This is a genomic window from Halostella limicola (assembly GCF_003675875.1).
Taxonomy (GTDB): domain Archaea; phylum Halobacteriota; class Halobacteria; order Halobacteriales; family Natronoarchaeaceae; genus Halostella; species Halostella limicola.
In genome coordinates this window covers 384118-610371 of record NZ_RCDI01000002.1, presented here as the reverse complement: position 1 = coordinate 610371, position 226254 = coordinate 384118, and the positions used below count along the sequence as shown (strand labels likewise).

Below are 226254 nucleotides of genomic sequence, written 5' to 3'. Positions count from 1 at the left end.
CGCTCGCACGAGTTTCGCCTCCGCCTTCCTGATATGTTCGCTCGCCGTCGACGGAGCACAGCCGAGGGCCTCGGCGACCTCCTCGTGGGTCGCCTTCCGCGGTTGGTCGTAGTAGCCCAGATCTATCGCCGCCGTCACCGCCTCCCGCTGGCGGGGACTCAGGGACGCCGTCGAGCGCTCGGAGAGCAGGCCCCGCTCGCCGATCTCGCGGACGACGACGTCGATGTCGTCCGGGAGAGCGTCGACGACGTCGCCCACCGCCGCCGGTTCGCCTACCAGTCGCACCTCCACTGCGCCGTCTCGGTCGGCGACCGGGGGCAGGAGCACCACCCCGTCGCGTCGTATCACCTCGAAGATGGACGCCGTGACCGTCGACACCGTCGGATCCAGGGTGATCAGCAGGTAGAACGCGCCGCTCTCGGCGGGTGCGACGTCGGCGGTGACGACTTCGGGCGCGTCGCTCAGACCGTCTCGAACGGCTCCGCGGTCGCCCGCGACGCGCAGCAGGACGGTGAGGCCGCGGCTGTCGGAGAGGTTCCAGGAGATCCACCGGGCTCTCGCGACGTGTTCCGACGCCAGCAGCAAGCGGAGCGTCCGGGGGATCGCCTCCAGCGACGGGCGCGCGGTCATCCGGAGGTACTGCATGATCGGCGATCTGTTCCGGTGGGGGATAAATCTCGTCCGGCCCGGACGTGCCCTTAAACCGGACGGACATACCCTGCAGAACCCCTAATCCCGACCGCGGGGTATCGCCGGACATGGACGACCCATCCGTTCGCGTCGACGGCCTCCGGCGCAGTTTCGGGCCGGTGACCGCCCTCGACGGCGTCGACCTCCGCCTCGACGGGCCGGCGATCGTCGGCGTCGCCGGCCCGAACGGCGCCGGCAAGACCACGCTCATCGAGATGCTGCTCGGACTACTGGCACCGGACGAGGGCACTGTCAGGGTCAACGGCGTCGATCCGCTGTCGTTCGACGCCGACGACCGACGCCGGCTCGGATACATGCCGCAGCACGAGGCGGTGTATCGCGACCTCACCGTGCGCGAGAACGTCGCCTTCTTCGCTCGCCTGTACGGGGCCGACGACCGCGCCAGCGCGGTCGCGGCGGCCGTCGACTTCGTGGGCCTCGCCGACCGAGCCGACGACCGTCTCTCGGAACTCTCCGGTGGGATGATACGGCGGGCCAGCCTGGCCTGTGCCGTCGTCCACGACCCCGGCGTGCTCTTTCTGGACGAGCCGACCGTGGGGCTCGACCCCGAACTCCGGGCGACGATGTGGGACGGGTTCCGCGAGCGGCGCGACGACGGGACGCTGGCGCTCGTCTCGACGCATTATCTGGGAGAGGCTCGCCACTGCGACCGCGTGCTCTTCCTCCGGAACGGACGGGTGCTCGCGTTCGACTCGCCGGACGCGTTTCTGGATCGGACGGGCACTGAGGATCTGGAGGCTGCCTTCCTCGCATTACTGGACGACCGGGACCCCCGAGAGACCGCACTCGACGCCACGGACACCGAGGAGGCGGCCGACGTATGAGGGGTGCGCTCCCGGTCGCCCGACGACTTCTCCTCGGCGTCCGCGGCGACCGCCGAACGGCCGCGCTGGTCGTCGTCGTCCCGGCCTTTCTCATCTGGCTGTTCAGCGAGGTGTTCACCCGGACCGAGGCGGTCGCTCCCGTCCTCCTGGCGGTGTTCGTGTTCTTCCTCACCTACCTGCTGACAGCCGTCGGCTTCCTGCGCGAGCGCACCGCCGGGACGCTCGACCGGGTGCTGGTCGCGCCGGTTTCCCGGAGCGGGCTGGTCGTCGGGTACGTCCTGGGGTTCGGCGCGCTGGCGACCGTCCAGTCCGTCGTCCTGTTGGCGGCGGCGGTGGTCTTCCTCGACGTCTCGTTCGCACACGGGGTCGCGCTGTTTTTCCTCGTCGAACTGCTCGGCGCGCTCACCGCGCTCGGGCTCGGCGTCCTGCTCTCGCTGTTCGCGGAGAACGAGTTCCAGGCCGTCCAGTTCATCCCAGTCGTCATCTCTCCGCAGGTGATCCTCGGCGGGACGTTCCTCCCCGTCGACCGGTTACCCTGGTATCTGGAGTACCCCGCGCGAACCATGCCGGTCACGTACATTATCCGAGCGATGGACTACGTGGTCAACGGCCAGGGCACGGCCGGCGAGTTCCGCGTCGCGTTCGCCGCGCTGCTGGCCTTCAGTGTCGCGGCCATCGCCGTCGCGGGTGTCGTCGTACGACGGGCCGGGTGACGCCGGGTCGCTCACCCCGTTCGCGTCGCGACTCGTTCGCTCGGAATCGGCGTGGGGAGACGGCGATAGTCGACACGGATGTGAGCGTCGGCGAAAATAAACCGTCCTCCCGGATCGCGGCCGCCGCTATTCCGTCGGGGAGACCGGGAGGTCCGGGTTGCGCTCTGCGAACACTCCGTTCGGATTCTCGAGGTGGACCCAGGCGTGCAGCGTCCAGAGGTCAGGGTGGACCGAGGTCCCGACCACTGCTCGGGCGTCGAGCGATCTCCGGCTCTCGAGGTCCGCCAGTATCATCTCCCCGTGCTCGAACTTCGGGGACCCTGGGTCGCCCCCGGGCGTGATCTCGACCCAGTTGGTCGTCCGGAACAGGTCCCGGAAGGACGCGTCGGCCGGACTCCGGGGAAAGTCCTCGGGGAGGCCGGATTCCGGCTCCACCGGTAACACGAAGACGTGTTCGGCCCCGGGGTGGATGTGCCACTCCGCCTCCTCGTCGTCGAAGACGTTCGGCGGATTCTCCTCGGTGTGGTCTCGGGGGCCGACCGGGATGGCGTACTCGACCGAACCCAGTACGAGCTCGCCGTCGCAGCCGGCGCCGGTGTCGCCGTAGGTCAGCAACTGCGGCCGCTCGACGTCGAACCCGTCCTCGACGGCAGCCTGGACGTTCGCCTCGTTGATGAAGTGCCAGCCCATCCCCGGCACGAACGGTCCCATGGGCTGGAAGCCGTCGTCGATGGCCGCCTCTGGGTCAGCGTACTGTTTGGTCGACTCCTCCGCTCTCGCGAGCTGGTCGTCGAGCGATTCGTCGTCCTTGGCGGCCGCTCCGGACGCGAGTGAACTGAGTAGGGTCCCCGCGCCGGCCGCCTTGAGCACTGTCCGCCTGGTCTGTCGTGGTGATGTCATTGTCTTCTTTCCTCGTTCGGATCGGGAGCAGCGTCGGCTCTCCCGCGGAGTGTCCCCCCTCGCAGGGACGCGATTCGCGCTATACCTTGACGATTCGATCTCCGAGCGGCTCTAATTCCTTCTCGAACTCGCTGACGTTGGTACTGTCCGAGAAGACGCCCAGGAACCGCGCCGTCTCGTCACCGGTATTACGGAAGCCGTGAGCCGTCATCGGGGGGATCACCGCCAAGTCGCCCGCCCGAAGTTCCCCTTCCGCGTCCCCGGCCCAGCCCTCGATCCCCTCGCCTTCGAGACAGACGATGAGCTCTTCGGGGCTGTCCGTGTGGGTTCCCAGTTCCTTTCCCGGTTCGATCTCGAAGTAGACGACGTTGTGACCGCCTTCGAGTTCCATCCCCGTCGTCGCCGGGAAATCCGGTGAGAACGGGAAGTTCACGCTCACGTCCATGTTCGAGTCCGACTGCGTCACGTCGACGAGATCGAGACCGTCGAGGCTGACCGTTTTGAGTTGTCCCATGGTCCTCCGCTATTCGATGGTCTCGCGGTCTAATTGATCGTCCATGCGAGTGAGCTCCGTCACGGGGAGTCCGGCGCGCTCCGAGTGCTCCTTGATCGCCTCTTCGCTCGGAGCCCGGTAGTGGCAGTACGCGCAATCGGCGTCGCTGTCCGGGTCCTCCAACACGTCGGTGCGCACCCACTCGACCTCTATACCCTTCTCCCGGAGTTCCGCGATCGCCCCCTGCGACGCTTCGAGGGCTTCCCGCTTCGTCTCCTCGTCCGTGACGTCTTCGTCCATCCGTCGCCAGATGCCGAAATCGATCAGGTCTCGGTCTGTCATGACCGGTTAGGGGTACGACGGGCGTTCACTTATTCATTAGGAGAATGACATTTCACTAGTCGAGCTTAGTGAAATTCCGTTCACTACGCCCAGCCGTCACTTCGGCCGCTTTCTGTCGAGGCCGACGACGTTCATGCCGTCGTCCAGGGTGACACTGAGCGATTCCTCCTCACCCTCGATGGTGACCGACACGCGGAAGGGGTCCTCGGTGACAGTAGTCTCGACGTCTGTCTGAAGGAAGCCGAGGATCTCGTCGAAGTCCGGAGCGAGGGCATCGATCCCCTCGTCGTCGAGGAATCCGACTACGGGACTCAGCGTCAGAACGAACGGTTCCACCGGCAGACGCTTGGCGAACCCGCAGGTGTCGCATCGCTGTTCCGTCCAGACCGGGAACCGCGTTCCACAGGTCGGACACGGTTTTCCGTCCTGGAACTGGTGAGCGTCGCAAACCGAGACTGACGCCGAGATCGAGCCGGCGCACTCTCGGCAGACGTCGCGCATCATGTAAGAGATATCCAACATGCACCGATAGAATCCGGTAGCGAGTGCTTCGTCGGGGGAGCGATCCGTCACCCCCGCAGCCGGATAACTCGAGAAGAAGACCGACCCCTCCGGCGCCTTGTCGCCGAACACCCCGTCGCACTCGGTACAACTGATCCGAATCCACTGGTCTTCGTACGCGACCGTCATGGGCGCGTTGCACAGCGGGCAGTCCTGTTCGAGATCGGTGGAGAAGTCGACGTCTTCCCCTCCCGAAACGGCGATCACGGTTCTCGCGATCTGCTTGCCAGCGCCGCTCAACCGGTATCCGTCGTCAGTTTGCCGGATGAAGTGGGGCGCGAGCTGCGAGAGGTGATAGTTGAACTGCCCGTTATCGTCGAGGCCGACCCGGCGGCGTAGCTCCGAGAAGGAGATCGTCTCGGCGCTATCGGAGACGTCGTCGTATCTGCGGGCGGCGTCGGCGTGCCACAACACCCGGATGATGTCTAACCGTATTTCGTTTCCCAAGACGGCAAAGGCCTCGTCGGGTGACAACCCGTCTAAATCGATCTCTGGTGTGAAGCGGGTCTCTTCCATGCTAGTCATTCCCACACACTATTCAATAAACCCACTCCTCGACCCGCGTCGCTCTAAGCTGTGTGAGTTATTCCGGGTGAGGTCTCTCTCAAATGGGACCGATGGGACGTTCTCTTTGCCGGCGGCTCACGTGTTGGCGTCGGATGCAGAGCCGTTCGCCCTCCCTGATTTGAACGTAGGCAGACGCTCGGCCCCACGCTACTCAACCGCTGAGGCTTCCAGGCTCGTATCGGATCGCGGAGACCGTACAGTATGTCCGCAGGAGAAGACCGCTCTCTCCATTTGAATACGCGGAGAGGTTCCGGGTGCGCGGCGCTTCGCGCCGTTCCGGTGCTCCGACTCCTCTCTTCAGGTCGGTTGGGTTTCCGGTCTTCGTCGCGCTCGCTGCGCTCGCGGATTCGGACGCGAAGAAGGTCCGCCCTCCCCGATTTGAACGGGGGACAAGTCGATCTACAGTCGACTGCTCTACCAGTCTGAGCTAAGGGCGGGCAGGCGATTACACGTAGTCGCTCTGTTAGACTTAAGGGTTATTATTCGACCCGACACCGTCGGTGACAGACACTTGTCTGACGCCGCGGGAAGATTGAAATAGAAGGCGCGTGATGGGCCATACAGACTGCGAGCCTCCGATGAGCAAGATCACGTTTCGCGCGGACGACGACCTGATCGAGGAACTGGAGCGGTTCGACGCCTCCAAGAGCGAGGTGATGCGCGAGGCGCTCCGGGAGTACCTCGACTCGCGCGACGCGCGAACGCGAGAGGAGCCGTCGCCTCGCGACGGGGACGCGCGCGAGGGGACGATCGACGAGATCGTCGCCGAGCGAGTCGACGCGCTCGTCGAACGCCGACTCGACGAGCGGGCGCGGCCGACCGGCGGGCAGGACATCAACGTAAACATCACGCTCGACGGCGATCGAGGAGTGGAGTCGTCGGACGCGGACGCGCGTAAGACAACCTCCCAAAGCGCTGACCCGTCGCCGGAACCGAGTAATACGTGCGGGCAGTGCGGCGAGACGGTCAGCCCGGATCACGTGTACTGCCCGAACTGCGGCGAGAAGGCCACGCACCGGGTGTTCTGCGACTGCGGCGACGAGCTCAGCACGGACTGGGCGTTCTGTCCGGGCTGCGGCCGTCGGACGCCGGCTGCGGACGTGTTAGATCCGTCGTAGGGAATACAGGGCTCGAAACGCCCGTTTGCGGACACTGTCCTACACTGGTCGGTACTTTTATTACAAATGCCATGCTGTGTAGACTCGCGTAAGACGGTCGTCTTACACGACGGGGAGATGTGGACGGATCGGTGCCCCGTACAGGGGTTCCGTGGTGTAAGACACCGCGCGTGTGAGGAACTCATGCGCGTCCGTCTTACCCAAAGGGGAAGTAAAATATGGAGCGTGTGACACTGCGAATCCCGAAACAGCAGATCGACGAAGTTGAACAGCTGGTCGAGACGGGCGAGTTCCCGAACCGGAGCGAGGCGATCCGGTCGGCCGTCCGCGAAATGATCAACGAGCAGAGCGAGAGTTCCCAGGAGAGCTCCGGCAAGCGCACCTGGGCGAAGGTGTAACAATGCAGGATATCGTTCAGGACGCGCTGGAGAACGCGGAGGAGGAGAAGCGTGACATGGAGCTCGCGGACGACGACGACGACGAGTTCGGGGACCCCCGGATCGTCATCGTCGGCGCGGGCGGCGCGGGCAACAACACCGTCAACCGCCTGTACAACATCGGCGTCGACGGCGCGGAGACCGTCGCTATCAACACCGACAAGCAGCACCTGAAGATGATCGAGGCCGACACGAAGATCCTCGTGGGCAAGTCGCTCACGAATGGCCTCGGCGCGGGCGGCGACCCGTCGATGGGCGAACGCGCGACCGAGATGGCTCAGGGGACCATCAAGGAAGTGCTCGGCGACGCCGACCTCGTGTTCGTCACCGCGGGCATGGGCGGCGGTACCGGTACGGGCGCCGCACCCGTCGTCTCGAAGATCGCGAGCGAACAAGGCGCCATCGTCGTCGGCATGGTGTCGACGCCGTTCAACGTCGAACGCGCCCGCACGGTGAAAGCCGAGGAAGGCCTCGAGAAGCTCCGCGAGGAGGCCGACTCGATCATCGTGCTCGACAACAACCGGCTGCTCGACTATGTCCCGAACCTGCCGATCGGGAAGGCGTTCTCGGTGATGGACCAGATCATCGCCGAGACCGTCAAGGGAATCAGCGAGACCATCACCCAGCCGTCGCTCATCAACCTGGACTACGCGGACATGACGACGATCATGAACCAGGGCGGCGTCGCGGTGATGCTCGTCGGCGAGACTCAGGACAAGAACAAGACCCGCGAAGTCGTCAACGACGCGATGAGCCATCCGCTCCTCGACGTCGACTACCGTGGCGCGAGCGGCGGGCTCGTCCACATCACCGGCGGCCCCGACCTCACGCTGAAGGAGGCCGAGGGCATCGCCAACAACATCACCGAGCGCCTCGAAGCGAGCGCGAACGTGATCTGGGGCGCACGGATCCAGGAGAACTACAAGGGCAAGGTGCGCGTCATGGCGATCATGACGGGCGTCCAGAGCGCGCAGGTGCTCGGTCCGACGACCCAGAAGCAGGCGAACAAGTCCCGGCAGAGCCTGGAGGGCGTCGAGGACGCGAGCTTCGACGCCAGCCAGAACCTCGGCGACGAGCACGTCCACGGAGCCGGCGGCGCGCAGAGCGACGGCGGACGCGACGAGGTCGAGAAGAGCAACGGCCTCGACGTCATCCGGTAGACCCGCTCGTTTTCTTTTGGCGGTACGGCGTTCGACAGCGTAGCGGCTTCCGAGCGAAGCGCGTACGCGGCGTGTCTTACACGCGTCTGTCGGACGTGCTCAAACGGCGTGTACCGATTCGACCGAGGCTGTGCGCTCTCGCACACGGACACGCCCTAAACGGCGTGCACCGATTCGACTAAGGCACACTTCCGACACTTCTCTCTCGTCGTCGTCGCGCCGCACTCGACGCACTCGTCGAGGTCGCGGTCGCCGTCGTCGCCGTAGTGGCTGGCGGCCATCGCGGCCATCTCCTCGTAGCCCGCCATGATCGAGTGGCGGGCGCCGGGGTGGTTCTCCTCCAGGCCGAGCAGGAGCTCCTGGATCTCGCCGCGGTACGCCTCGCTGGAGTGGGGACACTCGGTGATGTGGGCGGGCAGGTCCCGCAGGTGGGCGTACAGCGCAACCTCCTTCTCAGGGACGTCCCGTAGGGGTTTGGCGCGCGGGACGAACTCGTCTTGCTCGCCGCGGGCGTCCGGACCGTCGCCGAACGGGCCGAGGCTGGCGTCGAAGTGCTTGGCCATCTGGGCGATATCGCCCTCCAAGAAGTTCATCAGCGCGGTCTGGGCCTCGTCGTCCAGGTTGTGGCCGGTCAGCAGTTTCGTCGCGCTGAACTCCTCGGCGTACCGGGAGAGGAGGTCACGGCGGAACACGCCGCAGTACGCGCAGGCGGCCATGTTCTCGGGGTCCTTCTCGACCACGTCGTCCATCCGTACGTCGAACTCGTCCTCGTAGGTCACGATCTCGTGGCGGATGTCCAGATCGGCGGCGAGTTCCTCGCAGGCGGCGACGCTCTCGTCGCGGTAGCCCTCGATCCCCTCGTGGATGGTCAGGGCGATCATCTCGACGCGGGGGTCCTCGGCGAACGTCTCGTCCAAGATCTGCGCGAGGACGACGCTGTCCTTCCCGCCGGAGAGCCCGATCACCCACGTCTCGGGGTCGTCGGGCGTCGCCGAGCGCGGCAGCAGGTTGTCCTCGCGGACGCGACTGCGGACGCGGCGCTCGACCGACTCGCAGAAGTGGTGCTCGCAGAGGTGCGACCCGGAGTAGGCCGCGTGCATGACCGCCTCGCGGTCGCACTTGGTGCAGTCCATCACCGGACCCTTGCCGAGCGCCGCCCATCACGGTTTCGCCTTATTCGCCGCGGACGGCGGCCGCGCCCTCGTCGAGCGCCGCGAGGACCGTATCGATGTGTCGCTCGCGCGACGACGAGGAGAACAGTTCGTGCCCGCCGTCGTAGAGGACGACCCGGTCTGCCGGCACGCGCTCGCCGATGGCGCGCGTGCTGACGACCTGATCGCGCAGGCTACAGAACACGACGGCGTCGTCGTCGATCGGCGGCAGGTTCTCCTGCGCTTCCAGGCACTCCCGGATCCACGTCGGCGCGGCGGCGTCCGCGCCGGTCTCTAACTGGCGGTCGGTCGCCAGATCGCCGAGCGCCTCCCGGTCCGTCGTCCCCGCCGGGAGGAGTTCGGCGTTCGTCGGTACCTTCGCGAGCAGGTCGAACAGGAGCTCCTGCGGGCCCTCGGGGAACCCCCAGAACGGGCTGAGGTACACCCGCCGCTCCGCGCCGTCGAGGTACGCCGCGATGAGGCCGCCGGTGCTGTGCGAGAGCAGTCGGTAGTCGTCGAGCTGGCTGGTGAACTCCGCTACGGGCTCGACGTACTCGCTCCGGAAGTCCTCGATCGTCGTCGGGATGCGGAACGCGTGGACCCGGTAGCCCGCCTCCACGAGCCGGTCGATCAGCCAGCGGACGTTCTCGTGAAACAGCTTGTTCCCCCAGCCGAGGACGAACACGAGGTCCTCGTCGCCGTCGTCGCCGAACGTGCGCCGGTCCATGGGGTTACTTTCACTCCGTTTTCACAAAAACCGTCCGGTGGTCCCGCCCCCGCGGTCGCGCCCGCGGCGCGAAGACGTTTTGCGCGTCGGGCGAGTAGCGGACGGCAATGAGCGGACTGGACCGCGAGGACGCCTTAGACCGCGTGGAGGCACTGGTCGACGCCGTCGAGAACGAGCGGATGCCCGTCCCCGTTCGCGAGGTGTGGGTGTACGGCGACGTGGCGCTAGGGCTGGACCCCGTCGACCGCCTCGACATCTACCTGACCAAGGACATCCTCCTGGACGGCGACGCCGACCGCGAGGACGAGTTCGTCGAGTCACACGGGGTTCGGGGCGTCGGCAAGTCGGTCCGCGCGGACTGGGCCGAGGAGCACCCCGAACACCTCCGGGCGAACCCGAACGGCCACGCCGCCCCCGAGAAGTGCCTCGCCGCCCACCTGATCGACGACGACGAACCGATCCACCTGGAGGTGTGCAACGCGAGCTTCGAGGACAACGTCACGCAGCGGCTGCGCGGCGCGGTCGACCGGGGGGCCTACGAGGAGATCCTCGACCCCCGCGGGGCCTGCCTCTGGGTCGACGGCACCCGGAGCGACGACGCCCTCCAGAAGCTCCGCAACAGCGAACTCCCGTTCCCGACGCTGTCGGAGTCGCTGGAGATGCTCGGCCTCGAACCCGAGCAGGCCGAGACCGCCGCCGCCGAGATCCACGCCTGGCGCGAGCAGCAGGAGGGCGCGACGGTCCGCGGCGACGTCGTCTAGTCGAACAGTCGGCCGAGCAGGCCGTCGCCATCGACGGCGTCGTCCCGCTCCGCCTCCCGCTCCTCGCGCACGCGGTCCATCGTCTCCTTGAACGCCGCCGCGACCTCGTCCTCCTCGTCAGCGGCGGCCTCGTCGCCCGTCGATTCGGGACCTTCTCCGGGAGTGTCGGCCGTCGGATCAGTTCCGCCCGTCCGGGAACCGTCGGCCGCGGTGGCGACGGCCTCCGGGCCGCCGACTGTGCGCCCCGCCGCGTCGTCGTCCGCCGCACCGCTGTCCTCGGCGTGGTCGTCCACCGCATCGGCGTCGTCGCCGCCGACCCAGTCGAAGGCGTCGTCGTCCTCTGCGGTCCCGGTCGGCGCGGCGTCGTCGGCCGGTTCGTTCGCGGTTCCGTCCGCGGCCGCCGTCGACGCGTCCGGATCGACGACCCTCCCGTCGTCGAATCCGTCCGACAGCGGCGACGGGACGACGGGGTCGGTCGGCAGGTCGTCCGCCGCGAGGTGCGCCGCGAGTTCCCAGTACGCCGCCGCCGTGGGGCTGTCGGGCGCGTGCTCGATCACCGGCGCGCCCGCCGCCACGCTTGTGACCGCCGCCTCGTCGCGCGGGAGCGCGGCGAGCACCGGCGCGGAGAGTCGACGCTCGATCGCCGCGAGGTCGGGCGTCCCGCCGGCGTCGACGCGGGTCGTCACGACGCCGGCGACCGGCGTGCCGACGTACTCGACCGCCTGCCGGGCCTGCGCGGTCGCCGCCAGCGATTCCTCGTCGAGCGTCGACACGAGGAGAGTCCGGTCGGCCCGCGCCGCCCACGCCATGGCCGCCGGTCGGTCGCCCGCGCCGACGTCCAGCAGCACCGCGTCGTAGCGCTTCCTGGCGACCTCGACCACGTCGGCGAGGATCCGCAGGTTCGCGTCCCGGTACCGCTTGCGGTCCGGGTCACCGGGCACTACCGCGAGACCCCGCGACCGCTCGTACGTCGCGTCGAGCAGCGTCGCGCGGCCCCCGAGTACCGACTCTATCGTCGGGCCGTCGACGGACAGGCCGAGCGCGCCCGAGAGCGTCGACCTCCCGAGATCGGCGTCGATCACCGCGACGCGCCGCGGTCCCTCCGCGAGCGACGCCCCCAGCGCCGCCGCGGTCGTCGTCGTCCCCACGTCGTCCGTTCCCCCGATTACCGCGTACACCCCAGTCATCCTCGGGAAATCTATCGCTCTCGGGGATAAATCATATTTATACTGAACTTACATCATGAGGTGAAATTATCCGAAAGCGGAGGAACTACGCGGCGCGGTCACGCCAGTTCGCGGTACAGCGCGACGAGGTCGTCGCCGACGCGGTCGAGTTCGAACCGCTCGCTGGTCGACGCCGCGTTCTCGCCCAGTCGCCGACGCAGGTCGGGGTCCCGCAGTCGCTCCAGCGGGGCCGCGAAGTCGCGGTCGGCCTTCAGGCACTGCTCGCCGTCCTCCAGCCACTCGAACGTCGGGATGTCGCGGACGACCGGCGGCTTGCCGCAGGCCATCGCCTCCAGCAGCGCCATCCCCTCGTTCTCGTTTTTCGTCGGGAAGAAGAACACGTCGCCGGCGGCGTACGCGCCGCGGATGTCTTCGACGTACCCCGTGAACGTGCAGTTCTCCGGCGCGCTCTCGACGATCTTCGTCGCCTCGCGGCTCCGGAGCAGGCGGTCGACCGCGCCCCCGCCGGTCGGGTTGAGGTAGCCGAACCAGACGAAGTCGGTGTCGGACAGTCGGCGCGCCGTCTCGACGAACGAGCGCAGGCCCTTGCGCTCGATGACGTGGCCGACCATGAACGCGACGGTGCCGTCGAGGTCGTAGCGCTCGCGGTACTCCTCGCGCAGGGTCTCGTACCCCTCCAGCATGTCGGGGTCGAACCCGTTGCTGATGACGGTCTTCGGGACGCCCGTGTACCGGTCGATCACCGCGCGGTTGTGCTCCGAGGGACAGACGAGCCGGTCCGCGAGCGAGTAGGCGTACTCCAGGTACGGCCGCATCGGCCGGGCAAGCAGGTTCGAGAAGGCGAAGCTCTCGCGGAAGTCCTCCGCGGTCTGGTGGGCGTGGACGACGACCGGGACGCCGCGCTTCCGGGCCTTCCGGGCGTACCGGACCGACCGCGGCCCCATGTTGTTCAGGTGGAGGATGTCGGCCGACAGGTCGGGGTCGGTGGTGTACTCGATCCCCCGCTCGTCCATGACCGTCCGCTGGTTCTCCACGGACTGGGCGTGCCCGCCGGTGATGTGGTCCTCCCACTCGAAGTAGTGGCTCACGCGCATTCGTTACCCGACTCTCCACACCCCGGTGGTTTCAAGGTCGCGGTAGCGCCGCGGCCGTCGCGGAGGCGCTCAGACCCGCCCGACGGTGACGAAGAAGGGGACGACCTCCGTCCGGCGGTACGATTCGTCCTGCATCTGGTCGATGACGTCGCGGCCCATCGCGCGCCACTCGGTCCGCAGGTCGTCGTACTCATCCGCCGAGAGGTCGCCCGACAGCATCGTCTCGCGGTCGTCGGCGAGGCCCTCGCCGGTCGCCTTGCGCTTCGCGTCGGCCAGCGCCGCCTCGGAGTACGGTGGTGCGACGGTGCGCTCGTGGTCGTACCGCCGCGTCTCTACGTCGTCGATCCCGACCTCGTCGAACACGCGTCGCGTGCCGGCCCCGCCCAGCGACACGTCGGTCGGGACGCCGTCGAGGTAGGCGCGGCGCGCTCGCCCCTCCAGTCGGGACTCGCCTTCGACGCTCGACTCGACGGCCACGGCGCTGTTGTCGGGTTCGACGGCGGCCACGCGGTCCCGCGAGACGCGGGCGAACTCCCTCACCGCGGCCGCCGGGTCGGGCAGGTTGATCAGCAGCGCCTGACAGACCACGAGGTCGAAGGCGTCGTCGGGAAACGGGAGCCGGGTCGCGTCGCCCGCCACGACCGGGACGCGCTCGCCCGCGACGGCGAGCAGGTCCGGATCGGCGTCGAGGCCGACCACCTCGCCGGGCGACTCCTCGGCGAGGACGCGGCTCAGTTCCCCCGTGCCGCAGCCGACGTCTAAGACGCGCTCTGCGTCCTCCAGGTCGAGGGGGTCGAGCGCCGCCCGGTTCTCCCACATCCCGCGGCGCGTGTGCCGCAGGTACTCTTCGGTGAACTGGCGCACGCCCGTCGTTTGCGGGGACGGCGAAAAAAGCCGGTCGGTTCGCGGTGTCTACGTTTCCCGCAGCTCCTTCACGCGCTCGATGTTCCACTCGAAGCCCTTCCCGTCCTCGTTCGGGGTTTCGAGCACCAGCGGAACGTCGGCCAAGTCGTCGTGATTGATCAGGGTCCGCATCCCCTCCTCACCGATGAGGCCTTCGCCGATGTGGGCGTGCTCGTCCTTGTTCGTGCCGCACTCGTGCTTGGAGTCGTTGAGGTGGATGCAGCGAAGATGTTCGAGGCCGACCACGTCGTCGAACTCAGCGACCGTCTCCTCGACGCCCGCCGCGGTCGAGAGGTCGTAGCCCGCGGCGAACATGTGGGCCGTGTCGAGACAGACGTCGAGGTCCTGCTCGGAGCGGTCGAGCACCTCCGCGAGGTGCTCGAAGTCGCCGCCGAGCTTCGTGCCGCTGCCGGCGTCGCTCTCGACGAGGACGGTGACGCCATCGGGGATCTCCAGTTCGTCGAGCGCGCTGGCGGCGTTGTCGAGGCCGCCCTCGACGCCCGCGCCGGTGTGCGCGCCGAGGTGGACGTTGACGAACTCGATGTCGAGCTTGTCCGCGGCGTCGACCTCCTTCTGCATGGCGTCGATGGACTTCTCTCGGAGGTCGTCCTTGGGCGTACAGAGGTTGACGAGGTACGAGGAGTGGATGACCCACGGGCCGTCGAGCTTCGCGGCGGTGCCGTCCCGGAAGGCGGCCGCCTCGTCGTCCCCGACGTTGGGGTCCTGCCACACCTGGGGGGAGTGAGTGAAGATCTGTCCGCAGTTCCCGCCGACGTCGCGCTGCCGGTCGACGGCGTTGTCGACGCCGCCGGCGATGGACACGTGTGCTCCGACTCGCATGTGTACGGAGAGCGACCGGACTGTCAAAGGTACTTCGGAACGGGGTGCGGGGTGGGCGGCGGGGTAGGGTCGGTCAGGTCGGGTCGTCGCGGTGGCGGTTCCACGCCTCCGACTCGTACTTGCGCTCGGCGCGGAGGCGCGCGTCGTCGATCTCCTGGTCTGTCCACCCGCCCGTCCGCGCGTCGGCCCACTCGCGGAGGCACTCCTCCAGCGTCTCGACGGCCTCCTCCCGGGTCACGTCCGCGTGGTTCGTGATGCTCGTCACCCGTCCCTCGAACTCCTCGTCGGTCGTCTCGGGATTCGAGAACACGCCGAGGTGGTCGGGGATCGTGAGGTCGAAGTTGAGCGAGCCGTGTTGGATGACGGCGTCGCGCTGGTGGTACTGGGCGTTGCCGCTGATCTTGCGGCCGCCACAGACCAGGTCGTGGGCGGGGTTGACCGCCCGGAGGTAGCACGCCGGCTCGTGGATCGCCGGCAGGTCCTCGTCGGCGAACTCGGCGAAGACGCCCATCCGGCGGAACGCCTCGACGACGGGCTCACAGAGCAGCGAGTAGCAGTCGAGCAGGTCGCCCGGAAGCTCGTCGGCCGGCGCGACGACGCTGTAGGAGATGTCGCCGACGTTGTCGTGGTAGATGCCGCCCCCGCCGGTCTGACGCCGGACGACATCTATCCCCTTGCGCTTGCAGTACGCCCAGTCGACCGTCTCCGGGTCCTGTCGGTAGCCGAGCGAGAGGCAACTCGGGTCCCAGCGATACACCCGGACTGTCCGGGGCCCCCCGGACGACGCCGTCTCGGCGGCGATCTCGTCGAGCGCCATGTTCATCGCGCCGGAGCGGGACTCTTCGCTGACGAAACGCCAGTCTCTGTCGGCGAGCGAGGACCGCAAGGAGCCAGAGTCGTCGGCCATGCCGTGGGGTACGACCGGTCGGGACAAAGCCGTTGTGCAGTACGGGGCGACCGCGGGGCTGTCGCTCGGCCGTTCCGCGCCGATCCCGAGATTTCGTATACCGAGATGAGATTTATCACTCCGTCTGCCGGGACACACGGGGCTTAAACCCGCCCGCCCGCTACGGATCGGTATGGTGCAGAACGTGGCCGGGATACTCCCGGAACTGGAACCCGAGGACTTCTACCTGCTCTCGGGCGTCGAGCAGGGGATGCGGTTCTCCGAGTGGGTCCAGAAGGAGAAACTGCCGGAGTTCTCCAGCCTGACCAAAGAGGAGGTCGACTACCGGGTGGACCGCTGTCTCGACTACGGCCTGATCGAGCGAAAGACCATCCAGTACGAGGGGTACAGCCTCAAGTTCGAGGGGTACGACGCGCTGGCGCTGCACGCCTTCGCCGAGCGCGAGACGATAGAGGGGTTCGGAGCGTCGCTTGGCGTCGGCAAGGAAAGCGACGTGTTCGAGGTGCAGTCCTACAAGCCGCTGGCGCTGAAGTTCCACCGCGAGGGCTTCACCAACTTCCGTGAGGTGATGAAGGAGCGCGACTACACCTCCGACCGCGAGCACGTCTCCTGGCTCTACACCGCGCGCAAGGCGGCCGAACGCGAGTTCGAGGCGCTGGAAGCGGTGTACCCCGACGTCGCGGTACCGCGACCGATCGACCAGAACCGCCACGCGATCGTCATGGAGAAGATAGACGGCGTGGAGCTGTCGCGGACGAAACTCGAGGACGAACAGGTGGTGCCGGTGCTCGCGCTGATCCTGGACGAGATGGGCGAGGCGTACGCGCACGGGCGCGTGCACGCGGACATGAGCGAGTACAACGTCTTCGTCAACGAGCAGGGGATCACCATCTTCGACTGGCCGCAGTCGGTGCCGACCGACCACGAGAACGCCGACGAGTTCCTCGAACGCGACGTCGAGAACGTGGTCGGGTACTTCCGCCGGAAGTACCCCCAACTGGTGCCCGACGACGTCGACATCCCGGGTCTCGCGGCCGCCGTCGCGGAGGGGGACGACGACCGGATCCGGTCTCACGTCAGCCAGTAAATCGAATGCCGCTATAGAGAACCCTGTGGGGCGGCGTCCCGTGCCGGCGCAGGCGCCGCCGCAGCGCTCGAACACGTTCGCCGCAGCACTGAGGCCGCGAGTGCACGTACGATCGAGTTGCGGGGTCGGGCGCACCGATCCAGGGTCAGCGGAGCGTCGCCACTGCCCACACCCCGTTCTCAGATTCTTGGAATTCGAGACGGTCTCTTTTAGTGGTAACTCGAAACTCCGGGTGAACCAATGACCCAGAAGATCGGTGCCCCCGGTGACGGCATGTCTCGCAGAGCGTTTCTCGCGGCGACCGGCGCGACCGGCGCCGCGCTCGCAGGTTGTACCGCGCCCAGCAACCAGAGCGTCGGCAACCAGCCGAACGCGGGCGGCGCGGCCCAGTCCGACCTTCCGCTGACCTCGCCGCCGGAGGTCGTGAACGTCGACGAGCAGGGCGGGCAGGTGACGATGAAGAGCGTCCCGGCTCGCCACATGGCCCACCCCGGCGAGTCGATGGGCGGCCCGGTCGAACTGCCCCGGGTGTGGGCGTTCCAGGCCGACGACGGTAACCCGAGCGTCCCCGGTCCAATCATCCGGACGACCGAGGGCGAGGACATCGAGGTGACCCTCGACAACACCGACAGCCAGCACCCGCACACGCTGCACTTCCACGGGGTGCGCAAGACGTGGGAGAACGACGGCGTCCCGACGACCACGGGGATCACGGTCCCGCCGGGCGAGACCCACACCTACGAGATCCCCGCGAACGTCCCGGGGACGCACCTCTATCACTGCCACTACCAGACCCACCGCCACATCGACATGGGGATGTACGGCATCTTCCGCGTCGACCCCGAGGGATACGAGCCCGCAGACCGGGAGTACTTCCTGACGTTCAAGGACTGGGACTCCCGGCTCAACCGGATGTACGCGGGCGAGGACGTGAGCTACAGCCCGCGGAACCGCAACCCCGACGTGTTCACGATAAACGGGAAGTCCGCGCCCCGGACGCTCCACCCCGAGGACGGCTCGCCGGTCATCGTCTCGGAGGGCGAGACGGTCCGCCTCCACCTGGCCAACGGCGGGTACATGTCCCACCCGATGCACCTCCACAACCACCGCTTCCGGCGCGTCGAGAAGGACGGCGGCACGATCCCGGAGGCGGCCCGCCACGAGATGGACATCACGAACATCGCGCCCGCGGAGCGCCACACCATCGAGTTCGAGGCGGACGCCGACCCCGGCATCTACCTCATGCACTGCCACAAGGTCAGCCACGCCATGAACGGGGAGAGCTACCCCGGCGGGATGGTCGGCGGCATCGTCTACGAGTCCGCGATGGACACGGACATCTTCGCCGACCTGATGGAGTACGCGGGCTACGAAGGCTGATACCGACCCCGTTTTTCTAGCAGTCCGCGCCGATTACGCCGGCAGCGCGAACCCGGCGCCGCTGAAGCACCCCGGTACGCAGTTCTCTCCTCGATGAAGATCAGTTCGCCGACGGCCGAGAACGCCGAGTAGTCGCACCCGAGCGCCATCGTCGCGGCGAGCGGCAGCGACGCGGTTCGGGACGGGTCTCGGTGGCGAGACGCGGTGGTCGGCGAGTCCCGACGGCGAGACGCGGCGCGACAGCGACCACCGGATGTCGGTCGACGCGATTCCGCCCGGCACGCTGACCCACGACAGCACGATCCCGGAGGCGGCCCGCCACGAGGGAGAAGCCGACAGGACCGAGCGAACCGCCGGGGAAGCGCGAGCACTCTGCCGACGGGACAGCGCCGCGGGGAACTGCCCCGCGACGGCACCCGGACGAAAACCGGGGCGCCGCCCGCACGGCTAGACATCGCTACGGGATCGAGATCCTGCGGGGCGAGTACGAGTGCCGACCGGCGACGTAGGGTACCGCGACCGTCGGGGACAGCCTCCCGTCGAGCCCGCGGCGACCACGAGGACCGACGCGCCGTATCCGCGACCTCGTGACCGCGGCCGCGGAGACTGCAGTACGAGGTCGGGGCGACGAACTCGGTGCCAGTGGCGACGAGAACGGCGGTGGGGCCGCTCCTCTACGGCCTATTTCCAAAAAAACTGCGACGGGAGAGAAGAGATTGCGCCCGTCAGTCGTCGCTCATCACGCGGTCGGAGACCGGCGACCGCTCGCGGTCCTCCTCGGGCGTCGCGGTCCGCTGGTGGAGCAGCTTGACCCCGACGTCGTAGGCGAAGATGGCCGTCCCGAGGATGATCAGGGTGTCGCCCGGCATGCGCGCCCAGAACAGCAGCTGGACGAGTTCTCCGCTGTAGAACGCCAGGCTCCGGGCGGCCGCGTACGTCTCGGTGAACGCGACCTCCAGCTGGAGGAAGCCGACGGGCAGCAGGGAGACGACGACCATCAGCAGGAGGCCGACGTTCCAGGTCCAGAACGCCCACCAGAGGCGGCGCTCGTTCCAGGCCGCGCTACGGGTGGTGATCTGCAGCAGGTACGTCGCCATGCCGAGCGCGAGGAAGCCGAACGCGCCGAACATCGCGGCGTGAGCGTGCGCGACGGTGAGGTAGGTGCCGTGCTCGTAGTAGTTCACCAGCGGCAGGTTGATGAAGAACCCGAGCACGCCCGCGCCGACGAAGTTCCACAGGCCGCTGGCCACGATGAAGGCGAACGGGAGCGTGTAGGGGAACGACTCGCCGGCCCCGCGCATCGCGGAGTACTCGCCGAGCGCCTCGTAGAGGATGAACACGAGCGGGATGAGTTCGAGCGTCGAGAAGACGCTCCCCAGCGGGATCCAGAGGTCGGGCTGGCCGATCCACCAGTAGTGGTGGGAGACGCCGATGATGCCGCTACCCATGACGAGCAGGGCCTCGAAGGCGACGGCCTTCTCGGCGGAGCGCTTGTCGAGCAGGTTCATCGACACCAGCGTCAGGCCGACGATGGCGACGATGAAGAACTCGAACGCGCCCTCGACCCACATGTGGACGACCCACCAGCGCCAGAACTCCGTGACGACGATGTTCGTGTCGGGCGTGTACAGCGTCCCGGCGACGAACAGCAGGGCGATGGAGCCGCCGGCGTAGAGGATCATGTGCGCGAGGCCGTACCGCGGCTCGCGGTCGAGCAGCGGCTTGAACCCGCGGGCGACCAGCGCCGCCCACCCGAGGAAGCCGGCGAGCAGGCCGAACTGCCAGAGGCGGCCCACTTCGAGGTACTCCAGGCCCTCGTTGCCGAGGATCCACCAGAGGTCGCCGTCGATGTAGCCGTTCGCGCCGAGCCAGATGCCCGCGAGCCCGCCGACGGAGACGACGACGAGCGCGGCGAGCAGGGCGTTGACGTACTTCGCCTGGTTCCGCGGTTCGTAGCCCGTCAGCAGCGCCGGCAGGAAGAGGCCAGCGCCGAGCCACAGCGTCGCGATCCAGAGGATGCCCAGGTCGAGGTGCCAGGTCTTCGCCATCGCGAACGGCAGCAGCGACAGGAAGTCCACGCCGAGCAGCTCGCCGAGGCCGAAGAAGGCGTCGCGCTCGACGTAGTAGTGCGCGAGCAGCCCCCCGAGCAGCACCTGTCCGAGGAACAGCAGCGCCGCGACGGGGACGAACCGCGCGGCCGCGATCTGGCTCGGGAACACGTCGACGTCGTCGGGACTCGGCACCGAGATGCCCTCGGTCTCCGGTTCGGCGAGGTCGACCGAGCGGTAGAGCCAGACGCCGATGCCCGCGCCCGCGACGAGCAGCACCATCGAGATGACGCTCCACGTCATCGTCGACCCGGTGGGTTCGTTGCCGGCGGCGGGCTGGTAGGGCCAGTCGTTCGTGTAGCTGTGGTCGGAGCCGGGTCGGTCGGTGTGGGCGATCCACGCCGTCCAGAGCGCGAAGTCGGCGAACTGCCGAGCCTCCTCCTCGGACTCGACCATCCCGGCGGGGACGCCGCGCTCGGTTTCGCCCTCGTGGTAGCGCTCGACGTACTCCTGGCGCACCTGCTCGTGCGCGTACAGCTCGGCTTCGGTGTACTCGATCTCCTCACCGGGGGCGCCGTTCTCCAGGTCCTGTTCGACCCGTTCGTCGACGACCGCGCGCTCCTCGACGCTGAGGGCGTCGTAGGCGTCGCCGTAGCGCTCCTCGGCGTAGTACGCCCGCATGTGCTCTACCTTCAGGTCGAGCACGTCGGCGGTGTAGTCGACGCCGTAGTACGCGCCGTTGCCGAGTATCGACCCGTGGTTCATCAGCCCGTACTGCTGGAAGGCCTTCTTCCCGTCGCGGACCTGTTCGTCGGTGACGACCGTCTCGCCGTCCGCGTCCTCGACGGTCTTGGGGATGGGGGGCGCTTCCTGATAGGAGAGCCACGCGCCCGCTCCCATCACGGCCAGGTTCAGGACGAAGACGACGACGAGCGCCTTCGCGATACTTTGTCTTCGGACTTTCATACGGGTGGACCTCGGTCCCCGAAACCCTTGTAGCGGCCGCGGGTTCTCAGGGGCTGACAACGCGTCCGAACACGTTCGGGGAGTAATCCTCGTCGCGGCGCTACCGCTCGGAGAGTTCCTGCATGGCCGCGTGTTCGGCGTACTCCTCGACGGTCGGCTGGCCCCAGAACCGCACGTCGCCGCTCCGCTGGTCGAAGTCGATGACGTTCGCGTCGGTCAGCTTCGGCAGGTGGATGTGGTAGAGGTTGGCGGCGACCCGGTCGACGTGGTCCCCGCTCGGGTCGCCTTCCGCCTCCCAGACGGCGACCTGCTCGGCGAGGTCCTCGTAGTCGACGACGTCGTCGCCCGCGTTCACGAGGTGATAGAGAACGTATCGACGCCGCTGGTCGGAGAGGAGGTCGAAGACGGTGTCGAGCGACGGCGTCGGCGCGGAGCGCTCCCCGTTCGCGCCTGCGTCGGATCGGCCGTCGTCGGCGCCGTCCCCGTGGTCGTCGCTCATGTCTGATTCGTTAGATCGTTGTACCCCGCCGTCAAAGAACGCTCAGTCTAGGCACCTAGGTGTTTGTTCCGCTGCGGTCCGCGGCTCCGTCTCCCCGCGGCGGCCACCGAATTTATACCCCGGTGCGTGGGATCAGAGGTAATGAGTAACACCGAGGTCGAACTGGCGTCCACGTGGGCGCCGAGTTCGCGCGTGATCGAATCGGTAGCCGAGGCGGAGGGCGTCGACCCGGTCGCGCTCGATCCGCCGCTCAACGCGGTCGTCGATCTCGACGCGCTGGACGAACTGTTCTCGCAGACCGGCGGCGTCCCCCGCGCGAGCGGCCGGGTCGAGTTCGAGTACTGCGACTACCACGTCGTCGTCGAGGGCGACGGCGCGGTCACCGTCGAACCGAAGGACGCCCCGTCGCCGTGATCACCGGCCCGACGAGGGCGACTCCTCGGTCGGGTCGACCCCGTCGGCGTCGACGACCGACTCCACGTCGACGGCGCGCTCCTCGTACTGCCGTCGACGCGCCGGCGACAGCGACTCCCACTCCTCGTCGAGCCCGCGCGCCGGCGGGCTCCGCCACGCGCGGGTGAGGTGCCGCTCGCCGAGCGCGACGGCCCTTGCCGCGGACGTCTCCCGCGCCAGCCACGCCCGCTCTGCGGCGACCGCGTTCGCGCCGCAGTCGGGCGGCGACCGCGCGGCCGCCGCCAGCCGTTCCCGTCGCCACGCCTCCCGCCCCGACAGCGGGGCGCGCTCGACGGCGACCCGGGGGTCGCAGGCCCACTGCGGGAACTGCGGCGCGGACTCGAACGCCGTCCCGAACTGCGAGAGTTCGGCCGGCGTCTCCCCGGTCAGCAGGTCGTAACACGCCTCGCACACCGCGACCAGCGACTCCAGCGCCCACCGGCGCTCGCCGTCGGCGACGGAGACGACGAAGCCGAGCGACTGTTCGGCGTCGCCGGTCCGGCCGAGTTCGGTCAAGCAGCGGCCGCACCGGTCGCCGTAGAACGACAGGACCGCCTCGCGGCGAGCACCGTAGTCCGCTGGGGCGTTTCGCTCCCCGTTCTCGACGACGCCGTCGTCGCCGTCCCGGTCGAGGTCGAACGCGGCGTAGAGGTGCGACCGGTCGTCGACGACGTAGGCGGTGTTGTACGGCGGTACCTCGGGGTCGAACGCGAACGCGTTGCACATTGTGGTAGGTTCTGGCGAGCGGCTGCTCGCGGGAGAGTGCGGCCGGAGCCGAGCGGCTCCGGGAACCGAACACCGGGCGGGGCGAACCTCAGCGCCTGCGCCGGTGACGCGTGTCAGGAGAAGCGAAGCGCCGGTGTCTGCCGGCGCCGTGGCTACGCCGCCGCAGCGCGACCGGACGACCGACGGTGGAACGGCGTGCCATACGGAATATATCACAGTATAGGGCCTAAAATTTTTCGCTTTCGCTAGGTATGATGGGGTTTACTGATCGTGCGGTCGCCGAAGACCGGTGGAGATCGGAGTAGATCCGATCTACCGACGCGACCGGCCGCCGGACGTTTCGAAGCGCTTAAAGCCGGAAGCCGAGTACGAGTGGGTAACTCGCTGGACGACGGGCACCAGCGGGCACCCGTTTACTCGGGACGGAATGTGGCCGGGTCACCGGCTGAACCACAAGCGCCCGTGGTGATAACCATGGCACAGAGCTTCTACTCACACATCAAGGAAGCGTGGCAGAACCCGGACGACGGCAAACTCGCCGAACTCCAGTGGCAGCGAAAGCAGGAGTGGCGCGACCAGGGCGCCATCGAGCGCGTCGAGCGCCCGACCCGCCTCGACAAGGCCCGCGAGCTGGGCTACAAGGCGAAGCAGGGCGTCGTCGTCGCTCGCGTGAGCGTCCGCAAGGGCTCGGCCCGCAAGGAACGGTTCCGCGCCGGGCGACGCTCGAAGCGCCAGGGTGTCAACGCGATCACCCGCCGCAAGAACCTCCAGCGGATCGCCGAGGAGCGCGCCTCCCGGAAGTTCCGCAACCTGCGCGTCCTCAACTCCTACTGGGTCGGCGAGGACGGCAGCCAGAAGTGGTTCGAAGCGATCATGGTGGACCCGGAGCACCCCGCCATCCAGAACGACGACGACCTCAACTGGATCTGCGACGACGCTCACGAGAACCGCGCGTTCCGCGGCCTCACGAGCGCCGGCAAGAAGAACCGTGGCCTCTCCCAGAAGGGCAAGGGCACGGAGCACACCCGCCCGAGCAACAACGGCGGCAAGGGCCGCGGGAAGTAACGTCGACGCGACATCGCGTCGCCGAGCGGCCGACTGACTACTCCGTTTTCTATCGTCCGTAGTGCTCGTACCGGCCATATCGAGAGGAACCGGTGATCGGACCTTCGGATCGACAGCCCGGTGGAGAGTTCGCTCAGTCCCAATCGATCCGGCCGCGCTTGTCTTCGTCCTTGAGGATGAACGGTCCGGCCGCGAGCGTCCGGAAGGAGATCGTGGCAGACCGAAGTACGTACGACGTAAACAGCGCGAACGGAACGAGGCCGGCAACGTAGGCGGCGCCGGTGAAGAGAATGAGCGACCCGATGCCGAGAACCGAGATATCCGGGATCAGGTTCGCCTTGAGGGCAAGGAGCGCGTACGAGAGGTAGACGATGGAGGGAAATGAGATCGCCAACAGCCACCGCGAGAGGTTGGCGAGTTCCCGCTTGAAGTATAGCGTCTTGAAATACGCCCGCCCCGTCGTGAACTGTTTCAGCGTCTCGACGATATCCTCTAGGACATCTCGTTGCCGGTCGGTGAGTTCGTCACCATGGGTACTCAGGAGACGCTGCGTGACGTACATCTGCCAGGAGTAATCGTAGTCCAGCCCGGCGAGCAGCACCTCAGACGTTCCGAACTGTCCCCGCTGAAGTCGCTTTTCGATGCTCTCGGTCTGCCGGACGACGTCGTCCACGAAGGCGTCGACGCGCTCACTGAACGCGGAGCCATCGTCCTCCACCACGGTGTCGAGTTCCTCCGACTGGTCGCGAACCGCCCGGAGGATAGTCAGGAGGAACTCCGCGGGCCGCGCCGGACTCACGTCCGGGTCGCTCATCTCCCGGATCGAACTCCGGAACGAGAGGGAGTTCTCGATCTCGTCGAGTTGGTCTCCGATCGACGTAAGCTCCTGAGAGAGCACCACGGAGTTGATAGAGACGGCGATAGAGACGAGGAGTATCGTCCCGCTGAGCAGCGTGAACAACAGGGTCTGTACGATTTCGGTCTCCGTTACGAGGTCCCGCATTTCGGTCGTCCAGACGACCCCAAGCACGACGAACCCCGTCATGACGACCAGCATCGCGACTGCCGTGACGACTCCCCGGCCGCCGCTGAGCAGCAGCCACCGCTTGAACGAGTTCTCCTCGGGTTCGAGCAGCGTCCCTTTGGCCGCTTCCACGCGTTCGGTCACGTTTTCGGACGCGGTGTCCGCGCCGTCTGTTCCCATACGGTAGATCCGACGACCGAACGGATACGTTAGGTGGGTCAGCAGCGACCCGTCAGTACTCCACCGCCCGCTCGATCCCCGACCGAATCCGCTCGGGGTCGGGCAGGTAGTCCTCCTCGCGGGCGTACAGCGGGAACGGGACGTCGTACCCCGTCACGCGCTCGACGGGCGCTTCCAGGTACATGAGCGCCTCGTCGTTGATCCGCGCGGTGATCTCGGCGGCCATCCCCGCAGTCTTCGGGGCCTCGTGGACGACGACGCAGCGGCCGGTCTTGCGCACCGAGTCGAGGATGGTCTCCTCGTCCAGTGGGACGATCGTCCGCGGGTCGATCAGTTCGACGTCGGCGTCGGCGTTGTTCGCAGCGCGCTGGGTTTCGCGGCGCATCGCGCCCCACGCGACGACCGTGATGTCCTCGCCCTCCTCGACGACGTTCGCCTCGCCGAAGGGGACCAGATGTTCCTCTTCCGGCACCTCGCCGCTGACCGCGCGATACAGCCGCGTCGGTTCGAGGAAGATGACCGGGTCCGGGTTGCGGATCGAGGCGGCGAGCAGGCCCTTCGCGTCCGCCGGTGAGGACGGGTAGGCGATCTGCAGGCCGGGCGTGTGGGCGTACCCCGCCTCGAAGCTCTCGGAGTGGTGTTCGAGCGCGCGGATGCCGCCGCCGGAGGGCGCGCGGATCGTCATCGGGCAGTTCATCGTCCCGCGCGAGCGACTCCGCAGGCGCGCGGCGTGTTGCTGGATCTGGGCGAACGCCTGGTGCATGAACCCCGAGAACTGGATCTCGGGGACGGGGGTCAGGCCGTGCGCGGCGAGGCCGACGCCCATGCCCACGATGCCGGACTCGGCGACGGGGGCGTCGTAGATCTGGCCGGGGTAGTCGTCGATCAGGCCCTGCGTCGCGCGGAACACGCCGCCGTTCCGGCCCACGTCCTGCCCGTAGACGATCACGCCGTCGTCGCGCTCCATCTCCGCCCGGAGCGTCGAGCGGATCGCCTCCAGCATGTTCAGCTGCTCAGTCATGGTCGACCTCCTCGCGCCGGAACTCGTCGCGCTGTTTCCGCAGCGACTGCGGCAGTTCGTCGAAGACGTGGTCGAACATCTCCGCGGGGACGACCTCTTTCTCCCCCTCGCGGGCGCGCTCGATGGCGGCTTCCAGTTCGGTCTCGACGTCCTCCTCTATCTCGGCGACGGTCTCGTCGTCGAGCACGCCCTCGGAGCGCAGGTAGTCCTCGTACCGGTCGATGGGGTCGCGCTCCTCCCACTCGGCCTCCTCCTCGGGCGTCCGGTAGACGGAGGGGTCGTCCGCGGTCGTGTGCATCGACTGACGGTAGGTGAGCGCCTCGACGAGGATCGGGTTCCCCTGCCGGGCCTGCTCCAGCGCCTCCGTGACGACCTTGTACGTGCCGAGCACGTCGTTGCCGTCGACCTGGATCCCGTCGATGCCGCCCGCGATGGCCTTCTGGGCGATGGTCTCGGCACGGGTCTGGTTCTCGGTCGGGACGCTGATAGCGTACCGGTTGTTCTGACAGAGGAAGACGGTGTGGGCGTCGAACACGCCGGCCATGTTGAACGCCTCGTAGGCGTCGCCCTCGCTGGAGGCCCCGTCGCCGAAGAAGACGAGCGACGCGGCGTCGTCGTCGGTGATCGCCTGCCCCCACCCCAGCCCCGCGCCGTGGAGGGTCTGGGCCCCGACGGCGATGGAGGGCGGCATCGTGTGTTCACCCTCGGGCACCTCCGCGCCCTCCTCCATCCCCATGGCGTACCACAGCAGGAGGTGCGGGTCGATCCCGCGGGTCAGGTAGGCGGCGCTCTCGCGGAACGACGGCACCATCCAGTCGGCCTCGGACAGCGCCGTCGCGCTGGCGACCTGCACCGCCTCCTGCCCGATCGCTGGGGCGATGGTGCCGATCTCGCCGCGACGCTGGAGCGCGATGGCCCGCGTGTCGAAGCGGCGCGCCCGCTTCATGTTTCGGTACAGGTCGAGCAGTTCCTCCTCGGACAGGTTCGGGACGAGATCCTCGTCGGCCTCCCCCGACTCGTCGAGGACCTGCACGTGGTCTATCGTGAACTCGGCGGCCCGCTCTCTGGGCATAGGCGGAGGACAACGGAGAGACACTTATGCGCGGGGCGGCGGGTGCGGAACGGTTGCGGTCACCCCGACGCGGAGCGCCGGCGAACGAGGTCCGTCAGTGCCACACTCTTCCGCGGCGGCGTTCGGGACCACGTTTTATGCCGCGCGTCGCCGTATCCAGACCTATGACAGGCGCTGACAGGTTCTTTCTGGTCGTGACGCTGCTGATCTTCGCGCTCATCCTCGTCGGGCTGATAATGGCCGCGGTGGGCATGTAGGCCCGCGCTGACAGCGGGCGAGGCCCGGTACGCGCCGAGTCATACGGATTGTTGTAACGATTTACCGGTCATCGCCGGTGCGGATCGGCGATGACCGGTAAAGGACTACAACAGTCCGTATCAGCCCAGCGGCACCTCGACGAGCGTCATCTCGTCGGCCGACACGACCTCGTTCAGCGTCTCCTCGATCGTCGCCCAGTCGTCGGCGCGGCGGGCCTCGATCCCGAAGCTCTCGGCGAACGCGACGAGGTCGGGGTTGGAGAGCGCCGTGCCGAAGTGCTCGTTGCGGTGTTCTTCCTGATGCTCGGAGATCATCCCGTAGTCGTCGTCGCGGAACACGACGATGGTGTACGAGCAGCCGAGGCGGCTCGCCGTCTCGATCTCGGCGGCGTTCATCAGGAACCCGCCGTCGCCGGTCGCGACGACGACGTCCTCGTCCAGCGCGAGGTCGGCCGCGACGCCGCCGGGGACCGCGATGCCCATGGTCGCCAGCCCGTTCGAGATGATGCAGGTGTTCGGCTCGTAGACGGGGAAGTGCTTCGCGATCGCCATCTTGTGGCTCCCCACGTCGGAGATCAGCACGTCCTCGTCGGCCATCGCGTCGCGCAGCAGCGGGAGGACCCGGCGGACCGATATCGGGTCGCCGGCGTCGGGCCGCTCGCTGACGTCGGCGGCGATGCGCTCGCGCAGGTCCTGCCACCACGTCGAGCACTCGGTCGAGAGCAGGGCCGTTAGCTCCTCCAGCGTCCGGGAGACGTCCGCGACGACCTCCACGTCGGGGTTGTAGTGGCGGTACACCTCCGCGGGTTCGGCGTCGACGTGAATCACCGTCTTGTCGGGACTGGGGTTCCACTCCTGGGGGTCGTGCTCCGCGATGTCGTAGCCGACGGCGACGACGCAGTCGGCGCGCTCGATAGCCGTCGCCGCCTCGTCGTCCGGGCCGGATTCGAGCGTCAGCAGCGAGTGCTCGTCGGCGTCCGAAACCGCGCCCTTCCCCATGAACGTCGCGACGACCGGGACGTTCGTCGTCTCGACGAACGCCCGCAGCTGCTCTGCGGCGCGGGTCCGCACCGCGCCGTTGCCCGCGAGGACGATGGGACGGTCCGACGCGCCGATCAGGTCGGCGGCGCGCGAGAGCGACGCCCCGTCGGGATCGGGGCGGCGCACCCGGTCGCGCGTCGGCAGCGGCGTCGCGTCGATCGACTCGGCCGCCACGTCCTCGGGGACTTCGAGGTGGGTCGCGCCGGGCTTCTCGTGCTCGGCGAGCTTGAACGCCTTCCGCACGGATTCGGGGACGGTCTCGGGCGCGCTCACCTGCGTGTTCCACTTGACGACCGGTTCGAACGTGTCGACGACGTCGAGCGCCTGGTGGCTCTCCTTGTGCAGGCGCTCCAGACCGCCCTGTCCCGTGATGGCGACGAGCGGGCTCTTGTCGAGGTGGGCGTCGGCGACCCCCGTCAGCAGGTTCGTCGCGCCGGGGCCGAGCGTCGAGAGGCAGACGCCGGCCTCCCCCGTCACGCGCCCATGGACGTCGGCCATGAACGCCGCGCCCTGCTCGTGGCGCACCGGGAAGAACTCCACGTCCGAGTCCCGCAGGGCGAACAGGACGTCCTCCAGTTCCTCGCCGGGGATGCCGAAGACGTAGTCGACGCCCTCCGCCTCCAGGCACTCCGCCAGCAGGTCGGCAGCGTTCGTCATTCGACGAGATCTCCCTCCTTGCTCGGGCCGTGGGACACCCAGACCGTCTTCTCGTTGACGAACTCGCGGATGCCCTGCTTCGCGAGTTCCCGGCCGTAGCCGGAGTCTTTCACGCCGCCGAACGGCAGGCGCGGGTCCGATTTGACCAGCTCGTTCACGTACGCGAGACCGGACTCGAACCGCCGGGCGACGCGCTCACCGCGTTCGAGGTCCTCCGTCCAGACGCTCGCGCCCAGTCCGTAGTCGATGTCGTTGGCCTTCTCGATCGCCGCCTCCTCGTCCGGCACCTCGAAGACGGTCGCGACCGGGCCGAACACCTCCTCCTCGTCGGCAGGCGACCCCTCGGGGATGTCGGTGAGCACCGTCGGCGGGTAGAAGTAGCCGTCGCGGTCCATCGGCTCGCCGCCCAGCCGCACCTCCGCGCCCTGCGCTACGGTTTCCTCGACCTGCTCGTGCAGGTCCTCCATGAGCCCTTCCCGGGCCTGCGGCCCCACGTCGGTGTCCTCGTCGGTCGGGTCGCCCGTCTGCAGGCTCTCCATCTCGTTCAGGAACCCGTCGAGGAACTCGTCGTACGCGTCCTCGTGGACGATGAAGCGCTTCGCGGCGATGCAGGACTGCCCCGAGTTGATGATCCGCGCCCGGGCGGCGACCTCGCAGGCGCGCTCCATCGGCGCGTCGTCGAGGACGACGAAGGGGTCGCTCCCGCCGAGTTCGAGGACGTGCTTCTTGAGGTTCTTGCCGGCCGTCTCGGCGACGTTGCGACCCGCGCCCTCGCTGCCCGTGATGGTGACGGCGCGGACCCGGTCGTCGCTTATCACGTCCTCGATGGCGTCGGAGCCGACCATGAGCGTCGTGAAGACGCCCTCGGGGTAGCCGGCCTCCCTGAACACGTCCTCGATGGCCTTCGCGCAGCCCGGTACGTTCGAGGCGTGCTTGAGCAGGCCGACGTTGCCCGCGGTCAGCGTCGGCGCGGCGAAGCGAAACACCTGCCAGAACGGGAAGTTCCACGGCATGATGGCGAGCACGGGACCGAGCGGCTGGCGCGCGACGAACGTGTCGGCGTCCGTCTCGCCGCCGACGTGCTCGTCCTGCAGGAACTCCGCCGCGCGCTCGGCGTAGTAGTCACAGACCCACGCGCACTTCTCGACCTCCGACCGGCCCTGCTCGATGGGCTTGCCCATCTCCGCGGTCATCAGCTCGGCGTACTCGTCGCTGTTCTCGCGCAGCACCTCGCCGGCCCGCTCCAGCAGCGCCTCGCGCTCCGCGATCGGCTGCTCGCGCCACTCCTCGAAGGCGTCGTTCGCGCGGTCGAGCAGGTCGTCGACGTCCCCCTCGCCGTGCGTCTCGTACGAGTCCAGAGTCTCCTCGGTCGCCGGATTGACACTCTCCATTGTGAGTCCCCCACCCCGGCCTCGGCCGGGTAACGGTGCGCGTACTACGGGGGAGAGACGCTTAGCTCTGGGGGACGATCGAATGCGCGGTTGCGGAACCGAAAGGAATCAGGCGGGGCCGGTCCCTTCCGGCGGGTTGCGGAAGAGACCGTCCATCATCGCGAGCGCACCGACCGCGGCGCCGGCGACCAGCGCGGTGCGCGACGGGACAGAGAGCAAGTGGCCTGCGAGCAGGGAGAGCAGAAGGGCTGCCGGAATGACAGCGAGAACGAGGTCGTAGCGCGATACCTCGACGTTGCGGGCCGTGCGACGGCCGTCGTTGACACTATCCGTCATACTATCACCACCCTCCATTGACACGTACGACGGACTCCCACTAAAATCTTATCGTAGTTCAGTTCAGCCAACACACTCCGAATTCACATATGAACAAAACGGTGAATTCTCCTATTTACGATGTTGCATACTCATAACTTATAGAGCGCGATCGGAGACGGCGATACGACGTTCGCGGTCGTCCGCTCCCGGCAAGTGAGCGGGGAAAAAACGGGACGGGTCGCCGAGGTGATCCGAGTCGGGGAGGTTGTCCCGACTGCCCCCCTCAGCGAACTTCGCCGTAGCGTTCAGCGAGGTAGTCCCGGATGTCCTCGCTCTCCGCGATCACTTCGCCGTGCTGGTGGTCGACGAGCACGGGGATCTGGTCCTCCGCGATCGCTTGCAACTCGTCGTAGACCTGCTCGTTCAGCACCTCGGGGTCCTCGCCCGGACGCCGCGGGTTGTGGGCGACGTAGGAGAGTCCGAGGTCGGTGAGCTTCTCGCGGACCGACTCGCTGTGCGGACAGCCCTCTGCCTGGTAGAGTTCGAGCACGTTCGAAAAAGAACGCGGCGGGCTAAAAGCGTCGACCACGCCGTCGAAAGTGCCAGGGGATCGGACGGGCGGCGCGTTCCCCGGTCCGTACGACCGTCCGCCGGTTCCCGGACCGCCCTCGCGCGCGGTCCGGTACTCGGTCTTCGTACTCCTCTCGCACAGAGGAGGGACGGGCCGGTGCGGTCCGCCATCGGGCTATCCCCTCGACTTCGGTATGTCGGGTTTCGCCCTTTCCTCTCCCCGACCAACACGGACCGAGATAGGTCGTCCGGTCGGCCGTCTCCCCCAGCGTGGCAAACGTTAGCAGACCACGCGAAAAAGCCTTGCGGAACCTCCCGCCCCTGCGACACCTCACTCGTCGACGACGTGGCCGTTCAGGTAGTTCTCCACCTTGTCCGCGGTCGACTGCATCTCCTTGCAGATGGCGACGACGCGCTCGCCGTCCTCGCGGCGGTCCGACTCGACCGTCACGGGGAGGTTGCACTCGCGGAAGTGGGCGATCAGGCGCTCTATCGCGTCCGGGTCGCCGCGGACGGTGTGGCGCTCGCCGGGCGTCTCGCCGTCCTCGACCGCCTCGATCGTCTCGATCATCGGCAGGAGGATCGCCTCCCCGAGACGGTGGGCGCGCTCGCGGGCGGTCGCCTCGTCCTCCTCGAACTCGACGGACTGGAACGCCTCGCGTATCACCCGGCGGAAGACGAAGTCCCGACCGTAGTCGAAGGGGAGCGAGAAGGCGTGGGCCAGCGCGTCGCGGTGGGCGCTCGCGGTCGTGTACTTCAGCTGTCGGCGGCCATCGAGCGACTGCATAACGACGCCCTCGCGGCCCTCGTCGTCGAGGCTGCGGACGATATTCTCGACCGCGTCGGGGGCCTCTGCGGAGTCGTAACGGCCGAAGGATCGGGTCTGCGGAACGCCGCGACTGTCGCAGAGGCGGCGGCGCTCGTCGACGGGGAGCGGTGCCCCCGTCTCGCGCTCGCGGAGGTCGAACGCGCGGAAGGCGGCCGAGTCGACGCCGTCGTAGTCGTGTTCGGTGTACGGGTTCTCGGGGCCGATCACCTCGCCGCAGAGGACGAGGTCGGGGCGGTCCTCGAACAGCGATCCGAAGTCGCGCTCGCGCACCAGATGCGTCGTGTACGGACAGACGTAGCCGCCGCGCGTGAACGCGAGCAGGTCGCCTACCCGGGCGACGCGGACGTTGTACCCGTTCAGCTTCTCCTCGACGATCAGCGGGCCGTCGAAGTGGCGGGGGACGCCTTCGGAGAGCGTCAGCGTCCGGGGCACCTTCGGGTAGCCGCGGACGACGACGCCGTCTATCAGCACGGTCCCCCGTTCGAGGCCGTGGCGCGCGTCCCCCAGTCGTCGGTACTCCCGTCCCTCGTAGCGCTCCCGCTCGAAGTGTTCGAGCACGTCGCCGGCCCGCTCGGGAGCGACCCCCAGCCGTTCGGCGTACCCCATGTCATGCTAGAGAATAGCATGCACGAAAAGCGTGACGACGGCCGCCGGGACGCGGCGCGGCCGCGCTCCTCGTCCGCGGCCGATCGATGGCGCGTCGCTCGTCGGTCCGCCGTCCGGTCGTCCGTGAGACATATTACCACGCGCCCCGAAGGTCGATCGATGGTCGACCACCCGCTCAAGCAGCGGTTCGTGCTCGACACCTCGGCGCTGCTGACCGACGAGATACGGCGAGAGGGGGAGGACGTCGAGGAGACGCTTGACAGGGTGCTGGACATGGTTGCGGAGGCGAAACTCGACCTCAATATCTCCTGTTACATCCCGCCGTCGGTGTACGACGAGGTCGACGTGATGCTCCGGGACCGCGACGTCGACCAGGCGGTGATCTCGAAGCTCAACACCTGGGTGATCAAGAAGAACCCGGCCCGCTACGAGGTGATGATCCCGGCCGAGATCGTGTACGGCTTCATCGACGAGATGAGCGACCGGGTCGACAAGGGACTGCGCGTCTCCGAGAAGGCCGTCCGCAAGGCCGAGGAGTCCGGCGGCGACCCCGTCGAGGACCACGACTACATGACCGAGGCGGACGCGGTCATCTCCGACCTGCGAGAGGAGTACCGCCGGACGCTCCGGCAGGGCGTGCTCGACTCCCGGGAGGACTTCGACCTCCTGATCCTCGCGCGGGAGCTCGACGCGGGCGTCGTCACGGAGGACACGGGGATCATCAGTTGGGCGGAGGACTTCGGCCTGCGCTACCTCAAGGGCCGGGACTTCCCGTCCCTGCTGGAGGAGTACCTCGCCGCGAACCGGCGCACGAGGTAGGTCGGTTCCGCGTCCGTACAGGTCAGGTTTGCAGGCAATCGAGGGCTTTTGGTTCTGGGAGTCGGAGTGTGCAACGGCCGGACGCCGGTTCGCGCAGTTAGCCGGAACCGCCCTAACCGCGCGGCCGAGTTAGCCAGCTTAGACAAAAGGTACTTGAACGACCCCGCCTTAACCCGAGGTGAAGGTCACCACGGCTTTCTATCATGCAAGGACAAAACCAACAGCAGGCCTACGACCGGGGGATCACCATCTTCTCCCCGGACGGTCGCCTGTACCAGGTCGAGTACGCCCGCGAAGCGGTCAAGCGCGGCACGGCGAGCATCGGCGTCCGGACCGCGGACGGCGTCGTTCTCGTCGTCGACAAGCAGCTCCGCTCGCGGCTGATGGAGCCGAACAGCATCGAGAAGCTACACAAGGCCGACGACCACGTCGGCATCGCGAGCGCCGGCCACGTGGCCGACGCCCGCCAGCTCATCGACTTCGCTCGGCGCCAGGCGCAGGTCAACCAGATCCGCTACGGCGAGCCGATCGAGGTCGAGACGCTGACAAAGAACGTCACCGACCACATCCAGCAGTACACGCAGACGGGCGGCGCGCGCCCGTTCGGCGTCGCGCTGCTCATCGCCGGCGTCGAGAACGGCGAACCCCGCCTGTTCGAGACCGACCCCAGCGGCACCCCCAACGAGTGGAAGGCGCTGGCCGTCGGCCGCGACCGCGGCGAGATACAGGAACACCTCGAGGAGAACTACGAGGAGGGCGCCGACCTCGACGCGGGGATCGACCTCGCGCTCGAAGCCCTCGCCTCGGTCAAGGACGGTTCGTTCGAACCGTCCGGCGTCGGCGTCGCGACGGTCGACGTCGAGACCGAGCAGTACGACGAACTCGACGAGGACCGGGTCGAGGCCCACCTCAGCGAACTCGACCTCCTCGAAGGAGCCGAGGAGGAGGACGAATAATGCACGACAACTTCACCACCGACGGCGGCATCGACGACGGTCTGTCCGGCGCTCGGGAGCCCGAGATCGGCGAGACGCCGACGAACTCCCTGACGATGGACGACCTCGACAACGTGAACAAGACGGGGACGACGACGATCGGGCTGACGACCGCGGACGGCGTCATCGTCGCGACGGACATGCGCGCCAGCCTCGGCGGCCGGTTCGTCTCGAACAAGAACGTCCAGAAGGTCGAACAGATCCACCCCACGGCCGCGCTGACGCTCGTCGGCTCGGTCGGCGGCGCGCAGTCGTTCATCAGCAGCCTCCGCGCGGAGTCGAACCTCTACGAGGCGCGCCGGGGCGAGCCGATGAGCATCCACGCGCTAGCGACGCTCGCGGGCAACTTCGCCCGCGGCGGCCCCTTCTTCGCGATCCACCCGATTCTGGGCGGGGTCGACGACGAGGGCCACCACGTCTACAGCATCGACCCCGCCGGCGGCGTCGTCAAGGACGACTACACCGTTACCGGCTCCGGCATGCAGGTCGCCTACGGCCTCCTCGAACAGGAGTACGAGGAAGGTCTCTCCAACGAGGAAGCCAAGACCATCGCGGCCCGCAGCATTCACAGCGCCGCGGAGCGCGACACCGGCTCCGGTAACGGCGTCTACCTCGCCGAGATCACCGGCGACGGCGTCGACATCCAGGGCCACAAGGACTTCGACGACGTCATCTGAGGTCGTCGAGCACGTCCCCGCGTTCCCCGCAGTAGTGGGCGAACGCACGCAGTTCCTCTTCGGATAGCTCCTGGTACGCGCCCTCCGCGATCTTCGCTAGCGCGTCGTCCACGGCGGCGGCGGTCCGCTCCACCTCGAACGTGGCGCTGACGTGGCACTCGCCGTCGGCGCGGCGGCGCTCGGCGCGGTAGATCGCTTCGAGGAACGTCGCCTTCCGCGACCGGTCGCCCGCGCCGACGCCGAGGTAGAAGAAGGCGAGCGCGTCGACGAGCGGTTCGTCCAGCGCCTCGTCGGCGAACACCCGGTCGCGGTCGCGCGGTTCCATCCGCTCGAACAGGAGCGCGAGGTCGAGCACCGCGTCCCGCAGGCGCTTGCGGATGCGGTACCGGGCGTCGTACGCCGACTGGTCGCTCTCGTGGGTTGCGTCGCCGCGGAGGAACGCCCTGTCGGCCGGCGTGAGGATCCCTCGGTCGCGGCTGTCGTTGTCAGTCATCTGTGTCTCTCGGTGGTCCGGCATCGTCCGAATCGGACTAACCGTACCCTCTATCGAGTCGGGTTCCGCAAAAGGATTGGGGGAGATACGGGCGGGACGACGGCCCCGGTTCGATCACAGTCCTCACGGGTACGCTCCGGTGCCGACGCGTCGCCGGCGCCGCGGACGGCGGCGGTCACTATCGGTAGAGCGGTCGGTTCGAAGCGCAAGCGCGGACGGTGAGGGCCTCCGCGTCGTGCGGTTCCGGGGCTCGGCGGCGAGGAGCTTAAGTCCGTCACCGATCGATCTCCGATCGCCTATGCCCCAGGTCCACCTCGACGAGGAGACGCTCGAACGGCTCGACGACCTCCGCGTCGAGGACGAATCGTACGACGAGATACTCACCGAACTGATCAACATCTACGAGGCCGAGGAGCTGACCCTGTCGTACGCCGGCGACCGGATCTGACGGCCGCCGCAGCGTTCGGGACGACCGGCGGGAAATTTTTCGTTCGCGAGCCCGTAGAAACGCGTGTATGCCCCGAAGCGTAACCGAACCGTCCGAATCGGAGCCGAACGCGGAGATGAGCCTGATCGGTTACGTGCTGGCCGCGGGGACGGCGCTGCTGCTGATCCCCCTCGCGCCGTTCCTCGCCGTCCTGTGGGTGTTCGACCGCCTCTTCGGCGGCGACCGCGTCGGTCGAACGGTCGACAGGGTGGACTACCGACCGAACTAGAACATCCGCCGCCCCCGGGGCGCGCCGCCGCCGGCCGGGAGCGGCGCGGACCCCGGAAGCTCGCCGACGCACCGCCGACAGAACCGATACTCGCGCTCGTTTTCCGCCCCGCAGTCGGGACAGGTGACGGCGTCCGCGGACGCCGCTACCGACCCGTCCTCTCGCTTCGTGTCTCGCCGCGCGGTCAGGTTCAGGTATATCGCGGCCAACTGTACGGCGACGAGGGCGAACAGCGCCGCGTAGAGCCACGTGGACTCCATGGCCGTCCGATCGTTGATCGTCCAAAGACTTAAATACCTCGCCGAAATCGACCGCGTCGGATATCCGTTGGGGGGACTGTATCGAAAACCGCAGGAAGTTGGTCTATTTCACCGCTCGCACCTGGCTGTATTTTACCGAAGATTTATTTAGAACCGCGAGTCTAGTGACGACTGGGTGATGCGTCATGGCCCTGCCGACCAGTCCCGTCAGCTCCTGGACGCGAGGCCTGAACCTGCCCACCCAGCTGTTCGGTAGTACAGGCGACAACGACGTGGAACTGTACGAGGACGACGGCGAGTTCGTCCTCAGCGTTGAGATGCCCGGCTTCGAGCGCGACGAGATCGACGTCAGCTGGCACGAGGGCCGCCTGAACGTCGCGGCCGAACACGAGGACGCGAGCCGCGGCCGCAAGAAGACCTACCACCGGAGCTTCCGGATGCCCAAAGAGATCGACGAGGACGAGATCGCCGCGGCCTACCGGAACGGCGTCCTCGAAGTGACCCTCCCGACCACCGAGAGCGCGACCACCCGCGGCAAGACCATCGAGATCGAGGGCTGACGCTCGCGTCGGCCCCGCGGTAACGCATCGACTGCGCGACCGGTTCTCTTCTCGTCGAGCGACGAGCGGTCAGGTCGCCGGTCGGCGGTCAGGAGCCGGGCATCGAGGACAGCGTCGAAACGGGGACTACGCGCCTTCGACCAGCCGCTCCAGCTGCTCGGGCGGGACCGCGCCGCGGGCGGCGTGGCCGTCGTACGCGAACGTTGGGACGCCGGTGATCCCCTGCTGGTGGGCGACCTGGAACTGCTCCTCGACCTCGCTCCGGAGCGTGTCGTCGTCGAGCGCCGACCGGACCTCGTCGGGGTCGACGCCGGCCTCGTCGGCCAGTTCGACGAGCACGTCCGCGTCGCCGATGTCGCGGCCGTCCTTCCAGAGCGCGTCGTACACCGACTCGTCGAACTCGGCCCACGTCTCGTAGGGGTAGTGCTCCTTCACGAAGTAGGAGACGACCTGCGCGTCGAGCGAGTCGACGTCGGTGACGAGCTCCTGGACCATCTCCACGTCGTACTGCTCCTGAAGGCGCTTCACGTTCTCCCGGGCCTGCGAGTAGTAGTCGTCGTCCTTGCCGTCGTCGACGTCGTGGTCGATCTCGCCGTTCTCGTCGCGCTTCTGCGCCCGCAGGTCGAACGGGTGCCAGTCGACTTCGAGCTCCTCGTCTCGCGAGTCCTGATACTGTCGCAGCGACTCGCGCCCGAGGTAACAGAACGGGCACACGTAGTCGGCGAACACCGTGATGGCGGCATCCTCCTGCTGTTGGCTCATGGGTTCCGATAGACGATTCACACGTAAAAGGCGGGCGTTCGGGTGTGCCGGCCGCGCACAGCCACGGGCCGTGGGTTATACCAGTCCCGTCGCCGTCGAACGAACCATGAGCACACCCCTCGCGCGCGGCGCTCGCCGCGCACCGGAGCAGCCCTCGGCCGAGCGGGACGCGGTCGCGACGGAGCGCGGCGCACGTCGATGACGCGGGTCAGACTCGGCGCGGACGTCGGCGGCACGTTCACCGACGTCGTCCTCGCCACCGGCGACGGCATCGTCACGGCGAAGGTCCCGAGCACCGCCGACCAGAGCGTCGGCGTCATGAACGGCGTCAGGACGGCCTGCGACGAAGCGGGGATCGATCCGTCCGCGGTGGACGAGTTCACCCACGCGATGACCGTCTCGGTCAACGCCCTGCTGGAGGAGACGGGCGCGAGGACGGCGCTCGTCACGACCGAGGGGTTCCGCGACGTGCTGGAGATCGGCCGACAGGACCGGCCGGACCTCTACGACCTCGACGCGCGGCGGCCCGACCCGCTGGTGCCGCGCCGCCGCCGCTTCGAACTGCCGGAGCGGGCGACCCCCGACGGCGTGGAGGAGCCGGTCGACGAGGCGGCCGTCCACGAGGTCGCCGAGGCGGTCCGCGAGTCGGGCGCCGAGAGCGTCGCGGTGTGTCTGCTCCACGCGTACGCCGACGCCGAGAACGAGCGGCGGGTCGCCGAGATCCTCGAAGCGGAGCTCGACGCGCCCGTCTCGGCCTCTCACGAGGTGCTCGCCGAGTTCCGCGAGTACGAGCGGGCGTCGACGACGGTCGTCGACGCCTACGTCACGCCGACGATCGACAGCTACCTCGGCCGGCTCACCAGCGAGGCCGTCGACGCGGGGCTGCCCGAACCGCTCGTCATGCAGGCAAACGGCGGGATCGCCGATGCCGAGACCGTCCGCGAGAACGCCGTGACCACGACGATGTCCGGCCCCGCGGCGGGCGTCGTCGGCGCGAGCGCCGCCGCGGGCGAACTGGTCGCCGAGCGCGGCCTCCGCGGGCTCGTCACCTTCGACATGGGCGGCACGTCCAGCGACGTGAGCCTCGTCTGCGACGGCGAGGCCGAGCGCACGACCGACGCGGAGATCAACGGCCGGCCCGTCCGAACGCCGATGGTCGACGTGACGACCGTGGGCGCGGGCGGCGGCTCTATCGCGTGGGTCGACGAGGGCGGCGCGCTCCGCGTCGGCCCCCGCTCGGCCGGCGCGGAGCCGGGTCCCGCCTGCTACGGGAAAGGCGGGACGGAGCCGACCGTCACCGACGCCAACCTCGTCCTCGGCTACGTCGGCGAGAGCACGGAGCTCGGCGGCGAGCTCTCGCTCGACGCGGACGCCGCCCACGACGCGCTCGCCGCCCTCGCGGACGAGGCGGGCCTCGACGGCCCGGTAGAGGCCGCGCGGGGGGTCTACCGCGTCGCCAACGCGAACATGGCGCGGGCCATCCGCTCGGCGACGGTCGAGCGCGGGCACGACCCGCGGCGGTTCGGCCTCGTCGCGTTCGGCGGGGCCGGGCCGATGCACGCCGCGGCGCTCGCCGCCGACCTCGGGGTCGGGACGGTCGTCGTCCCGACGGCGGGGGGCGTCCTCTCCGCGTACGGCCTCCTCGCCGCCGACGAGAAGCACGACGCGGTCCGGACCCACCGCGTCGCGCTCGGCGACACCGACCCCGACCGGGTCGACGACCTGTACGCCGACCTCGAGCAAGAGGTGCTCGCCGACGCCCGCGACCCGGCGTCGAGCGTCGTCCGCCGGCAGGCCGACCTGCGTTACGCCGGCCAGAGCTTCGAACTCGCCGTCGACGTCGAGGGATCGTTCGACCCGGCCCGCGCCGCCGAACGCTTCCACGACGCCCACGAGTCGACGTACGGCTACCGGATGGACGAGCCGGTCGACCTCGTGAACCTGCGCGCGACGGCGACGGCCGCCCGGAGCGGTCCCGCCGCCGAGCGCGAGGCGGCGGGCGAGGCCCTGACCGACCGCCGCGAGGCGCGGTTCGGCGACGGCGCGGCGCGCGAGACGCCGGTTTACGCCCACTCGGCGCTGCCGACCGGGCGGACGGTCGGCGGCCCCGCGGTGGTCGAGCAGGCGGAGAGCACCGTGGTCGTTCCGCCGGCGTGGGACGCCGAGGTGCGCTCCGACGGCGCGCTCGTCCTCACGGGGGGAGACGCATGACCGGGAGCGACACCGAGAGCCGGGTCGACCCGGTCACGCTGGAGATCCTGCGCAACCAGCTGGAGGGCGTCGCCGAGGAGATGGGTCAGGTGCTGATCCGCGGCGCGTACTCGCCGAACATCAAGGAGCGCCAGGACTGCTCGACGGCGCTATTCGACGCGGACGGTCGGATGATCGCGCAGGCCGAGCACATCCCGGTCCACCTCGGCGCGATGCCCGAGGCCGTCGACGCCATCGCCGAGAAGGATCCGGTACCGGGCGAGGTGTACGCCCTCAACGACCCGTTCGCGGGCGGCACGCACCTGCCGGACGTGACGCTCGTCTCGCCGCTCGCGCCCGGCGGGGGAGACGGGGCGAGCGATGGCGGGGACAGCGAGGGCGACGAGGTGGTCGGCTACGCCGTCTCGCGCGCCCACCACGCCGACGTCGGCGGGTCGACGCCCGGCAGCATGCCCGCCGGCGCGCGGGAGATCTACGAGGAGGGGGTCCGCCTGCCGGGCGTCCGCCTCGTCCGCGACGGCGAAATAAACGACGACGTGCTGGACCTCTTCCTCGCGAACGTCCGGACGCCGGACGAGCGCCGGGCCGACCTCCGGGCGCAACTCGCCGCCCACGACCGGGCAGAGGAGCGCCTGGGTGACCTGCTCGACGAGCACGGCGAGACGCTGTTCGACGCGTTCGACGCCGTGATCGACTACTCACGGGACCGGATCGAGGCGGAGATCGCCGAGATACCGGACGGGACCTACGAGGCCCGCGACGCGATGGAGGGCGACGGCGTGACCGAGGACGACGTGCCGATCAGGGTTGCCGTCACCGTCGACGGCACCGAGATTCGGGTCGACTTCTCGGGGACGGCCGACCAGGTGACCGGCAACATCAACGCCCCGCTCGCGGTGGCGAAAAGCGCCGTCTACTTCGTCGTGCGCTGTCTCACCGACCCCGAGATCCCGCCGAACCAGGGGTGTTACGACCCCGTGACGGTCGACGCGCCCGAGGGGTCGCTCCTGAACCCCCGACCGCCGGCCGCCGTCGTCGGCGGCAACGTCGAGACCAGCCAGCGCGTCACCGACGTTGTCTTCGCCGCGCTGGCGCAGGCCGTCCCGGAGCGCGCCCCGGCGCAGGGCCAGGGCACGATGAACAACCTGATCGTCGGCTCGCGCGAGGGCGACTTCGCGTACTACGAGACCATCGGCGGCGGCGCGGGCGCGACCGCCGCCGGCGACGGGACGGACGGCGTGCAGGTCGGCATGACGAACACGCTGAACACCCCCGTCGAGGTGCTGGAGGCGGAGTACCCGCTCCGCGTCGAGCGCTACGCCCTCCGCCCGGGAACCGGCGGCGACGGCGAGCACCGCGGCGGTCTCGGCCTCGAACGCTCGCTCACCGTAGAGCGCGACGCGACGGTGTCCCTGCTCACCGAGCGCCGGCGCACCCGCCCGCGCGGCGTCGCCGGCGGCGGGGACGGCGCGACCGGCGAGAACCTCGTCGGCGGCGAGCGCGTGCCCGCGAAGGCGACCGTCGACGTGTCCGCGGAGACGACTGTCACCGTTCGGACGCCCGGCGGTGGCGGTCACGGCGACCCCGCCGACCGCGATGCGGACGCGCGAGAGCGCGACCGGCGGGACGGGAAAACGGAGGAGTAGCCGCGGGCGACGGTCCCGGCGACACCCGCGGGTGACGCCAGATAGATTTCGCGCCGGTCCCTAGCGAGCGTATGAGCGAATGGGACGCCTCGTCGATGCCGGACCTGTCCGGGAAAACGGTCGTCGTCACCGGCGCGAACAGCGGGATCGGTCTGGAAGCGACGCGGGCGTTCGCGCGGAAGGGGGCACACGTCGTGATGGCGTGTCGCGACGTCGGCCGCGGCGAGTCGGCGAAGGCGACCGTCCGCGAGGACGCCCCGGCCGCGTCGCTGACGGTGCGTGAACTCGACCTCGCGGACCTCGACTCGGTGCGGACGTTCGCCGAGGCGGTCGCGGACGAGGAGCGGGCGCTGGACGTGCTCTGTAACAACGCCGGCGTGATGGCGATCCCCCGCCGGGAGACGGAAGACGGCTTCGAGCGGCAGTTCGGCGTCAACCACCTCGGGCACTTCGCGCTGACGGGCCTGCTCCTTCCCACTCTCCGCGAGACGCCCGGGGAGACGCGGGTCGTCACCCAGAGCAGCGGCGTCCACGAGCGCGGCCGGATCGACTTCGACGACCTCCACGGCGAGGCGTCCTACGACGAGTGGGACGCCTACGCACAGAGCAAGCTCGCGAACGTGCTGTTCGCCTACGAACTCGACCGTCGGCTCGACGCGGCGGGGGCGGACGTCCGCAGCGTCGCCTGCCACCCGGGGTGGGCCGCCACGAACCTCCAGCGGCGCGGCCCGGAGATGGCGGGGTCGCGGCTCCGCCTGCGGCTGATGGAGGTCGCCAACCGGGTCTTCGCCCAGTCGGCGGCCGGCGGCGCGCTCCCGCTGCTGTACGCCGCCACCGCGCCGGCCGTCGAGGGCGGCGACTACGTCGGCCCGGGCGGCCTGCTGAACATGCGCGGCCCGCCCGAGACGCAGCGCTCCAGCGACCGGTCGTACGACGGGTCGGTCGGCCGCCGCCTGTGGGCGGTCTCCGAGGCGGAGACGGGCGTCGCGTATTCCCTCCCCGACCCGGCGTGAGGCGGGTGGCGGTCCGCCGCACGCCGCGAGCGGACGCCCGGCGACTTTATGTCGGTCCGGAAAGCACTGTCCGACGATGATCCGCGACGCTCGGGTCCTCCGGACCGACTTCGTCCCGCGGGAGGTCGAGCACCGCGACCACGAGGTGACCCACCTCTCCGGCGTGCTCCGGCCGCTCACCGACGGGGAGCCGGCGGACACCGTACTCGTGACCGGGCCGACGGGGACGGGCAAGACCTGCGTGACGCGGTTCGTCGGCGAGCGCCTGCGCGAGGAGACCCTCGACGTCGAGTTCCAGTACGTCAACTGCTGGCGGCACTACACCTTCTTCCGCTGCGCCTACGCGGTCCTCGACGGGATGAACCAGACGATGGACGTCCACCGGCAGTCGACGCCGCGGGACGAGCTGCTGGCGCGGTTAGAGGAGTACGACGGGCCGCCGCGCGTGCTCGTCCTCGACGAGGTCGACCAGCTGGAGGACCTGAGCCTGCTGTACGACCTCCACTCGATGCCGCGGTTCGCCCCGGTGCTGATCGCCAACCGCGAGGCGGAGCTGTTCGGCCAGATCGGCGAGCGCATGACCAGCCGCCTCCGCGGCAGCGAGCGGATCCGCTTCGAGAAGTACACGCTGGACCAGCTCGCCGCCATCCTGGAGGCCCGCGCCCGGTCGGGACTGGCCGAGGACGCCGTCGACACGCCCGAACTCGAACGCATCGCCGACGCGGCCGCCGGCGACGCACGCGTCGGGATCAGCGTCCTGCGCAGCGCCGCCCGGCGCGCCGACCGCGAGGGCCGCGACCGGATCACCGCCGACGTTGTCGAGGCGGCCATCCCGGACGCCCGCGAAGCGGTCCATCGGGCGAACCTGGAGAACCTCACCCGCCACCAGAAGATCCTGTACGACGTGGTCGAGGACGCCGAGGCGATCGAACCCGGCGACCTGTACGACCGATACCGCAAGCGGGTCGAGGACGCGAAGTCCGAGCGGACGCTCCGGAACTACATGCGGAAGATGGCGCACTACGACCTGATCGAGATCGAGGGGACCAGCAGCGACCGGGTGTACCGGACCGTCGAGTGATGCCGGAAGCGCGCTCCGGAAACTCCGGAAACGGACCCCGGAGTGGATACCCCCGCCGCTTGCCCGCGGTTTTTGAGCTCGTCGCCGGACTCCGGAAACTCCGGAAACGCCACGCCGCGGCTTATGCGGGCCGGCGGGAAACTCGAAAGTATGGTTCGAACGCCACCGCCCGACGGTCGCGACCTGACGGCGACCCGCGACGACCGACTCGACGTGCCGGAGCTACCGACGCTCGACCCGGGGATCACGCTGCTCGAAACCGACGAGCGGGCGACCGGCCCGCTGCAGGCGCTCGCGCTCGACCACCTCCTACTGGAGGGCGGCGACGCGCTGTGGGTCGACAGCCACGGCCACGCGCAGTCCCAGTTGCTCGCCCGCCTCGCGCCGGGGCGGCGCGTCCTCGACCGCGTGCGGGTCGCTCGGGGGTTCACGCCCACCCAGCACGCGACGCTCGTCGAGCGCCTGCCCGATCGGATCGCGCCGGAGACGTCGCTGCTCGTCCTGCCGGCGATGGACGGCCAGTACCGCGGCGACGAGCTACCGACCGAGGACGCCCGCGGGCTGTTCCTGCGGAGCCTCGCGACGGTCGCCGGCGTCGCCCGCGAGCGCGACCTGCCAGTGCTGGTCACGCGGCGTCGGGACGACGAGTTCGCCGCGCCCCTGTCGAGCGCGGCCGACGCGACGCTCGCCTGCGAGCGGACCGAGTTCGGCCCGCGCTTTCGCTCCGACGAGTTCGAGACGCTCGTCTATCCCGGCGGCCCGGACGGCACCGCGCAGACGACGCTCGCGTACTGGACGCGGATCCTGCGGGCGCGGACCCCGGTCCACGGCGCGACGGCGGAGACCGACGAGCTGCGCCGCGGGGCGACGGCGTCGCCCGCGGACGCGGGGGGGCGGTGATGGGCCGCACGAACCCCACGTACCGGGACCTGCTCCGTCGCACGGCCGAGCGCTGGGAGACGTTCCGCCGCGGCCTCCGCCGGGAGGAGCGCCGCCGCTTCGACGACCTGTGGGAGCACGCCCACCGTCACGCCGACGCGAGCGGCCTGCTGAACCACCCGGACCCCATCGTCCCCGCGCTGTTCTCGATGGCGCTCGAACACCAGCGACGGATCGATGAACTCGGCGCGCGCCTCGACGCGGTGGAGGACGACCGGGAGGGCGGGGGCGACGAGGCGGAGTGCAACGACGCCGACGGCGACTGATGTTCGCGCTCGACTTCCGGGACGACGGCGTCGACGTCTGGTCGCGGACGGCCGACGGCGTCGAGGTAGAGCGCGACGACGAGTACGCGCCGACGCTCTATCTGGAAGCCGACGACTGGGCGTCGGTCGCCGCGAACCGTGACCGCGTGGAAGCACACCCCGACGTCGTCTCGACGGCCCGCGAGGAGTGGCGGCCGGGGTTCCGCGAGGAGCCGACCGACGTGCTCAGGATCGACGCGACCGACGTCGACGCGGTCCGCCCGCTGGCCCGCCAGTTCCGGCGCTGGGAGCGCGCCGGGACGTACCGGCTGTTCGACGTGGACCTCTCGCCGGGGTTTCGTTACTGCCTGGAGACGGGGACGGACCCGACGCCGGAGAGCCCGCTCCGGACGCTGTCGATCGAGGTGCCGCCAGCGGAACTCGCCGGCGACGAACCCCGGATCACGGAGTGTACGGTCGGACCGGGTGACGCCGGCGGCGTCGGGAGCAGCGCGGCGACCAGTGCGGTGACCGAGGCGGAGACGATCACCGGCGACCCGGCGACCGTCGCGGCGGCGGTCGGCGAGCGCGTCGCCGCGGCGGACCCGGACGTGCTCGTCGTGAGCACCGCCCGGATCGTTCCGGTCCTGTTCGAGACGGCGCGCGAGGCGGGGATCGACTTCCAGTTGGGTCGCCGACCGGGCTACCGGAAACGGGCCGGCGCGTCGACCTACGAGAGCTACGGGCAGGTGGGGCACTCGCCAGCGCGGTACGGCGTCCCCGGCAGGGCGATAATCGACCGCGAGAACACCTTCTTCTACCGCGAGACGAACCTGTCGGGCTGTCTCGACCTCGTCGGTCGGTCGGGGAAGCCGCTGCAGGAACTGGCGTGGGCCTCCATCGGCAACGTGCTCACGGCGATCCAGATCCGCGAGGCCAAGTCCCGCGGCGTGCTCGTCCCGTGGCGGTCGTGGCGCGCGGAGTTCTTCAAGTCGATGCGCCAGCTGGGGGCGGCGGACCGCGGCGGCTACACGCTCTCGCCGCGGGCCGGCCTCCACGAGGACGTCCGCGAACTCGACTTCTCGTCGCTGTATCCCAACATTATCGTCACGCGCAACGTCAGCCCCGAGACGGTGCGGTGCGACTGCCATCTCGACCGCGCGGACGTGCCGGAACTGGGGTACAGCATCTGCGACGAGCGGGGGTACCTCCCGGACGTGCTGGAGGAACTGGTGGTGGCGCGCGACGGCATCAAGCGGACGCTCCGCGAGACGGACGACCCCGAGCGCCGCGCGGCGCTCTCCGGCCGGTCGTCGGCGCTGAAGTGGATCCTCGTCGCCTGCTTCGGCTATCAGGGGTTCAGCAACGCGAAGTTCGGCCGGATCGAGTGCCACGAGGCGATCAACGCCTTCGCCCGCGAGATCCTGCTCGACGCGAAAGAGACCCTCGAAGCGGGCGGCTGGGAGGTCGTCCACGGCATCGTCGACAGCCTCTGGGTGACGCCGCGGGAGGGCGTCGATCAGCGGCCGCTCGACGATCTCGCGCGGGAGATAAGCGAGGACGCCGGTATCCGACTGGAGTACGAGGCGGCGCACGACTGGGTGGCGTTCGTCCCGCGGCGGGACTCGAACGCCGGCGCGCTCACGAAGTACTTCGGGAAGCGGGCGAGCAGGGGCGACGGGGCGACGGAAGCAGCGGACGGAGCGGGAGACGCCTTCAAGTACCGCGGGATCGAGTGCCGCCAGCGCTCGACGCCCGAGTGGGTCGCCGACGTGCAGCGCGACCTGATCGCGGCGCTGGACGAATACCGCGAGCCGGAACCCGTCTGCGGCGTCCTCGCGCAGTTCCTCCAGCGCCTCGACGCGGGCCGCGTCGACCCCGCGCGCCTCGCCGTCACGAACCGCGTCTCGAAGGAACCGGGGGAGTACGCGCACTACACCCGGTCGACGGCGGCGCTCGACCGCGCGGACGACGCCGGCATCGACGTCGAGCCGGGCCAGTCCGTCGACTACGTCGTCGTGGACGACGAGAGAGACACCAGGGCACGGGTCGCGCTCGCTGCGGAGGAGCCGGACGGCTACGACGCCGACTACTACCGCGACCGGACCCTCCGCGCCGCCGAGAGCGTCCTCTCGCCGCTGGGGTGGGACCGCGAGCGGATCGCCGCGTACCTCGCGGACCGGGAGGACGCCGCCGTGACGGCCTACGGCGATCGATCAGCCGAATAGCTGCTTCACGGCGTCGGTCATCGTGTTCACGCGCGCCCAGTGCTCGAACGACTCCTCGCGGACGCCGTTGGTGACGTAGGCGAATCCCAGATCCGAGTCGAGGTCGCCCCAGCCCGCGATGCTGCCGAGGCCGAGGTGGCCGAACGTCGACGCGGAACTCACCGTGCCGAAGGAGTCGGTGACGCCGCCGCCGATCCAGACGCCGAGGCCGTAGCGGGCCGGCCGCGACAGCGTGCCGTCGTCCTCGGTCTCGGCCTGAAGCGTCGTCATCGCGTCGACGGTCTCCGGCCCCAACACCCGCGTCCCGTCGAGTTCGCCGCCGTTGGCCATGCAGGCGTAGAACCGCGCCATGTCGCGGGCGGTGCCGACGCCGGTCGCGGCGGGGACGGCGGCCCGCTGCACGCCCGGTTCGTTGAACGCCGCCGCGGCCTCCTTCTCCGTCATGTCTTCGAGGCCCTCGCCGGGGTCGCGACAGCGGTCGAACTCGTCGAAGCCGACGAGCGTCGCGATCTCCTCGGGGTCGTCCGCGCCGATGGACGTGCGGTCCATCCCGAGCGGGCCGAACAGATTCTCCTCGGCGTACTCGTCGATGGGCGTCCCGGAGACCCGGCGGACGAGTTCGCCGACCAGCCAGCCGTAGGTAAGCGTCTGGTACGCCGGCGTGCCGGGATCGAGCGGCGGTTCGGCGTCCTCCATTGCCGCGGCCGCGGCGTCCAAGTCCCCCCACAGGTCCGGCCGGTCGTCGAACGCGCTCTCGTTGAGCCCCGACTGGTGGCTGAGCACCTGCCGGACGGTGATCCCGGCCTTCGCCGTCCCGTCGTCGGCGAACTCCGGCCAGTGCTCGACGACCGGGTCGTCGTAGTCGAGGTCGCCGTCCTCGATGAGCTGGTGGAGGCAGACGCCGGCGAACGGCTTGGTGCAGGAGAACAGGAGGTGGCGCTGCTCCGCCGTCGTCTCGCCGCCGTCGGGACCGGTCTCGCCGCCGGCCGCGTCGACGACGAGTTCGCCGTCGCTGTACACCGCGAGCTGTCCGCCGTGGTGCAGGCCTGCTTCGAGGTGCCGGTCGAAGAGCCGCCGGATCGCGTCCGCCGATTCCGTGTCGGATGCTGACATCGTTCACTGGTCGGTTCGACGAGGCCACCTATGAACCTGACGACGTGTCAGATGAGAACCAAGAACCGTGCCGTAAACGCCGCCTTCGACGGCGTAGGGGGCGGCTGACGGACGCGCCGGCGCGGAAGGTGCCGACTGACTGACCGGAATGCCGGACGTAACAAAGGGCGGACGTGTCCGACCACGAATCGGTCACGATGGAATCGTATCGCGACGCAGTATCGACTGAACGGACCCGCCGGACCGGCAAACGGGGGCGCTCCCCGCCCGGGACCGGCGCGAGACGAGGGTGGTGCGCGTGACGAGCGCGCGACGGCTCGGGGCGCTCTGCGCCGCCGCGATGCTTCTCCTCTCGGCGACGACGGCGGGCGTCGGCGGGGCGCTGGCGACCGCGCCCCCCGCCGCGAACGAGGGGGAGATCGAGGGATGCACCGTCATCGACGAGCCCGGCTCCTACGAGTTCACCGGCGACGTCGAGACCAACGAGAGCGGCCCGTGTATCGAGATCCGGACCAGCGACGTCTCGATCGACGGGAACGGCTACTTCCTCAGCCAGACGGGGCCGTACCCCGAGAACTCGACGACCGACGGCGTGTACGTCAACGGGACGGACCGCTCCCTGACGAACGTGACGGTGGAGAACATGACCGTCGAGAACTGGCGGCTCGGCGTCTACTACGAGCGCACCTCCGGGGGCACCGTCAGCGACGTGCGGTCGCTCGGGAACCTCTACGGCGTCCGGACGCTCTACGCCGAGGGCCTGACCGTCGCGGACTCCGAGGCCCGGTACAACTCGCTCGGCTTCACCGACCGCCGGTCAGAGAACCTGACGTTCCGGAACAACTCGGCCGTCGAGAACAAGTGGGGGTACCACTTCGAGGGCAACAGCACGGGCCACGCGCTCACGGACAACTACGCCGCGGGCAACAGCAAGTACTCGTTCTACACCAACTACGTCGAGGAGCCGGCGAACTACGCGGTCGAGAACCTCACGATGGGCGAGGGCGACGCGCGCGTCTCCGTCGACTTCGAGGGCGGCCGAAGCACCGCCTTCCGGCCGACCGAGAGCCCGCCGGCCGCACCCGGTAACATGACCGACGCCGGCGCGCACGTCGAGCTCAGCATGACCGCCGGCGGCGGCACGTCGCTCGACGCGTTCACCGTCCGCTACGCGAACGCGACGGGCGTCGACGAGTCCACCCTGACGCTGTGGCAGCACGACGGCGCGTCGTGGACCGAGTTCGACGACCCGAACGCCGCGGACCCGGCGGCGAACGCCGTCACCGCGGAGGGGATCGTCACGAGCGACGTGAACGACGGCTCGGTCGTCGTCGCGCCGCTCGGCGAGGAGAGCGAGGGCGTCGATCCGAACGCGTCGCTCGACGCCGACCCCGCCGAGGCCGCAGTGAACGAGACGGTGACGCTCGACGCCAGCGGGTCGACCGCCGGCGACGACGCCGCGTACGAGTGGGACGTCGACGGCGACGGGTCGGTCGACGAGACCACCGCGAACGCGACGACGACGCACGCGTACGCGGAGAGCGGCGAGTACGAGGCGACGGTAACGGTGGTCGACGACGGCCGCGAGGACGCCGCGGCGACCACCGTCGCGGTGACCGACTCGGACGGCGGGAACGACGGCAGTGGCGGAAGCGACGGAAGCGACGGTAGCGACGACGGCGACACTGGCGGAAGCACCGGCGGCGTCGCCCCCGCTCCGAGCGGCGGCTCCGCTCCCGCACCGTCCGACGACGGCGACGACGAGATGACCGTCGACGTCGAGAGCGACGACGGCGGCGTCACCGCGACCGTCGAGAACGGCGAGAACGGCGAGACGATCGCCGTCGACCTCGCCGAGCACGGCGTCAACACGTCCGCGGTCGCGTTCGAGAACCTGTCGACGACGCTCGCCGCCGACGCCGACGGGAACCTGTCGGTCGACGCGACCGAAGCGTCGCCGCTGTCCGACGACGCAGCCACTGACGGCTACGAGCCGGTGTCGTATCTCTCCATCACGGACGACCTCGGCGACGGGGCGCTCGAAAACGGCACGTTCAGCTTCTCGCTGAACGAGAGCCGGATCGACGCCGACGCCGAGCACGTGACGGTGCAGGTGTACCGCGACGGCGAGTGGCGGTCGGTCGAGACCAACGTCTCCGAGACCGACGGCGAGCGGACCTACAGCGTCGACGCCGACGGCTTCTCCGTGTTCTCGGTCGGCATCGACCGGCCGGCCGTCGGAGTGACGGCCCTGGACGCGAGCGAGTCGAGCGTCGAGACCGGTGACGAAGTCACCGTTCAGGCGACGCTCGCGAACGACGGCGCGGTCGAGGGGACGACGACCGCGACCCTGCAGGTCGACGGCGAGGCGCGGTTCGACCGCGAGGTGACGGTGCCCGCGAACGGCACCGTCGTCGTCACGTTCAGCCCGCAGTTCGAGAAGTCGGGCGAGCGCACCCTCTCCGTCGGCGACGCGACGGCGACCGTGACCGTCGAGGAGCGAGAGACCGCGACGGAGACGACCGCGGACGCGACGACGACCGACGAGGAGAGCGGCGACGCCGAGGAGGCGTCGACGACCGGGCAGCCCGGCTTCGGCCTCTCGGCCGCGCTGGTCGCGCTCGTCGCCGCGGCGCTGGTCGCCCTTCGGCGGCGACGGTAAGCCGCTCCGGCGAGAACCTCTTCGCAGGTATTTCTTCGGCGATACCGTCAGCAGGCGTAGCGGCAGCGCTCGCGGACGGAGTACGGTCGGCAAGCGCCGCGGTGGACGGGGAAACCCGAGCGCCTCAGACGTAGCGCTCGACCATCGAGACGAGTTCGTCGGTGTCGACGAAGCCGTCGGCGCGGCGGTCGACCTCCTCGCCGTCGGCGAACAGGACGAGCGTCGGGACGCTCCGCACGTCGTACTCGTCGACGAGGTCGAGGTCGGTGCGGGGGTTGCACATCGCGACGACCGCGTCGGTGGCGCGGGCGACGTTACCGACGACGGGTTCGACGGCCTGACAGAGCGTGCAGCCCTTCGTGTAGAAGTCCACGAGGACGACCTCGTGCTCGGCGACGAGCGCGTCGAGTTCGTCCCCGGTGTCGACGTGGACGGGCGTGTCGAAGCGGTCGTCCGTCGTCGTTGCGGTGTCGGTCATCACCGGTGATAGGCGGCGGGCGCTCTTTCGACTTTCGGGGGAATGCGGGCGGCCCGCACCGGCGCGCCGCGAGCGCGTCGCCGCGAGCCGACCGCCCGCCGCGGCGGGTTTCGAGAGGTATATCCGGTCGGGGGAACGGTGACTGCACATGGACGACCCGGCGCTGGGACCGCCCGAGAAGATGGCGGAGCGGAGCGAGGACCTGACGCCGATGATGAGTCAGTACCACGACCTCTGCGAGCGCTACGACGACTCGCTCGTGCTCTTTCAGGTCGGCGACTTCTACGAGACGTTCTGCGAGGCCGCCGAGACCGTCTCCCGGCTGCTGGAGATCACGCTGACGAAGCGCGAGGACAGCACGGGCACGTACCCGATGGCTGGCATCCCGATGGACAACGCCGAGTCGTACGTCGAGACCCTGCTCGACGCCGGCTACCGCGTCGCCGTCGCTGACCAGGTGCAAGAGCCCGAGGAGGCCTCGGGCGTCGTCGACCGGGCGGTGACCCGCATCGTCACGCCCGGCACGCTCACCGAAGACGAGCTGCTGGAGACCGACGACAACAACTTCGTCGCCTGCCTCACCGAGTCGACCGGCGACGCCGACGAGAGCGACAGCCCGGGCGCGGACGCCGAGTACGGCCTCGCGCTGCTCGACGTCTCCACCGGCGACTTCTACGTGACGGGGACGGACTCGCTGTCGACGGTCGCCGACGAAGTGGGCCGGTTCGCGCCACCGGAGGCCATCGTCGGCCCGGGGGTGCGCGTCGGCGCGGAGGAGGCGTTCGACGCGGACTGCATGGTGACGCCGTACGACGAGGCGGCGTTCGAGAGCGACCGCGCTCGCGAGACGGTCGCGGCGTACTTCGGGTCGCCGGACCGCCTGCTCGCCTCCGACGCCGAGATCCGGGCCTGCGGCGCGCTGCTCGCCTACGCCGAGTACACCCGCGGCGGGCAGGACGGATACCTCGACTACCTCAACCACCTGACGCGGTACGACCCGCGGGAGTACATGCTCATGGACGCGGTGGCGCTCCGGAGCCTCGAACTGTTCGAGCGCCGGGGCGTCCACGGCGCGGGCGGCGCGACGCTCGTCGAGGTGGTCGACGAGACCGCGAGCGCGATCGGGAGCCGGAAGCTGAAGGACTGGCTTCGCCGCCCGCTGGTCGACCGCGAGCGCATCGAGGCCCGCCACGCCGCCGTCGAGGAGTGGACCGAGCGCGTCCGGACGCGCGAGGCGGTCCACGACCGCCTGCGGGACGTGTACGACGTCGAGCGGCTCATCGCCCGCGTCTCCCGCGGCCGGGCGAACGCGCGGGACCTCCGCTCGCTCAAGGAGACGCTGGACGTGGTGCCGGACCTGAAAGCGCACCTCGCGGACGCTGAGACCGAGAAGCTCCGCGAGATCCGCGAGAGCCTCGACGACCTCGAAGACGTCCGCGACCTGATCGGCGAGGCGATACGGGAGAACCCGCCCGCCGAGATCACGGAGGGCGACCTCATCAGGGAGGGGTACGACGAGGAGCTCGACGACCTGCGCGAGACCGAGCGCTCCGGCAAGGCGTGGATAGACGACCTCCAGGCGCAGGAGCGCGAGCGCACCGGCATCGACTCGCTGAAGGTGGGCCACAACTCGGTCCACGGCTACTACATCGAGGTGACCGACGCCAACCTCGACCGCGTGCCCGACGACTACACGCGCCGGCAGACGCTGAAGAACTCCGAGCGCTACTACACGCCCGAACTCAAGGAGCGCGAGGACGAGATCATCAGCGCCGAGCAGCGCGCCGACGACCTAGAGTACGAGCTGTTCCGCGAGGTGCGCTCGCGAGTCGGCGCCGAGTCCGAGCGCATCCAGCGGCTCGCGGACACCGTCGCCGAACTCGACGCGCTCGTGTCGCTCGCCGAGGTAGCGGCGAAACACGACTACGCGCGCCCCGAGATGGTCGAGGACGGCGTCCGGATCGAGGGCGGCCGCCACCCCGTCGTCGAGCGCACGCAGGAGTCGTTCGTCCCCAACGACGCCGCGTTCGACGACGACTCGTTCGTCGCCGTCATCACCGGCCCCAACATGAGCGGGAAGTCGACGTACATGCGGCAGGTCGCGCTGATCTGCGTCCTCGCGCAGGTCGGTAGCTTCGTCCCCGCCGACGCCGCCGAACTCCGGATCGTCGACCGCGTGTTCACCCGCGTCGGCGCGAGCGACGACATCGCCGGCGGCCAGTCGACGTTCATGGTCGAGATGACCGAGCTCTCGGAGATCCTGCGGGCCGCCACCGAGGACTCGCTCGTCCTGTTAGACGAGGTGGGCCGCGGCACGAGCACGACCGACGGCTTCGCCATCGCGCGGGCCGTCACCGAGTACGTCCACGACCGGGTCGGCGCGACGACCCTGTTCGCTACCCACCACCACGACCTCACCGCGGTCGCGGACGACCTCCCGGGCGCGTTCAACCGCCACTTCGCGGCGGACCGGGAGGCGGAAGACGGCGACGTGACGTTCAGCCACGAGATCCGCCCCGGCCCGGCGACCGCGTCTTACGGCGTCGAGGTGGCGAGCATGGCCGGCGTCCCCGACCCCGTCGTCGACCGGGCGCGGGCGCTGCTGGACGGGCACGAGGGTGCGGACGAGGAGGCCGCTGCGGGCGGCGGCGCCGCCGAAGCATCGCCCGCCGCGCGCGCTCGGACCGAAGCAGACGACTCGCCCGCCGTGGCCGCCGACGGCGACCCGGACGTGCCGCTCTCGGTCGCCGAACGCCTCCGCTCGACCAGCATCGCCGACACGACGCCGCTGGAGGCGCTGGAACTGCTCGACGAGCTGAAGCGCGAGCTAGACTGAGGACTCCGTCTCCTTTCCTTCCTTCCAGACGAGGCCCGTGACCGTCCCGGTCAGCACGACCTCGCCGTCGTCGTTCTCGCAGACCACGTCCACCGTCAGGTCGTAGCGGTCCGCGCGCTCCTCGACGCTCTCGGTGGTCCACGTGCAGGCGATCCGCTGGCCCGTGTAGACGGGCGCGACGAACTCGAACTCCATCGTCCGGGCGAGCACGTCGAGGTCGCCGCCGATCTTGGTCGGGAGCGTCGCGGTCAGCAGGCCGTGGACCAGCAGGCGGCCCTCCTCGCCCGGCTCCGTGTGGCGCGACTGGTCGTCGCCGGAGACGTCGGCGAACGTGCGGACGTCCTCGGTCGTGAACGTCCGCTCGAACGCGTGCGTTTCGCCCTCCGTCGGGACGTTCTCGGTCATCGGTCGGCACGTCGGCGGCCGGTCCCTTAGTTGGTGAGTACCGGCTCCCTCACGTCGGCAGCGCAGCGACCAGAGCGAACGCGAACAGCGGAAGCGCGAAGACGGCCGCGTACCACGCAGCGCCGACGACGAGCAGGAGCCACGTCCCCGGACCGTAGCCGGTCGGGTCCCAGTCGACGCCGAGCCGCGGCAGTCCGACGCCCGCGACCAGAGGGAGGCCGACCACGTACGCCGCTGCGAGCGGGACGGTCAGGTTCAGGAGCGCGTTCGACGTCCCGGCGGGGTCGGAGGGCGCGCCGGCTATCGCGGCGATAGCGCCGAAGACCCACGGGAGCGAGAGCGCGACGGCGACGAGCGAGTAGTTCGCGGCGGTCGACCCCGTCGGCGGGAGCCGGCGGAACAGCTCGCTGAGGCGGTCGGACAGGAGAAGCGGACTCCAGAGCAGTCCCGCGACCGCACCGGGGAGGACGGCGAGGAGGGCGAGGACGCCGAGGGCCAGGAGGTCCCCGACGACCGCGATCGTCTCGAGCATCACCGACGGGAAAAGAACACCTCGGCGTGAAAGCTTTCGGGTATCCGAGAGGCGGTGCCGGGGGTCCGAACTACGACGCGTCGTCCGCGGCCACGCTGTACCCCTCGCCGACTTTCACCCGGAGTGCGCGCGGGTGGACGGCGATCCGCACGTCCTCGAACGGCCGTATCTCCCCGTCGAGGCTGAACTGCACGTCGCCGCCGAGGCAGGCGACGTCGAGTTCGGACGCCCGGAGGTCCGTCACGTGGGGCGTCTCCTCGTGGAGCACGCGCTGTTCGACCGCCTCGACGAGGGCGTCGCTCGGCGGCATCTCCTCGACGATGGTCACCCGCAACAGCCCGTCCTCGGCGTTCGCCTGGCCGCCGGTCTTCGCGAACTGCCGGACGTTACCGACTAGCACCGCCAGCGCCTCGCCGCGCCACTCGACGCCACCCTCCGACGTGTCGGCCGCGACGTCCACCCGCAGGCCGTCGAACTCCAGCGCCTCTCGGACCGCGCCGACGACGAACGCGAGCGGCCCGAAGCGGCGCTTGAGGTCGTGGGTCGCCGCGGCGCTCACGTCCGCCGGCAGGCCCGCGATGGCCGACATCACGAACGGCTCGTCGCCGGCCATCCCGAGGTCGATCCGCCGGGTCTCGCCGTCGTCGGCCACCTCGAACCCGTGCTCGGCGTCGCGGATCCCGAGGTCGGACGCGACGATGTTCGCCGTCCCCGCGGGGACGACCGCGAGCGTCACGTCGTCCAGCGCGTCGGCCGAGACCAGTCCCTGAACGACTTCGTGAACGGTGCCGTCGCCGCCGGCGACGCCGAGAAGGGCGACCCCGTCGGCCGCGGCCTCGACGGCGAGGTCGACGGCGTGCCCGGCGCGTTCCGTCTCGACGACGGCGAACCCCCGCTCCGCGGCGAGGTCGCGGATCCGGTCGACGTGGTCGGCCGTGCCGCTCGTCGGGTTCAGTATCAGTCGACGCTCACCCGCGTCCGCGACCGAGGCGTCGCTGGTCATCGGTCGCAGTACGCGCCGAAGGCACAAAGGCGGCGGGCCGCCGACGCCGACCCCGTTCGCCGCGTCACGGCGGCGACAGGGCGACGAACTCCAGGCCCTTCTCGTTGAGCAGTCGCCGGGCCCGGTCGGTGACCGAGGGCGCGACGAGGATCCCCCGGACGCTCGCATCGGCGTGGAGCGACCGCTCCAGCGCGTCGACGTAGCGGCCGAGCTGGCCGACGGCGTCGGGGCCGACGCGCCGGCGCTTCAGTTCGACGACGACGGTGCGGCCGTCGGCGTCCTCGCCGTATATGTCGACCGCACCGGCGGGGGTGTCGCGCTCGGTCGCTAACGGGGCGAACCCGGGCTCGATCAGGCCGGGGTCGTCGAGGATCCGCTGGCGGAGGTCCTCCTCGGTCCCTTCGAGCGCGAGGTCGCTCCCGTCTGTGAGGTCGAAGGCGGACACCTGGTCGACGCGCTCGAACGCGACGAGCAGTTGCTCGTCCGGCGAGGACCGGAGGCTCCGGACGCGGAACCGGCCGTCGTCGGTCAGCGACGGCTCGTGCGTACAGCCCGGCGGCTGCCAGTTGACGGGCTGTTGGCCCTCGTCGGTGTGGACGAGGATGGTCCCGTCGGGCTTGAGCATCACGTGGCGGTCGCCGGGGCCGAGTTCGCTCGACGCGCGGCCGTCGTAGTCGACGGTGCAGCGGCCGAGCAGCGTCACCAGTGCGCCGCGGTCGATGCCGTCCTCGACCGTGGCCAGCGCCTCCTCGTGGGTCGGGGCTCGCAGCGTCACGCCCGCCGACCGTCGCCCGCTCGTAGTCACTGGAACCACGTACGGGACGAGCGGACAAAAGCGGACCGCGTCGGCCGGACGGCCGCGAGGGTCGCCCCCTACTCGGTCAGGACGATCACCTCCCGGTCGCCCGCGCGCTCCTCGACCCGCGCGGCGAGGTAGGCGACGGCCTCGTCGCGGGTGAGCGCGCTGCAGTCGACCGCGTCGGCGACGACGCCCTTCGTCGCCCGGAACCAGCGGCGGGTCCGCGGCCCGCCGTAGGGGCCGCCGTCCGGGTCGACGGCGACCAGCGCGCCCGCGGTCACGTCGGGGGCGACGCCGGGCAGGCCGAACCACAGCGGCAGGTAGGCGGTCACGTCGTACCCCTCGTCGACGACGAAGACCGCTTCGTGTCGTCGGAGGTCGACCGCGTCGAGGACGCCGTCGAAGTCCAGACCGACGGCGGACGGGCGGCGCTCCACGGGGCGGGGACCGAACCCCGGCGACGGGCCGCGCCGGACGCGCGCGCCGCCGGGGCCGCCGAACGGCGTCTCGGCCGTGATCCGACTGGCCAGCGAGAGGTCGGTGCCGCCCCAGCGGGAGTCGTGCAGGTCGTAGTCGCCGTCCGGGCGCTCGTAGGCGACGAGGGCTCTGTGGGCCACGGGACCGCGAGGTGGCCGCGGGATGGTACAAAAAGGTCAGCCGCCCCACTCGCCCCCTACGTCGCCGCTGATCGCGTCGCGCCACTCCCCGAACCGCTGCCGGCAGTCGTCGTTCCCCTCGACGTGGTCCATGAACCCCGCTCCGCCGTCCGCGAGCGCCGCCCCGCAGAAGGGACACCGGTCCGGGTCGTCCCAGTCCGTCTCAGCGACGGCCTCGACCTCCTCGCCGACCTCGCGGCGGTCGAGGACGTCGCGGACCGTCTCGGCGTCGGCGTCGTCGACGGACGCGGCGAGATCGTCTGGCGACGCGTCCGCGTTCTCGGCGGCGGCGAGCAGCACTCTGCGTTCCGTGGTGTCGTCGGTCGGCATACGCGTCGTACTACGGCAAGGAGCAAAAGCGGCCGTCCCGGTCTCAGCCGGTCGCGCCCTCGGTCGGTGGATTCAGGAACAGGCAGTCGACGAGCCACGGCAGGCACGCGAGGGCCGCCGTCGCGAGGCGGACCCGAAGCGGCGCGTCGACCGCCTCCCCGACCAGCAGCGCGGCCAGGAACGCGACCGGGACGAGCACGAGGACGACGTCGTACCGAGACGGCGAGGTGAGGGCGCCGGTCGGAAGCGGCGCTTCCGAGCCGATGCCACGGCGATAGCTAGCGCTACCGGCCATGGGTCTCACCTCCAGTCGATAACTGACCCGCCTTCGAACTAAAACCTTGCGCGGGCGTCGGGGTAGCGGGGCGAGAGGCGTTCGGCATCGGCCGGTGCGGCGGCGACCACCACGACTTTCCCGACCCCGACCGGAGTCGGCGTATGAGCGATCTCGGGAAGGTAGACCGCGCGTTCTTCGAGGAGTACATCTACCCGAACCTCGGGGCGGACTGCGACGACGTGGCCGTCGGCCCCCGTCACGGCGTCGACTTCGGCGTCGTCGACGTCGACGGGACTGCGCTCGTGACCGCGACCGACCCCGTCTCGATCCTCCCCGGCCTCGGGTGGGAGCGGGCGGCCCGCTTCGCGCTCGGCGTCGTGCTCGCAGACGTCGCGGTGTCGGGGCTCGCACCCTCTCACCTCTCGGTCTCGTTCCACCTGCCGCCGGAGATGGACGACGAGGCGTTCGCCGCCGTCTGGACGGCGATGGACGAGACGCTGACGGACCTGGGGACGGCGGTCGTCACCGGCCACACCGCGCGGTACTCCGGCTGTGCGTTCCCGTGGGTCGGCGGCGCGACGGCGATGGCCGTGGGCGACCACGACGACGTGGTGCGGCCGGACGGCGCACGCCCCGGCGACCGCCTGATCGTTACGACCGGCGCGGGCGTCGAGGCGGCGTCGTTGTTCGCGTCGCTGTACCCCGAGCAGATCCCCGCGGACGAGGAGACGCTGGACGACGCGGCCGCCCGGCTTCCGGGCGTCGACCACGTCCGCGGCGCGGTCGCGGCCGCGGCGGCCGGCCCCGTCACCGCGATGCACGACGCGACGGAGGGCGGCCTCCACGGCGCGCTCCACGAACTCGCCAGCGGAGCGGGCGTTCGGATCGAGTTCGACCGCGACGCGGTCCCGCTGCCAGACGACACCCGCGCCGTCGCCGCCGCCCTCGACTTCGACCCGTGGCGCGCGACGAGTTCGGGGACGCTGCTGGTGACCGCGCCGCCCGAGGCCACCGACCGCGTGCTGGCGGCGCTGCGAGACGAGGGACTGGCGGCCGCCGCAGTCGGCGAGGTTCTGGAGGGGAAGGGCGTCGCCGCCGACGGAGAGGACGTGCCGAAGCCGGAGGGCGACTCGTCGTGGCCGGTGTACGACCGGTTGGCGACGGAGTGAGGGACCGAACGCCGACCCATTACTGATTTGTATCACCGGAGAATACAACCGCGTATGCGACAGCCAGCACCAGTCGACCGCCCGGTCGCGCTCACGGTCGCGGGGAGCGACTCGGGCGGCGGCGCGGGGATCCAGGCCGACCTGAAGACGATGGAGGCCCGCGGCGCGTTCGGGACGAGCGTCGTGACGAGCGTCACCGCGCAGAACACGACCGGCGTCGAGAGCACGCACGTCCTGCCCGTCGAGGAGGTGGCGGCGCAGTACGACGCCGTCCGCGAGGATTTCGACGTGCGGGCGGTGAAGACGGGGATGCTCGCCACCGCGCCGGTGATCGAGTCGGTGACAGAGCGCGTGGCGGCCGAGGACGTGCCGGCGGTCGTCGACCCGGTGATGGTCGCGGCGTCGGGCGACCGACTGCTCGAACGCGAGGCCGAGAGCGCCTACGAGGACCTGGTCGCCGAGGCGACGCTCGTGACGCCGAACGCCGACGAGGGGGCCGTGCTGACGGGGATAGAGCCTGTCGACGCCGCGAGCGCCCGCGAGGCCGGCGAGGCGATCGTCTCGATGGGTGCGGACGCGGCGCTGGTGAAGGGCGGCCACGTCGCCGCGGACGACGGCGTCGTCCGGGACGTGCTCGTCACGGCGGACGGGGTCGAGACGTTCGAACATCCACGAGTCGAGGGCGCGGCGACGCACGGCTCCGGTTGCACGCTCTCGTCGGCCATCGCCGCCGGCCTCGCCAGCGGCGAGCCGCTCAGCGACGCCGTCGAAGACGCCACGGCGTTCATGGAGCGGGCGATCCGCTACCACCACGACGTGGGCGAGGGACCGGGGTCGGTCCACCACCTCGCGGGGCTGCGCGAACGCGCGGACCGCCAGCCGACCGCCGAGGCCGTCGAGGCGGTCCTCGACGCGTTCGTCGACGCCGACGTGAGCGCGCTGGTGCCCGAGGTCGGGATGAACGTCGTCGGCGCGACGCCGTACGCCGAGCGCGTCGGCGAGACCGCCGCCGTCGAGGGGCGGATCACCCGGACGATGCGGGGCGTCCAGCCGAACCGCGGCGTGCGCTTCGGCGCGTCGAGCCACGTCGCACGCTTCCTGCTGTCGGCCCGCGAGTACGATCCCGACCTCCGGTTCGCCGTCAACTGCCGGTTCGACGACGACGTGGAGGCGGCGCTCAGCGATCTGGACTGGGCGGTCGCGGAGTACGACCGCGACGCCGAGCCCGAGGACGTGAAGGCGACGGAGGGCAGCACGATGGGCTGGGGCGCCCGGCGCGCGTTCGAGTCCGTCGAGGGCACGCCCGCCGCCGTGATCGACCGCGGCGAGGTCGGCAAGGAGGCCATCGTGAAGCTGCTCGCGCCGAACGCCGAGACGCTGGTCGACCGGGCGCTGACGCTGGACGAGGCCGTCGGGGAGAGGTAAGCCCGGCGTCGAGCCGGAGCCGGTCCGACCGCGGACGCGGAACCCGCAGGGTTTTAGCCGCCGTCGCACCTGGGAGGATATATGACAGAGGCGACGGGGATCGTCGGCGAGTTCCTCTCCCTGAAGGAGGGGACCGACGCCGACCTGCTGGCGATGCAGTGCGGGGACTTCTACGAGTTCTTCGCGGAGGACGCCGAGACGGTCAGCGACGAACTCGACCTGAAGGTGTCCCAGAAGTCCTCCCACGGGTCGTCGTACCCGATGGCCGGCGTCCCCCTCGACGACCTGACGCCGTACCTGAAGGCGCTGGTCGAGCGCGGCTACCGCGTCGCCGTCGCCGACCAGTACGAGACCGACGACGGCCACGCCCGCGAGATCACGCGGGTCGTCACCCCCGGGACGCTGCTGGAGACGACCTCGGCCGACGCCCAGTACCTCGCGGCCGTCGTCGCCGAGGGCGACGGCTACGGCCTCGCGTTCGCCGACGTGACGACCGGCCGCTTCCTCGTCACCGCCGTCGACGGCGACGACGCGACCGGGCAGGCGCTGACGGAGCTGTACCGGTTCGACCCGGCGGAGGTCCTGCCCGGCCCCAACGTGCGCAACGACGACGACTTCCTCGCGGCCGTCCGCGAGCGGGTCGACGCCGCGGTGACGCTCCACGACGCCGCCGCGTTCGCGCCGGGGCGGGCGCGCCACGCGACCCGCGAGCAGTTCGGCGCTGAGACGCTCGACAGCGTCGGCGTCGAGGAGGAGAGCCCGGCCGTGCGCGCCGCCGGGGCCGTCCTCTCGTACGTCGAGGAGACGGGGACGGGCGTGATGGCGTCGATGACGCGCCTGCAGCCGTACCACGGCGACGACCACGTCGAACTCGACGCGACGACCCAGCGCAACCTCGAACTCACGGAGACGATGCAGGGCGGCCGATCGGGGTCGCTGTTCGCCACGGTCGACCACACGGTGACGAGTCCCGGCGGCCGCCTGCTGAAGGAGTGGATCCAGCGCCCCCGGCGGGCGATCGAGGTGCTGGAGCGCCGGCAGGAGAGCGTCGCCGCGCTGACCCGCGCCGTGATGGCCCGCGAGGCGCTCCGCGAGACGCTCGGCGACGCGTACGACCTCGAACGCCTCGCGTCGAAGGCGAGTTCGGAGACGGCCGACGCGACCGACCTGCTCCGGGTCCGGGACACGCTGGGGATGCTCCCCGATCTGGTCGACGCCGTCCAGAACGACCCCGAACTGGCCGAGTCGCCGCTGACCGAGATCGTCACGCGCCCGGACCGCGCGGCGGCGGCCGACCTCCGGAACACGCTTGACGAGGCGCTCGCCGAGGACCCGCCGTCGACCGTCACGCAGGGCGGCCTCCTCACCCGCGGGTACGACGAGGAGCTCGACGAGGTGATCGCCCGCCACGAGGAGCTACAGGAGTGGTTCGACACGCTCGAGGGCCGCGTGAAGTCGAAGCACGGCCTCACCCACGTCACCGTCGACCGGAATAAGACCGACGGCTACTACGTGCAGGTCGGCAAGAGCGAGGCCGACCAGGTGCCGGAGGGCTTCGAGAACGTGAAGACGCTGAAGAACTCGGAGCGGTTCGTCACCGACGAACTGGAGGAGAAGGAGCGCGAGATCCTCCGGCTGGAGGAACGGCGCGGCGAACTGGAGTACGAGCTGTTCAAGCAGCTCCGCCGCGAGGTCGCCGACCGCGCCGAACTCCTGCAGGACGTCGGCCGGACGGTGGCGACGGTGGACGCGCTGGCGAGCCTCGCGACCCACGCAGTCAACAACGACTGGACGCGCCCGACGCTCCACAGGGGCGACGCCCTGCGGATCGAGCAGGGCCGCCACCCCGTCGTCGAGCAGACCACCGAGTTCGTCCCCAACGACGCCGAACTCGACGACGACCGCGGCTTCCTGGTCGTGACCGGGCCGAACATGAGCGGGAAGTCGACGTACATGCGGCAGGTGGCGCTGATCACCCTGCTCGCGCAGATCGGGAGCTTCGTCCCCGCCCGCGAGGCCGAGATCGGACTCGTCGACGGCATCTACACCCGCGTCGGCGCGCTCGACGAACTCGCGCAGGGCCGCTCGACGTTCATGGTCGAGATGCAGGAGCTCTCGAACATCCTCCACTCCGCCACCGAGGACTCGCTGGTGATCCTGGACGAGGTCGGCCGCGGGACGGCGACGTACGACGGCATCTCCATCGCGTGGGCCGCGACGGAGTACCTGCACAACGAGGTGCGGGCGAAGACCCTGTTCGCGACCCACTACCACGAGCTGACGACGCTCGCGGACCACCTCGACCGCGTCGCCAACGTCCACGTCGCCGCTGACGAGACCGACGGCGACGTTACCTTCCTGCGGACGATCCGTGACGGCCCGACCGACCGCTCCTACGGCATCCACGTCGCGGACCTCGCCGGCGTGCCGGACCCCGTCGTCGACCGCTCGCGGGACGTGCTCGAACGCCTCCGCGAGGAGAAAGCCATCGAGGCGAAAGGCGACGCGAGCGGCGACAGCGAACCGAAGCAGGTCGTCTTCGACGTCGGCAGCGGGCAGATGAAGACGGCGACGGCCGACGGCGGGGCGGCGGGCGCCGACGCTTCGGGTGCGGGCGCCGACGGCGGCGATACCGGCGACGCGCTCGACCCCGAAACCGAAGCCGTGCTCGACGACCTCGCGGACGTCGACGTCGACGAGACGCCGCCCGTCGAACTGCTGGCGAAGGTCCAGAAGTGGCAGGAGCGACTGGACGACTGACGGTCCGGGAGCGGACGACTTATCCGCATCTCGACCCTTCTACGGGTATGCGAAACTTCACCGTCGCTCGGATCTGGGGGATCCCGATCCGGATCAACGTGTCGCTGCTCGTCTTTCTCCCCGTGCTGGCGTGGCTCATCGGGAGCGGCGGGCAGATATCCGCCTACGAGGGGTTCATCGAGGGACTGACCGGCGTCGGGTTCGACCCCGGCGTCCTCGAAGCGGGGTCGAACCCCTGGATCATCGGCGTCGCGGCGGGGGTCGGCCTGTTCGTGAGCGTCCTGCTGCACGAACTCGGTCACTCGTGGGTGGCGCTGCGGTACGGCCTCTCCATCGAGTCGATCACGCTGTGGATCCTCGGAGGCCTGGCCGCACTCAGCGAGATCCCGCGCGAGTGGGACCGCGAGTTCCGGATCGCCATCGCCGGCCCGATCACGAGCGTCCTCGTCGCCGGTGCGAGCTATGCTGCCCTGTTCGCGACGCCGTCGTCGCTGCCGGTCGTCAGGTTCGTCTTCGGGTGGCTCGCGATCACGAACGTCGCGCTCGCCGTCTTCAACATGCTGCCGGCGTTCCCGATGGACGGCGGCCGCATCCTCCGGGCCCTGCTGGCCCGCAACCGCCCGTACCTGAGCGCGACGCGCATCGCCGCGCGCATCGGGGTCGTCTTCGCCGTCCTGTTCGCCGTCGTCGGCGTGCTGGCGTTCGACGTGATCATGCTGCTGCTGGCCTTCTTCATCTACGGCGCCGCGACGACCGAGTCGCGGTCGGTGATGATGGACGAACTGCTCGACGGCCTCGCGGTGCGCGACGTGATGTCCGGCGACCAGGAACCGATTTCGGCCGGGTCGTCCGTCGCGGACCTGACCGGTCGCATGTTCCGGGACCGCCGGACCGTCTACCCCGTGAGCGACGGCGGAACGGTCGTCGGCGTCGTGACGCTGGGCGACCTCCGCTCCGTCGCCGAGGGCGACCGCGAGTCGACGACCGTCGGCTCCGTGGCGCGCGAGGTGCCGCGCGTCGACGCGAACGCCGACGCCTTCGAGGCGCTGGCGTCGTTCGACCGGAGCCGCGAGGGGCACGCGCTCGTCGAGGAACACGGGTCCGTCGTCGGCGTCCTCACGCGCGAGGACTACGGCCGCGTGCTCGCGCTCCGCCGGGAAGTCGGCCCCGCGGTGCTGACCCGACACGCGCAGTGAGTTCCGAAGAAATATAATTTTCCGATGTATTATCTTTATCTTACCTATTGGAAGCCGCTTCCTAATATATGTGCTACGTATGAGGGCGCCGAATTCTCCTCATGAGGCGGCAGATACTGCCTGAAGGGGCAATTCAGTGTTTTTCTATCGGAGTCTGCGCTCTAGAATCTCGAACAGCCGAATGGGGAACGTAATTCCCTCCTATTCCGGCCCTAGTGGCTTCTAGATGGCGAAATATCACATTCCACCTGACGGGGGAACGAGACGGACTCGTTATTTACTAACTCATGATGCTACCATATTCCTACCAAAGCGGTTTCATAATAGGGTGCCGAGATAGCGGAGCGTATCACTCGGAACGATCGCGGTTGGTTTCGTCGCGGTGCCTAGAACTAAGGCTTCGATAGCCCAAGGTGGAACCGTCATGGGCAGCGTTAGCTACGACTTCGGCGGGGAGACGGTCGTCGTCACCGGCGGCAGTTCCGGCATCGGGAGAGCGATCGCGCTCCGGTTCGGCGCGGCGGGCGCGGCCGTCGTCAACGCCGACCTGCGGGCGGCCCCGAAAGACGAGGGGACGGAGGAACCGACGCACGAGAAGATCCGGGACGAGGGCGGGGAGGCGGCGTTCGTCGAGTGCGACGTGACGGACACCGACGCCGTCCGCGCGGCCGTCGACCGCGCCCGCGACTTCGGGGGCGTCGACGTGATGGTGAACAACGCCGGCCTGTTCGAGCGCGCGCCGCTGGAGGCGGTGACGCGGGAGTCGTTCGATCGGCTCCACGACGTGAACGCGGGCGGCGTCTTCTTCGGATGTCAGGCGGCCGCCGAGGCCATGCGAGAGCGAGGGGAGGGCGGCGTGATAGTCAACACCGCCTCGATCAGTTCGACGCACGCGCAGGAGGACCAGATCCCCTACGACGCGACGAAGGGGGCGATCAAGATGATCACTCGCGGCGCGGCGCTCGAACTCGCCGGCGACGACGTCCGGGTCAACGCCGTCGCGCCGGGTCACATCGCGACCGAGTTCGGGTCGGGCGCGGAGCGCAAGAAGGTGGCCGTGAAGGCCGGCGACCTGACGAAGCCCGTGCCGCTCGGGCGCGCGGGCGTCCCGGAGGACATCGCGGGCGCGGTGCTGTTTCTCGCCAGCGAGGAGGCCGACTACGTGACGGGCGAACTGCTGTACGTCGACGGCGGGTGGCAGGCGTTCTGAGGCGCGGGCGGATCAGTCGCCCGCCGCGGCGGGAGCGGGGTCGGGGCCGGTCGAGCGGCGGGTCGCCGCCGTCACGCCGACGAACGCGACCAGACCGAGGAGGAGCAGACCGAGCGCGGCGCGGATGTCGTACCGGTCGGCGTAGAGACCGACGAGCGCGGGCACCGTCGCGATGCCGCCGTAGGAGGCGCTGGTGGCGAGCGCGTTAATGGGGCCGCTGAACTCCGGCGCGGCGTCGACGGCGAACGCCGACAGCGTCGGGAAGATGCCGGAGATCAGAAAGCCGAGCGCGAAGACGGCGACGAACAGCCACCGCCCCGACGCGAGGTACACCGTCGCGTACAGCGTCGGGAGCGAGAGGACGCCCAGCGCGAGGACGAGGTCGATGGAGCGCAGGCGGTCGACGACCACGCTGTAGAACAGGCGGGCGGGGACGTACGCGAGGAGGAACGCCGAGAGGACGAGCGACGCCGTCCCGTCGTCGAGTCGCCGGGCCGCGAAGTACGGGAGCCACGTGAACAGGCTCCCCTCGATGCCGCCGGTGATGACGAGCGCGGCACACATCCCGGCGACCGCTGGCCGGTGCAGCACTGAGCGCACGTCCGCCAGCGTGAGCGGGCGCTCGGTCTCGACCGAGTCCGGGAGTTCGAGCCGCCACAGGATCGCCACGACGGGGAGGAAGGCGAACGCCAGTCCGAAGTAGGCGTACCGCCAGTTGCCGAGCGCGACCGCGCCGGAGACCAGCACCGGCCCGAGCGTCGCGCCGACGGCCCACACGAGCGCGTAGCGGTTGAACGCCTTCGCACGGTCGGCGGGGTAGAGGTGGCTCAGTGCGGCCCGGTCCAGCGTCCGGAACGGGCCGGTGGCGATGCCGCGGACGAGCAGCGCGCCGAGGTAGGCGACGAAGGCGGGCGCGAGCCCCATCGCGAACACGCATACCCCGACGAGCGCGGCGCTCGCGAGCATCGCCTTCCGGACGTCCACGCGGCCGGCCGCCGCGCCGGTCGTCAGCACGGCCGCGACGAACCCGACGGTGCCCGCGGTGGCGACGAGGCCGAGCAGCCCCGGCGACACCCGAAAGCTCTCCTCGAGGCTCGGCAGCAAGGCGCCGCGCATCTGGAACCCTACGCCGTCGATCCCGACGAACAGGAAGATGACGAGCGTCCACCACAGCCTGGTTCCGCGCGCTCCCCCCGCGTTCGCGTCGTCAGCTGTCACGGTCTCCCCTCTCGCGCGGACAGTGTTTTGCTTTTCCATCCGCGCCGCGGCGCCGGCGGCCACCGGACCCGCTCACCGGGGTACGTTGAAGTCCGATGCGCGCGAAGGTCCGGTATGAGCGGCGAGAGCGCGAGCGATAGCACCGACGCCAGCGAACCGCGCGTGGTCGGCCTGACGGCCGCGAGCGACTACGACCTCGCCGTCGAGCGCGAGGTCTTCGACGGGACGGACGTCGACCTCCGGGCGGTCGACGTGGCGACGAGCGACGACCTCGCGGACGCCTTTCGCGACGTCGACGCCGTCATCGACCGCCTGCACGTCGCGCCCTACACCCCCGAGGTGATCGACGAACTGGAGCGGTGTCGGGTGATCGCGCGCTGCGGCATCGGGGTCGACGGCGTCGCCCACGAGTACGCCGCGAGTCGAGGGATCCACGTCGTCAACGTCCCCGACTACTGCCTCGACGAGGTCGCGGACCACGCGCTCGCGCTGCTGCTCGCGCTGCGGCGGAACATCCACGGCTACGACGCGGCGATGAAGCGGGGTCGGTGGGAGCGCCGCCCAGTCGAACTGCACCGCCTGCGCGGGTCGACGCTCGGCCTCGTCGGCTTCGGCGCCATCGCCCGCCGGGTGGCCGAGCGCGCCCGGGCGTTCGGGATGGACATCGTCGCCAGCGATCCCTACGTGGACCGCGAGGAGATGGCCGACGCGGGGGTCGAGAAGGTCGGCCTGAACGACGCGCTGGCGCGCAGCGACGCGGTCTCGGCGCACGCGCCGCTCACCGATGAGACGCGGGGGACGTTCGACGCGGACGCCTTCGCCCGCATGCGGTCGGACGCTCACTTCCTCAACGTCGCCCGGGGCGGCCTCGTCGTCGAGGACGACCTGCTGGCGGCGTTGGAGTCGGGAGAGATAGCGGGCGCCGGGCTCGACGTGTTCGCCGACGAACCCGCCGATCAGGACGCGGGCGCGGCGGCGTTCGACCACCCGCTGGCCGAGCGCGAGGACGTAGTGCTGACGCCGCACGTCGCGTGGTACTCGGAAGAAGCCGACGCGGAGCGACGGCGGACCGCGGCGCGCGACGTCCGCCGCGTGCTGGCCGGCGAGTCGCCGCAAAACGGGGTGAACGATCCGGTCGACGCCGCCGAAGTCGACCGGTGACCGCCCCGCCCGGGAGAACCATGGGATGACGTTCGAAGGCAGGCGGCTGACAGAGGCCGACGGCCGATTCCGGGCGGAGCGGTCAGTCCCGGCCGATGAGCGACTCTGAGCGGGCCGCTCGGGACGGGCGGCGGCGCGGACTTCGCGACGGTGCGATTACTTCTCGAGGTCGGCGAGGTCCCACTCGCCGGTGATGATCGCGCCGGAGTCGGGGTTGTCAGGCTCGACGATCGCCTCCACCATTGCGGGGCCGTCGTGGTCGAGCGCGCCCTGCAGCGCGCCGCTCAGGTTCTCCGGCTTGACGACGCGCTCGGCGTAGCCGAGGTTGAACGCGTCGGCCAGCGCCATGAAGTCGACGTCCGTCTCCTCGTCGAACTCCGTGTTGAGGATGCGGTCCTCGCCGTACTTGTCCCACTGGAGGTTACGGATGGACTTCCAGCCGTGGTTGTTGACGATCAGGTAGGTGACGTCGACGTCGTGCTCGACGGCGCAGGCGACCTCCTGGTTGTTCATCATGAAGCTCCCGTCGCCCTCGACGTCGACGACCTGCCGGTCGGGTTCGGCGAGCTTCGCGCCGATGGCGGCCGAGACGCCGAAGCCCATCGTCGAGAAGCCGCCACAGGAGATGTTCGTCCGCGGCTCGTACACCGGGAACTCGGGGTTGGTCGTCTCCTGGGGCTGGCCCGCCGACGAGACGACCATCCCGTCGCGGTCCATCACGTCCCGGAGCCCGGCGAGCACCCGCGAGATGGACATCGGCACGTCGTCGGTGTGGCGCGCCTCGACGCGCTCCTCCCACTCGGCCCAGAGGCGCTGGATCTCGTCGTAGTACTCGTTGTCCTCGGTCGACACCTCGTCGACGCGGTCGGCGACGGCGTCGCGGATCTGGCGCGTGACGACCTTCGCGTCGCCCTGGATGCCGACCTCGACGGGGTAGTTCTTCCCGATCTCGCTCGGGTCGATGTCGACGTGGACGAGCTTCGACGGCGGGATCTCGAAGCTCACGCCGGGCTCGAACGAGGAGGTGTGCAGGTCGGAGAACCGACAGCCGATCGCCAGCACCACGTCCGCGTTGCTGGCGAGTTCGTTGCCCGCCGAGGAGCCGATCCAGCCCGCGTAGCCGACGAACAGGTCGTGGTCCTCCGGGATGATCCCCTTCGCCTGGAACGTCGGGATGACGGGCGCTTTCAGGTGCTCCGCGAGCTCCTGTACCTCGTCCCAGGCCTCCGAGAGCATCGTCCCGCCGCCGGGGACGATCACGGGGCGCTCTGCGTCGGCGATCAGGTCGGCGGCCTCCTCCACGTGTTCGGGGTCGCCACCGGGGCGGCTGTGCGAGCGCGAGGTGGTCGGGTCCGGGAGTTCGACGTCCGCGGCGTTGCCCTGCACGTCCATCGGCACGTCGACGTGGACGGGGCCCGGACGGCCCTCCAGCGCCATCTGGAACGCCCGGCGGAGGATCCGCGGCAGGCGCTCGACGTCGTCGACGACGAACGACTGCTTCGTGATCGGCTCCATCACGCTGGGGAAGTCGCCCGGCTTCTGCCGGTCGATCTCCTGGAGGATCCCCTCGCCGTACTCGTGGGTCTGTGGCGCGCCCGTGAACACGACCATCGGGATGGAGTCGACGTACGCCGTCGCCACGCCCGTGACGGTGTTGGTCGCGCCCGGCCCGATCGACGTGAACACCGCGAGCGGGTCGCCGCTGGCGCGGGCATAGCCGTCCGCGAGGTGGGCCGCGCCCTGCTCGTGGCGGGGCTGGATCACGTCGACCTCGGAGTCGTTGAACGCGTCCAACAGGTTCGTGCTCCCGTGGCCCGGAATGCCCACGAGGTACTCTACGCCCTCCTTTTCGAGGTATCTGGCGATGATCTCGCCACCGGTGAGTTCAGGCATCTCTCGGTTGGGACGGTTTCTCGTGATGTCTCATAAAGATTCGGACGAACGGACTCGGGAGCGGCGAGCGCCGCGCTCGGGCCGGCTCACAGCGTCGGGACGACCTCGTCGCCCATCACCTCGAAGAACCGCTCGGGGTCGGGGCTGGTGTTGGCGACGGCGATGCGGTCGAACCCCATCTCGGCGAACCGCTCCAGCTCCGCGGCGAGGTCCGCCGGCGAGTCGGCGATGAGGAACTTCTCCTCGACCTGCTCGCGGGTGGCCTTCTCGCCCTCCTGCTCTATCTCCATCGGGTTCGCCAGCGCGCGGTCGAACACGTCCTGTGTGGTCGCCCACCAGGGGCGCGTGCTCTCGACGGCGCGCTCGTAGTCCTCGTCGTAGGAGGCGATGACCAGCAGCGTCGTCTCGATGGCGTCGGGGTCGTTGCCCTCCTCCTCGGCGTAGCGCCGCACCGCCGGGTACAGTCGGTCGGTGTACTCCTCGCCCTTCTTCACGGTGATGAACCCGTCCGCGTGGCGGGCGGCGAGCCGGGCGGTGCTCGGGCCGTTCGCGGCGACGTGGATCTCCGGGTCCCGGTCGGGCTCGGTGTACAGCTTCGCGTCGTTCAGCTGGAAGCGGTCGCCGTCGTAACTGACGAAGCCGTCCTCCTCCCACAGCGCGCGGACGATCTCCAGCGTCTCCTCCAGCCGGTCGCGGCGCTCCTCGTACTCCGGCCAGTCGTAGCCCAGCGGCGTCTCGTTCATCGCCTCGCCGGTGGAGAGCCCGAGGACCACGCGGTCGTCGTTCATCTCCTGCAGCGTCGCGAACGCCTGCGCCATCACGCCCGGGTGGTAGTGTCCCGTCGCGGGCGTCACGCAGGTGCCGAGATCGACGTCGACGCGCTCGCCCGCCGCGCCCATCCACGACCACGCGTGCCCGGCCTCGGCGTCAGTGTGGAACCACGGGTGGAAGTGGTCTGAGGTCCAGACGAGGTCGAAACCGGCCCCCTCCGCGAGCTCGGCGAAGTCGAGGAGTCTGCTGGGGCTGTACTGCTCCTGGTGTGCCATGTAGTCGACACTGACCATTGGTGTCGATACGCACGTCCGGCACCGCCTTACCGTTTTCCCCCGAGCGCGAGGGGGCGAAAATCGAGCCGCTACCGCTGCGGGCGTTCCGCTTCGGTCGACCCCGCGACGCGGTGGTCCACCTGCTCCGTCTCCGCGTCACGGACGATGCGCTCGCCGGTGGTGACGTCGAAGCCGTGGACGAGGTGGTCCTCGACGGTGAGCCACACGTCGCCGTTGCGCTCCAGGTCGAGCGTGCTCGGGGCCATCACGGTGAACTCCAGGTGTTCGCCGTCCGGGTCGCCGACGACGACGTCGACGATCTGCTCGTCGCCGAGCGGTTCGGTCACCTTCACGGTGCCGCGGACGGCGTTGTCGACGGGCGTCGCGTGGGCGTCGAAGTACCCCGGGCGGACGCCGAGTTCGAACCGGTCGTGGCCCTCGTAGCGGGAGGCGACGTCGGGCTCCAGTTCCAGCCGGAAGTCGTCGACGCCGCCGGCGTGGCGGATGACCCCGTCGTCGTTTCGCACCTCCACGAAGTTCATCGACGGACTGCCGATGAAGCCGGCGACGAACCGGTTTTTCGGCTCGTGGTACACCTCGTCGGGCGACCCGATCTGCTGGACGTTGCCGTCGTCCATGATGATCAGCTTGTCGCCGAGCGTCATCGCCTCCTCCTGGTCGTGGGTCACGTACAGCGTCGTGATCCCCATCTCGCGCTGGAGCACCTTGATCCGGCTGCGCATGCTGATCTTCAGCTTGGCGTCTAAGTTCGCCAGCGGCTCGTCCATCAGGAACACGGCCGGGCGGCGGATGATCGCGCGGCCCAGCGCGACGCGCTGGCGCTGACCGCCTGAGAGGTTGGCGATGTCCCGGTCGAGCAGCTCCGGGATCTCCAGCATCTCCGCGACCTCCTGCACGCGCCGCTCGCGCTCGTCGTCGTCGACGCCGGCGACCTTGAGCGGGTAGCCCATGTTCTCCCGCACGTTCATGTGCGGGTACAGCGCGAAGTTCTGGAACACCATCGCGATGTTGCGGTTCTTCGGGTGGACGTCGGTCACGTCGTGGTCGTCGAGCGTGATGGTGCCCGACGTCGGCTCGGTCAGTCCGGCGAGACAGCGAAGGGTCGTCGTCTTGCCGCAGCCGCTCGGGCCGAGCAGGACGGCGAACTCGCCGTCCTCGACCTCGACGTCGATGTTCTCGACGGCGACGGTGTCGCCGTAGTGCTTCTTCACGGAGTCGTACTCGACGCGAACCATTACGTGATCACCTCGGTAGTCGTGCTCTCGTAGCTCATGCTGATTTGCGTTATCGCACCCCACGCACTGCAACGGATTAAATCTATGCTCATTTCTCGACCGCCCCCATGCTGAACCCCTGCACCAGCTGGTCGCGCGCGATGAAGGCGAACACGAGCACCGGCGCCAGCGCGATCGTCGCGGCGACGCTCATGTTCACCCACTGGACGGAGAACTTCGTGATGAACGACGCGAGCCCGACCGGCACCGTCATCGCCTTCGAGTTCTGCGCGAGGATGATCGCGAACAGCAGCTCGTTCCACGTGATGATGACGGTGAAGATCGCCGACGCGAGGAGGCCGGGTTTCACCAGCGGGAGGACGATCTTGACGAACGCCCCCATGTGCGTGTGGCCGTCGAGCATCGCCGACTCGACGAGGCTGTTCGGCACCTCCTCGAAGAAGCCCTTCATCATCCACACCGCGAACGGGATGTTGAACATCACGTACACGAGGACGAGCCCCTCAAGCGTGTTCACCAGACCGAAATCGCGGAAGATCACGAACAGCGGGATGATCGTCGCGATCGGCGGCATGAACCGCGTCGAGAGGATGTAGAAGGGCAGGTGGAAGTCCAGGTTGTACGGGTAGTCGAACGTGACGAACCCGTACGCGGCGCAGGCGCCGACGAACGTCGCGATGATCGTCGTCAGGATCGTCACGGTGATGCTGTTGACGATGAACTGGGTGAACTCGGGGCGCTGCGCGAACAGCTGCGCGAAGTTGCCCACCTCCATCTCGTAGGGGAGCCAGTGCGGCGGGAACGAGAGGAGCGTGTCCCGGGTCTTCAGCGTGGCCGTCACCAGCCAGTACACCGGGAACAGCGTCCAGACGAGGAACGTCCCGATGCCGCCGTAGACGAGCACCTTCCCCAGTCCCAGTTCCGTGACGCGGTCGTTCCACCGCTCGACCGTCGACGGTTCGCTGTACGGAGCGGGGGAGTCTTCGGTCGCCATGTCAGAACTCCACCCCCGCAGTCTTGACGAACGTCATCGCGAGCAGGATCACGATGACCAGCAGCGAGAGGGCCATCGCGGCCGCCTCGCCGAAGTTGCTGAACCGGAACGCGGTGCGGTACATCTCCATCGACACCACGTTGGTCGCGCTGCCCGGGCCGCCACGCGTGAGGATGTACACCTTCGCGAAGACGCGCAGGGCGTCGACCAGCCGGATGATCAGTATCAGCACGATGAGCGACTTGAGGTACGGGAGCGTGATGTCGACGAACCGCTGCCGCCGCGACGCCCCGTCCATGATGGCCGCCTCGCGGAGGTGGTCCGGGACCGACTGCAGCCCCGCGAACATCACTAGCACGACGAGCGGCGTCCACTGCCACACGTCGGTCAGGATCACCGAGTACAGCGCGACGTTCGGTTCGGATATCCAACCGACGTTGCCGCCGGCCAGCGGCGCGAAGATGTAGTCGAGCAGCCCGTTCGGCGCGTACATCAATCGCCAGATGAGGCCGACGACCGTCGGCGAGAGGATCATCGGGACCAGTATGAGCGTCTGCCAGAGGCCCCGAAGCTTGATCTTCTTGTTCAGTAGCAAGGCGATCCCGAAGCCGAGCAGGAACTCGATCCCCACCGCGAGGCCGATGAACTTCCCGGTCACCGTCAGCGAGTTGAGGAACGCCTCGTTGCTGGCGAGGTTGACGAAGTTCGACGCGCCGACGAACTCTCGCCCGGACGGGACGTAGTTGTGCATCGACATCTCGATGGCCCGCAGGAGCGGGTAGAACGTGAGCGCGAACAGGATGAGCACCGCCGGGAGCGTCAGCAGCCAGCGGAGGCGGTCGTCGGCCCACAGCAGGACCCGTGCCGCGAGGCCGTCGTCCTCGCTGACGACCGCGTCCGCACCGCCGCCCGACGTGAGCGCGTCCGAACTGTCTGTTGCCATTGTGTTGTAGTTCTCTCAGTCGTAGTAGCCGGCGTCGTCCATGATGCTTTCGACGTCCTCCTGGATATTCGCGAGCGCTTCCGACGGCGAGATCTCGCCGGTGAGCGCGCTGTTGAAGTTCTCTCCCTGCGTGACCGCCACCTCGCTCCACAGCGGCGTCCGCGGCCGCCACTTGGCGGTCTGGAGCGACTCGTACAGCGCCGGGAACCACGGCTGGGCGTCCATGTTGTCCTCGAACGTGTCGTGCCGGAACGGGACGCCGCCGAGTTCGACGTAGCGGTTCTGGGCCTCCTTGGAGATGGCCTCCTGGATGACCTCGCCCGCGGCCGCCTTCTTGTCGTCGGAGACGTAGGAGTTGATGGCCGCGATCCAGTTCCCCTGCTGGGGCGCGCGGCGGATCCCCTCGGGCAGGACGGTGAACTTGATGTTGTCGGCCTCCTCCGCCTCCTCTGGGTCGAGGAGGAGCGAGGCGGCGGACGGCCACGCCGGAGACTGGGCGGCGGTGCCGTCGCCTAAGCTGTTGAGCACGCGGTCGCTGTCGAACGACGAGACGCCGTCCGGACTGATGCCCGCGAGGTCGTTGACGTAGAAGTCGAGCGTGTCGACGCCGTCGTCGCTGTTCCACTGGTAGCGCCAGTCCTCGTCGAACATGTCCCCGATGCGGGAGTTACCGAGGCCGAAGAAGTTGGCGTTGATCGGGTTGCCGCGCTTCCCGCGGATGATGTAGCCGTTCGCGCCGTCTATCTGCTCGGAGATGGCGCTGCCGGCCTCGTAGACGTCCTCCCAGGTCTGCGGCTCGCTCATGCCGACCTCCTCGTAGTACGCCTGGTTGTAGGCGAACAGCTGCGTGTTGCCGACGACGACCTGTCCGCGGATCTGCTCCTCCATGTCCTGCGCGGAGGGGACGACCGGCCCCTTCGGCGCCGGCCACGTCGCGATGTCGACGGTCGTCTCGATGAGCTGGTCCGTCGGGAGCTCGCCCGGCAGGTGGTCCCGGAGCGGCGCGCAGTGCTGTGCGAACTGCGGGAACCACGGGTCGTCCATGAACACGATGTCGTACGCGGTGCCCTCGGTCGTGAGCACGCTGGACGTCTTCTCGAAGAGGTTGGCGTACGGGAACAGCGACACGTCGACCTCGAAGTTGACCTGCTCCGAGACGTAGTCGTCGACGAGCCGCTGGAAGAGCCGTCCGGACCCCTCGACGGCGGCGACGGTCACCGTGTCCGCCGACGACCCGCCGCCGCCGACGATCGAACTCAGACATCCGGCCGACCCCGCGGCGGCCGCAGCAGTTCCTGCGGCCAGGAACCGACGCCGAGTGGTACTACTGTGCGTCCGACGGCTCCCACTGCTGGAGCCGCTAGCACTGCCTTGAGGTGGCATACCGAACCAATTTCGGCCGACCATAATAAATGATACTGATCCTATAATGAGTTTGATAATTGTGTGACACGTGGACCCGGGTCTGGGAGGCCTGCGGTCGTGCGGCCGCTACTCGAACGACACGACCGCTTTCGGGCCGTCGTCGGCGAGGGCGTCGCTCGCCTCGGACGGCCGGTAGGTACCGGAGACGAGCGCCTCGAACGTCCACTCGGGGTACGACTGGAACGCCTCGGCGGCCGCGGCGAAGTGCTCCGGTCGGGAGTTGACGTTGCCGACGAGCGCCCTGTTGCCGAGGACGAGGTCCTCGTGCAGACGCCCGCCGTCGATCTCGAACGCGTCGGACCCGGGAACGCCCTGGAGCGCACCGACCCCGTTCGGCGCGAGCGCCTCGACCGTCTCGACGGCGTGGGGGACGTGGCCGGTCGACTCGTAGACGAGGTCGACCGGTTCGTGCGCGTCGGGCACGTCGGGAAGCGGGACCTCCCGCGAGTCGACGTACGTCGCGCCGACGCGCTCGACGAACTCGACTGCGGGGTCGGAGCGGTCGCGCCGACCGAGGCAGTAGGTCCGGTCGAACTCGTCGCCGAACGCGAGGCGAGCGAGCGCCGTCAGCCCGAGGCTGCCGGTGCCGAGCACGAGCGCCGACTCCCGCCGCCACTCGAACGCGGACCGCGACGCGAACGCCGCCTCCAGCGCCTTCTCCGCGACGCTCGCCGGTTCGACCAGGAAGCCGTACTCCGCGAGCGCGTCGGGCACGGGAACGAGGTACTCCTCTGCGTCGGTGAAGTACTCCGCCATGACGCCGTGCGCGCCGAAGATGCCCCGCTCGACGAACTCCCCGGGCGGGGCGTAGTCCGGTTCGCCGCGCTCGAAGTACTCGTTCGTACCGTCCGCGGGCGGCCGGCGGACGGTCGGCACGACGACGTCGCCCGCCGACAGGGCGGTGCCGTTCGGGTCCTCGACGACGCCGACCGCTTCGTGACCCAGCACGAGGTGATCCTCCCCGTCGGGGAACTCGCCCAGTTCTCCGGCGGCGATGCGGCGGTCGGTGCCGTCGACGCCGACGCGGAGCGTCCGCACGAGCGCCTCGCCGGGGGCCGGGTCCGGCCGCGGCTTCTCGACGGTGCGGACGCTCCCGTCTCGAAAGACGGCGACTGCCTGCATCGGAGCTACTCTTTCCGGTGCTGCTCGACGACGTCCCAGTCGAGTTCGATGCCGAGGCCCGGCGCGTCGGGCACGGAGATGCGCCCGTCCGCGATGAGGTCGTCGCCGACGACGAGGTCCTCCCACCACGACACCTCGCGGGCGTGGTACTCCAGCGCGACGAAGTTCGGCACGGTCGCGCCGACGTGGGCCGTCGCCATCGTCGCGACGGGGCTGCCGATGTTGTGCGGCACGAGCGCCTGGTAGTACGTCTCCGCCATGTCGGCGATCTTCTTCGTCTCGGCGATGCCGCCCGTCTTCGGCACGTCGGGCGCGAGGAAGTCGACCGCCTGCTCCTCGATCAGGTCGCGGAAGCCGTGGCGGCCGTAACGGTTCTCGCCGGTGAGCAGCGTCGCGTCGGTCGACCGTTTCAGCTCGCGCATCGCCTTCGTGTTCTCGGGCGGGAGCGGGTCCTCCACCCACGCGAGGTCGTACGGCGCGACGGCGTCGCAGAGCCGGGACGCCGTCTCCGGCGAGAAGTTCCAGTGCAGGTCGACCGCGACCTCTGCGTCGTCGCCGATCTCCTCGGTGACGGCCTCGACGATGCGGCGCTTGTGCTCGATCTCCGGCGGGTCGAAGTGCCGGGACTTCCGGTTCAGGTCGCGGCCGGACGGCACGTCGAGGTCGAACTTCACCATGTCGAACCCGTCGTCGACGGCCATGCGGGCGGCCCGCGCGTACGCCTCCGGTTCGTACGTCGCCTCCTCCTGGCCCTCCTCGGCGGAGGCGACCATCGCCTCGCCGGCGTGGCAGTCGGCGTACACCTGCACGGAGTCGCGCATCTTCCCGCCGAGCAGCTGGTGGACCGGCTGGTCGAGGAGCTTCCCGGTCGCGTCCCAGAGGGCGATCTCGACGCCGCTGATGGCGATGGTGCCGATCCCCTCCTGGGAGCCGCGGCCGGAGAGGCTCTCGCGCATCAGGTAGTACAGCCGCTCGACGTCGGTCGGGTTCTCGCCGACCAGCACGGGCCGGAGGTAGTCGGTGATCACCTCGTGGACGCCGGGCGACGGGTACGCTTCGCCGATGCCCGTGACGCCCTCGTCGGTCTCCACCGTGACGATCGTCCACGGGAAGTTCCCGTCGACGACGACGGTGTCGAGGTCGGTGATCTCGGCGGGCTGTTCGTCTCTGTCGGGTTGCTCGTCGAAGTCGGCCCACATGGTGGCCGCGAGCTTCGACGCGAAGTCCTCGTACATTGTCAGTGTCCTCCGATGGGTTCGACGCCGCTGTACTCGCGGAACAGGTCCGCGATGAGGTGGACGTCGTCGCGCGCTTCGGCGAACGTGGTGCGGACCTCGGCTTCGCCGCGGACGCAGTCGACGAAGTGCTCCAGTTCGCGCTTGAACGGTTCGGCGTTCGACGGCGTGTACGTCGTCTCAGTCAGCTCCTCGATCCCCTCCTTGACCGTCAGTTCGGTCGGCGAGTTCCTGATGAACGGGTTGGTGAAGTCGACGGTGACCGCGCTCTCGGGCGTGTCGACGCGGACGAACTCCTCGAACCACTTGCGCTCGGAGAGGCCGGAGTCGAGCGTGCAGCGGTGGCCCCCCTCGTAGACGAGGTGGGCGGTCGCGTACCGCCCGTCGGCGTACACGTCGACGTGGTCGATGCGCTCGACGTCGCCGAACAGACCCCGCAGGGCGTTCACGTCGTGACAGACGTGTTCGAGGTGCCAGTCGTAGTCCTCGGCGAGGTCGTCGTCGTCCGTCCCGATCGCCGCGAGGTCGTCCTCGTGGCGCGCCGCCGCGCTCTCCTCGATGAACGACTCCGGCAGGTCGCCGGGCACGAGGTCGTACACCTCCTCGATGATGCGGAAGTGGTCGGGGTCCACGTCGTACGCCGTGATCTGATCGATCTCGCCGACGTCGGCGAGTTCCTCCTTCGCCCGCTCGTACGCGGGGTCGTAGCGCTTCATGTACGCGACCATCGTGGTCACGTCGCCCTCCTCGGCGATCTCGACCATCCGGTCGGCGTCCGCCGGCGAGACGGCCAGCGGCTTCTCGACGAGCGTGTGGACGTCCGCCTCGACCGTCTGGGCCACCGCGTCGACGTGCGTGTGCGGCGGCGTCAGGACGACCGCGGCGTCGAGTTCGTCGCCGACGTCCGCGACCAGGTCCTCCGTCGTCTCGTACGCGTTGGGGACGCCGTACCTGTCGCCGAGCGCCTCCGCGCGGTCGATCGCGGGGTCGACGAGCGCGTGTAACTCGGCGTCGGGCAACTCGGCGACGTACGGGATGTGCATTATCTGGGCGATGGTACCGCACCCGATGATTCCGAAACGCATCACGCAAACGATCGCCGGGAATCGGTGTTATAGCTTCCGGTGCCGGGGCCTCGCGGCGCCGGGGCGCGGTTCCTCGCACGGTCCTGTTTTCGAATTGAACTCCGCCCAAGGATTTATACAGGTACTCCGTATCTGTATCAGTATCACATGCGTAGAGTTCGTCCTCCCCGGAGACAGCAGACGCATCGGCGCGCTGCCGTGATCGAGTCGCGGTTCGCGCCGGGCCGCGTGGCACGACGGGGGCAAGCATGAGCGGGTACCTGAAACGCGCTCTCGCGGACGGCGACAGCCCCGCCGGAAACTGGATCTCCATCGGCCATCCGTCGCTCTCGGAGGTCAGCACGGAACTGGGGTTCGACTTCGTCCTCGTCGACACGGAGCACACGACGATGAGCCTCGAGACGGTCGAGAACCACGTCCGCGCCGTCGACGCCGCCGACGGGCCGGCCGACGCCGTGATCCGCGTCCCAAGCAACGACCCGATCCGCATCAAGCGCGTCCTCGACACCGGCGCGGCGGGCGTGATGGTGCCGATGGTGGAATCGGCCGACGAGGCGGAGCGGATCGCGGAGGCCGTCCGCTACCCGCCGGACGGGAACCGCGGCATCGCCGGCGGCCGCGCCTCCCGCTACGGGCTCGAGTTCCAGGAGTACGTCGAGAACGCGAACGACAGCGTCGTCACCATCGCGCAGATAGAGACCCGCGCCGGCATCCAGAACGCCGGCGAGATCGCCCGCGTCGACGGCGTCGACGCCCTGTTCGTCGGGCCCGCGGACATGTCCGCCGCGCTCGACGTGTTCGCCGAGTGGGAGGCCGACGAGCTGACCGACGCCATCGAGCGCGTCGTCGCGGTGGCCGAGGAGACGGACACGCCCGTCGGGACGCTGACGGTCGACCAGTCCGACATCTCCGAGCGCGTCGACCAGGGCTTCGACTTCCTCATCGTGGGGAAGGACATGTCCCTGTTCGCCGCCGCGGCGACCGACGCGAAGGAGACCTACGAGTCGGCGCTCGGCGAGCTTTCGCCCTCGATCCCCTCCGAAGACGACTGACGTTCCGCGCTCTTTCACATCGCCCGATCGCGGCGTTCGCTCAGTGTCTGGACGTGCCGTCGCGAGTCCCTTCATCTCCGTTTCCACCGGGCCACCGCGTTCGGAAGGGCCGAACGGGTTCTGGCGCCTCTCGTCGGATTCGTCCGCCGCCGAACGCGCCACCTTGTTCACGCCCACGAAACGCTTCTCTCCCGTTCGGTCGCGAACCGGCCGGCCCACCGCCGCGACGCTGGACGAACTCGCGTCCGTTCCGTCCCGGATATCACGTTTGGTCCTCCCGAACGGGTGACATAGGACCACCGATGGCGGTCTCTCGAAGAGTCTCTTACAGCCATAGTTCTGTAATGGTATCCGGGGCCGCCGCCGGTTCACTCGACCTTCGGACGACTCGCGGCAACTATTACAGAGGTAGTGCTGTAATCACCTGCGTCACCGACTGGCTGGGCCAGTCCGATACCGATCGACGCCCAGCCCGGCCCGGATTTCCGTTCGGCGCTTCCGAACAGGGCGGGGCGGTGCGATCGAGGAGCGCAACGACGTCGATCGCCGGTGGGCACCGATGGCACTTCCGGGGTGACAGTCGGATCGGCGGCCGGATCGGCGCCCGTCAGCGACGCCGCACTCGAACCCTGAACGCGGGGACGCCGCTGCCGCTCAGACGTCGATGAGCACTTTCCCGTCGACGCGCTGGGCGGCCCGCTCGATCGCCGCGTCCGCCTCCGAGAGGTCGAACGTCGACGTGACGATCGGGAGGTTGTCGAGGTGGCCCGCCGCCATCAGGCGGATCACGCCGGGGTAGATGCGGTCGCCGGTGTGGCCCTCTGCCCCGTAGAGCTGGGCAGCGTTGCCCTGAAACTTCCGCGTGTCGACCGCTGCCGGTTCGGCGGCGTTGCTGATGTGGACGACGTTCGCCCCCTCCGCGAGCGTGTCCTGGATGGCGGGGTAGGTCGCCCCGACAGCGCCGGCGGTCTCGACGTGGACGTCGACGCCCTCGCCGTCGGTGACCTCGTCGACGACCTCTGCCGGAGACGTCTCGATCGGGTCATAGACGCGTTCGAAGCCGAGGTACTCGGCGATGGCGCGGCGTTCGTCCGACGGCTCGAACGCGAACACCTTCCCCGCTCCGGCGGCGCGGGCGACGTTCATCCCCGTGAGGCCGATGGGGCCGGCGCCGTGGAACGCGTAGTAGTCGCCCGGCCGGATCCCCTCGGCGCGCCCGAACAGGCCGTGGTAGGTGATGGTGCTCGGTTCGACCGTCGCGGCGGCCTTGAGCAGGTCGTCGCGGGAGTCGTATGCCTCCCCGAGCGGCGAGACGTCCCAGAGCAGTTTCTCGGGGACTGCGACGTACTCCGCGAACGCGCCGGGGATCGTGAAGCCGACCTGCTCGAAGTTCTCGCAGTGGCCCTCGGACCCCCTGCGGCACGTGTCGCAGCGCCCGCAGTAGTCGGTCACCTCAGCGGTGACGAGGTCGCCCGGCTCGAACAGGCGGGCGTCGTCGCCGGTCTCGACGACCTCGCCGGAGAACTCGTGGCCCAGCACGTTCGGGAACGACGAGTACGCGGAGTAGTGGACGTAGCCGTCGTCGTCCGTCTCGACCATCGAGACGTCGCTGCCGCAGACGCCGGCGTACTCCACCCGGACCAGGGCCTCGTCGTCGGCCGGTTCGGGGCGGTCGCGCTCTCCCACGCGCAGTTCCGGGTGCTGCCAGACGGCGGAACTGTCCGTCGCACGGCGCTGTTCTCGCTCCGCTTCGCTCGGGTCGTAGTCGTCGCGCGGAGCCCACTCCGCGTCGATGACGAGCGCTTTCATGGGGGATACGTTACCGCACTCGTATTTAGTCGTTGTCGTGGGGCCGCGCGCGTCGCCGGAGCCGTTACAGGTTTCCCCCTCGACGGAGAAGTCCGCGGCGTGTTCGATCAAGAGACCCGGCTCGGCTTCGGCACGTACAGTCTGACCGGCGATGAGGGCAGAGCGACCGTCGAGGCGGCGCTCGACGCCGGCTACCGTCACGTCGACACCGCCCGCCTCTACGGGAACGAGGCGGCGGTCGGCGACGCCATCGACGCGGCGGAGGTCGACCGCGAGGACCTCTTCGTCGCGACCAAGGTCGCCCACTTCGAGGAGCCCGAGAAGACCGAGGAGTACGTCCGCACGGCCGTCGAGGAGAGCTTCGACCGCCTCGGACTGGACCGCATCGACCTGCTGTACCACCACTGGCCGCGGAGCCAGGAGGACATTGAGACGGTACTGCCCGTCCTCGCGGAGTACGCCGACGACGGGGCTGTCGCCAACCTCGGCGTCAGCAACTACACCGTCGCGGACCTCGAACTCGCTCGCGACCTCGTGGACGCCCCGGTCGCCGCCAATCAGGTGGAGATGCATCCCCTGCTTCCGCAGACCGAACTCCGCGACTATCTCGCTGACCGCGAGACGGAACTGGTCGCGTACTCGCCGCTGGCGCAGGGCGAAGTGTTCGAGGTCGACGCGATCACCGAGACCGCCGAGAAGCACGGCGTCTCCGCGGCGGTCGCGAGCCTCGCGTGGCTCCTGGAGAAGGGCGTCGCGCCGATCCCGCGGTCGAGCACCGTCGACCACCTCCGGGACAACCGCCGGGCGCTCGACGTCGACCTCGACGCCGAAGACGTCGAGCGCATCGACGCCGTCGATCGCAGGCATCGCTGCGAGGACCCCGACTGGATGTCCTGGTAGCCGGCCGCGCACTGCCCGGCGACCGTGGCCTCGCCGCAGCCCCAACCTATTTGCTCCCGCCCGGCGCTCGTAGATGTATGGGAGTCGGTTACACGACAATCATGTACGACGGGGAATCGCTGTACGAGGGCGTGAGCGACGTCGGGGCCTGCCGGTACGACGGGATCGAGATCGGCCTCGAAAAGGTCCGCCACGCCGGCGTCGAGAACGTGCGCGAGTGGGTCGACGAGTACGGCCTCGACTGCTACCTCGTGATGGGCGAGTGGATGACCGACGACGCGGCGGTCGACCGGATCGCCGACGGGGCCGAGGTCGCGGCGGACCTCGGCGCGGACTTCCTCGGCCTGCTGCCGCCCCAGCGCGGCCGGCGCGACGACGAGACCGTCGAGTCGTGGTTCGAGCGGATCGCCGACGCGGCGGCCGACGCGGGCGTGACGCCGCTCATTCACCACCACGGCGCGACCCACGTCGAGTCGCCCGGCGAGATCCGCGAGTGGCTGGACCGGACCCCGGACAACGTGCAGTTGGTGTGGGACACCGCACACTACTACCCGTACGGCGAGCACTACCCCGAGGGCGACGTCACCGACGGGATCGAGGCGTTCGCCGACGACATCGCTTACGTCCACCTCAAGGACGTCGCGCCGCCCACGGAGTTCGCCGAGCACCGCGACAGCCTCACCGACGGGGACTTCCACCTCGACAACGTGATCAACTACTTCCGCTCGTTCACCGACCTCGGCGACGGGGTGATCGATTTCGCCGCGGTACGGAACGCGCTCGACGACGCCGGGTACGACGGCCACTACACCGTCGAGATAGAGAACCGGACGGAGAAGCCGCTGGTCCACGCGAAGGAGAACCTGGACTACTGGCGGAGCCTGTAGCTAACGAGTTCGCTTTCGAAACGCCGAGTCGGGGCCGGGAGCCAGGTGGCCGACTCGGTCGCACTCGCGGCGAAAAAAGGGGTCGTCAGCCGCTGTACCAGCGCTCGATCGTGATCGTCTTCTCCGTGTAGAAGCTGACCGCGTCCTCGCCCTGGGCGTGGAGGTCGCCGAAGAAGGACTCCTTCCGGCCGCCGAAGTGGAAAAAGCCCATCGGCGCGCAGACGCCGACGTTGACGCCGATGTTGCCGGCCTCGACCTCGCGCTTGTACTTGCGCGCCGCCGCGCCGCGCTCCGTGTAGATGCTGGAGGCGTTGCCGTAGCGCGTGCCGTTGACCATCTCGATGGCCTCGTCGACGTCGTCGGCCGCGGCCAGACAGAGGACGGGGCCGAAGATCTCCTCCTGCGCGATCGCCATGTCGGTCGTGACGCCCTCCAACAGCGTCGGGCCGAGGAAGTTCCCGTCGAGGTCGGGGTGCTCGTAGTCGCGGCCGTCGATGACCAGTTCCGCGCCCTCGTCGAGTGCGTCCTCGATCATGCCGAGGATGCGCTGGCGGGAGTCCTCAGTGATGACCGGCCCGACGTCGGTGTCCTCGTCCAGGCCGTTCCCCACGGTGAGGTCCTCCGTCGCCGCGACGAGGTCGTCCCTGAGGTCGTCGTACGCGTCGCCGACGCCCACGACCACGTCGTTCGCGAGGCAGCGCTGGCCGGCGTTGCCGTAGACGGACCCGACGACGTTCGGCACCGCGTCGTCAAGGACGGCTGTGTCGTCGACGACGGCGTAGTTCTTCGCGCCGCCCTGCGCCTGCACGCGCTTGCCGTGTTCGGCGGCCGTCTCGTAGACGTGCTTGGCGACGGGCGAACTGCCGACGAAGGAGACGCCCTCGACGTCCGGGTGTTCGAGGATCGCGTTGACGGACTCCTTGCCGCCGTTGACCAGATTGACGACGCCGTCGGGGAACCCGACCGCGTCGACCGCCTCGAAGATGATCTGTGAGGAGAGCGGCACCTTCTCGCTCGGCTTCAGCACGAAGGTGTTGCCCGTCGCGACCGCGTACGGCAGGAACCACAGCGGGATCATCGCCGGGAAGTTGAACGGCGTGACCGCCGCGAACACGCCGAGCGGCTGGCGGACCGCGGACTCGTCCATGCCGACGGCCACGTCCTCGACGGTGCCGCTTCCCTCGCGGAGCATGTTGGGGATGCCCGCCGCCACCTCGACGTTCTCGATGCCGCGCCGGATCTCGCCTCTCGCCTCCGCGAGGTTCTTGCCGTGTTCCCGGACGAGCGCCTCGGCGAGGTCGTCGATCCTGTCCTCCAGTTCCGCCTTCAGGTCGAAGAGGTACTGCACCCGCTCGACCGGCGGCGTGTCCCGCCACTCGTCGAACGCGTCGTTCGCCGTCGATACCACGCTGTCAACGTCCTCGGCGGACGAGAGCGGCACCGTCGCCAGCTCCTCCCCCGTCGCCGGGTTGATCACTGGATCACTGTCGCTCGCGCCTGCTGGGGTCCACTCGCCGCCGACGTAGTTCTCGACGGGAGTCGGTACTGCAGTCTGCTCTGACTGCTCTTGCTTGCTTGCCATACCTGCATGTACTCCTGACGCAAATCCACATAGAAGTTACGGTCACTGAGACCCCGTAGCCGGCCCGACGCGTACCATACCCGTTCGGAAGGGCCGAACGCGAACAGGGACAGATGCCGTGCGACGGGGACGGACGCTCGTGGCTCCGACGAGCGACGGCTCGGCGGTCCACGGAGCGACCCGTCGCTGGCACTGACCGGCGGGAACGGTCGTTCGGCGCTCCCAAACACTTTTGTGGGAACGCATCACACGACTTCGTATGCTCAACAGCGACGACGCGCGAACGGTACAGTCCGTGCAGACCGCCCTCGACATCGTCGACTTCCTGGCGGCGAACAGCGGCGCGCGCGTGACGGAACTCGCGGACGAACTCGACCGGTCCAAGGGGACGATTCACAGCCACCTCGCGACCCTGCACGAGAACGAGTACGTGATCAAGGACGGCGACGAGTACCGGCTCAGCCTGCGGTACCTCCACCTCGGCGAGACCGTGAAGGACCGCCTCGGCATCTTCGAGACGGTCAAGGACGAACTCGACGACCTGGCCGCCGAGACCGGCGAACTGGCCCAGTTCGCGACCATCGAGCACGGGCGCGCGGTGTACCTGTACAAGACCGGCGGGCCGAAAGCCGTCCAGACCGCCTCCACCGTCGGCAAGCGGGAGTACCTCCACTGCATCTCGCTCGGGAAGGCGATGCTCGCTCACCTCCCGCGCGAGCGGGTCGACGAGATCGTCGACCGGCACGGCCTCCCGGGGTACACGGACCGGACCATCACCGCACGAGAGGAACTGTACGAGGCGCTCGACCGCGTCCGGGATCGCGGCTACGCGGTCGACAACGAGGAGAAGATCGAGGGGCTCCGCTGCGTCGCCGCGCCCGTCAAGTCGACCGGCAGCGGGGCGCTGGGCGCGGTGAGCATCTCCGGCCCCTCCAGCCGGATGGTCGGCGAGCGCTTCGAGGAGGAACTCCCGAGCAAGGTGATGCGGTCGGCCAACGTCATCGAGATCAACACGAAGTTCTCGTGAGAGGGTGTTCGGGCCTGCCGAACGCTCGTCGCCCGGCCGTTCGCGACGGTCGCCGCAGTTCTCCCTCGTCTCCTCCCGAACGACAGCTCTGCCGTCATCGTCCCAGCCTCGATGCGCTCGGCACTCGTTCGCGCTGAATAACAAACGTACGTCTGTTACCCTCAACACGGGAGTTTCGCGGCCGGGAGACCGACTCGGCTGCGGCCGAACGGATAACTGGTAACCCGTACGGCTCTCCGCTGTACTCCAGCTACCACTGAGAGAAATATCCTTACTTTGTTACCAAATACACCGGTTATCGGATTAACAATGTATTATCTACGTGCTGGTAGGAACGGGTCAACAGGTCTAAGCGGGCGAGCGTCCGATCCGGTGGTATGGCGCAGGACGACCGCCCGCAAAGCAAGGTCGCCCGGCTGATCGAGAAGTACGACCTCGGTTCGGAGGTGGGCGACCGGCTGGAAGCGGACTGGACGGGGACCGACGGAGACCGGATGAGCCTCCGCGACCTCGCGGACAGGTTCAACCGTCGGATCCTGGCGGCGGCGATGCGCGACGCCGACCGACCGGTGATCGACGGCGAAGCGGCGAACGCGTACCGCCTGCTCACCGACGACGTCAGCGGTGCGCGCCGGACCGAAGCCCGTCAGCGCCTCGAACGGGCGGGCGTCGACGTCGAAGCGGTGGAACGGGACTTCGTCACGTATCAGGCCGTGCGCTCCTACCTCACCGAGTACCGCGACGCCGAGTACGAGGGGACGAGCGACGAACAGCGTCGGGAGAACCTCGCGGAGACCGTCGGACGGTTGCGTTCGCGAACGACGTCGGTGATCGAGAGCAATCTGGAGCGGCTCCGGGACGCAGGCGGGTTCTCCCTCGGGGAGTTCCGCCTGCTCGTCTCGATCACCGTCCTCTGTGAGGACTGCGACGAGCAGTACGGCGTTGCGGAGCTCCTCGAACGAGGAGGATGCGACTGTACCGAATGATAAGTATAATATTTTATTAAATCACTAATTTCTGATATTCGATGTAAACTTACAGAAGAAGATCATTCCGTGGGACCCGCCCCCTTCGAACGATCGCGGGAACCTCGCGGAGGTCCGTCACGCGGTAGTCGACGGCCTCGCCGTCGTCGGCGCCGTAGGCGATAGCGCTCATCCCGACCGCCGCGGCGCCCTCCGCGTCGTGCCGGTAGCGGTCGCCGATCATCAGCGAGCGCTCGGCCGGGACGCCCGCGGCGCCGAGCGCCGACTCGAACATCGCGGGGTCGGGTTTCGTGCGTCCGACCTCCTCCGAGGTCGTGACCGAGTCGAAGTACTCGCGCACGTCGAAGGCGCCGAGGATGTGGCGGCCCTCCGCGGTATCGACGTCGCTGATAACGCCGACGTGGACGTCCATCTCGGCGAGTTCGGCCAGCGCCTCGCGCGCGCCGGGGTTCGGTTCGAGCGTCTCGCCCGTCACCTCGCGGAAGCGGGGGAGCCACTCGTCCTCGGGCACCGCCTCGCCGACGATCGCATCGATGGCCTTCGCGTACCCGTCGCGGGCGGACCGGAACTCGGTGCCGTCCCGTTCCCGGAAGTGCTCGCCGACGGCCGTCCGCCACGCGTCGACCGCCTCGTCGACCGGAACGTCGAGGTCGTACTCGTCGACCAGGTACTCGACGTACCGCCGGTGGCCCCGTTTCACCGAGTCGACGTCGAGGATGACGCCGCCGATGTCCCAGAACACGGCGTCCCACTGCGGGACCGCGCTCCCGGCCGGGTCCGCCCCCGCGTCGTCCGCGGTCGCCGCGTCGCTCGCCGTCTCTCGCGTTCCGTCCGCTTCGCCGGTGTCGTCTCCCGTCATTCGTCTCCGTGCTGGTGCCCGACGCTTATAACTGTGGCCGGCTCTCCGCGGGGGGAGACGAGCCGAGGCTCGACCGGCGGGCGCGCCCGACGGGGCGTTAACTATTTTCACGGTGGGCGTCTCACGGTGTCACATGACAGACGGGTACACCGGGGCCGACCTGTTCGCCGACGCGCTGGAGCGGTACGGCGTCGAGCACGTGTTCGGCAACCCGGGAACGACGGAACTGCCGCTGCTGGACGCCATCGGCGACAGCGACCTGGAGTACGTGCTCGGACTGCACGAGGACGTCGCGGTCGGGATGGCGTCGGGGTACGCGAGTACGCGGCGTTACCACTCGCATCACGATCCGAACGTGAACCCGGTCGGCGTCGCGAACCTCCACATCGCGCCGGGCGTCGCCCACGGCCTCGGCAACCTCTACGCCGCGAGCGTCGCGGGGACGCCGCTGGTCGTGACGGCGGGCAACCACAGCACCGACTTCCGGCACGAGGAGCCGATCCTCTCCGGCGACCTGGTTGACCTGACCGACCAGTTCACCAAGTGGAGCGCCGAGGTGTTAGACGTCGAGGCGCTCCCGACGATGCTCCGGCGGGCGTTCCGCGTCGCGCTCACGCCGCCGACGGGGCCGGTGTTTCTCGCCCTCCCGCTGGACGTGACGATGGCCGAGACCGACGCCGAACCGGAGCGCCTCGGGCCGATCCCGAACGCCGGCCGCGGCGATCCGGCGCAGATCGACCGCGCGGCGGACCTGCTGGCGGAGGCCGACAGCCCCGCGATGGTCGTCGGCGACCACGTCGCGCGGTCGGGGACCGACGCCGTCGACGCCGCGGTCGACCTCGCCGAGGCGGCCGGCCTGCGCGTCTACGGCGAGATACTCGCCTGCGAGGTGGACTTCCCGACGGAGCACGACCAGTGGATCACGTTCGTGCCGCCGAACGAGGGGCTCGCGTCGATGCTGATGGACACCGACACGCTGGTCTTCGTCGGCTGTTCGACGAACACGACGCTCACCGCCCACGACGGGCCGCTGGTCGGGTCGGACACGACGTGTATCCACGTGAGCGACGACGCGTGGCAGGTCGGGAAGAACCAGCCGGCCGACGCCGCCGTCGTCGGCGACCCGGGCCTCGTGATGGCGGACCTGGCAGAGCGCGTGGCGGACAGGCTGGACGACGCGACTCGCGAGGAGCGCGTCGAGGCGGTCCGCGCGACGAAGGAGTCGCTCGCGGGGACGATCCGGTCGATGGGCGAGGACGACGCGCCCGACGACCCGCGGGCGTCGAAGGCCGAACTCGTGGACGAGCTCCGCTCCGTCGCCGAGGACGCGTACATCGTCGACGAGGGCGTCACGGCGAAGTACTCGATGCTCACCCGCTGGCCGTTCGAGGCGGAGGGGATGATCTCGAACAAGGGCGGCGGGCTGGGTTACGGCCTCCCGGCGGCGGTCGGCGCGGCCATCGCCGAGGAGATGCGGCCCGACCCCCGCGACGTAGCCGGGTTCGTCGGCGACGGGTCGTACCTCTACTACCCGCAGACGCTCTACTCGGCGGCGCGCCACGGCGTCGACCTGACCGTCGTGGTCCCGGACAACCGCAACTACCGCATCCTGAAGGACAACACGCTCGACCTGCTCGGCGGCGAGGAGGCGGACCACGACTTCGTCGGGATGGACTTCGACCCGCCGGTCGACCTCGTGAAAAACGCCGAGAGCCACGGCGCGGCGGCCGAACTCGTCGAGGACCCCGACCGGATCGCGCCCGCAGTCGAGTCGGCACTCGCGACGGACGGCCCGTCGGTAGTCGACGTGCTCGTCCACGACTGAGCGGGCGAGTCGGGGGCTCTACTCCGACGGCTCGCGACGCACTCGCTCGCCCTCGGCGGTCTCCGGGAAGATCTTGCCCGGGTTCAGCGTGTCCTTCGGATCGAGCGATCGCTTGACCGCGCGCATCGCCTCGACCGCTCCCTCGCCGCGCTCGGCTTCGAGGTACTCCCGTTTCCCCTGCCCGATGCCGTGCTCGCCGGTCGCGGTGCCGCCGAGATCGATCGCCTCCCGGACGACACGCTCGTAGATCGCCTCGCCCGCGGCCACCTCCTCGGGGTCGTCGCGGTCGACCAGCACCGTGTAGTGGAGGTTGCCGTCGCCCGCGTGGCCGAAACAGGGCGCGAGCAGCCCTTCCTCGTCGGCGAGCTCTTTCACCCGGCGGACGATCTCGCCGTACCGCGAGATGGGGACGGTGACGTCGCCGGGGTGGATCGACGACCGGTCGGGGTCGTACGCCTCGACGGCCGGCGCGAGCTCCTTGCGCGCCCGCCAGAGGTCGTCCATGCGCTCCTCGTCGGCCAGCTCGAACGACTCGACGCCGTGGGCCTCGAACACCGACCGGCAGAACTCGATCTCCCGGTCGACCCCGTGGTCGGCGTGGAACTCCAGGAAGACCATCGGCGCGTCGGGGAGGCCGGCGTCGAGGTAGTCGTTGGCGATGCGAGCCGAGAGGGGGTCGAGCAGTTCGATCGCGGCCACGTCGACGCCGGACTGCACCGCGTCGGCCACCGCCGCGGCGGCGTCGTCGAGCGTCCCGAACACCGCGCGCCCGCCGCGCTTCTGGTCGGGAAGTCCGGCGAGTTCCAGCGTCGCCTCGGTGACGACGGCCAGCGTCCCCTCGCTCCCGACCAGCAGGTCGGTCAGGTTGTAGCCGGCGGACGTCTTCGCGGCGTCGCTCCCCGTCGTGACGACGGTGCCGTCGGCGAGCACCGCTTCGAGGCCGAGCACCCAGTCGCCCACCTCGCCGTACTTCACGGTCTGCATCCCGCTCGCGTCGTTGGCGATCATGCCGCCGACGGTCGAGATGTCGCCGGAGGAGGGAAGCGGCGGGAAGAACAGGCCGTCGTCCGCGACGTGGTCGTTGACCGCGCTCCCGAGCAGTCCCGGCTGTACGTCGATCTGGAAGTCCTCGGGACGGTAGTCGACGACCGCGTCCATCCGCGTCAGGTCCATGCTGATCCCACGGTGGGCGGGAACGGCGTTGCCCTCCAGACTCGTGCCGGCGGCGTACGGCGTGACAGGGACGCCGTGCTCGTTCGCCGCCGCGAGCACGTTCGACACGTCCTCGGTCGACTCCGGCCAGACGACGGCGTCGGGGACGACGCCCTCGCCGCGCTGTTCGGCGCCCCAGTCGGCGGCGTGCGTTTCCCGGTTCGACCGCGCGAACGACACCTGCTCCTCCGGAAGGGTGTCGCGGAGGAACGAGCAGTCCCGTGCCATACGGTAACAGACATCTCCTCCGACATAAGCGTACTCCACCGACCAGGAGTTGGGAACCGGAATAGTCAGAATACGCATATCGGTGACGGCACGACGAAACTGTTAGCAACCGCCTCCGCGTTGACGGCAATACGGCTGTAAACTCCGAACCACGACCGACGAGTTTATCATACGCCGCGAACCGCGAAACGAACCGCCGCGGCGTGACGCGCTACCGGCCGAAATTATTTTACGCTCCGCGAAGACCTCTCGGATAGAACCATGACAAACCTTGTCACGAACGTCGCTGAAACGGCGGAATCGCACGCCGACGACGCGGCGATCCGGTACGACGGGACCGAGGTGAGCTACGAGGCGTTCTGGGCGCGGACCGGCCAGTTCGCAGCCGCCCTGCGGGAGCGCGGCGTCGAGGAGGGCGACCGGGTGGCGGTCTACCTGCCGAACCTCCCGCAGTTCCTGACGGCGTTCCACGGGACGCTCCGGGCCGGCGGCGTCGTCGTGCCGATGAATCCGCAGTACAAGGCCAGGGAGATAGAGCACCTGCTCGGCGACAGCGAGGCGTCGGTCGTCGTCGCGCTCGCGGACCTCGTCCCCTTCGTCGAGGAAGTCCGCGACGACACCGCGGTCAAGCACGTCGTCTCCGTGGGCGGCGACGCCGGCGGCGCGACGCCGTTTGAGGCGTTCCTCGCCGACGAGCGGCTCGATACGGTCGACCGCGCCGACGACGACGTGGCAGTCCAGCCCTACACAAGCGGAACGACCGGTCAGCCGAAGGGCGTCCAGCTGACCCACGAGAACCTCGCGTCGAACGCCACCTCCGCAGCCGAGCTCGTGCCCGACGGCATCCGGTCGGACGACAGGCAACTCGGCGTCCTCCCGCTGTTTCACATCTACGGGATGACCGTCGTGATGAACACCTCGCTGTTCCACGGGGCGACCTTCTACCCGCTCCCGGAGTGGGACGCCCAGCAGGCCGTCTCGGTCATCGAGGAAGAGGGGATCACGATGTTCCACGGCGTGCCGGCGATGTACAACGACGTCATCAACCAGCCGGACGCCGAGTCGTTCGACCTCTCGTCGCTGCGGCTCTGCGGCGTCGGCGGCGCCGGCATCCCCCGCGAGGTGCTCCGGCGGTTCGAGGAGCTGTACGACGCGGAGATCTACGAGGGGTACGGCCTCACCGAGACCAGCCCGACGACGCACTTCAACAGCCCCGTCGGCGGCCGCCGCGTCGGTAGCATCGGCAAGACCGTCCCCGGCGTGGAGTCGATGGTGGTCGACGAGAACTTCGAGGAGGTCCCACCGGTCGAGGAAGGACCGGTCGACGAGGACGAGGTCGACCTCACCGAGATCACCGGCGAGATCGTCGTCAGCGGGCCGAACGTGATGAAGGGGTACTACGGCCTGCCCGACGCGAACGAGGAAGCGTTCACCGAGCGCGACGGCAAGCGCTGGTTCCACACCGGCGACATCGGGTACCGCGACGAGGACGGGTTCTTCTACGTCGTCGACCGCGAGAAGCACATGATCGTCACCGGCGGGTACAACGTGTACCCGAGGGAAGTCGAGGAGTTGCTGTTCGAGCACGACGCCGTCGCGGAGGCGGCCGTCGTGGGGATCCCGGACGAGCGCCGGGGCGAGACGGTGAAGGCGTTCGTGGTCAGGACGCCGGACGCGGACGTGACCGAGGACGACATCAAGCAGTACTGCCTGAACAACCTCGCTGAGTACAAGCACCCCCGTGAGGTCGAGTTCGTCGACGAACTCCCCCGGACGACCACCGGCAAGGTCCAGAAGTTCAAGCTCGAGGAGCGGGAGAAGGAGGGAGTCGAGGCGGACGATTGATCGGGAACGAGCGCCTGTAGGGGGCTCGTTCCTGCGATTTCCGCCGAGTAGTGGCGGACGATTGACCGGGAACGAGCGCCCGTCGGCCCTCGTTCCTGCGATCTCTCGCTCGCGGACTTTCTCTCACGCCGCGGAAGCGTTGACCCCAACGAATAATCCTTTACCCTGGCGTCACGAGGTAGCACACGACACATGAGTTTCCAGCTGACGGACGAACAAGAGGCGATCAAGAAGGCCGTCCGCGAGTTCGCGGAGGAGGAGATACAACCGGTCGCGCGGGAGCACGACGAGGAGAAGAAATACCCCGAGGAGATCCGGCGCAAGGCCGCGGAGTACGACTTCGTCGCGCCGAACATCCCGCTTGAGTACGGCGGCGCGGGGATGAGCCTGCAGGAGTCCATCCTCGTCACCGAGGAGCTGTGGCGCGCGGACCCCGGCATCGGGAGCGCGGTCGGGTCGGCCGGCTTCGGGACGGACATGATCGTCAAGTACGGCGACGAGTGGATGAAAGAGGAGTACCTGCCGCCCATCGCGAACGGCGACGCCGCCTCCTGTTCGATGATCTCCGAGCCCGCACACGGGTCGAACGTCGCGGGCATCGAGACGCGCGCCGAGAAGGACGGCGACGAGTACGTGATCGACGGCAACAAGATGTGGATCACGAACGGCACCGTCGCCGACGTGGGCGTCGCGATGACCAAGACCGACCCCGGCGAGGGCCACCGCGGGATCACCGCCTTTCTCGTGCCGATGGACGCCGACGGCGTGAAGACCGAGAAGATCGACAACAAGCTGGGCATCCGCGCTTCGGACCTCGCCGAGGTCGTGCTGGACGGCGTGCGCGTCCCCGAGGAGAACGTCATCGGCGAGGTGAACAAGGGGTTCTACCAGCTGATGGACTTCTTCGCCTCCGGGCGGACGAGCGTCGCGGCGCAGGCCGTCGGCGCGGCGCAAGGGGCGTTCGACGCCGCGCTTGACTACGCCGGCGAGCGCGAGCAGTTCGGCCAGAAGATCGGCGAGTTCCAGGCCATCCAGCACAAGCTCGCGGAGATGGCTACCGACATCGAGGCCGCGCGCTCGCTGACCTACCGCGCCGCCGCGAACGTGGAGGACGGCGACGACGACGTGGCGGCCAAGTACGCCAGCATGGCGAAGCTGTTCGCCAGCGAGCACGCCGTCGACGTGGCGGACGAGGCGATTCAGGTCCACGGCGGCGCGGGCTACGTCACTGACCACCCGGTCGAGCGCTACTACCGCGACGCCCGCATCACCAAGATCTACGAAGGCACCAGCGAGATCCAGAAGAACATCATCGCCGACAAGCTGCTATGAGCGACGCGCCGACGACCCACGACGAGTGGACAGCGGCGCAGGACGAGACGACGGTGACCGTCGACGGGAAGGAACTGATCGTCGCGTACTACGAGGCGGGCGAGGAGAACGACGGCCCGCCGGTCGTCTTCGTCCACGGCATCCCCTCGTGGTCGTTCCTCTGGCGGGACGTCGCGCCGGCGCTGGCCGAGGACCGGCACGTGATCGCGCCGGACCTCCTCGGCTACGGCAACTCGGACATGCGCGACGAGTTCGACCGCTCGATCCGCGCCCAGGAGTCGATGCTCGACGGCCTGCTCGACGAACTGGGCCACGAGGCGGTCGACCTCGTCAGCCACGACATCGGCGCGGGCGCGGCGCTTCGGTACGCCGCCCACGACCCCGACGCCGTCGAGCGTCTGGTCGTCTCGAACGGCGTCTGCTACGACTCGTGGCCGGTCGAGTTCATCTCGAACCTCGGCCTGCCGGAGACCGCGGACGCGCCGGCCGACGAGGTGCTCGGGCAGGTCCGCGGCGCGTTCGCCCAGGGCGTCTACGCCGACGAGGCCGACGAGGCGTTCGTCGAGGGGATGGTCGCCCCGTGGCGGCGCGAGGGCGGCCAGACGTCGCTGTCCCGGAACGCCGTTTCGACGAACACCAACCACACGACGGAGATAGAGTACGACGCGATATCGGCGGACCTGCTCTGTCTGTGGGGCGCGGACGACACGTTCCAGCCGCTTTCCTACGGCGAGCGCCTCGCCGAGGACGTTGGCGGCGAGGTCGTCGAACTTGACCGGGCGTACCACTGGGTCGTCGAGGACCGCCCCGACGCCTACGTCGACGAGCTACGCTCGTTCCTGGTCGAGTGAGGCGCGGCTGACCGCGGTATCTTTCCGAGAAAGCGTCGGGAACCCCGCCGACGGCCTAGCCGCCGAGGTAGGCGTCGCGGATGTAGTCGTCGCCGCGGAGGTCGTCCGGGCTCCCCTCCCGCTCGACCTGCCCGTTCTCCAACAGGTAGATCCGGTCGGCGTGTTTCATCGCGAAGGTAACGTTCTGCTCGCACAGCAGGATCGAGACGCCCTCCTTGCGGATCGTCTCGATGGCGTCGCTGATGCTCTCGATGACGACCGGCGCGAGGCCGAGCGTCGGCTCGTCGAGGACGAGCAGGTCGGGGTCGCCCATCAGCGAGCGCCCGACGGCGAGCATCTGCTGCTCGCCGCCGCTCATCGTCCGGGCGCGCTGGTCGGTGCGCTCCTCCAGCGCCGGGAACACGTCGTAGACGAAGTTGAGGCGCTCCCCGTTGTCGCCCGACTTGCGGTAGGCGCCGAGCGTCAGGTTGTCCTCGACGCTCATGTAGCCGAACAGGTCGCGCGTCTCGGTGCAGTAGATGAGACCGTCCTCGACGAGCGCGCTCGTCTCGCGGCCAGCGACCTCCTCGCCGCGGTACCGCAGGCTCCCCTCGTAGGGGACGAACCCGGAGACGGCGTCGGCGAACGTCGACTTGCCGGCGCCGTTCGGGCCGATAAGCGAGACGACCTCGCCCTCGCCGACGCTGACGTCGATCCCCCGGAGCGCGGTCACGCGTCCGTAGTTGACCGTGACGTCCTCCGCGGTGAGCAGCGTCCCCGCGGGGTCCTCGACGCGCTCGGCCTCGCCGCTGGCGGGGGTCGTCACAGCCCCTCACCCCCGAGGTACGCCTCCTGCACCTTCGGATCGTCTCTGATCGCCTCCGGCGGCCCCTCGGCGATCTTCGAGCCGAACTGGATCACGATGGCGCGGTCGATCAGCGAGAGGAGGCCACGCATGTTGTGGTCGACGACGACGAGCGTCACGCCGTCGTCGCGCAGCGATTCGAGCAGCGCCGACACCTCCTCGACCTCCGGGCCGGACAGGCCGGCGAACGGCTCGTCGACCAGCAGCAGGTCAGGGTCGGTCGCGAGCGCCCGCCCCAGTTCGAGGCGGAGCAAGCCGGCGTGGGGCAGCTCGTCGGGCATCAGTTCGAGCCGGTCGCCGAGACCGACCCGCTCGCAGATCGCGGCGGCCCGGCGACGCGTCTCGCCGCTGAGTCCGGACAGCGAGAACAGCTTGTCCGGGGCCAGCGACAGCGCGACGTTCTGGACGACGGTGCGGTCCTCCAGCGGCTTGAAGTCCTGGAACGTGCGGGCCATCCCCTGCTTGACCATCTCGTGGGTCGGGGTACCCGTCACGTCCTCGCCGTGGTAGTACACCGTCCCGTCGGTCGGCGTGAGCGCGCCGATGACGCAGTTGAACGTCGTCGACTTGCCGGCGCCGTTCGGGCCGATGAAGCCGAGGATCTCGCCCTCGTTCACCGCGAACGACAGCGAGTCGACGGCCACGAGACCGCCGAACTCCTTCGTCAGGTCGTCGACGACCAGGACGCCGTCGGTCGACGCGTGCGATGCCTCCCGTGTCGCGTCCGCGGATGTAGCCTCACTCATCGTCGTCACCTCCGGGGCCGAACGACCGGACGGCCGTCCGGTACTTCTCGACGGTCCGTTCGAGCGGTGTCTCACCGCCGTCGGCCGCGACCTCGTCGCCGCCGAGCCGCTCGCGGACCTTCCGCCCGCCGAACAGCGCCCAGCGGAGCATCCCGCCCGGCGCGAAGTAGAGGATCACGAGCGTGACGACGGCGAACACGAGGAAGCTGGCGTCGCCGACCGCGAGGTCGGTGAACGGGATGGTCGCCTCGATCCCGTCCAGGTAGTCGCTGAACAGGAAGAAGAACATGCCGCCGATCGCCGCACCGACGATGGTCCCCATCCCGCCGAGGATGCTGGCGATGATGACCTCGATGCTCACCACCAGGTTGAGCAGTTGGCTCGGCTGCGGGCCGCCGACGGGGGTGTGGACGAACGTCGCGCCCGCGAGCCCGCCGATCGCGCCCGAGAGCACGAACGCGAAGATCTTGAACTTCGCGGGGTTGATCCCCGAGGCCGACACGGCGTCGGGGTCCTCCCGGATCGCGGTGAACACCGCGCCGGCGTTCGACCGGGTCACGGCGAGCAGCACCGCGAGGATGAACACGAACAGCGCGAGCGCGACGTAGTAGTTCGCGACGACGACGAGGAGGTACTCGTCGGCCGTCACCAGCGGGTCCGGCCGCGGCAGGCCGATCTCCCCGCCGAAGACGTCGCTGTACAGGATGAATATCTGCATCAGGATCAGCGGCGCGATGAGCGTGATCAGCGACAGGTACGGCCCGTGCAGTCGGAGCGCCGGCACGCCGATGAGCACGCCGGCGACGGCCGCCAGCACCATCCCGATCGGGATCGACAGCAGCGGATCGACGCCCATCTCCAGGTTCAGCAGCGCGGACGAGTAGCCGCCGATGGTGAAAAACAGCGCGTGGCCGAAGCTGATCTCGCCGGTGTAGCCGGAGACGGCGTCCCAGCTCATCGCGAACATGCCGAGATACAGCGCGCCGGTGATCTTCAGCATCGTGATCTCCGGGACGCCGAAGGGGATCAGCGCGAGCGCGACCAGCCCGACGATGCCGACGTGGTACCGCAGCGGCAGCGTCCGCGGGTCGAGCAGCCCGGCGATCCCCTCGCCGGCGCGCGAGTCCTCGGCGGCGCGGTCGGCGGTCGGGTCGTCGGTAGTCGGTGTTTCCTCAGACATGATCGATCACTCCGCGAGCTCCCGGCCGAACAGGCCTTCGGGTTTGACCAGCAGGACGAGCACGAGGACGACCAGCGACGCCACCCCGCTCAGCCGCGGGTTGACGACGTTGACCGTGAACACCTCGAGGAAGCCGATCAGGTACGCGCCGACGACGCTGCCCCGGATCGACCCGAGGCCGCCGAGGATGACGATGGAAAAGGACAGGATGAGCGGTTGCCGGCCCATCGCCCAGTTGGCGGTGAGATACGACGCGAGGAACACGCCGGCGATCCCGGCGAGCACGCCGGCGATCAGCCACGTGTACAGGTGGATGCGGTCGCTGTCGATGCCGACGACCGCCGCGCCCTTCTCGCTCATGCTCGTCGCGATGATCGCCTTCCCGGTGTCGGTGCGGTTGATGAACACGAGCAACGCCCCGATCAGCACCCACGAGACGACGAACATCAGGAGCATGTTCGCCTGCAGGGTGGTGCCCGCGACGGACACCTGGCCGGTCGCCAGACTCGGAACCGCCCGGGGCTGGGTCCCGACGACCGTTCTGAGGAACTCCTCGACGATGATCGACGAGACGAGGGTGAGTATCATCACCATTATCGGCTCGTCCGCCACGTTCCGGATCATCAGCAGGTAGAGCCCCACGCTGAACAGGCCGCCGGCTGCGAGCGCTGCGAGCGCGCCCGTCCACGGGCCGAATCCCCGCAACGAGACGGCGTAGGCCGCGAACGCGCCGACGGCGACGACGGCCCCGTGAGCGAGGTTGAGGACGCCCCCGACGCCGAAGATCATCGTGAAACCGATCGCGACCAGCGCGTACAGCGCGCTGATGATCAGCCAGGAAGTGATCAGGTTGACTGGGTCGACCATCGATCAGAGCCACGCGGGCGGGACGTAGTCGGCGGTCGCGTGCTCGTCGGGCCAGATGACTTCCTGCACGCCCTCGCCGTCGTCGTTCTCCTGCCACTGCGCGTAGATGGGGAACACCTTGTCCTCGCCGTAGACGACGTCGTGGGCGAACTCGTGGTCCGGCGGGTAGAACTCGATCGTCCCGGTCGTCCCGGTGAACGACATGTTCTCGATGGGCTCGACGAGGTCGTCGGAGTCGACGGTCTCCTCGTCCTCGACGGCCTGCGCGTAGAGCTTGATCGCGTCGTAGGTGATGTAGCCGGTGTACACCGGGAGGCCGTCGTACGCGCCGCGGTAGGCCTCGACGAACGGCTGGGTCTTCTCCGTCAGTTCGCTCTGGGCCGTCGCGCTCGTCTGGGTGATCCCCCAGCGGCACGCGGAGTCGACCATCCCGTAGTACGCCGGGAGCTGCATCGGGACGTGGATGCCGCCGAACGCGAAGTCGCGCTGCTGGGACGCCCACTGGACGACCGCCTGCGTGCCCGTGTGAGCCATCGCGACGAAGGCGGCGTCGACGTCCTCGCCCTCGACGTTGTCGTAGATCGGCCCGAAGTTCTCCGTGCCGCTCGCGTACCGCGTGTTCACGGGAACGTCGACGCCCGTGCCGCCGAGGTTGCTCTCGAGCACCTCGGAGATGGGTTCGGTCCACGTGTAGTCCTCGACGAGCACGCCGACGGAGTCCCAGCCCATGTCGCTGAAGTTCGCGTCCGCGAAGTCGACCATGTTCTCCCCCAGCTGGCGGTCGTTGAGCGGGCCGACGCGGAAGTGGTACTTGTTCTCCTCGTAGTTCTCCTTGACACGGGTACTCGCCTCCGTCGAGGCTGCGCCGGTCGTCAGGTGGAGCGTCCCCTGCTCCGCGATGTCGCCCATGATGTTCAGCAGTACCTCGCTCGTGAAGACGCCGGCCGTCACGTGGACGCCCTCTTCGAGCGTGAGCTCCTGGTACGCCTGCTGCCCCTCGGCGGGGTCCTCGTGGGTATTCTTGACGATGAGCTCGACGTCTTTCCCTCCGATCCCGCCGTCGTCGTTCAGCTCCTGAACGGCGAGCTCGGCCGCCTGGGCCTGCGAGGCGCCGATCGGGTTGTTCTCCGGCTCCGGCGCCAGGACGCCGATCTTGATCGTATCGATCGAGTCTAGGTCGCCGCCGCCGTCGGAGTCCCCGGTACCGAACGCGTCGAGACAGCCGGCCACGGACACGCCGGCCGTCCCGGCGGCCGTCGTCTTGAGGAACCGCCGCCGGTCCACGTACCGGTCGGAGCCGCTCGGTTCGGCGTCGTCGCGCGTCGATGCCTCTGACTCACCGCATTCGCCATTATCTTTACCCATAGTTCGGCGGGAAGTTGCGCGCAGGTCCACATAAGTGTGTGGGAAGATAACACATATCTCCACCAGAGGTTGCGTCGAAACGAACGCGAAACCACTCGTAGTTACAAGCGGCGAATAGAGCGGGACGCAGCGACCGGCCCGGCGAGGCCGATCAGCGCAGCAGCGAGAGTATCTCGCAGGAGAGGACGACCTCGCCGTCCTGATTCACCACGTCCGCGTCGTACCGCACGAGCCCGTTCGCGACGCGGTGGTCCCGCGGTTCCGTCTCGACGACCTCCGTCTCCACGTGAACCGTGTCGCCGACGAACACCGGGGCGACGAACCGCAGGCGGTCGACGCCGTAGAACGCGACCACCTGCGTGTCGTCGTCGCGGGCCTGCCACAGCAGGCCGGTCATGACCGAGAAGACGAGCGCGCCGTGGGCGATGCGCTCGCCGAACGCCGAGTCGGCCATCCGCTCGGCGTCCGTGTGGAGGTGGTTGAAGTCGCCGCTGACGCCCGCGAAGTTCGAGATGTCCGCCCCCGTGATGGTGCGGCCGCCGGTCGTCAGTTCGTCGCCGACCTCGACGTCCTCGAACGTTCGTGTCATGACTCCCGGAAGAGGCGGTAGGTGGCTCGCCCGACGGCAACGTCCGCCGGCTCGCCGCTCGGCTTCTCGCTCGATACGGTGACGCTCGTGACGCCGACGGAGTCGCCGGCGCGCTCCACCTCGGCCTCGACGGTCAGGTCGTCGGTCGCCGGCCGGAGGTAGGACACGTCGAGGTCGGTCGTCGTGAGGCGGGCCGCCGCGGGGTCGTCGAACGTCGTCCGCAGGGCGAACCCGCTCGCGGTGTCGACCAGCGTCGCCGTGATCCCGCCGTGGACCGACGCCTGCCCCTCCGAGGGGTTCAACAGCTTCTCGTCGTGCGGGACGCGCATGCGCACCCGCCCGCGCTCGGCGCGCTCGACCGCGAGGCCGATCCACGACAGGTAGCCGTGGCGGTCGACGAACTCCTGGAACGCGTCGGCGTCGACGGCGTCGGCCGTCGCCGGTTCGCCCCCCACGTCACTCACCCCGGAACTCGGGGTCGCGGTCCTCGGCGAACGCGGCCGTCCCTTCGAGCACGTCGTCGGTGCTCATCAGCAGGCCGAAGCCCTGGCTCTCCAGCGCGAGCGCGGCGTCGAGGCTGGCGTCCTGTCCCTCGTTCATCACCTTCTTCGCGACCTTGAGGCCGATCGGCGGCCCCTTCACGACGTCGTCCACGAACGCCTCGACCGTCTCGTCGAACTCCTCGTCGGAGACGGCGCGGTTGATCAGCCCCCACTCCTGCGCCCGCTCCGCGCCGATCCGGTTCCCGCAGAAGACGAGCTCCTTCGCCCGCGTCTCGCCGAGGATCCGCAGGAGCCGCTGGGTGCCGCCGCCGCCCGGGATCAGGCCGAGGCCGATCTCCGGCGACCCGAACGACGACTCCTCCGTGGCGATCCGCAGGTCGCAGGCCAGCGCGAGTTCGAGGCCAGCGCCGAGACAGTAGCCGTCGATCTTCGCGAGCGTGGGCCGTTCGAAGTCGTTGACCGTCTCGAACGCCGGCGTCACGTCCATCGCGTCCGTGGGGTCCACGTCGGCGAAGCCGCCGATGTCCGCGCCGGCGCTGAACGCCCGGTCGCCCGCGCCCTCGAACGTGACGCAGCGAACGTCGTCGGCGTCGACGCTCCGCAGGAGGTCGTCTATCTCGCCGAGCAGGTCCGTCGAGAGCGCGTTCATGCGGTCCGGTCGGTCGAGTTCCACTTCGAGGACGCCGCGGTCGGTCAGGCCGTAGTTCAGCAGGCGGTAGTCGCCCGGCCCCTCGCCGCTCCCGTAGTCGTGAAAGCCCGCGCCCGCGTCCTCGCCAGTGCGGCCGGACTCGACGAGCTCGCGCAGGTAGTCCGCCGGCTCGTAGCGTTCCTCGCCGGTCTCCTCGTACAGCGTCTCCAGCTTCTCCAGCACGCGGTCGAGGCCGATCTTGTCGGCGCGGCGGCAGGTGCCCTCAGGGAAGCCCGCGCCGAGGCGCATCCCGGTGTCGATGGCCTCGGGCGTCGCCACGTCGTCGCCGACGAGCTTCGCCGCCTCGTTGATCATGCGCGCCTCGACGCGGAGCGTGTCGAAGTCCTCGCCCTGCCCGGCCTCGTAGTCGGGGCCGTCTCCCTCTTCGTAGTCGTAGTACCCCTTGCCGGTCTTGCGACCTAGCTCCTCGGCCTCGACTTTCTCCTCGACGACCGGCGGGATCGGCTGGCCGCGCTCCTTCCGGACGTGATAGCCCACGTCGATCCCGGTCAGGTCGCCCAGTTCGAACGGTCCCATCGGGTAGCCCCGGCGGTGGACCATCGCGGCGTCCGCCTCGCGGATCGTCGCCTCGCCCTCCGAGACCATCCACGCGGCCTCGTCGCCGAAGGGGCCGAGCACGGAGTTGACCACGAAGCCGTTGACGTCTTTCCGGACGTAGATGGGCGTCTTGTCGATCGACTCGACCCAGTCGTGGGCCGTCTCCGCCGTCTCGTCGCTGGTCTCCTCGCCGTAGATCACCTCGACGAGGTCCATCTTCACCGGCGGGTTGAAGAAGTGGGTCCCGACGACCTGGTCGGGCCGGTCGGTCGCCGTCGCGATCTCCGTGATCGAGAGGCTCGACGTGTTCGACGCGAGGATGGCGTCCTCGTGAGTGTACTCGTCGAGGTCCGCGAACAGGTCCTTCTTCAGGCTCATCTGCTCAGGCGCGGCCTCGACGACGAGGTCCGCGTTCGACACTGCCTCCTCCAGGTCGACCGCGGTGTCGACGCGCGAGAGGATCTCCTCGGGCGACTCGTCCAGCCGCCCCTTCTCGTCGAGCTTCCGCAGGCTCCACTCGATGTCCTCGTAGCCGTCCTCGACGAGGTCCTCCTCGATGTCTCGGAGCGTCACGTCGTACCCCGCCATCGCCGTCACCTCGGCGATGCCGTGGCCCATGTTGCCGGCACCGATCACCGTGACGTGATCGATAGCTGTGACTGGCATGGGGGTGTCTGCACGTACCACGTCCTTAGTTTCTCGGGACGGGGTAGTTGTTCCCGGTAGGGGCGATCACGTCTCGAAAAGAAACTCTTCCCTTCCGATATTACGGCGATACTATCAGTATTAAGTGATAATGCTCGAAATTCAGGGATGAAGGGAATTCAGACACCTGTATGACTTCTACACCGTTTTGAGACGCGTATCTGGCTCCGTTACGGCCAGATATTTTCTAATCTCGCACCCGCCATTCAGGCTCTCTCTTTCCCGTATTCCCTCTTTTCTCTGGGCCTGACGAATATATACGTTTTTTTACTTATATTGTTTATTATACACTAGATTGTTACTACTGGTGCCGAAGGAAGTCCGAACGGAGGCGCTTCGAACGCCGCGAGTCGCCCGTCGCGACCGATACCGACCGGTCAGTGTACGCCGTGGAGCGCGTCCCCGCGTTCGACGGAGCGGGAGCCGCTTCCCCGTTCGGTCGCGACGCCGGCGAGTCGCTCCGAGGAGGTCTTCGACCGGACGACCGCGGCGACAGCTACGAACGACGGTCCCGAGGGCGTTCCGGCCTCCCGCCGGCGGTCACCGTTCCAGGTCGGCGAGGAACGCCTCGGCCCGCTCTTCGCCGAGTTCGACGAGGCTCTCGACGAACGAGGGCCGCCGGTCGAGTTTGGTGGCGAGGTCGTACTGCCGCCCGAGCGGGATGCGTCGGATCTCGGTGTGAGTGAACTCCGACTCCGGGAGCCACCCGGCCTCGATCCACTCGTTGACCTGTTCGACGAACCGGAGCTCCTGATTGAGCGAGAGGTTCCCCGACAGCTGGTTGCGCCGGTCGGCGATCTCGGCCAGTGTCCGCGGGCGCTCGTCCACCGACTGCGGGTTGATCTGGACCACCCAGAGCTCGTCGGGTTTCACCCCGGTCGTCCCCGTCATGAGGTCTTGCACCGGCGGGTTCTGCGAGAACAGCCCGTCCCAGTGGAGGCTCCCGCGGAGGTGGACGCCGGGAAACAGCGTGGGGATGGCGGCGGACGCGAGCACGGCGTCGGCGGTGACCTCCTCGTTGACGAACGTGTCGAACTCGCCCGCGTGAACGTCGACCGTCCCGACGACGAGATCGGGGACGTCGCGGCCGCAGAGGTCGGGCACCGCGTCGAAGTCGATGTGACGCTCGAGGATCCGCCGGATCTGCTCTTGCCCCCGCCGCGACCCGGCCGTGAAGTAGGGGCTGACCTGAAACACGGGGAACCCGGCGTGCTGGGCGCGGGCGCTCCCGACGACCCACTCGTTGGCCAGCCGGTCGAGGGCGTCGTCGGCGACCATGTCGGCCCAGAGCGACGTGACGAGTTCGGCCGCGCGCTCCTCGTCGTCGACGACCAGCCCGTACCACGCCGCGAGCGCGTTGAAGGCCCCGCCGGAGGTGCCGCTGATCCCGACCAGCCGGTGGCGGTCGCGGTCCCACTCGCGGAGGAGGCCGCGCAGCACGCCGGCCGTGAACGCCGTGTGGCTGCCGCCGCCCTGACAGGCGATGGCGACGTTGTCCGGGTCGCTCTCGCCCGCGGCGTCCGCGTCGCGCTCACTCATAGGTGTGCGTGTAGCCGCCGTCCCAGAGCATGTCGGCCCCGTTCAGGTGCTTGCCGTGCCGGGAGAAGCCGAACGTGAACAGGTTGGCGACCTCGGCGGGCGTCATCAGATCCTTCGTGCGGGCCTGACCGAGCATGATGTCCTCGACCACCTCGCGCTCGGGGATGCCGCGTTCCGCGGCGGTGGCCTCGATCTGGTTCACCATCAGGGGGGTGAGCACGTAGCCGACGCTCACCGAGAATCCCCGGAGCGTTCCCTCGCCCTCGGCGGCGATCGCCCGCGTCAGCCCGTTGATACCGTGTTTCGCGACGATGTACGCCGGTTTGTTCTTCGTGGCGTAGCGGCCGTGGACCGACGACATGTTGGCGATGGCACCGACGCCGTCGTCGGTCTCGCGGACGCGCGGCATCGCGTGCTTCGCGACGAGAAACGGCGCTCGCAGCATCACGTCGAGCAGGAGGTCGTACCGCTCCATCGGGTACTCCGGGATGGACGCGATGTGCTGGAGGCCGGCGACGTTGGCGACGTACCGAAGGTCGCCGCGCTCGGCCGCCGCCTCGACCATCGCCGCGACGTCGCCGTCGTCGGTGAGGTCGGTCTCGACGGTCGCCACGTCGCCCGGCGCGCCGAGGTCCTCCGCGAGGGCGACCGTCTCGCCGAGGCCGTCGGCGTCGACGTCCGCGCCGACGACGGTGAGGCCGTTCGCGGCGAGGGCGACCGTCAGGGCCCGGCCGATGCCGGACGCCGCTCCGGTCACGACGGCGACCGAGTCGGGACCGAAGCGGGGGTCGTCGAGGACGAGAATGTCGTCCCGCGTCAGTTCGGGGTCGCTCAGGTCGAAGTTCGTGGACACGCGAGTAGCACCACGCGCACTGACCACGCCGAGCGATATAACGGGCGGCCCCGGCGCACTCGCGACGCCGCCGGCACCGCTCAGAGGTCGCGCTCCATCTCGTGCTCGCGGCCCTCCTCCAGGGTCCGGAATCCGACCGACTCGTACAGGCGTCGCGCGATCCGGTTCCGGCTGGAGACCGTGAGCCAGACGCGGTCGACGCCGTTCTCGCGACCGTGCCCGAGCAGCCCCCGGACCACCGCCGTCCCGACGCCGGCGGACTGGTAGGACGGGTCGACGAAGACGGCGAGCTCGTGTCTGTCGTCGTTCATCGGCAGGAGCGCGGCGTGTCCGACGATCCGGTCCTCGTGTCGCGCGACGACGTTGAGGCCGTCGTCGAGCAGCGGCCCCAGCCAGGAACGGATGCGCTCCTCGGACAACGGCGGGATGCCCTGCGCGCGGTCCTCCGGGTCGAACCGCTCGTACATCGCGACGAGGGGGTCCGCGCCGCCGTCGTAGGCGCGGACCGCTATCTCTCTGTCCTCCTCGTCGTCGACGTCGACCGGCGGCGGGCGGTAGGGGCCGTCCCCGTCGCCGTCCGCCCGCTCGTCGCCCGCGAGCGCGTCGGTCGCCGGGTCTGTGCTGTCCGCGGGCGGGAGGGCCGGCTGCGACCGCCGAGCGTCGCGAGTGTCGGGGTCCATTGTTCTCGGTCGGTCCTAGGTCGGGACGGCATAAACGGCTCTCGATGGTTCTCGGAAACTGGGAGCGGCGGGGGCGTCCGCGGGCTCGTGCTCACCGCCGCCGCGCCGTGTCGACGAAGGCGTCGCTCTCGATCCACGCGGACGGGTCGTCCGGGTCACAGACGACTATCCCCGTCTCCGTCTCGTAGGCGAGCAGGTCGTCGGTCTCCCCGCCGTCGATCGCCCCGTTCGCGTCGCCGTCCGCGTCCGTCGCGTTCGTCGTGGTCATAGGAGTCACCTCACGTGCGGACCTCTCGCCGGAGCGAGGGTAAAACGGGGGCACCGTTCTCGGGATCTGGAAACGGCGGCGGCCGCGGCGACCCGCCGCGGCTCGTCCCGCACGTTCAAGTAGCGACGCTCGGAACTACCGTCGATGACTCCCACGCGCGACAGGTCGGAGGTGGAACGGACGTGAGCGACGCGGACGGCGACCGTGAGACCGCCGGCGACGGCGAGATCCGGACGCTCGACGACTCGACGGTCCGGCGCATCGCGGCCGGCGAGGTGGTCGAGCGCCCGGCCAGCGTCGTGAAGGAACTGGTCGAGAACAGCATCGACGCGGACGCCTCCCGCATCGAGGTCGAGGTCGAGAGCGGCGGGATCGACCGGGTCTGCGTCAGCGACGACGGCGTCGGGATGAGCGAGGAGGACGTGCGGACCGCCGTCCGCGAACACACGACGAGCAAGATCCGGGACCTGGACGACCTCGAATCGGGGCTGACGACGCTCGGCTTCCGCGGCGAGGCCCTGCACACCATCGGCGCGGTCTCGCGGACGACCGTCACGACGAAGGCCCGCGGCGCGGACGGCGCGGCGACCGAACTCCGCCTGGAGGGCGGCGAGGTGACCGACGTCTCGCCGGCGGGGCGTCCGGCAGGCACCACCGTCGAGGTGACGGACCTGTTCTACAACACGCCCGCCCGGAAGAAGTACCTGAAGACGGAGGCGACGGAGTTCGCCCACGTGAACCGCATTGTTACGCGCTACGCGCTGGCGAACCCGGACGTGGCGGTGTCGCTGGAACACGACGGCCGCGAGACGTTCTCCACGACCGGCCGGGGCGACCTGCGCTCCGCGCTGCTCTCGGTCTACGGCCGCGAAGTGGCCGAGTCGATGATCGCGGTCGACGAGGAGGACCTGCCGCCCGGCCCGCTGGACGAGGTCTCGGGCTACGTCAGCCACCCCGAGACGAACCGTTCCAGCCGCGAGTACGTCTCGACGTTCATCAACGGCCGCTACGTCACGGCCGGCGCCGTCCGCGAGGCCGTGCTGGAGGCCTACGGCGGCCAGCTCGCGGCGGACCGCTACCCCTTCGTCGTCCTCTTCCTCGACGTGCCCGCCGCCGCCGTCGACGTGAACGTCCACCCGCGGAAGATGGAGGCGCGCTTCGACGACGAGGCGGGCCTGCGCCGACAGGTCGAGGCGGCCGTCGAGAGCGCCCTGCTCGACCACGGCTTGATCCGCTCCGGCGCGCCGCGGGGGCGGTCGGCGCCCGACGAGGCCGCCGTCCGGCCCGAGTCCGCGGCGGACGACGGGGACGAGGCGGGAACCGGCGAGAACCCCGACGATGCGCCCGGCGGCGAGAGCGCCTCCGGCCCCACTGCAGACCCCAGAAGCGAGGACCTCACGTCGTACGGATCGGCCGACGCGGCGGACGAGACGACCGACTCGCCGGGGGCAGCGAGCGGTTCGAGCGGCGACGGCGACACGTCTGCCGACGCAGCGGAGAGCAGCTTCAAAGACTCTGCAGATGCTGTAGAAGCTACGGATGGTTCGAGCGCCACTGGAGAAGAGTCCGGAAGCAGCCCCCGGAGAGCCGAAGCACGTTCGTCGCCCAAAGAGGCTCCGGAAACTGCAGAGCCGTCAGAGTCGGGTACCGGAACCGCCGACGCGGCGGGCGGTGGACCGGGCGAGGCAGACCAAGAGATCCGAGCGACGGACCGCGTCACGCCGGAAGCGGCCGACGACGACCCGACGGACGCCGGCCGCGACGAGGCCGCTCCATCGAAGTTCGCCGGCGCGACCGAGCAGCGGACGCTGGCCGGCGACGCCGTCGACCGCACGCGCGAGTACGACAGTCTCCCGTCGATGCGCGTGCTGGGCCAGTTCAGCGACACCTACGTCGTCGCCGAGACGGACGCTGGGCTGGCGCTGGTTGACCAGCACGCCGCCGACGAGCGGGTGAACTACGAGCGCCTGCGAGAGGCGTTCGCCGGCGACACGACCGCGCAGTCGCTGGCCGAGTCGGTCGAACTGGAGCTGACGGCGGGCGAGGCGGCGCTGTTCGAGGACTACGCCGACGCGCTCGCCGGCCTCGGATTCTACGCGAACCGCGCCGACGACCGGACCGTCGAGGTGACGACGGTGCCGGCCGTCTTCGACGAGACGCTCGACCCCGAGCGCCTGCGCGACGTGCTCGCGTCGTTCGTCTCGACGGCGGACGAGGCGGCCGGCGAGGAGACGGTCGAATCGCTGGCGGACGAGTTCATCGCCGACCTCGCCTGCTACCCGTCGGTGACGGGCAACACGTCGCTGACGGAGGGCGCGGTGACGGAGCTGCTCGCGGCGCTCGACGAGTGCGAGAACCCGTACGCCTGCCCGCACGGGCGGCCCGTCGTGATCGAACTCGACGAGGACGAACTCGCCGAGCGGTTCGAACGGGACTACCCGGGCCACGGCGGACGGCGGGAGCCCTGAGGCGGCGGGTCCGGGAGCGACGAGAACGCGGCGGCCGCCTCCGCCATCGAACGGGGGAACTTATACCGATCCCGTTCATTTGCGGGGGTATGAACCGTCCGTCCCCACGACAGGAACCGACCGAGAGGTCCGAGGTGGACCCATGAGCGACCTCGTCACGTTCGGCGAGACGATGCTGCGGCTCTCCCCGCCGGGCAACGAGCGTCTGGAGACGACGCCGGAACTGGAGTTCCGCGCCGCGGGCGCGGAGAGCAACGTCGCCGTCGCGGCCGAGCGCCTCGGCGCGGTGTCGACGTGGCTGTCGAAGCTCCCCGACAACCCTCTGGGTCGGCGCGTGGAGAACGGCCTGCGCGGCTACGGAATCGACACCGAGATCGTCTGGTCCGAGGAGGGCCGGCAGGGAACCTACTACCTCGAACACGCCGGCAGTCCGCGCGGGACGAACGTCATCTACGACCGCGAGAACGCGGCGGTCACGACGGCCAGCGCGGAGGAGTTCGACCTGAGTACGATCCGCGACGCCCGCGCGTTCTTCACCAGCGGCATCACGCCCGCGCTGTCGGACTCGCTCCGCGACGCGACGGCGAACCTGCTCCGGGTCGCCAAGAAGGCCAACACGACGACGGCGTTCGACATGAACTACCGGTCGAAGCTCTGGTCGCCCGACGAGGCCCGCGCGACCGTGACGAAGCTGTTCCAGCTCGTCGACGTGCTGGTCATCCCCTTCCGCGACGCCGAGACGGTGCTCGGCTACGAGGGGTCCGCCCCCGAACTCGCCCACCACCTCGCCTCGAAGTACGACTTCGAGACCGTCGTCGTCACGCAGGGCGAGCACGGCTCGCTGGCCTGGCACGACAACGTCGTGCACGAGCAGGACATCTACGAGGCGGACACGGTCGACGCCATCGGCACGGGCGACGCCTTCGTCGGCGCGTTCCTCGGTCGGCGGCTCTCGGGCGACGACGTGGCCCGCTCGCTGGAGTACGCCTCCGCGACGGCGGCGCTCAAGCGGACCATCCCCGGCGACGTCGCGACGGTGACGAAAGCGGAGGTCGAGTCGGTCATCGGCGACGACCTGAACCAGATCTCGCGGTAACCGTCCGCCGCTTCTCTCGGCGCGTCTCGTTCGCGAACTCCTCTTTCTCGCCGCGAGCGGGGCGGTTGCTTCGCGACGATCGTCGCGCGCCGCTCGCCCGTGGCTGACGCACGGCCGCCCGAACGTTGAACCGTCGAGGCGACGCACTCTCACGCATGCCACACGTCGCCATCATCGGCGCGTACGGGAGCGCGGGCGTCGCCGTCGCGGGCGAGCTCGTCGACGAGCCCGACGTGGAACTGACCCTGATCGACGACGGTGAGCCCGGTGGCGGCCTCTGCATCCTGCGGGGCTGTATGCCCTCGAAAGAGGTCCTCTCGGCGGGCGCGCACCGCTTCGGCGCGCGTCACGACCACCGCCTGACGGGGGAGATACCCGAGGTCGACCTGGAGCGCGTGGTCGAGACGAAAGACGACCACGTCCTCGGGTTCGCGGAGCACCGACGCGAGGCGGTCCACGAGATGGCCGAGCGCGAGAACGTGGAGTTCCTGCACGAGACGGCGCGGTTCGTCGACGACCGCGTCATCGCCGTCGCCGACAGGACCATCGAACCCGACTACGTCGTGATCGCGACGGGGTCGACGGTGAACGTGCCCGACATCGACGGGATCGACGAGGTCGACTTCGCGACCAGCGCGGACGTGCTGGACGCGACCGAGCTCCCCGACTCCGGCGTCGTGATGGGCTTCGGCTACGTCGGACTGGAGCTGGTGCCGTACATCGCCGAGGCCGGGACCTCGCTCACCGTGATCGAACACGACGAGCGCCCGCTGGACGAGGCCGACCCCGAGTACGGCGACGAACTACTCGACATCTATCAGGACGAGTGGGACGTGGACGTGCTGACCGAGACGGACGAGGAGCGGCTCGAACCGACCGACGACGGCGGCGTTCGTCTGTACCTCGACGGCGAGCGCGACGCGGTCGAGGCCGACGAACTGTTCCTGTTCACCGGCCGGCGCCCGAACCTCGACGGCCTCGGACTGGAAAACACCGCGCTCGACCCGGGCTCGGGGTGGGTGGGGGACACGATGCAGGCCCGCGACGACGAGCGCGTGTTCGTCGTCGGCGACGCCAACGGCCACGAGCCGATCCTCCACGTCGCCAAGGAACAGGGGTTCAGAGCTGCCGAGAACGTCCTTTCTCACGCCCACGGTCAGGCGCTGTCCCCGTACGAGAACGTCCACCACCACGTCATCTTCTCGGGCCTCGGCGTCTACCCGTACGCCCGCGTCGGCCACTCGAAGGAGTCGGCCGAGGCGAAGGGCGTCGACCACGTCGCCGTCACGCGCGAGGCGAGCGACGACGGCGTGTTCACGACCAAGACCGTCCCGGAGGGGCGGGCGACGCTCGTGGTCGACCCCGACGACGGGACGGTGCTCGGCTACCAGGGGCTGCACTACCACGCGGACGCGATGGCGAAGACGATGCAGGTCGTCGTCGAGATGGAACTCGACGTGCGCGACCTGCCGGACCGGGCGTACCACCCGACGACGCCCGAGATACTCGACGGCCTGTTCCGCGAGGCGAGCGCCCGCGTCGAGGAGTGACCGCCAAAATCGCCGTACGTGAGCGAGGCCGACCGCCGAAACTACACGAGACGCAAGTTATTTAACGGATTCCGTCGATCCGTTAGTCAACCTGAGTTGCGCTAAAGCAAACTCAGTTGAACAAAGTACAATGACAGACGCGCTCCTCCTCATCGCCCGCGACACGCCGCAGGCCCGCGAGGTCGTCGGGACCCACGCCCGGCGGCTGCGGTCGGCCGGCGTCGCCGACGACGTTCGCACCGCTTACTACGAGCACGACCCGGTCCACGAGCTCGGGGACGAGTTCGCCGCGATCGGCGCGGACACGGTGTACGCGCTGCCGGTAACGGTCGCGCACACCTACGAGACGACGGAGGACATCCCCGCGGCGCTGTCGCGGTGTCCCGGCGAGGTCCACTACTGCGAGCCCGTCGGTCGGAGCCCCGGCGTGACGGGCGCGATCCGCGACCGCGCCGCCGCGGCCGCGCCCGACGCGGACTCGCTCGTGCTCGTGGGGCTCGGCCACAGTGCGCTCCCGTACGGCCGCCAGACCGTCGAGTACCATGCCTCTCGGCTGCGCGACCGCGGCGCGTACGACGAGGTGGAGACCTGTTACCTGCTGCAGAACCCGGCCGTCGAGTGCGTCCGCTACAACGTGTCCGGCGACGACGCGGTCGCAGTGCCGCTGTTTCTCACCGGCGGGCCGGCCACCGAGGAGGAGATCCCGCGGAAACTGGAACTCGACCGCGGGGGCCTCGCCTACGCCGACCCGCTCGGCGCCCACGAGCGCGTCACCGACGCCGTCCGCGCGGAGGTCGAGACCCAGCGCGTCATGGTCGACGGGGCGCACCCCCCGTCGTTCGAGGCGACGCTGACGATGAACGCCCGCCCGATGGCGACCGACGGCCGCGGCGACTGAGGAGCAGCCGCGGAGCCGTCGCGGCCGCAACTCGACTCTCGACGGTCGCAAAACGGCCTCACTCGTCGGGGACTATCTGCGTCACGTTGCCGACTGCGCCCGACTCCAGTTTCACCTCCGGACCGCCCTCCGGTTCGCGGCCCTCGCTGGTCCGGACGGTCTGGATGTCGCCGATGATCGGCTCGTCCTGCTGGTCCTGAACGATCTCGACGGTCATACCGCGACGCAGGTCTTCCGCTCGTGGCGTGTCCATCGACATAGCCGGATCGTCGTCGCGTACGGCGAAAAGCGTTGTTCCCAACTCGCTTGCGGTTAGTCTTCGATCGGACCGAGCCGGTCGGCGAGGTCGTCCGTGTCCGGTACGTCGACGCGAAGAACGCGGACGCAAACGCCGCGGGACCGCTCGGAACGGCGAGGGGTGGCGACGGGCATAATCGTCGCCGCCGCCTACCGCCCCCGTGGTCAACGCGTTCTGGCTGGACCGCGACACGGCGCAGGCCGTCGAGTGGCTCGTCGACAAGCACGTGCTGAGCAGTGTCTTCGAGTGCTCGATGGTGTTGACTACGGCAGCCCAATTGAACGGCTACCCCGAGTCTGACGACCTCTACTTCACGCACGAGCACCATCCGCTGACCGTCTGGACCGCCGACTCGCTGGCGAACTGGGAGACGCTCCGCGAGTACGTCTACCTCGCCCACGACGAGTGGCGGTACCGCTACGACCACCCGCCGGAGAAGGTCCACGGCTCCTGGGCGACGGTCGAGTCGCTGGACGAGGAGACGGTCGTCGCGCTCGACTGGCCGTGCGAGGGGGCGACCGACCCGCCGCAGGTGACCGGTCAGTGGTCCGCGGCGGACTACGTCGACGCCTACCGGCTCTACTACGCCAACGAGAAGCGGGCGCTGTTCGAGTGGACCGGCCGCGACCGGCCGCCGTGGATCGAGGCCTACGCTGTCGACGGTCCGGAGGGCCACCCTTACGAGTAATTCAGTCGCAAGCTGTCGACGCGCTCGACGTTCGGACGTCGGTACCTACGTCTCGTCGTCCCGGTCCCCGCGCTCGACCTCGATCCGGTGTGGTTCCGTGTCGCTTTGGTCCTGCCCGCCGCCCATGAGCTTCGACCGGAGGTCCTCCGTGATGGACTGGAACTGGTCGCGGAGCGTCTTGACCTCCTCCTCGAACTCCTCGACGGAGCGCTCGACGTAGTACACCCGGTTGGCGGGGATGCGCCGGACGGTGTCCCGGCCCTCCATCCGCTCTACCTCCTCCTCCTGGGTCTCGTCGTCGATCTTGACGATCCAGTGGTCCTGGAAGTACGCGACGTGCTCGTTGTCGACCGTGCGCTCGACTGCGTCGCCGTCCGGTCCCTCGTACACGATGGTCGCCTGTCCGATGTCCTCTTGCACCATGTCCGGAGGTTGGTCGCGGACACGGGTAGTCCTAGGCACCTGTGGGCGAGGGATCATGTCGCCGTCCGCGAGAAAGGGTACGGATCGGCGTCGCACCGGCGGGATCGGGTCCCGCTATCGCCGCACGGCAAGCACCGACAGGTCCGAGAACGGCGTCGACTCGGGACCGCTCCCGCCGGCGTGCTCGGCGAGCGAGGCCAGCGACGACCGCGTGATCGACTCGTCGTCGTGGGTCAGCCGCTCCAGCACGAGCGCGTCGAGCGACGGGTCGGCGCCGGCGTCGAGCAGTTCGGCCGCCACGTCGCCGGGCATCAGGTCGAACGGGCGCGGCAGGACGAGCAGGTGGCGGTCGCCGACGGCCGTCCGGAGCCGGGCGAGGTCGTCGGTCAGGTCGCCGCTCTTGTGCAGCGTGACGAACTCGGCGTCCTCCATCGGCGTGCGCGCCCTGCTCGCGGCGACCTGGAGCGACGAGATGCCGGGGACGACGCGGACGGGGCGGTCCACTGAATCCTCCACCTTCCCGACGAACTGGTAGCCGGAGTGGTTCGGGTCGCCCATCAGCACCGCGGCGCCGCGCTCGCCGGCCGCGACGCGCTCCGCGAACGCCGAGAGGGCCTCGGCCTCGTCCTCGTACCCGCAGGTGAGCAGATCGGCGTCGGTCAGGTCGGCGACGAACTCGACGACCGTCTCGAAGCCGACGACCACGTCGGCTTCGCGGATCGCCCGCTCGCCCCGGGGCGTCAGGAACTCCAAGTTACCCGGACCGATGCCGACGGCGGAGACGGGGTCCGCGGGGTCCGGGTCCTCCGGCTCGGCCGCCGCGAACGTCGCCGGGTCGGGGCCGGCGTCGAGGTCGTAGTCGTTCACAGCTCTACCTCGCCCTCCCGCGCGTCGCTCGCCACGTGGACCAGTTCGTTCGTCAGGCCCGCGGCGAGGCCGCTCCCGCCGCGACGCCCGACGTTCGTGACGGCGGGCACGCCGTGCTCCGCGCAGACCTCGCGCAGGCGTTCCCGGCTCTCGGCGGCCTTCACGAAGCCGACCGGCGTCGCGACGACGACGGCGGGACGGGTGCCGTCCTCGATGCAGTCCGCGAGCGCGAGCGCCGCGGTCGGGGCGTTGCCGATCGCGGCGATCGCGCCGTCGTAGACGCCCTCTCTGTCGAGTTCGAGGACCGAGGCGGCGGTGCGGGTCATCCCCGTCTCGGCGGCGAGTTCCGCGCCGTTGCCGATCGCCTTGCGGACGGGGCAGTCGTGGCCGCGGCCCGTGATGCCCTCCTTGACCATCGTGATGTCCGTGACGATCGGGCGCTCGTCGAGCACCGCCCGCGCGCCGACGCGGACCGGTTCGCTTTCGTCGGCCCCGGTAAAGCGCACGAGGTGCTGGAACTCGGGGTCGCCGGTCGCGTGGACCGACTTCTGGCGGATCCGGTCCGCGAGCGTCTCGTCGGGGACGAGCTTCCGGACGCGGTCCATCGAGGTCTCGGCGATCTCCATCGCGTTCTCCGTGGTCGCGCCGAGGTCGGCGTACTCCTCGAAGTCGCCGTTCTCCGACTCCGCTTCGGCCGTCCCGCCGTCGGTCCGGGCGTCCTCAGTCGTCATCGCTGGCCACCTCCGGGGAGTCCGCGCCACTGGCACGCGCCTCCAGGTCCCCGTCGACCCGCAGGTTCAGGTCGCGCAGGCGCTCCGCGGTCTCGTCGTCGGCGTCCCAGAGGCCGCGCTCGATCGCCTCCAGCAGGGTGTCCGTGATGCTCTCAAGCGCCCAGGGGTTCACGTCGCGGAGCCAGTCCTGCCGGTCGGCGTCGAAGGCGTACTTCTCTGCGACGTCCTCCCACAGGGTGTCGCTCACGACGCCGGTCGTCGCGTCCCACCCGAGGACGACGTCGACGGTGGTCGAGAGGTCGCCCGCGCCCTTGTAGTCGTGCTCCTCCATCGAGTCGAGCCACTGCGGGTTGAGGACGCGGGCGCGCATCGCCTTGCGGACCTTCTCCTCGTTCGTGTACACGTCGACGTTGTCGGGATCCGAGGAGTCGCCGACGTAGGACGCCGGCTCCTCGCCCGCCGTCTCCGCGACGGCGGAGATGAACCCGCCGTGGAACGCGTACCAGTCCGAGGAGTCGAACTCGTCCTGCTCGGCGGTGTCCTCGATCTTCACGGTCGCCTCGACGCTACCGAGGCGGCGCTCGAAGGCGTCGTGAGCCTCCGACACTTTCCCGCGCGAGCCCATGGCGTAGCCGCCCCACTGGACGTACACCTCCGCCAGGTCGGAGCGGTCGTCCCAGTTGCCCTCGTCGACCGCCTTGTTCGTCCCCGCGCCGTAGCCGCCGGGGCGGGTCGTGAACACGCGGTGCGTGGCGGCCGTCCGGGCGTCGCTCTCGTCGAGGCCGCACTCGGTTTCGAGGCGCTCGGCCTCCTCCTCGACGTGCTTCTTCACGTAGTTCATCTCGTGGGACTCGTCCAGGTCGACCACCGCCTCCACCGCGTCGTGGATCACGCCCGCGGCGGCCGGGAAGGCGTCGCGGAACAGCCCGGAGACCCGCGTCGTCACGTCGATGCGCGGGCGGTCCAGTTCCTCCAGCGGGATCGGTTCCACGTCGTCGACCCGGCCGGCGTCGGTCCACACCGGTTCGACGCCCATCAGCGCCAGCACCTGCGCGATGGTCTCGCCGCGGGTGCGGACGGTGGGGGTGCCCCACGCGACGACGCCGACCTCCTCGGGGTACTCGCCTTCCTCGTCGCGGTGGCGCTCTGCGACGCCGTCGGCGACCTCGCTGCCGACCTGCCACGCGCTCTTGGCGGGCACCTTCCGCGGGTCGAGCGTGTAGAAGTTCCGCGCCGTCGGCAGGAGGTCGACGCCGCCGCGGGTCGGCGCGCCGCTGCCCCCCGGCGGGACGTACTCGCCGGCCAGCGCGTCCGCGGTGCGGGGGATCTCGTCCTCGGCGCCCTGCACGTGGGGCTGAGCCTCCTCGCAGACGTACGCCAGCGCCTCGCGCAGGTCGTCGTGCGCGCCGCGCTTGGCGCGGGCGTCGCCGAGGGTGTCGACGTCGACGAGCAGGTTCATGTTCGCCTCCTCGCCGTCCGACTCCAGTTCCGACGCCGGCAGGTCGAAGTCGTACTCGGCGAGCGTCTCCACGAGGTCGACGCTCGTCTCGTACACTTCGTCGGCGGCCTCGGCGTAGGTCATCCCGAGGTCCTCGTCGTACGCGCCCGGTTCGTCGAGCATCCGCTGGTAGTCGACGCCGAGGACGCCGGCCACGCTCTCGCGGAGGCTCGGCGCGCCCGGGTTTTCGAGGCGCGTGAGCGCGACGAGGTACTCCACGAGGCGGTCGTCCGCGGGCGGTTCGCTCATCGTGTGCAGGCCGAGGCGGATCTGCGTCGTCTTCACGTCGGTGACGTACTCGTGGACGCGCTCGACGAGTTCGTCGATCGCCACCTCGTCACTGTCCACGTCGCCCTCCGCCAGCGTCGTCCCCGCCTCGTCCGGGCCGCGCACGTCGGCCTTCTCGTCGATCTCGCCGGCGACGCCGAGTTCGACCGCGAGGTCGAGGTCGTCGACTGCCTCGCGGATCAGCTGTTCGAGGTGCTCGCCGTCGTCGGCGCGGGCGTCTTCCATCCCGGCCTCGCGGTAGCGGTCGGCCAGCTCCTCCAGTTCGGCTATCTCGTCGTACGTCCCGGCGTTCGACATCACCGGCGTCAGGTAGTCGACGATAGCGGCGTACGACCGGCGCTTCGCCTGCGTCCCCTCGCCGGGGTTGTTGACGATGTACGGGTAGACGTTCGGCAGGTCGTCGATCAGCTGGTCGGGCGCGCTCTCGCCGTTCAGGCCGACCGTCTTGCCCGGGAGCCACTCCAGGCTGCCGTGGGTGCCGAGGTGGACGACGCCGTCCGCGTCGAACTCGTTCCGGAGCCACGAGTAGAACGCGACGTAGTCGTGGGGCGGCTGGAGGTCAGAGTCGTGGTACACCTTCGACGGGTCCATGCCGAACCCGCGCGGCGGCTGGACCGTCACGAGGACGTTGCCGAACTCGACGCCGGGGATGGCGAATGGACGGTCGGGCGCCTCGCCCCACTCCTCGATCACGTTCTCCCGGAACCGCTCGTCGACGTCGGCGAACCAGTCGGCGTACTGCTCGGGCGACACCACGTCGACGCTGCGCTCGCGCACGTCCTCCGGCGCGACCCAGCGGTCGTCGAGCGTCAGCTGCGACGTGAGGGTCTCGACGAGCGACTGGCCCGAGTCGGGGCGCTTGCCGTCCAAGTCGTACCCTCGCGCGCCCAGTTCGTCCAGCAGGTTCACCGTGCTCTCGGGGCTGTCGAGACCGAACGCGGTGCCGATGCCGTCGTCGCTCGGCGGGTAGTTGTGCAGGACGACGGCGACGCGCTTGTCCTCGTTCGACGTGTGGCGCAGGCGCGCCCAGTTGACCGCGAGGCGGGCGGCGTGGTCGACGCGGTCCTCGATCGGGAAGTGCTGCTTCGGTGCGGAGCCGATGCCGGCCTCGTCGTCGGTGCGCTCCTTCCCGCTGATCGGGTGGGTGATGACGTTGCCGTCGAACTCCGGCAGCGCCACCGACAGCGCGAGCTCGAAGCCCATCACGCCCGTGTCCGACGATTGGTAGCGCGACCGCGACCGCATCGTCGTGACCGTCTGCAGGACGGGGACGCCGAGGCGGTCGAGGAACACGTCCTCGGCCGAATCGCCCTCGTCGCTGGCCGACCGCCCGCGCTCGTCCATCGACAGCGAGAACATGAACGAGGAGAGGACGGCGTCGACGACCGGGTCGCCGTTCTCGTCCGTGAGCCAGTGGTCGGTGACCCACTCGGCGTCCTCCTGCTCCTCGGTGTCGGTCGCCGGGTTGCAGAAGACCGGGAGCGCGTTCGCTCCCTGCTGCTCGACGTGTCGGACCAGCGCGTCGACGTACCGCGTGTTCTCGTGGGTCCAGTGGGACTCGTAGAACCAGACCGCGACCGTGGGCCGGTCGGGGTCGAGCGAGGCGCGCAGGTCCTCGTACTCGGCCCCGAGGTGGTCCGGGTGGTAGACGCCTTCGGTCGGGAGCGCGACGGGGTCGTCGTACTCGCGCTCCGCGCCGGCGAACTCGTCGACGAGGTAGCGCACGCAGTTCTCGACGTTGACCGCGCCCCCCTTGTCGAGGTAGTCGTAGACCCGGTCCCGCTGCTCGGCGGCGACGGACGTGTCCTCGAACGCGAAGGCGTCGCCGGTGGCTTTCACGACCAGCGGCGTCCCCGCCTCCGTCAGGCGGGAGACGGCGCGGTCGTATCCGGGCATGCTGTCCTCGGCGCCGTGGAGCCAGAACACGGCGGCGGTGGCGTCGGCGGCGGCCTCGACGAACTCCTCGACGTCCGGTTCGTCGTCCAGGTCGCTCTCCGATCGCACGACGAGGTCCGCCGCCACGCGCTCGGCGGCGCGCTGGACGGCCCCGAGCTCGTTCTCGGTCGCGGTGTACAGGGCGATGGTAGGCATAACGTTGTTAAACCTCTGTTGTGACTAATACAAGCATGGTTGATTTAGCGAGCGGCAAAAAGCTGTCGACGACCGTGCCGTTCGGCGCGGTCGTCGGCCAGGCGCCGCTGAAGGAGGCGCTGCTCGTCGTCGGCGCGAACGACGACATCGACGGCCTGCTCGTCCGCGGGGAGAAAGGGACCGCCAAGTCCACCGCCGTGCGGGCGCTGGCCGACCTCCTGCCCGAGCAGCGCGCCGTCGCCGACTGCCCGTACGGCTGTCCGCCGGACGATCCGGAGCGACAGTGCGCGGACTGCCGCGAGCGCGCGGACCCCCCGGTCGAGACCCGACCGGTCCCCCTCGTCACCCTCCCACTGGGCGCGACGCGGGAGCGCGTCGTCGGCACCCTCTCCGTGGCGGACGCGCTGGACGGCGACCCCGAGTTCGACCCCGGCCTCCTCGCCCGGGCGAACCGCGGCATCCTCTACGTGGACGAGGTGAACCTGCTCGACGACCACCTCGTCGACGTCCTGCTCGACGCCGCGGCGAGCGGCGTCAACCGCGTCGAGCGCGACGGCGTCAGCGTCGCCCACCCCGCCGAGTTCACCCTCGTCGGGACGATGAACCCGGAGGAGGGCGACCTGCGGCCGCAGCTCAGGGACCGCTTCGCCCTGCAGGCGACGGTGACCGGCTGCGAGGACGTCGACGACCGCGTCGAGATCATCGACCGCGCGCTGAACGACTCGTGGGCGGCCGCGGACGACGCCACCGCCGACCACCGCCAGTCGCTGCTGACCGCGTGCGACCTGCTCGACGACGTGGCGCTCCCCCGCGAGTTCGCCGAGGAGATCGCCGAACTCTGCCGCGACGCCGGCGTCGACGGCCACCGGGGCGACATCGCCACCGCGCGGGCCGCCCGCACCCTCGCGGCGCTGGACGGCCGGGCGAGCGTCATCGAGGGCGACGTGCGCCGCGCCGCCGAACTCACGCTGCCCCACCGCCTCCAGTCGAAACCGTTCGAGGACGCGCCCGACCCCGAGGACGTGGTGGACGACCACTTCGACGACGAGGGCGAGGGGACAGAGAGCGGCGACGAGAACTCGTCGGTCGGGCCCGACCGGAGCGAGGCCGAAGACGGAGACGGCGAGAACGGCGCGGACGGCGACTCCGGCGCCGGCGACGCGGACGACGAGAGAGACGGCCCGAACGAGGGGGAGCGGGGGCCGTCCGACGGGCCCGACGACAGCGACAGAGACAGTGGCGACGACGGCGACACCGACGACGAGAACGCCGACGACGGCCAGCGACCGCGACCCGCCGGCGCGAGCGACGGCGAGAGCCGGGGCGAGAGCGGTGGCGGAGGCAGCGAGGGCGACGGAGGAGAGGGCGACCCGAGGAACGGCGACGACGGAGACGCCCCCGGCGATAGCGACGACCGGGAACAGGGGACGCCGCTGATCCCCGGGCAGGCCCGGGCGGAGGTCGGCGACGCGGTCGCGCCGGACGTCGAGACGCCGACCGAAGCGACGGAGACGGACGACGGCGGCAGCGGGTCGCGCGTGGGCCTGACCCCCAGCGCGGCCAACGAGGGCGTGCGGGTCCGCACCGAGCGAGCGGAGTCGGGGAGCGTCGACGCCGCCGCGTCCGTCAGGGCCGCCGCGGCGCGGGGCGGGGACGCAGTCGAGTCGCGGGACCTCCGCCAGTCGGTGCGCGCCGGCGAGAGCAGCGCGCTGGTGGTGTTCGCGCTGGACGCCAGCGCGTCGATGCGCGGGCCGATGCGGACGGCGAAAGGGGTCGCGCTGGAGCTGCTGCGGGACGCCTACGAGCAGCGCGACGACGTGGCCGTGGTCGCGTTCGCGGGCGACGACGCCGAGGTGCTGCTGCCGCCCACCGACAGCGTGACGCTGGCGGCGCGGCACCTGAAGGAGCTACCCGTCGGCGACCGGACGCCGCTGCCGGCGGGGCTGCGGACGACGAGCGAGGTGATAGCGCGGGCCGACCCCGCGACCAGCGTCGTCGTCCTCGTCACTGACGGGCGAGCGAACGCGAGCGAGAACCCCACCGCGGAGACGCGGGCGGCGGCGTCGGCGCTCGCAGGCCGCGGCGCGCACGTCGTCGCGGTCGACGCCGGCGGAGACGGCCGCACCGGGCTTACCGGCGACGTCGTCGAGGCCACCGACGGCGAACGGGTACGCCTCTCCGCCCTGAGCGCCGAGCGCGTCGAGCGGGCCGTCGACCGGGCGCGGGAGTAGCGGGTGCCGCACACGCCGACGAACCGGCTCGGTCGGCAGGCGGAAGTTTTACAAGCTAATTTGTTCTACTGAAAGTAGAGTTTCAATGGAGACCGCAGACACCGTTCACGACCGCATCGAACGCGCGGGCACCGAACTGACGCCGACGCGCGCGGCGCTGGCGATCGGCCTCGCGGCCGCGCTCGGCTTCACGCTGATGTTCCTGCAGGATCCGATGGCCCACGACGCGATGCACAACTTCCGGCACGCGGCGGGCGTCACCTGCCACTGATGTACGGCGCCCTGAAACGTGGCGTCGGCGCGGGCGCGGTCGCCGGCGTCGCGTACGGCCTGTTCGTCGCGCTCGTCGCGACGCCGGCGATCGCGTTCGCCGAGACGTTCGAGGCGGGTCACGGCCACGGGGCCGGCATCGACCTCGCGTCGGCCGCCCCGAGCGTCGTCGGCGGGGCCCTGTTCGGCCTGCTGCTCGGAGCGTGCTTCGGGGTGGTCTACTACCTGCTCGAACCCGCGTTGCCGGGCGCGTCCGACACGCGGAACTACCTGCTCGCGGCCGCCGGGTTCGTCACCGTCTCCGGCGCGCCGTGGCTGGCGCTCCCGCCGCAGGCGCCGGGCGCGGAGTACGCGTTCGGGAGTGACGCTCGGCTCGCCGTGTACGCGGCGATGATGGCGCTCGGCGCGCTGGTCTGCGCGCTCTCGCTGCTCGCCTGGCGGCGGACCGAGGGCGCGGGCACGGTCGCCCGCGCGGCCGCCGCCCTCCTCCCGTTCGGCCTGATCGTCGTCGCGGGAGTCGCTGCGCCGACCGCGCCCTCGTCCGGCCCGATCCCGGACGCGCTGGCGACGGCGTACCGGGGGCTGGTCGTCGTCGGCCAGGTCCTGCTCTGGACGACGCTCGCGACCGCGCACGTCTGGTTCCTCGACCGCACTGCCGCCCCCGACGTGACGATCCCCAGTGAGGCGCCGCACTGACGAGGTCCGCGAGGAGGGGTTCACCGACCTCGTCCTCGTCTGCACGAACGACCGCGACGCCGAGTACGCCTGCTGCGCGGACGTCGGCGGCCGCGAGGTGATCGACGCGGTGCAGTCGTGGCTCAGCGAGCGCGACGTGTTCTGGTCGCACGTCTACGTCGCAGAGACCACCTGTCTCGGCCTCTGTAGCGCGGCGGGGACCGCGATAGCGATCCAGCCGCGCAACGAGTGGTACTCGGACGTGACGCCGGAGGAGGTGCCCGCGCTGCTCGACGAGGCGTTCGGCCCCGACGCGGACCGCCTCGGCGTCGGCGAGCGCCGACCGCGCTCCCCCGACCGCTGACGCGGGGACCGCGGTGGGATTCTGTGCCTAAAATGATTTTTTCATAATTCTATAAATTTAACACGGCGTGGGAGAAACGAAGGGGCATGTCGAAACGGGGGCGCGAGACCGGCGACGGCGACGACGGCATCGGAACCCGGCTCCGGGTACTGGTTCCCGGCATCGTTCAACGGCGATACGCCGCGAAGTTCGTCGCGTCGATGCTCGTCGTCGTTCTGGTCATCTCAGCGGTCGGAGCGATCAACTACGTCGAGGCGCGCGACACCGTCGAGGCGGACGCGCAGACCCAGTTGCGGTCCACCGCACACCTCCAGTCGGACGCGGTGAGCGAGTGGATACGGAACATGCGCGGGCAGACGCAGGCGCTCTCCTGCGCGGACGCGCTCCGCGACGGCGACGCCGAGGCGGTCCGCGAGCGCCTCGAACGGCGGACGGAGAGTTCGGGCCCCGTCAAGGCGGTCCACTACGTCGACACCGCGAACGACACCGTCGCCGCGAGCACGGCGCCGTCGCTGGAGGGGGAATCCCTGTCTGCGGTGGCGATGCCGTGGACCGAACTGGCCCCGAACGGGAGCGACGAGGTCCGGATGACCGACTCATCGTACTGGTCGCCGGTGTTGCACGACCACGAGGTCGTCGCGTTCGCCTCGTCGGTGCCGGAGCGCGACCGGATGGTCGTCGTCGTCGGCGGGTTCTACCACCGACTCGACGACCTCCACCAGCCGAAGTCGACGCAGATGACGTGGATCGTCGACACCGAGGGAGAGACGGTGCTGACGAGCAACAACTCTGACGCGGAGGCGCCGGGCGACACGCGGGCCCACGTCCGAGCGCTCCTCGACGAGGGCGACCGCGACCGGGAGCATCGGCACGGAAACATGTCCCTCCGGGAGACCAGCACGCACCTGCTCGCGTACGCCCGGATCCGGGGGACCGACTGGGTGGCGATCGCCGCCGTCGACAAGGACCGTGCGTACGCGGTGCGAGACGGCGTCGCCAAGAGCGTCCTGACGATCGTGGCCGGCGGCCTGGGGTCGCTGCTCCTCGTCGGCGTCGTCCTCGGGTGCCAGACGATCGTCCCGCTGTCGCGGCTCCGGCGGAAGGCCCGGCGGATGGAGTCGGGCGATCTCGATGTCGACCTCGGGACGCGCCGGCAGGACGAGATCGGCCGCCTCTACGCGGGCTTCGCGAGCATGCGCGACTCGCTGCAGGCGCGGATCCGCGACGCCGAGACGACGAACCGACGCCTGGAGGCGAAAGCCGACGAGTACAGCGCGGTCATGCAGCGGTGCGCCGAGGGCGACCTCACACAGCGGATGGACCCCGACGGGGAGAACGAGGCGATGGCCGAGATCGCCCGCGAGTTCAACGACATGATCGCGGAACTGGAAGGGACGGCGGCCCGGCTCTCGGCGTTCGCGGAGGAGGTCGGCGAGGCGAGCGAGCGGGTCACCGCCAGCGCGGAGGAGGTCAGCGACGCGAGCGAGCAGGTCGGCGAGTCGATCGGCGAGATCGCCGACGGGGCGGACCGACAGCACGACCTGCTCCGGTCCGTCACGAGGGAGATGGACGACCTGTCGACCACTATCGAGGACGTCGCCGCGACGTCAGTGCAGGTGGCCGAGCTTGCGGAGCGGAGCGCCGAGACGGGCCGCGAGGGGCGGGAAGCCGCCCGGGCGGCGGTCGACGGCATGCGGCGGATCGAGGCCGAGTCCGAGGAGACCGCCGCCGAGTTCGAGCGTCTCGAAGCCGAGATCGAGCGGATCGACGACCTCGTCGAGACAATGGTCGACGTGGCCGACCGGACGAACGTGCTGGCGATGAACGCCGACATCGAGGCCGCCCGCGCGGACGAGTCGATCGAGGGGTTCGCCGCGGTCGCCCGTCAGGTGGACGACCTCGCCGAGCGGAGCCGGGAGGTCACGCGGGACGTCGAGAGCCGCGTCACCCGGCTGCAGTGCCAGACCGGCCGGACTGCGGAGGCGGTGCGCGAGACGCGCGAGCGAGTCTCGGAGCACGCCGACACCGTCGAGGACGCCGCGGCGGCCCTGAGCGAGATCGCGGACCACGCGCAGGTGACGAACCGCGGCGTCCAGCGGATCAGCGAGACGACCTGCGAGCAGGCGGCGTCGATCGACCAGGCGGTCGACCTCGCCGACGAGGCGGCCGCGGTCAGCGAGTCCGCGACCGAGGAGTCCGCGACCGTCGCCGCGGCAGCGGAGCGTCAGACCACCGCGCTGGCGGACGTGTCGCTCTCCGCGGCCACTCTCGGCGGCCGGGCCCGGCGGCTGAGCGAGATGCTCGACGACTTCGAGACGGACGCGGACGGCGGCGTCCCGGACGACGGACCGCTCGGCGGCGGTGACGGACCGTTCGACGAGGGGCCGTTCGGCGGCGGGGACGAGGGGCTCCTCGATCCGGACAGCAAGGACTGGTCGTTCGAGGAGATGCTCGACCCCGGAGAATGAGCGGCGGAGCGACTCAGATCCGGCCGACGTGCAGACGGTGTGCACCGCGGCGCTCGCCATCGTCGTGGTACTCGACGGGTTCCTCGATAGCCGCTGCGACGCCCCCGTCGAGCGCCGCTGCGGTGACGACGCCGCCGGCGTCGAGGAGTTCGCGACGGCCCTCGTTCACGTCGTACGCGCGCAGCGCGTGGTCGTCGGGGTCGCGCTCCCGGAAGTTCTGCGCGCCTGGCGCGGCAACGAGGTCGCCGTCCGCACCGAGGTCGGTGACAAAGCCGCCCACGTCGTCGGTCCAGCGGCGGTCGCCGCCGGGCGAGTAGCCGAAGGCAGTGTGCTCGCTGGGGTGGCGAGCATCAGTCTCGCGGCCCTCTTCCGGGTAGGTGTTGCCCGTGACGAAGACGACGCCCGCCTCCGTCGCGTGGACGTGGTTGGGGTAGGCGTAGACCGTCTCGCCGCCCTCGTCGACCGGCGTCGCGAGGTCGACGCGCCAGCGGACACCTCCGTCGCGGTCGAGGACGTAGCCGCGGTAGTCGCCGTGGCTGGTGACGGCGACGCCGTCCGCGAGCAGGGACACGTCGCCGCAGCGGCGCTGCCCCTCGGTTCCGGGGTCCCAGTCGACGAGGGGGTCGCCGCTCCCCGCGTCGAGGACGACCAGTCCGTGCTGGTGGTCGTCGAGGCAGCGGTTGAACGCGACCGCGAGGCGGTCGTCGCGCCGGTCGAGCGCGATGGGGGAGGCGTCCGTCTCGAACGTCCACGCGACGGACCCGTCGCGCTCGAACGCGTAGACGACGCTCTCGAAGACGCGGTCCGGGCCCGAGTCGTTCCCGTCTCGCTCGTACCGCCGACTGGCGACGTACGCCCGGTCGCCGTCGGTCGCGATATCGGCGACGAAGGGGTAGAAGAACCGCGTCTCCTTCTGCGGGCCGCCGACGTCGGCGGCCGTCCCGTAGCGCCACCGGACGTCGCCGTCGGCCGCGTCGAGAGCGGTGACGGCGCCGGTCGGGCCGCGCTCGCCGACGACGACGGACGCCCCGTCCGCGTCCCCGCCGAGCGCCGCCAGGCTCACCGGCTTGCCCTCGCACTCCGCGGTCCATTGCCGGTCCAGCGTCTCCCGGTCGAACGCGCGGACCTCGCCGTCGGCGGTGCCGGCGACGACCAGGCCGTCGGTCAGCAGGACGCTGGACCGGCGGCCCCGGTGGCGTGACCCCGCTGCGGGCACGTCGCCGAGGGGGACGCTCGTCCAGCCGTCCGCGGGCGGCGCGTCGGGCGCTCGCGCGTCACTCATCGGTCGGGAACGTCTCGTGCAGGACGTCGTGAGCCTCCCCGAGGCCGTCGAGGACGCTCTCGCCCTGCTGGGTGATCCGCGACACCGCCCGCTCCGCGTCGCGGACGGCGACGAGGCGGCCCCGGAGGTAGTCGTACTTCTGGCTGTCGCGGTCGGCCTCGGCGACTTCCTCCTCCAGGTCGACGAGCGCCGCGTCGAGGTGGCGCTCGATCTCCGAGAGGGAACCGGCGTTCGCGAGGCCCTCGATGGGCCCCGTCAGCTCCCCTTCGAGTTCCTTCTCCGCGTGTTCGCGGGCGCTTCGGCCCTCGGTACCGAGGACGTTCATCAGTCCGAGCCGTAGGGCTTCGAGTTCGTGACAGGTCATGGTCGGTTACAGGGTCTGGTCGACGATGTCGCTGACGATTCGGTCCCGGTCGAGGTGGGACGAGACGATGCGCTCGGCGTCGTCCTCGGCGACGCCGCCGTACCAGACGCCGTCGGGGTAGACGGCGACCATCGGGCCGTCGCCGCAGCGGCCGAGGCAGGACGACCGCGTGATGCGGGCGTCGCACGCCTCGGAGTCGCGGGCGGCCTGCCGCAGGCGCTCGAGGACGGCCGCCGACCCGTCGGCGGCGCAGGTCTGGTTCGTGCAGACCGCGACGTGTTTCTCCGGCGCGTCGTGGACGTGCGGGTCGTCGTCGACGTCCTCCCGGTCGGCGTGGGCCTCCTGGTGGGTCAGCGCGCGGAGCATCGCCCGCGCGCCGCCCTGGTCCTCCTCGTAGCCGTCCAGTTCCACCTTGTACTTGCAGGTGTCGCAGGACATCTCGACGCTGCCCGTCCTGGCCTCCTGCCAGCGGTCGCCGAGCACGTCGAGCAGGCGGGAATCGGTGCCGAGCGGGTCGCCGCAGGCGGCGTCCACGTACGGGTACTCCGCGTCGAACTCGCTCGCGCCGTCGCGGATGCGCCCCGTCAGCACGCCGTCGCCGAGCATGTACGGCACGACGACGACGGCGGCGGGGCGGTGTTTGGCGACGGCGTGTAGCGTGTCGTCGAGCAGCGGGTCCGTGACGCCGATAAAGGACGCCTCGACGCGGGAGAACTCCCGGCCCTCGTACAGCAGGCGGGCCAGCTTGTGGACGTCCGCGTTGGCGTCCGGGTCCGAGGACCCGCGGGCGCACAGCACGACCGCCACGTCGTCCTCCGTCCGGTCGACGCCCAGCTCGCGCTCGACGGCGGCCGCCCGGTCGTCGAGCAGGTCGACGATGGCGGGGTGGATACCGAGGTGCGCCCCGTTGTTCAGCGTCAGCCCCGGGTGGTCGGCGCGCGCCTGCTCGACCGCCAGCGGCACGTCGTTTTTCACGTGGCTGGCGGCGAACAGCGACAGCTGGACGACCGTGATCTCCGAGACCGCGGGCGCGAGCCCCGCGATGGCGTCCGGGATCGCTGGCTCCGCGAGTTCGAGGAAGCCGGCGTCGACGGGAATTCCGAGCCGGCCCTCCAGGTCGACCGCGAGTTCTCGGACCTGCTCGTTCGACTTCTCGCGGCGGGAGCCGTGCCCGACGAGCAGGACGGCCTCGTCGTCGAACCCGCCAGCCGCGTCGGTCGTCCGGCTCATAGCCGGTCGAGGCTCCGCCGGAGTTTCCGCCGCCGACTCGGTGCGAACAGCCCGGTCTCCTCGCTGCCGTCGTACAGCCACGGGCCGAGGTCGGGGACGGCGTCGTCGTCCACGCCGAACCAGTGGCCCGACGACGCCTCCGCCGGGTCGCCGTACGGCGCGTCCACCGGCGCGTCGTCGAGCAGCGACTGGACCGTCTCCAGCAGGCGGCGGTCCTCGTGGATGAACGACACTCCCACCGCCCCGTCGTCGGACTTGAAACACACCGTCCCGCAGCCTTCGAGCAGGCCGCGCAGGAGCTGTCGGTCGTGGTCCGCGAACGCGCCGAAGCGGTAGCCGCCGGGCTCGCCGTCGACCGGCAGGCCCAGCGCCGCGCCGGCGCGGTCCGCCAGATCGCCGAACACCTGTACCGCGTACTCGTCCTCGGTGCGGGTGATCGACGTGTCGTGGGCGTACTCGCGCTCGAGGATCCGGCGGTCGACCTGCTCCGCGCCGGCGATCGCGGCGAGGCGGCGGGCCGCGGTCTCGTCGTTGGTCCGCACGGTCACGCAGTCCGATTCGAGGTCGCCGTCGGCCGCGACCCGTCCCCAGAAGTACGCCGTCTCGGGGTGGGCCGCGAGCATGTCGTCGGGCTTGCCGATGCTCAGTGACATTAGATATCTTCCACCGTGATCGCGTTCGGCGGGCACGCCGCGGCGGCCTCGCGGGCCTCGTCGGCGCGGTCGTCGTCGAACTCCGCGACTATCTTGCCGTCTTCCTCCCGGATCCGACCGTCGTCGGACCCAGCGGGTGGAACTGGGTCGGCCGCGGGGTCCACGGTCGCGAGGCCGTCGTCGTCGTCCTCGACGAACCGCGGGTCCCGCGTCAGGCAGGCGAAGATGCCGTCGCAGGCGTCCTTGTCGATAGTGACTCGGTACATCTCAGTACTCGTACTTGGTCTCGTAGCCGCGCGGGGTGACCATCCGCCCGTCCCACTCGTAGGTGTCCTCGTTGCCGACGAGGATGGTGGTCGTCATGTCGATGAGGTCCGTCTCGGCCAACTCTTCGAGTTCGCCGAGTGTGGTGATCTCGACCTCCTCGTCGTCGCGCCCCGCGGCGTGGACGATGCCGACCGGGGTGTCCGCGTCGCGGTGCTCCGTGAGGATCTCGCAGCACTTCTCGAAGTTCTCCCGGCGCTTGCGGCTCCACGGGTTGTAGATGGCGATGGTGAACCCCTCCTTCGCGACGGCGTGGAGGCGCGACTCGATGGTCGGCATGTCCGTCAGGTGGTCCGACAGCGAGATCGAGACGGTGTCGTTGACCAGCGGCGCGCCGACGCGGGCCGCGCAGGACTGCGCGGCGGGGACGCCGGGCACCACCTCGAAGCCGAGCATCGACGCGGTCGCGCCCTTCGACTCGACGATTTCCAGCGCGAGGCCGGCCAGCGCGTAGACGTTCGGGTCGCCGCTGCCGATGATCGCCACGTCGTTGCCGGCCAGCGCGCGGTCGATGGCCTCCTCCGTGCGCGACACCTCGCCACACATCGGCGTCGAGTAGACGTCCTCCGCGTCGTCGGTGATCTCGTCGGGCACGAGGTCGACGTAGGTCGTGTAGCCGACGATGTGCTCGGCCTCGGAGAGGGCCGCCTTCGCGCGCGAGGTCATCCCCTCGGGTTGGCCCGGGCCGAGACCGACCGCGACGAGGCGACCGGGGTCCGCGTCGAAGTCGTCGACCGTCGCACCGACTTCCTCCTCCTCGTCCGAGGTGGATGAGGCCCCGCACGCGGACGAGGAGCCTGAGTCCTCGCTCTCGCTCGCGCCGCACTTCGACTCGCTACTCGTTTCGGTGCTCGCGTCCGTCTTCGATGCCCCGCACTTCGATTCGGTGTCCGTGGTGGTGTCGTCCGTGCTCATGGTTCAGAAGTCGTCGACGTCACGCCCGCCGCGCGGGGTGACGAGGAACCGCTCGTAGTCGTTGCTCCAGACCTCGGTCTCGTGGTTGCCGATGACGAGCGAGGTGCCCATCCCGGCGACCTTGTCGTCGTGCTCCGTGGCCTCGCCGAGCGTCGTGATCGTCTGACTCTCGCCGTTGCGGCCGGCGTCGCCGCGGCCGGCGTCGTTGACGATGGCGACCGCCGCGTCGTCGGCGCGCTCCTCGCGGACGATCTCGACCGCCCGCTCGTAGTTGCGCCAGCAGTTGTACAGGACGATGACGAACCCCGAGATGGCGGCGGCCCGGAGCTTCTCCTCGATCTCGTCCCACCCGCGCCACTTGTCGGACAGCGAGATCGTGCAGAAGTCGTTCGACAGCGGCGCGCCGAGGTTCGCCGCGCCGCCCAGCGCCGCGGTGACGCCGGGGACGATCTCGATGGGGACGTCGTTCACCTCGTCCTCCTGCGCCATCAGGAACAGCAGGTCGGACTTGCCGTACACGTTCGGGTCGCCGCCGGAGACGTGCGCGACCGTCTCGCCGTTCCGGACGCGCTCGAACGCCTCGCGGGCGAGTTCGATCTGGCGGCCCATCGTGGAGCGGATCACCTCCTGGTCCGGTTGGGCGCTCGCGGAGGCGGACGCCGTCCCGCCGTCTGTGGCGGTTCCCGAATCGTCGGGTTCGGGAGTTCGCGAGGCTCCGGAGGAGTCTCGCGGTGTCTCTGGTGGTAAGGTCCCGTCCTTCCGGAGGAACTCCTGATAGAGGTTCGACGCGATGACGCAGTCCGCGGTCTGGATGACGTCCTTCGCGCGCTGGGTCATGTCGCCCGGCAGGCCGGGCCCGATGCCGACGACGTACAGCTTGCCGAGGTCGTCGGCGGGCGCGACCTCGTCGGTCACGCTACCCCCTCCGTCTGTGCCGGCCGCGTTCGACGGCGGCTCGAACTCCTGTCTCTCACGCCCGGTACAACGCGAGTTTCAGGTAAAACAATTTTGGTTGTATTAGTGAAAGTGAGGTTACTCGGCGGACCAGTGAGGTTGACCGAGCCGCGAGCAGTTGCTCCGAGTCGGTACGGCGGCGGAGCGCGGGGCGCCGTCGGGTCACCCCGCGCTCTGCACGAACTCGCCGTCGCAGTCGTAAGTCAGGATCGCCGTCTCGCCCGACGCGGTCGTGCCGTCGTACGGGTCGGTGCGCTCGTAGAGGTAGTAGACCGTGACCGACTCGGCGTCGACCCCGCGGCCCTCGTTCCAGCGTTCACAGAGATAGTTCGCGAGGTAGGAGCGGTGCTTCTCGTTGTCGGCGAACCGGGCGTTGACGAGGTACTTCCGCCAGCGCGAGGTGGGATACGCGTCCTGCGCCCGCGCCGGCCGGTCGAGGTCGACCCGCGACCGGTGGAGGAGGTCGACCTCGGAGCCGTTCTCCAGCGCCGCCGGGGCCGCGAACCACTTCGTCGTCCGCGTCGGGGTCGGGGCGAACATGCGCCAGTTCTGGTCGCCCCGGATGGCGTCCAGCGCCCGGTCGCCGGCGTCGGGCGTCGTCGCGTAGTCGACCGCTGCGGCGTTCGACGTGACGACCAGCACGAGGAAGACGCAGGGGACGAGGGTCAGGAACGCCCCTCGCGCCCGTTCGAGAGCGGCGGAGAGGGCGGCGGTCGCTGAGCTGTCCGACGCGAGGTCCGCGGAGCGCCCCAGCGACACGGCTGCTGGAACGGAGACGACGGCAGGCGGGGCGACGCGCTCCGACAGGGACTCGACGGCGGCAGCCGCGCCGATCCGGTCGGCGAGCGACTCCGCGGCGTCCCAGACGACCGGCGGGTAGAACGGGATCAGCCCCGCGACGGCGATCAGCGGGAACAGGTCGATCCGGAGCGTGACGAGCATGCCGAGATGCATCCCGGCGAAGGCCGACGCAAGCGCCGCCCGCGGGAGGTCGGTGAGCACGAGGAGAAGCGGCGAGGCGAGGATCAGTGCCATCCAGAGGTAGGTGAAGGCTTCCAGGGGGGCGGGATACCCCGCGAGCGCGTCGCCGAGCAGTATGGTCAGGTGGTCGGCCTGGAAGACGTAAGCGACCGCCTCCCCGCTGGTCCACGCGTCGCTTCTCGTCTTGTGGACGGCGTTGGTCCCGTACATCAGGACGACCTGGAGCAGCACGGCCATCGTTCCGACGGAGGCCGCCGTCGTCTCGGTTTCGTCCGCCCCCGTTCGCGCGTCGACCGCCCACCGGTCGCCCAGCGGCAGGAAGATCGCCCAGAACAGCAGCATGCGCAGCAGGGTGTCGCCGCCGTTGAGCACCATCGAGTTGCGCAGGTGGAGCGAGACGAGCAGGAGCCACGTGACCGCCGTCGCGGCCCGCGTCCGATAGCCGACGACCAGTGCGAGGGCGACCGCGCCGGCGAGCAGGAACAGGAGAGCCTGTGCCCACGGTGCGCCCGAGACCGCGTGGACCGAGTAGACCGTTCCGTAGTCCGCGAACAGGGCAGAACGCGGGAGGACGCCCGCGTCGGTGTAGAACGCGACCAGGTCGCGCGACCGGAGCGCGAGGTCGGCGATCACCAGCGCGCCGAGCGCGGCGCGGAACGCGGCGAGCGCCCGGCGGTCGACCGCGACCCGGCGCGCGAACGCGGCGGGCAGCCTGTCCAGTGCGTCTGGGACCGTGGAGGGGAGGGAGGGCGTGCGGCGGTTCATGTGTGAGCGGGGAGGTCCGTTCGCCAGCGTCCCCGCCGGCGCTAAATAAGCTTTCTGTGCGATGAAACGAACGCGCCTCCGACCGTTCGAAACGCTCAATTGTCGGAGAACCGAAGATCGAGGCACTCGATGACCGCGGACACTCCGAACGACGGGCCGGTCGTCCTCTTCGACGGCGTCTGTAACCTCTGCAGCGGGTTCGTCCAGTTTCTCGCGCCGCGGGACCCCGAGGGCCGGTTCCGCTTCGCGTCGCTCCAGTCCGAGGCGGGGCGGGAACTGCTCGCCGAGCGCGGCCTCCCGACCGACGAACTGGAGTCGGTCGTCCTGGTCGAGGGCGACGACCACTACGTGAAGTCGGACGCCGTCCTCCGGATCGCCGAACTCCTCGGCGGCGTCTACGGCCTGCTCGCTCCGTTCCGGCTCGTCCCGCGCCGGATCCGCGACCGGGCGTACGACGTCGTCGCGGCCAACCGCTACCGCTGGTTCGGGAAGAAGGACCGCTGCGAGATACCGGACGGCGACGTGCGGGAGCGACTGCTGGAGTGAACAGCGAGACCGTTCTCCGGCTTCCGTTCGGTGCGTTTATCTACCGTCCCACATGACCGGAATTATGGTCCTCAGTCCAACGCCCCGCGCCGTCGCGCTCGGAGCCGGGGCGGTCGGCACGGTCGGTGTAACCATCGCGGCGGACATCCTCTCGAACGTCCCCGAAACGCCGCGCGGCGACGGGTTCGCGGCGGGCCTCGCTGGGATATTCGCCGTCGTCTACGCGGTCGCGGGATCGCTCGCGATCGCCGAGGCGGGCCTCCTGTATCTCGTCGCCCGGACGTCGGCGCCGGAGGAGCGGCCGCGGCAACTGCTCACGCTGGGGGTCGCGGCCGGGGGCGGTGCGGTGCTCCTGCTCGCCGTCCAGTACGTGCTGACGACGCTGTGGACGCTCACCGGTACGCACCTGTTCGTGCGGATCGACGGCCCGATCGGCCTCGGGCTGGCGCTCGTCCCGGTCGGCGTCGTGTGCTCCGGGCTCGGTGCGGCGCTACAGGTCTCCGATACGTTGGGCGTCGGGAGTCGGGCGTGACGACGCCGGCTCCGAGCGTCGGTCGGTGAACGGGTCGCTCCGGGATCGGCGGGAGGGTCGCGCTATCGCCCGACCGCCACCGTCACCGCGTCGTCGTGACTGAGCTTCGCCAGCAGGAGTTCGTGCTCGGCGCCGGCCGCGATGGCGCTCGCCTCGGCGATGCCGGGCCAGCCGATCAGCTCTTTCGAGCGCGAGGGGGTCGGCCCCTCGTGGGGTTCGAGGTCCTCCTTGGTCATCGAGACCACGCCGAGGCCCTTCTCCTCGGCCGCTTCGAGCAGGCCGGGCTCCTCCTCCTTGCGCGTGCCGGTGGCGACGAACTCCACGTCGTCCCACTCTTTCCCGGCCTCGTCGAGCGCCCGCTCCCACGCCGCGTGGAACTGCTCGACCTTCGCGCCGGAGACGCTCCCGGTTCCGAGCACGACGCCGTCGTCCGCGTTGCGCTTCAGGACGGTGACGTCGTCGCCCACGAGGACGGCCTTCGGGCCGTCGAGGCGCTCGACGGGGCCGAGTTCGTCGTCCAGCACGGCGAGGTTCGTCGCCACCGTCGAGTCGCCGTTGACGACGTGCGCGTCGAGCGCCTTCGCCTGCTTCTCGACGCCCTGCTTGTCCGCCGCCTCGCTCGCTGTCGTCATCGCCGGGACCGCGCCCATCGACGCGAGGTCGTCGGCGACCTGGTTCGCGCCGTGGTGTCCGCCGGTGATGGGGATGGCCCACGTCAGCTCCTCGTCGACGACGCAGATGGCCGGGTCGTCCCACTTGTCGTCGAGCAGCGGCGCGGTCTTGCGCATCGCGATGCCGCTGGCCATCAGGCCGACGAAGCAGTCGTACTCGCCCCAGTGCTCCGCGAACACGTCGCCGTGGTACTCGATAATGTCGATCGTCTCGTAGCGGTCGCCGATGCCCTCCTTGATCTCCTCGGCGGTGTCCAGCTTGCGCTCGAAGGAGATTATCGCTATCTCCTCGGCGACCTCGCCGTCGCTGTCGGGCGTGCTGCAGTGGCCGCCGTCGTCGGTCGATGCGTCCCCGTCGGTGTCGTTCGCGTCGGTGCTCATGGTCAGTCGTCCGCCTCCGTCTCGCCGTCGTTCGGTCCGCGGTTCGCCCAGTCGCCGTAGAGGTACGAGCGCTCGTACCCCGCGCCGGTCCCGGCCTGTCCGATGATCACCATCGCTGAGGCGCGGTAGCCCGCGTCCTCCAGCCGGTCGCCGATGGTCGCCACCGTCCCCTCGACGATGTCCTCGTCCGGCCACGACGCGTGGTACACCACCGTCACCGGCGTGTCGGGGTCGACGCCGTCGTCGAGCAGGCGGTCCATCGTGTCCGCGACGGCGTGCGTGCCGAGGTAGATGCACGTCGTCACGTCGCCCATCTCGGCGAACTCCGCGATGTGGTCGTCCTCGGGGTCGAGCGTCTTCCCCTGCGGGCGGGTGAAGGCGACGTGGTTCGCCGTCTCGTTCAACGTGAGCTGCGTCCGCAGGGTGGCGCTCGCGGCGAACGCCGAGGTGACGCCGGGGACGAAGTACGTCGGGACGCCCTCGTGTTCCAGCGCGTCCATCTGCTCCAGCGCCGCGCCGTAGATGGCGGGGTCGCCGCTGTGGAGGCGCACCACGTCGCGGCCGTCCTCGTAGGCGTCCCGCATCAGCGGTATCAGCTCTTCGAGGTCCTTGCCGACGGAGTTGACCAGTTCGGCGTCGTCGCAGTACTCGTCCAGCAGTTCGCTGTTGACCAGCGACCCGGCGTGGACGACCAGATCCGCGCCCTCGACGAGTTCCTTCCCGGTGACGGTGAGCAGGCCGGGGTCGCCCGGCCCCGCGCCGATGAAGGGGACCCCCTCCTGCACGTCGCCCGCGGTGTGCTCGTAGACGCGGGGGTCGCGCTCCCGCTGGCGTCGTTCACTCGCTTCGTCTATCGCCGCCTGCGGGTCGGTGGCGTCCTCGCGGGTCGTTCCTCTCCCTGCTCGGTCCGAGGACTCCGCCGGCGCTCCGTCCTCACGGGTCGCGCTGCTCCCCGTTTGTTCTTCCGAGGACTCCGCCGGCGCTCCGTCCTCGCTGCCCTCGCTAGTCATCGGACGGCACCCCCTCGTCTCGCCGGTCCGCACGACGGGGCTCGACCTCGTCGCCGTGCTCCGCCGCCTCCGCGCGCTCCTCGCTGTGGCCGAACTTCGCCGTCGCGCGGTCGACCGACAGGTCGGCCTTCTCGGCGTAGGCCAGCGTGTAGTAGTCGCGCTCGGCGATCTCCTCGGGATCGTCGGTGACGAGCGTTTCGCCCTGCTCCATGTAGAGCCGCCGGCCGTACGTAACGTCGTAGCCCGCCTCGACCAGCCCCTCGTGGGTCGCGGGCGCGTCGGTGACCTTGAACAGGACCATCCGGTCCGGGCCGGTCGGGGAGGCCCCCTGCGCGGCCTCGCGGAGCGCCAGCCCCGCGCCGGCGTCTATCTCGACGCCGAGCGCCGTCGTGAACGCGGTGACCGCGCTGACGCCGGGGACGAGTTCGAGGTCCACGTCCGGGTGGAAGTGCGCCATCGTCCGGCGGAGGTGGCCGAACGTCGAGTAGACGTTCGGGTCGCCGAGCGTCACGAAGGCGGCGTCGCCCTCCCGCGCTCGCGGCGCTATCTCGGCGGCCGCCTCCTTCCACGCCCGCCGGAGCTTCTCCTCGTCGCGGGTCATCGGGAAGTCGAGGTCGCCGATGCGCTCCTCGGGGACGTGCTCGGTCGCCACGGTCCGCGAGAGGCGGCCGGGCGAGTACACTACGTCCGCGGCTTCCAGCGCGCGCTTGCCCTTGACCGTGATCAGCTCCGCGTCGCCGGGGCCGAGGCCGACGCCGTAGAGGGTCATCGGTCGTCACCTCCCGACTCGCCGTCGGCGTCGCCCGCGCCGCCGACGAGCATGTACACCGGGTTCTCCGAGTCGAAGCTCGTCGCGCCGGCGAGCTCGTAGCCGCGGCTCACCTGGAACTGCACGACGTCGTCGAGCAGGTCGCGCTCGCGGAACGCCTCGGTCGCCGCGCCGGCGACTTCGAGCCGCGAGACGTTCATCGCGACCGTCCCGATCCCCGCCTCGACGGCGTGATCGAGCACCGCCTCGTAGTTCCGGCTCCCGCCGAGAAACAGGGCGTCGGCGTCGTCCGGCAGCCCCTCGGGGGCCTCGGCGACGCGGACCTCGACGCCCTCGACGTCGTTCGCGGCGAGGTTCTTCCGCGTCGTCTCCGCGCGGGACTCCTTACGCTCTATCGCCGTCACGCGCCCGGCGCGGCGCGCGGCCTCGACGGTCACCGCTCCGGTGCAGGACCCGACCTCGACGAAGTGGTCGGTCGGACCGAGGTCCAGTTTGCCAAGCAGGACCGACCGCACCTCGGACTTCGTCGGGCCGGCCTTCGCGTCGTGGGGTAGCTCCACCCGTGGCATGCGTAGGACAAGTGTGGTGGCACGTAAAACAATTTTGCTTGTTTTAGGACAAGCGCGTTTGGTTCGGTGGATCGAACCTCTCCGAAACGGTTAAGCCCGTCCTCTGGCGCCTCGATCGCCTGCTAACACGGTTCCTGCTATCTTTATCTCCTCGCGAGCCCTCTCTATAATCGAACGATCATGAACTTCACTACTTTCGACGAGATGGACCGTATGATGGAACAGATGCGCACGATGTGGGGCCGAGAGGGATGGAGCGACGCGACGAGCCTCGTCGAGGAGGACGGCGAGTACGTCTTCGTGATGGACCTCCCCGGCTTCGAGCGCGAGGAGATCTCGCTGACGTTCGACGACGGCGTGCTCACGGTCACCGCCGACCGCGAAACCGAGTCGGAGACGGTCGCCCGACGCCGCCGCGTCGACGAGCGCGTGACCGTCCCCGGCGAGGTGGACGTCGACGCGGTCGCCGCCACCTACCGCAACGGCGTCCTCGAAGTCCGCCTCCCGACGACGGACGCCGCCGACCGCGGTCGCCGCATCGAAATCGAGGAGTGACCGCGGCGCCGGACTCGCCGCTGGTCACTCGCGGTCGCCCCGCCAGAATTTTCGTTTCGAAAACCACTCACCGACCTAACTTATTTAGGAAATCTAATTTGTTTTCTTGAACTACAAGAACCCGTACATTTACGTGTAGTTACCACATACGTCTCACTTGACTCAAGCGGCGGTCAGGGGTGGCCGTCGCGGGGGGTAGCGTAACTATGGGAAAGTACATCACCGGACTCGTCAGCATCGTGGGGTTGCTAATAACTGTTATGGCCGCGTGGTTCATCCTGAAGGCGCCGCTGCTCGGTGAACCGCTCCCGCCGAGAGTGCATCTCGTCGGCGCGGCGACGTGGTTCGTCGTCGGGGCGATGATGCTCGTCTGGAGCACGAAGAAGTTCGTCACGCCGACGGGCACGGAGCGGCCGGACGTCGACCACTCGCGCCTGCGGACCTACAAGCGGTGAGCGGTCGGCGCTGACCGAGATCGCTTTTCGAGCAATTCCCCCGCGAGCGACAGCTATGCGGACGCGGGCCTTCCACAAGCGCCCTGCGTCAATCCCCGCCGGCCGGCCGCTCCTCCCACGCTTCCGCCAGCGTCCGCTGGACCGTGTCGTGGCCCACCGCCTCGGCGAGCGTCTCGAAGCCGGCGCGCTCCCGCCGATCGCCCGCGTCGGCGACGAGCCGCGAGACGATGAACTCCGGCGTCGAGCGCCCGACCGTGCCGAACCGCGGCTGGTAGTCGACGCGCAGTTCGAGGTCCGGCGTCAGCCCCTCCGCGAAGATGCCGTCGGTCCGCGCGGCGTCGGGGAGCGGTTCGAGGTCGTCGGCGAGGTGGGTGACGAACGTGCCGAGCGCCCCCTCGTCGACGGTGAGGCGGACGAGGCCGTGCAGGAGGTCGGCCGCGCTGCCCGGTTCCGTGATGGCCTCGAACTCGTCGACGAGCATCAGCGTCCGGTCCGACTCCGACAGCGGCGGGACGATGGAGCGCAGCGTCGACTCCAGCACGCCGGCGTTGAAGCTCGCGTGCCGGCGGTGGAACACGATGGCGTCGAACGTGGCCACCCGAGCGCGGTCGGCGGGAACGGGCAGGCCCATCGCCGACAGCAAGACGATCTGACACAGCGTCTCCAGTAGCGTCGTCTTCCCGCCGCTGTTCGCGCCCGTCAGCACGGAGACGTGCTCCTCGCCCGGAACCCCGACCTCGTCGGCGGCCACGTCGCGGGCGACGGTGTCCACCGCGTCCACCCCGTGGTCGCCCAGCGCGTAGGTGACCGGCTGCACGTCCTCGTCGCCCGCGGAGAGCGAGAGGTTGCGCGCCCCTTCGACGGCGACCGCGTCCGCGTCGGTGGCGTACTCGGGGCGCGTCAGGTCGTACGCCTCGGCGAAACGCGCCAGCGAGAGGTGGAAGGCGATGTCGTCGACCGCCGCCACGGCGACGTCGACGTCCTCGCGGGCGGCCGCCACCTCGCCGCGCAGGTCGCGGGCGACGGCGCGCTCCCGCTCGTCGGCGGCCTCCCGGAGGTCCTCCACTAGCCCCCGGAGCGTCCGGGCGACGAAGTCCGTCGCGTCCGCTGCGTCGGACGGCATGGCGTCGCGCACCCGGTCGACCGTGACGCCCGCCTCGTCGACGACGCGGTCGACGAACGACTGGCGGAATCCCTCGGTGCCGCGCACGTCGCCGTCTCGCACCCCGTCGACCACCTCGACGGGGGAGGCGGACATGGACTCGGCGGCGGCGAGTGCCGCCCGCAGGTCGTCGAGTTCGTCGTCGACGCCCTCGCGGACTCGCCCGTCGTCCAGCGCGGCGAGCGCCTCGGCCGCGTCGGCGAGCGCGTCGGGGTCGACGTCGGCGATGGGCGCGAACGGGCCCGCCGTGACCCTCGCCTCGCGGAGCGCCAGCGCCGCCTCGACGGCGGGGCGCTCGCCGCCGCCCGTCTCGTCGTACTCCTCGAACGCGGAGAGCACCGTCTCCCGGGTGTCGTCGTCGAGCGCCGTCCACGTGTCCCGCGCCGCGAGGACGGCGTCGAGCCGTTCCTCGCGCGTCTCGTGGTCGGCCGTCGGCGTCAGCACCTGAATCCGGTCGGCGGCGTCCCGCGTGACCGCGTACTCCCGCGCCAGATCCAGCAGCTCCTTGTACACCGACCGGGCGTCGCTCGTCGCCAGCACGTCCATCCCCGCCTCGCCGGTCGCGCGGCGCAGGATGCGCGTCGCCCGGCCGCGGCTCAGCCCCGCCTCGGTCAGCGTCCGCACGTCCGCGGACTCTATCGCCTCGACGGCGGCCTCGACGCCGAGCTCCTCCGTCAGCAGCTCGCGCGTCTTCGGGCCGACGCCCCAGTACTCCTCCAGTCGCATTGGGAAGAGTGGCGAACGGAGCGCTCTTAACCCGTGCGGTCTCGGGCAGTGGGGCCGTCGCAGGCGGTCCCCACCCGTATCGGAACCCACCGCGGGGAATCCGGCGAAATTCGGCGGGAGTTGGGAGTTTATAATGATAGATGCTGACGTGTAACGTATGCGAGCCGCTGTCCTCAGAGAGCACGGCGAACCGCTGGCGATAGAAGACGTGGAGCGACCCGAGCCCGCCCCGGACCAGGTCGTCGTCGAGACGGAGGCCTGCGGCATCTGCCGGAGCGACTGGCACGCCTGGCAGGGCGACTGGGAGTGGATCGGCGCGCAGGCCCAGCCGGGCCAGATCCTCGGGCACGAGCCCGCTGGGGTCGTCGAGGCGGTCGGCGAGGACGTGGAGACGCTCCGGGAGGGCGACCGCGTCGCGGTCCCCTTCACGCTCTCCGACGGGTCCTGCCCGCACTGCCGGGCCGGGCGCGCCAACGTCTGCGAGACGGTCGTTCCGCTCGGCTTCACCGAGATCGCGCCGGGGGCTTTCGCGGAGGCGTTCCCGGTACGTGCTGCCGACTACAACGCCGTGAAACTCCCGGACGGAGTGGACGCGGTCGACATGGCCGGTCTCGGTTGTCGGTTCGCCACGGCCTTCCACGGCCTCGCCCACCGCGCCGACCTCGACGCCGGCGACTGGGTCGCCGTCCACGGCTGCGGCGGCGTCGGTCTCTCCGCGGTCCACATCGCCGACGCGCTCGGCGCGAACGTCGTCGCGGTGGACGTGAAGGAGTCGAAGCTCGACGCCGCCGAGGACCTCGGCGCGGACGAGACGCTCGACGCGTCGGACGCGGAGAACGTCGGCAACGAGGTGAAGGCGCTCGCCGGCGGCGGCGCCGACGTGGCCGTCGACGCCCTCGGGGTCGCGGCGACGTGTCGCAACGCCCTCGACAGCCTCGGCACGCGCGGCCAGCACCTCCAGATCGGCCTCACGACCAGCGACGAGGGCGGGGAGGTGCCCCTGCCGACCGACGCGATGGTGATGCAGGAGATCGACTTCCTCGGCTCGTTCGGCATGCCGCCGAACCGCTACGGCGAGATCTTCCGCATGGTCGAGCGCGGGAAGCTCGATCCCGGCGCGATCGTCTCCGAGACGGTGTCGCTGGACGAAGTGCCCGAGCAGATCGCCTCGATGAGCGACTTCGACACGGTCGGCATCCCCGTCGTGACGGAGTTCTGAGCGGCGGTCGAGCGCGGCGGCGGAGCGGGTTTTCGCGAGACCCGCTTCGTTACTCGATCCGCTCGAGATCCGTTTCCGTCTCCTCGGTCTCGGCGTTCCCCGTGTTTCGCGTCTCGCTCGGTTCGAACAGCAGGATCTCCGCCTCGGGCTCGGCGACCGGCCGGTGTTCCACGCCGCGAGGGACGACGACGAGTTCGCCCTCCCGCAGCACCACGTCGGGATCGTCCCGGAACTCGATCCGCAGTTCGCCGGACACCACCAGGAACAGCTCGTCCGCGTCCTCGTGTTCGTGCCACACGAACTCGCCCTCGGCCTTGGCGAGCTTGACCGCCTGCCCGTTGAGTTCGCGGGCGAGGCGGGGCGACCAGCGCTCGTCGAACGAGGCGAACGCGTCCTCCAGATTCACTTTCTCCATGCGGCCCCGTTTCCCGAGGAGCGGCAAATAGCTTCTCCGCGTGCGACTCGTCCTGCGTCCGTCGGTTCCTATTCGCCGCGACGCCGCACGCCGGCGGCGGGGCGGAGCCGTTCGACCGGATCTGCGTCCGCTCAGGCGTACGTCGTCTCGATGAACTCCAAGATTCGCTCGGACTCGCCCATCGTCACGCCGTACTCCTCGTCGACGAGCACGGGCACGGAACGCTGGTTAGAGACGCGAGCCACCCCGTCGCGCTCGGAGTGGAGGCCGTCGACCCAGACGCTCTCGTAGTCGATATCCAGTTCCTGCAGGCGCTCGTGGACCTTCTCGCAGTACGGGCAGCCGTCGAGTTCGTACAGGGTGATGTCGCTCATGAACGGGCGTTGGGCCGCGCCGGGCAAAAAGCCGCGGGACACGGTGGCACGTGCCGGTTGCCGCGGCGGCCCACTACTCCCCGGACGCCGCCGTGCCGGTCTCGTCCAGTCGGTCGCGGTACTTCGCGAGCGCCTCGTCCAGCGCCGCCCCGGCGTCGATGTCCAGTGATTCCGCGAGGGCGAGCAGCGCGAACAGCGCGTCGCCGATCTCGTCGCTCGCCACGTCGACGTTTTCGGGCGCGTCGCCGTAGTCTGTCGATTCGGCCGCCTCCTTGGCGATCTCGCCGACCTCCGATTCGAGGTCGAGGATTCGGTAGGCGGGGCCGGCCTGCAGGTCGTGCTCCGCGACGAACGACGTGACGCGGTCCTGTTCGTCCATGGGAGGCAACGCTCGCGGCGACGGGGAAAACGTTTCGCTGCAGAGAGGTGTGCTAACGACCATCGAACCGGCGGAAAACACTTGCCGCGCTCCGCCGCCCTCCCGCTATGGACGACCGGATCGCGTCGGCGCTCTCCGCCGCGTTCCCCGACCGCGAGGTCGCGTCGACGGAGCCCGCCGGCCCCTCCTGGAACCCGACCAACGAGTCGGTGCGGGTCGACTTCGCGGACGGGCGGACCGCCTACCTGAAAGTCGCCGTCGACGGGGACGGCACCCGGATCGCGAGAGAACGGGGGACGATCGAGTACATCGGCGCGAACTGCGACGTGCGCGTGCCGGCGGTCCTTTCGAGCGACGCCGACGGCGAGGTCCCGTACCTCGCCACGGCGCCGCTGGCGGGCGAAAGCATCGTCGGACCGTGGTCCGAATGGGGCGTCGCGGAACGGGCCGAGACGGCGCGGCGGGTCGGCGAGGCGCTCGCGGACGTTCACGCGGAGCGGTTCGGCGCTCACGGGCACATCGCCGGCGGCGGGGCCGACGGACTCGACCTCGATACGGCTCCGTGGACGGACGTCCTCGTCGACACGATAGAGGACGTGCGGGCGCTCTCGCCCTCGGACCGCTTCGACCGGCACTTCGACGAGGTGATCGCCGCCGTCGAGGCGAACCGGGACCTGCTGGACGACGCGCCTGCCGCCCTGCTCCACGGCGACCCGGCCATGCCGAACTGCTTCCGCGGCGCGGACGGGATCGGGTTCCTCGACTGGGAGATCGCGCACGTCGGCGACCCGGTCCGGGACCTCCACCGCGTCCGAGCGCAGCAGATCGACGGGCTGCGTTCGGCCGGCGACGAGCGTCTCGTGACTGCGCTGCACGAGGGGTACCGGGAGCGAGCGGGCGGCCTCCCGCCCGGGTTCGAGGAGCGCCGACCGGTGTACCGGGCCGTCAGGTTCCTCGGAACGTCCGGATTCGTGGAGAAGACGGCCGAGTTCGCGGACGAATCCCTCGAGGAGTTCGCCGCGTGGGTCGACGCCGAGATGGAGCGACGGCTGGCCGAGATATAGTCGGCGCCTGCCCTCCGGGGGTCCCGCGGCCGTCGAAGCGCTTAGCACCTCGGCGACGAAACGCGGTCAGCATGGACGCCAGCGATATGGAGTACGCGTATCTCGGCGACACGGGCCTCGAAGTGTCGCGGCTCTGCCTGGGGACGATGAACTTCGGCGACTGGGGCATCGACGACCACGAGCACTGCGTCGAGGTGATAGACCGGGCGATCGACGCGGGGATCAACTTCGTCGACACGGCGAACCTCTACTCGCAGGGGGAGAGCGAGGCCATCGTCGGCGAGGCCCTCGCCGAGCGCGACCGCGACGAGATCGTCGTCGCGACGAAGGTGTACCACCGGATGCGCGAGGGGCCGAACGGGATGGGGCTGTCGCGCAAGCACGTTCTGGAGCAGGCGGAGAAGAGCCTCGACCGGCTCGGCACCGACTACGTCGACCTCTACCAGATCCACCGCTGGGACGACCACACGCCGGTAGAGGAGACCCTTTCCGCGCTCGACCATCTGGTCGACGAGGGCAAAGTCCGCTACGTCGGCGCGAGCACGATGGCGGGGTGGAAGCTGATGAAAGCGCTCGAACGGAGCGACGCCGAGAACTACGAGCGGTTCGTCTCGATCCAGCCGGAGTACAGCCTGACGCGCCGCCACGAGGAGCTGAACGCGCTCCCGGTCGCGGAGGACCAGGGCCTCGGCGTGATCCCGTGGTCGCCGCTGGCCGGCGGTTTCCTCACCGGGAAGTACGAGCGCGGCGAGCCGGCGCCCGAGGGGTCGCGGCTGGCCGAGCGCGACGCGGACCCCGAGGAAGAGTACGACGACGACGAGTGGACGGTGCTGGACGAGGTGCGCGCTATCGCCGAGGCGAAGGGGGCCACTCCCCTGCAGGTGAGCCTCGCCTGGCTGCTCCACAAAGACGTCGTCACCGCGCCGATCGTCGGCCCGAAGACGGTCCCGCAGCTGGAGGAGAACCTCGCCGCGCTCTCCGTCGACCTGACCGACGCGGAGATCGAGCGCCTCGAGGCGCCGATCGACCCGGCGTGGGCGCGGCAGGCGGTCGACGAGTAGCGTGCCGGTCGCAGTCGAGTAACGGCGGCGACCGGCGTCCCTGCGGCCACCGGCGCACTGCGACGCTAACGAACAGGGTTTTGGCCGTCCTGCGCCTAGGGCGCGGTACATGATGGCGACGACGCACGCGTTCGTCGGCCTCGCGCTGGCGAGCGCGGTCGCCGCGCTCGACCCCGCGCTCGCCATGCCCGCGGCGGTCGGCGGCGCGGCCGGCGGGCTCTTTCCAGACCTCGACCTCGCGGGCGCGCACCGCAAGACGCTGCACTACCCCGTCTACTACAGCGTCCTCGCGGTGCCGGCCGTCGCGCTGGCGGTCCTTTTCCCGAGCGCGCTCGCCGTGGCCGCGGCGCTGTTTCTCGTCTCCGCGGCGGTCCACTCCGCGAGCGATATGTTCGGCGGCGGCCTCGAACTGAAGCCGTGGGAGGCCACCTCGGACCGCGCGGTGTACGTCCACCCGACGCGGACGTGGATCCGGCCCCGCCGGTGGGTTCGATACGACGGGTCGCCGGAAGACTTCGTCGTCGGCGCGCTGTTCTCGGTGCCGGCGCTGCTGACGTTCGGCGGGCGGATCCGGACGCTGGTGCTCGCGGCGCTCGCCGGATCGCTCGCGTACACCGTGTTCCGGAAGCGGATAGTGGAGTGGGCACCGGAGTGGATGGAGTGACGCGACGCCCGTTCCCGCCCTAGTCGAGCGTGTACGAGTCGAACCGTCGGGCCGCGTAGGCGGCCGACGCGAACGGCGAGGCGAGCAGGACGACGAGCGCGCTGGCGCCGACGAGTTCGAGCGTCGCCGGCGACACCGCGAGGGCGGAGTGCAACAGGGGCAACACCGCGGCGACGAACTCCCGGAGCGTCGCCTCGACCGCGAGGCCGCCGGCGGCGACGGCGGCGGCGAACGCGGCGCTGTACGTCAGGAACGCGCGCTTGCTCGGCATCACCGCAGTGCGGTTCCCGACGACCTTGACGGACCCCTGTCGGGGGAACAGCGCGCCGATCCCCGTCGCCAGAAGCGGCGTCACTGTCGCCAGGACCGCCCCCGCCGCGGTCAGCAGCGCGACGCGGGAGAGCGAGAGGGGGCTAGCGACCCCCGTCGCGAGGGTGAGAAGGGCGGTGATCGGGACGGCAACCCCCGCCCCGACGAGGACGTGTCCGGCCACGAACTGCCGTCCGGAGACGGGCGTGGTGAGCGTCGACGGAAGCACGGAGCCCTGGTCGCCGAAGACGTTCAGGGTGACGAGGACGCCCGCGGCCCACCCGCCGTAGAGGACGACGAGGTAGGGGAACTCCGCCGGTACCCGCCCCTGCTCGACGGCGGTCTGGGCGACCGGGACGACGCCGAACAGCGGGTAGACGACGTAGGCGAGTTTGATCGGCGCGCGGACCGCGCGGCGCCAGGCGGCCGCGGCGACGGCCCGCGTCGGGCGCGAGAGCGACGACGGCATCGGGAGCGCGAGGTCGGGGAACCGGCCGCCCGTCGCCCCGTTTACCTCCTCGTCGGAGTCCGCCGACCCGGTCGCGGGGTCGGCGAACCAGTGTACCGACGCGACGCGGAGCGTCCCGGCGAACGCCGGGGCGACGGCCGCGAGGACGAGCACCGGCGCGGCGGCCGCGCGGGCCAGCGACGGGTCGATCCCCGGTGTCCCGAGGAGGAGGAGGTCGGCGAGCCAGCCGACGGGGGTCCGCGAGAGCGGGTCGAACAGCGTCGACCCGAGGACGTTGAGGCCGCCGCTGAACACGAGCGCGAAGTAGCCGAGGAAGGCCAGCGCGAACAGCGCCTGGCGGTGGCGCGCGAGGAACTCGTAGCGCGTGACGAGCTGGCGGACGAGCAGGCCGACGCCGTAGCCGACCGCGACGGCGAGCGCGCCGAGCGTCACGGCGACCGGGAGCGTCGCGAGGAACGGGCCCGGGGTTCCGGCGCCGTAGGAGAAACTGGCCGTCAGCGTCCACACCGCCGGCAGGACCCACAGCAGCACGAAGGCCAGCTCCGAGAGGAGCATGCCGCCGAGGGCGTCCCGCGTCGGAACGGTGGTCAACAGCCCGTCCGCCTCGGGGACCTCGCCCCGCTGCGCCACGGCGCGGGCCGCGGCGAGCGCCGTGAGGCCGACCCAGGCCAGCCCGACGAAGCCGCGGAGCGCGGGCAGGACGTCGAACTCGGCGAGACCGCCGCCACGGACCGCCCGTCCGGCCTGGTAGGCGCCGTACGCGCCGCCGGCGACGACGAGGGCGACCACGAGCGTCGACAGCGCGGTCAGCGCCAGGCGCGTCCGGTTGTCGGTGAACGACCGGAACGACCGCCTGACCTCCGTCCGCGCGATGAGGGCGCTGCGTCGCGGCGAGGGGACGACGCTCATCGGCGTCTCACCTCGGATGCGGCGGCGAGGCCGATGGCGGCGGGGGCGGGGACGAGCGCGGCGAGGGCGGCTATTGGGGATAATATTTCCCGCATGCGTTCGAATATAACTTGCGCACGCATAAACGACCCGACGATACGACGGCGTCAGTTCTCGACGATCGGGGGGAGCGAGCGCCGCGCGCCGCCCCGACGAGTTGGAAACGCTGAAACATCTCGGCTCGAACGGTACTCCCATGAGTCTGATCGACGCGGCGATGCGGACGACGCACCTCCTGTTCGCGGCAGTGTGGGTCGGTAGCGTGCTCTTCGTGACGGTCTCGGTGCTCCCGCTCGCCCGGGACGGCGACATCAACGCCGGGCCGGTCGAACGGATCGCCGGCCGTCTGACGACGGTGTCGCGGGCCAGCGCGCTCCTGCTCTTCCTGACAGGCGGCCACCTGGCCGCGAACGGCTACACCGGCGAGAGCCTGCTGTCGACGACGAACGGGAACCTCGTGCTCGCGATGCTCGCGCTGTGGGCCGCCCTCGCGGGGCTCGTCGAGGTCGGGAGCTCGAAGCTGACCGACGGCCTCCAGCGGAAGAAGGTCCGCGCGCCGGCGCGGGACGCGCTCCCCCTGTTTCAGGCGGCCACCGTCGTCGGCGTCCTCCTGCTGCTCGTCGCGGGCGCGATCACGACGAACGCGCTCGTGTAGGAATTCGGAGCCGATTCCGTCGGCTCGCGTCGGGCGTTTTCCCACGCGGAAGATATTTATGTGATAATTACATGCGTCCGGTATGAATCGGGACGTGAGAGATCTGCTCTTCTCGCTGGGCATCGTCGCGGCCACGGCCGCGTACGGACTGTTCCGGCGGAAGGGCGGCGAGAACGAGGCAGCAACCACGAGCGTCGCGGCGCGCGTCGTCGACGAAACGCCGGACCGGGCGACGGTCCTCTCCGACGACGGCTTCTTCGACCGAGTCCCCGGCGTCGCGGAGGCGATCCGGCGAGCGGTCCGCACTAACGCCCGCGACGAGTGGCAGGGCGTCGACATCGAGGGGAACGACGCCCTCGAACTCGTCGACCTCGTCCAGAAAGACCTGCCCTACTACGTCTCCGCTCCCGGAGAACCCCACGAGAGCGGCGTGTACGTCGAGTACGGCGGCACGACGGTCGTCGTGACGGCCGTCGGGTGGGAGCGCGTCGGCAGCCTCCCGCAGTAGCGCGGGCGACGCCGGCCGCTCCGCGGACGAACCGCAATCACTACCTGCGCCCGCGCGACAGCACTCCGCATGCAACTGGGCGTCATCGGACTCGGGCGCATGGGACAGATCGTCGTCGAGCGGACGCTCGACGCGGGCCACGAGGTCGTCGCCTTCGACCTCGACGAGGAGGCGGTCGCGGCGGCGGCCGACGCGGGCGCGACGCCCGCCGACTCCGTCACCGACCTCGCCGAGCGACTGGGTGAGGAGAAGCGGATCTGGCTGATGGTGCCCGCGGGCGCGGCGGTCGACGCCGCACTCGACGACCTCGAACCGCACCTCGACGGCGACGACGTCGTCGTCGACGGCGGGAACTCCCACTTCGAGGACTCCGTCCGCCGCGCCGAGGCCACGCCCGCCGCCTACCTCGACTGCGGCACCAGCGGCGGCCCCGCCGGTGCGGAACTCGGCTTCTCGCTGATGATTGGCGGCTCCGAGTGGGCTTACGAAGAACTGACGCCCGTCTTCGACGCCGTCGCCACCGGCCCCGCGGGCCACGACCGCATGGGACCCGTCGGCTCCGGCCACTACGTGAAGATGGTCCACAACGGCGTCGAGTACGCGCTGATGCAGGCGTACGGCGAGGGGTTCGAACTGCTCGCGAACGGCCGCTACGACCTCGACCTCGAAGCGGTCGCCCGCACGTGGAACAACGGCGCGGTCATCCGCTCGTGGCTGCTCGAACTCTGCGAGGAGGCGTTCCGCGAGGAGGGCAACGACCTCGGCGACGTCGCCGACCACGTCGCCGGCGGCTCCACCGGGACGTGGACCGTTCAGGAGGCGCTGGAACAGGAGGTGCCGCTCCCGCTCATCTACCAGGCGCTGTCCGAGCGGTTCGGCAGTCGCCGCGACCGGTTCTCGCGGCGCTTGGCGAATCGGTTGCGATATGGTTTCGGGCGTCACGAGGTCGCTCGCAGCGAGTAAAACGGGGAGAAGTGGAGAGCGTATCGGGGCGCAGAACCCCTTAGCGTCAAGTTCGGCGGTGCCCTAGATCGAGGGATGGGCATCCGCCTCGACGAAGCGCTCCGGGAGTCCGACCCCGAGGACGCGACCGACTTCGTCGCCGACGTCTGGGCGAGAAGCGGGTGGGAGACGTCAGTGGACGGAGCGACCGTGACCGCGACGCGGGCGAGCGAGACGCGGCGACTGCTGGTCTGTCACGATGCGAACGCGGACGAGGATGCGGGGGAAAGCGGCGACGCGACCGCCGAGGTCGACGCCGTCGTTTCGACGGGTGACGACGAGCGAGCCGCGGTGCTCGCGGAGCAGTACGATGCGGCGTCGGTCGGTGCGACCGATCTCTACCACCGATTCGCGTACGGGATGCCGGTCGAGGAGCGGGACCGGCTGGCCGAGCGGTACTTCGTCGCTGCGGCGGTGCAACCGCCGGAGAGCCACGACGGGGCAGCGACGCGAGACGGCGAGGACGTGGCGAACGCGACGGTCGACAGCGCCGGGCCTGTCGACGATGCGGACGGCAGCACCGCCCCCGAACGAGCGCGTGAGATCGGGTCACCCGACGACGCCGGGTTGGAGAAGCTCGGTCCGGAGAAACGCGAATCCGACGTGTTCGGCACCGAGGGTCGCGAGCCCGAGAAGGCCGGCCCCGCGGATGGCCAGACGTCCGATCCCGCGGATGGCCAGACGACCGCGGAGAGCGACGCTGCGACTGACGGTCCGGACGGCGACGAGACGCTGGGCGGCGACACCGTCAGACGGCGACTCACCGCGGTGGCGCTCCTGCTCGGTCTGTTCGCGGTCGGGGGTGCCGTCGCGCTCGGCGTCGTTCCCGGGCAGCAGGCGGCCGCCGGCGAGTCGACGACGACCGTCGGCGGTGGCGGGCCCGCGGTCGGGCCCGGGACCGCGATCGAGCCCGAGACCGAGGCCGGCTCCGGGGTCCTGGTGCGGGAGGTACTCTCGTCGGTGGCCGTCGCTCCCGACCGCGACGCGGAGCGTCGGTATGTGGGGCTACATCCGACATGTAACCGGCCGCCGGGGCTGGTCGTCAAGATCCAGCTCGGCGCGCTCCGGCAGAACGACGAGACGCTGAACAAGGGCATCCGCACCGTCTGGCGGTTCGCGTCGCCCGAGACCCGGCGCGCGACGGGGCCGTACCCCCAGTTCGTGAGACTGCTGAACAGCTCGCGCTACCGGCCGATGTTCGAGTACACCCGCGCGGCGTACGAGCCGCTCGTGTTCGAGAACCGCACCGCGCGACAGATCGTCACCCTGACGACGCCGAACGGGTCGACCGCGACCTACGAGTTCCGCCTCTCGAAGCAGTCCGGCGGCGAGTACGACGGCTGCTGGATGACCGACGGGGTGTTGCGGACGGACGAGCGCGCGGCCGCATCGCGCGAGTAATCACAACAGAGTTAAACCAGGATTTCCAACTTCGAGGCATATGGTGAACGAAATTGGGCTCGGACTCGGGTTGCTGATGACCGCGACGGCGGTGATCCTGCACTTCTCCCGGGGGACCGAGTGGCAGTCGAACGAGGACATCTCTCAGGAACTCCTCGAACGGCGGGCTGAGTCGGTCCCCGAGACCGACTTCCCGGAGCCGATGAACCGCGCCATCGGCGGTGGCGGCGGCGCGGCGGCCGTCGCCGCGGGCGAGGCCGGCGGCGAACTCGCGGAGGGCGAGGAAGGCGGCGCCGAGGAGGCCTCCAGCCCCGGCGACATCCCCGAAGACGAGATCGAGTACTACGAGATCGAGTACGTCAAGGAGGGCGAGACCATCGAGGTCGCCAACAACGAGACCCTGCTCGAAGCCGGCGAGGAGGAGGGCTGGGACCTCCCGTACGCCTGCCGGCAGGGCCAGTGCGTCTCCTGTGCCGGGCGCATCCCCGACGGCGACTCCACCGAGTTCGTCGAGCACGACGACCAGGAGATGCTCGACGAGAACGAGCTCGGCGAGGGGTACACGCTCACCTGCGTCGCCTACCCCCGCGGCGAGTTCTCGCTCGAGACGAGCGAAGCGCCGTAGACCGGCTCCGCCGTCGCGGCCCGTTTTCGCAGTTCTGTCGGACGTTCGATTTTCAGGTCACACGCGCCCAAGGAGCGACTGATCGGCGGTCGGCCGCGGCCCGCGCTACTCGTCCCGGAGCGCCGCGGCGACGGCCTCGAGCTCCGCCTTCCGGAAGGGTCGGTCGCTCCCGTCCGGTGCGTCGTCCAGTCCGCCGACTTCCGCGCGGATCGCCGCCCGCATCCGGGACTTGGCGGGGCGGCCGCTCGTGTCCACGTCGGCGTCCACGGCGTCGCAGATAGCGGCCAGCGCCTCTTTGGTGAATGCGGTCGATTCGACGCGCTCGTGTCTCCCCACGGCCTCGCGGATCTCGTTCCGGAGGTCGTCCACGGTCGGCGACATAGGTAGCGTGTGACGCGACCCCACCCTGTACGTTTCGGTCGAGGGGCGCGCCGGGCGGGCGTTCGTGGAGCCAGTCCCGCTCCAGCCGCCGGCACGGGCGAGTCCCCGCCGGAAGGACAACGTCTATTAGCCGCGGACCTACTTTCCGAATGGATGCTCGACGACGAGCCGGTTTACTACGTCATCAGCGACCTTCACATCGGCGGGGACGAGCAGCTCGAACACGTCGAGTTCCTCGACGAGCTGCTCGACTTCCTCGTCGGTCTGGAGTCGACCGACGAGAACGCCGAGCTCGTGATCAACGGCGACGCGTTCGGGCTCTGGGAGTTCACCGCCATCGAGGGGATGGAGAAGTTCGACGCGCTCGTCGAGAGCTACCCGGAGCTGTTCGAACAGCTCCGCGCGACCGGCGAGAACGTCCCGATAACGCTGGTGCCGGGCAACCACGACCACGAACTGGCCGCCTACGACGAGTACGTCGAGCGGTTCGCCCGGTACAACGTCGACCTCGTGCAGGACGAGTCGATCACCCGCCCCGTCGGGGGGCGGACGATCCACTTCGAGCACGGCCACCAGCGGGACCCGAACAACCGCATCGAGGACTGGGGGAACCCTCACGCGACGCCGCTGGGCTACTTCTACAACACCCTCGTGACCAGTCGGGCGGGGAAGCTCTCCGACCGCGGGCGGTACAACTGGCTGCGGGACGTGCAGGCGGTCACGCCGACCGAGCGGATGCCCGTGTGGCTGCTCTCGAAGTTCTTCTACCGGGAGATGCACCCGCTGCTGCGGTACTCGCTGGTCCCGTTCCTGCTGCTGTTCAACATCAGCGCGGTGCTCGCGGTGCTGGCCGGGCTGGACCTCGCCGGCATCTGGTCGGTGCCGGTCGAGCGCGTTCCGGCGTTTCTCGGGCAGTTCGGGCGCGCCGGCGAGGCGGCCTGGTTCCTGCTCGCGACCAACGTGGCCGTCGCCGGCCTGCTGGTGCTCGTCGGGATCCCGCTGTACTTCATCCGCCGGGACGTCCGGAAGACGATCGATCGGTTCGGCGTCTTCGAGACGGAGCTCACGGTCGACGCCGAGGAGCCGTACGAGGAGGCCGCCCGCGAGGTGTTCGACGAGCGGCCGGAGACGGCGGTCTTCTGCTACGGCCACACGCACCGACCGCGGCTGCGGTCGATCGACGGCGGGCTGCTCGTCAACACCGGGACGTGGCTGAAGCGCCTCCACCGTCGCGACGGCATTATCGGCGTCCTGCCGCCGGTGTTTTACCCGTCCTACCAGCTGTGCGCCGTCCGCATCGCCGCCGATAGCGACGGCGTCGCCGTCGAGTTCGAGGAGATCGAGAAGCCGAGCCCGAAGTCGGAGGAGCTCACTCTCACGGAGCGTCTGCTCACGCTCGGTCGGAAGCCGAACCCCGAGCTCCCGGACCGAGCGGTCGTCGAGAGCGGGGAGGCCGTCACGACCGCCGAAGCGGTGGAGGAGTCTGAGGCGCGGTAGACGCGGCCCCCGCGCGCCCGCCGACCCGGTCCGTCGCTCGCTGGGAGCCCCGGCGGGGTCGGTTGTCCGGGATCAGTCGTCGGCTTCGATCGTCTCGGCCCGCGGTATCGTCACGTCCGGCAGTCCGGCCTCGATCTGCTCGCGCCGCTCCTCGAACTCCCCGGGCAGCACGAGGCGCTCGCCGAGTTCGTCGAGGGGTTCGTCGCTGGTGTAGCCCGGGTCCTTCGTGGCGAGTTCGAACAGCACGCCGCCGAACTCTCGGAAGTAGACCGACCGGAACCAGTGGCGGTTTATCTGCTGGGTCGGGCTCAACCCCTTCGACCGGACGACCTTGCGCATCGCCGTCTGGTCCTCGTCGGTGGAGGTCTGGAAGGCGACGTGGTGGACCGTGCCGTGCCCCTGCCGCCCGCCCTCGATGGTCGGCAGCACGTCAACGTACTTGCCGACGGGACCGCTCGCGGCGAAGCGGGTCCGCTCGTCGCCCGGCGTGTCGCCCTGGGCCTCCTCCGTACCGACCTCCTCCAGCCCCATCGACCGGAGCAGGTCCTTCGTCGGGTCGGGGTCAGCCAGCCAGAGCGTCACCGAGTGGAACCCGCGGATCGCGGCCTCTTCCGGGACGAACTCCGTCCACGGGACGGTCGGGTCGTCCTCGGGAACGTCGACCGCGACCAGTTCGACCGGCAGGCCGTCGGGGTCCCGGAAGGGGAGGACGGTCTCGCCGAATCTCTCGACGCGGTCGTCGTAGTCCACGCCGCGCTCGTCGAAGCGGTCCTCCCAGTAGTCGAGGCAGCCCTCGGGGACGCGGAAGGCGGTCCGGGAGACCTGCCCGGAGCCGACCTTCCCCTGGGGCATGTCCTCCCACGGGAAAAACGTCATGCTCGTCCCGGGCGTCCCCTCCGCGTCCGCGAAGAAGAAGTGGTACGTCCCGGGGTCGTCCTGGTTGATCGACCGCTTGACGAGGCGGAGGCCGAGCGTCTCGACCCAGAAGTCGAGGTTTCGCTGCGGGTCGCCCGCGATGCACGTCACGTGGTGGATGCCGGGGGTAGGCGTGGGATCTGTCATCGTCGTGATCCAGGGGCCGGGGGAACTTGAGTTCGCGCTGACGTGAGTGTTACCGGGTCATCCCGATGCCGGTCCGACGGACCCGCGAGTGGGGCCCGTCCGTTCGGTATTCTCCCTACTGGGATCCGCCGACTGCGGCGGGGAAGTCTACGGTTGGCGACGATGATCGCTGTCGGGCCCGCGGACTGCAGTCGGACACGATACCCGCGGTCGGCACCGATCGCCACGTCGCATCCGCCACCGGAAGTCGCCGGTAAGACTTAATCCCTGTGCAGTGGTAACGGGTAACAATACATGAGCCACGACCAGGACCTTCCGTTCCCGACTTGCTGCTCGTGCTGTCCCCACCTCCAGGCGGTCACGGCGTCGTGTACGCACGACCTCCGGCAGTCCCTCGTCCACGAACTGGATACCGACGGCTCCTGTCCGGTGTTCGTCAGACTGAAGACGACCAAGATGCAGCGACTGGCCGAATGAGCGGCGACGTCTCCCCCTCGGTTCGCTAGCGATACGTCTTCTCTGATCGAACTTCGCCTCCGGATCAAAGGGTTCAATTACACGGGTTTCGTTTCGAAGTATCGTGAACGCGGACGCGCACGAGGAGTCGATCACCCAAGGGAGCCTGGCCCGGCCGATGTTCCGGCTCGCCTGGCCCATCGTGGTGATACAGCTCCTGCAGGTGGCCTACAACGTCGCCGACACGTTCTGGCTCGGCCAGCTCTCGGCCGACGCCGTCGGCGCGATGAGCCTCGCCTTTCCGCTCATCTTCCTCCTCATCTCCGTCGCCGGCGGCTTCACGACCGCGGGGAGCATCCTCGTCGCCCAGTACACCGGCGCGGAGAGCGACAGGTCCGCCGGCACCGTCGCGGGCCAGACGCTCTCGTTCGTCACCCTGCTCGCTGTCGTCCTGAGCGCCGTCGGCTACCTGCTGACGCGGGACCTGCTGGGCCTGCTGCCCAGCCAGGCCGAGACGACCGTACGCGTCGTCCCGCTGGCGGCCGACTACATGGAGATCCTGTTTCTCGGGCTCCCCTTCCTCTTCGGCTTCTTCGTCTTCTCCGCGCTGATGCGGGGGTACGGCGACACGAAGACCCCGATGCGCGTGATGGTCGTGTCCGTCGCGCTGAACGTCGTGCTCGACCCCGTCCTCATCTTCGGCTGGGGACCGTTCGCTCCCATGGGCATCAAGGGCGCGGCGCTTGCGACCATCTTCTCCCGCGGCGTCGCCTCGGTGCTCGGGATCTACGTCCTCTTCGGGACGACGGCGGGTCCCGACGTGAGCGTGAGCGATCTGGTGCCGGAACTCGAAACGGTCTGGGAGATCGTCCGCATCGGCACGCCGAGCGCGCTCGAGCAGTCGACCAGCGCGCTGGCGATGATCACGCTCACCGCGATGGTCGTCACCTTCGCGCCGCCGGTCGTCGCCGCCTACGGCCTCGGCAACCGCCTCGTCTCGCTCGTCTTCCTGCCCGCGATGGGGCTGGGTCGGGCGACGAACACCATGGTCGGCCAGAACCTCGGCGCCGAGCAGGAGGGCCGCGCCGAGTCCGCGGTGTGGCTGGCGGCGAAGACGGCCGCCGGCGTGATGGTCGTCGTCGCGGTCGTCGCCGCGCTCTTTCCCGAACCGATCGTCGGCGTGTTCATCGGCGCGGGGACCGAGGGGGCCGCCGAGACGGTCCGCCTCGGGAGCGAGTACCTCCGGATCCGGGCCGTCGAGTTCGCCTTCATCGGGATCACGCAGGTCCTGCTCGGCGCGTACCGCGGCGCCGGCAACACCAAGACCGCGCTCGCGTTCTCGCTTATCACCCTCTGGATCGGCCGCGTGCCGACGGTGTACTACCTCGCGTTCGTCGCCGGCTGGGGCGCGACCGGCGTCTGGGTCGGCATGGCGCTGGGCAACGTGATCGGTGCTATCACCGCGGGCCTGTGGTTCACCCGCGGGACGTGGAAGGAGCGAGTGATCGACGAGGAGGCGGACAGCGACGGCGGGGACGGAGCGACCGCGGTCGGCGCGGCCGCGGAGGAGTAGGTCGAGGAGGCGAGGCCGGCCGAGGCGCACGCCGATATCTCTCTCGGGGAGTAGCGGTCAAGGGATCGAAACGAGTCGAAGCGACGCGGTAGCGGGCGGAACGGGATTCGAACCCGCGATCTTTGGCTCCGGAAGCCAATGCCTTGTCCGAGCTAGGCTATCCGCCCACGCCTTCCGCTTCTGCCGCCGGTGCCTTAACGGAATCGATCCGCGCGGAACTGTCGGCCGCCGGTTTCGAGACGGCGACGACTGCGGCGTGCGCGTTCGGAAGCTACGCGTATCGATAGATTCATCGTAACGTTCACCCGTTTCTGTGAGAACGAGCAAACCAATGGAAATTTCGAACGATATTCTCTGCCTGTTCAGCGCGGAGATCGAGGAGACGCGAGATTCGTACGTGATCGAGGTGCCGAAACGCGAGATCGACGTCGGCGACGTGGACGAGAACGGGGCCTACCGCGTCGCGTTGCTGGCCGCGGCGTCCGCGGGTCAGGACCGGTCGTCGCCGGCCCGAGAGCAGCGCACCGAGGCGTCCGCGACGTCCCCCGCCCCGGACCGCAAGTCGTCGGGATCCACTCCCCCCGTTACGGAGGGCGAACAGCGCACGGTCGAGATCGAAGACATCGGCGAGCAAGGCGACGGGATCGCCCGCGTCGACCAGGGCTACGTCATCATCGTCCCCGACACCGAGCTCCGGGAACGCGTCACGATCGAGATCACGGACGTCGCGGAGACCGTCGCGTTCGGAGAGGTCGTCGAGCGCGGGGAGTACTACGACTAGGGAGAACCGATCAGGGCCGGCGAACGACCGCCTCGACGTCGGTCTCCGGTCGCAGCGAGAGCGAGGGCGAGAACGTCAGCGGTTCGGTGACAGAGACGTCGAGGTCGACGCGAGTGATCATCGTCGCCAGCGCTAAGACTAGTTCGAGGCGGGCGAACCGCATCCCGACGCAGTGGCGCGGGCCGCCGCTGAACGGAAAGTAGGCGTACTCCGGTCTCTCGGCGTCGCGCGCCCACCGCGACGGATCGAACGCCTCCGGGTCCTCCCAGAAGCGGTCGTCGCGATGGACCGCCCACTGCGGGAGCATCACCTGGGCGCCCGCGGGGATTTCGTACTCGCCGAGCACGACCGTCTCGGTCGCTTCGCGGTTCACCGCCCACGCCGGGGGATACAGTCGAAGCGTTTCCCTGACGACGTTTCGCGTCTTCCGCAGCGCGTCGAAGTCCTCGGCGCCGGGGAGCCCGTTTCCGACGACCGACTCGCACTCCGCGGCCACCGGTTCGCGAACGCTGGCGTGGCGACTCAGCTCGTACCACGCGTACGTCAGCGTCACCGCCGAGGAGTCGTGTCCCGCCAGCAGCAGCGCCGTCGCGTTGTCGCGTACCTCCGCCGTCGAGAGGTCGCCGCGCTCGTGTGCGGCGAGCAGGACCGATTCGACGTCCCCGCTGCCGGGCGAACGGTCGGCCAGTACGCTGGTGACGTACTCGTCGAGTCGCCCCACCGCCCGGTCGAACCGACGTTCCGTCGGTGTGGGCACCCACCCGGGCAGGAGCTGCCCGAACCGGCGGGGATCAGCTCGGTCGACGAGCGCGTCCGCGGCGTCTAGCACCACTGCCTCGTCGCCCTCGATGTCGACCCCGAGGAGCGTATCGCCGAGGATGCGAAGCGTCAACAGCCGCATCTCCTCTAATAAGTCGAGCTGGTCGCCGCTCTCCCAGCGTGCGACGTGGTCGGCGGTGCGTCGGGACATCCGAGTCCCGTACTTCTGGATACCCTCCCAGGTGAACGCCGGCTGCAACGCCCGCCGGAGGCGCTTCCACCGGTCGCCCGTCGACGCGGTGACCGCGTCGTCCTCGAAGCCGTCGAACGTCTCCCGCTGCTCTCGGCCGATGGTGAACTTCCCCTGCTGTTCTACCAACACCTGCTCGACGAGGTCCGGCCCGGTCACCATGTACAGCGAACGTCCGGGAAACCGCAGGTGGACCACGTCGCCCTCGTCGGCCCACGCCGCGACCGAGCCGAACGGGTCCCGCGAAAACGCCAACCCGTTTCCGAGCAGCGGCACACCGTCCGGGGTCGGCGGCCGTTTCGCTCCGCTCATAGCGGAACGTGGGCGTAATACTCCAAAGTTCTACGCCCCGGAATACGGGACGTCTTTTTGACTGGCGGGGGCCATCCTCCGTTCGGATTCGCGGAGGAATCGTCTTCTCAGCTGTCCCCGTTTTTCGGCGCGGTCCCGGTAGCAACGCGCGTTGTCGGTCCCGGGAACGGAGGCTACCCCATACTGCTCAGTACGAAGTCGAACGCAAGAGACGTGAGGTACGGAAGCACAAGCGCGAAGAGGACCTCCTGCAGCATGGCCGTGTTCAGCGGGAACTCGTTCGTCGCATCGACCCTCTGCATTCGGATGTGGTTGTACGTGTGCTGGCTGGCGTCGTCGCTCGACTCGGGTTCGGCGTACGGGAAGAGGTCGTCAGTGGGCCCCACCTCTCTGGACCGTTTGGCTAACGCGTCTATCTTCGCTTCCTTGGCGGCCGCGACGAAGGACTTGATCCAGAACATCGGGGCGAAGAAGAACACGAGACCCGCCGCCAACCCGGTCGAAAGGAGAGTCGAGGAGACCAGGTCGGTAGGGCTCGCGCCGACGGCGACCGTTTGAAACGTCGTGAACACGGTGAGCAAGACGAAGTACGAGACCGCGACGCTCTTGAACAGGTCTCCCGCGGGAGACAGGCCGGCGAACCCGTGCGGGTCGGAGAAATCGATCAGTTGCGCGCGACGGATCTTGAACGGCAGGAGGATGAGCACTCCGATAACGACCGTGAGAAACTCGGCCCCGATGGGGTAGAGCACGAACGGGATAACGATATAGAACCTGATCGTCGCGACGACGGGACCCGTTAGCTCGGCCACCGGCCCGACCAGGGTCGACGGATGTAGCAGCAACTGAGTGGCGTACAACAGGAGGCCGACGAAAAGAACCGAACCCATCACTCGCTGCGGTGCGATCCGTTCGAGTCCGGCATTCGTTTTCTCGGTCGGTTCACGCGGGACACCGAGAACGGCGAGCAACCGAGAGCCGATCGGTCCCTCCGTTTCGAGGTCTCGGACGTCTTCGTCGACGGCCTCCGGGAGGTCGTTCACGACGGCGGCGTACTTCGATTTAGTCCGGAGGAGGATCCAGACGACAGCGGGCCACGCGACCAGCTGGAATATCTCGCCAGGATTTACGGCGATCGACAGGGTGCCGGTTCGCAACCATCCCGCTACGGACAGAACCGGGAGATGGAGACAGACGACGGTCACAATGAAGAGATAGGGACCGAACTGTTGACCTCCGAAGAGCGTCTGCGACGCGTGATCGAAGCCGAGCCGGTTCGATACGCGTTCGATCCAGAGGTCCTGAATTTCCATTCCCGTATCTGACATGATAGTGGAATAAATAATACGGAATGATAAAACTGATCTCCGGATCCCGCGTCGGTAGCCAGAAATCGGACAATTTCGAGGGTGGGCATCTGAACGGCCGTAACGACCGGGTACCCTGCATGGATGAGACGGAAGGAATATCGAGCGGAAACGTCGATCAGATCCGATTCGAGTGCTTCTACTCGCCGTTTTACTTCTATCCGAAGGAAGCGATGCGAGCCTTTCCTCGCTCCCCCGGCACGGAGTCACCCGTCAGTCCGCGACTCGCGAACGTACGAGAGTCATGAACTCGTCCGGGTCGGCGGGTTTGGTGACGAAATCGTCCTCGCCGATCGCGTCGGGGTCGATATCGGTGTCCTTCCGCTGCGCGCTGGTGAGGACGATAACTCGAACACGATCCAGATCGGGGTCGCTGCGGATCGCCTCGAGGACCTCGATGCCGTCTACTCTCGGCAGGTTCAGGTCGAGAAGGGCGATATCGGGGTAGGGGACGTCGGTAAACCCGTTCCGCTGGTGGAGGAAATCGAGCGCTTCCTTGCCGTCTCTCGTGATATGCAGGTTGTGCGGCGTCTCTCCAAGCGCCTCTTGGATCAGTCGAACGTCACCGGGGTTGTCCTCGACCAGGAGAATATCGGCGTTCGTCGCGGATCGTTTCCCCATCTTGCTCACATCTAATGCTACAATACAAAAAGAGTACCTACTGGCTCCGGGCGGAGATTTTAGCTCGTATTTCGGTAGAATGCTACAGTAACAGATTTGCGACGACCGCGCTTCGGTAGTGCCTCAGCGGGATTCTGTTCTCTCTGCAGTCGCGGGCGAGGTGCGGTATGGCACCGATACCGGTACGGTCGCAAGCGACGCTCCCGACGGCCGACCGTCCCTCTCGGGGCAGCATTCGCCGCGACCGGCTAGCGCGAGTCGGGCCGTCGTTTCCGAAGGCCGCCGCGCTACAGGATGATCACGACGAACGCGACGGAAAGTACCGTCGCGAGGCCGACGGACGACAGCGTCAGGGTACGCCGGTCGGCGTCCGAGAGGCCGAAGCGCCGGCCGGCCCAGACGGTGCTGAAGAGGCCCCTTAGCGCGACGGAGAGCCCGGTCGCGGCGATCCAGCCCCCGCCGAGCGCCGTCTCAGAAAGCAGCGTAAGGCCGTATCCGACGATCAGGAGTCCGAGGAGCACGGCCACGATGGACGTGTAACCGAACGATCGGTCCGAGTGAGAGGTAGTCGTTGACATCCGAATATACAGACGCTATACGAGCGTAAATATTGGGTCGGCACCGCCGTGAGTGCTCTCGACTCACCGTTGCCGACTGCTTGCTCTTTGAGATCCGAGCGCAAACGCCCTCATTCACCGTGTATTTTTATTGTACGACTTCGGCTAGTAAGAGTAGCATGGGACCCCCCTCGACGAGCGACGTGGAGCGAAACGCCTGGATCCGACAGCAGGAGGTCGTCGCGGAACTCGGTCAGCGGGCACTGGAGTCGGCCGATATCGACGAGCTGCTGCACGACGCGGCGGCGCGCGTCGCCGACGCGCTGAACGCCGAGTACGCTGCGGTGCTGGATCTGCGTCCGGACGCCGACGAGGCGGTGCTGCGGGCGGGGGTCGGTTGGCCGGCGGAACTCGTCCGGAGCGCAACGGTGCCCGTCGACCGGGGCTCGATGGCGGGGTGGGCCCTGACCGCTCGGGAGGCGGTCGTCGCGGCGGATCTCCGGTCGGAGGAGCGGTTCTCCCGCTCCGAGCTCCTCGCCGGGCAGGACGCGGTCAGCGGCATCGCCGCCGCCGTCGGGTCGGAGGGGGACCCCTGGGGCGTCCTGAGCGTCCACGCGACGGAGCAGCAGCTGTTCACCGACCACGACGCGGCGTTCGTCGAGAACGTCGCGGGCCTCCTCGCGTCTGCCGTCCGAACCCGTCGGGAGCGCAGCGACCCGGAGGAGATCTACGGCCGCATCTCGGACGCGTTCGTGGCGCTGGACGACGAGTGGCGGTTCACGCACCTCAACGAGCGTGCCCGAGAACTGATCGGGCGGGAGGAGCGGACGCTCGTGGGCGAACACGTCCGCGACGCGTTTCCGGACGCCGTCGTCCGGCCGTTCGAGGACCGGTTCGAGCGCGCCGTCCGCGAGCAGGAGACGGTGTCGTTCGAGGAGTACGTCCCCGAGCCGCTCGACGGGTGGTTCGAGGTCCGTGCGTACCCCTCCGAGACGGGGCTGTCGGTGTACCTCCGGGACGTGACCGAGCGCAAGCGGGCCCAACAGCAGCTGGCCGAGGAGCGCGACATGTTCGCGGCCGGCCCGACGATCGTCTTCAGGTGGAGGGACGAGGAGGGCTGGCCGGTCGAGTACGTCTCCCGGAACGTCGAGGACGTGCTCGGCTACGCACCAGAGGAGCTCGAGTCCGGGGACGTGCCGTACACCGACCTGCTCCTCGACGAGGAGATAGACCGGGTCGCCCGGGAGGTCGAGGAGAACACCGACGGGACGACCGAGCGGTTCAGTCACGAGCCGTACCGCGTCAGGACGAAGGGCGGCGACGTGCGGTGGGTGAAAGACACGACGAAGATCGTCCGCGACGAGGCCGGCGGCGTCGACCACTACCTCGGCTATCTGGTCGACGTCACCGAGCGCAAGGAGCGCGAGCGGGAGCTGCGACGGTACGAGACCATCGTCGAGACGATCAACGACGGCATCTACGTGAAAGACGACGCGGGGCGGTTCACGATGGTCAACGAGGCGTACGCGGAGATGCTCGGCTACGAGCCCGAGGAGCTGCTCGGCGAGCACGCCTCGCTCGTCGTCGACGAGGAGGTCGTCGAGGAGGCGCGACGGACGGAGGCGTCGATGCTCGACGGCGAGGAGGACAACCCCGTGGTCGAAGCGGAGATGAAGACGGCGTCGGGCGACCGGCTCCCGGCAGAAGCGACGTTCGCGATGCTCTCGACGGCCGACGGTAACGAACAGCGCGTCGGCGTCGTCCGCGACATCTCGGACCGGAAGGAGCGCGAGCGCGAGCTCGAACGGTACGAGCGGATCGTCGAGAACCTGCCGGTGGGCGTCTACCGCAACACGCCCGGGCCGGACGGGGAGTTCGTCGCGGCGAACGCCACGCTGGCGTCGATCTTCGACGCAGACTCCGTGGAGGATCTGCTGGAACACGACGTCAGCGATCTCTACCCCGACCCCGATCAACGCGCCGAATTCAGCCGGACGCTGGAGCGCGAGGGGATCGTCGAGGGCCACGAGCTGAAACAGGAGACGCTCGACGGGGAGACGATCTGGATCTCGGTGACCGCGATCAGGGTCGAGGAGGACGGCGAGGTGTACTTCGACGGGACCGTACAGGACATCACCGAGCGCAAGGAGCGCCAGCGGAAGCTGAAGCGGACGGAGCGGCGCTTCGAGGCGATCTTCGAGGACCCGAACATCCTCGTCGGCCTGCTCGAACCCGACGGGACGGTGCTCGACATCAACCGGACGGCGATGGAGTACATCGACGCGGATCTCGCCGACGTCACCGGCGAACCGTTCTGGGAGACGCCGTGGTGGGGCGAGGGCGACGACGTGGCGGCCGACGTCAGGGAGTGGACCGAGCGGGCGGCGGAGGGCGAGTACGTCGACTTCCAGGCCGACCTCACCCGGCCGGACGGGGAGCGCTACACCCTCGAAGGGTTCTTCAGACCGGTGACGAACGACGACGGTGAGGTGGTGTCGATCGTCGTCTCGGACCGCGACGTGACCGAGCGCAAACTGCGCGAGCAGGCGCTGCAGGAGAGCAAGAACCAGCTCCGGGCGCTCATCGACCTGCTCCCTGTCGCCGTCTTCGTCGCCGAGTCCGACGGCCGCATCGTCGAGTGGAACGAGGCCGCAAAGGAGATCTGGGGCGGCGAAATCGTTGAGTCCGACTCCGTCGCCGAGTACGACCAGTACGACGGCTGGTGGGTGGACACCGGTGAGCCGGTCGAGCCCGAGGAGTGGGCGCTCGCCCGGGCGCTGCAGGGCGAAGAGGTGACCGACCCGGACGTGATCGAGATCGAGGGGTTCGACGGGGAGCGCCGCACGGTCCTGAACCACGGCATGCCGGTCCGCGACGCCGACGGCGAGGTGAGCCGCGCGGTCGTCACCCTCATCGACATCACCGAGCGCAAGGAGTACCAGCGCAAGCTGGAGGAGTCCAACGAGCGCCTCGAACAGTTCGCCTACGCGGCCTCTCACGACCTGCAGGAACCGCTGCGGATGGTCTCCAGTTACCTCCAGCTGATCGAGGACCGGTACGCCGACGAACTCGACGAGGACGGCCGCGAGTTCCTGGAGTTCGCGGTCGACGGCGCCAACCGGATGCGGAACATGATCCAGGGGCTGCTGAAGTACTCGCGGGTCGACACGCGCGGGGACTCCTTCGAGCCGGTCGACCTGGACGACGTCCTCGCGGACGTTCGCAGCGACCTGCAGGTGAAGATCGTGGAGAGCGGCGCCGACATCACCGTCGGGGACCTCCCCCGCGTCGAGGGCGACGAGGGGCAGTTGCGTCAGCTGTTCCAGAACCTGCTTGACAACGCGATCGAGTACAGCGGCGACGAGCCGCCGCGGGTCCGCGTCGCGGCCGAGCGGACCGGCGGGCGCTGGACCGTCTCGGTCAGCGACGAGGGGATCGGCATCGATCCGGACGACGCGGACGCGGTCTTCGAGGTGTTCGAGAGCCTCCACGCGCCCGACGAGCACGGCGGAACCGGGATCGGCCTCGCGCTGTGCGAGCGGATCGTCGAGCGCCACGGCGGCGAGATCCGGGTGTCGTCCGAACCCGGCGAGGGGGCGACGTTCACCTTCACGCTGCCGGCCGCGGACGACGCCGGGGCGTGAGGCGGGCGGGTCCGCGCTCCGCGCCCGCCTGAAGCCTCCGCCGGGAGACACCACACCGCTCGGGTAGTACCAGTCAGGTCTCAACAGGTCCTATGTAGCGGCGCGGGCTGAGATACGGTGGGATTCCGGATGGTAGATCGAACCGAACTACAGGGGGGCGACGGTCGCACTGGTCGGCGAAACGTGCTGAAGGGGCTCGCGGCGACGGGGATCGGCGTCGGCGGCCTGCGGGCGCTCGCCGGGCGCTCCCGCGCCGCTGACGACCTGCCGAACGAGCTGACGATACGGGGCGGGGACGAGACCGTGGCGTACCGGTTCGCCGTCGACGGCGACGTGGAGAAGGGGCCGGACGCGGACGGCGACGACGAGATCGAGGACGGCGTGGTGCGCGGGGCCGTGGAGAGCGGCGAGCGGGACAGTTACCGCTTCGCCGGGAAAGTCACCGAGTTCGTCCTCCGCGGGTCGGCGACGGTGCTCGTCAACGGCGAGCGGATCGACCTGCGGGACACGAACTCCGTCACGATCGAAGCGCGGGAAGACGGCGTCGAGTACCGGATCGGCGTGACCGACGCCGTGACGAAAGGCCCCGACGCGGACGGCGACGACGAGATCGACGACGAGAGCGAGGTCCGCGGGACCGTCTCGGAGGCCGGCGAGCGGGACAGCTACGTGTACACCGGCGAGTTCACCGAGTTCGAGGTTGAGGGACGAGCGACGGTGTGGGTGAACGGCGAACCGGTCGGGAGCCTCGACGACCTCGGCTCCGACGATGACGAAACGCGGGAAACGGAGCGCGACGACGCCGAGTTCGCGCTCGAACAGGGCGACGACTGCGTCCCCTTCGCGCCGCTCCCGGGCGACGACCCGGTCGAGGCGTTCTACGACTACCGGGCGCCGTTCACCGACCCGGCGGCGGGGACGTACAGCTCCCACGGGACGACCGACCTGCAGGAGGGCGACGCGAGCGTCCTCTTCCTCTACGACGGCCCCGAGGGCCTCAGCCTCGTCGTCGTCCACGGCCGCCTCGACGGCGACTCCGACGGGGGGTACGTCACCTTCGAGATGACCGGCCTGCCAGAGTCGGGCGAATGGGTCGTGCGGGACGACGACTACGACGGGCAGACGAGCTACGACGTCTGGGACCGCGACGGGGACGAGGCCACCGTCTCGTGGACGTGGGGCGCCGGGCGCACGGACGGCGGCGCGTTCCGCGGGCTCGCCGACCTCGACGAACTGACGATCGACCCCGCGTTCAACGACGCGGCGGAACTCGCCGGCGAGTACAACGAGGGCGAGGTCGAGACGTGGGTCGCGCTCTCCGGGGACGCCGACGACCCGGACCGCACCGAACTCGCGCTCGACGAGCGGGTCACGATCCGGCGCGGCGCCTGCGACGGGTCCGACTGACGGTTTCGGCAGCGTTTCCCCGCTCGGCCCGCAACGGTCGGCCGTGACCGAGTTCGACCCCGAGAAGTTCGAGGACAAGTACGTCCACTACCTCGACGAGCTCCAGACGGCGTACAGGAGCGCCTACCAGGACCTGCACGGCCGGTACGACTCGTCGGTCCTGAAGGCCGTCGACCGGCAGGTGCTGGACGAGAGCGAGCCCTTTTACGAGGGCGACGGCGAGTTCCGCGTCGAACTCCCCGACGACCCGCACGGTCGCGTCGGCGCGGTGGCCGACCACGAGCAGTTCGACGCCGTGCTCGACGAACTCGTCGACGGCATCGAGCGGGAACTGCGCCGGGAGTTCGGGTTCGCGGACGCGGAGTGAGAACGCCGCGAAGATAGATGGCCCTCGCGCGCGAAGGTCGGGTATGGACGAGGAACTCGATCCCGGCCTCCGGGCGGCGGCGGTCACGCACGTTCTCAGGGCGATCCACACCGACCGGCAGGACGCCGAAGTGGTCGACGCCGCGCCCGTTGACGAGGGGTACCTCGTCGGCGTGAAGGCGGCCCCGCGGGGTTACATCTCGACCGCGAAGTACGCGCTCGTGACCCTCGACGACGGCGGGACCGTGGTCGACAGCGAGTCCTGCACCGGGCAGGCGCTCCGAGCGGCGATCGCCGAGGAGAGCGAGGAGGAGCCGTGAGGTCCGTTTCAGTACTCCAACGCCCACCGCTCGCCGTCCGTCGCTTCCAACCGCTCCGCGACGCCGTCCGCGAGTCGGTACTCGTTCCCCTCGCGGACGACCGAGCCCTCGCGCTCTAGGTGTTCGAGGTGGGCGTAGGACTCGCCGGGGCCGTGGAGGATGTGGATCCCCTCCAGATCGCCGAACAGGTCGTCGCTCACCGTCCACGTGTCGCAGGGGCCCTTCCGCCGGAGGGCGTCGAGGACGCGCCACGACCGCTCCTCGTGGTGGTCGATGATGTACTCGGCGCGGCCGGTCGGGTCGTCGATGGGGTCGCGGTGGCCGGGCCACGCGCGGTCGTAGTCGGCGTCTGCGATGCGTCGGAGCGCCCGGAGGTACTTTTCGAGGGGGCGCTCGACGCGGACGTCCGCGCCGCCGACGTTCGGCGTGTACTGGGGGAGGAGCGCGTCGCCGGAGAACACCTCGCGGCCGCCGTCGATCTCGAAGAGACAGAGGCCGTCGGCGTGGCCGGAGGTGTGGACGACGCGGAGATCGTGCCCGTCGAACGAGAACGTCTCGCCGTCCTCGAACGTCGTCACGTCGGGGGTCACGTCGCCCGGTCCCGCGCCGGCCATCCGCTCGCGGAGGGCGGCCCGCTGGTCCGCGGGCATGCCCCACTGCTCGAAGTAGGCGTCCTGCTTCTCGTGCATCGCGGCCCAGGCGTCCTCGTCACCTTCGACCAGCGGCGCGTCGCGGGCGTGGACGTACACGTCGGCGCCGCTCTCGGCCTGGATCGGCCCGGCGAGTCCGGTGTGGTCGCCGTGCCAGTGGGTGAGGAAGACGCGGTCGACGTCCGCGAGCGAGACGCCGCGGTCTCCGAGCGCGCGCTCCAGTTGCTCCCGGGTCGTCGCGGCCCCATCGCCGGTGTCGACGAGCACCGTCTCGGGGCCGTCCGCGAAGAGGTAGACGTTGTTGTCCCCCTCGAACGCGGCGTTCGACAGCGTGATCCGGTCCATGGTCGTCCCTGTCCCGGCGGCGGAGAAACGTTTTCGATCGTCCGTGACCGTCCGCGGGTCGGACAGTGGGGCCGTGGCGCGGTCAGACGACGACCCGCTCGTCCGGAGCGCCGTCGCTGCCGGCCGTCACGTCGACCGGGTACATCTCGGCGTAGGCCGTGCCGAAGATCCACGCCGACGCGACGGCGGCGTAGAACGCGACGAACGCAGTGGCGACGTAGCCGAGGACCGGGACGGCGTTCAGCACGCCGCCGGCGAGCCCGACCGCGATGCCGAGGACGAGCGCGTAGCCGAACGCGGTCGCGTACTCGCGGGAGACAAGCATCGCTCCGACCTCGCCGGCGGCGAAGCCGGCGCCGATTCGGCCCTTGTCCGCGTAGTTCAGGATCGCCGCCGGGAGCACGTAAGCCGACGCGAGGGCGAGGACGGCGGCGACGAGCGTGCTGGCGATCAGCACGAGGCCGCCGGTCACCGCGCCCGCGTCGCTCCCGGAGAGCAGCCCGGCGACGCCAGCCGTGGCGGCGACGGCGAAGAGGGCGCTCGGGAGGAACGCGTAGGCCAGGCCGATGACGGCCGCTTTCAGACCGTCGACGGTCATCGCCTCCCAGTCGTCGAAGGCGGGCGCGCCCTCGTCGTCGCCGCGCATCGTCTCGCGCAGGACGCGAAGCAGGTACCCCGTCGCGGCGAACGCGGGGATCACGAGGAAGCTGAAAGCGCCGAGCAGGCCGCCGATGACGGCCGTGCGCTCCCAGCCCTCGGTGTTGCGAAGGTAGCTGAGTGATGCTGTGAACATGGTGTGAGTGTGGAGTCGGAATCGTTCGACCCCGCTCCTTCCCGGCCTACTACGCCGGGAGCGGAGATAAGCATGCGCCGCTTTCCGCGGCCGCTACCGGGGGAATATCCGTATTACTGGCGACGACGAAATGAACGTCCGGAGCCGTGATCCCCGGCACTGTCCGCGCTCACCGCTCCAGGTCGGCGGCCATCGACTGCAGCCGCTCGATCCGGTCGGCCGTCTCGGGGTGGGTGTCCGGGAAGAGGTCCCTGCTCAGCAGGCCGTCGTCGCCGTCCTCGGTGAACTCCGCGAAGTCGAGCGGGGCGACGTACAGCGCCTCGACGCTGCCGTCGAGGGTGCGGAGGTCGTGGTCGGGCGTCGACGAGAGAAGGTCTCCAGCGCGCTCGCCAGCACGAGAGCGTCGCCCGCGACCATCCTGGCCCGCAGCCCTCTGTCGGGGCTCCAGTCCGGCGCTCGGCGGCGGTTTTCGACCATCGTTCCCTGCTGCCGCGGGGATGTGGTAAGTGGGGTGTCGAGGGAATTAATCGGATCGGGTCGGTTGGCCTGCGCGCGCCGCCACTGCGGCCGCGGAAAACGACGGAGGGGACGGCCCGAGAACGGACGATACTACTTTATCCTTCGTGGGATAGAACCGGGTATGTCATCGTCGACCCCGCCCGACGACGCCAGCGCCGAGGTACTGGCCGTCTTCGACCGGCGGGACGACCCCTGCGAACCCCTCTCGACCGCCGAGGTCGCGGCGGTCCTCGACCGGTCGAAGGAGGCGGTGCGCGACTGCCTGGAGCGTCTCGCCGAGCACGGCGAGCTAGAGGCGAAGTCCGCGGGCGCGTCGGACCGCGTCTGGTGGCGACCCGTGCAGACCGCGAGTTCGTCGACCTCGCCCGGACCGGCGCTGGAGGAGTACCCGTCGCTGGTCAACGACGTGCTGGACGGCGTCGCCGTCGGCGTCGTCGTCCTCGACGCGGAGTTCACCGTCGCCTGGATCAACGAGGCGGCGAAGCGGTATCTGGGACTGGCGGGGATGGACGTCATCGGCCGGGACAAGCGGGCGCTCGTCCGGGAGACGATCACCGGCGCCGTCGCGGAGCCGGACGACTTCGCCGATACCGTCCTCTCGACGTACGACGACAACACGTACGCGGAGGAGTTCGAGGTCCGGACCACCCCCGAGGGCGAGGACGACCGCTGGCTGGAGCACCGCAGCAAGCCCATCGAGACCGGCCGGTACGCCGGCGGGCGGGTCGAGTTCTACTACGACGTCACCGACCGAAAGCGGACCGACGAGGAGCGCCAGCTCCAGCTGTCCGTGAGCCAGTCCATCGCGGAGGCCGCGACGCTGGAGGACGGCCTCCGGGCGGCGCTGCGGGACGTCTGCCAGTGGACCGACTGGGAGGTGGGGCAGGCGTGGGTGCCGAACGACGACGGCCGCGTCGAGCGTTCCCCCGCGTCGTACGTCGAGTCCGAATCCTTCGCGTCGTTCGAGGCAGCGTCGCGCGACTTCACGTTCGGCCCCGGCGAGGGGATCCCGGGCCGCGTGCTGGAACTGACGGAGCCGGTCTGGTTCCACGATGTCACGTCGGTCCCCGCGGACGTCTACCCCCGCACCGACCCGGCGGCCGAGGTCGGGTTGCGGGCCGGACTGGGCGTCCCCGTCGTCGCCGACGGCGAACTCGCGGTCGTCCTCGAGTTCTACCGCTCCGATCGGCGCGAGGCCGACGACCGGCTGGTCGAGACCGTGGCCTCCGTCGCGCGGGACCTCGGCAGCCTGGTCTCGCGGAAGCAGACCGAGCGAGCGCTCGACCGGCAGTACGCCCTCCTCGAACAGGTAATGGAGGCCGCGCCGGTCGGCATCTCGGTGTTCGGCGCGGACGGCGACGTCGAACGCGCGAACTCGCGGGCGCTGGCGCTGCACGGCCTCTCCGGCAGCGACGAGGATCGGATCGAGGTCGCCGACCGTGCGTTCTACGACGAGCGCGGCGACCCGATCCCCCTCGACGACCGCCCGTTCGCGAGGGTGATGGACACGGGAAGCCCCGTGTACGGCTGGGAGGCCCGCGTCGAGCCGTCGGGCGAGAAGCGCAAGTGGCTCTCGGTGAACGCCGAACCGATCACGGACGACGACGGGGAGATCCAGTGGGTGGTGGTCGTCGAAGAGGACATCACGGAGCTGAAAGCCCAGTACCGGGCGATCATGGGGGCGGCGAACGACGTCATCGTCACCATCGACGAGGACAGCGTGGTTCGGTCGGTGAACCCCGCGATCGAGGAGATGTTCGGCTACGACCGCGCGGAACTGCTCGGCGAGTCGCTGACCACGCTCATGCCCGACGAACTGGTCGACCGCCACTACGACGCGTTCGGGCGATACCTCGAAACGGGCGAGCGCACCCTCGACTGGGACTACGTCGAACTGCCCGGCGTGCGCGCGGACGGGACGGAGATCCCGCTCGCGATCTCGTTCAGCGAGATCGAGTACGAGGGCGAGCAGCTCTTCACGGGCATCATCCGGGACATCACCGAGCGCAAGGAGCGAGAACAGGCGCTGCGCGAGGAGCGGAACCTCATCGAGCGGATCGTCGAGACGAGCCCCGTCGGGATCGCGACCCTCGACGCCGACGGCGCGTTCGACCTCGTCAACGACCGAACCGAGGAGATCCTGGGGTACTTGCCCGACGCGGTCGGCGACCAGGAGCGACGGACCGAGCTGCTGAAGCCGATCGCCTCGGACGGAACCGCGATCGCTCCCGACGAGACCCCTACCTACCGGATCCTGGAGAACGGCGAGACGGTCCACGACGTGGAGGTCGGGATCGAGCGCCGGGACGGCGAGCGCGTGTGGGTTTCGGTCAGCGGCACGCCGATGCGCGACGGTGACCGGATCACGGGTGCGGTGGTCACGTTCGCGGATGTCACCGAGCGCAAGGAGTACCAGCGCAAGCTGGAGGAGTCCAACGAGCGCCTCGAACAGTTCGCCTACGCGGTGTCACACGACCTGCAGGAGCCGCTGCGGATGGTCTCCAGCTACCTCCGGCTGATCGAGAACCGGTACGCGGACGAACTCGACGAGGACGGCCGCGAGTTCATCGAGTTCGCGGTCGACGGGGCCGGGCGAATGCGCGACATGATCGACGGGTTGCTCGAGTACTCGCGGGTCGAGACGCGGGGCGACCCGTTCGAACCGGTCGACATGGACGCGGTCGCGAGCGACGTCCTCGACGACCTGCAGGTCCGGATCGAGGAGCGCGACGCCGAGGTCGAAACGGAGCCGCTCCCCCGCGTCGAGGGCGACCCCGACCAACTGCGGCAGGTGGTCCAGAACCTCGTGAGCAACGCGCTCACCTACAGCGGCGACGAGCCGCCGCGAGTGCACATCTCCGCCGAGCGGGAGGGGAACGAGTGGGTGATCTCGGTCAGCGACGAGGGTATCGGCATCGACCCCGAGGACCAGGACCGGATCTTCGAGGTGTTCGAGCGGTTGCACGGCCGCGAGGAGCACGAGGGGACCGGGATCGGTCTGGCGCTCTGCCGGCGCATCGTCGAGCGCCACGGCGGCGACGTCTGGGTCGAGTCCGAGCCCGGCGAGGGTGCGACGTTCTCGTTCACGCTCCCGGCCGCGGACGGCGAGGACCCGGACGCTCACGGCGTCGCCTCCTGACCGGCCCCGATCCCGGAGCCGACGGGTCGGCCCCGTCCCTCGCCGCCGTCCAAAGCGACATCCGTCGCCCGCCCGTCTCCCGGGGCATGGTCGCTGACACCAACCGGCAGTGGACGCTGGCGAGCCGACCGACCGGTGATCCGACGGCGGAGAACTTCGAACTGGTCGAGGGCGAGGTTCCCGACCCCGGCCCCCGCGAGGTGCTCGTGCGGACGCGCTACCTCTCGGTCGACCCCTACATGCGCGGACGGATGCGCGACGCCGAGTCCTACGCGGACCCGTGGGAGGTCGGCGACGTGATGCGCGCCGGTGTCGTCGGCGACGTCGTCGAGTCGAACCACCCCGACTTCGAGGCGGGCGACGTGGTCAACGGCGACCTCCTGTGGGCCGAGTACGCGACCGCCGACGGCGACGACCTGCGCCCCGTCGACCCCGACCTCGCTCCGGTATCGACGGCGCTCGGCGTGCTCGGGATGCCCGGGCGGACCGCCTACTTCGGCCTGCTCGACGTGGCGGAGCCGCGTCCCGGCGACACCGTGCTCGTCTCGGGCGCGGCGGGAGCGGTCGGCTCCGTCGTCGGCCAGATCGCGAAGCTGAACGGCTGTCGCGTCGTCGGCGTCGCCGGCGCAGACGAGAAGGTCGAGTGGCTCACGGGGGAACTGGGCTTCGACGACGCCGTCAACTACAGCGCCGCCGACGACCTGTACGCGGCGGTCGGCGAGGCCTGTCCGGAGGGCGTCGACGTCTACTTCGACAACGTCGGCGGCGAGGTGACCGACGCGGCGTTCGCACACCTCAACGTCCGGGGTCGCGTCGCCGTCTGCGGACAGATATCGCAGTACAACGCGACCGAGCGCCCGACCGGCCCGCGGAAGCTCGGCACGCTCATCGAGACGCGGGCCCGCGTCCAGGGCTTCCTCGTCAGCGACTTCGCGGCGCGGGCCGACGAGGCCACCGAGCGGCTGGCCGAGTGGATCGGCGCGGGCGACGTGCAGTACCGGGAGACGGTCACCGAGGGGTTCGAGAACGCGCCCGAGGCGTTCATAGGGCTGTTCGAGGGCGTGAACGTCGGGAAACAGCTGGTGAAGGTGGACACCGGGGAAGAGTAACCGGACGCCGTCCCCCCGTCAGGGAGATCGTTACGCCGGCACAGTCAGAACATATAAGTTAATAATGACGCAAATTCGGCTGTGAACCGAGACGCCCTCCGCCCGATCCTCGTCGCCGTCGTCTGCGTGCTGGCGCTTTCGGTCGCGGCGGCGACGCTGACCTCGCCGGTCGACACCGAGGGCAACGGCGGCGGCGGATTCAGTTCGCCGTCGACGGACCCGTCCGAGGAGTCCGGGATCGGCGGCGAGGAGGAGTCCGGCGCCCCGAGCAGCGGCGGGTTCGACTTCCCGCGGATGTGCCTCTCCGTGCTGTCCGGCGACGCCCCCTTCGGGGTGCTCGCCGCCACGCTGCTCCTCCTCGGCGCGGTCGCGTACTCGCGGTACGACGGCCTCGTCGCGTTCTCGTTCGTCCTCGGGCTCGGCATCCCGCTGTTCCTGCTCGTGACGCTCCTGACGGCCGGCTGCGCGGAGCCGTTCTCGCTGTCGGGGTCGACGAACGGCTCGATCATCTCGCTCGGCGACGGGGCCTCGTCGCCGGTCGGGCTCGGCGACGGCGAGGGCCGCGTCGACCCCACGTCGCCGTCGACGCTTCTGTTCGTCCTCCTCGCGCTCACGCCGCTCGCGCTCGTCGGGCTGTACCTGTTCAGCGACGTCCAGGGCGAGACCGACGAGGACGAGACCCTCGACCGGACCGACGAGGAGCGCCGCTCCGCCATCGGCCGGGCCGCGGGTCGGGCGGCGGACCGCATCGAGGAGTCGGTCGACGTGGAGAACGAGGTGTACCGCGCCTGGCGCGAGATGACGGGCCACCTCGACGTCGACCGCCCCGAGTCGAGCACGCCGGGCGAGTTCGCGGACGCCGCCGTCGACGCCGGCATGTCCGCCGACGACGTCGAGGAGCTGACCGGGCTGTTCGAGGAGGTCCGCTACGGCGGGATGGACCCGACCGACGACCGCGAGGAGCGGGCGGTCGACGCCCTCCGGCGGATCGAAACGACCTACGCGGGGGACGAGCAGTGAGCCGGCTCCGACGACTGGCGGCCGGTATCGGCGTCGCCGCCGCGGCGGTCGGGTTCGCCTTCCTGCTCGCGCCCGAGTTCGCGGGGTATATCGACACGTCGGAGGGGCTCCTCGTCGTCGTCGGCGTCGTCGCGCTCCTCCAGGGACTGCGCGTCGTGAGCCGGCGCCGGCGCTCGCGCGTCACGGAGTTCGACACGCCGGACCCGGAGACCCGTCAGTCGCTCCCGACGCCGGGCGACGACTTCGACGACGACCTGGCGGTGCGCCGGGGGCGACACTGGGCGGCCAGGCGCGAGCGGGTCAGCAAGCGCCTCGAAGCGGCGGCGGTCGAGGCGATCACGTACGCCGAGGACTGCTCGGAAGCGGCCGCTCGGGAGGCGCTCGGCGCCGGGACCTGGACGGACGACCCCGTCGCCGCGGCGTTTTTCTCCGATAGCCTGCCTGCGTCGGCGTCGCTCTGGACCCGGATCCGTGAGACCGTCTCGCTCCGGCCCCGGTTCGACCGCCGGGCGAAGCGGGCCGCCCACGCCGTCGCCGACCTCTACGAGGTGAGCGGGGAATGACCGCGAGCGCGTCCGCCTCGGGCGAGTCGGCCGACGTCGAGCTCGCCGACGGCGCATCGGCGACGCCCGAGTCCGAGACTGAAACCGACCGGACCGTCGAGACGACCGCGCGGGAGACGAAGCGGTGGCGGGGGATCAGTGCCGTCGCGCTGGTCGCCGGCGGCGCGGGGATCGTCCTGCGACACCCCTCGCTGTTCCTGATCGGCGTGATCGGCGTCGCGTACGCCGCGTACGCGCGGTCGGCGACGGAGCTACCGGTGTCGCTCGCCGTCGAGCGGCGGCTCTCCGACGCCGACCCCGATCCGGGCGACGAGGTCGAGGTCGCGGTGACGGTGACCAACGAGGGCGAGTCGACGCTCCCCGACCTCCGCCTCGTCGACGGCGTGCCGGACCCGCTCGCGGTCGTCGACGGCGTGCCCCGCCACGGAACGTCCCTCCGGTCCGGCGAGTCCGCCACGTTCGAGTACACCGTCGTCGCCGGGCGGGGGACCCACGAGTTCGACCACCTCCTCGTCGTCGCGCGGGGGATGAGCGGCGCGGTCGAGACCCGCGCCCGGATACCGACGGCGGACCGGCTGACGTGCGAACCGACGTTCGAGCCGGTCTCCGGCGTCGCGCTCCGGGCCCTGACCACCCGCCACGCCGGGCGCGTCGAGACCGACGACGGCGGCGAGGGCGTCGAGTTCCACTCCACCCGGGAGTACCGCCCCGGCGACGCCATCTCCCGCATCGACTGGAACCGCCACGCGCGGACCGGGGAACTCGCGACCCTGCGGTTCCGACAGGAACGTTCGGCGACGGTCGTCCTCCTCCTCGACGTGCGCGAGGCGGCGTACCTCCGCCCGGGCGAGGACCGCCCGCACGCGGTCGACCGCTCGGTGGAGGCGGCGACCGCCGTGTTCCCCTCGCTACTGGACGCGGGCAACCGCGTCGGGATCGCGGCGTTCGGTCCGACGGAGGCGTGGCTCGCGCCCGGCCTCGGGACGGACCACCGCGCGAGGGCGCGGTCGCTGTTCTCGTCGCACGCCGCCTTCTCGCCGGAGCCGCCCGAGACCGACTTCTACTTCAACGTGCGCCTGCGCCGGTTGCGCAAGCGCCTCCCGGAGGACGCGCAGGTGATCCTGTTCTCCCCACTCTGTGACGACCAGGTCGTCCGCTTCGCGCGGCTGGTCGACGCCCACGGCCACCTCGTCACCGTCGTCAGCCCCGATCCGACGGGGGACGACACGGCCGGCCGCCGCCTCGCCGGGGCCGAGCGCGCGGCCCGGATAACGGCGCTGCGGGGAGCGGGAGTCCGCGTAGTCGACGTTCCGGACGGCGAGTCGATCGAGTCGGCGCTCGCGAGCGCCGGGAAGCGGTGGTCGCGATGACCGAGGAGATAACGCGGCTCCCGTCGCTGCAAAGCGGCGGTCTGGCGGCCGCGGCGATCAGCGTCGTCGCGCTGGCGCTCGGGTTCTATTCGATGCTCGCGCTCCCGTTCGGCGCGCTGGCGCTCTGTGCGGCGGCCGCGGCCGTTGCTCGCGGGTGGCGGCGGGCGGCGGTCTGGGCCGGCGTCCTGCTGTTCGGCGCGGCCGTCACGGCGGCGGTCGAGAACGCGCCGACGCTCGTCGTCCTCCTCGGGGCCGGCGGCGCGGTCGTCGCGTGGGACCTGCTCGACAACGCCATCAGCCTCGGCGAGCAGCTCGGGCGCGAGGCCGACACGCGCCGGACCGAGGTCGTCCACGCCGGCGGGAGCGTCGCGCTCGCGCTCGGCGTCTCCGTCGGGAGCTACGGGCTGTACTCGGTCGCCGGGGGCGGTAAGCCGCTGTCGGCGCTCGTGTTCCTCCTCATCGCCGTCGTGGCGCTGACGAGCGTCCTGCGGACGTGAGGCGGCGTCGGTTCGTCGCCGTCGGACGCGGACGGTCCGAACACGTCCGCAGTCCGTAATTCGTCGCTCGTTGCGAGGAAGCCGCGCGCCTTAGTGGCTCGTTCTCCAACCACACTCGTGACGACGATACCCGACGACTTCCGAGACCTGTTCGAGAAGAAGACGTTCGCCCACCTGGCGACGCTGTTGCCGGACGGGTCGCCCCACGTGACACCGGTGTGGGTCGACTACGACGCGGACGCCGACCGCCTGCTGGTGAACACCGAGCGCGGCCGCAAGAAGGAGGAGAACGTCCGGGAGGACCGGCGGGTCGCCGTCAGCATGACCGACCCGGACAACCCGTACCGGATGCTCTCGGTGCGGGGCGAAGTGGCGGAGATCACGACGGAGGGCGCGCGCAAGCACATCGACGAACTCGCGAAGCGCTACATGGGCGAGGACGACTACCCCAACCCGATCGAGACCGAGCGGGTCATCCTCTCGATCGAACCGGAGCACGTCACGCACATGGCGCCCTGACCCCGATTCGGCCCGGATTCGGGCCGGTCACGGCCGGCCGGCGACGAGCACCCACTCGTCCGGCCCCTTGCGCTCGACCACGAACTCGTCGAGGGCGTCCTCGGGCGGCCCGGACGCGCCGAGCAAGTCCACGAGGAACTCGCCGGCGGGCGTCGGGTCGCGGTCGCTGACGACGTGCAGTCGCTCGCCCGCGTCGAGGTCGCCGAACGCTTCGCTGACGAGGTCGTAGCGCCGGCGAGCGGGCTCGCCGCGGAGGTCGACGGCGTCGTCGGGCACCGCGATCCCGTCGAGGTCGTCGAGGCGCTCCCGGACGTCGTCGGCCAGCGCCTCGACGGCGTCGGGGGCCGTACCGGGCCGGGGGTCCGCCTGCATCTCGCGGTCGAAGGGGAGGCGGGCGAGCACCGGCGCGTCTAACGCTTCGCCCGTCTCCTCGTTCGGGAACAGATCGTGCTCGCGGCCGCACTCGCAGGTGAACCGGTCCATGTTGACGACGGTGCCGAGGACCGGCACGCCGTTCTCCTCGAACAGTTCGACGCTCCGGCGGGTGTCCTCGAGGCTCGTGTGAAACGGCGTCGTGACGAGGACCACGCCGTCGACCGGCACCTCCTGCAGGGTCGTCAGCGCGACGTCGCCCGTCCCGGGCGGCAGGTCGATCACCATCGTCCCCGGGTCGCTCCAGGCGGTCGTCTCGAACAGTTCTGTCAGGGCGTCGTGGGCCATCGCCCCGCGCCACGCCAGCGGCCCGCCCTCGGTCAGGAGCGCGGTGCTCATCACCTCGATCGGGCCGACCGACAGGGGGACCGGCCGGTCGTCCTCGTCCGCGCGGATCATCCCGTCGACGCCGAGCAGCGACGGCACGTTCGGCCCGTAGATGTCGGCGTCGAACAGCGCGAGGTCCCCGTCGGCCGCCAGCGCGCATGCGAGGTGGGTCGCGACGGTCGTCTTACCGACGCCGCCTTTCGTGCTCGCCACCGCGACGACGGTGTCGATCTCGGCGACAGAAACCGCGTCCTCGGCGGACGGCGTCGTCGGTTCGACGTGGGCCCGGTCGACGCCCTCCGCGTCGGCCGCGGCGGCTACTATCGCCTGCGTCACGCCCTCGACCGCGTCGCCCTCGAACCCGTCGAGCGCGGCCTCGACGACGACCGCGCCGTCGTCGACGCGGATCGCCTCGACGAGGCCGGCCTCGAAGACGTTCATCCCCAGCCGCGGGTCCTCGACGCGTCGCAGGGCTGTCTCGACTCGTTCGCGGAGTTCGGTGTCTGGTACGCTCATAGGTCCGGTTGTCGGTTGAGCAGGTCCTCGCCGGGGAGCAGCACCTCCCGCTCCGAGAGCGCGCCGCGGAAGGAGCGCCGGAACCGGGCGGGGTCCTCCTGCAGCGCGTTGCCGGCGGTGGTTCGGACGACGCCGCTCTCGTCGCGGGTCGCCGCGCGCTTCAGCGCCTCGCGGGCCTCGTCGTCGTCCACGCCGGCGAGCATGTGTGCGGCCCACTCGCGGACGCGCTCGCTCGGGTCCTCCAGCGCGGACAGGAGGTCGTCACGCGCGTCCTCCCCCCGGAGCTTGAAGATCGAGATGAGCGCGTTGCGCCTGACCGCGTGGTGGTCGTCGTCGAGCGCCCGTTCGAGCCGGTCCTTGTGGGCCGCTCGGTCGAGCCGATCGACCGTGACCACTGCCTCCGCGCGCACCCAGGGGTCGTCGTCGTTCGTCACGGCCAGCGCCCCCCGCTCGGCGATCTCGCCGCCGATCTTTCCCAGCGCCTCCACGGCGAACTGCCGGACGTCGGCGTCGGCGTCGGTTTGGGCGACGCCGGCGAGCGTCTCGGCGACGCGGTCGCCCAGGTCGTCGGCGTCGGCCAGCGCGAGCGCGGCGCGCCGCCGCTCGATCTTCGTCCCCGAGCGGAGCCGTTCGAGGTGGTCGCCGACCGGGTCGTCCTCGACCGGCGACGTGTCGCTCGCCATCAGCTCCTCCGGCGTCGCCTCGCCGATGGTGACGTCGCGGCTCACCTCGATCTCGTCGAGGCCGTCGGGGTCCTCGCCGAACCCCGGGCTCCGCTCGGGGTCGAGCTGGGGGTCCGGAGGGCCGTCCTCCGGGTCGTGGTCGTGATCGCCGCCGCAGCCGTGGCCCCCGCCGGAGCCGCAGTCGCAGCCGTCGTGGTTCTCGCCGGTGCCGTTCCGGTCGTCGCTCACGCCGGCTCACCCCCGTTCGCTGTCCCGGAAGCGCGCCCCGATGTGGACGGCGCGCCGGCGACCAGCAGGAGGTGAACGCCGAGGACGACCGCGAGCGCGCGAGGCACCGTCGCGGGGACGCCGGCGGCCAGCAACAGCGACCCGCTGGCGGCCACCGGCACCCGACGCCGGTGTAGCCCCTCGGTCACGACAGCGACGCCCCCGCCGACCGCGGCGGCCGCGACGGCGACGTTCGGGTCGACCGCTGCGGCGACCGCGAGGAACGCGGCGCCGGCGACGAACGGCGCGGCGACCGCGGCGGCCGCGACGAGGGCGGCGGCGACGGCGCCGACGACCAGCGACCGGCGGGACGCCGCGACGGAAAGCGGCGCCGCGACGAGCGCGACCAGCGCCGCGGTCGTCCCGAGCGAGCGCGCACCGGCGGCGAGAACGCCGGTGCTCGCGCCCAGCGAGAGCGCCACGGCGACGACCGCGAGTCCCGCGAAGGGCCACCGCCGTATCGCCGCTCGTTCGGTTCCCGCTAGCCTCGGTCCCGCGACCAGAACGGCGGCGACGGGCAGGACCCCGGCGGCCGGCACTCCGGCGACCGGCGCGGCGAGCGCGACGACGGCGAACGTCCCCGCGGCGACCAGCCCGACAAGTTCCCAGTCGGTGTCGGCGACGACCCCGGCGGCGACCGCGACGGCGCCCGGGACGACGACGGCGGCCGCGGTCGCGACGACGTGGACTGTCTGCGCGGCGGCGGGCGACTGGCCCAGCGGCGCGTTGAGCGCTATCCGGGCCGCCGCCAGCAGGCAGACTGCGGCGGCCGCGAGCGTTCCGCCGACAGCTCTGACCTCGCCGGGCGTCCGCGGCCGGACCCGTTCGGCGACCGCCCGGACGCCGGCCGGGTCCGTTCCGTGAGTGGACTCCCCCGCCACGGTCACCCCTCCACCCTCGTCACGAGGTCGGCCCGGTCGGCGGCCGTGAACGCGTCGAGCAGCGCGGCGAGGTCGCCGTACGCGCCCGTCCCCGGCTCCTCGTCGAGGCGCTCGACGACGCCCTCCGTGATCACCCGCAGGTGCCGGTCGAGGAAGTCGAGCCGGGCGGCGTCCGCCCCTTCGCCCTCGAGGGACTCCCGCCGGGCGAGGTAGCCGGCGAACTCCAGTTGGAGCCGCAGGTGGTCGTGGTGGTCCCGGTCGGACTCGTCGACGCCGAGGTCGTAGTAGTCGTACGCCCTCGCCAGGTCGAGGTTGACGTCGTTCCACGACACGTCGCTGCGGTACGCGGACTCGTACAGCGGTACGGGCGGCCCCGTCGAGTTCACCGTCCCGTCGGTGCGGTCCTCGTACTCCGCGTGCCCGACGACGAACAGGTCGTTGTACCGGGCACACAGCGTCTCGTAGTCGTCGTCCGTCGTCGGGGCGGGGGCGTCGACGTCGAGCGTCGTCTCGTCGAACAGCGACTCGAACTGCGCGGCGACGCTCCCCCGACTGAGCGCGTCGTAGAACGGCTCCTCCGGGTGGCCGAACGCCCGCGCCAGCAGGGCGTACGCCGCCCCGCGCGCGCCGGCGTCCGGGTCGAGCTCGGCGACCGGTGCCTCGGCCTCCGCCGCCGTGCTCCCCGCCCCGTTCGTCCCGTTCTCTCGGTCCGGATCCGTCGTCATGGTTTCAGGTCCTCCGTACGCCGACGACCGTCGCGACGACCACCGCGGCGATGGCCAGGCCGGCGACCGCCCACAGGATCGTCTCGTACGGCGGCCCCTCCGGTCCCGGCCCGAGCGCGAGGTACTGCCACTCGCTGACCGCCTTCTGGCCGGCCCGCTCGGAGTTGTTCCCGTTCCACACCGCGAAGGCGACCCGGACGTCCTCGTCCCCGTCGAAGCTCGTGCGGTTCTCCGCGTCCGCGGTGCGGTTGCGGGCGTACACGACGTGCCATCGGCCATCCTCGTAGCTGGCGTTGCTCCCGACCGACCCTATCGGGGTCGTTGTCCCCGGCCCCCCGGCGAGCAGTTCCTGGCCGCCGGTCGCGCCGCTCCAGTACCAGACGTTGACGGGCGTGCGGTCGCTGCCCATCGCGATGCCCGGGTTCGCGCCGGCGTCCGCCGGCAACTGGACGGCGGCGGCGTCCGCGAACGAGTTCACCTGCGGCGTCGCGTTCGCCGGGGAGACGTTGCCGTCGCGCGACGGATCGTCCCAGCTCAGGCGGACGAACAGCCGCTCGTCGGTGTAGGCGGCGCGGACCGACACCGACTCGATGGACGTGTCGTTGGCGTTCGGGGCGCCGCTGGGCGCGCTGGCGAGCGCGATCTCCTTCGCGGGCGTCCGCTCCCACGCGTCGCCGGTCGGCTCCGAGAGCGAGTCGTCGGCGTCCGGGAGTTCGGTCACCGGCACCTCGTTGGCCGGCCGCGCCCCGACGAGCGCCGGGACGACGGCGGCGACCGTGACGAGAGTCAGCGCGACGGCGACGGCGACCAGCGACCGCCGCCCGTCCGCGGCGCTCGATCGCTCGCTCATTCGAACACCTCCAGCCGGTACTGTTTCGCCATGTCCTTCGTCGTGAGCAGCTCCATCAGTTCGCTGTCCTGCCCGCGGCGGACCCGGTCGCGGTGGCGCTCGATGGTGTCGAGCGCGTCGTGGACCTGCTCGCCGAACAGTTCCTCCAGATAGGGTCGCGGGATACGCTCGACGTCGACCGTCTCGCCGTTCTCGGTGTGCTGCGGCGGCGCGAACGGCGGGATGTAGTAGACGTTCGGCTCGGTGTGGAACTCGGGGTGGAGCCGCAGGGCCACCTCGTACTCCTCGACGAGCTTGTAGATGGGGCCGTCCTCGTCGTCGAGGAAGCCGACCAGCCGCAACTGCGGGGGACACTCCGACGCGCAGGCCGGCGGCCGCACCTCGTCGTCCGGTCCCTCGCCCTCCTTACGCGGGTAGCAGAAGATGCACTTCTCCGACTTCTTCTTCATGACGTTGAAGTGCACCTTGTTGTACGGACAGCCCTCGACGCAGTAGCGGTAGCCCCGGCAGCGCTCCTGGTCGACGAGGACGATGCCGTCCTCCTCGCGCTTGTACAGCGCCTTCCGTGGGCAGGCCTCTGCACAGGAGGGGTGCGTACAGTGGTTGCAGATGCGCGGGAGGTAGAAGTAGTACGAGTTGGGGTATTCGCCGGCCCCCTGGTCCTCGTCCCAGTTCGGCCCCCACTCCGGCGACCTCCCCTGCGGCTTGAGCGACTCGTCGCTCCCGTCGTAGAAGATCTCCTCGTGGTTGAACTCCCAGGGCCGCCCCCAGTCCTCCTGACTGGGGAGCTCGCCGACCTGACGCTCGCCGTGAGTGTCCTCCTTGTCGGCCTGCTCGGCGGACTCGAAGCCACCGCCTTTCTCCTCCCAGTTGCGGGGGTAGCCCTTCCCGGGCTTGGTCTCGACGTTGTTCCAGTACATGTACTCGCGGCCGCCGCCCTCGGTCCACAGCGTCTTGCACGCGACGGTACAGGACTGGCAGCCGATGCACTTGTTGAGGTCCATCACCATCGCGACCTGGTGCTCGACGCCGTCCGCGAGTTCGACCGTCGGCCCGTCGTCGTCCTGCGTGCTCATCAGTCGTCACCCCCGCGCCCGCCGGCGTCGATCCTGGCGGACTCGTTCCCGCTGGCGGTGTCGTTGCCATCGGCGTCCGTCTCGTTGCCGGACTCTCCCCCCTCGACGTCACCGTCGGTGTCGCCGCTGACGTTGCCGGAGTCGTCCTCCTCGCCGCTCCGGTCGCGCTCTTCGAGGAGTTCGACCTCGACGCGCACGTCGCTGTTGACGCCGGTCGGGCCCCAGTAGTTGGGCCGGAACGAGAGGTGTTCGCCGCTGTCCTCCGGATACTGCACGAGCTGCGTGGATTTCATGTACATGCCTACGAGCGTGTTGAAGTTGCCGCGGTTCGGGAACTGGAACCGCTCCCAGGCGAAGTACATCCGCGCCGTCCCGGGCTCGCTCGACGGGTAGATCTTCGCCTGGAGCTCCAGTTCGTCGTTGTCGTTGTGCACCCGGACGGTGTCGCCGTCCTCGATGCCGCGCTCCTCCGCGTCGTCGGGGTGGAGGTAGACCAGCGGTTCGCCGCGCTGGAGCCGGAGCATCGTCTCGTTGTCCCGCCACGTCGAGTGGATCGACCACCGCGCGTGCGGCGTGTTGTACCGCAGCGGGTACTCGTCCGGGTCCTGCAGGTCCAGCGGGCGCTTGTGGGTCGGCAGCTCCTCGCCGTCCTCCAGGAACCAGTCGTGGTCGATGTAGTACTGCTGCCGACCGGTGAACGTCGGCCACGGCTCCTTCTCCTGGACGAAGCGCTTCCAGGGCGTGTACGGCTCTCCCTCCTCGATCGGGGAGGTCCAGTGGTCGCCCGCCGCGAGGAACCGGCGGGGCTGCTCGTCGACGTCGTCGAAGGTTATCCGGTCGCCCTGACCGCCGCCGCCGGAGGTCCCGCCGTCGCCGCCGTCGCCGTCGGCCGCGGCGGGGTTCGTCTCCTCTGAGTGTTCGAGGATGAACTCGCAGGCGGCGCGGTCCTCCGCCAGCGCGTCGTCCTCGCCGGTCAGCTGGTCGCGGACGTAGTCGTCGTGGATCGACTGCAGGTCGATCTCGCGGTCGAACGACCGGTCCGGAACGGGGTCGACGCCGCGGTCGGTGGCGACCTCCTGGATCTTCGCGGCGAGTTCGCGGAAGATCTGCCAGTCGGTCTTCGACTCGCCCAGCGGCTCGATCGCCGGCGTGAACGGGTGCACGTAGCTGTGCATGTCCGTCATCGAGAGGTCGTACTTCTCGTAGTGGCTCGCGGCCGGCAGGACGATGTCGCTGTACAGCGCCGACGAGTCCATCCGGAAGTTGATGTCGATGATCAGGTCGAGCTTCGGCCAGAGCCGCTCCTCGATGGCGACGCCTCCCTTGGACTGGTTGAAGTAGTTGCCCCGCCAGATGAACATGACGCTGGGGTCGGGGCGGAAGCCGTCCTCCCGCCGCTCGGGGTACACCGGCATCCAGTCGCGCTCGATGGCTTGCTGGATGCGGCGGCGTGTGTCGTCGTCGACGTTGCCGAGAATGCCGGCGTGGTAGTAGGTCCACAGCGCCGTCGCGACGGAGCGCCCCTGAACGGGGAAGGCGAGCTCCGACCACCCCTCGTACGTCCAGATCTTCTCCTGACCGACGTAGTGGTCGAAGCCGGTGCCCTGCCGGCCGAGGTTACCGGTCAGCGTGACGAGCAGCTGGATGGCGCGGTTGCCCAGGTCGTTGTGGTACCAGTCGTTGACGCCTTTCCCGTGGATGATCTTCGCCCGGTCAGCGCGGCCGAACTCGCGGGCGACTCGCTGGTACGTCTCCCTGCCGACGCCCGTCTCCTCGTGGACGAACTCCGGCCCGTACTGCGATAACTCGTCGAGCAGCCGGTTCCACACCGTCCGCACCTGCACCGACCCGTCGGTCGCGTCGACCGTCGCGTCGACGTCGAGCCGCGGGTCGAAGCCGAGTTCGATGCTCGCGTCGGGGTCGTACTCGCCGGCGCGGTTCCCCAGCGACCCGGGGGCGGCCCGGAGCCCGCCGTCCCGGTCCGCGAGGACGAACACCTTCTCCGGGTCGTCGGCCCCGCCGCCGACGTTCACCTCGCTCGCGCGGAGGAACTTCCCGGTGTCCTCGCGGACCAGCAGCGGCATGTCCGTCTGCTCCTTCAGGTGGGCCTCGTCGTGCAGCCCCTCGTCGACGATGGTGCGGGCCATCCCCAGCGCTAGGGCGATGTCGGAGCCCGGGTCCGGGGAGAGCCACTCGTCGCAGTGGATGGCGGTCTGGGAGTAGTCGGGGAAGACGCCGACGCGCTTGGTGCCCTCGTAGGCCGCCTCCAGGAAGTACTTCGCGTCGGGGATGCGCGTGACGTTGACGTTCGACCCCCACGCCATCAGGTAGTCGGCGTTGTACCAGTCCGCGCTCTCGGCGTTGTCGGTCTGGACGCCCCACGTCAGCGGCTCGCCCGGCGGGAGGTCCGAGTACCAGTCGTAGAATGAGTGGGAGACGCCGCCGAGCAGGCGGATCAGTCGCGACCCGCTGGCGAAGGAGACGGGGCTCATCGCCGGGATCGGCGTGAACCCGCTGATGGCATCGTAGCGCTCGGCCTGCACCTCGTCGACGACCTTCTCCGCTATCTCCGTGAGCGCCTCGTCCCAGGAGATCTGCTGCCACTGCCCCTCCCCGCGCTCCCCGGTCCGCCGGAGCGGGTGGGTCACCCGGTGGTCGGCGTTGACGTAGTCGGTGTAACAGGCCCCCTTCTGACAGCCGCGGGGGTTCGGGTCCGGGACGGTGTCGTCGAACTGGGGGTAGTCGGCGGCCTGCTCCTCGCGCCAGACCTGGCCGTTTTTCACGTACACCTCCCACGAGCAACTGCCCGTGCAGTTGACGCCGTGGGTGCTCCTCGCGACGGAGTCCCAGTCCCACTCCTCGCGGTAGAGGTCCTCCCAGTCGCGGTACGGGTAGTCGCCGATGTAGTCGCCCCCCTCGACGGCCTCCAGCCCGTCGAGCTGGAACAGCTCCTCGGCGACGCCGTGGCCGGTCGCGCCGACGGCCGCGGCGACGCCGGCCCCCTTGAGGAAGGCGCGGCGGCTCACGCTCCGCCGACCCTGTCGGCCTTCCTGACTCCGCTCGGTCATCTGGTCCTGCTGGCTCTGCCCCCGGTCGTCTCTGTCGTTCTCGCTCATGAGTCGGTGTCTGAGTCGGTCGCTGGTTCGGCGAACACGGTGGCGAGCGCGAGTACGACGCCGGTCGCGCCGAGCGCGACGCCGGCGAGGGTGTGACCCCCGCTCTCCAGCCCGGCGGCCACCAGGCAGACGCCCGCGAGCTTCGTGACGCGGTCGGCCCAGGTGTACGTTCGCGGCGAGAGCGCCAGTCGGCCCCTGGCGTCACTCATCGCGCTCACCTCCGGTCGGTTCGTCACCGACGGCCGCGCCGCCGCGGTCGTCGGTGGGGTCCGTGCGGTCGTCGGCGTCGTTCGTGCGTCCCGCTTCGTCCCCGGCGTCCGCGCGGTCGTCGCCCGCCTCGCTTCCGTCGGGCGGCTCCTCGCCGCCGTCAGCGGCCGCCGGTCGCCCGCCGTAGTACGGCCCGTCGTAGCGGTCAAGGACGAGATAGGTGACCCCGCCCGCGATCAGCGGGCCGAGGATCGACGCGACCGACAGGATGGGGTTGATCGTCCCGGTCGAGAGCCCCGTGATGTCGGCCGCGATCGTGTTCATCCCCGCGATCGAGGTGATCATGATGAACACGACGCCCGCGACGCCGACCGCCGTCTGCCAGGGTCGGGCGAGCGGGTCGACCGTGAAGTGCCGGGGCTCGTCGCGCGAGTCGATGAACGGCCAGACGAACATGAGCCCGAAGACGATCCCCGGCAGGACCATCCCGCCGATGAACTCCGTGCTGACGTGGATGTCGAGGACGGGGACCGTGAAGCTCATCCAGCTGGGAAGCAGCTTCAGGAAGCCGAACACCCACATCAGGAACCAGTCCGGCATGATGAGCTCCGGCGTCCCGGCGGGGTCGTTCGGACCGTACTCGGCGACGTTGTGGACGGGGAGAAAGCCGGCGAGCAGCGACAGCGTCCCCATCGTCAGGAAGAACACGACGGCGCTGATCGCGGCCTGGTTCGGGAACGCCGGCAGGCCGACCACGACGTCGTCGTCCTCGCGGTCGATCCGCTGGCCGTCCCCGACGACGTCGCCGTCCCGCGGGGCCTCCGTGTGCTTCTGGCGTATCAGGATCGCCATGTGGACGGCGATCAGCCCGGCGATCACGACCGGGAGGAGGAAGACGTGGATGAAGTAGAAGCGCGGCACGGTCGCGCTGGAGGGGTACTCCCCCCCGAACACCATGCGCGCGAAGACGTTCCCGACGACCGGTATCGAGTTCGCGATGCTGTATCCGATCCCCGTCGCCGTGCTGGCGAACTCGTCGAACGGCAGCGCGTAGCCGGTGTACGCCGCGAACATGGAGGCGACGGCGAGCCCGGCGCCGACGACCCAGTTCGGCTCGCGGGGGTTCTGGTAGGCCCCGGTGAAAAACACACGCAACATGTGCAACGACAGGGAGGCGACGAAGAGATGCGCCGCCCAGTGGTGCATCCGCCGCAGGAACATCCCGTATGGCACTTCGTAGGTGATGTTGAGGACGCTGACGAACGCCTCGGGCAGTTCCTCGCCCTGGTACTCGGCGACGCTGCCCTCGTACTCGACGTCCGAGGTCGACGGCTCGAAGAAGAACCCGAGGAACATCCCCGTCAGCACGAGCACGAGGAAGCAAAACAGCGCGACCTCCCCGAGCAGGTACGAGTCCTCGGCCGGGAACGCCTTGCCCATGAACGGGACCTCGCGGTCGATGTCGAGGCGGTCGTCGACCCACCGGTACGCGCGGCGCAGTCGGTCGGCCATCGTCAGTCCCCCCCGGGACCGATGGCCCCCTCGAAATCGTCGGTCGCGACGAGGTGTCCCTCCTCCGAGAGCCGCATCGGGAGCTGCGGGAGCGCTCGGGGCGGTGGTCCGCCGACGACGCTGGCCCCCGCGAGCGGGTCGAACTTGCCCGCGTGACAGGGACAGACGAGGGTCGCGTCGTCGATGTCCGACACCATGCAACCGGCGTGGGTGCACACCTTCGAGTACGCCGCGTACCCGCTGGCGACCCACTCGGTGTTCGTCGCGTCGCCGTACTCGCCCTCCTCGAAGCGGACGAGCAGCGTCGGCGCGTCCTCGATGCCGGGGTTCGACTCGGGGAACACCGTCGCGTGGTCGCCGAACTCCAGGTAGTCCTCGGTGATCCGCTCGCCCTCCTCGTCGACCAGCGCGACGTTGTCGCTGTACACCGGGCCGGAGTACTCCCGCTCGAACACCTGGGTGAGCCCGGCCAGCGGCGCGGCCAGGCTGCCGACGACCGTCAGCCCGCCGACCGTGGCAAGGCCCTTGGCGACGTCCCGGCGCTCTATCTCCGCCCGGTCGTCCTCGAAGAGCGTCGGGTCCGCGCGGGAACACGGGCACCGATCGCAGGGAACAGCGGCCTCGTCCCCTTCGTCGGTCCCCGTCATCCGTGTCCCCTCCGTTCTGCGACCTCGACGTGAGGCATGAACCAGGCGTAGTACGCGACGGTGAGGCCGGCGAGCGACAGGAACATCCCCGCGGCGTACACCCCGAAGTACTGGGTTCGCGCGAGCGTCAGGTACTCGGCGGAGAAAAGCGCCGCGAAGACGATGGCGAGCACCGTCAGACCGCCCATCGCGGCGATCCCCTCGACGCCCTCCGACGCGTCGTGGTACTCGACGAGCCACCGGTCGGGGGTGCGCATCCATCTAGGAGCGGTCACGCCGCCGTCCGCGGCGGTCACCTCCTCGTCGGCCTCGACCGTCCCCCGTTCCGGCGGTCTGACCGCCGCGTTCATGAACCGATGCGCCGCCGCGACGACGCCGAAGAGCGCGAACAGCGCCATCCAGACGATCACGCCGACCTGACTCGGCGAGAGCTTGTTCGGCGTGTCGACGAACCCGTCGAGCGGCCGGATCTCGCTGACGCTGTGGTCGATCTCGACCTCGGCGGTCGGCGCCTCGCCCTGGATCGCGACGATCCACATCGGCGTCAGCACCAGGGCGACGATGACACCGATGACGATGGTCGGACGCCGCATCGGTCACCCCGCTCCGCTCCGACTCACCTGTCGCCTGAGTCCACTTAGCCACGGGAATGAGGTATAGTGTGACACATTGTCTGCCATGCAGCGAATTCACTTGTATTGTGAGGGGTAGTGAAAGATATGAAATAAAGTGAAAGCGAGAGGAAGGAACATGTTCGTGAACGACCGTGATGGTTCGGGCGCAGGCGCACCCGTAAGCGTCCGGCGCGAAACTCGAACGGGAGAGGGGCGAATAATCGCTATAACTTATTCGTAACCATGATATAGAATGCCTCAGTAATTTAATATACTCATAGCGCGTTGATAGGAGTAGGAGCGTTCTCCTATCATGTCTGCACAACCAATCTCCACAGAAACTCGCAACACCTTCCGAAGTACGATCCGCGGCTACACCGTCGAGGGGCGTGCCCACAGCCTGAGCGCGTGGTTCGTCCTCTCGCTCCGGCTCATGATGGGCTACGCGTTCGCCTACTCCGGCTTCACCAAGATCGTCGCGGCCGAACCGTTCAGCGCCGGCGGCTACCTCACGCACGTCGCCGCCACGAACGGCAACCCGCTGGCCGACCTGTTCGCGTGGATGGGGTCGACGCCGTGGTTCGTCGAGTTCGCGAACGTCGCCGTCCCGTGGGGCGAACTGCTCATCGGCCTCGGCCTGCTCGTCGGCGCCGTCGTCCGCCTCGCGGCGTTTTTCGGCGCGCTCATGATGGCGATGTTCTACTTCGGTAACTGGGACGTCGCCCACGGCGTGATCAACGGCGACTTCGCGTACATGCTCGTGTTCCTCGCCGTGGCGGCCTTCGGCGCCGGCCGCATCCTCGGCCTCGACGCCTACGTCGAGCGGTACGAGATCGACGGCACGCCGCTGGTCGAGAAGTACCCCAAACTCGAGTACGTCCTCGGGTAATCTCCTTCTGCACCGAACTGCGGCGCTCGTTTCCCGAACCTACTCTATCGTCGGCACCGGGACCTGGTCCAGCACGCTCTCGACGACCGACCGCTTCGGCACGTCGTTGACCGTCGCGTCCGGCGTCAGCACGAGGCGGTGAGCAAGCACCGGGTCGGCGATGCGCTTGACGTCGTCCGGCGTCACGTACTCCCGCCCGGCCAACACTGCCCGAGCGCGGGCGGTCTCGAACAGTCGCTGGGTCCCGCGCGGGGAGACGCCGACCTCGACGCGGCGGTCCTCGCGGGTCGCCCGCGCGACCTTCGCGACGTACTCCAGCAGTTCGTCCTCGATGCGGACCGACTCGGGCACGAGTCGGAGCTCCCGAACCGTCTCCGGCGTGACCACGGGCTCGGCCTCGGGGCTCTGCGTCTCGCGCGACCGGCGCCGCTCCAGCAGTTCCACCTCGCCTTCGAGCTCCGGGTAGCCGAGGCTCGTCTTCACCATGAAGCGGTCGATCTGCGCCTCGGGGAGGGGGAAGGTCCCCTCCTGCTCGACGGGGTTCTGGGTCGCGATGACGAAGAAGGGGTCGGGGAGGTCGTGGGTGTCGCCGTCAACGGTCACCTGCCCCTCCTCCATCGCCTCCAGCAGGGCGGCTTGGGTCTTCGGCGGCGCGCGGTTGATCTCGTCGGCCAGCACCACGTTCGCGAAGATCGGGCCCTCGTTGAACGTGAACTCGCCGGTGTCCTCGTTGAACACGTGCGTCCCGGTCACGTCGGCGGGGAGGAGGTCCGGCGTGAACTGGACGCGGCTGAAAGAGAGGCCGAGCGCCGTCGCGAACGACCGCGCGGTGAGGGTCTTGCCGGTCCCGGGCACATCCTCGAGCAGGACGTGACCGCGGCCGAGAACGCCGAGCAGTACGGTTTCCAGGAACTCCCGGTCGGCGATGACCGCGTTGCCGACCGTGTCGAGGATCGCCTGCGCTTCCTCGTTGGCTTCGGGGACGTCCATGGTTCCCGTCCGCGCTCGCTCGCTTTATTTTTGATGGTCGATAGGTGAGACGTATCCGAACCGAAACCCATAAACTCGATAACGTCGAATCGACGGATGTAGCCGAGGTAGCCTAGCCCGGCCAAGGCGGTTGCTTCGAGAGCAACTGTCCGCAAGGACTCAGGAGTTCAAATCTCCTCCTCGGCGCTTCTCAGCGGAACGACGACGGCCAGCGAACGCTCTACGCGCCGTTCGCGACGGTCGAGTGTTTTCCGCCGGCCGAACCGCGACGCGTCGCCGACCGAAACGCCGCCCGCGACCTCAGAACAGCGGGTCGATGTCCTCGCCTTGCTCGCCTATGAGTTGCTCCTGGGCGCTCTCCTCGCCGCTCTGGCGCTCCTCGATGTTCTCTTGGGTCTCGTTGGCGATGATCTGGAGCTTGGTGACGCGGGGCACCTCCGTGACGCCCGAGAGCAACACCGCGGCCGCGACCGAGTCGGAGCGCAGCGGGTAGTCGCCGCCCCGCGCCTCCATCGACCCGGTCTCCTCCTCCAGCCACCGGCGGCCCTCCTCGATGCCCTTCCGGCTGAGGTGTTCGGGCGGGCCGGCGACGACCGACAGCGAGCGCTCGGCGCTCTCCACGTCGCAGGGCAGCGTGAGGCGGCCGAGCGTCGCTTTCCGGATGAGGCTGGTGATCCGGTTGGTCGCCTCGCTCGGGTCGGGCTCGCTGGTTCCGCCGCCGGTGAACCGCGAGAGGAGGCCGCCCTGGTTCTCCTCCGGGACGAGTTCCTCGGAGGCGTAGCCGACGGTGGAGACGCCCCCGCCGGCCAGCGTGTTGACGATCTCGCTCGCGTCGACGACGCTCTCCGCGACGTCGTCGTCCGTGTTCGTCTCGCCGGCGCTGAAGAGGACGCCGAACCGGCGGGCGATCTCCGCGTTGATCTCGCTGTAGCCGGTCCTGAGGGTCTCGCCGGACTGCCGCCAGGCGTCGTTGTCGAAGACGAGGAGATTGTCGACCTCGCGGACGAACGTCTGGAACGACCGCGCGGCGTTGAGGGTGTAGATGCCGCCCTCGTCGCTGGCGGGCAGGATGCCGAGACCGTAGACGGGGTTCGTGTACACGCGCTTGAGCTCCTGAGCGATCACCGGCCCGGCGCCGCTCCCGGTGCCGCCGCCCAGCGCCGCGACCACGAGGAAGGCGTCCACGTGACTCACCGGCACGTCGTCGGTCGCGGCGACGATCTCGGTCGCCTCCTCGGCGGCGATCTCGGCGCCGAGTTCGTTGTCGGCGCCGACGCCGTGACCGCCGACGCGGGACTGACCGATGAGCACCCGCTTGTCCTCCGGGACGTAGTCGAGTCCCCGGAGATCGGCCTGCGCGGTGTTTATCGCCGTGGCGTCCGCGATGAAGTCCGCGTCGGCCCGCTGCTCGTAGGCCAGGAACTCGTCGACGATCTTCCCGCCGGCCTGACCGACCGCGATGAGTGCGAGTTTCATGGGATCCCCTGTGCCGTGTTGGCAACACGGATGCGTATGATACTACGTCACAATCGCCGATCGATCGGCTGCCGTGTAGTTACCAGCTACTAACGACCCACCGGAGCCGCGGTCGTCGCCTTCCGCTTCGCCAACGCCTATTGTCCTCTGCGTGATCTGTGGGGCGTGAACACATGACAAATTCCGAACCGGCGGCCGCCGTCCGCGAGGCCGCCGCGACCTACGGGATCGACCTCGACGAGGCGGGCGTGGAGGCGTACGCGGCGGAACTGACGAACACCGAGGCGCTGGTCGGGGACATCGAACCGGATCTGCCCGAGGCGGAGCCGGCCGCAGACGTGCGCAAGGGCGACGACCCCCACGACGCCTTCCTGTATCGCTTCGAGACCGACCCGGCCGAGGACGGACCGCTGTCCGGGGTCACTACCGCGGTCAAGGACAACATGGCGGTCGCCGGCGTGCCGATGACCTGCGGCTCCGCCGCGGTCGAGTTCACGCCCTCGTACCACGCGACGGTCGTCTCGCGCCTGCTCGACGCCGGGGCCGAGGTGGTCGGGACGACGAACATGGACGAGTTCGCGTACTTCACCTCCGGCGAGACGTGCGCGCACGGCCCCATCCGGAACCCGCGGGTCGACGGCGCGACCCCGGGCGGGTCGTCCTCTGGAAGCGGCGCGGCGGTCGCCGCCGGCGAGGTCGACGTTGCGCTCGGCTCGGACACCGGCGGGTCCATCCGCATCCCCGCCTCCTTCTGCGGCGTCATCGGCCTGAAGCCCACCCACGGGACGGTCTCCCGGTTCGGCTTCGCCGACCTCGCCCCGTCGCTCGACCACGTCGGCCCGCTCGCCGACTCGGTCGCGAACGCCGCCCGCGCGCTCGAAGCGATCGGCGGCGCGGACTCGCGGGACCCCTCGATGCGCGGCCGAGCGCCGCGGTCCGGCCTCGTTGACGCGGCCGACGGTGACGCCTCTGACCTCTCCGTCGGCGTGATCGAGGCGGCGATGGCCGGCGCGGACGACCCGGTGAGCGAGCGCGTCAACGCGACCGTCGACGCGCTGGCCGACGCCGGTGCGACCGTCGACCGCGTCTCCTTCGACGGGTTCGCGCAGCTACCGATCCTCGTGACGACTATCGTCGCGACGGAGTTCACCTCGCTCGTCGACAACAACGGCGTCGTCCACGGTTCCGGCACCGGCTACAGCGAGGCGTGGCGCGCGGCGGTCGCAGAGATGGACGCCGACGCCGTCGGCGACAACGTCCGCGACTGGCTGGTGCTCGGCCGCGCCCTCGCCGAGCGCACGGAGGGCGAACCGTACGTCGCGGCGCGGAACGCCGCCCGGCGGTTCACCGGGGCGGTCGAGGACGCGCTCGGCGAGCGCGATGCCCTCGTCCTCCCGACGACGCCGATGACTGCCCCGGACTTCGGCGAGATCGACGACGACGAGTCGCTCCTGCGGACCATCGCCCACACCGGGCCGTTCAACCTCACCGGCCACCCGGCTATCTCTGTGCCCTGCGGCGACGTCGACGGTCGGCCCGTCGGGTTCCAGGCTGTCGCGGGGTACGACGACGAGGCGACGGCGGTGCGGGTGGGCGCGGCGGTAGAGGAGCGGTAAGCGCGGCTACGACTGGGCTCGGAAAAGAAACCGCGCCGCTCAGTCGTCCGCCAGCACCGGCTGCTCGTCCTCGCCGGGCGTCGTGAGCAGGCGGTCGAGCGCGTCGACCATCGCCTTGACGCTCGCGTTGGTGATGTCGGCGTCGCTGGCGGCGACGGTGACGCTGTGGTCGCCGCGGCTCATCTCCACCTCGACGGTCACGACGGCGTCGGTGCCGCCGGTGATGGCGTCGACGTGGTAGGACTCGAGCGTCGCGTTCGCCGCCGCGCCGAGCGCCTCGCGCACCGCGGAGACGGCGGCGTCGACCGGCCCGCTCCCGGTGCCGCTGGCGACGCGCTCCTCGCCGTCGACTTCGAGGCGGACGCTGGCGGTGGGCGTGCCGCCGCCGCTGGCGGCGGTGAGGTCCTTCAGTTCGACGCGGCGCTCGCGGTCGCGCCCGGTGACCTCCTCGGCGATGGCGAGCAGGTCGGCGTCGGTGACGCGCTTGCCGCGGTCGCCGATCTCCTTGACTCGCTTGACGACCTCCGTGAGTTCCTCGTCGGAGACCTCGACGCCGTGCTCTTCGAGCGCGGCGCGCGCACCGGCGCGGCCGGTGTGCTTGCCGAGGACGATCCGGCGCTCGCGGCCCACCTTCTCCGGCGGGTACGGCTCGTACATCGCGTCGTCCTTGAGCGTCCCGTCGGTGTGGATGCCGCTCTCGTGGGTGAAGGCGTTCGCGCCCGTGACGGCCTTGTTCGGCGCGGTCTGGACGCCCGTCGCGCGGGCGACCGTCTGGCCTAATTCGTAGAGTTGCGTGGTGTCCACCGTCTCGACGTCGTAGGAGTGGTCGAGCGCGATGGCGACCTCCTCGAGCGCGACGTTGCCGGCGCGCTCGCCGAGGCCGTTGACCGTCGCGTGGACCAGGTCCGCCCCGGCCGCGACGCTCGCCAGCGCGTTCGTCACGCCGAGTCCGAGGTCGTCGTGGGTGTGCGTGCTGACCGGCCCGAGTTCGGAGAGCCGCGAGACGACCTCGACGGCCCGTTCCGGCCCGGCGTGACCCACAGTGTCTGCGTAGCAGACGCGGTCGGCGCCCGCGTCGAACGCCGCCTCCATGAGGCGTTCGAGGAAGTCCAGATCGGCGCGGGAGCCGTCCTCGCCGATCACCTCGACCCAGAGGCCGTGGTCCTTGGCGTACTCGACGAGGTCGACCGTGTTGTCGACGACCTCGTCGCGGGTCGTGTCCACCTTCGTCTCGACGTGGCGGTCGCTGGCGGGGACGACGAGGTTCACGCCGTCGACGCCGCAGTCGAGCGCGAGGTCGACGTCGCCCCGGACGCCGCGGGCGAAGCTGGTGATCCGCGCGTCGAGCCCGAGGTCCGTGACGCGCTGGATCGTCCGGCGCTCGCCCTCGCCCGTGCACGCGCTGCCCGCCTCGATGGTCGAGACGTCCGCGTTGTCGAGCGCTTCCGCTATCTCGGCTTTCTCCTCGGGCGTGAGCGAGATCCCCGGGGCCTGTTCCCCGTCCCGTAGCGTCGTGTCGAGAAGCTGTACGTCGGCACCGTCTGTGAGATTAGTTGATTCGGGAGGAACCCCGAATAAATCGGCCACCGGTCATGATTAACCAGTTGGTCCTTGGGAGAGGGGCCGGTATAAACCGTTCGTTGCGACAGATATTGCGCTCGACCCGCTCAGTCGACGATACGGACCGCGTCGCCGGCGTTCACGCCGTCCGCACCCCCCGAAGCGAGCTCGATCACGGTGTCAGCCTCGGCGCGGGCGACGCTCCGCCAGGGGGCGAGCGTCTCGACGCGGGTCACCCTCTCGTCGGCCACCCAGACCACGTCGATCGGAACCCGCACGAAGACGGTGTGGATGCCTCGGCGCTTCGCGCCGTCGAACGGGAAGACGAGCGCGTAGCCCTCGGGCACCGCCGAGCGGAACATCAGGCCGAACAGCCGGCTTGCGAAGGTGTCGGCCGTCTCGACGTCGCTCGCGAGCGTCCGAGCGTCGCCGTCGGCGGGGTCGTGGACCAGTCGCACGGGCGAGGGTGTCCGGGAGCGCGAAAAAGCGTTGCGGTGTCGGGGGATTCAAACCGCTCCCCGCCGATCTCCGGATATGGAGAAGACGCCCGAGGGGACCTCCGTCGGCGTCGACGACCCGTACGAGCACGCGGGCGTCTGCGACCACCTGACCGACGACGGGCGCTGCCGGTTCGCCTTCGAACACCCAGAGCAGGACGAGGCGTTCGCCCGCGATCGGCGCGCCGACGACTTCGCGTGTCCGGTGGTCGATCCCGAGCGCGAGGCGTTTTGCGCCTCGAAAAAATCGAGCGAGGAGCACAGCGACTCGCGAGATAGCGACTGGGAGTGGGCCGACTGCCCGCACTTCCGCTCGCGCAACCGCGACCGCGAGTGCGTCCGGTGCGGACTGGAGGAGCGCCGCATGGCCCACTCCGACGAGCGCCCGCTCCTGGAGGAGCACCACCTCTCCTACGCACGGGGCGGCGAGACGCTCTCGCACGAGATCACGGTATACCTCTGTCGGTGGTGTCACGCGAAGGTCCACCAGTCCTGGGCGCGGGTCACGGACGACGCCGCGCCCGACCCGGAGGCGATCGCCGAGAAGGAGGACCGGCGCAGTCGCGAGCAGTCCGAACTGGGGTTCGAGTCGGCGGCCGAGCGCTACGACGAGTAGCGCGTTCCGACCGGCGGACATCCCGGAAAGCGGCAACGAACGCCGCCTCGGCCACTCGCCTTTTCACGGAGTACGTGCGATAGGGTTGCATGAGTCAGTCGCGGCCGCATCTGGTCGGCCACGTACACCTGAAGGTTCGGGACGTCGAGCGGGCGATCGCGTTCTACGCGGACGTGCTGGGACTGGAGACAGAGGAGCGGTACGACCGGTTCGCATTCCTCTCGTGGGGGGAGCGCCACCACGACGTGGCCCTGCAGGGCGTCGGCGCGGACGCGCCGGGCCCCGGTCCCGGCGTCGGCATGTACCACGCGGCGTTCGAGGTGGAGACGGCCGAGGCCCTCAAGGCGGTCTACCGACGGGTCCGCGAGCGGGACGCCGAGGTCGCGCCCGTCGACCACGGGATCAGCAAGGCGATCTACTTCGACGACCCCGACGGCAACGGGCTGGAGGTGTACCTCGACACGCGGGGAGACGGCGGCGGCGAGTGGGAGGGTCGCAACCGGCGGTTCGACCCGGAAGCGCTGTGACGGTCCGCGTCGGCCGCGGCGAGGCCTACCGGAGGATGTCGCCGACGCGGCGCGGTTCGCCGTTGAGGTCGGGGTCCTCCGCGACGATCTGCAACACCTCGTGGTCGGTCGTGTCGCGGTAGTCCTTCTGGATCGCCTCCTCGATGAGGGCTTTCTCCAGGCGGAACTCGGTGCCCTGGTACACGACGTCGACGCCTTTGTCGTCGAAGGAGAGCGTAGTCATATCACGCGATACGATTCTCGCGAATAAAAACCTGAAGAACCCCGTCCGCGCTCCGACGAACGCTACGCCGGCCGCGTCTGACGAGCGTCAGACGCTCGCGGGGGGTTTATTATCGACCAACGGAGTAGGTATCGTGTGCCCTTCAGTACGAACCCCCTCGACGAGTTGGCGATCCCTGACGGGACCACCGTCGAGGAGCACGACCTGGTGACCGACGGAGACGTCGTCGTCGGCAACCGGAGCACCGTCGAGTTCGGCGTCCGGGGCCGGAACGTCCTCGCCGGCGAGGGCGTCCAGTTCGGCGGCGACATCGAGGCGGAAGGCGACTGCCGGCTCGACATGTGGTGCGACGTGGTCGGCAACGTCCTCGTCGGCGAGGACGCCTACCTCGGCGAGCGCGTCCACGTCGGCGGCCAGCTGATGGTCAGCGGCGACCTCGACATCGGCGACGACGTGGAGATCGAGGAGGGGTTCGAGGCGAACGGCTGGATCGTCATCCGCAACCCCATGCCCACCATCGTCTTCCTGTTCGTCTACCTCTCGCAGCTGCTGCGCATCGGCGAGGACGAGGCCGCGCAGGAGCTCGTCGGCGAGGTCTTCGACGAGGACGACTCGGAACACGACCCCCTCGTGATCCCGCGCAACGCCACCGTCAACGACGATGCCTGGCGCGTCTCCACGCCCGCGACCATCGGCGACGACTGCCGGATACACGGCAACATCCGCGCCAAATCGATCGAGGTCGGCGAGGACGACAACGTGTTCGGGAGCCTCCGCGCCCGCGGCGACATTCGCGTCGGCCAGGGTACCCGGATCCACGGCGACGTCACGACCCGCAACGGGCAGGTCGAGCTCGCGCCCGACGCCGAGGTGCTCGGCGACGTCTCCTGTGGCTCGCTCGAACTCGCCGACGGCGCGGCCGTCGACGGGGCGATGCGCGCCAGCGGCGAGATCCGGATGCTCAAGCCCGACGGCCGCGAGATCGAGTGATCGGTCGTCCGCTCGCGGCGCTCGCCCCGCTGCGCTCAGTCGAACGCCTCCTCCTCGCCGACGAGTTCGAACAGCGCGTCGAACTCCCCAGGGAGTCCGTTCCGCACGTCGTCGAGTTCGCTCCCCGGGACGAGGTCGCCGACGAGCGCGACGATAGCCTGCGCGTAGAAGACGGCGTCCGACTCCTCGACGCCGGCGCGTTCGCCGACGCGGTCGACGAACTCGTCCCAGTCGAAGCGCTGCCCGTGGTCGGCGCTCTCCAGGTACCAGTCTATCTCCATCGGGAGCGGCCCGGCCAGGTCCGTCGCCTCGCCCTCGTGGAGCCGCTCGGCGAGCGTCTGGAGGGCCGCACGGGTGGCGCGGACCGCTTCGCCCTGCGTGCCCAGTTCGAGTCGGTGCTGCACTTCGCCGGTGAAACCGCTGAAGTCCATTTTCTCTCCCCCAGTTGCGGCGAGAACCGGGGAGGGTAAAAGTGGCCGGTCACCTCTCGGGTCGCCGTGAATAAGCGACTCGATGATTCGCTGGGGCGGATTTATGCGCGCAGGCGACCCTAGTTCCGGACTTGGGAGAGCATGTTCCGGAACAGGACCGACGCCGGCCGTCAGCTGGCCGAACACCTCGAACGCCGGGGCGTGACGGCCGACCTCGTCCTCGCCATCCCGCGCGGTGCACTGCCGGTCGCCCGTCCGGTCGCCGACGCGCTCGGCGCGGACCTCGACGTCGTCGTCGCCCGGAAGATGGGCGCGCCGGACAACCCCGAACTCGCCGTGGGCGCGGCGGCGAGCGACGGGAGCGTCTACCGCAACGACGACCTGATCGCGCGGCTGGGGGTCGACGAAGAGTACCTCGAACGCGAGCGCCGGAAGGAGGCCGAGAACGCCCGCGACAAGGCCCGGGCGTACCGGGAGCGCCCGCCCGACGTGACCGGGAAGCGCGTGGTCGTCGTCGACGACGGCGTCGCCACCGGCGCGACGGCGACCGCCTGCCTCCGGCAGGTCCGGGACGCCGGAGCGTCGTACCTCGCGCTCGCCGTGCCGGTCGGGCCGCCGGACTCGATCGACCAACTCCGCCGGGAGGCCGACGACGTGTTCGCGCTGGAGACGCCGCGGGACTTCCGGGCCGTCGGCGCGCACTATCGCGACTTCGGACAGGTGTCCGACGAGGAGGCGGTGTCGTACCTCCGCGGAGGGTCGTCGTGAGCGGGGGCGCCAGTCCCGGCGAGGACCGCGTCCTCGATAGCCCGGTCGTCGGCGCTATCGATGCGGTCGGTCGCTGTGAGAAACGGCGTCGTCACTCGGCCGATGCGTCGCTCGGAGAATCAGGCGGCGTTACTGCGCTATCGCGGTCGTCGACTGCGAGACGGCGTCAGAGAAGAGGCGAAGCGGTGAGGACCGAGGTGATCATGCCGGCGCGATGGTGCCTTCGGCCTCCAGCAGCTCCTTGTACCGGTTGCGGATGGTGACCTCGGAGATGTCGGCGACCTCGCTGACCTCGCGCTGGGTGATCTGCTCGTTGGTGAGCAGCGGCGCGGCGTAGACGGCGGCGGCCGCGAGGCCGACCGGCGACTTGCCGCTGTGGACGCCCTCGTCCTTCGCGTTCTGGAGCAGCTCCCGGGCGCGGCGCTCCGCCTCGTCCGAGATGTCGAGCTCGCTGGCGAACCGGCCGACGTAGCTCTCGGGGTCGGCGGGCTGGACTTCGAGGCCGAGCTCGCGGACGATGTAGCGGTACGTCCGCTTGAACTCCTGGTCGTCGATCCGGCTGACGTTCGCGACCTCGTCGATGCTGCGCGGCGTGCCGGCCTGGCGGGCCGCGGCGTACAGCGAACTCGTCGCGACGCCCTCGATGGAGCGGCCGGGGAGCAGGTCCTCTTCGAGCGCGCGGCGGTAGATGACGCTGGCGGTCTCCCGGACGTTCTCGGGCAGACCGAGCGCGGACGCCATGCGGTCGATCTCGCCGAGCGCCTGCTTCAGGTTACGCTCCTGGGAGTCGCGCGTACGGAAGCGCTCGTTCCAGGTGCGCAGGCGCTGCATCTTCTGGCGCTGGCGCGAGGACAGGGTGTTGCCGTACGCGTCCTTGTCCTGCCAGCCGATATTGGTCGACAGCCCCTCGTCGTGCATCATCTTCGTGGTCGGCGCGCCGACGCGGGACTTCTCGTCTTTCTCCTTGGAGTCGAACGCGCGCCACTCGGGGCCGCGGTCGACGTTGTCCTCGTCGACGACGAGGCCGCAGTCCTCGCAGATGGTCTCGCCGCTCTGGGTGACGAGGTCGCCGCCGCACTCGGGGCAGACCGTCTCGTCCTCTCGCGCCTCCTCCTGCGTCGCCTCTCGTTCGGCGTTCGTTACTTGGGTCTCGTGAGTTCGGATGCTTGTATCTGTCATGATGGTCTCACCGTGGAGGACAGGACTACCGGTGGGGAAAAACCCGAAGAAGACCGGAAGCCTCGTTTCCTACTCAAACACAGGGTCGACAGGTATTTAAACCTTTCGCCAATATTGTTGGGTGCGCACAATCAGGGGGCGCCGCGTAGGGGTAGTAACGGGCCCGTTTCGAGCCACCCGTGGTAACTGAAACCAGCCGCACAGGCTCGTTTGCGTCTCAACGGTATTGCTCATCATGTACATTCATGATCGTGTCCGTTCGTGGATCGATCCGGGCGCGGCCGCGGAACCGAAAGGCAGTTTTCGGCGTCCCCGGTAGGTCCCCTATGCTCTCGATCGCGCTTGCCGGGAAGCCGAACGCCGGCAAGTCCACGTTCTACACCGCGGCGACGCGGGCCGACGTCGACGTCGCGAACTACCCGTTCACGACGATCGACGCCAACCGCGGCGTCACCCACGCCCGCACGGAGTGCCCCTGCCTCGACCGCGACGAGCGCTGCGACAGCGACGACTGCCGCGACGGGAAGCGCTACGTCCCCGTCGAGTTGCTGGACGTCGCCGGCCTCGTCCCCGGCGCCCACGAGGGGAAGGGACTGGGCAACCAGTTCCTCGACGAGCTCACGAACGCCGACGCGATCGTGAACGTCGTCGACGCCAGCGGTGCGACGAACGAGGAGGGCGAACCCGTCGAGGTCGGCGAGCACGACCCGATGGACGACATCGACTTCGTCGAGGAGGAGATGGACCTCTGGCTGGCGGGCATCGTCGACCGCAACTGGGAGTCGGTCACCCGCAAGTCCCGGTCGCCCGACTTCGACATCGACGACGCGCTCGCGGAGATGCTCACCGGGTTCGGCGCGACGGAGGCCGAGGTCGCCGCCAGCCTCCGCTCGATAGACTACCCGGACGAGCCCCAGCAGTGGACCGACGAGCACAAGGAGGCGCTGGCCCGCGACGTCCGCAGGCGCACGAAGCCCATCATCGTCGCCGCGAACAAGATAGACGTCGCGCCCGAGGAGAACGTCGAGCGCCTGCTCGACCTGGACAAGCCCGTGATCCCGACCACGGCGGAGGGCGAACTCGCCCTGCGCAACGCGGCCGACGCGGGCGTCGTCGACTACGACCCCGGCGACGAGGAGTTCGAGATCGTCGGCGACGTGAGCGACGAGCAGCGCGCCGCGCTCGACGGCCTCCGCGACGCGATGGCCGAGCACGGCGGGACCGGCGTTCAGGCCGCGCTGAACCACGCCGTCTACGACCTGCTCGACCGCGTCACCGCCTACCCCGTGCAGGACGCTTCGAAGTGGACCGACGCGACCGGCACCGTCCTTCCCGACGCCTTCCTGCTCCCCCGCGGGTCGACGCCGGTCGATCTGGCCTACGCCGTCCACAGCGACATTGGCGACGGCTACCTCCACGCGGTTAACGCCCGTTCCAGCCGCGAAGTGGGCGACAGCTACGAACTCGAAGAGGGCGACGTGATCAAGATCGTCAGCACCAACTGAGGACACGCCGCCGTAAACCGCGGTTTTACCTGCGTTTCGAACGATCGCGGCGGATCACTCTAACGGCTGTGCGTAGTCGACCTGCTTCGGCCGGAAGCCGGCGTCGCGGTAGAACCGGCGCGCGTCCTCGTTCTCCCACTCGCAGGAGACCTTGAGGTGGTCGCAGCCCCGCTCGCGGGCCAGTTCCTTCACGCGTTCGACGACCGCCGTGCCGTGGCCCCGACTTCGGTGCTTCTCGTCGATAGCGACGTTCACGATCCGGAGGTACTTCGAGTACTTCCGGGAGGGGTGGCGGCCCTCGCGGAGCGTGAGAAAGCCGATCGTTTCGTCCTCGTGGACGACGAGGTAGTCGGTGACGTCCTCGTCGTCGAGGTGAGCGCGAAAGCCGTCGGCGGCGGCATCGTCGACGTCCGCGTCGGCGAGTTCGTTCAGGTCGGAGTACTCCTCCATCGACGTCGCGAGGTCGCACCAGCGCTCGACGAGCGCGTCGAGGTCGTCGGCGGTGGCTTCGACGAGCTTCATACTCGGGGTCCCCGGCGCGGTCCCTTCAGGCTTCACCCGGTGTGCGACGCTCTGGCGCACCGAACGGCCGCGCCGGCGAATCGAGGAGACGACTCACCCCAGCGGCTCGAACCACACCGCTGCGACGAGCACAGCGAGGAACACGTACGACCCGCGCACCAGCAGCATCGTCGCGGTCTCGGGGTCGGCCCGCCGCGCCGCGAGCGCGACGGCCCCGAACGCGAGGACGGCGAGCACGCTGGACGGCGGGAACAGCTCGGCGACGGCGAAGGCGACGACGGCGAGGAGTGCGGTCGCCATCAGCAGGAACGCGGCCGTCCGCGCCCGTTCCCGGCCGAGGACGACGGCGACCGTCCGCTTGCTGATGGAGCGGTCGTAGTCGTAGTCCTGCGCGTCGTCGATCACCTTCACGCCCGACAGCAGGACGAGGAAGACGAGGCCGAACGCCAGCGCCGTCGCGCCGAGGGCACCGGCCTGAACGTAGTGCCCGCCGACGAGTGCGACCGCGATGCCGAGCGGGTAGCCCGTCGTCGCCGTCACCGGGTTCATGTCCAGCTGCGGGGCGTGGTGGAAGCCGATGAGCCACGTCGGCAGCGTGATCAGGGCCGCGCCGGGACCGACGGCGACCCAGAGGCCGGCGAGACACGCCGCGAACAGGACCGAGACGCCGGCGAGGGCGGCCCTGCACCCGCGCTCGGTGAGCGGGTGGTCGTCGTCCTCGCCGCGGACGTGGAAGTCGACGTAGCCGTCCTTCACGTGGGCGGTGTACACCGCCGAGAAGATGGCGACGACGTGTAGCCCCGCGACGACCGGGTCGACGCCGCCGGCGAGGACGCCGCCGAACAGCGACGCCGCCAGCGGCGGCAGCATGAACACCGGGTGGACCTGCGAGAGAAGCGCACTGAGCGCCGGTTCCGGTCCGCTCCCGCGGCGCGAGAGTGGCATGGGTTCACAAAAGGACGGAGCGAACATAATGGTCGGGGCGGATCGTCCCGCTGGACGACCGGCCCGGGAGTACGTCTCTGGAACGCTGACCGCTTACCGCACCGCGTTCGCCGCCTCGCGCATGACCTCCAGCGCCGCCTTCAGGTCCTCCGTCCCGGTCGCGTAGGAGATGCGGGCGTACCCCTCGCCGTGCTCGCCGAACGCCTCGCCGGGGACGACGACGACGCCGCGGTCGATGCACTCGTCGACCCATCCCTCCGGGACCTTCGGCATCGCGTAGAACGCGCCGCGGGGCGTCGGCGTGTCGAGGCCGATGTCCGCGAGGCCGTCGAGCAGGACGTCGCGGCGCTCCTCGAACGCCGCCACCATCTCCTCGACGGGGTCTTGCGGCCCGGTCAGGGCCGCTTCGGCTGCGTACTGGGCCGGCGCGCTGGCGCAGGCCTGCATGTACTGGTGGACGCGGAGCATCCGCTCGATGCGCTCGTGGGAGCCGGTCACCCAGCCGAGCCGCCAGCCGGTCATCGAGTACGTCTTCGAGCAGGCCCCCACGACGACCACGTTGTCGCTCTCCGCGAACGCCATCGGGGAGACGTGCTCGCCGTCGAAGACGATGTACTCGTACACCTCGTCGGAGATGCAGAGCACGTCGTGCTCGTCGGCGATGCGGGCGAACTCCCGCATGTCGTCCTCGCTCTGGACCGCGCCGGTCGGGTTCGCGGGGCTGTTGACGACGAACGCCGCGGTGTCCTCGGTGATCGCCTCCTCGACCGTCGCGGGGTCCATCGTGAGGTCCTCGCGCAGGCCGACGGGCTTCGGGGTGCCGTCGGCGAGATGGGTCAGCGCGTCGTAGGAGACGAAGCCGGGATCGGGGAAGATGACCTCCTCGCCCGGGTCGACGTGGGCCTCCATCGCGAGGTGGAGCGCCTCGCTCCCGCCCGCGGTGGCGATGACGTTCTCGGGGTCGACCGAGAACCGGTTGTCGCGGTCGTACTTCGCGCTGATCGCCTCCCGGAGGGGGAGCGTCCCCTTGTTCGAGGTGTAGGCGTCGGCCGAGCCGGCCTCGATCGCCTCGACCGCGGCCTGTCGGGCGTGGCCCGGCGTGGGGAAGTCCGGCTGCCCGAGGCCGAGGTTGATCGCCTCCTCGCCCGCCGCCTCGAACACTTCGCGGATGCCGCTGATCGACACCTGTTCGACCCGCCGTGAGAACTCCGTCATGTGCTACACCGGCATGGCCGACAGCATAACTGTGGGTGGTCCGCCTTCGGCAGCGGGGAGTATCGGAAACACCGGCCGCTATCTGTGACGCGAATCGGCGAAGGGATCACCGGTTAAGCATGTCTCTGCCGGCGGAGAACCGCTTTTCCGCAGCTACGGCGGGCGCGGACGGCCGCGGTTATTACCGGGTTCCGGCGACGGATAAACCGGACCCGACTAGACCGGGTAACTGTGAACCGGAGCACGTTCTCTCGACGCGACGCGTTGCGCGGATTGGGCGGCGCGGCTGCCGCGGGTATCTCGGGCCTCGCCGGCTGCAACGCGCTCGGCGGCGGTGGCGGCGCGGACGAACTGACGGTCGCGTACATGCCGATCTACCCCGACATGCAGCACTTCGTGATGCAGGAGGAGGGGTACTTCGACGAGATCGACGCCGCGGTGGACGCGAAGGAGTTCACCGACGGCCCGAGCATCGTGCAGGCGTACGCGAGCGGCGAGATCGACATCGGTCTGTTCGGCGTCGTTCCCGCGATGATCGTCATCGACAAGGGGATCGCGGCGAAGGTCGTCGCGGCCAACATCAAGGAGCCGATGATGCTGATGGCCCGCGACGACTTCATGCCGCTGTGGGAGGAACACGGTGCCGACGCCTTCGCCGAGTTCGAGCGGCGCGAGGGCCGCAAGTTCACGTTCGGCACGTTCCCCGAGGGGAGCGTCCCCGACATCCTGCTCCGCTACTGGCTCATCGACGAGCAGGGACTCGAACCCGGCGAGGACGTCGAGATCATCGGCATGGGCGGCGCGAACGCCGTCAGGCAGGGACTCGCGACCGACGAGATCGACGGGACGAGCATCATGGAGCCGGTGCCGACGCTGACCGAGGAGAACGGCGACCCGTACCAGCCGCTCGCCATCGCGCCCGACTTCATGCCGGGGCAGCCGGCGGCGGTCGCGCTGATGAACGACGAGGTCCGCGACAGCGAGGTCGGCGAGCAGTTCGTCGAGCAGCACGTCCGCGCGACCGAGTTCGTCAACGACGACCCCGACGCGACCGCACAGCACGCCAGCACGGTGATCGGCGAGGAGACCCTGTCCGTCGAGACCGCCCGGAGGGCCCTCGACTCGCCCATCTCGAACTTCGTCTCTGACCCCCGTGAGATCGAGAACGGGACGGAGATATTCACCGAGTACGCGGCGGAACTCGGCAAGACCGACGAGCGGCTGAGCCTCGACGATGTCTTCGACTACTCCCTCTACGACGCCGTCACAGAATGAGCGAGACGACCGAGGAGAGCGGACTCGGCGAGGAGTCTACGACAGCGGAGCCGTTCCGACGAGACTGGAACGTCCGCAGGCTCGTCCGCGGCGTCGCCGGGATCGCCGGATTCCTGGCAGTGTGGTGGGCGCTCGCCGGGACGCAGCCCCCGTACATCCTCCCCGGCCCGGCGTCCGTCGCGGAGACGTTCGTCGCCGAACTGCGCTCCGGGGCCATGCTCGACGCCCTCTCTCAGAGCGTTCGCCACTGGGCACCGGGGACCCTCGTCGGGACGGTCCTCGGCGTCGCGCTGGGCGTGGTCATGGGCTGGAGCACCCTCGCCGACGACGCGTTCACGCCGGTCGTGCGGGTGCTGCGGCCGGTGCCGCCGATCGCGCTCATCGGCTTCGCCATCGCGTGGTTCGGTATCAACCACGCCGGCGCGGCGTTCATAGTCGCCGCCGGTGGGTTCTGGATCAACTTCTACGCGACGTACGGCGGCGTCGAGAACGTCTCGGAGGAACTCGTCGAGGTCGCCCGGAGCCTGGGGGTCCGGAGCGACCTCGGCCTGGTCCGGAAGGTCGTCCTCCCGGCGGCGCTCCCGGAGATACTGACCGGCGTTCGGACCGGTATCGGCCGGTGCTGGATGCTCGTCGTCGCGGCGGAACTGTTCGGCGTCCCGGGCATCGGACAGACGATCATCAGGGCGAGCAACAACCTCGCGGTCGACGTGGTGATCGCGTACATCCTGGTGCTGAGCCTGATGTTCCTGCTCGTGGACTCCACCTTCAGGAGCCTGCAACGGAGGGCGTTAGCGTGGCAGTAGACCCGAAGGTCAGCGTCGAGGACGTGAGCAAGACGTACGAGACCGGCGACGGCGCGGTCGAGGCGCTACGGGGCGTCTCCTTCGACGTCGCCCCCGGCGAGTTCGTCTGCGTCGTCGGGCCGTCGGGGTCGGGAAAGACGACCCTCTTCCGGATCATCGGCGGTCTGGAGGCTCCGACGAGCGGCAGCGTCCGGCTCGACGGTCGCCCCGTCACCGAACCGAACACCGACGTCGGGATCGTCTTTCAGGAGTACCACCTGTTCCCCTGGCGGACGGTCCGCGGGAACGTCCGGTTCGGCCTCGAACAGCAGGACGTCGACGCGGCGGCCCGCGAGCGACGAACGCAGGAACTAATCGACCTCGTCGGTCTGGACGGGTTCGAGGACGCGTACCCGTCGCAGGTGAGCGGCGGGATGAAACAGCGCGTCGGCATCGCCCGCGCGCTCGCCGTGGACCCCGACCTCCTCCTGATGGACGAGCCCTTCGGCGCGGTCGACGCGCAGACGCGAGACATGCTCCACGAGGAGATCCTCGACGTCTGGCGGGAGACCGGCAAGACGGTGCTGTTCGTCACGCACGACGTGACGGAGGCGGTGAAACTCGCCGACCGGATCGTCGTGTTGGGCACCGAACCCGGCACCGTTCGCGAGATCGTCGACGTCGACCTGTCGCGTCCGCGGTCGACCACCGGCGACTCGTTCGTCGCTCACAGGGAGCGGGTCCGGGCCCTCATCGGCGATTGAAGGCCGTCCGGAACTCGAACCGGGCCCCGCCGGACCCGCCTTGACCGCCTCCCGACCCCCTGAGCAACCGCCCGCGGGCGTCCCGGTCGGCGCCCCCGCTCGCCGTCGCGGTCACCGTCCAGCCGTGCCCCTCGGCGATCCGCTCGACGATGTCGAGGCCCAGGCCGGTGCCGTCGTCGGCCGTCGTGTACCCGCGGTCGAACACCCGGTCCCGGTCCGACTCGGGGATGCCGGGCCCGTCGTCCTCGACGTAGAACCCCTTCGCCGTCGTGCCGACTCGCACCGTCGCGCCGGGGCCGGCGTGCTCGACGGCGTTGCGAAAGAGGTTCCCGAACAGCTCCCGGAGCCGCGTCTCGTCGGCCTCGACCGTCAGGTCGTTCTCGGGCAGTTCCAGCGTCGCGTCCCCGGTCGCCACGCCGTCCCAGGCGGCCCGCGCCACGGCGACCAGCGACACCGCCTCGGGCTCGTCGACCACCTTCCCCTGCCGGGCGAGCGCCAGCAGTTCGTCGAGCAGGTCCTCGACGCGGCCGATCTCCTCCTCGATGACGTCGAAGTGGCGCGTCTCGCCCGTCTCGCGGGCGAGTTCGAGGTGGCCGAGGACGACGTTCAGCGGGTTCCGCAGGTCGTGGCCGACGACGCTGGCGAACTCGTCGAGGCGCTCGTTCTGCCGCCGGAGCGCCTCCGTCCGGCGCTTGCGCTCGGCGATGTCGCGAACGACGCCGGCCGATCCCGCGTAATCCCCCGATTCGTCCGTGAGCACGGCGACGTTGTTCTCCGCCGGGGTCCGCTCGCCGTCGGCGGTGACGCTGTCCATCTCGTAGGTCGCCCAGTCGCGCTCGTCGTCCTCGTACAGCTCCCGGAGGAGCTCCGTCCCCCGCTCGTAGTCCTCGTCGGCGACGAACTCGACGGTGTGGGTGCCGACGATCTCCTCGCGGTCGTAGCCGAGGTGGGTGGCCATGGCCTCGTTGGCCATCGTCACGATCCCGCCCTCGTCGAGCACGTACATCGGGTCGCCGACGGCCTCGACGAGCGTCCGATAGCGGTCGAGTTCGCGCTCGCGCTCCTTGCGCTCGGTGATGTCCCGGATGACCCCGACCGACCCCGCGTAGTTCCCCGCCTCGTCGGTCAGGACGGCCAGGTTGTCCTCGAACCGCCGGACGGTGCCGTCGGCGTCTTCGAGTTCGAACTCCACCCGCCCGCGCGTCCGGTCGTCGTCGCGGAGGATCTCCCGGATCACCGACCGCGCTTCCGCGACGGCCTCGTCGCCGAGGCGCTCGCCGGGGTGCGACCCGACGAGGCTGTCCCGCGATCGGTCGGCGAACTCGACGTGGGACTCGTTGACCATCGTTATCGTCCCGTCCGCGTCGAGCGCGTACATCGCGTCGCCGGCCGTCTCCACGAGCGTCCGGTAGCGGTCGAGTTCGCGCTCGCGGTCGCTGCGGGCGCCCGTGAGGTCGCGTATCCGACGCCGGACGACCCGCGGCGGGTCGTCGGTCCGGACGTAGTCGACGGCACCGGCGTCGAGCGCGTCGTCGATCCCGCCGCCGTCGGTCGTCACGAGGAGGACGTCGGGCGCCTCGTCGTCCGCCGCGACCTCGCGGACGGCGTCCGTCGCGTCCGCGCCGCCGTCCGCGACCAGAACGCCGTCGTAGTCGCCCGCGTCGAGGTCGCCGTGCACCGCCGCGCCGTGGTCCGCCGCCTCGACGGTGGCGTCGTCGACGGTCGCGGCGACGTCGTCGGCGACCCCCTCGTCGCCGACGAGGAGGAGTCGCTGCTGAGGGCCGGTCATTCGATTGTCAGATAACAGAGACCGGACCACGATAAATGATGCGCCCGGACCGAGGAGCTATCCCGCCGTTACTCGCGGGCCGCCCGCAGTTCGTCGAGGTGAGTTTCGAGGCGGTCGAGCGCCACGTCGGCGTCCATGTACCCCTGTTCGTACTCGCCGTACACCGTGTCGGCCTCGTCGAGGAACTCCTCGACGGCGTCTTCAAGATCGCTCATGGCTCCTTGTCGTCGCGTCGCGACTAAAAGGGCTGTCACTCGCGCGCTACTGGAACATCCGCAGCGGCTGGGCCTGCGAGCTCTCGTCCTCGTCGGCCTGACCCATCCGCTGGGCGAGTTGCTCCTTCTGCTGGCGGATCTCCTCGGCGCGGTCGACCAGGTTCGAGACGTCCGCGTCGACGTTCGCCAGCGGGGCGATGCCGCGGTCGATGAGCACCCGCGCCGCCTCGGGGTCGGGGAACTGCGGGTCGCTCTCGACGATGAGGCCGACGCTGTCGAGGTCGTTCTCCGCGGACCGGGCGATGAGCGCGCCCGTCGGCCCGGCGATCGCGCCGCTCTCGCTCGGCGTATCGATGTCCCGCTCGTTCAGCCACTCGCCGCCGTCGCCGGTGCCGACGCCGAACAGGGCGGGGACGTCGCCGTCTTTCTCCGCCGGCCTGCCGCTGAGGTACAGGGGCGTCGCGTCGTTGTCGTCGATCCACCCCGTCACGCAGTCCGCGAAGTCGCCGGCGTTCTCGGCCGAGACCGGCACGTCGCTCTGGAGGGCGAGCAGGTCCCGCTCCTCGTCCGCGTACAGTCGCACCGGCGGGCGGACCGACCGGTCGCCGTCCTGATAGACGCCGATCCGGGGGAGCCCGTCGCAGTGGACGCTGGCGTAGTACTCCATGTCGAACTGCTCCACCAGATGATCTGTGGCGATCTTCCCGACCAGCCCGACGCCGGGCAGCCCTTCCACCAGGTACGGCTCGTCGAGGTCGACCTCGTCTCCGCGGAGTCTGACGTGCGCCATGTTCGGACACTCCGCCGGACGGGGCTTAATCGTGGGGGTGGTCGGGTGCGGGCCGCGCGATCCCGCACCGCCGATGCCCCTGCCTGCCGACCGCACCCCCTTCGAAACGCACTTGCGAGCGCCGGGCCAACCGGAGGGTAATGGAGACACTGGAACGGTATCGGCCCATCGTCGACGACTTCGACGCCTTCCTCGACGCGTGCCGGCGGCCGCTCCCCTCGGCGGTTCGGGTCAACGCGATCAAGGCGACCACAGAGGAGGTCGTCGCCGCGTTCGACGAGGCGGGCGTCGGCTACGAGCGGGCGTCGTGGAACGACCGCGTCATGACGGTCGACACGGACCGCCCCGGCAACACGTGGCCGTACTTCCACGGCTGGATCCACGGGCAGGAGGAGGTGTCCTCGCTCCCGGCGACGGTGCTCGATCCCGACCCGGGCGAGCGCGTCTGGGACGCCGCCGCCGCGCCCGGGAGCAAGACGACGCACCTCGCGGCGCTGATGGACGACCGCGGCCTGCTGGTCGCGAACGACAACAACCTGGGCCGCCTCTCGGCGCTGCGCTCGAACGCGGAGCGCCTCGGCGTGACGAACGTCGCCGTGACGAACGCGGACGCGCGGAACTTCTCGCTGAAGCCGTTCGGCGGCGAGCCGTTCGACCGCGCGCTGGTCGACGCCCCTTGCTCCTGCGAGGGGACGATCCGCAAGAACCCCGACGCGCTGGACGAGTGGGACATGAGCCACGTCCGGGGCGTCGCGGGCGTCCAGAAGGGGATCCTCCGGCGGGCGATCCAGGCGACCCGCGAGGGTGGCACCGTCGTCTACTCGACGTGTACGTTCGCCCCCGAGGAGAACGAGGGCGTGCTCGACCACGTGCTTGGCGAGGAGGACTGCCGCCTCGTCGAGACGGACCTCGACATCGAACACCGCCCCGGCGTCACCGAGTGGGAGGGCGAGGAGTACGACGGGAGCGTCCGGAAGGCCGCCCGCATCTACCCGCACTTCGAGGACACCGGCGGCTTCTTCGTCGCGAAACTGGAGGTGACGGCATGAGCGACGGCAACAGCGGACAGCAGTTCGACCGCCTCCCCGAGACCCCAGACGAGCGCGAGGTCGAGGGCCGGGCGTCCCGCCAGGAGATCGTCGACTGGTGGGAGGAGCGCTTCGCCGTCCCGACGGAGACGTTCGACGGGATCTCGTTCTGGGAGAAAGGCGCCGGCAAGATCTGGGCGTTCGCCGGCGACGTCGACTCGCCGGTCCGGATCGAGGGCCTCGGGATGGCGTTCATGCGGACCCGGCAGGAACACTGGAAACCGACGACCGAGGCGGTTCAGCGCTTCGGCGTCGAGGCCGAGCGGAACGTCGTCCGCCTGACGCGCGAGCAGGCCGAGCGGTTCGTCGCCGGCGAGGACCAGGAACTCAACTGGGACGGCGACTGGGGCTACCTGATCGCCGCCCACGACCTCGCGGGTACCGACGCGCCCCTCGGCGTCGGCCTCTACCTCCACGGCGAACTCAGGTCGCGTATCCCGAAGGGACGCCGCCGGGAGTTCTGACGGCGGGGCCGTCGTCCCGACCGCCTCACCGCGGCGTCATGGTCAGAACGTACACGAGCAGCGCGAGCAACAGCGATCCGAGCAGCGACTCTATCCCGGCGAGCATCCGCGCGAAGTTCCCGACCGGGCTGATGTCGCCGAACCCGAGGGTCGCGAAGGTGACGACGCTGAAGTAGAGGCTCTTGAAGAGGACCGTGACGATCACCGGGACGGCCGTGTCCTCCGGCTGTTCGAGCGTGTAGGTGATCGCGTACTCCGCGCCCGACTCCTGGATGCCGCCCGTGATGGGGAACAGTATCGCACAGAGCAGGATCACGACGGCCGAACTGCCGAGGACCCGCCAAGGGCTCGTCCCGTACAGCATCACCCATCGCGACGCCTCCATCTTCACCGCCCGCAGGTAGTTGCCCAGCTTCCACGCCGCCTTCCGCCGCGTGTCCTTCTCGCGGACGAAGTACTTCGTCGTCGGCACCGGGTCGGCGTTCTGGGTGAACAGGCTCTCTAGCTGGCGATACGTCCACGTCGCCGCCTCGTGGCAGGTCGCGACGGTGGTCTCGTCGTCGCTCTCCTCGAGGTGCTCCTCGTAGACGACTTTCGGGCCGAACTCCGTCTGGCGGTCGACGCGGGTGTCGGAGAACGCGACCTGATAGAGCCTGGTACGGATCAGCGTCGCGCTCCGAAGGTCGGAGTTCTTGATCTGCGAGTCCTCCATGTCCGCGCCGCGGAACGTCGCGCCGTAGGCGTCGACGCCGTCGAACGTCGACCGCTGGAGGTTCGCGTCGGAGAAGTCGGCGTACCGCAGGCGGACGTTGTCGAACTTCGCTTCGAAGAACGTTGCGTCGGCGAAGAGGTCAGTCTCGTTGAGCGCCGTCGTCGTTATCACCGCGCCGTCGATCCGCTCACCGTCCTCCGGCGCGAGTTCAGCCAGGTCGTTCTCCGTCTTCCCTCGCTCGTCGGCGTGCCACACGCACCGGTCGCGATCCCCCCAGACGGGGCGCCAACACGTGGCCTCGCCGGCTCCCCGAATGGCGGTGACGTCGTGGGTGTAGCCGCAGCGGTCCTCTGGCATCGGTCGGCGTACGACGGAAACCGCCATACATTCCGGGGTGTCGTGTCAGTCCGAGCGCTCGCGGACCGTCCCGCCGCCGAGGCCGGTCCACTCGACGCGGTAGCCGAGCGCGGAGAGCGCAGCGCTGGCGTCGGTGACCCCCGCATCTTCGAGCACCCCGGACGCCTCGTCGAGATCCATCCCCACCTCGATCCGCCCGCCGAGGTCGTCGAGGACCGCCGGCCGCACCAGCGTCCGGCCGACGCGCTCGTGCTCCGGGAACGCCTTCCCCTCGACGGCCGCCTCGCTGACGCCGTGACGCTCGGCGAGCGCGGAGAGCGTCACCACGTCGTCGTCGGGGCGGAGTTCGTCCGGGAGCGCGGCGGCGCTCGCCGCCACCAGTTCGTCCTCGTAGCGCCGGAGCGCATCGCGGACGTCCTTGATCCGAACGGTCCCCGAGTACGGGATCGCGCGGTGGTCCCGCGCCTCGATCGCCTCGCCGACCCCGAGGCTCTCGTCGACCGCGACGAGCAGCTCGATGTCCTCGACGCTGTCCATCTGCGAGAGCTTCTTCTCGACGTACTCCGGCGTCCAGAAGCCCATTATCTCGAAGAAGACGCGGAAGTCTGCGTGTTCGCCGTCGGAATCGTCCGACGAGCCTCCGCTGGATACTGTCGCGGGAGCATACTCGAACGCGAAGTCCGGGATCATCACCCGCGATCCCGCCGCCAGCGGTTCGGGCTCGCGAACGAGGTCCCAGTCCAGACCAAGGGACTCGAACCGCGCCGCGAAGTCCGCCTCGACCCCGCTGTCGTAGGTCACGTCGGTCACGGGGTCGGCGTCGGGGACGCGCACCGGGTCCGCGTCCGACAGTTCGAGTTCGCGCTCGGTGCCGCGGTCGTCGATCGTCGCCGTCAGCCGCCACTCCTCCGCTTTGGCCGCGGTCCGGAGCAGGCGGGCGAACCGCGTCCCGTAGCGCCGCGTCGACCGGAAGAGCCGCGTCGGTCCGGTGACGACCACCTCGCGGCTCCCGTCGTCGCGTTTCAGCACCTCGTACATCAGGCGGAGGCGCTTGACCGCGGAGACGAGCGCCTTCGGATCGGAGGTCCGGACCCGGACCTCCGTCGCGTCGAACAGCGCCGTCTGCGCCAGCGAGAGGTTGTACTGGTCGATCAGGTCGTCGGGACACCAGCGCGCGTCGAACGACGCGAGCACCTGCCGGTCCTCGCGGTCGGCGTACAGCGCCGCCTCCACGGTGTCCGGGTCGGTGCCGAGCGCGTCGGCCGCCCGCGAGAGCGCCGTCGCCCGCTCGCTCTCGGCGACGACGCCGACCGCTTCCCCGGCGGCGAACGCCTCCCGTCGCGCCAGTTCCGGGTCGACGCCGGCGCGCGTCTCGAACGCCGCCTCGCGCTCCAGCAGCTTCGCGAACCCCCGCACGAGTTTGAAGTCCTCGGCCCCCCGTTCGAGGTCGGTCAGCGCCGCCTCCAGGTCGCCCCGCTGCTCGCCGACGTGGCCCTGATACGTGCCGAGCGCCTTCGCCGCGAGCGGGCGGTGCTCGCGCCCGGCGAACTGCGGGTGGTACCCCCCGCCGGCCCGCGAGACGCGCAGGAGGTCCTTCGTCAGCATTCGTCCGCGAGTCCGCGTTCCAGCGGCAAAAGCGGTCCGTTCGGGGCGACGCGTCGCCGCTGCGGGTCGCAAGACATACGTGGCCCTGCTCCGAGTGGCCGAGTATGCGACGGCGGATCCTCCTCCGGCGGCTGAGCGCCCTCGCCATCGCGGGCCTCGCGGGCTGCGGCGAGAACCGCGGCGAGTGGGACGCCCGACAGGGGCCGCCGGAATCCGGCGAGTACGTGACGGAGACGACGACCGAGGAGCTCAACCTCAGCGACGTCGACGTCGGGGTCCCCGACGACCCCGGCGAACCGTTCGTCTTCGTGGAGACCGACTACGGCGAGAGCGACGCCGGCGACATGGTCGTCACCACCACCGTCGAGAACACCGCCGACGAACGGCGGGCCGCGGTGCTCGTCTACGAGGTGACGGTCGACGGGACGACCTACGCCGAGCGGGAGACGGTCCGCCTCGACGCCGGGGAGCGCGGCACCTACACCTTCGAGTTCGACCTCTCACGCGACGAGTACGCGGCGGCGGAGAACAAGGGAATCAGCCCGCGCTGGGAAGCCGTCGAGGAGGACGGAGAGGGATAGTTCGTCCACTTTCGGTTCGCTCACCTCCGGCGGAACGAGTTCCGACGAGACTCGCAGTCCTCCGGACTGCTCACCTCCGACGAGAGGCGACGCGCTCCTCCGCCGTCTCCTCGCTCACCACCTCGTACAGCAGCGCGGCCCGCCCGTCCTCCTTCGGGCGGAGGATCCGGCCGAGACGCTGAGTGAACTCGCGCTCGCTCCCGCTGCCCGAGAGCACGACGGCGACGTTCGCGTCCGGCACGTCGACGCCCTCGTCGAGGACGTTCGAGGTGACGACCCGGGAGTAGTCGCCCTCGCGGAAGCCGTCGAGTATCTCCCGGCGCTCGGCGGCGCTCGTGCGGTGTGTGACGGCGGGGATCAGGAAGCGCTCGGAGATGCGGTACGCGAGGTCGTTGTGGGCGGTGAACACGATAACGCGGTCCCCGCGGTGGTCGTCGAGTATCTCGGCGAGGCGGTCGACCTTCCGCTCGCTGCCCATCATTATCTCGCGGGCCCGCTGCTTGGCGAGCAGGGCCTCGCGGGCCTCCGGGTCGGAACCGGAGCGCTTGACGAGTTCCTGGTAGTCGCTCCCGCTGCGCATCTGGATGTTCGAGCGCTTCAGGTAGTCCGTGAACGTCTCCTGACGGCGCTCGTACTCCTCGCGCTCCTCGTCCGTCAGCGAGACGGTGATCCGCTTGACGTCGTAGGGGGCGAGGTGGTCGCCGGCGAGCTCCTCCGGCGAGATACGGTAGGCGACGGGGCCGACGAGTTCCTCGACGACCTCGTGGGCGTCGTCTGGCCGTTCGAACGTCGCCGTGAGACCCATTCGTGCGGGAGCGGCGAGCAGGCGAGCGATCTCGCGGAACCCCTCGCCGCCGAGGTGGTGGACCTCGTCGAAGACGACCAGCCCGAAGCAATTCCCGATGTCGTCGGCCCGCAGGTACGCCGAGTCGTATGTGGAGACGGTGATCGGCTCCAGCTGCTGCTCGCCGCCGCCCAGCTGGCCGATGGGTCGGTCGAACTCCGCGGCGAGCTCCCGGCGCCACTGCTGGAGCAGGTCGATCGTCGGCACCACGACGAGCGTCGGCGTCGAACGCTCCTCGATCGCCTTGATCGCGATGACGGTCTTGCCGCTCCCCGTCGGCAGTTCGAGGACGCCGCCGTTCCCGGCGTCGCGCCACGCGGCGAGCGCCTCGGCCTGGTACTCGCGGAGTTCGTACGCCGAGTCGAGTCCCGATAGGGGGTCGAGGGCCAGCACGCGGTCCTCGTAGTCGACGCCGCGGTCGTCCAGCGCGTCCAGCAGGTCGGCGTAGCGGAAGGCCGGCGCCCGCCGCGTCTCGGAGCGGGGATCGCGCTCGACGAACGGCGGACACCGGCCCTCGCCCTCGATCCGAACGGTCCCGTCCTCGAAGCGGAGGGTGAGCGCGGCCACGCGGCGACGTTCGGGTTCGGGGGTTAAATCGCCCCCGTTCGCCCGGCGGCGGACGGGCGCCGACGGCCGCCGGCACGCCGGCGGACCATTCCTCAAGAATTAAACCCACCCGTCGGCTTCTTCCGCCTATGAGCGAGGACGAGGGAACGGACGCCACCGCCGCGGAGCCCGAGGACGCGGCGTCCGAGCCAGCCGACGAGGACGAGCAAACGATCAGCGAACAGCTCCCGAACGCGGTCGCCGAACACGACGAGGAACTCGGCGACGAGGTCCACCAGCTCCTGGAGAAAGCCGTCGAACTCGACAGCCGCGTCGACGAACTCGAAGCGGCGGTCGAGGAGCGCGACGAGGAGATCGACGACCTGGAAGACCGCCTGAAGCGCAAGCAGGCCGACTTCCAGAACTACAAGAAGCGCGCGAAGAAGCGGCAGGACCAGATCCGCGACCGCGCGACCGAGGACCTGGTCGAGCGCCTGCTAGACGTGCGGGACAACCTGAAGCGGGCGGTCGACCAGGACCACGACGACGTCGAGAGCATCCGCGAGGGCGTGAAGATGACGCTGAAGGAGTTCGACCGGGTGCTCGACGCGGAGAACGTCTCGGAGATCGACCCCGAACCCGGCGAGGATGTCGACCCCCAGCGCCACGAGGTGATGATGCGCGTCGAGAGCGACCAGCCCGCGGACACCATCGCCGAGGTGTACAAGCCCGGCTACGAGATGAGCGACAAGGTGCTTGAGACCGCCCAGATCACAGTCAGCGACGGGTCGGGCGCGTCCGAGGCGGAGGACGAGTCGGCCGCGGACGACGCCGACGAGGAAGCCGAGGACGACGGGGCCGAGGCGATCGAACTCGACGGGGAAGTCGACGACGGGAGCGACGAGACGGGCGACGCCGCTGAGGACGATGCCGACGTCGAGGAGATCGACCTCGAAGCCGAGGACGAGCGGAACGATGAGAGCACGGACGGCGACGACGTGTCGGAAGCCAGTGACGACGCGATAAGCGATGCGATCGACGACGACGGTCGGTGAGTTCGGCCCGCCGCGGCCGGGCAGCGAGTTCTTTAATTCGCGCCCCGTCGTGTAGTTTTATTCGGGCGAGTTAGTTCGTGTAGCAAGGCTTAAACCAACGAGCGAGCAAGTACCCTTCAAGATGGCGAGCAACAAAATTCTCGGAATAGACCTCGGAACGACGAACAGTGCGTTCGCGGTCATGGAAGGCGGTGACCCGGAGATCATCGTCAACAGCGAGGGCGAGCGTACGACTCCCTCCGTCGTCTCGTTCTCGGACGGCGAGCGACTGGTCGGCAAACCCGCCAAGAACCAGGCGGTGCAGAACCCCGAGCGCACGATCCAGTCGATCAAGCGCCACATGGGCGACGAGGACTACACCGTCGAGATCGACGACGAGGAGTACACGCCCGAGCAGATCTCGGCGATGATCCTCCAGAAGATCAAACACGACGCCGAGGAGTACCTCGGGGACGAGGTCGAGAAGGCCGTCATCACGGTGCCGGCGTACTTCAACGACCGCCAGCGCCAGGCGACCAAGGACGCCGGCGAGATCGCCGGCTTCGAGGTCGAGCGCATCGTCAACGAACCGACCGCGGCCTCGATGGCGTACGGCCTCGACGACGAGTCCGACCAGACCGTCCTCGTGTACGACCTCGGCGGGGGCACCTTCGACGTCTCTATTCTCGATCTCGGCGGCGGCGTCTACGAAGTCGTCGCCACCAACGGCGACAACGACCTCGGCGGCGACGACTGGGACGGAGCGATCATCGACTGGCTCGCCGACGAGTTCGAGGACGACCACGGCATCGACCTCCGCGAGGACCGACAGGCCCTCCAGCGCCTGAAAGACGCCGCTGAGGAGGCGAAGATCGAACTCTCCTCCCGGAAGGAGACGGAGATCAACCTGCCCTTCATCACGGCGACCGACGACGGCCCCATCCACCTGGAGAAGAGCCTCACCCGCGCGAAGTTCGAGTCGCTCACCGCCGACCTCATCGACCGCACCGTCGAGCCGACCGAACAGGCCCTCGACGACGCGGGCTACGACAAGGACGACATCGACGAGGTGCTGCTCGTCGGCGGGTCGACCCGGATGCCGCAGGTCGAGGAGAAGGTCGAGGAGCTCACCGGTCAGGAGCCGAAGAAGAACGTCAACCCCGACGAGGCCGTCGCGCTCGGCGCGGCCATTCAGGGCGGCGTGCTCGGCGGCGAGGTCGACGACATCGTCCTCCTCGACGTCACCCCGCTCTCGCTCGGTATCGAGGTGAAGGGCGGCATCTTCGAGCGCCTCATCGAGAAGAACACGACGATCCCGACCGAGGAGTCGAAGATCTTCACCACCGCCGCCGACAACCAGACCTCCGTGCAGGTCCGCGTCTTCCAGGGCGAGCGCGAGATCGCCGAGGAGAACGAACTGCTCGGCGAGTTCCACCTGACCGGCATCCCGCCGGCCCCCGCCGGAACGCCCCAGATCGAGGTGACGTTCTCCATCGACGAGAACGGCATCGTCAACGTCTCCGCCGAAGACAAAGGCTCCGGCGAGAGCGAGGAGATCACCATCGAGGGCGGCGCCGGCCTCTCCGACGAGGAGATCGAACAGATGCAGGAGGAGGCCGAGGAGCACGCCGAGGAGGACCAGCGCCGCCGCGAGCGCATCGAGGCCCGCAACGAGGCAGAGGCCGCGGTCCAGCGCGCCGAGGACCTCCTCGAGGAGAACGAGGACGAGGTCGACGCCGACCTTCAGGAGGCCATCGAGGCCGAGATCGACAACGTGCAGGACGTCCTCGCCGACGAGGACGCCTCCAAGGAGGAACTCGAAGAGGCCACCGAGGCCCTGAGCAACGAACTCCAGGAGATCGGCAAGCAGATGTACCAGCAGCAGGCCCAGGCCGGCGCCGGCGGTGCCGGTGCTGGCGGCGCGGGCGGCATGGGCGGCGGCCCGGCCGGCGGTCCCGCCGGCGGCCCCGGCGGCGCCGCGGGCTCCGACGAGGAGTTCGTCGACGCCGACTTCGAGGACGTTGACGAAAACGACGACGAGTAACGCGAGGAGTCGTCCTCTTCGGCTCGAGAGACGAGCGAAGCGAGTCTCTCGGTGTCTCAGAAAGTGAGCGCCAGCGGGCTTTCTGAGGTTGACGGAAACGAGGACTGAACGCCTGAATACTCGCCTCGACGGCTGAGGACAGGCGGACCGACTGCCGTTTTCGACCCCGTTCTGCGGCCTTTTTTCGGTAGGTGTGAAACCCCATAACCGCCGGTATCAACGCCGTACGCGCCGGTAGCAAGCGTTATCCGCGTTCAGGCCCTTGCGCGTGTGCGGGCAACCGCACGAAACCACCATGCCCGAAGATACGCAAACTGTCGACACTGCCGAGTACGACCGCTTCGACCGCCTCGACGGGGCCGACTACGACCGCGTCAACGAGTTTCTCAAGGACCGCGTCGACTTCACCGCCCGCGAGTGGGCCGTGGCGCGTCTCTGCGCGGACTTCCGGACCGGAACGGGGGTCGAGATGACCGAGATCGGCGAGAACCTCCCCGACCTCGTCCCGTTCATGGACGACGCGTACACGCGTCAGGCCGTCTACCAGGCGCGAGCGTCGTTCGAGGAGAAGGTGCGCCAGGCGGGCGCGACCTTCCTCTACGGCGCGTACGCCGACTTCCTCACGGCCGACGAGTTCGACGACGTCATGTACGAGGCGACCGAGACGGCCCGCTTCCTGATCGAGGTCGAGGGGACTACGCTCTCCCGCGACGCGGAGGTCGACGCCGAGAACCGTGTCCAGCGGGCGATGGAGGACGTCCACGAGGCGAGCACCGAACTGCGCTACGACCGCTGCCCGCACTGCGGCGAGCGCCTCGGCGACGAGGCGGGCGAGGACCCCGACCTCCGCGAGCGCGTCGAGCGCGAGGTCGACGATGTCGAGGCCGTCATCGAGGACGAGGACGCCTCCGACGAGGAGGTCGAGGCGGCCATCGAGACGCTGAGCGCGGAGCTCCGGGAGATGGCCGGGTAGCGACGCCGAGCGTCGAAAACAGACGGCGGAGATCTCCGTCCGGCGACCGGGGGCTACGATTCGTGAACCCGCTCTCCTTCGTCCAGCCGCTCCGCGATGGTGAACGTCTGCTCCGCCGAGCGCCGTGTGGGGAAGTGCGCGGCCATGTAGCGGGCCGGCGCCATCAGGTAGAGCTTCGCCTCGTCGGGGTCGTCGGCGAGGTCGAACTGCCGGAACCCGGCCTCGACGTGCTGGAGCGTGTGGAACCCGGCGTCCTCGCGGAGCAGCCCCTGAGCGAGCGTCTGCTTGAGCGCCGCGGGGTCGCCGCCGGCGGCGAGGTAGTCGGCGACGAGGCGGCCGGCCGCGTTCACGTTCCCCTCCTCGTCGAACGCGTCGAGAAGCTCTCCGTGGATCGCGTCCGGGTCGGCGTCGGGGTCGCCGTCAGGGATGCGGGCCGGCGGCGTGTTGAGGAACCGGTCGAGGTAGACGCTCAGCGCGCCGTGGAGCGCGGCGCGGTAGAGCGCGGGCGCGTCGACCCGCCGTGCGCCACCGTGGACGCCGTTGCAGTAACTGAACGTGTGATGGACGGTGTTCCAGTCGTTGAACTCGTTGCTGGTCTGGAACTGGACCACGCGCCGCGCGGCCGCGCAGGTGACCCGCGAGGCCAGTTGCTCCGCGGTCGCGCCGTCCCCGACGGCCTCGCGGACGGCGTCGACGACCTCGTGGGGGTCGTCGGAGAGCAGGGTGTCGACGAACCCATCGGGCGCTTCCCAGCCGCCGGCGTCGCGCGAATCGAGCAGGTCGGGGAGGTCGTCGTGGAACTCGAAGACCAGTTCGCCCAGATCGATCGGCTGTCGCCACTCCGACTGCTCCTCGCTCCGGCGGGCCTGCGTGAACCGCGGGACGAGCGTCGGGATCGCCTGCTCGGCGTGCTCCCAGCCGACGTGGTCCAGCGTCTCCAACGCCTTGTTGACGAAGTCGAGCGTGTGGCCGGCGTCGAGGTAGACGTGGTCGGTGCCCGCGGCGTACAGTATCTCCGTGACGTCCTCCGGATCGAGCGTCCGGACGGCGGTCCGCAGGCAGCGCTCGGCCCCGTCGTCGTCGCGCACCTCGACGGTGTCGCGGAACCAGGACTTCAGGCGCTCCTTCGAGAGGTCGGGGTTGGAGAAGGCGGGCTGGTCGAACCGCGGCGGCTCGCCGCTCGTGTCGTCGGCCACTTCGAGCAGGCCGCGGTAGAGCGCCCGGCGGCGGTCTTCGGGACGCACGTCGTCGTAGATGTTCGTCATCGCGCCGAGGACGACGAGGCCGGGTCCCCAGCCGTCGTCGCGGTACTCCGTGCCGAACTCCAGGCCGGTCCGCACCGGTTCGGCGTAGTCGACGCCCTCGCCGAGCAGGCCGATGACCGACTTCGCGACGACGAGCCGGAGGTCGTCGCGTAGGCCCGCTTCGAGGCGGTTCGACCAGTGCTCGACCGGCGGTTCGTCCTGTTCGGGGTGCGGGTCGACGTACACGTCGCCGTCGCGCACCTCGACGGGGTAAGTCTGTACGTCGTCGGCCCACGGGTCGAACGTGTCGCCGCAGGAGAGCTCGAACCGCGCGTGGTGCCAGTGGCAGGTGAGGATGCCGTCCTCGACGGTCCCCTTCGCCAGCGGGAACCCCATGTGCGGGCAGCGGTTGTTCACCGCCCGGATCTCGCCCTCGTGGTGGAACAGGGCGATCGGCTGACCGCCGAGCGTCGTCAGTTTTCGGCCCGCGTCTTCGAGTTCGGCCCGCGTCGTTACGCGCTCGTACCTGTCGTCTTGGGTCGCCATGGATTGTTGCTCGTTGACTTGAACCATATTCGTTCCCTGAAACGGGTTTTTGTAAGGTATCCGTGAGATCCGCTGCGCCGACGACCGCGAAAGCGTACGCTCGGACGGTGCCGGCGTCCGGACGCCGGCGTTGCGTCCGCACCGGGCGGGTTTCGGGCGAAGCCGCCCCGAGCGCCGAGCCAAGCTTTTCAAGTAGTTCAACCGAGTAAACGGACACAACTGATGAGCGAGGATTTCTACGACGTTCTCGGCGTGAGTCCGGACGCGTCGGAGGACGAGATCAAGGACGCCTACCGCAAGAAGGCGAGCGAGTACCATCCGGACGTCAGCGACGACCCGAACGCCGAGGAGAAGTTCAAGAAGGCGAAGAAGGCGAAAGAGGTTCTCACGGACGAGGAGAAGCGCCAGGCGTACGACCGCATGGGCCACGAGCGCTTCGAGCAGGCCGAGAAGCGCGGCGGCTTCGACGGCGGCGCCGGCGGAGCGGGCGGCCCGTTCGGCGGCGGTGGCGGCGGCCCGTTCGGCGGCGGCGGTGGCGGCATGGGCGACATCTTCGAGCAGTTCTTCGGCGGCGCCGGCGGCCGCGGCGGGCGCGGCGACCGCCCCCGGCAGGGGTCCGACCTGCGGACGCGACTCCAGTTAGACCTCGAAGAGGTGTACGAGGGCGCGGAGAAGACCGTCACCGTCCGCCGGCCCGAGCGCTGCGACGAGTGCGGCGGCGACGGTCACCCGCCGGGCACCGACTCGCGCACCTGCCCCGAGTGTAACGGGCGGGGGCAGACGACGCAGGTCCAGCAGACGCCGCTGGGGCGCGTCCAGCAGACCCAGACCTGCCGGCGCTGCTCCGGCGAGGGCGAGCTGTACGAGGAGACCTGCGGCGAGTGCGGCGGCGAGGGGCAGGTCCGCCGCGAGGCGTCGCTGTCGGTCGACATCCCGGCCGGCATCCAGGACGGCCAGACGCTCCGGATGGAGGGCGAGGGCGCCCCCGGCGAGAACAGCGGCCCGAACGGCGACCTGCTCATCGAGGTGTCCGTCGCGGACCACCCCGACTTCGAGCGCGACGGCGACGACCTCCACTACCGGCAGGCGATCTCCTTCCCGCAGGCGACGTTCGGCGACACGGTCACCGTGCCGACGATGGACGGCGAGGTCGAACTGGACGTGCCCGAGGGCACCCAGAGCGGCGAGCGGTTCCGCCTCGACGGCAAGGGGATGCCCCGGCTGCGCCGCCGCGGCCACGGCGACCTCTACGTCACGGTGCAGGTCGTCACCCCCGAGAGCCTCAACGAGGAACAGCGCGAGGCTCTGGAGGCGTTCGCGGAGGCCGGCGGCGAGGAGATCGAGGTCGAACAGGGCTTCTTCGAGAAGATAAAGAGCACCTTCTGACCGGTTTCGGCCGAGCCGATATCCCCGGTTTCGCGGCCGCTGTCTCCCGTTAGGAGGCGTGTAACAAAGGGTAAGTCGATCGAAACGTGGTCACGCCGGGTGTCACAATGCACGGATCTCACGCGTCGTCGACGACGAGCGTCCTCATCGCCGGACCGCGGGAAACCGGGCAGCCGGAACTCGCGTTCGACGCCCTATCGCGGTCCGGGACCGCGGTCGTCGTCGCCCCCGACGGAGCCGCATCGACGGTCGAGTCGTGGTTCGAAGGACGAGCCGCCGGGTTGCGCGTCGTCTCCCCCACCGACGGGGCGGGCGACCTGCGGTCGCTGTCCGAACTGGGGGTAGCGATACACGAGACGCTCGAAGCGGTCCGCTCGGGTGAGGACCGGACCGCGTCCGAAGCGTCGGGTCCCGGGACCGACGCGGTCGACGACGCGGGCGTGTGGATAGCGATCGACGAACTCCCGGAGCTGCTTCCGGACGGCGACCTCCTCCCGCTGTTCCGGTTCTTCCACGTGTTGCACCACAGGGTAGAACGCGCCGACGGACGACTCGTCTGTACGGTCGATACGGACCACATGGGAGCGAGCGGGGTCCGTACGCTCGAGGAAGTGTTCGACCGGCGGCGCATCACGCGGTCGGACGCGCTCGCGGAGCGGCCGATACCGTCCTGATCCCCGCCGACGACCCGGCGCGCTTTTTTCGGGGCCGTCCGAAGCCGGGTGTATGGAGACCCTCGACGACCTCGTGGCCCGCGAGCGCCGCAGCGACGCCACCGCGCTGACCGTCGCGGACGGGCCGACCTACGACTACCACCGCTTCTGTACGACCGCCTGGAAGACCGGGAACTTCCTGCGACACCAGGGCGTCCGCGAGGGCGTCGTCGTCGGCGTCGCCGACGACCGCACCACGCAGCCCCTGCTGACGCTGTTCGGGACGGCGCTACTGGGCGGCGCGACCCGGTTCGGCGAGGTCGACCCGGCCGAGGTGGAGGCGCTGGTACTGCCCGCCGCGGCGGCCGACGCGGCCGACGTTCCGCCCGGTACCAGCCGCGTCGGGTACGGCGCGGAACCGGAGGACCCGGCCGTGGCGCACTTCGGCCGGGACGTCTGGAGCGAGAACCCCTCGTTCCCGTCGGTCGAGCGCGACCCGGCGACGCCGGCGCTCGCGACGGCCGACGCGACCTACTCCCACCGCGAACTGGTCGACGCAGCAGAGCGTGTCGTCGAGGAGTACGACCTGACCGCCGAGGACAGCGTCGCCGTTCGCGCGTCGCTCACGCACCCCGGCACCGTGGTCGCGGGCGTCCTCGCGCCGCTGGTCGCCGGCGGTGCGGTCGCGCTCGACGCGCCGGCCGGGACGAGGGCGGACGCGACGCTCGCGGTCGAGTCGGACGCGGCGGGCGAAACGGCGGGCGTGCGCTCGATCCCCGCCGACGAGGCGCGGCCGCGG

General features: G+C 69.7%; 216 protein-coding genes and 3 tRNA genes (2 of these 219 cut by a window edge). 98 read left to right on the top strand and 121 right to left on the bottom strand.

All coding sequences use genetic code 11. The annotated features are described in order from the left end of the window. Window positions 1–645: the 5' portion of a helix-turn-helix domain-containing protein gene (locus tag D8670_RS11070; RefSeq protein WP_121818165.1), read on the bottom strand. The gene continues 27 nt to the left of window position 1, outside the view; only the first 645 of its 672 coding nucleotides appear in the window; its start codon is at window positions 643–645; its stop codon lies off the left edge, out of view. A 113-nt stretch (window positions 646–758) separates the two neighbouring features. Between D8670_RS11070 and D8670_RS11065 the strand changes: the two genes are divergently transcribed. Further along, window positions 759–1535, top strand: a complete 777-nt coding sequence (locus D8670_RS11065) for an ABC transporter ATP-binding protein (protein WP_121818164.1) — start codon at window positions 759–761, stop codon at window positions 1533–1535. Then, window positions 1532–2248, top strand: a complete 717-nt coding sequence (locus D8670_RS11060; protein WP_121818163.1) for an ABC transporter permease — start codon at window positions 1532–1534, stop codon at window positions 2246–2248. The genes D8670_RS11065 and D8670_RS11060 overlap by 4 nt, the downstream gene beginning before the upstream one ends. A 126-nt stretch (window positions 2249–2374) precedes the next feature. Here the strand turns inward: D8670_RS11060 and D8670_RS11055 are convergent, their stop codons facing one another. From D8670_RS11055 to D8670_RS11035, 5 genes are all read right to left on the bottom strand, one after another. Next, window positions 2375–3148 carry a hypothetical protein gene (locus D8670_RS11055; protein WP_162994265.1) on the bottom strand — a complete coding sequence of 258 codons (774 nt, stop codon included), beginning with the start codon at window positions 3146–3148 and terminating at the stop codon, window positions 2375–2377. 79 nt (window positions 3149–3227) lie between these two features. Continuing rightward, complete coding sequence (locus tag D8670_RS11050; protein ID WP_121818161.1) at window positions 3228–3662, bottom strand: cupin domain-containing protein; 435 nt, start codon at window positions 3660–3662, stop codon at window positions 3228–3230. A 9-nt stretch (window positions 3663–3671) separates the two neighbouring features. Further along, window positions 3672–3983 carry a nickel-binding protein gene (locus D8670_RS11045; protein ID WP_121818160.1) on the bottom strand — a complete coding sequence of 104 codons (312 nt, stop codon included), beginning with the start codon at window positions 3981–3983 and terminating at the stop codon, window positions 3672–3674. A gap of 96 nt (window positions 3984–4079) precedes the next feature. Beyond that, the gene (locus tag D8670_RS11040) at window positions 4080–5060 is read right to left on the bottom strand and encodes a DUF7351 domain-containing protein (RefSeq protein WP_121818159.1); all 981 of its coding nucleotides are present in this window, start codon (window positions 5058–5060) and stop codon (window positions 4080–4082) included. 414 nt (window positions 5061–5474) lie between these two features. Then, window positions 5475–5548 (bottom strand) — tRNA-Tyr (locus D8670_RS11035). Between the two features lie 141 nt (window positions 5549–5689). Between D8670_RS11035 and D8670_RS11030 the strand changes: the two genes are divergently transcribed. The 3 genes from D8670_RS11030 (at window position 5690) to ftsZ (ending at window position 7826) form a co-directional block, all read left to right on the top strand. Next, entirely contained in the window at window positions 5690–6229 is a 540-nt protein-coding gene (locus tag D8670_RS11030) for a double zinc ribbon domain-containing protein (RefSeq protein WP_121818158.1), read from the top strand. Window positions 6230–6447: 218 nt separating this feature from the next. After that, window positions 6448–6627 (top strand): ribbon-helix-helix domain-containing protein, encoded by a 180-nt coding sequence (locus D8670_RS11025; protein ID WP_121818157.1) that lies wholly within the window; start codon window positions 6448–6450, stop codon window positions 6625–6627. 2 nt (window positions 6628–6629) lie between these two features. Then, the gene (ftsZ, locus tag D8670_RS11020; RefSeq protein ID WP_121818156.1) at window positions 6630–7826 is read left to right on the top strand and encodes a cell division protein FtsZ; all 1197 of its coding nucleotides are present in this window, start codon (window positions 6630–6632) and stop codon (window positions 7824–7826) included. Window positions 7827–7981: 155 nt separating this feature from the next. Here ftsZ and ncsA read toward each other — a convergent pair whose 3' ends face one another. Further along, complete coding sequence (gene ncsA, locus D8670_RS11015) at window positions 7982–8959, bottom strand: tRNA 2-thiolation protein NcsA (protein ID WP_121818155.1); 978 nt, start codon at window positions 8957–8959, stop codon at window positions 7982–7984. 40 nt (window positions 8960–8999) lie between these two features. Beyond that, complete coding sequence (locus D8670_RS11010) at window positions 9000–9704, bottom strand: alpha/beta fold hydrolase (protein ID WP_121818154.1); 705 nt, start codon at window positions 9702–9704, stop codon at window positions 9000–9002. Between the two features lie 116 nt (window positions 9705–9820). On the opposite strand from D8670_RS11010, the gene D8670_RS11005 reads away from it, so the two are divergent. Continuing rightward, window positions 9821–10465 carry a DUF7095 family protein gene (locus D8670_RS11005; protein WP_193569384.1) on the top strand — a complete coding sequence of 215 codons (645 nt, stop codon included), beginning with the start codon at window positions 9821–9823 and terminating at the stop codon, window positions 10463–10465. Here D8670_RS11005 and D8670_RS11000 read toward each other — a convergent pair. The 5 genes from D8670_RS11000 to D8670_RS10980 all read right to left on the bottom strand — a co-directional run bounded on the left by D8670_RS11000 (window position 10462) and on the right by D8670_RS10980 (window position 15396). Beyond that, window positions 10462–11652, bottom strand: coding sequence for a MinD/ParA family ATP-binding protein (locus D8670_RS11000; protein WP_121818152.1), 1191 nt, complete (start codon window positions 11650–11652; stop codon window positions 10462–10464). The two genes, D8670_RS11005 and D8670_RS11000, sit on opposite strands and share 4 nt — an antisense overlap. 98 nt (window positions 11653–11750) lie before the next feature. After that, window positions 11751–12746 carry a glycosyltransferase family 4 protein gene (locus D8670_RS10995; RefSeq protein WP_121818151.1) on the bottom strand — a complete coding sequence of 332 codons (996 nt, stop codon included), beginning with the start codon at window positions 12744–12746 and terminating at the stop codon, window positions 11751–11753. A 69-nt stretch (window positions 12747–12815) separates the two neighbouring features. Continuing rightward, on the bottom strand, window positions 12816–13610 hold the full coding sequence (locus D8670_RS10990) for a class I SAM-dependent methyltransferase (protein ID WP_121818150.1): 795 nt from the start codon (window positions 13608–13610) through the stop codon (window positions 12816–12818). A 48-nt stretch (window positions 13611–13658) separates the two neighbouring features. After that, window positions 13659–14489, bottom strand: a complete 831-nt coding sequence (locus D8670_RS10985) for a deoxyribonuclease IV (RefSeq protein WP_121818149.1) — start codon at window positions 14487–14489, stop codon at window positions 13659–13661. A 73-nt stretch (window positions 14490–14562) separates the two neighbouring features. Beyond that, the gene (locus D8670_RS10980) at window positions 14563–15396 is read right to left on the bottom strand and encodes a lipoate--protein ligase family protein (protein WP_121818148.1); all 834 of its coding nucleotides are present in this window, start codon (window positions 15394–15396) and stop codon (window positions 14563–14565) included. A 172-nt stretch (window positions 15397–15568) separates the two neighbouring features. On the opposite strand from D8670_RS10980, the gene D8670_RS10975 reads away from it, so the two are divergent. Both D8670_RS10975 and D8670_RS10970 read left to right on the top strand, forming a co-directional pair. Next, window positions 15569–16483, top strand: coding sequence for a serine/threonine-protein kinase RIO2 (locus tag D8670_RS10975; protein WP_121818147.1), 915 nt, complete (start codon window positions 15569–15571; stop codon window positions 16481–16483). Between the two features lie 240 nt (window positions 16484–16723). Then, the gene (locus D8670_RS10970; protein WP_121818146.1) at window positions 16724–17863 is read left to right on the top strand and encodes a multicopper oxidase domain-containing protein; all 1140 of its coding nucleotides are present in this window, start codon (window positions 16724–16726) and stop codon (window positions 17861–17863) included. A 725-nt stretch (window positions 17864–18588) separates the two neighbouring features. On the opposite strand, the gene D8670_RS10965 is transcribed toward D8670_RS10970, so the two are convergent. Further along, window positions 18589–20877 (bottom strand): nitric-oxide reductase large subunit, encoded by a 2289-nt coding sequence (locus D8670_RS10965; RefSeq protein ID WP_121818145.1) that lies wholly within the window; start codon window positions 20875–20877, stop codon window positions 18589–18591. A gap of 100 nt (window positions 20878–20977) precedes the next feature. Next, a complete protein-coding gene (locus tag D8670_RS10960; RefSeq protein WP_205254074.1) occupies window positions 20978–21376 on the bottom strand; it encodes a DUF7344 domain-containing protein in 399 nt (132 codons plus the stop codon). A gap of 141 nt (window positions 21377–21517) precedes the next feature. Between D8670_RS10960 and D8670_RS10955 the strand changes: the two genes are divergently transcribed. Then, a complete protein-coding gene (locus D8670_RS10955) occupies window positions 21518–21790 on the top strand; it encodes a DdfA family disk-determining factor (RefSeq protein ID WP_121818144.1) in 273 nt (90 codons plus the stop codon). On the opposite strand, the gene D8670_RS10950 is transcribed toward D8670_RS10955, so the two are convergent. Continuing rightward, complete coding sequence (locus tag D8670_RS10950; RefSeq protein WP_121818143.1) at window positions 21791–22555, bottom strand: hypothetical protein; 765 nt, start codon at window positions 22553–22555, stop codon at window positions 21791–21793. Between the two features lie 474 nt (window positions 22556–23029). On the opposite strand from D8670_RS10950, the gene D8670_RS10945 reads away from it, so the two are divergent. Beyond that, window positions 23030–23620 carry a 50S ribosomal protein L15e gene (locus D8670_RS10945; RefSeq protein WP_121818142.1) on the top strand — a complete coding sequence of 197 codons (591 nt, stop codon included), beginning with the start codon at window positions 23030–23032 and terminating at the stop codon, window positions 23618–23620. Window positions 23621–23753: 133 nt separating this feature from the next. Here D8670_RS10945 and D8670_RS10940 read toward each other — a convergent pair whose 3' ends face one another. The 8 genes from D8670_RS10940 to D8670_RS10905 all read right to left on the bottom strand — a co-directional run bounded on the left by D8670_RS10940 (window position 23754) and on the right by D8670_RS10905 (window position 32586). Further along, window positions 23754–24824 carry a DUF7972 family membrane protein gene (locus D8670_RS10940; protein ID WP_121818141.1) on the bottom strand — a complete coding sequence of 357 codons (1071 nt, stop codon included), beginning with the start codon at window positions 24822–24824 and terminating at the stop codon, window positions 23754–23756. 52 nt (window positions 24825–24876) lie between these two features. Continuing rightward, window positions 24877–25845: an alpha-ketoacid dehydrogenase subunit beta gene (locus tag D8670_RS10935; protein ID WP_121818140.1), complete on the bottom strand. Its 969-nt coding sequence runs from the start codon at window positions 25843–25845 to the stop codon at window positions 24877–24879. Then, a complete protein-coding gene (pdhA, locus tag D8670_RS10930) occupies window positions 25838–26917 on the bottom strand; it encodes a pyruvate dehydrogenase (acetyl-transferring) E1 component subunit alpha (RefSeq protein ID WP_121818139.1) in 1080 nt (359 codons plus the stop codon). Before pdhA ends, D8670_RS10935 begins: the two co-directional genes overlap by 8 nt. A 377-nt stretch (window positions 26918–27294) precedes the next feature. Next, the gene (locus D8670_RS10925) at window positions 27295–28872 is read right to left on the bottom strand and encodes an acetolactate synthase large subunit (RefSeq protein WP_121818138.1); all 1578 of its coding nucleotides are present in this window, start codon (window positions 28870–28872) and stop codon (window positions 27295–27297) included. Further along, window positions 28869–30263 (bottom strand): NAD-dependent succinate-semialdehyde dehydrogenase, encoded by a 1395-nt coding sequence (locus tag D8670_RS10920; protein WP_121818137.1) that lies wholly within the window; start codon window positions 30261–30263, stop codon window positions 28869–28871. The genes D8670_RS10925 and D8670_RS10920 overlap by 4 nt, the downstream gene beginning before the upstream one ends. A 108-nt stretch (window positions 30264–30371) precedes the next feature. Next, window positions 30372–30599, bottom strand: a complete 228-nt coding sequence (locus D8670_RS10915) for a DUF8015 family protein (protein ID WP_162994264.1) — start codon at window positions 30597–30599, stop codon at window positions 30372–30374. Window positions 30600–30864: 265 nt separating this feature from the next. Continuing rightward, window positions 30865–31131, bottom strand: coding sequence for a glutathione S-transferase N-terminal domain-containing protein (locus D8670_RS10910; RefSeq protein WP_121818135.1), 267 nt, complete (start codon window positions 31129–31131; stop codon window positions 30865–30867). 351 nt (window positions 31132–31482) lie between these two features. Further along, window positions 31483–32586, bottom strand: coding sequence for an RNA ligase (locus tag D8670_RS10905; RefSeq protein ID WP_121818134.1), 1104 nt, complete (start codon window positions 32584–32586; stop codon window positions 31483–31485). 159 nt (window positions 32587–32745) lie between these two features. Here D8670_RS10905 and D8670_RS10900 point away from each other — a divergent pair, with 159 nt between their 5' ends. The 3 genes from D8670_RS10900 to psmB all read left to right on the top strand — a co-directional run bounded on the left by D8670_RS10900 (window position 32746) and on the right by psmB (window position 35077). Continuing rightward, entirely contained in the window at window positions 32746–33405 is a 660-nt protein-coding gene (locus tag D8670_RS10900) for an RNA ligase partner protein (protein WP_121818133.1), read from the top strand. Window positions 33406–33608: 203 nt separating this feature from the next. Continuing rightward, window positions 33609–34361, top strand: coding sequence for an archaeal proteasome endopeptidase complex subunit alpha (gene psmA / locus D8670_RS10895; protein ID WP_121818132.1), 753 nt, complete (start codon window positions 33609–33611; stop codon window positions 34359–34361). After that, the gene (gene psmB, locus D8670_RS10890; protein ID WP_121818131.1) at window positions 34361–35077 is read left to right on the top strand and encodes an archaeal proteasome endopeptidase complex subunit beta; all 717 of its coding nucleotides are present in this window, start codon (window positions 34361–34363) and stop codon (window positions 35075–35077) included. The genes psmA and psmB overlap by 1 nt, the downstream gene beginning before the upstream one ends. On the opposite strand, the gene D8670_RS10885 is transcribed toward psmB, so the two are convergent. Further along, window positions 35070–35570 carry a DUF8102 family protein gene (locus tag D8670_RS10885; protein WP_162994263.1) on the bottom strand — a complete coding sequence of 167 codons (501 nt, stop codon included), beginning with the start codon at window positions 35568–35570 and terminating at the stop codon, window positions 35070–35072. The two genes, psmB and D8670_RS10885, sit on opposite strands and share 8 nt — an antisense overlap. A gap of 298 nt (window positions 35571–35868) precedes the next feature. On the opposite strand from D8670_RS10885, the gene D8670_RS20910 reads away from it, so the two are divergent. Together D8670_RS20910 and D8670_RS10880 are read left to right on the top strand one after the other, a co-directional pair. After that, window positions 35869–36018, top strand: a complete 150-nt coding sequence (locus D8670_RS20910; RefSeq protein ID WP_162994262.1) for a DUF7557 family protein — start codon at window positions 35869–35871, stop codon at window positions 36016–36018. 67 nt (window positions 36019–36085) lie between these two features. Beyond that, a complete protein-coding gene (locus D8670_RS10880) occupies window positions 36086–36286 on the top strand; it encodes a DUF7535 family protein (RefSeq protein WP_121818129.1) in 201 nt (66 codons plus the stop codon). On the opposite strand, the gene D8670_RS10875 is transcribed toward D8670_RS10880, so the two are convergent. Continuing rightward, window positions 36283–36546, bottom strand: a complete 264-nt coding sequence (locus tag D8670_RS10875; RefSeq protein WP_121818128.1) for a DUF7577 domain-containing protein — start codon at window positions 36544–36546, stop codon at window positions 36283–36285. The two genes, D8670_RS10880 and D8670_RS10875, sit on opposite strands and share 4 nt — an antisense overlap. A gap of 185 nt (window positions 36547–36731) precedes the next feature. Here D8670_RS10875 and D8670_RS10870 point away from each other — a divergent pair, with 185 nt between their 5' ends. Next, the gene (locus tag D8670_RS10870) at window positions 36732–37106 is read left to right on the top strand and encodes an Hsp20/alpha crystallin family protein (RefSeq protein ID WP_121818127.1); all 375 of its coding nucleotides are present in this window, start codon (window positions 36732–36734) and stop codon (window positions 37104–37106) included. Between the two features lie 126 nt (window positions 37107–37232). Here D8670_RS10870 and D8670_RS10865 read toward each other — a convergent pair whose 3' ends face one another. Further along, window positions 37233–37868 (bottom strand): DsbA family oxidoreductase, encoded by a 636-nt coding sequence (locus D8670_RS10865; protein WP_121818126.1) that lies wholly within the window; start codon window positions 37866–37868, stop codon window positions 37233–37235. Window positions 37869–38066: 198 nt separating this feature from the next. Between D8670_RS10865 and D8670_RS10860 the strand changes: the two genes are divergently transcribed. The 7 genes from D8670_RS10860 to D8670_RS10830 all read left to right on the top strand — a co-directional run bounded on the left by D8670_RS10860 (window position 38067) and on the right by D8670_RS10830 (window position 47231). Further along, on the top strand, window positions 38067–40079 hold the full coding sequence (locus D8670_RS10860) for a hydantoinase/oxoprolinase family protein (RefSeq protein ID WP_121818125.1): 2013 nt from the start codon (window positions 38067–38069) through the stop codon (window positions 40077–40079). Continuing rightward, on the top strand, window positions 40076–41725 hold the full coding sequence (locus D8670_RS10855; RefSeq protein ID WP_121818124.1) for a hydantoinase B/oxoprolinase family protein: 1650 nt from the start codon (window positions 40076–40078) through the stop codon (window positions 41723–41725). Before D8670_RS10860 ends, D8670_RS10855 begins: the two co-directional genes overlap by 4 nt. A gap of 71 nt (window positions 41726–41796) precedes the next feature. Beyond that, window positions 41797–42738 (top strand): oxidoreductase, encoded by a 942-nt coding sequence (locus D8670_RS10850; RefSeq protein WP_121818123.1) that lies wholly within the window; start codon window positions 41797–41799, stop codon window positions 42736–42738. 76 nt (window positions 42739–42814) lie between these two features. Then, window positions 42815–43819, top strand: a complete 1005-nt coding sequence (locus tag D8670_RS10845; RefSeq protein ID WP_121818122.1) for a Cdc6/Cdc18 family protein — start codon at window positions 42815–42817, stop codon at window positions 43817–43819. A 150-nt stretch (window positions 43820–43969) separates the two neighbouring features. Next, window positions 43970–44719 (top strand): PLP-dependent aminotransferase family protein, encoded by a 750-nt coding sequence (locus D8670_RS10840; protein ID WP_193569349.1) that lies wholly within the window; start codon window positions 43970–43972, stop codon window positions 44717–44719. Further along, entirely contained in the window at window positions 44719–45024 is a 306-nt protein-coding gene (locus tag D8670_RS10835) for a DUF8156 family protein (protein ID WP_121818121.1), read from the top strand. Before D8670_RS10840 ends, D8670_RS10835 begins: the two co-directional genes overlap by 1 nt. After that, window positions 45024–47231, top strand: a complete 2208-nt coding sequence (locus tag D8670_RS10830) for a type B DNA-directed DNA polymerase (RefSeq protein WP_233752225.1) — start codon at window positions 45024–45026, stop codon at window positions 47229–47231. The genes D8670_RS10835 and D8670_RS10830 overlap by 1 nt, the downstream gene beginning before the upstream one ends. Here the strand turns inward: D8670_RS10830 and D8670_RS10825 are convergent. Continuing rightward, entirely contained in the window at window positions 47220–48344 is a 1125-nt protein-coding gene (locus D8670_RS10825; RefSeq protein ID WP_121818120.1) for a serine hydrolase domain-containing protein, read from the bottom strand. The two genes, D8670_RS10830 and D8670_RS10825, sit on opposite strands and share 12 nt — an antisense overlap. Window positions 48345–48642: 298 nt before the next feature. On the opposite strand from D8670_RS10825, the gene D8670_RS10820 reads away from it, so the two are divergent. Next, window positions 48643–51006 (top strand): PKD domain-containing protein, encoded by a 2364-nt coding sequence (locus D8670_RS10820; protein WP_162994261.1) that lies wholly within the window; start codon window positions 48643–48645, stop codon window positions 51004–51006. Window positions 51007–51130: 124 nt separating this feature from the next. Here the strand turns inward: D8670_RS10820 and D8670_RS10815 are convergent, their stop codons facing one another. Continuing rightward, window positions 51131–51484, bottom strand: coding sequence for a thioredoxin family protein (locus D8670_RS10815; protein ID WP_121818118.1), 354 nt, complete (start codon window positions 51482–51484; stop codon window positions 51131–51133). Window positions 51485–51632: 148 nt separating this feature from the next. On the opposite strand from D8670_RS10815, the gene mutS (D8670_RS10810) reads away from it, so the two are divergent. Beyond that, window positions 51633–54320 carry a DNA mismatch repair protein MutS gene (gene mutS, locus D8670_RS10810; RefSeq protein WP_121818117.1) on the top strand — a complete coding sequence of 896 codons (2688 nt, stop codon included), beginning with the start codon at window positions 51633–51635 and terminating at the stop codon, window positions 54318–54320. On the opposite strand, the gene D8670_RS10805 is transcribed toward mutS (D8670_RS10810), so the two are convergent. The 7 genes from D8670_RS10805 to D8670_RS10775 form a co-directional block, all read right to left on the bottom strand. Then, entirely contained in the window at window positions 54312–54725 is a 414-nt protein-coding gene (locus D8670_RS10805) for a MaoC/PaaZ C-terminal domain-containing protein (RefSeq protein ID WP_121818116.1), read from the bottom strand. The two genes, mutS (D8670_RS10810) and D8670_RS10805, sit on opposite strands and share 9 nt — an antisense overlap. A gap of 49 nt (window positions 54726–54774) precedes the next feature. Further along, window positions 54775–55257 carry a DUF8162 family protein gene (locus tag D8670_RS21515; protein WP_121818115.1) on the bottom strand — a complete coding sequence of 161 codons (483 nt, stop codon included), beginning with the start codon at window positions 55255–55257 and terminating at the stop codon, window positions 54775–54777. 70 nt (window positions 55258–55327) lie between these two features. Further along, the gene (locus D8670_RS10795) at window positions 55328–56260 is read right to left on the bottom strand and encodes a diacylglycerol/lipid kinase family protein (protein WP_121818114.1); all 933 of its coding nucleotides are present in this window, start codon (window positions 56258–56260) and stop codon (window positions 55328–55330) included. A 64-nt stretch (window positions 56261–56324) separates the two neighbouring features. Beyond that, complete coding sequence (gene nucS, locus D8670_RS10790; protein WP_375137272.1) at window positions 56325–57065, bottom strand: endonuclease NucS; 741 nt, start codon at window positions 57063–57065, stop codon at window positions 56325–56327. 68 nt (window positions 57066–57133) lie between these two features. Continuing rightward, window positions 57134–57676, bottom strand: a complete 543-nt coding sequence (locus D8670_RS10785) for a DUF6735 family protein (protein ID WP_193569348.1) — start codon at window positions 57674–57676, stop codon at window positions 57134–57136. A gap of 36 nt (window positions 57677–57712) precedes the next feature. After that, window positions 57713–58045, bottom strand: coding sequence for a DUF7501 family protein (locus D8670_RS10780; protein WP_121818112.1), 333 nt, complete (start codon window positions 58043–58045; stop codon window positions 57713–57715). A 43-nt stretch (window positions 58046–58088) separates the two neighbouring features. Further along, window positions 58089–58340, bottom strand: a complete 252-nt coding sequence (locus D8670_RS10775) for a DUF8015 family protein (RefSeq protein WP_121818111.1) — start codon at window positions 58338–58340, stop codon at window positions 58089–58091. 143 nt (window positions 58341–58483) lie between these two features. Between D8670_RS10775 and D8670_RS10770 the strand changes: the two genes are divergently transcribed. The 5 genes from D8670_RS10770 to D8670_RS10750 all read left to right on the top strand — a co-directional run bounded on the left by D8670_RS10770 (window position 58484) and on the right by D8670_RS10750 (window position 66082). Then, entirely contained in the window at window positions 58484–59491 is a 1008-nt protein-coding gene (locus D8670_RS10770) for an AIR synthase family protein (protein ID WP_121818110.1), read from the top strand. A 54-nt stretch (window positions 59492–59545) separates the two neighbouring features. Further along, complete coding sequence (thiD, locus tag D8670_RS10765; protein ID WP_121818109.1) at window positions 59546–60916, top strand: bifunctional hydroxymethylpyrimidine kinase/phosphomethylpyrimidine kinase; 1371 nt, start codon at window positions 59546–59548, stop codon at window positions 60914–60916. An 81-nt stretch (window positions 60917–60997) separates the two neighbouring features. Then, window positions 60998–63676, top strand: coding sequence for a DNA mismatch repair protein MutS (gene mutS / locus D8670_RS10760; RefSeq protein WP_121818108.1), 2679 nt, complete (start codon window positions 60998–61000; stop codon window positions 63674–63676). A gap of 47 nt (window positions 63677–63723) precedes the next feature. After that, window positions 63724–64872, top strand: coding sequence for a site-2 protease family protein (locus D8670_RS10755; RefSeq protein WP_121818107.1), 1149 nt, complete (start codon window positions 63724–63726; stop codon window positions 64870–64872). A 424-nt stretch (window positions 64873–65296) separates the two neighbouring features. Next, window positions 65297–66082 (top strand): SDR family NAD(P)-dependent oxidoreductase, encoded by a 786-nt coding sequence (locus D8670_RS10750; RefSeq protein WP_121818106.1) that lies wholly within the window; start codon window positions 65297–65299, stop codon window positions 66080–66082. 12 nt (window positions 66083–66094) lie between these two features. Here the strand turns inward: D8670_RS10750 and D8670_RS10745 are convergent, their stop codons facing one another. Further along, window positions 66095–67300 (bottom strand): MFS transporter, encoded by a 1206-nt coding sequence (locus D8670_RS10745; RefSeq protein ID WP_162994260.1) that lies wholly within the window; start codon window positions 67298–67300, stop codon window positions 66095–66097. A 114-nt stretch (window positions 67301–67414) separates the two neighbouring features. Between D8670_RS10745 and D8670_RS10740 the strand changes: the two genes are divergently transcribed. Next, the gene (locus D8670_RS10740) at window positions 67415–68461 is read left to right on the top strand and encodes a C-terminal binding protein (protein WP_121818104.1); all 1047 of its coding nucleotides are present in this window, start codon (window positions 67415–67417) and stop codon (window positions 68459–68461) included. A gap of 156 nt (window positions 68462–68617) precedes the next feature. On the opposite strand, the gene D8670_RS10735 is transcribed toward D8670_RS10740, so the two are convergent. From D8670_RS10735 to D8670_RS10695, 9 genes are all read right to left on the bottom strand, one after another. After that, window positions 68618–70354: a thiamine pyrophosphate-binding protein gene (locus D8670_RS10735; protein ID WP_121818103.1), complete on the bottom strand. Its 1737-nt coding sequence runs from the start codon at window positions 70352–70354 to the stop codon at window positions 68618–68620. Between the two features lie 86 nt (window positions 70355–70440). Continuing rightward, window positions 70441–71418, bottom strand: coding sequence for a TIGR03557 family F420-dependent LLM class oxidoreductase (locus D8670_RS10730; protein ID WP_121818102.1), 978 nt, complete (start codon window positions 71416–71418; stop codon window positions 70441–70443). 71 nt (window positions 71419–71489) lie between these two features. Next, window positions 71490–72656, bottom strand: coding sequence for an ABC transporter ATP-binding protein (locus D8670_RS10725; RefSeq protein WP_121818101.1), 1167 nt, complete (start codon window positions 72654–72656; stop codon window positions 71490–71492). A gap of 88 nt (window positions 72657–72744) precedes the next feature. Further along, entirely contained in the window at window positions 72745–73650 is a 906-nt protein-coding gene (locus D8670_RS10720; protein WP_121818100.1) for a carbohydrate ABC transporter permease, read from the bottom strand. A gap of 1 nt (window position 73651) precedes the next feature. Beyond that, window positions 73652–74593, bottom strand: a complete 942-nt coding sequence (locus D8670_RS10715; RefSeq protein WP_121818099.1) for a carbohydrate ABC transporter permease — start codon at window positions 74591–74593, stop codon at window positions 73652–73654. Between the two features lie 15 nt (window positions 74594–74608). Continuing rightward, window positions 74609–75976: an extracellular solute-binding protein gene (locus tag D8670_RS10710; protein ID WP_121818098.1), complete on the bottom strand. Its 1368-nt coding sequence runs from the start codon at window positions 75974–75976 to the stop codon at window positions 74609–74611. A gap of 108 nt (window positions 75977–76084) precedes the next feature. Continuing rightward, window positions 76085–77140 (bottom strand): glucose 1-dehydrogenase, encoded by a 1056-nt coding sequence (locus D8670_RS10705; RefSeq protein WP_121818097.1) that lies wholly within the window; start codon window positions 77138–77140, stop codon window positions 76085–76087. 5 nt (window positions 77141–77145) lie between these two features. After that, a complete protein-coding gene (locus tag D8670_RS10700; protein ID WP_121818096.1) occupies window positions 77146–78375 on the bottom strand; it encodes a mandelate racemase/muconate lactonizing enzyme family protein in 1230 nt (409 codons plus the stop codon). A 2-nt stretch (window positions 78376–78377) separates the two neighbouring features. Then, entirely contained in the window at window positions 78378–79460 is a 1083-nt protein-coding gene (locus D8670_RS10695; RefSeq protein ID WP_121818095.1) for a Gfo/Idh/MocA family protein, read from the bottom strand. A gap of 248 nt (window positions 79461–79708) precedes the next feature. On the opposite strand from D8670_RS10695, the gene D8670_RS10690 reads away from it, so the two are divergent. Then, window positions 79709–80512 carry an HpcH/HpaI aldolase family protein gene (locus tag D8670_RS10690; protein ID WP_121818094.1) on the top strand — a complete coding sequence of 268 codons (804 nt, stop codon included), beginning with the start codon at window positions 79709–79711 and terminating at the stop codon, window positions 80510–80512. A 654-nt stretch (window positions 80513–81166) separates the two neighbouring features. Here D8670_RS10690 and iolM read toward each other — a convergent pair. Continuing rightward, the gene (iolM, locus tag D8670_RS10685) at window positions 81167–82321 is read right to left on the bottom strand and encodes a scyllo-inosose 3-dehydrogenase (RefSeq protein WP_121818093.1); all 1155 of its coding nucleotides are present in this window, start codon (window positions 82319–82321) and stop codon (window positions 81167–81169) included. Between the two features lie 99 nt (window positions 82322–82420). Between iolM and D8670_RS10680 the strand changes: the two genes are divergently transcribed. Then, window positions 82421–83221 carry an aldo/keto reductase gene (locus D8670_RS10680; RefSeq protein ID WP_121818092.1) on the top strand — a complete coding sequence of 267 codons (801 nt, stop codon included), beginning with the start codon at window positions 82421–82423 and terminating at the stop codon, window positions 83219–83221. Window positions 83222–83298: 77 nt separating this feature from the next. Further along, window positions 83299–84108 (top strand): sugar phosphate isomerase/epimerase family protein, encoded by an 810-nt coding sequence (locus tag D8670_RS10675; RefSeq protein ID WP_121818091.1) that lies wholly within the window; start codon window positions 83299–83301, stop codon window positions 84106–84108. Window positions 84109–84193: 85 nt separating this feature from the next. Here D8670_RS10675 and D8670_RS10670 read toward each other — a convergent pair whose 3' ends face one another. Further along, window positions 84194–85690 carry a CoA-acylating methylmalonate-semialdehyde dehydrogenase gene (locus D8670_RS10670; RefSeq protein ID WP_121818090.1) on the bottom strand — a complete coding sequence of 499 codons (1497 nt, stop codon included), beginning with the start codon at window positions 85688–85690 and terminating at the stop codon, window positions 84194–84196. A 259-nt stretch (window positions 85691–85949) separates the two neighbouring features. On the opposite strand from D8670_RS10670, the gene D8670_RS10665 reads away from it, so the two are divergent. Together D8670_RS10665 and rdfA are read left to right on the top strand one after the other, a co-directional pair. Beyond that, window positions 85950–86717 (top strand): IclR family transcriptional regulator, encoded by a 768-nt coding sequence (locus D8670_RS10665; protein ID WP_121818089.1) that lies wholly within the window; start codon window positions 85950–85952, stop codon window positions 86715–86717. A gap of 377 nt (window positions 86718–87094) precedes the next feature. Next, window positions 87095–87703 (top strand): rod-determining factor RdfA, encoded by a 609-nt coding sequence (gene rdfA / locus D8670_RS10660; RefSeq protein WP_121818088.1) that lies wholly within the window; start codon window positions 87095–87097, stop codon window positions 87701–87703. A 49-nt stretch (window positions 87704–87752) separates the two neighbouring features. Here rdfA and D8670_RS10655 read toward each other — a convergent pair whose 3' ends face one another. Further along, window positions 87753–88562: an HAD family hydrolase gene (locus tag D8670_RS10655; protein WP_121818087.1), complete on the bottom strand. Its 810-nt coding sequence runs from the start codon at window positions 88560–88562 to the stop codon at window positions 87753–87755. Window positions 88563–88695: 133 nt separating this feature from the next. On the opposite strand from D8670_RS10655, the gene D8670_RS10650 reads away from it, so the two are divergent. Then, a complete protein-coding gene (locus D8670_RS10650) occupies window positions 88696–90387 on the top strand; it encodes a thiamine pyrophosphate-binding protein (protein WP_121818086.1) in 1692 nt (563 codons plus the stop codon). Window positions 90388–90405: 18 nt separating this feature from the next. On the opposite strand, the gene D8670_RS10645 is transcribed toward D8670_RS10650, so the two are convergent. Then, window positions 90406–91827 carry an FAD-binding oxidoreductase gene (locus tag D8670_RS10645; RefSeq protein WP_121818085.1) on the bottom strand — a complete coding sequence of 474 codons (1422 nt, stop codon included), beginning with the start codon at window positions 91825–91827 and terminating at the stop codon, window positions 90406–90408. A 261-nt stretch (window positions 91828–92088) separates the two neighbouring features. Between D8670_RS10645 and D8670_RS10640 the strand changes: the two genes are divergently transcribed. The 3 genes from D8670_RS10640 (at window position 92089) to D8670_RS10630 (ending at window position 95855) form a co-directional block, all read left to right on the top strand. Beyond that, a complete protein-coding gene (locus tag D8670_RS10640; RefSeq protein WP_121818084.1) occupies window positions 92089–93672 on the top strand; it encodes a long-chain-fatty-acid--CoA ligase in 1584 nt (527 codons plus the stop codon). 192 nt (window positions 93673–93864) lie between these two features. After that, a complete protein-coding gene (locus tag D8670_RS10635; RefSeq protein WP_121818083.1) occupies window positions 93865–95004 on the top strand; it encodes an acyl-CoA dehydrogenase family protein in 1140 nt (379 codons plus the stop codon). Continuing rightward, a complete protein-coding gene (locus D8670_RS10630) occupies window positions 95001–95855 on the top strand; it encodes an alpha/beta fold hydrolase (RefSeq protein WP_121818082.1) in 855 nt (284 codons plus the stop codon). The genes D8670_RS10635 and D8670_RS10630 overlap by 4 nt, the downstream gene beginning before the upstream one ends. A 55-nt stretch (window positions 95856–95910) precedes the next feature. Here the strand turns inward: D8670_RS10630 and D8670_RS10625 are convergent, their stop codons facing one another. From D8670_RS10625 to D8670_RS10570, 12 genes are all read right to left on the bottom strand, one after another. Next, a complete protein-coding gene (locus tag D8670_RS10625; protein WP_233752224.1) occupies window positions 95911–96660 on the bottom strand; it encodes an ABC transporter ATP-binding protein in 750 nt (249 codons plus the stop codon). Further along, window positions 96657–97445, bottom strand: a complete 789-nt coding sequence (locus tag D8670_RS10620; RefSeq protein WP_121818588.1) for an ABC transporter ATP-binding protein — start codon at window positions 97443–97445, stop codon at window positions 96657–96659. The genes D8670_RS10625 and D8670_RS10620 overlap by 4 nt, the downstream gene beginning before the upstream one ends. Beyond that, window positions 97438–98625, bottom strand: coding sequence for a branched-chain amino acid ABC transporter permease (locus D8670_RS10615; protein ID WP_121818081.1), 1188 nt, complete (start codon window positions 98623–98625; stop codon window positions 97438–97440). Before D8670_RS10615 ends, D8670_RS10620 begins: the two co-directional genes overlap by 8 nt. A gap of 6 nt (window positions 98626–98631) precedes the next feature. Then, window positions 98632–99492 (bottom strand): branched-chain amino acid ABC transporter permease, encoded by an 861-nt coding sequence (locus D8670_RS10610; RefSeq protein WP_121818080.1) that lies wholly within the window; start codon window positions 99490–99492, stop codon window positions 98632–98634. Between the two features lie 3 nt (window positions 99493–99495). Further along, complete coding sequence (locus D8670_RS10605; protein WP_121818079.1) at window positions 99496–100857, bottom strand: ABC transporter substrate-binding protein; 1362 nt, start codon at window positions 100855–100857, stop codon at window positions 99496–99498. 151 nt (window positions 100858–101008) lie between these two features. Further along, on the bottom strand, window positions 101009–101446 hold the full coding sequence (locus D8670_RS10600; RefSeq protein WP_121818078.1) for a MaoC family dehydratase: 438 nt from the start codon (window positions 101444–101446) through the stop codon (window positions 101009–101011). Next, window positions 101443–101901 carry a PaaI family thioesterase gene (locus D8670_RS10595; protein ID WP_121818587.1) on the bottom strand — a complete coding sequence of 153 codons (459 nt, stop codon included), beginning with the start codon at window positions 101899–101901 and terminating at the stop codon, window positions 101443–101445. The genes D8670_RS10600 and D8670_RS10595 overlap by 4 nt, the downstream gene beginning before the upstream one ends. A gap of 1 nt (window position 101902) precedes the next feature. Beyond that, window positions 101903–103861 (bottom strand): 3-hydroxyacyl-CoA dehydrogenase/enoyl-CoA hydratase family protein, encoded by a 1959-nt coding sequence (locus D8670_RS10590; RefSeq protein ID WP_121818077.1) that lies wholly within the window; start codon window positions 103859–103861, stop codon window positions 101903–101905. Window positions 103862–104440: 579 nt separating this feature from the next. Continuing rightward, window positions 104441–105439 carry a patatin-like phospholipase family protein gene (locus D8670_RS10585; protein WP_121818076.1) on the bottom strand — a complete coding sequence of 333 codons (999 nt, stop codon included), beginning with the start codon at window positions 105437–105439 and terminating at the stop codon, window positions 104441–104443. Then, entirely contained in the window at window positions 105432–106292 is an 861-nt protein-coding gene (locus D8670_RS10580; RefSeq protein WP_121818075.1) for an SDR family oxidoreductase, read from the bottom strand. The genes D8670_RS10585 and D8670_RS10580 overlap by 8 nt, the downstream gene beginning before the upstream one ends. A gap of 80 nt (window positions 106293–106372) precedes the next feature. Then, window positions 106373–106972: a GNAT family N-acetyltransferase gene (locus tag D8670_RS10575; protein ID WP_121818074.1), complete on the bottom strand. Its 600-nt coding sequence runs from the start codon at window positions 106970–106972 to the stop codon at window positions 106373–106375. A gap of 91 nt (window positions 106973–107063) precedes the next feature. Beyond that, on the bottom strand, window positions 107064–107240 hold the full coding sequence (locus D8670_RS10570) for a DUF7331 family protein (protein WP_162994259.1): 177 nt from the start codon (window positions 107238–107240) through the stop codon (window positions 107064–107066). Window positions 107241–107422: 182 nt separating this feature from the next. Between D8670_RS10570 and mutL the strand changes: the two genes are divergently transcribed. The 4 genes from mutL (at window position 107423) to D8670_RS10550 (ending at window position 113252) form a co-directional block, all read left to right on the top strand. Continuing rightward, window positions 107423–109708, top strand: coding sequence for a DNA mismatch repair endonuclease MutL (mutL, locus tag D8670_RS10565; protein ID WP_121818072.1), 2286 nt, complete (start codon window positions 107423–107425; stop codon window positions 109706–109708). A 142-nt stretch (window positions 109709–109850) separates the two neighbouring features. Then, window positions 109851–110804, top strand: coding sequence for a bifunctional 2-dehydro-3-deoxygluconokinase/2-dehydro-3-deoxygalactonokinase (kdgK1, locus tag D8670_RS10560; protein ID WP_121818071.1), 954 nt, complete (start codon window positions 109851–109853; stop codon window positions 110802–110804). 155 nt (window positions 110805–110959) lie between these two features. Next, window positions 110960–112354, top strand: a complete 1395-nt coding sequence (locus D8670_RS10555) for a dihydrolipoyl dehydrogenase family protein (RefSeq protein WP_121818070.1) — start codon at window positions 110960–110962, stop codon at window positions 112352–112354. Between the two features lie 130 nt (window positions 112355–112484). Continuing rightward, window positions 112485–113252: a sirohydrochlorin chelatase gene (locus D8670_RS10550; RefSeq protein WP_121818069.1), complete on the top strand. Its 768-nt coding sequence runs from the start codon at window positions 112485–112487 to the stop codon at window positions 113250–113252. Window positions 113253–113310: 58 nt separating this feature from the next. Here the strand turns inward: D8670_RS10550 and D8670_RS10545 are convergent, their stop codons facing one another. Beyond that, complete coding sequence (locus D8670_RS10545) at window positions 113311–113511, bottom strand: DUF2196 domain-containing protein (RefSeq protein WP_121818068.1); 201 nt, start codon at window positions 113509–113511, stop codon at window positions 113311–113313. A gap of 199 nt (window positions 113512–113710) precedes the next feature. Here D8670_RS10545 and D8670_RS10540 point away from each other — a divergent pair, with 199 nt between their 5' ends. Then, window positions 113711–114238 carry a hypothetical protein gene (locus tag D8670_RS10540; protein WP_121818067.1) on the top strand — a complete coding sequence of 176 codons (528 nt, stop codon included), beginning with the start codon at window positions 113711–113713 and terminating at the stop codon, window positions 114236–114238. A gap of 45 nt (window positions 114239–114283) precedes the next feature. Here D8670_RS10540 and D8670_RS10535 read toward each other — a convergent pair whose 3' ends face one another. The 4 genes from D8670_RS10535 to cobN all read right to left on the bottom strand — a co-directional run bounded on the left by D8670_RS10535 (window position 114284) and on the right by cobN (window position 120136). Then, complete coding sequence (locus D8670_RS10535; RefSeq protein ID WP_121818066.1) at window positions 114284–114661, bottom strand: hypothetical protein; 378 nt, start codon at window positions 114659–114661, stop codon at window positions 114284–114286. 114 nt (window positions 114662–114775) lie between these two features. Continuing rightward, on the bottom strand, window positions 114776–115528 hold the full coding sequence (locus tag D8670_RS10530; protein ID WP_121818065.1) for a cobalt-precorrin-7 (C(5))-methyltransferase: 753 nt from the start codon (window positions 115526–115528) through the stop codon (window positions 114776–114778). After that, entirely contained in the window at window positions 115525–116259 is a 735-nt protein-coding gene (locus D8670_RS10525) for a precorrin-8X methylmutase (protein ID WP_121818064.1), read from the bottom strand. Before D8670_RS10525 ends, D8670_RS10530 begins: the two co-directional genes overlap by 4 nt. Then, a complete protein-coding gene (cobN, locus tag D8670_RS10520; protein ID WP_121818063.1) occupies window positions 116249–120136 on the bottom strand; it encodes a cobaltochelatase subunit CobN in 3888 nt (1295 codons plus the stop codon). The genes D8670_RS10525 and cobN overlap by 11 nt, the downstream gene beginning before the upstream one ends. 35 nt (window positions 120137–120171) lie before the next feature. On the opposite strand from cobN, the gene D8670_RS10515 reads away from it, so the two are divergent. The 5 genes from D8670_RS10515 to D8670_RS10495 all read left to right on the top strand — a co-directional run bounded on the left by D8670_RS10515 (window position 120172) and on the right by D8670_RS10495 (window position 126144). Beyond that, window positions 120172–122367, top strand: a complete 2196-nt coding sequence (locus D8670_RS10515; RefSeq protein WP_121818062.1) for a VWA domain-containing protein — start codon at window positions 120172–120174, stop codon at window positions 122365–122367. An 85-nt stretch (window positions 122368–122452) separates the two neighbouring features. After that, window positions 122453–122638, top strand: coding sequence for a CbtB domain-containing protein (locus tag D8670_RS10510; RefSeq protein ID WP_121818061.1), 186 nt, complete (start codon window positions 122453–122455; stop codon window positions 122636–122638). Beyond that, window positions 122638–123333, top strand: a complete 696-nt coding sequence (locus D8670_RS10505; RefSeq protein WP_233752223.1) for a CbtA family protein — start codon at window positions 122638–122640, stop codon at window positions 123331–123333. Before D8670_RS10510 ends, D8670_RS10505 begins: the two co-directional genes overlap by 1 nt. Next, window positions 123317–123676 carry a (2Fe-2S) ferredoxin domain-containing protein gene (locus tag D8670_RS10500; protein WP_121818059.1) on the top strand — a complete coding sequence of 120 codons (360 nt, stop codon included), beginning with the start codon at window positions 123317–123319 and terminating at the stop codon, window positions 123674–123676. The genes D8670_RS10505 and D8670_RS10500 overlap by 17 nt, the downstream gene beginning before the upstream one ends. Window positions 123677–123762: 86 nt before the next feature. Further along, window positions 123763–126144, top strand: a complete 2382-nt coding sequence (locus D8670_RS10495) for a methyl-accepting chemotaxis protein (protein ID WP_121818058.1) — start codon at window positions 123763–123765, stop codon at window positions 126142–126144. A 13-nt stretch (window positions 126145–126157) separates the two neighbouring features. Here the strand turns inward: D8670_RS10495 and D8670_RS10490 are convergent, their stop codons facing one another. The 8 genes from D8670_RS10490 to D8670_RS10455 form a co-directional block, all read right to left on the bottom strand. Then, complete coding sequence (locus D8670_RS10490) at window positions 126158–127426, bottom strand: outer membrane protein assembly factor BamB family protein (RefSeq protein WP_121818057.1); 1269 nt, start codon at window positions 127424–127426, stop codon at window positions 126158–126160. Beyond that, complete coding sequence (locus tag D8670_RS10485) at window positions 127419–127790, bottom strand: DUF3209 family protein (RefSeq protein ID WP_121818056.1); 372 nt, start codon at window positions 127788–127790, stop codon at window positions 127419–127421. The genes D8670_RS10490 and D8670_RS10485 overlap by 8 nt, the downstream gene beginning before the upstream one ends. Window positions 127791–127796: 6 nt before the next feature. Then, entirely contained in the window at window positions 127797–129020 is a 1224-nt protein-coding gene (locus tag D8670_RS10480; protein WP_121818055.1) for a CbiX/SirB N-terminal domain-containing protein, read from the bottom strand. After that, window positions 129017–129673, bottom strand: a complete 657-nt coding sequence (locus tag D8670_RS10475; RefSeq protein WP_121818054.1) for a cobalamin biosynthesis protein — start codon at window positions 129671–129673, stop codon at window positions 129017–129019. Before D8670_RS10475 ends, D8670_RS10480 begins: the two co-directional genes overlap by 4 nt. Next, window positions 129673–129939: a ferredoxin gene (locus tag D8670_RS10470; protein WP_121818053.1), complete on the bottom strand. Its 267-nt coding sequence runs from the start codon at window positions 129937–129939 to the stop codon at window positions 129673–129675. The genes D8670_RS10475 and D8670_RS10470 overlap by 1 nt, the downstream gene beginning before the upstream one ends. 1 nt (window position 129940) lies before the next feature. After that, window positions 129941–130912, bottom strand: a complete 972-nt coding sequence (cobJ, locus tag D8670_RS10465) for a precorrin-3B C(17)-methyltransferase (protein WP_121818052.1) — start codon at window positions 130910–130912, stop codon at window positions 129941–129943. Between the two features lie 3 nt (window positions 130913–130915). Beyond that, window positions 130916–131827, bottom strand: a complete 912-nt coding sequence (locus tag D8670_RS10460) for a precorrin-3B C(17)-methyltransferase (RefSeq protein ID WP_121818051.1) — start codon at window positions 131825–131827, stop codon at window positions 130916–130918. A gap of 201 nt (window positions 131828–132028) precedes the next feature. After that, window positions 132029–133612 carry an HTTM domain-containing protein gene (locus D8670_RS10455; RefSeq protein WP_121818050.1) on the bottom strand — a complete coding sequence of 528 codons (1584 nt, stop codon included), beginning with the start codon at window positions 133610–133612 and terminating at the stop codon, window positions 132029–132031. A gap of 129 nt (window positions 133613–133741) precedes the next feature. On the opposite strand from D8670_RS10455, the gene D8670_RS10450 reads away from it, so the two are divergent. Both D8670_RS10450 and D8670_RS10445 read left to right on the top strand, forming a co-directional pair. After that, complete coding sequence (locus D8670_RS10450) at window positions 133742–134158, top strand: thiol-disulfide oxidoreductase DCC family protein (protein WP_121818049.1); 417 nt, start codon at window positions 133742–133744, stop codon at window positions 134156–134158. Between the two features lie 64 nt (window positions 134159–134222). Beyond that, a complete protein-coding gene (locus D8670_RS10445; RefSeq protein WP_193569347.1) occupies window positions 134223–134690 on the top strand; it encodes a hypothetical protein in 468 nt (155 codons plus the stop codon). A 62-nt stretch (window positions 134691–134752) separates the two neighbouring features. Here the strand turns inward: D8670_RS10445 and cbiG are convergent, their stop codons facing one another. From cbiG to cbiT, 4 genes are read right to left on the bottom strand one after another with little or no spacing between them, the layout of a single operon-like run. After that, window positions 134753–135742, bottom strand: coding sequence for a cobalt-precorrin 5A hydrolase (gene cbiG, locus D8670_RS10440; RefSeq protein WP_121818048.1), 990 nt, complete (start codon window positions 135740–135742; stop codon window positions 134753–134755). 2 nt (window positions 135743–135744) lie between these two features. Continuing rightward, a complete protein-coding gene (locus tag D8670_RS10435; protein WP_121818047.1) occupies window positions 135745–136752 on the bottom strand; it encodes a cobalt-precorrin-4/precorrin-4 C(11)-methyltransferase in 1008 nt (335 codons plus the stop codon). Then, a complete protein-coding gene (locus D8670_RS10430) occupies window positions 136745–137521 on the bottom strand; it encodes a cobalt-factor II C(20)-methyltransferase (protein ID WP_121818046.1) in 777 nt (258 codons plus the stop codon). The genes D8670_RS10435 and D8670_RS10430 overlap by 8 nt, the downstream gene beginning before the upstream one ends. Continuing rightward, the gene (gene cbiT, locus D8670_RS10425) at window positions 137518–138090 is read right to left on the bottom strand and encodes a precorrin-6Y C5,15-methyltransferase (decarboxylating) subunit CbiT (RefSeq protein ID WP_121818045.1); all 573 of its coding nucleotides are present in this window, start codon (window positions 138088–138090) and stop codon (window positions 137518–137520) included. Before cbiT ends, D8670_RS10430 begins: the two co-directional genes overlap by 4 nt. A gap of 180 nt (window positions 138091–138270) precedes the next feature. Between cbiT and D8670_RS10420 the strand changes: the two genes are divergently transcribed. Together D8670_RS10420 and D8670_RS10415 are read left to right on the top strand one after the other, a co-directional pair. Continuing rightward, entirely contained in the window at window positions 138271–138645 is a 375-nt protein-coding gene (locus D8670_RS10420; protein WP_233752222.1) for an Hsp20/alpha crystallin family protein, read from the top strand. 206 nt (window positions 138646–138851) lie between these two features. Then, window positions 138852–139100: a hypothetical protein gene (locus tag D8670_RS10415; RefSeq protein ID WP_162994258.1), complete on the top strand. Its 249-nt coding sequence runs from the start codon at window positions 138852–138854 to the stop codon at window positions 139098–139100. A gap of 88 nt (window positions 139101–139188) precedes the next feature. Here D8670_RS10415 and D8670_RS10410 read toward each other — a convergent pair whose 3' ends face one another. Next, a complete protein-coding gene (locus D8670_RS10410) occupies window positions 139189–140988 on the bottom strand; it encodes a P-loop NTPase family protein (RefSeq protein ID WP_121818043.1) in 1800 nt (599 codons plus the stop codon). A gap of 157 nt (window positions 140989–141145) precedes the next feature. On the opposite strand from D8670_RS10410, the gene D8670_RS10405 reads away from it, so the two are divergent. Further along, on the top strand, window positions 141146–142207 hold the full coding sequence (locus tag D8670_RS10405) for a zinc-dependent alcohol dehydrogenase family protein (RefSeq protein ID WP_121818042.1): 1062 nt from the start codon (window positions 141146–141148) through the stop codon (window positions 142205–142207). 49 nt (window positions 142208–142256) lie between these two features. On the opposite strand, the gene D8670_RS10400 is transcribed toward D8670_RS10405, so the two are convergent. From D8670_RS10400 to D8670_RS10390, 3 genes are all read right to left on the bottom strand, one after another. After that, window positions 142257–142622 (bottom strand): cupin domain-containing protein, encoded by a 366-nt coding sequence (locus D8670_RS10400; RefSeq protein WP_121818041.1) that lies wholly within the window; start codon window positions 142620–142622, stop codon window positions 142257–142259. 131 nt (window positions 142623–142753) lie between these two features. Further along, window positions 142754–142996 carry a glutathione S-transferase N-terminal domain-containing protein gene (locus tag D8670_RS10395; protein WP_121818040.1) on the bottom strand — a complete coding sequence of 81 codons (243 nt, stop codon included), beginning with the start codon at window positions 142994–142996 and terminating at the stop codon, window positions 142754–142756. A 73-nt stretch (window positions 142997–143069) separates the two neighbouring features. Continuing rightward, window positions 143070–143375, bottom strand: a complete 306-nt coding sequence (locus D8670_RS10390) for a MazG nucleotide pyrophosphohydrolase domain-containing protein (protein WP_121818039.1) — start codon at window positions 143373–143375, stop codon at window positions 143070–143072. Window positions 143376–143482: 107 nt separating this feature from the next. On the opposite strand from D8670_RS10390, the gene D8670_RS10385 reads away from it, so the two are divergent. The 3 genes from D8670_RS10385 to D8670_RS10375 all read left to right on the top strand — a co-directional run bounded on the left by D8670_RS10385 (window position 143483) and on the right by D8670_RS10375 (window position 146164). Continuing rightward, entirely contained in the window at window positions 143483–144439 is a 957-nt protein-coding gene (locus tag D8670_RS10385; RefSeq protein ID WP_121818038.1) for a phosphotransferase family protein, read from the top strand. A gap of 86 nt (window positions 144440–144525) precedes the next feature. After that, window positions 144526–145500: an aldo/keto reductase gene (locus tag D8670_RS10380; protein ID WP_121818037.1), complete on the top strand. Its 975-nt coding sequence runs from the start codon at window positions 144526–144528 to the stop codon at window positions 145498–145500. A gap of 112 nt (window positions 145501–145612) precedes the next feature. Then, complete coding sequence (locus tag D8670_RS10375; protein ID WP_233752221.1) at window positions 145613–146164, top strand: metal-dependent hydrolase; 552 nt, start codon at window positions 145613–145615, stop codon at window positions 146162–146164. A gap of 19 nt (window positions 146165–146183) precedes the next feature. On the opposite strand, the gene D8670_RS10370 is transcribed toward D8670_RS10375, so the two are convergent. Beyond that, entirely contained in the window at window positions 146184–147851 is a 1668-nt protein-coding gene (locus D8670_RS10370) for a hypothetical protein (protein ID WP_121818035.1), read from the bottom strand. Window positions 147852–148086: 235 nt separating this feature from the next. On the opposite strand from D8670_RS10370, the gene D8670_RS10365 reads away from it, so the two are divergent. The 5 genes from D8670_RS10365 (at window position 148087) to D8670_RS10345 (ending at window position 152081) form a co-directional block, all read left to right on the top strand. Then, a complete protein-coding gene (locus tag D8670_RS10365; protein WP_121818034.1) occupies window positions 148087–148545 on the top strand; it encodes a CopD family protein in 459 nt (152 codons plus the stop codon). Between the two features lie 82 nt (window positions 148546–148627). Next, window positions 148628–149053 (top strand): hypothetical protein, encoded by a 426-nt coding sequence (locus tag D8670_RS10360; RefSeq protein ID WP_121818033.1) that lies wholly within the window; start codon window positions 148628–148630, stop codon window positions 149051–149053. A gap of 69 nt (window positions 149054–149122) precedes the next feature. Then, window positions 149123–150016, top strand: coding sequence for a phosphogluconate dehydrogenase (NAD(+)-dependent, decarboxylating) (gnd, locus tag D8670_RS10355; protein ID WP_121818032.1), 894 nt, complete (start codon window positions 149123–149125; stop codon window positions 150014–150016). A 75-nt stretch (window positions 150017–150091) separates the two neighbouring features. Continuing rightward, complete coding sequence (locus D8670_RS10350; protein ID WP_121818031.1) at window positions 150092–151456, top strand: DUF4864 domain-containing protein; 1365 nt, start codon at window positions 150092–150094, stop codon at window positions 151454–151456. A gap of 40 nt (window positions 151457–151496) precedes the next feature. Further along, the gene (locus tag D8670_RS10345; RefSeq protein ID WP_121818030.1) at window positions 151497–152081 is read left to right on the top strand and encodes a 2Fe-2S iron-sulfur cluster-binding protein; all 585 of its coding nucleotides are present in this window, start codon (window positions 151497–151499) and stop codon (window positions 152079–152081) included. A gap of 105 nt (window positions 152082–152186) precedes the next feature. Here the strand turns inward: D8670_RS10345 and D8670_RS10340 are convergent, their stop codons facing one another. After that, on the bottom strand, window positions 152187–152462 hold the full coding sequence (locus D8670_RS10340) for a hypothetical protein (RefSeq protein ID WP_121818029.1): 276 nt from the start codon (window positions 152460–152462) through the stop codon (window positions 152187–152189). 153 nt (window positions 152463–152615) lie between these two features. Between D8670_RS10340 and D8670_RS10335 the strand changes: the two genes are divergently transcribed. Then, window positions 152616–153959, top strand: coding sequence for a metallophosphoesterase (locus D8670_RS10335; RefSeq protein ID WP_121818028.1), 1344 nt, complete (start codon window positions 152616–152618; stop codon window positions 153957–153959). A 72-nt stretch (window positions 153960–154031) separates the two neighbouring features. On the opposite strand, the gene D8670_RS10330 is transcribed toward D8670_RS10335, so the two are convergent. Next, the gene (locus D8670_RS10330) at window positions 154032–155021 is read right to left on the bottom strand and encodes a ring-cleaving dioxygenase (protein ID WP_121818027.1); all 990 of its coding nucleotides are present in this window, start codon (window positions 155019–155021) and stop codon (window positions 154032–154034) included. Window positions 155022–155315: 294 nt separating this feature from the next. Between D8670_RS10330 and D8670_RS10325 the strand changes: the two genes are divergently transcribed. Next, complete coding sequence (locus D8670_RS10325; RefSeq protein ID WP_121818026.1) at window positions 155316–155498, top strand: hypothetical protein; 183 nt, start codon at window positions 155316–155318, stop codon at window positions 155496–155498. Between the two features lie 157 nt (window positions 155499–155655). Next, window positions 155656–157050: an MATE family efflux transporter gene (locus D8670_RS10320; protein WP_121818584.1), complete on the top strand. Its 1395-nt coding sequence runs from the start codon at window positions 155656–155658 to the stop codon at window positions 157048–157050. Window positions 157051–157142: 92 nt separating this feature from the next. Here the strand turns inward: D8670_RS10320 and D8670_RS10315 are convergent. After that, window positions 157143–157217, bottom strand: a tRNA-Arg gene (locus D8670_RS10315). Window positions 157218–157381: 164 nt separating this feature from the next. Between D8670_RS10315 and D8670_RS10310 the strand changes: the two genes are divergently transcribed. Next, on the top strand, window positions 157382–157831 hold the full coding sequence (locus tag D8670_RS10310; protein ID WP_121818025.1) for a TRAM domain-containing protein: 450 nt from the start codon (window positions 157382–157384) through the stop codon (window positions 157829–157831). Window positions 157832–157841: 10 nt separating this feature from the next. Here D8670_RS10310 and D8670_RS10305 read toward each other — a convergent pair whose 3' ends face one another. From D8670_RS10305 to D8670_RS10290, 4 genes are all read right to left on the bottom strand, one after another. Beyond that, entirely contained in the window at window positions 157842–159152 is a 1311-nt protein-coding gene (locus D8670_RS10305) for a cytochrome P450 (RefSeq protein ID WP_121818024.1), read from the bottom strand. A 173-nt stretch (window positions 159153–159325) separates the two neighbouring features. Next, the gene (locus D8670_RS10300) at window positions 159326–160480 is read right to left on the bottom strand and encodes a hypothetical protein (RefSeq protein WP_162994257.1); all 1155 of its coding nucleotides are present in this window, start codon (window positions 160478–160480) and stop codon (window positions 159326–159328) included. Window positions 160481–160732: 252 nt separating this feature from the next. Beyond that, window positions 160733–161140 (bottom strand): response regulator, encoded by a 408-nt coding sequence (locus tag D8670_RS10295; RefSeq protein ID WP_121818022.1) that lies wholly within the window; start codon window positions 161138–161140, stop codon window positions 160733–160735. A 287-nt stretch (window positions 161141–161427) separates the two neighbouring features. Beyond that, the gene (locus D8670_RS10290; protein WP_121818021.1) at window positions 161428–161718 is read right to left on the bottom strand and encodes a hypothetical protein; all 291 of its coding nucleotides are present in this window, start codon (window positions 161716–161718) and stop codon (window positions 161428–161430) included. 158 nt (window positions 161719–161876) lie between these two features. On the opposite strand from D8670_RS10290, the gene D8670_RS10285 reads away from it, so the two are divergent. The 4 genes from D8670_RS10285 (at window position 161877) to D8670_RS10270 (ending at window position 167434) form a co-directional block, all read left to right on the top strand. After that, the gene (locus tag D8670_RS10285; RefSeq protein WP_121818020.1) at window positions 161877–165341 is read left to right on the top strand and encodes a PAS domain S-box protein; all 3465 of its coding nucleotides are present in this window, start codon (window positions 161877–161879) and stop codon (window positions 165339–165341) included. A 129-nt stretch (window positions 165342–165470) separates the two neighbouring features. After that, complete coding sequence (locus D8670_RS20905) at window positions 165471–166748, top strand: hypothetical protein (protein WP_162994256.1); 1278 nt, start codon at window positions 165471–165473, stop codon at window positions 166746–166748. Window positions 166749–166791: 43 nt separating this feature from the next. After that, window positions 166792–167115 carry a DUF5783 family protein gene (locus tag D8670_RS10275; RefSeq protein ID WP_121818019.1) on the top strand — a complete coding sequence of 108 codons (324 nt, stop codon included), beginning with the start codon at window positions 166792–166794 and terminating at the stop codon, window positions 167113–167115. A 43-nt stretch (window positions 167116–167158) separates the two neighbouring features. After that, window positions 167159–167434, top strand: coding sequence for a hypothetical protein (locus tag D8670_RS10270; protein ID WP_121818018.1), 276 nt, complete (start codon window positions 167159–167161; stop codon window positions 167432–167434). Between the two features lie 8 nt (window positions 167435–167442). Here D8670_RS10270 and D8670_RS10265 read toward each other — a convergent pair whose 3' ends face one another. After that, window positions 167443–168429: an MBL fold metallo-hydrolase gene (locus tag D8670_RS10265; protein ID WP_121818017.1), complete on the bottom strand. Its 987-nt coding sequence runs from the start codon at window positions 168427–168429 to the stop codon at window positions 167443–167445. Between the two features lie 82 nt (window positions 168430–168511). After that, a complete protein-coding gene (locus tag D8670_RS10260) occupies window positions 168512–169222 on the bottom strand; it encodes a DUF4013 domain-containing protein (protein WP_121818016.1) in 711 nt (236 codons plus the stop codon). Between the two features lie 640 nt (window positions 169223–169862). Between D8670_RS10260 and D8670_RS10255 the strand changes: the two genes are divergently transcribed. From D8670_RS10255 to D8670_RS10225, 7 genes are all read left to right on the top strand, one after another. After that, the gene (locus tag D8670_RS10255; RefSeq protein WP_162994255.1) at window positions 169863–172880 is read left to right on the top strand and encodes a PAS domain S-box protein; all 3018 of its coding nucleotides are present in this window, start codon (window positions 169863–169865) and stop codon (window positions 172878–172880) included. An 86-nt stretch (window positions 172881–172966) separates the two neighbouring features. Then, window positions 172967–173989, top strand: a complete 1023-nt coding sequence (locus D8670_RS10250; protein WP_121818014.1) for an NADP-dependent oxidoreductase — start codon at window positions 172967–172969, stop codon at window positions 173987–173989. Between the two features lie 81 nt (window positions 173990–174070). Beyond that, the gene (locus D8670_RS10245) at window positions 174071–175009 is read left to right on the top strand and encodes a DUF4129 domain-containing protein (protein ID WP_121818013.1); all 939 of its coding nucleotides are present in this window, start codon (window positions 174071–174073) and stop codon (window positions 175007–175009) included. After that, window positions 175006–175572 (top strand): DUF7269 family protein, encoded by a 567-nt coding sequence (locus tag D8670_RS10240; RefSeq protein WP_121818012.1) that lies wholly within the window; start codon window positions 175006–175008, stop codon window positions 175570–175572. The genes D8670_RS10245 and D8670_RS10240 overlap by 4 nt, the downstream gene beginning before the upstream one ends. Beyond that, complete coding sequence (locus D8670_RS10235) at window positions 175569–176942, top strand: DUF58 domain-containing protein (protein ID WP_121818011.1); 1374 nt, start codon at window positions 175569–175571, stop codon at window positions 176940–176942. The genes D8670_RS10240 and D8670_RS10235 overlap by 4 nt, the downstream gene beginning before the upstream one ends. Further along, window positions 176939–177439, top strand: a complete 501-nt coding sequence (locus tag D8670_RS10230) for a DUF7519 family protein (protein WP_162994254.1) — start codon at window positions 176939–176941, stop codon at window positions 177437–177439. Before D8670_RS10235 ends, D8670_RS10230 begins: the two co-directional genes overlap by 4 nt. A 117-nt stretch (window positions 177440–177556) precedes the next feature. Further along, window positions 177557–177958, top strand: a complete 402-nt coding sequence (locus D8670_RS10225) for a PPOX class F420-dependent oxidoreductase (protein ID WP_121818009.1) — start codon at window positions 177557–177559, stop codon at window positions 177956–177958. Between the two features lie 27 nt (window positions 177959–177985). On the opposite strand, the gene D8670_RS10220 is transcribed toward D8670_RS10225, so the two are convergent. Genes D8670_RS10220 through D8670_RS10170 form a run of 11 tightly spaced genes read right to left on the bottom strand, consistent with a single transcriptional unit; the run spans window position 177986 to window position 189790 of the window. Further along, window positions 177986–179233, bottom strand: coding sequence for a P-loop NTPase (locus D8670_RS10220; RefSeq protein ID WP_121818008.1), 1248 nt, complete (start codon window positions 179231–179233; stop codon window positions 177986–177988). Further along, window positions 179230–180144, bottom strand: coding sequence for a HEAT repeat domain-containing protein (locus D8670_RS10215; RefSeq protein ID WP_121818007.1), 915 nt, complete (start codon window positions 180142–180144; stop codon window positions 179230–179232). Before D8670_RS10215 ends, D8670_RS10220 begins: the two co-directional genes overlap by 4 nt. Then, window positions 180141–181064, bottom strand: coding sequence for a DUF8068 family protein (locus tag D8670_RS10210; RefSeq protein WP_121818006.1), 924 nt, complete (start codon window positions 181062–181064; stop codon window positions 180141–180143). Before D8670_RS10210 ends, D8670_RS10215 begins: the two co-directional genes overlap by 4 nt. A 2-nt stretch (window positions 181065–181066) precedes the next feature. Next, the gene (locus D8670_RS10205; RefSeq protein WP_121818005.1) at window positions 181067–181789 is read right to left on the bottom strand and encodes a molecular chaperone TorD family protein; all 723 of its coding nucleotides are present in this window, start codon (window positions 181787–181789) and stop codon (window positions 181067–181069) included. Between the two features lie 4 nt (window positions 181790–181793). Continuing rightward, window positions 181794–182639 (bottom strand): ethylbenzene dehydrogenase-related protein, encoded by an 846-nt coding sequence (locus D8670_RS10200; protein ID WP_121818004.1) that lies wholly within the window; start codon window positions 182637–182639, stop codon window positions 181794–181796. After that, window positions 182636–183715, bottom strand: coding sequence for a nitrate reductase subunit beta (gene narH / locus D8670_RS10195; protein ID WP_121818003.1), 1080 nt, complete (start codon window positions 183713–183715; stop codon window positions 182636–182638). The genes D8670_RS10200 and narH overlap by 4 nt, the downstream gene beginning before the upstream one ends. Further along, complete coding sequence (locus D8670_RS10190; protein ID WP_162994253.1) at window positions 183715–186831, bottom strand: molybdopterin-dependent oxidoreductase; 3117 nt, start codon at window positions 186829–186831, stop codon at window positions 183715–183717. The genes narH and D8670_RS10190 overlap by 1 nt, the downstream gene beginning before the upstream one ends. Continuing rightward, window positions 186828–187040 (bottom strand): DUF8120 family protein, encoded by a 213-nt coding sequence (locus D8670_RS10185; protein ID WP_121818002.1) that lies wholly within the window; start codon window positions 187038–187040, stop codon window positions 186828–186830. Before D8670_RS10185 ends, D8670_RS10190 begins: the two co-directional genes overlap by 4 nt. Further along, the gene (locus tag D8670_RS10180; RefSeq protein ID WP_121818001.1) at window positions 187033–188550 is read right to left on the bottom strand and encodes a cytochrome b; all 1518 of its coding nucleotides are present in this window, start codon (window positions 188548–188550) and stop codon (window positions 187033–187035) included. Before D8670_RS10180 ends, D8670_RS10185 begins: the two co-directional genes overlap by 8 nt. Before the next feature lie 2 nt (window positions 188551–188552). Further along, window positions 188553–189197 carry a QcrA and Rieske domain-containing protein gene (locus D8670_RS10175; RefSeq protein ID WP_121818000.1) on the bottom strand — a complete coding sequence of 215 codons (645 nt, stop codon included), beginning with the start codon at window positions 189195–189197 and terminating at the stop codon, window positions 188553–188555. Then, entirely contained in the window at window positions 189194–189790 is a 597-nt protein-coding gene (locus tag D8670_RS10170; RefSeq protein WP_121817999.1) for a hypothetical protein, read from the bottom strand. The genes D8670_RS10175 and D8670_RS10170 overlap by 4 nt, the downstream gene beginning before the upstream one ends. A 334-nt stretch (window positions 189791–190124) precedes the next feature. On the opposite strand from D8670_RS10170, the gene D8670_RS10165 reads away from it, so the two are divergent. Continuing rightward, on the top strand, window positions 190125–190700 hold the full coding sequence (locus tag D8670_RS10165; protein WP_121817998.1) for a DoxX family protein: 576 nt from the start codon (window positions 190125–190127) through the stop codon (window positions 190698–190700). Window positions 190701–190739: 39 nt separating this feature from the next. Here D8670_RS10165 and D8670_RS10160 read toward each other — a convergent pair whose 3' ends face one another. Then, window positions 190740–191690 (bottom strand): AAA family ATPase, encoded by a 951-nt coding sequence (locus D8670_RS10160; protein WP_121817997.1) that lies wholly within the window; start codon window positions 191688–191690, stop codon window positions 190740–190742. Window positions 191691–191791: 101 nt separating this feature from the next. Here D8670_RS10160 and D8670_RS10155 point away from each other — a divergent pair. After that, a tRNA-Ser gene (locus D8670_RS10155) sits at window positions 191792–191876 on the top strand. Window positions 191877–191990: 114 nt separating this feature from the next. Here D8670_RS10155 and D8670_RS10150 read toward each other — a convergent pair. Beyond that, complete coding sequence (locus D8670_RS10150; protein ID WP_121817996.1) at window positions 191991–193166, bottom strand: tubulin/FtsZ family protein; 1176 nt, start codon at window positions 193164–193166, stop codon at window positions 191991–191993. 173 nt (window positions 193167–193339) lie between these two features. Here D8670_RS10150 and D8670_RS10145 point away from each other — a divergent pair, with 173 nt between their 5' ends. Next, on the top strand, window positions 193340–194782 hold the full coding sequence (locus D8670_RS10145) for an amidase family protein (protein ID WP_121817995.1): 1443 nt from the start codon (window positions 193340–193342) through the stop codon (window positions 194780–194782). Between the two features lie 39 nt (window positions 194783–194821). Here the strand turns inward: D8670_RS10145 and D8670_RS10140 are convergent, their stop codons facing one another. Next, entirely contained in the window at window positions 194822–196369 is a 1548-nt protein-coding gene (locus tag D8670_RS10140; RefSeq protein ID WP_121817994.1) for a (R)-citramalate synthase, read from the bottom strand. Between the two features lie 80 nt (window positions 196370–196449). Then, window positions 196450–196800, bottom strand: coding sequence for a DUF192 domain-containing protein (locus D8670_RS10135; protein WP_121817993.1), 351 nt, complete (start codon window positions 196798–196800; stop codon window positions 196450–196452). 76 nt (window positions 196801–196876) lie between these two features. Between D8670_RS10135 and D8670_RS10130 the strand changes: the two genes are divergently transcribed. Together D8670_RS10130 and D8670_RS10125 are read left to right on the top strand one after the other, a co-directional pair. Beyond that, complete coding sequence (locus D8670_RS10130) at window positions 196877–197455, top strand: DUF7097 family protein (protein ID WP_121817992.1); 579 nt, start codon at window positions 196877–196879, stop codon at window positions 197453–197455. An 89-nt stretch (window positions 197456–197544) separates the two neighbouring features. Further along, on the top strand, window positions 197545–197982 hold the full coding sequence (locus tag D8670_RS10125; RefSeq protein WP_121817991.1) for a VOC family protein: 438 nt from the start codon (window positions 197545–197547) through the stop codon (window positions 197980–197982). Between the two features lie 25 nt (window positions 197983–198007). On the opposite strand, the gene D8670_RS10120 is transcribed toward D8670_RS10125, so the two are convergent. Beyond that, window positions 198008–198205 carry a DUF5800 family protein gene (locus D8670_RS10120; protein WP_121817990.1) on the bottom strand — a complete coding sequence of 66 codons (198 nt, stop codon included), beginning with the start codon at window positions 198203–198205 and terminating at the stop codon, window positions 198008–198010. A gap of 135 nt (window positions 198206–198340) precedes the next feature. Here D8670_RS10120 and D8670_RS10115 point away from each other — a divergent pair, with 135 nt between their 5' ends. Continuing rightward, window positions 198341–199195, top strand: coding sequence for a polymer-forming cytoskeletal protein (locus D8670_RS10115; RefSeq protein ID WP_121817989.1), 855 nt, complete (start codon window positions 198341–198343; stop codon window positions 199193–199195). A gap of 35 nt (window positions 199196–199230) precedes the next feature. Here the strand turns inward: D8670_RS10115 and D8670_RS10110 are convergent, their stop codons facing one another. Then, window positions 199231–199626 carry a DUF2267 domain-containing protein gene (locus tag D8670_RS10110; RefSeq protein ID WP_121817988.1) on the bottom strand — a complete coding sequence of 132 codons (396 nt, stop codon included), beginning with the start codon at window positions 199624–199626 and terminating at the stop codon, window positions 199231–199233. A gap of 141 nt (window positions 199627–199767) precedes the next feature. Between D8670_RS10110 and D8670_RS10105 the strand changes: the two genes are divergently transcribed. After that, complete coding sequence (locus D8670_RS10105) at window positions 199768–200394, top strand: phosphoribosyltransferase (protein WP_121817987.1); 627 nt, start codon at window positions 199768–199770, stop codon at window positions 200392–200394. Between the two features lie 201 nt (window positions 200395–200595). On the opposite strand, the gene D8670_RS10100 is transcribed toward D8670_RS10105, so the two are convergent. Then, window positions 200596–201573, bottom strand: coding sequence for a transcription initiation factor IIB (locus D8670_RS10100; protein WP_121817986.1), 978 nt, complete (start codon window positions 201571–201573; stop codon window positions 200596–200598). Between the two features lie 326 nt (window positions 201574–201899). On the opposite strand from D8670_RS10100, the gene D8670_RS10095 reads away from it, so the two are divergent. Then, window positions 201900–203078, top strand: coding sequence for a redox-regulated ATPase YchF (locus tag D8670_RS10095; RefSeq protein ID WP_121817985.1), 1179 nt, complete (start codon window positions 201900–201902; stop codon window positions 203076–203078). A gap of 54 nt (window positions 203079–203132) precedes the next feature. On the opposite strand, the gene D8670_RS10090 is transcribed toward D8670_RS10095, so the two are convergent. The 3 genes from D8670_RS10090 to D8670_RS10080 form a co-directional block, all read right to left on the bottom strand. Continuing rightward, window positions 203133–203600 carry a GNAT family N-acetyltransferase gene (locus D8670_RS10090; RefSeq protein ID WP_121818582.1) on the bottom strand — a complete coding sequence of 156 codons (468 nt, stop codon included), beginning with the start codon at window positions 203598–203600 and terminating at the stop codon, window positions 203133–203135. A 93-nt stretch (window positions 203601–203693) separates the two neighbouring features. Continuing rightward, on the bottom strand, window positions 203694–204545 hold the full coding sequence (locus D8670_RS10085) for a UbiA family prenyltransferase (RefSeq protein WP_121817984.1): 852 nt from the start codon (window positions 204543–204545) through the stop codon (window positions 203694–203696). A gap of 93 nt (window positions 204546–204638) precedes the next feature. Further along, window positions 204639–205760 carry a pyridoxal phosphate-dependent aminotransferase gene (locus D8670_RS10080; RefSeq protein ID WP_121817983.1) on the bottom strand — a complete coding sequence of 374 codons (1122 nt, stop codon included), beginning with the start codon at window positions 205758–205760 and terminating at the stop codon, window positions 204639–204641. A 231-nt stretch (window positions 205761–205991) separates the two neighbouring features. Between D8670_RS10080 and D8670_RS10075 the strand changes: the two genes are divergently transcribed. From D8670_RS10075 to D8670_RS21505, 3 genes are read left to right on the top strand one after another with little or no spacing between them, the layout of a single operon-like run. Continuing rightward, the gene (locus tag D8670_RS10075; RefSeq protein WP_121817982.1) at window positions 205992–207035 is read left to right on the top strand and encodes an ABC transporter substrate-binding protein; all 1044 of its coding nucleotides are present in this window, start codon (window positions 205992–205994) and stop codon (window positions 207033–207035) included. Next, window positions 207032–207841, top strand: a complete 810-nt coding sequence (locus D8670_RS21510) for an ABC transporter permease (RefSeq protein ID WP_121817981.1) — start codon at window positions 207032–207034, stop codon at window positions 207839–207841. Before D8670_RS10075 ends, D8670_RS21510 begins: the two co-directional genes overlap by 4 nt. Continuing rightward, window positions 207832–208584, top strand: coding sequence for an ABC transporter ATP-binding protein (locus D8670_RS21505; RefSeq protein ID WP_121817980.1), 753 nt, complete (start codon window positions 207832–207834; stop codon window positions 208582–208584). Before D8670_RS21510 ends, D8670_RS21505 begins: the two co-directional genes overlap by 10 nt. On the opposite strand, the gene D8670_RS10060 is transcribed toward D8670_RS21505, so the two are convergent. The 3 genes from D8670_RS10060 to D8670_RS10055 all read right to left on the bottom strand — a co-directional run bounded on the left by D8670_RS10060 (window position 208571) and on the right by D8670_RS10055 (window position 211378). Next, window positions 208571–210373: a sensor histidine kinase gene (locus tag D8670_RS10060; RefSeq protein ID WP_121817979.1), complete on the bottom strand. Its 1803-nt coding sequence runs from the start codon at window positions 210371–210373 to the stop codon at window positions 208571–208573. The genes D8670_RS21505 and D8670_RS10060 overlap by 14 nt on opposite strands. A 68-nt stretch (window positions 210374–210441) precedes the next feature. Next, complete coding sequence (locus D8670_RS20900; protein WP_162994252.1) at window positions 210442–210588, bottom strand: hypothetical protein; 147 nt, start codon at window positions 210586–210588, stop codon at window positions 210442–210444. A gap of 46 nt (window positions 210589–210634) precedes the next feature. Beyond that, complete coding sequence (locus D8670_RS10055; RefSeq protein WP_121817978.1) at window positions 210635–211378, bottom strand: proteasome assembly chaperone family protein; 744 nt, start codon at window positions 211376–211378, stop codon at window positions 210635–210637. A 140-nt stretch (window positions 211379–211518) separates the two neighbouring features. On the opposite strand from D8670_RS10055, the gene D8670_RS10050 reads away from it, so the two are divergent. Together D8670_RS10050 and D8670_RS10045 are read left to right on the top strand one after the other, a co-directional pair. Next, the gene (locus D8670_RS10050) at window positions 211519–212427 is read left to right on the top strand and encodes an RsmB/NOP family class I SAM-dependent RNA methyltransferase (RefSeq protein ID WP_121817977.1); all 909 of its coding nucleotides are present in this window, start codon (window positions 211519–211521) and stop codon (window positions 212425–212427) included. Continuing rightward, window positions 212424–212930, top strand: coding sequence for a DUF7122 family protein (locus tag D8670_RS10045; protein WP_121817976.1), 507 nt, complete (start codon window positions 212424–212426; stop codon window positions 212928–212930). The genes D8670_RS10050 and D8670_RS10045 overlap by 4 nt, the downstream gene beginning before the upstream one ends. 25 nt (window positions 212931–212955) lie before the next feature. Here the strand turns inward: D8670_RS10045 and D8670_RS10040 are convergent, their stop codons facing one another. After that, window positions 212956–213999 carry a pentapeptide repeat-containing protein gene (locus tag D8670_RS10040; RefSeq protein WP_121817975.1) on the bottom strand — a complete coding sequence of 348 codons (1044 nt, stop codon included), beginning with the start codon at window positions 213997–213999 and terminating at the stop codon, window positions 212956–212958. Window positions 214000–214044: 45 nt separating this feature from the next. After that, window positions 214045–215604, bottom strand: a complete 1560-nt coding sequence (locus tag D8670_RS10035; protein ID WP_121817974.1) for a DUF790 family protein — start codon at window positions 215602–215604, stop codon at window positions 214045–214047. A gap of 104 nt (window positions 215605–215708) precedes the next feature. On the opposite strand from D8670_RS10035, the gene D8670_RS10030 reads away from it, so the two are divergent. Beyond that, window positions 215709–216185 (top strand): hypothetical protein, encoded by a 477-nt coding sequence (locus tag D8670_RS10030; RefSeq protein WP_121817973.1) that lies wholly within the window; start codon window positions 215709–215711, stop codon window positions 216183–216185. A gap of 70 nt (window positions 216186–216255) precedes the next feature. On the opposite strand, the gene D8670_RS10025 is transcribed toward D8670_RS10030, so the two are convergent. After that, window positions 216256–217596, bottom strand: coding sequence for a DEAD/DEAH box helicase (locus tag D8670_RS10025; protein ID WP_121817972.1), 1341 nt, complete (start codon window positions 217594–217596; stop codon window positions 216256–216258). 128 nt (window positions 217597–217724) lie between these two features. On the opposite strand from D8670_RS10025, the gene D8670_RS10020 reads away from it, so the two are divergent. The 3 genes from D8670_RS10020 (at window position 217725) to D8670_RS10010 (ending at window position 221626) form a co-directional block, all read left to right on the top strand. Beyond that, window positions 217725–218630, top strand: a complete 906-nt coding sequence (locus tag D8670_RS10020) for a nucleotide exchange factor GrpE (protein ID WP_121817971.1) — start codon at window positions 217725–217727, stop codon at window positions 218628–218630. A gap of 121 nt (window positions 218631–218751) precedes the next feature. Further along, on the top strand, window positions 218752–220653 hold the full coding sequence (gene dnaK, locus D8670_RS10015; protein WP_121817970.1) for a molecular chaperone DnaK: 1902 nt from the start codon (window positions 218752–218754) through the stop codon (window positions 220651–220653). A gap of 295 nt (window positions 220654–220948) precedes the next feature. Then, the gene (locus tag D8670_RS10010) at window positions 220949–221626 is read left to right on the top strand and encodes a DUF5806 family protein (protein ID WP_205254070.1); all 678 of its coding nucleotides are present in this window, start codon (window positions 220949–220951) and stop codon (window positions 221624–221626) included. A gap of 53 nt (window positions 221627–221679) precedes the next feature. Here the strand turns inward: D8670_RS10010 and D8670_RS10005 are convergent, their stop codons facing one another. Beyond that, window positions 221680–223416 carry a Rieske (2Fe-2S) protein gene (locus D8670_RS10005; protein ID WP_121817969.1) on the bottom strand — a complete coding sequence of 579 codons (1737 nt, stop codon included), beginning with the start codon at window positions 223414–223416 and terminating at the stop codon, window positions 221680–221682. A 222-nt stretch (window positions 223417–223638) separates the two neighbouring features. Here D8670_RS10005 and dnaJ point away from each other — a divergent pair, with 222 nt between their 5' ends. The 3 genes from dnaJ to D8670_RS09990 all read left to right on the top strand — a co-directional run. Next, window positions 223639–224802, top strand: coding sequence for a molecular chaperone DnaJ (gene dnaJ / locus D8670_RS10000; RefSeq protein ID WP_121817968.1), 1164 nt, complete (start codon window positions 223639–223641; stop codon window positions 224800–224802). A 107-nt stretch (window positions 224803–224909) separates the two neighbouring features. Beyond that, window positions 224910–225476: a DUF7504 family protein gene (locus D8670_RS09995; protein WP_121817967.1), complete on the top strand. Its 567-nt coding sequence runs from the start codon at window positions 224910–224912 to the stop codon at window positions 225474–225476. Between the two features lie 52 nt (window positions 225477–225528). After that, on the top strand, window positions 225529–226254 hold the 5' portion of the coding sequence (locus D8670_RS09990) for a hypothetical protein (RefSeq protein ID WP_121817966.1). 15 nt of this gene lie beyond the right edge of the window; the window shows 726 of its 741 coding nt (coding positions 1–726); it begins with the start codon at window positions 225529–225531; its stop codon lies off the right edge, out of view.

Coding starts and splice junctions, on each gene's coding strand:
- D8670_RS11065 (WP_121818164.1), top strand. CDS start 759: ATGGACGACCCATCCGTTCGCGTCGACGGCCTCCGGCGCAGTTTCGGG.
- D8670_RS11060 (WP_121818163.1), top strand. CDS start 1,532: ATGAGGGGTGCGCTCCCGGTCGCCCGACGACTTCTCCTCGGCGTCCGC.
- D8670_RS11055 (WP_162994265.1), bottom strand. CDS start 3,148: ATGACATCACCACGACAGACCAGGCGGACAGTGCTCAAGGCGGCCGGC.
- D8670_RS11050 (WP_121818161.1), bottom strand. CDS start 3,662: ATGGGACAACTCAAAACGGTCAGCCTCGACGGTCTCGATCTCGTCGAC.
- D8670_RS11045 (WP_121818160.1), bottom strand. CDS start 3,983: ATGACAGACCGAGACCTGATCGATTTCGGCATCTGGCGACGGATGGAC.
- D8670_RS11040 (WP_121818159.1), bottom strand. CDS start 5,060: ATGGAAGAGACCCGCTTCACACCAGAGATCGATTTAGACGGGTTGTCA.
- D8670_RS11030 (WP_121818158.1), top strand. CDS start 5,690: ATGAGCAAGATCACGTTTCGCGCGGACGACGACCTGATCGAGGAACTG.
- D8670_RS11025 (WP_121818157.1), top strand. CDS start 6,448: ATGGAGCGTGTGACACTGCGAATCCCGAAACAGCAGATCGACGAAGTT.
- ftsZ (WP_121818156.1), top strand. CDS start 6,630: ATGCAGGATATCGTTCAGGACGCGCTGGAGAACGCGGAGGAGGAGAAG.
- ncsA (WP_121818155.1), bottom strand. CDS start 8,959: ATGGACTGCACCAAGTGCGACCGCGAGGCGGTCATGCACGCGGCCTAC.
- D8670_RS11010 (WP_121818154.1), bottom strand. CDS start 9,704: ATGGACCGGCGCACGTTCGGCGACGACGGCGACGAGGACCTCGTGTTC.
- D8670_RS11000 (WP_121818152.1), bottom strand. CDS start 11,652: ATGACTGGGGTGTACGCGGTAATCGGGGGAACGGACGACGTGGGGACG.
- D8670_RS10995 (WP_121818151.1), bottom strand. CDS start 12,746: ATGCGCGTGAGCCACTACTTCGAGTGGGAGGACCACATCACCGGCGGG.
- D8670_RS10985 (WP_121818149.1), bottom strand. CDS start 14,489: ATGCGAGTCGGAGCACACGTGTCCATCGCCGGCGGCGTCGACAACGCC.
- D8670_RS10980 (WP_121818148.1), bottom strand. CDS start 15,396: ATGGCCGACGACTCTGGCTCCTTGCGGTCCTCGCTCGCCGACAGAGAC.
- D8670_RS10975 (WP_121818147.1), top strand. CDS start 15,569: ATGGTGCAGAACGTGGCCGGGATACTCCCGGAACTGGAACCCGAGGAC.
- D8670_RS10970 (WP_121818146.1), top strand. CDS start 16,724: ATGACCCAGAAGATCGGTGCCCCCGGTGACGGCATGTCTCGCAGAGCG.
- D8670_RS10965 (WP_121818145.1), bottom strand. CDS start 20,877: ATGAAAGTCCGAAGACAAAGTATCGCGAAGGCGCTCGTCGTCGTCTTC.
- D8670_RS10960 (WP_205254074.1), bottom strand. CDS start 21,376: ATGAGCGACGACCACGGGGACGGCGCCGACGACGGCCGATCCGACGCA.
- D8670_RS10955 (WP_121818144.1), top strand. CDS start 21,518: ATGAGTAACACCGAGGTCGAACTGGCGTCCACGTGGGCGCCGAGTTCG.
- D8670_RS10950 (WP_121818143.1), bottom strand. CDS start 22,555: ATGTGCAACGCGTTCGCGTTCGACCCCGAGGTACCGCCGTACAACACC.
- D8670_RS10945 (WP_121818142.1), top strand. CDS start 23,030: ATGGCACAGAGCTTCTACTCACACATCAAGGAAGCGTGGCAGAACCCG.
- D8670_RS10940 (WP_121818141.1), bottom strand. CDS start 24,824: ATGGGAACAGACGGCGCGGACACCGCGTCCGAAAACGTGACCGAACGC.
- D8670_RS10935 (WP_121818140.1), bottom strand. CDS start 25,845: ATGACTGAGCAGCTGAACATGCTGGAGGCGATCCGCTCGACGCTCCGG.
- pdhA (WP_121818139.1), bottom strand. CDS start 26,917: ATGCCCAGAGAGCGGGCCGCCGAGTTCACGATAGACCACGTGCAGGTC.
- D8670_RS10925 (WP_121818138.1), bottom strand. CDS start 28,872: ATGACGAACGCTGCCGACCTGCTGGCGGAGTGCCTGGAGGCGGAGGGC.
- D8670_RS10920 (WP_121818137.1), bottom strand. CDS start 30,263: ATGGAGAGTGTCAATCCGGCGACCGAGGAGACTCTGGACTCGTACGAG.
- D8670_RS10915 (WP_162994264.1), bottom strand. CDS start 30,599: ATGACGGATAGTGTCAACGACGGCCGTCGCACGGCCCGCAACGTCGAG.
- D8670_RS10905 (WP_121818134.1), bottom strand. CDS start 32,586: ATGGGGTACGCCGAACGGCTGGGGGTCGCTCCCGAGCGGGCCGGCGAC.
- D8670_RS10900 (WP_121818133.1), top strand. CDS start 32,746: ATGGTCGACCACCCGCTCAAGCAGCGGTTCGTGCTCGACACCTCGGCG.
- psmA (WP_121818132.1), top strand. CDS start 33,609: ATGCAAGGACAAAACCAACAGCAGGCCTACGACCGGGGGATCACCATC.
- psmB (WP_121818131.1), top strand. CDS start 34,361: ATGCACGACAACTTCACCACCGACGGCGGCATCGACGACGGTCTGTCC.
- D8670_RS10885 (WP_162994263.1), bottom strand. CDS start 35,570: ATGACTGACAACGACAGCCGCGACCGAGGGATCCTCACGCCGGCCGAC.
- D8670_RS20910 (WP_162994262.1), top strand. CDS start 35,869: ATGCCCCAGGTCCACCTCGACGAGGAGACGCTCGAACGGCTCGACGAC.
- D8670_RS10880 (WP_121818129.1), top strand. CDS start 36,086: ATGCCCCGAAGCGTAACCGAACCGTCCGAATCGGAGCCGAACGCGGAG.
- D8670_RS10875 (WP_121818128.1), bottom strand. CDS start 36,546: ATGGAGTCCACGTGGCTCTACGCGGCGCTGTTCGCCCTCGTCGCCGTA.
- D8670_RS10870 (WP_121818127.1), top strand. CDS start 36,732: ATGGCCCTGCCGACCAGTCCCGTCAGCTCCTGGACGCGAGGCCTGAAC.
- D8670_RS10865 (WP_121818126.1), bottom strand. CDS start 37,868: ATGAGCCAACAGCAGGAGGATGCCGCCATCACGGTGTTCGCCGACTAC.
- D8670_RS10860 (WP_121818125.1), top strand. CDS start 38,067: ATGACGCGGGTCAGACTCGGCGCGGACGTCGGCGGCACGTTCACCGAC.
- D8670_RS10855 (WP_121818124.1), top strand. CDS start 40,076: ATGACCGGGAGCGACACCGAGAGCCGGGTCGACCCGGTCACGCTGGAG.
- D8670_RS10850 (WP_121818123.1), top strand. CDS start 41,797: ATGAGCGAATGGGACGCCTCGTCGATGCCGGACCTGTCCGGGAAAACG.
- D8670_RS10845 (WP_121818122.1), top strand. CDS start 42,815: ATGATCCGCGACGCTCGGGTCCTCCGGACCGACTTCGTCCCGCGGGAG.
- D8670_RS10840 (WP_193569349.1), top strand. CDS start 43,970: ATGGTTCGAACGCCACCGCCCGACGGTCGCGACCTGACGGCGACCCGC.
- D8670_RS10835 (WP_121818121.1), top strand. CDS start 44,719: ATGGGCCGCACGAACCCCACGTACCGGGACCTGCTCCGTCGCACGGCC.
- D8670_RS10830 (WP_233752225.1), top strand. CDS start 45,024: ATGTTCGCGCTCGACTTCCGGGACGACGGCGTCGACGTCTGGTCGCGG.
- D8670_RS10825 (WP_121818120.1), bottom strand. CDS start 48,344: ATGTCAGCATCCGACACGGAATCGGCGGACGCGATCCGGCGGCTCTTC.
- D8670_RS10815 (WP_121818118.1), bottom strand. CDS start 51,484: ATGACCGACACCGCAACGACGACGGACGACCGCTTCGACACGCCCGTC.
- mutS (WP_121818117.1), top strand. CDS start 51,633: ATGGACGACCCGGCGCTGGGACCGCCCGAGAAGATGGCGGAGCGGAGC.
- D8670_RS10805 (WP_121818116.1), bottom strand. CDS start 54,725: ATGACCGAGAACGTCCCGACGGAGGGCGAAACGCACGCGTTCGAGCGG.
- D8670_RS21515 (WP_121818115.1), bottom strand. CDS start 55,257: ATGCTCGAGACGATCGCGGTCGTCGGGGACCTCCTGGCCCTCGGCGTC.
- D8670_RS10795 (WP_121818114.1), bottom strand. CDS start 56,260: ATGACCAGCGACGCCTCGGTCGCGGACGCGGGTGAGCGTCGACTGATA.
- D8670_RS10780 (WP_121818112.1), bottom strand. CDS start 58,045: ATGCCGACCGACGACACCACGGAACGCAGAGTGCTGCTCGCCGCCGCC.
- D8670_RS10775 (WP_121818111.1), bottom strand. CDS start 58,340: ATGGCCGGTAGCGCTAGCTATCGCCGTGGCATCGGCTCGGAAGCGCCG.
- D8670_RS10770 (WP_121818110.1), top strand. CDS start 58,484: ATGAGCGATCTCGGGAAGGTAGACCGCGCGTTCTTCGAGGAGTACATC.
- thiD (WP_121818109.1), top strand. CDS start 59,546: ATGCGACAGCCAGCACCAGTCGACCGCCCGGTCGCGCTCACGGTCGCG.
- mutS (WP_121818108.1), top strand. CDS start 60,998: ATGACAGAGGCGACGGGGATCGTCGGCGAGTTCCTCTCCCTGAAGGAG.
- D8670_RS10755 (WP_121818107.1), top strand. CDS start 63,724: ATGCGAAACTTCACCGTCGCTCGGATCTGGGGGATCCCGATCCGGATC.
- D8670_RS10750 (WP_121818106.1), top strand. CDS start 65,297: ATGGGCAGCGTTAGCTACGACTTCGGCGGGGAGACGGTCGTCGTCACC.
- D8670_RS10740 (WP_121818104.1), top strand. CDS start 67,415: ATGAGCGGCGAGAGCGCGAGCGATAGCACCGACGCCAGCGAACCGCGC.
- D8670_RS10735 (WP_121818103.1), bottom strand. CDS start 70,354: ATGCCTGAACTCACCGGTGGCGAGATCATCGCCAGATACCTCGAAAAG.
- D8670_RS10730 (WP_121818102.1), bottom strand. CDS start 71,418: ATGGTCAGTGTCGACTACATGGCACACCAGGAGCAGTACAGCCCCAGC.
- D8670_RS10725 (WP_121818101.1), bottom strand. CDS start 72,656: ATGGTTCGCGTCGAGTACGACTCCGTGAAGAAGCACTACGGCGACACC.
- D8670_RS10720 (WP_121818100.1), bottom strand. CDS start 73,650: ATGGCGACCGAAGACTCCCCCGCTCCGTACAGCGAACCGTCGACGGTC.
- D8670_RS10715 (WP_121818099.1), bottom strand. CDS start 74,593: ATGGCAACAGACAGTTCGGACGCGCTCACGTCGGGCGGCGGTGCGGAC.
- D8670_RS10710 (WP_121818098.1), bottom strand. CDS start 75,976: ATGCCACCTCAAGGCAGTGCTAGCGGCTCCAGCAGTGGGAGCCGTCGG.
- D8670_RS10705 (WP_121818097.1), bottom strand. CDS start 77,140: ATGCAGGCAGTCGCCGTCTTTCGAGACGGGAGCGTCCGCACCGTCGAG.
- D8670_RS10700 (WP_121818096.1), bottom strand. CDS start 78,375: ATGTACGAGGACTTCGCGTCGAAGCTCGCGGCCACCATGTGGGCCGAC.
- D8670_RS10695 (WP_121818095.1), bottom strand. CDS start 79,460: ATGCGTTTCGGAATCATCGGGTGCGGTACCATCGCCCAGATAATGCAC.
- D8670_RS10690 (WP_121818094.1), top strand. CDS start 79,709: ATGAGCGGGTACCTGAAACGCGCTCTCGCGGACGGCGACAGCCCCGCC.
- iolM (WP_121818093.1), bottom strand. CDS start 82,321: ATGAAAGCGCTCGTCATCGACGCGGAGTGGGCTCCGCGCGACGACTAC.
- D8670_RS10675 (WP_121818091.1), top strand. CDS start 83,299: ATGGGAGTCGGTTACACGACAATCATGTACGACGGGGAATCGCTGTAC.
- D8670_RS10670 (WP_121818090.1), bottom strand. CDS start 85,690: ATGGCAAGCAAGCAAGAGCAGTCAGAGCAGACTGCAGTACCGACTCCC.
- D8670_RS10665 (WP_121818089.1), top strand. CDS start 85,950: ATGCTCAACAGCGACGACGCGCGAACGGTACAGTCCGTGCAGACCGCC.
- rdfA (WP_121818088.1), top strand. CDS start 87,095: ATGGCGCAGGACGACCGCCCGCAAAGCAAGGTCGCCCGGCTGATCGAG.
- D8670_RS10655 (WP_121818087.1), bottom strand. CDS start 88,562: ATGACGGGAGACGACACCGGCGAAGCGGACGGAACGCGAGAGACGGCG.
- D8670_RS10650 (WP_121818086.1), top strand. CDS start 88,696: ATGACAGACGGGTACACCGGGGCCGACCTGTTCGCCGACGCGCTGGAG.
- D8670_RS10645 (WP_121818085.1), bottom strand. CDS start 91,827: ATGGCACGGGACTGCTCGTTCCTCCGCGACACCCTTCCGGAGGAGCAG.
- D8670_RS10640 (WP_121818084.1), top strand. CDS start 92,089: ATGACAAACCTTGTCACGAACGTCGCTGAAACGGCGGAATCGCACGCC.
- D8670_RS10635 (WP_121818083.1), top strand. CDS start 93,865: ATGAGTTTCCAGCTGACGGACGAACAAGAGGCGATCAAGAAGGCCGTC.
- D8670_RS10630 (WP_121818082.1), top strand. CDS start 95,001: ATGAGCGACGCGCCGACGACCCACGACGAGTGGACAGCGGCGCAGGAC.
- D8670_RS10620 (WP_121818588.1), bottom strand. CDS start 97,445: ATGAGTGAGGCTACATCCGCGGACGCGACACGGGAGGCATCGCACGCG.
- D8670_RS10615 (WP_121818081.1), bottom strand. CDS start 98,625: ATGTCTGAGGAAACACCGACTACCGACGACCCGACCGCCGACCGCGCC.
- D8670_RS10610 (WP_121818080.1), bottom strand. CDS start 99,492: ATGGTCGACCCAGTCAACCTGATCACTTCCTGGCTGATCATCAGCGCG.
- D8670_RS10605 (WP_121818079.1), bottom strand. CDS start 100,857: ATGGGTAAAGATAATGGCGAATGCGGTGAGTCAGAGGCATCGACGCGC.
- D8670_RS10600 (WP_121818078.1), bottom strand. CDS start 101,446: ATGACACGAACGTTCGAGGACGTCGAGGTCGGCGACGAACTGACGACC.
- D8670_RS10590 (WP_121818077.1), bottom strand. CDS start 103,861: ATGCCAGTCACAGCTATCGATCACGTCACGGTGATCGGTGCCGGCAAC.
- D8670_RS10585 (WP_121818076.1), bottom strand. CDS start 105,439: ATGAGTGAGCGCGACGCGGACGCCGCGGGCGAGAGCGACCCGGACAAC.
- D8670_RS10575 (WP_121818074.1), bottom strand. CDS start 106,972: ATGGACCCCGACACTCGCGACGCTCGGCGGTCGCAGCCGGCCCTCCCG.
- D8670_RS10570 (WP_162994259.1), bottom strand. CDS start 107,240: ATGACCACGACGAACGCGACGGACGCGGACGGCGACGCGAACGGGGCG.
- kdgK1 (WP_121818071.1), top strand. CDS start 109,851: ATGAGCGACCTCGTCACGTTCGGCGAGACGATGCTGCGGCTCTCCCCG.
- D8670_RS10555 (WP_121818070.1), top strand. CDS start 110,960: ATGCCACACGTCGCCATCATCGGCGCGTACGGGAGCGCGGGCGTCGCC.
- D8670_RS10550 (WP_121818069.1), top strand. CDS start 112,485: ATGACAGACGCGCTCCTCCTCATCGCCCGCGACACGCCGCAGGCCCGC.
- D8670_RS10545 (WP_121818068.1), bottom strand. CDS start 113,511: ATGTCGATGGACACGCCACGAGCGGAAGACCTGCGTCGCGGTATGACC.
- D8670_RS10535 (WP_121818066.1), bottom strand. CDS start 114,661: ATGGTGCAAGAGGACATCGGACAGGCGACCATCGTGTACGAGGGACCG.
- D8670_RS10525 (WP_121818064.1), bottom strand. CDS start 116,259: ATGACGACTGAGGACGCCCGGACCGACGGCGGGACGGCCGAAGCGGAG.
- cobN (WP_121818063.1), bottom strand. CDS start 120,136: ATGCCTACCATCGCCCTGTACACCGCGACCGAGAACGAGCTCGGGGCC.
- D8670_RS10515 (WP_121818062.1), top strand. CDS start 120,172: ATGGTTGATTTAGCGAGCGGCAAAAAGCTGTCGACGACCGTGCCGTTC.
- D8670_RS10510 (WP_121818061.1), top strand. CDS start 122,453: ATGGAGACCGCAGACACCGTTCACGACCGCATCGAACGCGCGGGCACC.
- D8670_RS10505 (WP_233752223.1), top strand. CDS start 122,638: ATGTACGGCGCCCTGAAACGTGGCGTCGGCGCGGGCGCGGTCGCCGGC.
- D8670_RS10495 (WP_121818058.1), top strand. CDS start 123,763: ATGTCGAAACGGGGGCGCGAGACCGGCGACGGCGACGACGGCATCGGA.
- D8670_RS10490 (WP_121818057.1), bottom strand. CDS start 127,426: ATGAGTGACGCGCGAGCGCCCGACGCGCCGCCCGCGGACGGCTGGACG.
- D8670_RS10485 (WP_121818056.1), bottom strand. CDS start 127,790: ATGACCTGTCACGAACTCGAAGCCCTACGGCTCGGACTGATGAACGTC.
- D8670_RS10480 (WP_121818055.1), bottom strand. CDS start 129,020: ATGAGCCGGACGACCGACGCGGCTGGCGGGTTCGACGACGAGGCCGTC.
- D8670_RS10475 (WP_121818054.1), bottom strand. CDS start 129,673: ATGTCACTGAGCATCGGCAAGCCCGACGACATGCTCGCGGCCCACCCC.
- D8670_RS10470 (WP_121818053.1), bottom strand. CDS start 129,939: ATGTACCGAGTCACTATCGACAAGGACGCCTGCGACGGCATCTTCGCC.
- cobJ (WP_121818052.1), bottom strand. CDS start 130,912: ATGAGCACGGACGACACCACCACGGACACCGAATCGAAGTGCGGGGCA.
- D8670_RS10455 (WP_121818050.1), bottom strand. CDS start 133,612: ATGAACCGCCGCACGCCCTCCCTCCCCTCCACGGTCCCAGACGCACTG.
- D8670_RS10450 (WP_121818049.1), top strand. CDS start 133,742: ATGACCGCGGACACTCCGAACGACGGGCCGGTCGTCCTCTTCGACGGC.
- D8670_RS10445 (WP_193569347.1), top strand. CDS start 134,223: ATGGTCCTCAGTCCAACGCCCCGCGCCGTCGCGCTCGGAGCCGGGGCG.
- cbiG (WP_121818048.1), bottom strand. CDS start 135,742: ATGAGCACCGACGCGAACGACACCGACGGGGACGCATCGACCGACGAC.
- D8670_RS10435 (WP_121818047.1), bottom strand. CDS start 136,752: ATGACTAGCGAGGGCAGCGAGGACGGAGCGCCGGCGGAGTCCTCGGAA.
- D8670_RS10430 (WP_121818046.1), bottom strand. CDS start 137,521: ATGACCCTCTACGGCGTCGGCCTCGGCCCCGGCGACGCGGAGCTGATC.
- cbiT (WP_121818045.1), bottom strand. CDS start 138,090: ATGCCACGGGTGGAGCTACCCCACGACGCGAAGGCCGGCCCGACGAAG.
- D8670_RS10420 (WP_233752222.1), top strand. CDS start 138,271: ATGAACTTCACTACTTTCGACGAGATGGACCGTATGATGGAACAGATG.
- D8670_RS10415 (WP_162994258.1), top strand. CDS start 138,852: ATGGGAAAGTACATCACCGGACTCGTCAGCATCGTGGGGTTGCTAATA.
- D8670_RS10410 (WP_121818043.1), bottom strand. CDS start 140,988: ATGCGACTGGAGGAGTACTGGGGCGTCGGCCCGAAGACGCGCGAGCTG.
- D8670_RS10405 (WP_121818042.1), top strand. CDS start 141,146: ATGCGAGCCGCTGTCCTCAGAGAGCACGGCGAACCGCTGGCGATAGAA.
- D8670_RS10400 (WP_121818041.1), bottom strand. CDS start 142,622: ATGGAGAAAGTGAATCTGGAGGACGCGTTCGCCTCGTTCGACGAGCGC.
- D8670_RS10395 (WP_121818040.1), bottom strand. CDS start 142,996: ATGAGCGACATCACCCTGTACGAACTCGACGGCTGCCCGTACTGCGAG.
- D8670_RS10390 (WP_121818039.1), bottom strand. CDS start 143,375: ATGGACGAACAGGACCGCGTCACGTCGTTCGTCGCGGAGCACGACCTG.
- D8670_RS10385 (WP_121818038.1), top strand. CDS start 143,483: ATGGACGACCGGATCGCGTCGGCGCTCTCCGCCGCGTTCCCCGACCGC.
- D8670_RS10380 (WP_121818037.1), top strand. CDS start 144,526: ATGGAGTACGCGTATCTCGGCGACACGGGCCTCGAAGTGTCGCGGCTC.
- D8670_RS10375 (WP_233752221.1), top strand. CDS start 145,613: ATGGCGACGACGCACGCGTTCGTCGGCCTCGCGCTGGCGAGCGCGGTC.
- D8670_RS10370 (WP_121818035.1), bottom strand. CDS start 147,851: ATGAGCGTCGTCCCCTCGCCGCGACGCAGCGCCCTCATCGCGCGGACG.
- D8670_RS10365 (WP_121818034.1), top strand. CDS start 148,087: ATGAGTCTGATCGACGCGGCGATGCGGACGACGCACCTCCTGTTCGCG.
- D8670_RS10360 (WP_121818033.1), top strand. CDS start 148,628: ATGAATCGGGACGTGAGAGATCTGCTCTTCTCGCTGGGCATCGTCGCG.
- gnd (WP_121818032.1), top strand. CDS start 149,123: ATGCAACTGGGCGTCATCGGACTCGGGCGCATGGGACAGATCGTCGTC.
- D8670_RS10350 (WP_121818031.1), top strand. CDS start 150,092: ATGGGCATCCGCCTCGACGAAGCGCTCCGGGAGTCCGACCCCGAGGAC.
- D8670_RS10345 (WP_121818030.1), top strand. CDS start 151,497: ATGGTGAACGAAATTGGGCTCGGACTCGGGTTGCTGATGACCGCGACG.
- D8670_RS10340 (WP_121818029.1), bottom strand. CDS start 152,462: ATGTCGCCGACCGTGGACGACCTCCGGAACGAGATCCGCGAGGCCGTG.
- D8670_RS10335 (WP_121818028.1), top strand. CDS start 152,616: ATGCTCGACGACGAGCCGGTTTACTACGTCATCAGCGACCTTCACATC.
- D8670_RS10330 (WP_121818027.1), bottom strand. CDS start 155,021: ATGACAGATCCCACGCCTACCCCCGGCATCCACCACGTGACGTGCATC.
- D8670_RS10325 (WP_121818026.1), top strand. CDS start 155,316: ATGAGCCACGACCAGGACCTTCCGTTCCCGACTTGCTGCTCGTGCTGT.
- D8670_RS10320 (WP_121818584.1), top strand. CDS start 155,656: ATGTTCCGGCTCGCCTGGCCCATCGTGGTGATACAGCTCCTGCAGGTG.
- D8670_RS10310 (WP_121818025.1), top strand. CDS start 157,382: ATGGAAATTTCGAACGATATTCTCTGCCTGTTCAGCGCGGAGATCGAG.
- D8670_RS10305 (WP_121818024.1), bottom strand. CDS start 159,152: ATGAGCGGAGCGAAACGGCCGCCGACCCCGGACGGTGTGCCGCTGCTC.
- D8670_RS10300 (WP_162994257.1), bottom strand. CDS start 160,480: ATGTCAGATACGGGAATGGAAATTCAGGACCTCTGGATCGAACGCGTA.
- D8670_RS10295 (WP_121818022.1), bottom strand. CDS start 161,140: ATGGGGAAACGATCCGCGACGAACGCCGATATTCTCCTGGTCGAGGAC.
- D8670_RS10290 (WP_121818021.1), bottom strand. CDS start 161,718: ATGTCAACGACTACCTCTCACTCGGACCGATCGTTCGGTTACACGTCC.
- D8670_RS10285 (WP_121818020.1), top strand. CDS start 161,877: ATGGGACCCCCCTCGACGAGCGACGTGGAGCGAAACGCCTGGATCCGA.
- D8670_RS20905 (WP_162994256.1), top strand. CDS start 165,471: ATGGTAGATCGAACCGAACTACAGGGGGGCGACGGTCGCACTGGTCGG.
- D8670_RS10270 (WP_121818018.1), top strand. CDS start 167,159: ATGGACGAGGAACTCGATCCCGGCCTCCGGGCGGCGGCGGTCACGCAC.
- D8670_RS10265 (WP_121818017.1), bottom strand. CDS start 168,429: ATGGACCGGATCACGCTGTCGAACGCCGCGTTCGAGGGGGACAACAAC.
- D8670_RS10260 (WP_121818016.1), bottom strand. CDS start 169,222: ATGTTCACAGCATCACTCAGCTACCTTCGCAACACCGAGGGCTGGGAG.
- D8670_RS10255 (WP_162994255.1), top strand. CDS start 169,863: ATGTCATCGTCGACCCCGCCCGACGACGCCAGCGCCGAGGTACTGGCC.
- D8670_RS10250 (WP_121818014.1), top strand. CDS start 172,967: ATGGTCGCTGACACCAACCGGCAGTGGACGCTGGCGAGCCGACCGACC.
- D8670_RS10235 (WP_121818011.1), top strand. CDS start 175,569: ATGACCGCGAGCGCGTCCGCCTCGGGCGAGTCGGCCGACGTCGAGCTC.
- D8670_RS10230 (WP_162994254.1), top strand. CDS start 176,939: ATGACCGAGGAGATAACGCGGCTCCCGTCGCTGCAAAGCGGCGGTCTG.
- D8670_RS10220 (WP_121818008.1), bottom strand. CDS start 179,233: ATGAGCGTACCAGACACCGAACTCCGCGAACGAGTCGAGACAGCCCTG.
- D8670_RS10205 (WP_121818005.1), bottom strand. CDS start 181,789: ATGACGACGGATCCGGACCGAGAGAACGGGACGAACGGGGCGGGGAGC.
- D8670_RS10200 (WP_121818004.1), bottom strand. CDS start 182,639: ATGAGCGAGCGATCGAGCGCCGCGGACGGGCGGCGGTCGCTGGTCGCC.
- narH (WP_121818003.1), bottom strand. CDS start 183,715: ATGAGCACGCAGGACGACGACGGGCCGACGGTCGAACTCGCGGACGGC.
- D8670_RS10190 (WP_162994253.1), bottom strand. CDS start 186,831: ATGAGCGAGAACGACAGAGACGACCGGGGGCAGAGCCAGCAGGACCAG.
- D8670_RS10185 (WP_121818002.1), bottom strand. CDS start 187,040: ATGAGTGACGCCAGGGGCCGACTGGCGCTCTCGCCGCGAACGTACACC.
- D8670_RS10180 (WP_121818001.1), bottom strand. CDS start 188,550: ATGGCCGACCGACTGCGCCGCGCGTACCGGTGGGTCGACGACCGCCTC.
- D8670_RS10175 (WP_121818000.1), bottom strand. CDS start 189,197: ATGACGGGGACCGACGAAGGGGACGAGGCCGCTGTTCCCTGCGATCGG.
- D8670_RS10170 (WP_121817999.1), bottom strand. CDS start 189,790: ATGCGGCGTCCGACCATCGTCATCGGTGTCATCGTCGCCCTGGTGCTG.
- D8670_RS10165 (WP_121817998.1), top strand. CDS start 190,125: ATGTCTGCACAACCAATCTCCACAGAAACTCGCAACACCTTCCGAAGT.
- D8670_RS10160 (WP_121817997.1), bottom strand. CDS start 191,690: ATGGACGTCCCCGAAGCCAACGAGGAAGCGCAGGCGATCCTCGACACG.
- D8670_RS10150 (WP_121817996.1), bottom strand. CDS start 193,166: ATGAAACTCGCACTCATCGCGGTCGGTCAGGCCGGCGGGAAGATCGTC.
- D8670_RS10145 (WP_121817995.1), top strand. CDS start 193,340: ATGACAAATTCCGAACCGGCGGCCGCCGTCCGCGAGGCCGCCGCGACC.
- D8670_RS10130 (WP_121817992.1), top strand. CDS start 196,877: ATGGAGAAGACGCCCGAGGGGACCTCCGTCGGCGTCGACGACCCGTAC.
- D8670_RS10125 (WP_121817991.1), top strand. CDS start 197,545: ATGAGTCAGTCGCGGCCGCATCTGGTCGGCCACGTACACCTGAAGGTT.
- D8670_RS10120 (WP_121817990.1), bottom strand. CDS start 198,205: ATGACTACGCTCTCCTTCGACGACAAAGGCGTCGACGTCGTGTACCAG.
- D8670_RS10110 (WP_121817988.1), bottom strand. CDS start 199,626: ATGGACTTCAGCGGTTTCACCGGCGAAGTGCAGCACCGACTCGAACTG.
- D8670_RS10105 (WP_121817987.1), top strand. CDS start 199,768: ATGTTCCGGAACAGGACCGACGCCGGCCGTCAGCTGGCCGAACACCTC.
- D8670_RS10100 (WP_121817986.1), bottom strand. CDS start 201,573: ATGACAGATACAAGCATCCGAACTCACGAGACCCAAGTAACGAACGCC.
- D8670_RS10095 (WP_121817985.1), top strand. CDS start 201,900: ATGCTCTCGATCGCGCTTGCCGGGAAGCCGAACGCCGGCAAGTCCACG.
- D8670_RS10090 (WP_121818582.1), bottom strand. CDS start 203,600: ATGAAGCTCGTCGAAGCCACCGCCGACGACCTCGACGCGCTCGTCGAG.
- D8670_RS10085 (WP_121817984.1), bottom strand. CDS start 204,545: ATGCCACTCTCGCGCCGCGGGAGCGGACCGGAACCGGCGCTCAGTGCG.
- D8670_RS10080 (WP_121817983.1), bottom strand. CDS start 205,760: ATGACGGAGTTCTCACGGCGGGTCGAACAGGTGTCGATCAGCGGCATC.
- D8670_RS21510 (WP_121817981.1), top strand. CDS start 207,032: ATGAGCGAGACGACCGAGGAGAGCGGACTCGGCGAGGAGTCTACGACA.
- D8670_RS10060 (WP_121817979.1), bottom strand. CDS start 210,373: ATGACCGGCCCTCAGCAGCGACTCCTCCTCGTCGGCGACGAGGGGGTC.
- D8670_RS20900 (WP_162994252.1), bottom strand. CDS start 210,588: ATGAGCGATCTTGAAGACGCCGTCGAGGAGTTCCTCGACGAGGCCGAC.
- D8670_RS10055 (WP_121817978.1), bottom strand. CDS start 211,378: ATGGCGCACGTCAGACTCCGCGGAGACGAGGTCGACCTCGACGAGCCG.
- D8670_RS10050 (WP_121817977.1), top strand. CDS start 211,519: ATGGAGACACTGGAACGGTATCGGCCCATCGTCGACGACTTCGACGCC.
- D8670_RS10045 (WP_121817976.1), top strand. CDS start 212,424: ATGAGCGACGGCAACAGCGGACAGCAGTTCGACCGCCTCCCCGAGACC.
- D8670_RS10040 (WP_121817975.1), bottom strand. CDS start 213,999: ATGCCAGAGGACCGCTGCGGCTACACCCACGACGTCACCGCCATTCGG.
- D8670_RS10035 (WP_121817974.1), bottom strand. CDS start 215,604: ATGCTGACGAAGGACCTCCTGCGCGTCTCGCGGGCCGGCGGGGGGTAC.
- D8670_RS10030 (WP_121817973.1), top strand. CDS start 215,709: ATGCGACGGCGGATCCTCCTCCGGCGGCTGAGCGCCCTCGCCATCGCG.
- D8670_RS10020 (WP_121817971.1), top strand. CDS start 217,725: ATGAGCGAGGACGAGGGAACGGACGCCACCGCCGCGGAGCCCGAGGAC.
- dnaK (WP_121817970.1), top strand. CDS start 218,752: ATGGCGAGCAACAAAATTCTCGGAATAGACCTCGGAACGACGAACAGT.
- D8670_RS10010 (WP_205254070.1), top strand. CDS start 220,949: ATGCCCGAAGATACGCAAACTGTCGACACTGCCGAGTACGACCGCTTC.
- D8670_RS10005 (WP_121817969.1), bottom strand. CDS start 223,416: ATGGCGACCCAAGACGACAGGTACGAGCGCGTAACGACGCGGGCCGAA.
- dnaJ (WP_121817968.1), top strand. CDS start 223,639: ATGAGCGAGGATTTCTACGACGTTCTCGGCGTGAGTCCGGACGCGTCG.
- D8670_RS09995 (WP_121817967.1), top strand. CDS start 224,910: ATGCACGGATCTCACGCGTCGTCGACGACGAGCGTCCTCATCGCCGGA.